At 62.4% G+C, this 176,621-nt stretch carries 154 protein-coding genes, 2 tRNA genes, 4 pseudogenes and 2 riboswitches; of the genes and pseudogenes, 80 read left to right on the top strand and 80 right to left on the bottom strand.

The features are described 5' to 3' along the window. Positions 1 to 159 precede the first annotated feature (159 nt). The 3 genes from BN2475_RS16755 to BN2475_RS16745 all read left to right on the top strand — a co-directional run bounded on the left by BN2475_RS16755 (position 160) and on the right by BN2475_RS16745 (position 3,277). Positions 160 to 1,053: a TIR domain-containing protein gene (locus BN2475_RS16755; RefSeq protein ID WP_094780612.1), complete on the top strand. Its 894-nt coding sequence runs from the start codon at positions 160 to 162 to the stop codon at positions 1,051 to 1,053. A gap of 476 nt (positions 1,054 to 1,529) precedes the next feature. After that, positions 1,530 to 2,681: a tyrosine-type recombinase/integrase gene (locus BN2475_RS16750; protein WP_094780611.1), complete on the top strand. Its 1,152-nt coding sequence runs from the start codon at positions 1,530 to 1,532 to the stop codon at positions 2,679 to 2,681. Beyond that, entirely contained in the window at positions 2,678 to 3,277 is a 600-nt protein-coding gene (locus BN2475_RS16745; protein WP_094780610.1) for a hypothetical protein, read from the top strand. Before BN2475_RS16750 ends, BN2475_RS16745 begins: the two co-directional genes overlap by 4 nt. Here the strand turns inward: BN2475_RS16745 and BN2475_RS33640 are convergent. Then, complete coding sequence (locus BN2475_RS33640; RefSeq protein ID WP_218023700.1) at positions 3,267 to 3,590, bottom strand: hypothetical protein; 324 nt, start codon at positions 3,588 to 3,590, stop codon at positions 3,267 to 3,269. The two genes, BN2475_RS16745 and BN2475_RS33640, sit on opposite strands and share 11 nt — an antisense overlap. Positions 3,591 to 3,629: 39 nt before the next feature. Between BN2475_RS33640 and BN2475_RS16740 the strand changes: the two genes are divergently transcribed. From BN2475_RS16740 to BN2475_RS35020, 10 genes are all read left to right on the top strand, one after another. Further along, positions 3,630 to 4,025, top strand: coding sequence for a hypothetical protein (locus BN2475_RS16740; protein ID WP_094780609.1), 396 nt, complete (start codon positions 3,630 to 3,632; stop codon positions 4,023 to 4,025). 64 nt (positions 4,026 to 4,089) lie between these two features. Continuing rightward, a complete protein-coding gene (locus BN2475_RS34275) occupies positions 4,090 to 4,236 on the top strand; it encodes a hypothetical protein (RefSeq protein ID WP_159444562.1) in 147 nt (48 codons plus the stop codon). Next, positions 4,233 to 5,810, top strand: a complete 1,578-nt coding sequence (locus BN2475_RS16735; RefSeq protein WP_094780608.1) for a phage/plasmid primase, P4 family — start codon at positions 4,233 to 4,235, stop codon at positions 5,808 to 5,810. The genes BN2475_RS34275 and BN2475_RS16735 overlap by 4 nt, the downstream gene beginning before the upstream one ends. A gap of 126 nt (positions 5,811 to 5,936) precedes the next feature. Then, positions 5,937 to 6,527, top strand: coding sequence for a hypothetical protein (locus tag BN2475_RS16730; RefSeq protein WP_094780607.1), 591 nt, complete (start codon positions 5,937 to 5,939; stop codon positions 6,525 to 6,527). A 48-nt stretch (positions 6,528 to 6,575) separates the two neighbouring features. After that, the gene (locus BN2475_RS16725) at positions 6,576 to 6,866 is read left to right on the top strand and encodes a hypothetical protein (RefSeq protein WP_094780606.1); all 291 of its coding nucleotides are present in this window, start codon (positions 6,576 to 6,578) and stop codon (positions 6,864 to 6,866) included. Between the two features lie 96 nt (positions 6,867 to 6,962). After that, entirely contained in the window at positions 6,963 to 7,997 is a 1,035-nt protein-coding gene (locus tag BN2475_RS16720) for a phage major capsid protein (RefSeq protein WP_094780605.1), read from the top strand. A gap of 34 nt (positions 7,998 to 8,031) precedes the next feature. Then, a complete protein-coding gene (locus BN2475_RS16715; RefSeq protein ID WP_094780604.1) occupies positions 8,032 to 8,316 on the top strand; it encodes a hypothetical protein in 285 nt (94 codons plus the stop codon). Between the two features lie 34 nt (positions 8,317 to 8,350). Continuing rightward, the gene (locus BN2475_RS16710; protein ID WP_094780603.1) at positions 8,351 to 8,662 is read left to right on the top strand and encodes a hypothetical protein; all 312 of its coding nucleotides are present in this window, start codon (positions 8,351 to 8,353) and stop codon (positions 8,660 to 8,662) included. A gap of 90 nt (positions 8,663 to 8,752) precedes the next feature. After that, entirely contained in the window at positions 8,753 to 9,301 is a 549-nt protein-coding gene (locus BN2475_RS16705; protein ID WP_218023699.1) for an HK97 family phage prohead protease, read from the top strand. A gap of 661 nt (positions 9,302 to 9,962) precedes the next feature. Continuing rightward, a complete protein-coding gene (locus BN2475_RS35020; RefSeq protein ID WP_143325797.1) occupies positions 9,963 to 10,316 on the top strand; it encodes a hypothetical protein in 354 nt (117 codons plus the stop codon). Between the two features lie 186 nt (positions 10,317 to 10,502). Here the strand turns inward: BN2475_RS35020 and BN2475_RS16695 are convergent. Then, positions 10,503 to 10,578, bottom strand: a tRNA-Arg gene (locus BN2475_RS16695). 274 nt (positions 10,579 to 10,852) lie between these two features. Between BN2475_RS16695 and BN2475_RS16690 the strand changes: the two genes are divergently transcribed. After that, the gene (locus tag BN2475_RS16690) at positions 10,853 to 11,746 is read left to right on the top strand and encodes a c-type cytochrome (RefSeq protein WP_094780600.1); all 894 of its coding nucleotides are present in this window, start codon (positions 10,853 to 10,855) and stop codon (positions 11,744 to 11,746) included. Between the two features lie 99 nt (positions 11,747 to 11,845). Here BN2475_RS16690 and BN2475_RS16685 read toward each other — a convergent pair whose 3' ends face one another. Both BN2475_RS16685 and BN2475_RS16680 read right to left on the bottom strand, forming a co-directional pair. Continuing rightward, positions 11,846 to 12,433 carry a hypothetical protein gene (locus BN2475_RS16685; protein ID WP_094780628.1) on the bottom strand — a complete coding sequence of 196 codons (588 nt, stop codon included), beginning with the start codon at positions 12,431 to 12,433 and terminating at the stop codon, positions 11,846 to 11,848. Between the two features lie 169 nt (positions 12,434 to 12,602). Next, positions 12,603 to 14,693: a UvrD-helicase domain-containing protein gene (locus BN2475_RS16680; RefSeq protein ID WP_094780627.1), complete on the bottom strand. Its 2,091-nt coding sequence runs from the start codon at positions 14,691 to 14,693 to the stop codon at positions 12,603 to 12,605. 410 nt (positions 14,694 to 15,103) lie between these two features. Between BN2475_RS16680 and BN2475_RS16675 the strand changes: the two genes are divergently transcribed. From BN2475_RS16675 to BN2475_RS16640, 8 genes are all read left to right on the top strand, one after another. After that, positions 15,104 to 16,153 carry an oxidoreductase gene (locus tag BN2475_RS16675; RefSeq protein WP_094780599.1) on the top strand — a complete coding sequence of 350 codons (1,050 nt, stop codon included), beginning with the start codon at positions 15,104 to 15,106 and terminating at the stop codon, positions 16,151 to 16,153. A 250-nt stretch (positions 16,154 to 16,403) separates the two neighbouring features. After that, a complete protein-coding gene (locus BN2475_RS16670; protein WP_094780598.1) occupies positions 16,404 to 16,754 on the top strand; it encodes a hypothetical protein in 351 nt (116 codons plus the stop codon). Positions 16,755 to 16,897: 143 nt separating this feature from the next. Further along, positions 16,898 to 16,997: riboswitch (glycine riboswitch) on the top strand. 23 nt (positions 16,998 to 17,020) lie between these two features. Then, a riboswitch (glycine riboswitch) is annotated at positions 17,021 to 17,175 on the top strand. A 78-nt stretch (positions 17,176 to 17,253) separates the two neighbouring features. Next, positions 17,254 to 18,372, top strand: coding sequence for a glycine cleavage system aminomethyltransferase GcvT (gene gcvT, locus BN2475_RS16665; RefSeq protein ID WP_094780597.1), 1,119 nt, complete (start codon positions 17,254 to 17,256; stop codon positions 18,370 to 18,372). A gap of 61 nt (positions 18,373 to 18,433) precedes the next feature. Beyond that, positions 18,434 to 18,814, top strand: a complete 381-nt coding sequence (gene gcvH / locus BN2475_RS16660; protein WP_094780596.1) for a glycine cleavage system protein GcvH — start codon at positions 18,434 to 18,436, stop codon at positions 18,812 to 18,814. 78 nt (positions 18,815 to 18,892) lie between these two features. Then, positions 18,893 to 21,829, top strand: coding sequence for an aminomethyl-transferring glycine dehydrogenase (gene gcvP / locus BN2475_RS16655; protein ID WP_094780595.1), 2,937 nt, complete (start codon positions 18,893 to 18,895; stop codon positions 21,827 to 21,829). Between the two features lie 129 nt (positions 21,830 to 21,958). Continuing rightward, positions 21,959 to 23,089: an alginate lyase family protein gene (locus BN2475_RS16650; RefSeq protein WP_094780594.1), complete on the top strand. Its 1,131-nt coding sequence runs from the start codon at positions 21,959 to 21,961 to the stop codon at positions 23,087 to 23,089. A 27-nt stretch (positions 23,090 to 23,116) separates the two neighbouring features. Continuing rightward, positions 23,117 to 24,505 carry an L-serine ammonia-lyase gene (locus tag BN2475_RS16645; protein ID WP_094780593.1) on the top strand — a complete coding sequence of 463 codons (1,389 nt, stop codon included), beginning with the start codon at positions 23,117 to 23,119 and terminating at the stop codon, positions 24,503 to 24,505. Between the two features lie 236 nt (positions 24,506 to 24,741). Next, positions 24,742 to 26,460, top strand: coding sequence for a thiamine pyrophosphate-binding protein (locus BN2475_RS16640; protein WP_094780592.1), 1,719 nt, complete (start codon positions 24,742 to 24,744; stop codon positions 26,458 to 26,460). Between the two features lie 96 nt (positions 26,461 to 26,556). Here the strand turns inward: BN2475_RS16640 and BN2475_RS16635 are convergent, their stop codons facing one another. Then, entirely contained in the window at positions 26,557 to 27,705 is a 1,149-nt protein-coding gene (locus tag BN2475_RS16635) for a branched-chain amino acid ABC transporter substrate-binding protein (RefSeq protein WP_094780591.1), read from the bottom strand. A gap of 86 nt (positions 27,706 to 27,791) precedes the next feature. Beyond that, complete coding sequence (gene putA / locus BN2475_RS16630) at positions 27,792 to 31,721, bottom strand: trifunctional transcriptional regulator/proline dehydrogenase/L-glutamate gamma-semialdehyde dehydrogenase (RefSeq protein WP_094780590.1); 3,930 nt, start codon at positions 31,719 to 31,721, stop codon at positions 27,792 to 27,794. A 316-nt stretch (positions 31,722 to 32,037) separates the two neighbouring features. On the opposite strand from putA, the gene BN2475_RS34650 reads away from it, so the two are divergent. Then, the gene (locus BN2475_RS34650; protein ID WP_162844481.1) at positions 32,038 to 32,211 is read left to right on the top strand and encodes a hypothetical protein; all 174 of its coding nucleotides are present in this window, start codon (positions 32,038 to 32,040) and stop codon (positions 32,209 to 32,211) included. 173 nt (positions 32,212 to 32,384) lie between these two features. On the opposite strand, the gene BN2475_RS16625 is transcribed toward BN2475_RS34650, so the two are convergent. From BN2475_RS16625 to hemE, 4 genes are all read right to left on the bottom strand, one after another. Continuing rightward, positions 32,385 to 32,645 carry a hypothetical protein gene (locus BN2475_RS16625; protein WP_094780589.1) on the bottom strand — a complete coding sequence of 87 codons (261 nt, stop codon included), beginning with the start codon at positions 32,643 to 32,645 and terminating at the stop codon, positions 32,385 to 32,387. A gap of 14 nt (positions 32,646 to 32,659) precedes the next feature. Then, positions 32,660 to 34,072, bottom strand: coding sequence for a YeiH family protein (locus BN2475_RS16620; protein WP_094780626.1), 1,413 nt, complete (start codon positions 34,070 to 34,072; stop codon positions 32,660 to 32,662). Positions 34,073 to 34,243: 171 nt separating this feature from the next. After that, complete coding sequence (locus BN2475_RS16615; RefSeq protein ID WP_174641961.1) at positions 34,244 to 36,490, bottom strand: primosomal protein N'; 2,247 nt, start codon at positions 36,488 to 36,490, stop codon at positions 34,244 to 34,246. A gap of 472 nt (positions 36,491 to 36,962) precedes the next feature. Beyond that, complete coding sequence (gene hemE / locus BN2475_RS16610) at positions 36,963 to 38,063, bottom strand: uroporphyrinogen decarboxylase (RefSeq protein WP_094780588.1); 1,101 nt, start codon at positions 38,061 to 38,063, stop codon at positions 36,963 to 36,965. Positions 38,064 to 38,286: 223 nt separating this feature from the next. On the opposite strand from hemE, the gene BN2475_RS16605 reads away from it, so the two are divergent. Next, entirely contained in the window at positions 38,287 to 39,081 is a 795-nt protein-coding gene (locus BN2475_RS16605) for a transporter substrate-binding domain-containing protein (RefSeq protein ID WP_094780587.1), read from the top strand. A gap of 850 nt (positions 39,082 to 39,931) precedes the next feature. On the opposite strand, the gene BN2475_RS16595 is transcribed toward BN2475_RS16605, so the two are convergent. The 26 genes from BN2475_RS16595 to BN2475_RS16470 form a co-directional block, all read right to left on the bottom strand. Continuing rightward, positions 39,932 to 41,662: an AMP-binding protein gene (locus tag BN2475_RS16595; protein ID WP_094780585.1), complete on the bottom strand. Its 1,731-nt coding sequence runs from the start codon at positions 41,660 to 41,662 to the stop codon at positions 39,932 to 39,934. Positions 41,663 to 41,895: 233 nt separating this feature from the next. After that, positions 41,896 to 42,321: a F0F1 ATP synthase subunit epsilon gene (locus BN2475_RS16590; protein WP_094780584.1), complete on the bottom strand. Its 426-nt coding sequence runs from the start codon at positions 42,319 to 42,321 to the stop codon at positions 41,896 to 41,898. Positions 42,322 to 42,482: 161 nt separating this feature from the next. Continuing rightward, on the bottom strand, positions 42,483 to 43,877 hold the full coding sequence (gene atpD, locus BN2475_RS16585; RefSeq protein WP_094780583.1) for a F0F1 ATP synthase subunit beta: 1,395 nt from the start codon (positions 43,875 to 43,877) through the stop codon (positions 42,483 to 42,485). 115 nt (positions 43,878 to 43,992) lie between these two features. Beyond that, positions 43,993 to 44,877 (bottom strand): F0F1 ATP synthase subunit gamma, encoded by an 885-nt coding sequence (gene atpG, locus BN2475_RS16580; RefSeq protein ID WP_094780582.1) that lies wholly within the window; start codon positions 44,875 to 44,877, stop codon positions 43,993 to 43,995. Between the two features lie 140 nt (positions 44,878 to 45,017). Further along, positions 45,018 to 46,559: a F0F1 ATP synthase subunit alpha gene (gene atpA / locus BN2475_RS16575; protein ID WP_094780581.1), complete on the bottom strand. Its 1,542-nt coding sequence runs from the start codon at positions 46,557 to 46,559 to the stop codon at positions 45,018 to 45,020. A 58-nt stretch (positions 46,560 to 46,617) separates the two neighbouring features. Then, positions 46,618 to 47,157, bottom strand: a complete 540-nt coding sequence (locus BN2475_RS16570) for a F0F1 ATP synthase subunit delta (RefSeq protein ID WP_094780580.1) — start codon at positions 47,155 to 47,157, stop codon at positions 46,618 to 46,620. Positions 47,158 to 47,159: 2 nt separating this feature from the next. Further along, positions 47,160 to 47,630 carry a F0F1 ATP synthase subunit B gene (locus BN2475_RS16565; RefSeq protein ID WP_094780579.1) on the bottom strand — a complete coding sequence of 157 codons (471 nt, stop codon included), beginning with the start codon at positions 47,628 to 47,630 and terminating at the stop codon, positions 47,160 to 47,162. A 138-nt stretch (positions 47,631 to 47,768) separates the two neighbouring features. Then, on the bottom strand, positions 47,769 to 48,038 hold the full coding sequence (gene atpE, locus BN2475_RS16560) for a F0F1 ATP synthase subunit C (RefSeq protein ID WP_007180033.1): 270 nt from the start codon (positions 48,036 to 48,038) through the stop codon (positions 47,769 to 47,771). A gap of 81 nt (positions 48,039 to 48,119) precedes the next feature. Further along, a complete protein-coding gene (atpB, locus tag BN2475_RS16555) occupies positions 48,120 to 48,971 on the bottom strand; it encodes a F0F1 ATP synthase subunit A (protein WP_094780578.1) in 852 nt (283 codons plus the stop codon). A gap of 166 nt (positions 48,972 to 49,137) precedes the next feature. Further along, entirely contained in the window at positions 49,138 to 49,683 is a 546-nt protein-coding gene (locus BN2475_RS16550; RefSeq protein WP_094780577.1) for an ATP synthase subunit I, read from the bottom strand. A gap of 636 nt (positions 49,684 to 50,319) precedes the next feature. Then, positions 50,320 to 51,207: a ParB/RepB/Spo0J family partition protein gene (locus BN2475_RS16545; protein WP_094780576.1), complete on the bottom strand. Its 888-nt coding sequence runs from the start codon at positions 51,205 to 51,207 to the stop codon at positions 50,320 to 50,322. An 18-nt stretch (positions 51,208 to 51,225) separates the two neighbouring features. Next, on the bottom strand, positions 51,226 to 52,017 hold the full coding sequence (locus tag BN2475_RS16540) for a ParA family protein (protein ID WP_094780575.1): 792 nt from the start codon (positions 52,015 to 52,017) through the stop codon (positions 51,226 to 51,228). A gap of 113 nt (positions 52,018 to 52,130) precedes the next feature. Then, on the bottom strand, positions 52,131 to 52,814 hold the full coding sequence (gene rsmG / locus BN2475_RS16535) for a 16S rRNA (guanine(527)-N(7))-methyltransferase RsmG (RefSeq protein ID WP_094780574.1): 684 nt from the start codon (positions 52,812 to 52,814) through the stop codon (positions 52,131 to 52,133). Next, a complete protein-coding gene (mnmG, locus tag BN2475_RS16530) occupies positions 52,811 to 54,769 on the bottom strand; it encodes a tRNA uridine-5-carboxymethylaminomethyl(34) synthesis enzyme MnmG (protein ID WP_094780573.1) in 1,959 nt (652 codons plus the stop codon). Before mnmG ends, rsmG begins: the two co-directional genes overlap by 4 nt. A 176-nt stretch (positions 54,770 to 54,945) precedes the next feature. Further along, positions 54,946 to 55,698: an ABC transporter ATP-binding protein gene (locus tag BN2475_RS16525; protein ID WP_425435540.1), complete on the bottom strand. Its 753-nt coding sequence runs from the start codon at positions 55,696 to 55,698 to the stop codon at positions 54,946 to 54,948. A gap of 11 nt (positions 55,699 to 55,709) precedes the next feature. After that, entirely contained in the window at positions 55,710 to 57,494 is a 1,785-nt protein-coding gene (locus BN2475_RS16520) for a branched-chain amino acid ABC transporter ATP-binding protein/permease (RefSeq protein WP_094780572.1), read from the bottom strand. Between the two features lie 4 nt (positions 57,495 to 57,498). Beyond that, a complete protein-coding gene (locus BN2475_RS16515; protein WP_094780571.1) occupies positions 57,499 to 58,554 on the bottom strand; it encodes a branched-chain amino acid ABC transporter permease in 1,056 nt (351 codons plus the stop codon). Between the two features lie 219 nt (positions 58,555 to 58,773). Beyond that, positions 58,774 to 59,934 carry an ABC transporter substrate-binding protein gene (locus BN2475_RS16510; RefSeq protein ID WP_094780570.1) on the bottom strand — a complete coding sequence of 387 codons (1,161 nt, stop codon included), beginning with the start codon at positions 59,932 to 59,934 and terminating at the stop codon, positions 58,774 to 58,776. Positions 59,935 to 60,333: 399 nt separating this feature from the next. Further along, the gene (locus BN2475_RS16505; protein WP_094780569.1) at positions 60,334 to 61,500 is read right to left on the bottom strand and encodes an ABC transporter substrate-binding protein; all 1,167 of its coding nucleotides are present in this window, start codon (positions 61,498 to 61,500) and stop codon (positions 60,334 to 60,336) included. A 517-nt stretch (positions 61,501 to 62,017) separates the two neighbouring features. Next, on the bottom strand, positions 62,018 to 62,989 hold the full coding sequence (locus BN2475_RS16500; RefSeq protein ID WP_162494331.1) for a branched-chain amino acid ABC transporter permease: 972 nt from the start codon (positions 62,987 to 62,989) through the stop codon (positions 62,018 to 62,020). Beyond that, positions 62,989 to 63,873 (bottom strand): branched-chain amino acid ABC transporter permease, encoded by an 885-nt coding sequence (locus BN2475_RS16495; protein WP_094780567.1) that lies wholly within the window; start codon positions 63,871 to 63,873, stop codon positions 62,989 to 62,991. Before BN2475_RS16495 ends, BN2475_RS16500 begins: the two co-directional genes overlap by 1 nt. A gap of 206 nt (positions 63,874 to 64,079) precedes the next feature. Further along, positions 64,080 to 65,294 (bottom strand): ABC transporter substrate-binding protein, encoded by a 1,215-nt coding sequence (locus BN2475_RS16490; RefSeq protein WP_094780566.1) that lies wholly within the window; start codon positions 65,292 to 65,294, stop codon positions 64,080 to 64,082. Positions 65,295 to 65,347: 53 nt separating this feature from the next. Beyond that, the gene (locus BN2475_RS16485) at positions 65,348 to 66,106 is read right to left on the bottom strand and encodes an ABC transporter ATP-binding protein (protein ID WP_094780565.1); all 759 of its coding nucleotides are present in this window, start codon (positions 66,104 to 66,106) and stop codon (positions 65,348 to 65,350) included. After that, positions 66,103 to 66,882, bottom strand: coding sequence for an ABC transporter ATP-binding protein (locus BN2475_RS16480; RefSeq protein ID WP_094780623.1), 780 nt, complete (start codon positions 66,880 to 66,882; stop codon positions 66,103 to 66,105). Before BN2475_RS16480 ends, BN2475_RS16485 begins: the two co-directional genes overlap by 4 nt. 293 nt (positions 66,883 to 67,175) lie before the next feature. Further along, positions 67,176 to 68,891, bottom strand: coding sequence for a GMC family oxidoreductase (locus BN2475_RS16475; RefSeq protein WP_094780564.1), 1,716 nt, complete (start codon positions 68,889 to 68,891; stop codon positions 67,176 to 67,178). 227 nt (positions 68,892 to 69,118) lie between these two features. Further along, entirely contained in the window at positions 69,119 to 70,657 is a 1,539-nt protein-coding gene (locus BN2475_RS16470) for a CoA-acylating methylmalonate-semialdehyde dehydrogenase (RefSeq protein WP_094780563.1), read from the bottom strand. Positions 70,658 to 70,799: 142 nt separating this feature from the next. Between BN2475_RS16470 and BN2475_RS16465 the strand changes: the two genes are divergently transcribed. Both BN2475_RS16465 and BN2475_RS16460 read left to right on the top strand, forming a co-directional pair. Then, entirely contained in the window at positions 70,800 to 71,699 is a 900-nt protein-coding gene (locus tag BN2475_RS16465; protein WP_094780562.1) for a LysR family transcriptional regulator, read from the top strand. 342 nt (positions 71,700 to 72,041) lie between these two features. Beyond that, on the top strand, positions 72,042 to 72,578 hold the full coding sequence (locus BN2475_RS16460; RefSeq protein WP_094780561.1) for a class IV adenylate cyclase: 537 nt from the start codon (positions 72,042 to 72,044) through the stop codon (positions 72,576 to 72,578). Positions 72,579 to 72,640: 62 nt separating this feature from the next. Here BN2475_RS16460 and BN2475_RS16455 read toward each other — a convergent pair whose 3' ends face one another. Then, a complete protein-coding gene (locus BN2475_RS16455; RefSeq protein WP_094780560.1) occupies positions 72,641 to 73,132 on the bottom strand; it encodes an Lrp/AsnC family transcriptional regulator in 492 nt (163 codons plus the stop codon). A gap of 150 nt (positions 73,133 to 73,282) precedes the next feature. Between BN2475_RS16455 and phhA the strand changes: the two are divergent. Together phhA and BN2475_RS16445 are read left to right on the top strand one after the other, a co-directional pair. After that, positions 73,283 to 73,966 (top strand): annotated as a pseudogene (gene phhA / locus BN2475_RS16450) (phenylalanine 4-monooxygenase); the annotation flags it as partial. Positions 73,967 to 74,044: 78 nt separating this feature from the next. Further along, the gene (locus tag BN2475_RS16445; RefSeq protein WP_281254222.1) at positions 74,045 to 74,362 is read left to right on the top strand and encodes a 4a-hydroxytetrahydrobiopterin dehydratase; all 318 of its coding nucleotides are present in this window, start codon (positions 74,045 to 74,047) and stop codon (positions 74,360 to 74,362) included. A 105-nt stretch (positions 74,363 to 74,467) separates the two neighbouring features. On the opposite strand, the gene BN2475_RS16440 is transcribed toward BN2475_RS16445, so the two are convergent. After that, entirely contained in the window at positions 74,468 to 74,692 is a 225-nt protein-coding gene (locus BN2475_RS16440) for a DUF3717 domain-containing protein (protein ID WP_094780558.1), read from the bottom strand. 162 nt (positions 74,693 to 74,854) lie between these two features. Between BN2475_RS16440 and BN2475_RS16435 the strand changes: the two genes are divergently transcribed. Beyond that, the gene (locus BN2475_RS16435; RefSeq protein WP_094780557.1) at positions 74,855 to 75,541 is read left to right on the top strand and encodes a response regulator transcription factor; all 687 of its coding nucleotides are present in this window, start codon (positions 74,855 to 74,857) and stop codon (positions 75,539 to 75,541) included. A 134-nt stretch (positions 75,542 to 75,675) separates the two neighbouring features. Further along, positions 75,676 to 77,181: a sensor histidine kinase gene (locus BN2475_RS16430; protein WP_094780556.1), complete on the top strand. Its 1,506-nt coding sequence runs from the start codon at positions 75,676 to 75,678 to the stop codon at positions 77,179 to 77,181. 63 nt (positions 77,182 to 77,244) lie between these two features. On the opposite strand, the gene BN2475_RS16425 is transcribed toward BN2475_RS16430, so the two are convergent. From BN2475_RS16425 to mnmC, 7 genes are all read right to left on the bottom strand, one after another. Next, complete coding sequence (locus tag BN2475_RS16425) at positions 77,245 to 77,781, bottom strand: SET domain-containing protein (RefSeq protein ID WP_094780555.1); 537 nt, start codon at positions 77,779 to 77,781, stop codon at positions 77,245 to 77,247. Positions 77,782 to 77,998: 217 nt separating this feature from the next. Then, complete coding sequence (locus BN2475_RS16420; RefSeq protein ID WP_094780554.1) at positions 77,999 to 79,111, bottom strand: NADH:flavin oxidoreductase/NADH oxidase; 1,113 nt, start codon at positions 79,109 to 79,111, stop codon at positions 77,999 to 78,001. Positions 79,112 to 79,184: 73 nt separating this feature from the next. After that, positions 79,185 to 79,898, bottom strand: a complete 714-nt coding sequence (locus tag BN2475_RS16415; protein WP_094780553.1) for a glutamine amidotransferase — start codon at positions 79,896 to 79,898, stop codon at positions 79,185 to 79,187. A 127-nt stretch (positions 79,899 to 80,025) separates the two neighbouring features. Continuing rightward, positions 80,026 to 80,664, bottom strand: a complete 639-nt coding sequence (locus tag BN2475_RS16410) for a MarR family winged helix-turn-helix transcriptional regulator (protein ID WP_094780552.1) — start codon at positions 80,662 to 80,664, stop codon at positions 80,026 to 80,028. Between the two features lie 538 nt (positions 80,665 to 81,202). After that, positions 81,203 to 82,318, bottom strand: coding sequence for a YbdK family carboxylate-amine ligase (locus BN2475_RS16405; protein ID WP_094780551.1), 1,116 nt, complete (start codon positions 82,316 to 82,318; stop codon positions 81,203 to 81,205). A gap of 101 nt (positions 82,319 to 82,419) precedes the next feature. Then, entirely contained in the window at positions 82,420 to 83,625 is a 1,206-nt protein-coding gene (locus BN2475_RS16400) for a cation:proton antiporter (RefSeq protein ID WP_094780622.1), read from the bottom strand. An 870-nt stretch (positions 83,626 to 84,495) separates the two neighbouring features. After that, the gene (gene mnmC, locus BN2475_RS16395; protein ID WP_094780550.1) at positions 84,496 to 86,463 is read right to left on the bottom strand and encodes a bifunctional tRNA (5-methylaminomethyl-2-thiouridine)(34)-methyltransferase MnmC2/FAD-dependent 5-carboxymethylaminomethyl-2-thiouridine(34) oxidoreductase MnmC1; all 1,968 of its coding nucleotides are present in this window, start codon (positions 86,461 to 86,463) and stop codon (positions 84,496 to 84,498) included. 414 nt (positions 86,464 to 86,877) lie between these two features. Between mnmC and BN2475_RS16390 the strand changes: the two genes are divergently transcribed. Beyond that, positions 86,878 to 87,156, top strand: a complete 279-nt coding sequence (locus BN2475_RS16390; RefSeq protein WP_006050811.1) for an HU family DNA-binding protein — start codon at positions 86,878 to 86,880, stop codon at positions 87,154 to 87,156. A 130-nt stretch (positions 87,157 to 87,286) separates the two neighbouring features. Here BN2475_RS16390 and BN2475_RS16385 read toward each other — a convergent pair whose 3' ends face one another. Continuing rightward, positions 87,287 to 88,642, bottom strand: coding sequence for a GTP-binding protein (locus tag BN2475_RS16385; protein ID WP_094780549.1), 1,356 nt, complete (start codon positions 88,640 to 88,642; stop codon positions 87,287 to 87,289). A gap of 193 nt (positions 88,643 to 88,835) precedes the next feature. Then, positions 88,836 to 89,282 (bottom strand): lytic transglycosylase domain-containing protein, encoded by a 447-nt coding sequence (locus BN2475_RS16380; protein ID WP_094780548.1) that lies wholly within the window; start codon positions 89,280 to 89,282, stop codon positions 88,836 to 88,838. 517 nt (positions 89,283 to 89,799) lie between these two features. Between BN2475_RS16380 and gspD the strand changes: the two genes are divergently transcribed. The 3 genes from gspD to gspF are packed head-to-tail and all read left to right on the top strand — an operon-like array spanning position 89,800 to position 94,884. Then, positions 89,800 to 92,148, top strand: a complete 2,349-nt coding sequence (gspD, locus tag BN2475_RS16375) for a type II secretion system secretin GspD (RefSeq protein ID WP_094780547.1) — start codon at positions 89,800 to 89,802, stop codon at positions 92,146 to 92,148. Continuing rightward, positions 92,145 to 93,662 (top strand): type II secretion system ATPase GspE, encoded by a 1,518-nt coding sequence (gspE, locus tag BN2475_RS16370; RefSeq protein ID WP_094780546.1) that lies wholly within the window; start codon positions 92,145 to 92,147, stop codon positions 93,660 to 93,662. Before gspD ends, gspE begins: the two co-directional genes overlap by 4 nt. A 4-nt stretch (positions 93,663 to 93,666) precedes the next feature. Continuing rightward, positions 93,667 to 94,884 carry a type II secretion system inner membrane protein GspF gene (gspF, locus tag BN2475_RS16365; protein WP_094780545.1) on the top strand — a complete coding sequence of 406 codons (1,218 nt, stop codon included), beginning with the start codon at positions 93,667 to 93,669 and terminating at the stop codon, positions 94,882 to 94,884. Between the two features lie 91 nt (positions 94,885 to 94,975). Here the strand turns inward: gspF and BN2475_RS16360 are convergent, their stop codons facing one another. Continuing rightward, a complete protein-coding gene (locus tag BN2475_RS16360) occupies positions 94,976 to 95,389 on the bottom strand; it encodes a type II secretion system protein N (protein ID WP_094780621.1) in 414 nt (137 codons plus the stop codon). 159 nt (positions 95,390 to 95,548) lie between these two features. Between BN2475_RS16360 and gspG the strand changes: the two genes are divergently transcribed. The 8 genes from gspG to BN2475_RS16320 all read left to right on the top strand — a co-directional run bounded on the left by gspG (position 95,549) and on the right by BN2475_RS16320 (position 101,755). Further along, positions 95,549 to 96,013 carry a type II secretion system major pseudopilin GspG gene (gene gspG, locus BN2475_RS16355; protein WP_094780544.1) on the top strand — a complete coding sequence of 155 codons (465 nt, stop codon included), beginning with the start codon at positions 95,549 to 95,551 and terminating at the stop codon, positions 96,011 to 96,013. 131 nt (positions 96,014 to 96,144) lie between these two features. Next, positions 96,145 to 96,711, top strand: coding sequence for a GspH/FimT family pseudopilin (locus BN2475_RS16350; protein WP_094780543.1), 567 nt, complete (start codon positions 96,145 to 96,147; stop codon positions 96,709 to 96,711). Between the two features lies 1 nt (position 96,712). Next, positions 96,713 to 97,129 carry a type II secretion system minor pseudopilin GspI gene (gspI, locus tag BN2475_RS16345; RefSeq protein ID WP_425435539.1) on the top strand — a complete coding sequence of 139 codons (417 nt, stop codon included), beginning with the start codon at positions 96,713 to 96,715 and terminating at the stop codon, positions 97,127 to 97,129. Beyond that, a complete protein-coding gene (locus BN2475_RS16340) occupies positions 97,107 to 97,784 on the top strand; it encodes a PulJ/GspJ family protein (protein ID WP_094780541.1) in 678 nt (225 codons plus the stop codon). The genes gspI and BN2475_RS16340 overlap by 23 nt, the downstream gene beginning before the upstream one ends. A 1-nt stretch (position 97,785) precedes the next feature. Continuing rightward, a complete protein-coding gene (gspK, locus tag BN2475_RS16335; RefSeq protein WP_094780540.1) occupies positions 97,786 to 98,970 on the top strand; it encodes a type II secretion system minor pseudopilin GspK in 1,185 nt (394 codons plus the stop codon). A gap of 28 nt (positions 98,971 to 98,998) precedes the next feature. Then, positions 98,999 to 100,453: a type II secretion system protein GspL gene (gene gspL, locus BN2475_RS16330; protein ID WP_094780539.1), complete on the top strand. Its 1,455-nt coding sequence runs from the start codon at positions 98,999 to 99,001 to the stop codon at positions 100,451 to 100,453. Next, positions 100,450 to 100,953 (top strand): type II secretion system protein M, encoded by a 504-nt coding sequence (locus BN2475_RS16325; RefSeq protein WP_094780538.1) that lies wholly within the window; start codon positions 100,450 to 100,452, stop codon positions 100,951 to 100,953. Before gspL ends, BN2475_RS16325 begins: the two co-directional genes overlap by 4 nt. Positions 100,954 to 100,975: 22 nt before the next feature. Beyond that, a complete protein-coding gene (locus BN2475_RS16320) occupies positions 100,976 to 101,755 on the top strand; it encodes a type II secretion system protein N (RefSeq protein WP_094780537.1) in 780 nt (259 codons plus the stop codon). Positions 101,756 to 101,906: 151 nt separating this feature from the next. On the opposite strand, the gene BN2475_RS16315 is transcribed toward BN2475_RS16320, so the two are convergent. Both BN2475_RS16315 and BN2475_RS16310 read right to left on the bottom strand, forming a co-directional pair. Then, on the bottom strand, positions 101,907 to 103,472 hold the full coding sequence (locus BN2475_RS16315; RefSeq protein WP_094780536.1) for an efflux transporter outer membrane subunit: 1,566 nt from the start codon (positions 103,470 to 103,472) through the stop codon (positions 101,907 to 101,909). A 197-nt stretch (positions 103,473 to 103,669) separates the two neighbouring features. Beyond that, positions 103,670 to 104,032, bottom strand: a complete 363-nt coding sequence (locus tag BN2475_RS16310; RefSeq protein ID WP_094780535.1) for a hypothetical protein — start codon at positions 104,030 to 104,032, stop codon at positions 103,670 to 103,672. 245 nt (positions 104,033 to 104,277) lie between these two features. Here BN2475_RS16310 and BN2475_RS16305 point away from each other — a divergent pair, with 245 nt between their 5' ends. Both BN2475_RS16305 and BN2475_RS16300 read left to right on the top strand, forming a co-directional pair. Continuing rightward, entirely contained in the window at positions 104,278 to 104,796 is a 519-nt protein-coding gene (locus tag BN2475_RS16305) for a MarR family winged helix-turn-helix transcriptional regulator (RefSeq protein WP_094780534.1), read from the top strand. A 166-nt stretch (positions 104,797 to 104,962) separates the two neighbouring features. Continuing rightward, positions 104,963 to 106,528, top strand: coding sequence for a DHA2 family efflux MFS transporter permease subunit (locus BN2475_RS16300; protein ID WP_094780533.1), 1,566 nt, complete (start codon positions 104,963 to 104,965; stop codon positions 106,526 to 106,528). A 76-nt stretch (positions 106,529 to 106,604) separates the two neighbouring features. Here BN2475_RS16300 and BN2475_RS16295 read toward each other — a convergent pair whose 3' ends face one another. From BN2475_RS16295 to ada, 4 genes are all read right to left on the bottom strand, one after another. Further along, on the bottom strand, positions 106,605 to 107,102 hold the full coding sequence (locus BN2475_RS16295) for a hypothetical protein (protein ID WP_174641965.1): 498 nt from the start codon (positions 107,100 to 107,102) through the stop codon (positions 106,605 to 106,607). Positions 107,103 to 107,313: 211 nt separating this feature from the next. Beyond that, a complete protein-coding gene (gshA, locus tag BN2475_RS16290) occupies positions 107,314 to 108,930 on the bottom strand; it encodes a glutamate--cysteine ligase (RefSeq protein ID WP_094780532.1) in 1,617 nt (538 codons plus the stop codon). A 305-nt stretch (positions 108,931 to 109,235) separates the two neighbouring features. Next, on the bottom strand, positions 109,236 to 110,147 hold the full coding sequence (locus BN2475_RS16285) for a DNA-3-methyladenine glycosylase family protein (protein ID WP_174641963.1): 912 nt from the start codon (positions 110,145 to 110,147) through the stop codon (positions 109,236 to 109,238). 2 nt (positions 110,148 to 110,149) lie between these two features. Beyond that, positions 110,150 to 111,340: a bifunctional DNA-binding transcriptional regulator/O6-methylguanine-DNA methyltransferase Ada gene (gene ada, locus BN2475_RS16280; protein ID WP_094780530.1), complete on the bottom strand. Its 1,191-nt coding sequence runs from the start codon at positions 111,338 to 111,340 to the stop codon at positions 110,150 to 110,152. A gap of 410 nt (positions 111,341 to 111,750) precedes the next feature. Between ada and BN2475_RS16275 the strand changes: the two genes are divergently transcribed. After that, positions 111,751 to 112,176 carry a VOC family protein gene (locus tag BN2475_RS16275; RefSeq protein ID WP_094780529.1) on the top strand — a complete coding sequence of 142 codons (426 nt, stop codon included), beginning with the start codon at positions 111,751 to 111,753 and terminating at the stop codon, positions 112,174 to 112,176. A 66-nt stretch (positions 112,177 to 112,242) separates the two neighbouring features. On the opposite strand, the gene BN2475_RS16270 is transcribed toward BN2475_RS16275, so the two are convergent. Together BN2475_RS16270 and BN2475_RS16265 are read right to left on the bottom strand one after the other, a co-directional pair. Next, positions 112,243 to 112,797, bottom strand: a complete 555-nt coding sequence (locus BN2475_RS16270; protein ID WP_094780528.1) for a YaeQ family protein — start codon at positions 112,795 to 112,797, stop codon at positions 112,243 to 112,245. A 142-nt stretch (positions 112,798 to 112,939) separates the two neighbouring features. After that, positions 112,940 to 113,917, bottom strand: coding sequence for a LysR family transcriptional regulator (locus BN2475_RS16265; RefSeq protein WP_094780527.1), 978 nt, complete (start codon positions 113,915 to 113,917; stop codon positions 112,940 to 112,942). 197 nt (positions 113,918 to 114,114) lie between these two features. Between BN2475_RS16265 and BN2475_RS16260 the strand changes: the two genes are divergently transcribed. From BN2475_RS16260 to araH, 4 genes are all read left to right on the top strand, one after another. Then, positions 114,115 to 115,563, top strand: a complete 1,449-nt coding sequence (locus BN2475_RS16260; RefSeq protein WP_094780526.1) for an aldehyde dehydrogenase family protein — start codon at positions 114,115 to 114,117, stop codon at positions 115,561 to 115,563. A 150-nt stretch (positions 115,564 to 115,713) separates the two neighbouring features. After that, on the top strand, positions 115,714 to 116,718 hold the full coding sequence (locus tag BN2475_RS16255) for an arabinose ABC transporter substrate-binding protein (RefSeq protein WP_094780525.1): 1,005 nt from the start codon (positions 115,714 to 115,716) through the stop codon (positions 116,716 to 116,718). Between the two features lie 90 nt (positions 116,719 to 116,808). Continuing rightward, entirely contained in the window at positions 116,809 to 118,371 is a 1,563-nt protein-coding gene (gene araG, locus BN2475_RS16250; RefSeq protein WP_094780524.1) for an L-arabinose ABC transporter ATP-binding protein AraG, read from the top strand. A 63-nt stretch (positions 118,372 to 118,434) separates the two neighbouring features. Further along, positions 118,435 to 119,439, top strand: a complete 1,005-nt coding sequence (araH, locus tag BN2475_RS16245; RefSeq protein WP_094780523.1) for an L-arabinose ABC transporter permease AraH — start codon at positions 118,435 to 118,437, stop codon at positions 119,437 to 119,439. Positions 119,440 to 119,726: 287 nt separating this feature from the next. Here araH and sap1 read toward each other — a convergent pair whose 3' ends face one another. Then, positions 119,727 to 120,065: a surface attachment protein Sap1 gene (gene sap1, locus BN2475_RS16240; protein WP_094780522.1), complete on the bottom strand. Its 339-nt coding sequence runs from the start codon at positions 120,063 to 120,065 to the stop codon at positions 119,727 to 119,729. A 690-nt stretch (positions 120,066 to 120,755) separates the two neighbouring features. Here sap1 and BN2475_RS16235 point away from each other — a divergent pair. Continuing rightward, positions 120,756 to 120,935: a hypothetical protein gene (locus BN2475_RS16235; RefSeq protein ID WP_094780619.1), complete on the top strand. Its 180-nt coding sequence runs from the start codon at positions 120,756 to 120,758 to the stop codon at positions 120,933 to 120,935. 264 nt (positions 120,936 to 121,199) lie between these two features. On the opposite strand, the gene BN2475_RS16230 is transcribed toward BN2475_RS16235, so the two are convergent. Continuing rightward, positions 121,200 to 121,625 carry an HIT family protein gene (locus BN2475_RS16230; RefSeq protein WP_094780521.1) on the bottom strand — a complete coding sequence of 142 codons (426 nt, stop codon included), beginning with the start codon at positions 121,623 to 121,625 and terminating at the stop codon, positions 121,200 to 121,202. Between the two features lie 86 nt (positions 121,626 to 121,711). Further along, positions 121,712 to 121,873 (bottom strand): annotated as a pseudogene (locus BN2475_RS36705) (response regulator); the annotation flags it as partial. Positions 121,874 to 121,986: 113 nt separating this feature from the next. Between BN2475_RS36705 and BN2475_RS16220 the strand changes: the two are divergent. After that, complete coding sequence (locus BN2475_RS16220; protein WP_094780519.1) at positions 121,987 to 122,310, top strand: ecotin precursor; 324 nt, start codon at positions 121,987 to 121,989, stop codon at positions 122,308 to 122,310. An 86-nt stretch (positions 122,311 to 122,396) separates the two neighbouring features. Here BN2475_RS16220 and BN2475_RS34645 read toward each other — a convergent pair whose 3' ends face one another. The 3 genes from BN2475_RS34645 to mnmE form a co-directional block, all read right to left on the bottom strand. After that, a complete protein-coding gene (locus tag BN2475_RS34645) occupies positions 122,397 to 122,558 on the bottom strand; it encodes a hypothetical protein (RefSeq protein ID WP_162844480.1) in 162 nt (53 codons plus the stop codon). A gap of 249 nt (positions 122,559 to 122,807) precedes the next feature. Then, on the bottom strand, positions 122,808 to 124,031 hold the full coding sequence (locus tag BN2475_RS16215) for a tyrosine-type recombinase/integrase (RefSeq protein WP_094780518.1): 1,224 nt from the start codon (positions 124,029 to 124,031) through the stop codon (positions 122,808 to 122,810). Between the two features lie 176 nt (positions 124,032 to 124,207). Continuing rightward, positions 124,208 to 125,602: a tRNA uridine-5-carboxymethylaminomethyl(34) synthesis GTPase MnmE gene (gene mnmE / locus BN2475_RS16210; RefSeq protein WP_094780517.1), complete on the bottom strand. Its 1,395-nt coding sequence runs from the start codon at positions 125,600 to 125,602 to the stop codon at positions 124,208 to 124,210. A gap of 371 nt (positions 125,603 to 125,973) precedes the next feature. Between mnmE and BN2475_RS16205 the strand changes: the two genes are divergently transcribed. Further along, positions 125,974 to 126,378 carry a transcriptional regulator gene (locus BN2475_RS16205; RefSeq protein ID WP_094780516.1) on the top strand — a complete coding sequence of 135 codons (405 nt, stop codon included), beginning with the start codon at positions 125,974 to 125,976 and terminating at the stop codon, positions 126,376 to 126,378. A 141-nt stretch (positions 126,379 to 126,519) separates the two neighbouring features. Here BN2475_RS16205 and yidC read toward each other — a convergent pair whose 3' ends face one another. The 4 genes from yidC to rpmH all read right to left on the bottom strand — a co-directional run bounded on the left by yidC (position 126,520) and on the right by rpmH (position 129,174). Beyond that, positions 126,520 to 128,175, bottom strand: a complete 1,656-nt coding sequence (yidC, locus tag BN2475_RS16200) for a membrane protein insertase YidC (protein ID WP_094780515.1) — start codon at positions 128,173 to 128,175, stop codon at positions 126,520 to 126,522. 30 nt (positions 128,176 to 128,205) lie between these two features. Then, positions 128,206 to 128,436: a membrane protein insertion efficiency factor YidD gene (gene yidD, locus BN2475_RS16195; RefSeq protein ID WP_084585410.1), complete on the bottom strand. Its 231-nt coding sequence runs from the start codon at positions 128,434 to 128,436 to the stop codon at positions 128,206 to 128,208. Positions 128,437 to 128,540: 104 nt separating this feature from the next. Then, on the bottom strand, positions 128,541 to 129,020 hold the full coding sequence (locus BN2475_RS16190) for a ribonuclease P protein component (RefSeq protein WP_094780618.1): 480 nt from the start codon (positions 129,018 to 129,020) through the stop codon (positions 128,541 to 128,543). 19 nt (positions 129,021 to 129,039) lie between these two features. Then, a complete protein-coding gene (gene rpmH / locus BN2475_RS16185) occupies positions 129,040 to 129,174 on the bottom strand; it encodes a 50S ribosomal protein L34 (RefSeq protein ID WP_004198824.1) in 135 nt (44 codons plus the stop codon). 383 nt (positions 129,175 to 129,557) lie between these two features. Here rpmH and dnaA point away from each other — a divergent pair, with 383 nt between their 5' ends. The 3 genes from dnaA to gyrB all read left to right on the top strand — a co-directional run bounded on the left by dnaA (position 129,558) and on the right by gyrB (position 135,044). Continuing rightward, on the top strand, positions 129,558 to 131,135 hold the full coding sequence (gene dnaA / locus BN2475_RS16180) for a chromosomal replication initiator protein DnaA (RefSeq protein WP_218023698.1): 1,578 nt from the start codon (positions 129,558 to 129,560) through the stop codon (positions 131,133 to 131,135). Positions 131,136 to 131,355: 220 nt separating this feature from the next. Continuing rightward, complete coding sequence (gene dnaN / locus BN2475_RS16175; protein WP_094780513.1) at positions 131,356 to 132,459, top strand: DNA polymerase III subunit beta; 1,104 nt, start codon at positions 131,356 to 131,358, stop codon at positions 132,457 to 132,459. A 113-nt stretch (positions 132,460 to 132,572) separates the two neighbouring features. After that, entirely contained in the window at positions 132,573 to 135,044 is a 2,472-nt protein-coding gene (gyrB, locus tag BN2475_RS16165) for a DNA topoisomerase (ATP-hydrolyzing) subunit B (protein WP_094780512.1), read from the top strand. 1,176 nt (positions 135,045 to 136,220) lie between these two features. Here gyrB and BN2475_RS16155 read toward each other — a convergent pair. The 4 genes and pseudogenes from BN2475_RS16155 to BN2475_RS16140 form a co-directional block, all read right to left on the bottom strand. Then, the gene (locus BN2475_RS16155; RefSeq protein WP_094780510.1) at positions 136,221 to 136,625 is read right to left on the bottom strand and encodes a PIN-like domain-containing protein; all 405 of its coding nucleotides are present in this window, start codon (positions 136,623 to 136,625) and stop codon (positions 136,221 to 136,223) included. After that, positions 136,622 to 137,305 (bottom strand): DUF433 domain-containing protein, encoded by a 684-nt coding sequence (locus BN2475_RS16150; RefSeq protein WP_094780617.1) that lies wholly within the window; start codon positions 137,303 to 137,305, stop codon positions 136,622 to 136,624. The genes BN2475_RS16155 and BN2475_RS16150 overlap by 4 nt, the downstream gene beginning before the upstream one ends. Before the next feature lie 704 nt (positions 137,306 to 138,009). Beyond that, positions 138,010 to 138,789, bottom strand: a pseudogene (locus BN2475_RS16145) (SDR family NAD(P)-dependent oxidoreductase). Between the two features lie 16 nt (positions 138,790 to 138,805). Then, the gene (locus BN2475_RS16140; RefSeq protein WP_094780509.1) at positions 138,806 to 139,693 is read right to left on the bottom strand and encodes an aldo/keto reductase family oxidoreductase; all 888 of its coding nucleotides are present in this window, start codon (positions 139,691 to 139,693) and stop codon (positions 138,806 to 138,808) included. A gap of 95 nt (positions 139,694 to 139,788) precedes the next feature. On the opposite strand from BN2475_RS16140, the gene BN2475_RS16135 reads away from it, so the two are divergent. Continuing rightward, positions 139,789 to 140,685, top strand: coding sequence for a LysR family transcriptional regulator (locus BN2475_RS16135; RefSeq protein WP_094780508.1), 897 nt, complete (start codon positions 139,789 to 139,791; stop codon positions 140,683 to 140,685). A gap of 30 nt (positions 140,686 to 140,715) precedes the next feature. Here the strand turns inward: BN2475_RS16135 and BN2475_RS16130 are convergent, their stop codons facing one another. Then, positions 140,716 to 141,633, bottom strand: a complete 918-nt coding sequence (locus tag BN2475_RS16130) for a LysR family transcriptional regulator (RefSeq protein ID WP_094780507.1) — start codon at positions 141,631 to 141,633, stop codon at positions 140,716 to 140,718. 95 nt (positions 141,634 to 141,728) lie between these two features. Between BN2475_RS16130 and BN2475_RS16125 the strand changes: the two genes are divergently transcribed. The 8 genes from BN2475_RS16125 to eutC all read left to right on the top strand — a co-directional run bounded on the left by BN2475_RS16125 (position 141,729) and on the right by eutC (position 150,168). After that, positions 141,729 to 142,721 carry a ketopantoate reductase family protein gene (locus BN2475_RS16125; protein ID WP_094780616.1) on the top strand — a complete coding sequence of 331 codons (993 nt, stop codon included), beginning with the start codon at positions 141,729 to 141,731 and terminating at the stop codon, positions 142,719 to 142,721. Between the two features lie 195 nt (positions 142,722 to 142,916). After that, the gene (locus BN2475_RS16120; protein WP_094780506.1) at positions 142,917 to 143,309 is read left to right on the top strand and encodes a VOC family protein; all 393 of its coding nucleotides are present in this window, start codon (positions 142,917 to 142,919) and stop codon (positions 143,307 to 143,309) included. Position 143,310: 1 nt separating this feature from the next. Further along, positions 143,311 to 143,769 (top strand): MaoC family dehydratase, encoded by a 459-nt coding sequence (locus BN2475_RS16115; protein WP_094780505.1) that lies wholly within the window; start codon positions 143,311 to 143,313, stop codon positions 143,767 to 143,769. Next, entirely contained in the window at positions 143,769 to 144,989 is a 1,221-nt protein-coding gene (locus BN2475_RS16110; protein ID WP_094780504.1) for a CaiB/BaiF CoA transferase family protein, read from the top strand. Before BN2475_RS16115 ends, BN2475_RS16110 begins: the two co-directional genes overlap by 1 nt. Further along, the gene (aroE, locus tag BN2475_RS16105; protein ID WP_094780615.1) at positions 144,989 to 145,822 is read left to right on the top strand and encodes a shikimate dehydrogenase; all 834 of its coding nucleotides are present in this window, start codon (positions 144,989 to 144,991) and stop codon (positions 145,820 to 145,822) included. The genes BN2475_RS16110 and aroE overlap by 1 nt, the downstream gene beginning before the upstream one ends. Positions 145,823 to 146,571: 749 nt before the next feature. Next, on the top strand, positions 146,572 to 147,936 hold the full coding sequence (gene eat / locus BN2475_RS16100; RefSeq protein ID WP_094780503.1) for an ethanolamine permease: 1,365 nt from the start codon (positions 146,572 to 146,574) through the stop codon (positions 147,934 to 147,936). A gap of 43 nt (positions 147,937 to 147,979) precedes the next feature. Further along, positions 147,980 to 149,374: an ethanolamine ammonia-lyase subunit EutB gene (locus BN2475_RS16095; protein WP_094780502.1), complete on the top strand. Its 1,395-nt coding sequence runs from the start codon at positions 147,980 to 147,982 to the stop codon at positions 149,372 to 149,374. Beyond that, on the top strand, positions 149,371 to 150,168 hold the full coding sequence (gene eutC / locus BN2475_RS16090) for an ethanolamine ammonia-lyase subunit EutC (RefSeq protein ID WP_094780501.1): 798 nt from the start codon (positions 149,371 to 149,373) through the stop codon (positions 150,166 to 150,168). The genes BN2475_RS16095 and eutC overlap by 4 nt, the downstream gene beginning before the upstream one ends. A gap of 33 nt (positions 150,169 to 150,201) precedes the next feature. Here eutC and BN2475_RS16085 read toward each other — a convergent pair whose 3' ends face one another. Together BN2475_RS16085 and adh are read right to left on the bottom strand one after the other, a co-directional pair. After that, positions 150,202 to 150,597, bottom strand: coding sequence for a DUF779 domain-containing protein (locus tag BN2475_RS16085; protein ID WP_094780500.1), 396 nt, complete (start codon positions 150,595 to 150,597; stop codon positions 150,202 to 150,204). A 65-nt stretch (positions 150,598 to 150,662) separates the two neighbouring features. After that, the gene (adh, locus tag BN2475_RS16080; protein WP_094780499.1) at positions 150,663 to 152,183 is read right to left on the bottom strand and encodes an aldehyde dehydrogenase; all 1,521 of its coding nucleotides are present in this window, start codon (positions 152,181 to 152,183) and stop codon (positions 150,663 to 150,665) included. 325 nt (positions 152,184 to 152,508) lie between these two features. Here adh and BN2475_RS16075 point away from each other — a divergent pair, with 325 nt between their 5' ends. The 7 genes from BN2475_RS16075 to BN2475_RS16045 all read left to right on the top strand — a co-directional run bounded on the left by BN2475_RS16075 (position 152,509) and on the right by BN2475_RS16045 (position 159,319). Beyond that, the gene (locus BN2475_RS16075) at positions 152,509 to 153,573 is read left to right on the top strand and encodes a helix-turn-helix domain-containing protein (protein WP_094780498.1); all 1,065 of its coding nucleotides are present in this window, start codon (positions 152,509 to 152,511) and stop codon (positions 153,571 to 153,573) included. 220 nt (positions 153,574 to 153,793) lie between these two features. Next, positions 153,794 to 154,225: a Cd(II)/Pb(II)-responsive transcriptional regulator gene (cadR, locus tag BN2475_RS16070; RefSeq protein ID WP_094780497.1), complete on the top strand. Its 432-nt coding sequence runs from the start codon at positions 153,794 to 153,796 to the stop codon at positions 154,223 to 154,225. Positions 154,226 to 154,343: 118 nt separating this feature from the next. Continuing rightward, the gene (locus BN2475_RS16065) at positions 154,344 to 154,544 is read left to right on the top strand and encodes a hypothetical protein (RefSeq protein ID WP_094780614.1); all 201 of its coding nucleotides are present in this window, start codon (positions 154,344 to 154,346) and stop codon (positions 154,542 to 154,544) included. Between the two features lie 35 nt (positions 154,545 to 154,579). Then, entirely contained in the window at positions 154,580 to 155,983 is a 1,404-nt protein-coding gene (gene dbpA, locus BN2475_RS16060; protein ID WP_094780496.1) for an ATP-dependent RNA helicase DbpA, read from the top strand. 293 nt (positions 155,984 to 156,276) lie between these two features. Next, the gene (locus BN2475_RS16055) at positions 156,277 to 157,431 is read left to right on the top strand and encodes a pyridoxal phosphate-dependent aminotransferase (RefSeq protein WP_094780495.1); all 1,155 of its coding nucleotides are present in this window, start codon (positions 156,277 to 156,279) and stop codon (positions 157,429 to 157,431) included. Between the two features lie 116 nt (positions 157,432 to 157,547). Continuing rightward, positions 157,548 to 158,342, top strand: a complete 795-nt coding sequence (locus BN2475_RS16050; RefSeq protein ID WP_094780494.1) for an ABC transporter substrate-binding protein — start codon at positions 157,548 to 157,550, stop codon at positions 158,340 to 158,342. Positions 158,343 to 158,473: 131 nt separating this feature from the next. After that, positions 158,474 to 159,319, top strand: a complete 846-nt coding sequence (locus BN2475_RS16045) for an AraC family transcriptional regulator (RefSeq protein WP_094780493.1) — start codon at positions 158,474 to 158,476, stop codon at positions 159,317 to 159,319. A gap of 75 nt (positions 159,320 to 159,394) precedes the next feature. Here BN2475_RS16045 and BN2475_RS16040 read toward each other — a convergent pair whose 3' ends face one another. Continuing rightward, entirely contained in the window at positions 159,395 to 159,982 is a 588-nt protein-coding gene (locus BN2475_RS16040; RefSeq protein WP_094780492.1) for a LysE family translocator, read from the bottom strand. Between the two features lie 338 nt (positions 159,983 to 160,320). On the opposite strand from BN2475_RS16040, the gene BN2475_RS16035 reads away from it, so the two are divergent. Beyond that, positions 160,321 to 160,695 carry a nucleotide pyrophosphohydrolase gene (locus tag BN2475_RS16035; protein WP_094780491.1) on the top strand — a complete coding sequence of 125 codons (375 nt, stop codon included), beginning with the start codon at positions 160,321 to 160,323 and terminating at the stop codon, positions 160,693 to 160,695. Positions 160,696 to 161,040: 345 nt separating this feature from the next. Here BN2475_RS16035 and BN2475_RS16025 read toward each other — a convergent pair whose 3' ends face one another. Continuing rightward, positions 161,041 to 161,595 (bottom strand): hypothetical protein, encoded by a 555-nt coding sequence (locus BN2475_RS16025; protein WP_094780489.1) that lies wholly within the window; start codon positions 161,593 to 161,595, stop codon positions 161,041 to 161,043. A gap of 163 nt (positions 161,596 to 161,758) precedes the next feature. After that, positions 161,759 to 161,834 (bottom strand) — tRNA-Lys (locus tag BN2475_RS16020). 213 nt (positions 161,835 to 162,047) lie between these two features. On the opposite strand from BN2475_RS16020, the pseudogene BN2475_RS16015 reads away from it, so the two are divergent. Both BN2475_RS16015 and BN2475_RS16010 read left to right on the top strand, forming a co-directional pair. Beyond that, positions 162,048 to 162,451 (top strand): annotated as a pseudogene (locus BN2475_RS16015) (PaaI family thioesterase). 36 nt (positions 162,452 to 162,487) lie between these two features. Beyond that, the gene (locus BN2475_RS16010; protein ID WP_094780488.1) at positions 162,488 to 163,354 is read left to right on the top strand and encodes a patatin-like phospholipase family protein; all 867 of its coding nucleotides are present in this window, start codon (positions 162,488 to 162,490) and stop codon (positions 163,352 to 163,354) included. A 107-nt stretch (positions 163,355 to 163,461) separates the two neighbouring features. Here the strand turns inward: BN2475_RS16010 and BN2475_RS16005 are convergent, their stop codons facing one another. Continuing rightward, entirely contained in the window at positions 163,462 to 164,475 is a 1,014-nt protein-coding gene (locus tag BN2475_RS16005; RefSeq protein ID WP_094780613.1) for a D-2-hydroxyacid dehydrogenase family protein, read from the bottom strand. 380 nt (positions 164,476 to 164,855) lie between these two features. On the opposite strand from BN2475_RS16005, the gene BN2475_RS16000 reads away from it, so the two are divergent. Both BN2475_RS16000 and BN2475_RS15995 read left to right on the top strand, forming a co-directional pair. Further along, the gene (locus tag BN2475_RS16000) at positions 164,856 to 166,712 is read left to right on the top strand and encodes a phosphoenolpyruvate carboxykinase (GTP) (protein ID WP_094780487.1); all 1,857 of its coding nucleotides are present in this window, start codon (positions 164,856 to 164,858) and stop codon (positions 166,710 to 166,712) included. 344 nt (positions 166,713 to 167,056) lie between these two features. Next, positions 167,057 to 168,157 (top strand): LysR family transcriptional regulator, encoded by a 1,101-nt coding sequence (locus BN2475_RS15995; protein WP_094780486.1) that lies wholly within the window; start codon positions 167,057 to 167,059, stop codon positions 168,155 to 168,157. 144 nt (positions 168,158 to 168,301) lie between these two features. Here BN2475_RS15995 and BN2475_RS15990 read toward each other — a convergent pair whose 3' ends face one another. The 3 genes from BN2475_RS15990 to dprA form a co-directional block, all read right to left on the bottom strand. Then, on the bottom strand, positions 168,302 to 170,986 hold the full coding sequence (locus BN2475_RS15990; protein WP_094780485.1) for a DNA topoisomerase III: 2,685 nt from the start codon (positions 170,984 to 170,986) through the stop codon (positions 168,302 to 168,304). A 255-nt stretch (positions 170,987 to 171,241) separates the two neighbouring features. Then, on the bottom strand, positions 171,242 to 171,619 hold the full coding sequence (locus BN2475_RS15985) for a thioredoxin family protein (protein ID WP_094780484.1): 378 nt from the start codon (positions 171,617 to 171,619) through the stop codon (positions 171,242 to 171,244). A gap of 70 nt (positions 171,620 to 171,689) precedes the next feature. Then, positions 171,690 to 172,970 (bottom strand): DNA-processing protein DprA, encoded by a 1,281-nt coding sequence (dprA, locus tag BN2475_RS15980; protein WP_094780483.1) that lies wholly within the window; start codon positions 172,968 to 172,970, stop codon positions 171,690 to 171,692. A 240-nt stretch (positions 172,971 to 173,210) separates the two neighbouring features. Between dprA and def the strand changes: the two genes are divergently transcribed. The 4 genes from def (at position 173,211) to htpX (ending at position 176,475) form a co-directional block, all read left to right on the top strand. Next, on the top strand, positions 173,211 to 173,714 hold the full coding sequence (gene def / locus BN2475_RS15975; protein ID WP_094780482.1) for a peptide deformylase: 504 nt from the start codon (positions 173,211 to 173,213) through the stop codon (positions 173,712 to 173,714). Between the two features lie 31 nt (positions 173,715 to 173,745). Beyond that, positions 173,746 to 174,759, top strand: a complete 1,014-nt coding sequence (gene fmt / locus BN2475_RS15970; protein ID WP_094780481.1) for a methionyl-tRNA formyltransferase — start codon at positions 173,746 to 173,748, stop codon at positions 174,757 to 174,759. A 114-nt stretch (positions 174,760 to 174,873) separates the two neighbouring features. Then, positions 174,874 to 175,515, top strand: coding sequence for a LysE family translocator (locus BN2475_RS15965; RefSeq protein ID WP_094780480.1), 642 nt, complete (start codon positions 174,874 to 174,876; stop codon positions 175,513 to 175,515). Between the two features lie 102 nt (positions 175,516 to 175,617). Then, the gene (gene htpX, locus BN2475_RS15960) at positions 175,618 to 176,475 is read left to right on the top strand and encodes a zinc metalloprotease HtpX (protein ID WP_094780479.1); all 858 of its coding nucleotides are present in this window, start codon (positions 175,618 to 175,620) and stop codon (positions 176,473 to 176,475) included. Positions 176,476 to 176,621: the final 146 nt, after the last annotated feature.

Genomic DNA, 176,621 nt, shown 5'->3' with positions numbered 1-176,621 from the left:
TTTACGCGGCCAATTCACCGAGTTCAGCTTCGAGTCGCTTCGTCATCCGGAAAATTCGACGCCCTCTCGGCTGCAACTCGGTCAGTTGGTCCATTAATCAGCGCTTCCCTAGCTAAGTTTTAGTCATGTCAATTAACCGTTAACAATGGATTTCCGATTATGGCAACAAAGAGAGCCAAGGCCGCTGTTAAAGAGCCCAGCGAGCCGGCCAAACTGCGGATGAGTATTGAACAGGCGGCGCAGAAGCTTGACGCACGCATTGAGGCGTGCGAACCGCTAGCAGCAGAAGCGATCAATTCTGTGCAGTCGCTAGAGCAAAGCCAAGAGCGGTATCGCGCGTGGCATGACTTCAACGTCGAAATGTTGCGGCGCATGTTCACCAACGAGGAAGAAGCCGATAAGTACCGATCGACGTTCTACGGCGCCATGTTTCTATCGATAGGCGGCGGCCGCGACGTCGGCAAAGAAATCAGAGATCACAAAGAGGAGATCAACACCAAACTCGCACGGCTGAAAGCCCTGAAAGGCCGGTTGGAGTTGTTCGAGATTGAGGGCGAAGCAGTCGCGGATTTGCCGAGAGAGATGAGCGCCGTGCCGCCAACGAGCGCAACGGAAGGAAGCGACAAGGTCTTCATCGTTCACGGTCACAACGAGGCTGGCAAGCTAGCTGTTGCGCGGCTGCTGGAAACCCTTAAGCTTAAGCCGGTAATATTGAGCGAGGAACCTAACGAGGGCCGCACTATCATTGAAAAGTTCGAACACAACGCGGGCGTCGGGTTCGCCATCGTTTTGATGACCGCCGATGATGTCGGCGGGAAGACGGATCAGCAGTTGAAACCTCGCGCCCGCCAGAATGTCATCCTGGAACTCGGCTACTTTGTCGGTAAACTTGGGCGCCCGCGTGTTTGCGCTCTTTACGAATCCGGGGTCGAGATGCCGTCAGACATCATCGGCGTCGGTTATGTCTCTCTTGACCCGGCGGGACATTGGCGGTTCGCCCTCGCGAAAGAGCTGCGTGCGGCTGGCTACCCTGTCAATATGAACGATCTTTGAAACAGTGAACGTAAAGGAAGCCCGCCGTGTGCGGGTTTCTTTTCGCCACCCCGACGCCGCCATCAGGCAGCGTGCACTCTGTCTTCGTCTGTCGGTTCGGTTCGGTTCGGTTCGGTTCGGTTCGCTTCATTTTAGGAGCTCCGCGGATGGGTACTCCATGATAATGGGCGGAACGAGACAGTCTGAGCGCTTTGTGATGGTTGCCATACCGCCCTCGCGAAATTCGTGCGTCTCGCATGATTCTGATCGTCCCGGATTTGTCCCGGAAAATCATTATCGAAAGGGCAATTTTTGCTAACCGCTTGACGGGTGGCCCGGCTGGGATCGAACCAGCAACCCCTGCCTTCGGAGGGCGGATGTTAGGTTTTTGCAAGTTCGCCAAGGTACATAAGCTGTTGATTTTTATACGTTCAAGTTCATGACGGTTCGCCCTGTTTCGGGTAGGATTGCCGTACAGATGCCGTACGGAAAAAATCATGAACCCTAGAACCGCCCCGAATCTCATATCAAAAACTGGCCGTGCTTCGCTCGCGCCGAGACGCGAACCATACTGGCATCGGCTACATACCGGGCTGCATGTCGGCTACCGCGTGTTGCCTGATGGCACCGGAACATGGATCGCCAAACGCACCGAAAGCGGCAAGCGCGCGTATCACGCGCTTGGCACGCACGAACGTTTTGAGGACGCCAAGGGCGAAGCCGAAAGATGGGCGCGAGGTATCAGCTACGGCGTCAGCGCGAAAGCGACGACCGTGAAGGAGGCTTGCGCCGATTACGCCGCCGACCTGCGCACGCGAAAGAGCAAGCAAAGCGGCGACGACGCGGCGGGCCGGTTCCGCCGCCTGGTGAACGACGCGCCAATCGGACGGCTGACGCTCGACAAGCTGCGCACGACGCACGTGCGGGCATGGCTGCATGATCAGGTAGACGACGCCGAAGACCCTGATGAATTGCGGCGCGCGAAGGATAGCGCGAACAGAAATCTGGCGAGCCTGAAAGCCGCGCTGAACTTCGCCATGAAGAATCGCCTTGTGGCGACCGATGCGGGCTGGAAAACGGTGATGAAGTTCGAAGGCGTCGGACGGCGGCGCGAAGTGGTGTTGAAACCCGACCAGGTCAGCGCGCTACTCGCCAAGCTGCCCGACGATTTGCGCCCGCTGATGGCGGCGCTCGCGCATGTGCCTAGCCGCCCCGGCGAAGTCGCAAAGCTGCGTGTGCGCGATTTTGACCCGCATCGCGGAACACTGGCACTTGAAGGAAAGACCGGGCGGCGCGTAGTGCCGCTCTCGACGGCGGCTATCGCGTTCTTCAAGGCGCACACAAAGGGCAAGCTGGCGGGCGCGCTGCTGTTCGCGCAAGCGCACGGCATCGCGTGGGAGCGCCATGCGTGGAAAAAACCGTTCCGCGAAGCGGCGGACGCGGCGGGCCTTCCTGATGACGTGGTGGCGTACACGATCCGGCATACAAGCATCACAGCTTTGGTTGCTGCTGGTGTTGATTCCGTCCTGATCGCGCGTCTCGCCGGAACGTCCGTCGAAATGATCCAGAAGCACTACGAGCACGTTGACGATGGGCGCGTGCGCGACTTGCTCGACGCGGTGCCGTCTCTGGTGAAGGTGGGCGTATGACGGAAGCCGAAATGCTGGAGATGGCGGAACGCGTGGCCGGCAATGCCCGTGCATATCAGGACAAGCTGGCGGCGCAGCTTGATGAGGCACTCGAAGCAATCAGCCGGAGCACGGGCCGCGCGGATGCCTGGAGCGTCGTGGGTTCGCTACCGGAGCGCTACCCGGAGGTTATCGAGCTTGCCGTCAAGCTGTTCGCGCTTGCGACGGTGCATGAGGCGACCAACTACGAGCCGGGACCAGAGCTCGGCACGGCCAAGCCGCTGAAGGGTCGCGCCGCTGCTGCTGGCATTCTTGCTGTAAGGCTGATGACGCCGCCGGCCGAGCGTCCGAGCAAAGGCGAGCCGCTGACGGTCACGTTGCCTATGCCGTTCTTTGATTCCGACGATATTTCGAACGCGACGCAACGCCTGCATATGACGATGTGCCGCGAAGTGTGCGAGTTGATATTGCGCAACCCAGGCAGAGGAGCACGCAAGGTCGCAATAGCGGACGTTGCCACACGATACGGTTACAGGCGAAGCGCGGTAGAGCAGGCGTACGACACGTATCGCGAGCGTATAGAACCATTGGCGCAACTAAAGCTACTCAGAAAATAACCCATTTTTTTAGCACCCGAATTTGGGCGCTCTTTTTTTGGGTTCGATTCTCCCGCGCGGCCACTTCTTGTGCCGCTATCCCTTGAGTAATCTTCTTTTCATGGTGATTCACAACGGGTCGCCGAAGTAAAAGGAGACTACTGCTGTGGAAAGAAATCTCACTGTCGCCGAATTTTGCGAGATTAACCGAATCTCGAAAGTTCACTACTACGCGCTGAAAAAGACTGGCAATGGGCCGGACGAAATCCGCGCGGGCCGGCGCACGACCATTACCCCGCAAGCTGCGCGAGAGTGGCAAGAGCGCATGACGCATCGCGCCGCCGAATCCGAAATAACTGCGTAGGGAGCCGCCATGAACAACCATCCCAAAGCGAGCGATTCCGAAAAACCAGTCCTGACTGATTCCAGTAAGGAGCAAAAAGCCATGCCCGATAACCGCGAGATGAAGCTGATGAAAATGAAAGAGTTTTTCGAAGAATATTTCGCGGGGGAAACGAAAGAGTATATCGATCTGGAATGGGACGGGTATCTCGAATATCTGGAAGACCACGAGGCGGATCTGGATCGCCACGTGGCGGATCTGGAACGGGAAGGGGATATCGGAACCCTTAATATGCAATTTCTCTCGGACTTGCGCGACACCCTGGAAGTCGCGGTTGCGCGCCAATGGTCGTGGGATGAAGTGCTGCGGGTGATTGCTATTGCTCTTGAGTGCTCGCGGGTTCCCCTGAAATCGCAATCGACGTAAGCAAGACAAGGCCGCTCGTGAACCTTGTGCCGTGCCGATTTACCGATTATCCGGAGGCTCGGTGATGACACCGCAGACATTGCACGCCGACGCACTCAACGTGATTGAACGCGCGCTCAATGACTACAACGGCGGGTTCGATGCGAAGACAACGGTTGAGAATATCGCCCGCGTTATCGGCTACCCACTGACCGCAGGGGCGGAGGCATGAGCGCCGACCACGTGCTCGACTGCCCCGAAGACGCGAGCCCGCAACGGCAAGCTCTGTCCGCGCTCGAAGCTGACGCGCAGACGGTCGATGACGCGCGCCGCAAGTTTTTTTCGAAGGCCCACGCCACGAACGACCCCGCACCGAAGGCGAAGCGCACGGCCGGCAACGATGGACGCATGCTCGCGCCGCTCGATGCGGTGCCGCCGCATCTGGCGGGCGAAATCGTTGCCACTGTCGGTTTGAACGAAGACGCAATTGCCGTGGTGTTCGCATCCGCCCATCAGGGCCGGCTGCTTTTCGAAACGCTGCGCGGCAAGTGGTTCCGGTGGGAAGGTACGCACTGGAAACTGGACGAAGGCGCACGCGTGACGCGCGAAATGATTCGCCGCACGGTGCGCAACATGTGCGGGGGGGAACCGCGCTGGTTGACGGCCCGCGTCATCGACGCGGTTGAAAAGCTCGCGCGCACCGATGAGCGCACCTGTCCGCGCGGAACCTTCGACGCCAATCCGCTGTTGCTCGCCACGCCTGCGGGCGTCGTTGACCTGCGTGACGGCTCGATGCGCGCCGGGCGCCCCGAAGACATGATGACGCGCCTGACGGGGTGCGCGCCAGACTTCGGCGGCGACTGCCCGCGCTGGCGCGCGTTTCTCGGAACATGCATTCATGGCTTCGATGAGCACGGCGAGCCGCGCAAGGCGCAGGACGATAACGACGACATGATGCGGTTTTTGCAACGTATGGGCGGTTACTTTCTGACTGGTTCGACGCGATACGAATTCGTGTTCCTGCTGTTTGGCGGCGGCGCAAACGGTAAAACAACCTTTCTGCGCGTGCTGCGCGAAATCCTCGGCGATTACTTCGTCTCAGTCGCGGTCGAAACTTTTCTTCAATCGGCGCACGACCAGCACCCGACCGGCATGGCGCATATCGAAGGCGCGCGGCTCGCCGCCTGTGGCGAACTGCCGGATAACCGCGCATGGAACTCGCAGCGCGTCAAGGATATTTCGTCCGGCGAGAAGATGTCGGCGCGTCATATGCGCCAGGACTTCTATGACTTCGTGCCGGTCTGCAAGCTGCTGCTCGTGGGCAACCATCGCCCGCGTTTGCGACAGACGGGCGAAGCCGAAAAGCGGCGCTTTCGCATCGTTCCGTTCGTCCATAAGGTGCCCGAGAACCGGCGCGATCCGACGCTGGAAGACGCGTTGCGCACGGAATATCCGGCGATTCTCACGTGGATGCTCGAAGGCGCGAAGACCGTCATTGCCGAAGGCTTCGGCCCAATGCCCGCCGCTGTTACGCAGGCGACCGACGACTATTTCGCGGAAAACGACGTCTTCGCCCTGTGGGCAAGTGAACGGCTGTTGCTCGACAAGGCTTTGTCGGTGTCCGCGAGTCGCGCCTATGCGGATTACCGGCGATGGTTCGAAGCGAACGGCCACGAAGGCCGGTATGCGTCGCCAAGGGAATTCAAGGTGCGGATGCTCGACATGGGCGCGGTCCATGAGCGCAACGCACGCGAGCGTCTTTATCGCTGCGTCGGACTCGATGTGTTTGACGACGATGAACCGTGACGCCTGTGACGCTAGTGACGCTTGTTTCCTCTATCTATACATATCGCGCGCGCATGTAAGAGATAAATGGAGGTAAGCGTCACTAGCGTCACTAGCGTCACACGTCCTGACTAACCGGAGATTGACATGACGAGCGAAGCGAAGGGCATGACCGCGAAGGAGCGCGACTTGTTGCGCGAGGTGGTGCGCCTGAATGGCCGCGTGGCAAAGACCGCGATTGATGAGTACGCGGCAATCCTGCGCGCCCGCATGGAAGAAAACCTCTCGCTGATTTTTGACGAGGACGATGAGCGATGGGCCGAGCTGGTGGCGCACGCGAAGCGGGTAAGTCATGAAGCAGACGAAAAGCTAAAGGCCATCGCGAAGGCGTCCGGTATTCCGATGGAAAACGCACCGGGCTTCGCTTGTGCGTTTATCAACCGTGGCCGCTACGGCATCAGGGAACGCCGCGACGAGGTGCGCCGTGCGGGCAACGCGGAAATCGACGCCCGCGTGAAAAAGGCACGCGCGCAACTGGAGCGCACGCTGGCCGCGAAACATACGGAACTGCTCGCTGGCTCGCTGACGAGCGACGAAGCAAAGGCCGCGCTGGCAAGCATGCCGACGCCCGAGCAACTGTTACCGCCGATGGAAAAGCACGACATTGCTGGCCTTCTGTCCGGCAATCCTGCCGCGCTGATGCTTTCCGCTGAAAGCGTCAATGAGTGGGATACCTGAGTGGAGCCCACGCCAATAGGGCGCATGAACGACGACTGAGCGCCGGCCGTGAAAACCTTCGAGCCCCGCGAAGAGCCGAGCGAAGCGCTCGCCGACGAGCGCGAGGCCGATCTGCTGCGCTGGATTGCGGACACCGGCCGGCGCATAAGCCCCGATGGATACGTGAGCGAGCCGCTCGCGTGCGAGCTCTGCGGATATGAGCGCTCGCGGCTGGCCGCCCGCGTGGCCGAGGGCCTGGGCGTGCCGCGCTATCACGTCGCGCCAAGCGGCAGGCGCAGATACAAAGTGAGGGACGTGGCGCGCTGGCTCGTGTTTGGATATCACGAAGCCGGATATTGAGGTTTTCGTTGTTTTTCGCTGTGTTCGCCCATGTTTGCCCGTGGAGTTCCGCGCGAGGCGCGCGCACCCTGAGAGTGCTACTAGGGGAAGGCACACATGACACAGGTATCTTTCGCCGATGACAGGGGCATGACGCTCATTCGCGCCGTGCGAGCGCTTGTCATAAGCCAGGGCAGCATGACGGACGGAGCGGACTTCGCGCGCAGCGCATGGGGCAACGCCACGCAGGTAGCGGACGTGCTGGAGCAACGCCTGCTCGACACAGGCAGGGTAGACGACCCGGCCGGCCCCGCGCGGGCACTTGGCCGTTTCATCGTGGAGCTCGTACTGCGCCGCTCCGCACTCGGCCGGCTCGACGCCCTGCGCCAGTTCTTTCGCGCGCCCGTCAGTGCACCCGTGCTTGGCATCACGCAGCACGTTATCGCCACCTGGACCGGCGAAGGGCATGCCTATGAGGTGAGTGATATGGCGTTCGCCGTCCGCCGCCTGGCAGCCAGAAAACTTGGCGTCATCCTGATTTACACGCTCGAATTTCTGCGCCTGATGGACCCCAACGTAGACGGCGCAATCCGCCGCGATATCGTGCGCGCGATGAGTGCCGCGCTGGACTCGGCGCTTCTCTCGCCGGATAACCTGGGCATTGATGGCATTCAACCGGCGAACGTCTACGGCACGAACATCACGGCCGGCAGTGGCAACGCGGCCTGGGACCTGGGCAACGCGCTTGCCGGACTGAGCGACGGACAGATAGCCGACTGCGTGCTCGTTCTCAATCCGGCCGACGTGGCAGCCGCCATCGAACAGGGTCTTTCGGACGCCGGCTCGCTCAACATCGACGGAGGTTATTTGTGTGGTTATCCGGCCATCTGTTCGACCGCCATCCCGCGAAGCGCAGTCGCCTGGATCGTGCCGCCCGAGATTCTTCTCACCGATGCCGGACTCATTATCGAGCACGCGACACAAGCCACATTCGAGGCAATCGACCCGGACACGCACGAGAGCACAATCCATAGCCTCTGGGTCGAAAATTTAGCGAGCCTGCGCGCGACCTATTTCATCAACTGGCAAGCCACGACGGACAACGCGGCCGGACTGATTACGGATTGCATCAACGCGGCCGGCACGAAGTAACGCACAGGGGAACGCCATGCAAACGAGCGCCGCAATGAACGCCGACACCATGCGCCGGCAGCGTGAATATTTCCGCCGTCAGGACGTGCTGGAGCGCGCCGTGCTGGCCGCCGCCAGGGCCGGCCGTGCCGATGCTATGGGCGAGGACGTGCGAGTCATCACGAGCGCCGTGCTCGAATGTCCGGCGGCCGAGCGAGGGCTCGCCGTGCGAGGTGTGATGGTCGACGACGACGCGCACCGCGAACAATGGCTCGTGCTCGTGGAGCTCGCCAGTGGCGCGAGCCGTGCGCTCGTGGTGGACAAGCCGCACACCCAGTAAGGCGCACGGCATACCGGAAAGGAGACACACAACCATGTGCATCTGTCATACGGGAGAGCGCTGCCCCTGCTATCGCGACGAGGCCGAGTATCAGGCCGAACTCGAACGCATCGCCGAGGCGAGCGCGCTTGAGCATGCCGTACTTGATTTGCTGCATGACGCCACCGCGTCCGCCTCGCCGCCCGCGCGCCGCTTCGTTGCCGCGATCCGCGCTGACCCGCGCTCGCTCGACGGCGCGGCCGTGGCTGACGTGCTGGTGGGCGATGGCGGCGCGATCTGGTGGACGCGTCGCGGCGAACAGTTCACGGCGAGACCCGACCGGTGCGCCATCCACCTTGCCGCATGAAGCACCCACGCTGAGGAGCACACCATGAGCGACACCGGACTCACCCGCCGCGACGGCATCCAGCACGCGACTTCACTGCTGGTGCGAGGCGTGAATGTGAACGAAGACGAACGCACCATTGAAGGCATCGCGACATCGGGCAATGTTGATGCGTACAGCGATATCGTCGTGCCGAGTGGCGCTGAATATTCGCTGCCGGTGCCACTGCTATGGCAGCACCAGCACGACAAGCCAATTGGTGCCGTGATCTCGGCTCAACGGGATGAAACCTGCCTCCGTTTTCGCGCACAGATCGCACACATTCAGGCACCCGGCCTCCTGGCGGATCGCGTCAATGAGGCCTGGGAGTCGGTCAAGGCCCAACTGGTGCGCGCAGTGAGTATCGGTTTTATCTCGTTGCAGTCGCAACCCATTACAGGCGGTGGACGGCGGCACGTGAAGTGGCGCTGGTGCGAGTTGTCATTGGTGACGATCGGCGCGAATTCCGACGCGAGGATCGAGCACGCGCGCCACCTGACCGAAGTCGAACTGATGGTTGAGCGGGCGTTGGCCGAAGACCGCGCCCGCCGGCCGCGTCTCGACTATTCAGGGACGCACGTGGTGCGGCTGGCCGATCCACTACCAGGCACGAAGCGTTGACCGCCGAGCGCTGGCACGGTTCTTATTGCGCTGGGCGCTGGAAAGTCAGCCGTGAAAGACCGGGGGGTATTCGGGACAGAACGAAGAGGCCCGAAAACACCTAACGCCGGCTCACGCTTACGCGAACGCGGGTAGCGCTGGCCTGAATTTTGTAAGCGGATGGTGAATAAAGACCCCGGCGTGACCCCGGCCGGACCCCGCCGGCATGCGACGTGGAGTCGCACGCACCGGCGCGCGACCCGGCGCTGACGTCCACAGGACCGCACGTGATCCGGCTCATTATAATAGGACTCGACCAAAAACAAACTGCGGGGGATTTATGAAAGCGTGGATCTTGACGTGTTCGGCGGTTGTCGCTCTGACTGCCTGCGGAAACTCGGAGCAATCAACGGCAGTATCGGCAGTGTCCGCCTCTAGCTCGCCAGAGGTTCAAGCAGCGGCGCTCCCGGCATCAGGTCCAACTGGGCCAGCCGAAGCGGACGCTAGCGCTCGACCTGCGCCGCTTGACGGATGGGCTGACCTCAACCCGGAAACGTTTCGCAAGCGTTACGACGAACTTGCAAAGGCTGACGGTAGCGACACGATCAAGCGGATGCGCAGGACCAAGGACGGGATCGCAGTCACTTTGAATGACGAGCGTTTTCAGCAAGGAATCGCAGAAATGAAGAAGCTCGACTTGGCGAATGGACGGTTCGCGAGCAAGCTCGCACTTCAGCTTTCGATAAGCAGCGCGGGCAAGGTGTCAGTAATAAAGGTGATGGGCAACCGATCTGATCCCGTCAATCTCATGCGCTTCGTCGGCGCAGTCGGTCTGATTAACAACATGCTGAACCCCGGCCAAGACGAGAAAACCAACTTGGACTTCCTCACGTCTCTCAACCTCATGCGGGGCGATGATGACCCGTCCATCGGGCAACCGGTTGCCTCGTTCAATCGCGGCGGCGCGTTCGCGTGTGTTTCGATGCCTTCGGAACAATCGACAAGTGTTGGCTGCGTTGTTGCACCACGATCATAGTTGGCCGCACGCTAGACCTCGGCCGAAACACCGGCGAATACATTATGTAGTGGGGAAATACCTGACGACGATGCGGGTCATTACCGGCCCGAATCCATACGGCAAAGTTCGTTGGAGTTTTGCCGTACAGATGCCGTACGGCGGGTTTTCAGAATGAGCGAATCGCCCGCAAACCCTTATCAGACTTGGCGCGCCCGGCTGGGATCGAACCAGCAACCCCTGCCTTCGGAGGGCAGTACTCTATCCATTGAGCTACGGGCGCTTGAACACGGAAGCGCGACAACCTGAGCGGATGCGGCGCCAAAGTGAGACCGCAAGGATACCCGGTTTCGGCCGTACCGTCCACCGGACGGCCGACATAGCAGAATTCGCCACCTTCCGGCCAGCTCCAGTGCTCCGGGTAAACGCCTGCTGAACACGCCGCCGCCCCTCTCGCCGTCGCCAAAAGCTTGCGTCTATAATCCTCCGTGGCTGATATAGAACAAGAAGTTGCCATCACGCTGTACCGCTCACATACCCACGGAGACGAGACAAGCATGAGCGAAGCACCGCATAAAGCCCCGATCAAAACCCCCGCGCAGCTCGTCGCCGCAGTCATTGCCGGGTTTGCTGTGCCGATCATCATCATCGTCCTGCTGGCGATCTACGTCGATAATTCAACCCGCACCGGCGCCGGCACCGACTCTCTCTCCGAAGCCGAAGTCACCGCCCGCATCAAGCCGCTAGCCCAGGTTGAAATTCGCGACGCCAATGCGCCGCGCGTCTACAAGAGCGGCGAAGAGGTCTACAAGGCCGTGTGCTCCGCGTGTCACGCGTCGGGTGCGGCAGGCGCGCCGAAATTCACCAATACCGCCGACTGGGCGCCGCGCATCGCGCAGGGATTCGACACGCTGTTGCACACGGCCCTCGCCGGCAAAGGCGCGATGCCGCCGCGCGGCGGCACCAGCCCGGACGACTACAGCGACTTCGAAATCGCCCGCGCGGTGGCCTATATGGCGAACAACTCCGGCGCCAGCTTCCCTGAACCGGCGCAGCCAGCAGCAGGCGCGGCGGCGGCCTCCGGCGCGACGGCGGCTGCGCCAGCTGGCGCGTCTGATGCGGGGGCGGCCCAAGCCGCCGCTGCGTTGGCGGCCATGGCAAGCGTGCCGCAAGCCGCCGCGCCGGCAGCCGGCGCCACCGGCGCGGACGCATCGCAGGCCGGCAAGGCGTTGTATCAACAGGTTTGCCAGGCCTGTCACGCGGCCGGCGTGCTGAACGCACCGAAGTTCGGCGACAAGGAAGCCTGGGCCCCGCGTCTGAAAGAGCCAATGGACACGGTCTATAACTACGCTCTGCATGGCAAAGGCGCGATGCCTCCGAAGGGCGGCTCGAATGCATCGGACGCGGACGTCAAGGCCGCCGTCGATTACATGGTCAGCGCGGCGAAGTAAGACATCCGACTGAGCGCTCGCGGCATCGGCCGCGCAACGAAGAATCCCTGCACGCGTCGTCGCTGTGCAGGGATTTTTTATGCATGACAGGTGCCCGCGTCAGACCGGATGGGAGAAGTCCGGCGCGGACGCGGGACGGCTAAACGCGTCAATAAACGCCAAGGCCGGCGTGTCGCGAGCCAGAGTGGTGAAATGCGCGTGCAACGCGGCGGGTGCGAGCCACGGATAGTCCAGGCCCGCCTGCAAAGCGTCGAGTAACGCACCGTCGGCATCGGGCACGACGTCCATGCGCGCGATATGGATGTCGAAGTGCGTCACAAACGGTGTCTCGTCGAAGGTCCATCGATACACGCCGTGGCCGACGCGCAGTGCGCCGCTCGCCTGCTCGCGCATCACCACCAGCCAAGGGATCGCATCGAGTACGCCGTCTTGCACCTCGAGCGAATCGCACACGTAATAAGTCCGGCATCGCGCGTACTGGGCGCCGAAATCGGTAACGAGCGTTTTCGCAATCGCAGCGGCGCCCACGGTGCGGGCGGGAAACGCGATCGCCGACGTGGCAAGCGACATGGTGAGCACCGCGTCCGCAGCGAACGCCTCGGCGATGCGCGGAGCGAGCGTGTTGTCTTTCGCGTCGATATAGGTTTCGAGTGCGCGGCGATAGCGCGCGAGCGGCGGCGCGTTCATACGAAAGTCTCCGATCAGGCTCGCCGACATGCGATCGACAAGCCGCGCCACTCTAGCTCAAGCCTGCGAAAAACAGCCAAAGCACCTGTCACGCCCAAGGTCTTGCGAACGCAACAGAAAGCTCAATACGCCCCGTGCCGTGAACCAGCCCACCACGCGCCGCGCGCATTCACGGCTTTTGCAGCAGTGCCTTCAAACTCGCGAGCCGGTCTTTCGGCGACATCGGTGCTTCTTCCGGTGTCGGCGGCGGCGCATCGTCGAGCAGCATTTCGGGAATGAAGCGCGACGGCTCGCACACCACCGTCTCTCTCGCGCGCTTGCGCTTCTTGCACCAGTTCAGATGCAGGCTGCGCTGCGCACGCGTAATCGCGACGTACATCAAACGGCGCTCTTCCTCGATGCGCGCGTCGTCGATCGGCTCGTCGTCGGGGCCGCCCCGATGCGGCATGATGCCTTCTTCGACGCCCACCAGAAACACGTGCGGGTACTCCAGTCCCTTCGACGCATGCACGGTCGAAAGCCGGACCGCATCGGGATCTTCTTCACGACCTTCGAGCATCGACATGAGCGCGACGGTCTGGATCAGGCCAAGCAGATTCTTGCCGGTATCGCCGAAACCGTCGGCGGTGTCGTAGCCGGTGGCTTCGCGATTGCCGGCATCCTCGGTTTCGGCCTTGGTGCCTTTGCGCTTCAACCACTCCATGAATTCCAGCACGTTCTGCCACTTGGCCTGCGCCTGGCGTTCGTCGAACGCGTCGTACAGATAGGCTTCGTAGTGGATCGCGTCCATCAGTTCGTCGAGCAGTGTGCCGGCGGCATCTTTTTCCGCGCGATCGGTGAGACGCTGCATGAAGTCGCAGAACACGCGCATTGGTTCGATCTGGCGCGGCGACAGGCGCGCCTCGATCCCGCCCATGTACACCGCCTCGAACAGCGACACCTTCGCCTGACCCGCGAATGCACCGAGCGCTTCGAGCGTCGTATTACCGACGCCCCGGCGCGGCGTGGTGATGGCGCGGATGAACGCGGGGTCGTCGTTCGCGTTGGCGATGAGGCGCAGATATGCGCAGATGTCCTTGATTTCGGCTTTGTCGAAGAACGACTGACCGCCAGACAGCACGTACGGAATCCGTTCGCGACGCAGTACCTGTTCGAAGATGCGCGCCTGGAAGTTGCCGCGATACAGGATCGCGTAGTCGCGGAAATTCGCGCGCCGCTCGAACTTGTGCGCGGACAGGCGGAACACCACCGACTCCGCCTCGTGCTCCTCGTCATTGCAAGGCGTGACGGTGATCGTGTCGCCCATGCCGTGCTCGGACCACAGCTTCTTTTCGAACAGCTTCGGGTTGTTCGCGATCACGTTATTCGCAGCGGTCAGAATGCGCACCGTCGAGCGGTAATTCTGTTCGAGCTTGATCAGGTGCAGTTTCGGAAAATCCTTGCTGAGCTGCCCGAGATTTTCGAGCGTTGCGCCGCGCCAGCCGTAGATCGCCTGGTCGTCGTCGCCGACCGCCGTGAACGCCGCGCGCTTGCCCGCGAGCAGCTTGACCAGTTCGTACTGGCACGCGTTGGTGTCCTGGTACTCGTCGATCAGCAGATAGCGCAGCTTGTTCTGCCAGCGCTCGCGCACCGGCTCGTTGTTCGCGAAGAGCTCGGCGGGCAGGCGGATCAGATCGTCGAAATCGACCGCCTGATACGCGTGCAGCGTCGCCACGTAATTGCGGTAGACGATCGCGGCCTGATGCTCGTCCTCGTTCGCGGCGATCGCGATCGCCTCCTCGGGCATGATCAGGCCGTTCTTCCACAGCGAGATGATCGACTGGATCTTGCGGATGAAGCCCTTGTCCGTCGAGCCGACCTGTTCCTGGATCATGCCGAAGCAGTCGTCCGAATCCATGATCGAGAACTGCGGTTTCAGGCCGACGTGTTCAGCCTCCTGCCGCAGTATCTGCACGCCGAGCGAGTGGAAGGTGCAAACCGTCAACTGATTGACCGGCACCTTGCGGCCTTCCTTGCCAGGCGTGGTGAGCGTCCTGCCTTCGAGCAGCTTGCCCACGCGCTCGCGCATTTCCGCGGCGGCCTTGTTCGTAAACGTGACAGCGGCGATGTGGCGCGGCTCGAAGCCTTTGGCTTCGATCAGGTGCGCAATTTTCTGCGTGATCACGCGCGTCTTGCCGCTGCCTGCGCCGGCGAGCACGAGACATGGACCGTCGAGATAACGGACCGCTTCATTTTGAGCGGGGTTCAGGCCTGCGGACATCGTCTGTGGATGGGTATTGCGGTTGAGGGCGCGTCGGCGCTGAATCGCGACCGGAGGCCCGGGGGCGTGCGGCGCGGCGTCGCCGGCTGGAACGGACACCTGGCATGGTGCGCAGGGGTTCCAGCCCGTCGCGATGCGCGCGAGAGGAGCGATGTTAACATGGATGCCCTCGATGGATGCCCTCGACGGACGCCCTCGATAGACGCTCCCGATGAATGCCCCCACGTGGACGTCCCGATGAGAGCCTCCCGCGGACGCCCCAACGAATGCCGCACGGCCGCCGGCAACGACACCGCGGCGCATGACGGTGGCAACGTTGCCGGTCCGCCTTCGGGACATGCCACAATTGCAGTGTTGCGCGCCGTCGCCACGGTGGCAAAGCGGCGCGCCGTTTTTGCAGGAAGACACGCATGTCCGCATCGCTGAAGATTGGATTGGTGGGTTACGGTTTTGCTGGCGCGACCTTTCATGCGCCGGTGATCGCACATTGCGGGCGCGCGAGCCTCGCCGCGATCGCGACGAGTCAGCCCGAACGCGCGCTGACCGACTATCCGCATGCGAAAGTCGTGGCCGACCTCGACGCGCTGCTGGCGCTCGAAGACATCGAGTGCGTCGTGATCGCGACGCCCAATGACACCCACTTCGACCTCGCGCGCCGCACGCTGGAAGCCGGCAAGCACGTGGTGGTCGACAAGCCGGTCACGCTGAGCGCCGCCGACGCCCACACGCTCGCCAACATCGCGCTCGCCCGCGGCAAACGGTTCATGCCGTTTCACAACCGTCGTTGGGACGGCGACTTTCTGACCGTGCGGGATCTGCTCGCCCGCGTGGAGCTGGGGCGCGTCACGCACTTCGAATCGCACTTCGACCGTTTCCGGCCAACTGTGCCGCAGCGTTGGCGCGAAGAAGTGTCGCGAGGCGGCGGCTTGCTGTTCGACCTCGGCCCGCATCTGATCGACCAGGCGTTGGCTCTGTTCGGCGCACCGCAGACGGTATCGGCGACGGTGCGCGCGCATCGTGACCAGGCCAGCGCGCCGGACTATGTGCATATTCAGCTCGGCTACGGTGAGTTCGAGGTGATGTTGCATGCGAGCGCGTTGACGGCGTTGCTCGCGCCGAGGTTTGCGATCCACGGCACGCGCGGCAGTTACGTGAAATACGGGCTCGATACGCAGGAGGATCAGTTGAAGGCCGGCCTGCGTCCCGGCAATGAAGGCTTCGGCGCCGGCAACACCGCGGGTGTGCTGCGCGTGCTGGAAGGCGGTCAGGAAGTCGAGCGCGAGTTGCCGACGCGCAATGGCGACTATGTCGGCTTCTATGTCGCGGTGGCCGACGCCATCCAGCACGGCACCGCCTTCCCTGTCAGTGCCCAGGATGCAGTTGACGTGATGACGATCATCGAGCTTGCCGCGCGCAGTTCGGAAGAAGGCGTCCGGTTGCCGTTCGAGCGCATTCGCTGATTCGCTGATTCGCTGATTCGCTGATTCGCTGATTCGCTGATTCGCTGATTCGCTGAGTCGCTGACCTGCGCGGCGCGACGACTTGTGCTCCCACAACCACTTGTCGCCCAAGCCGCCGCGCAGGCAAAAATCTGACGTCCCGAAAGGAATATAGCGTTACAACTCTGTCCCCCTCCCCGGTCAGCGCGCAGCCGCGATCATCCGTTGCTCCCGAGTAGCGCCGCCAACGACAACGACTTCTGGAGAGTCCATGCCTCGTCTCATCCGCGCCATTGCCGCCTGCGCCCTGCTCAGTTCCGTCGCCGCCTGCGTGGTCGCGCCCCAACCCGCGCCGGCACCGCGCCCCAGTCCGCAGCAGATCGCGGATCAGCGTCTTCATCAGGTCGACGGCCGGATCGACAATCTCGCCCGCCGGATCGACAAACGCGTGAATCAGGGCGATTACCCGCCGCCACAAGGCGCCGCCCTGCACCATCGGCTCGATGTCATCCGCCAGGAAGCGCACGACATGGCCTCGCAACACGGTGGCGGCCTCACCAGCGACGAACAGCGCGTGCTGAACCAGGAGCTGGACAACGCGGCTCACGCGATCGGCGAGTAACCGCCTCGAGTCCGCGCAGCAAAGCAGCGCGAGCGCGGGCATCACGTCCCGCGCTTTTTTTTGCGCCGGCAACGTGCGATGTCAGCCACCACGCCGGTCGCAAGCCTTTATTTGACAAGCCCCCAGCCGTCGCGTACATTCGCCGCACGCGTCGGGAGAGCGCGCTGGCCGCTGACAATCGCAGGCCGCGCCGCCGAAGGGGCACACCCGCAAACTCTCAGGCAAAAGGACCGAACGCGTCGAAAAACCCGCCTAACGGCAGCGGTTTTTCGCACTCTGGAGAGCGGCAGTAGCCATCTGCGTCGTTTGTATCGTGCAGGCACAGGCAGGCTGCCCACCGAAGGGGCGCGCGTTTCACCGTGACGAATCCAGATTCTCACGGCAGCGCAATCTCTCAGGTATCGAGGACAGAGGGGTCATGCAGAACCACGCTCGCAGGCACCCGGCCGCGAGGCGTAGCGCCGCATGGCCTTTTTTGTTTCGCGATGCCCGAGGCCCCATGACCGAACTCAAACACACCCCGCTCAACGCCACCCATCGTGCGCTCAATGCCCGCATGGTCGATTTCGGCGGCTGGGACATGCCCGTCAACTACGGCTCGCAGATCGAGGAACATCGCGCCGTGCGTACCGACGCCGGCATGTTCGACGTCTCGCACATGTGCGTCGTCGATTTCACCGGCGAGCGCGTGCGCGCCTTCTTCGAATACGCGCTCGCCAACAACGTCGCGAAGCTGCAAACGCCCGGCCGCGCGCTCTACTCCTGTCTGCTGAACCCGAATGGCGGCGTGATCGACGATCTGATCGTCTATTACTTCGGCGAAGATCACTTCCGCGTGGTCGTCAACGCCGGCACCGCCGACAAAGACATCGCGTGGTTCGGCCAGCTCAATGCCGAAGGCGGCTTCGGCCTGACCATCACGCCGCGCCGCGACTACGCGATCGTCGCGGTGCAGGGCCCGAACGCACGCGAGAAGGTCTGGCAAACGGTGCCGGCCACGCGCGCCGCTACCGAAGCGCTCAAGCCGTTCAACGCCGCGCGCATCGACGCCACGCCGTTTGGCGAACTGACCGTCGCCCGCACCGGCTACACCGGCGAAGACGGCTTCGAAATCATCGTGCCGGCCGATTGCGTCGAAGCGCTGTGGAACGCGTTGCATGCACAAGGCGTGCGTCCGGCCGGCCTCGGCGCACGCGATACGCTGCGCCTCGAAGCGGGCATGAATCTGTACGGCCAGGACATGGACGACAATATCTCGCCGCTCGACGCCGGCCTCGCATGGACAGTCGATCTGAACTCGCCGCGCGACTTCGTCGGCAGGAGCAAGCTGGAAGCCGAAGGCTCGCTCGCGGCATTCGTCGGGCTGATCCTGCTGAAGGAAAACGGCAAGGCGGCGGGCGTGCTGCGCGCGCATCAGAAAGTCGTCACGCCGCACGGCGAAGGCGAAATCACCAGCGGCACTTTTTCCCCGACGATGCAGGAGTCGATCGCCTTCGCACGCGTGCCGAAAGGCGTGCAGCCGGGCGACACCGTTCACGTTCAGATTCGTGACAAGGCTGTTCCCGCAAGCGTGGTAAAACTGCCGTTCGTGCGCAACGGCAAAGTGCTGGCGGTTTGAGCAGCCGGCGCGCGACCCCTCTTTTAAGCCAATAACGAACCACACCGAATAGGAGCATCCGATGAGCATCCCGGCCGATCTGAAATACACCGAATCGCACGAATGGGTCCGCACGGAAGCGGACGGCACGCTGACGGTCGGCATCACCGACCACGCACAGGAAGCGCTCGGCGATATCGTCTTCTTCGAAGTTCAGGAACTCGGCAAGACCGTGACTGCGGGCGACACCGTCGCCGTGATCGAATCGGTGAAGGCCGCTTCCGATATCTATGCGCCGGTTTCGGGCGAGATCATCGAAGCGAACACGGCTGTCGCCGACGCACCCGACTCGGTCAACTCCGCTCCGTACGAAAGCTGGCTCTTCAAGATCAAGCCCGCTGCCGATGCAGCGCAGGATCGCCTGATCGACGCCGACGCGTACACGAAGTCGATCGGCGCCTGATTCACACCTCGCACACCTCGTTTAACCGTCAGGTGCGGCGAGCGCAAGGCACGACGCGCCGCACCGCCAGGAACACCCATGAAGCTCGAACACCCGGATCGTCTGATGAACCGCACTCCTCTCTCGCTCGCCGCGCTCGAAGTGCACGACGCCTTCGCCGAACGGCACATCGGCCCGGATGCGGCCGACCAGCAAGCGATGCTCGAAGCCCTCGGCTTCGCGTCGCGCGCCGCGCTGATCGACGCGGTCATTCCGAAGACGATCCGCCGCACCGAAACGCTGCCGCTCGGCCCCTTCGCGCAACCGAAGAGCGAAGCCGAAGCGCTCGCCGCGCTGCGCGAGCTCGCGGACCAGAACCAGGTGTTCCGCTCGTACATCGGCCAGGGCTACTACAACGCGCACACGCCGACGGTGATCCTGCGTAATGTGCTGGAAAATCCGGCGTGGTACACCGCGTACACGCCGTATCAGCCGGAAATCTCACAAGGCCGTCTCGAAGCGCTACTGAACTTCCAGCAGATGGTCGTCGACCTGACGGGCCTCGCGATTTCGAACGCATCGCTGCTCGACGAAGCCACCGCCGCCGCCGAAGCGATGACGCTGCTGCAACGCGTGGGCAAGCCGAAGTCGAACCTGTTCTTCGTGGCTGACGACGTGCTGCCACAAACCATCGAAGTGGTGAAGACACGCGCCACGCCGGTCGGCATCGAAGTGAAGGTGGGTCCCGCCGCTGAAGCCGCCAACGCGAACGCGTTCGGCGTGCTGCTGCAATACCCGGGCGTCAACGGCCACGTGTGCGACTACCGCGCGCTGACCGAAGCGATCCACGCGGCGGGCGGCCACGTGGTGGTCGCCGCCGACCTGCTCGCGCTGACCCTGCTCACGCCACCGGGCGAATGGGGCGCGGACGTGGCCGTCGGCAATACGCAGCGCTTCGGCGTGCCGGTCGGCTTCGGCGGCCCGCATGCCGCTTACCTCGCGGTGCGTGACGAATTCAAGCGGCAGATGCCGGGCCGTCTCGTCGGCGTGACCGTCGATGCGCAAGGCAATCCCGCGCTGCGTCTCGCGCTGCAAACGCGCGAACAACATATCCGCCGCGAGAAGGCCACCTCGAACGTGTGCACCGCGCAAGCGCTGCTCGCGATCATGGCCAGCATGTATGCGGTCTATCACGGCCCGCACGGCCTGAAGACGATCGCGCTGCGCGTGAACCGGATTGCAGCGTTGCTGGCTGAAGGCGCGAAGCAACTCGGCTACACGCTCGCCAACGAATCGTTCTTCGACACGCTCACGTTCGACACCGGCGCGCGCACCCAAGCACTGCACGATGCCGCGCGAGCGAAGCGCATCAACCTGCGCCACGTGAGCGACACGCAAGTCGGCCTGTCGGTCGACGAGACCACCACGCGCCACGACCTGGCCGATCTGCTCGCGGTGTTCGCGCAAGCCGCCGGCGTGCTGGACGTGCCGCAAGTCGATACGCTCGACGCCAGGCTTGCCGCGTCGAACACGGCATCGGTGCCGGCCGCGCTCGAGCGCACCAGCGCGTACCTCACGCACCACGTGTTCAATCGTCATCATTCGGAAACGGAAATGCTGCGCTATCTGCGCAGCCTGTCGGACAAGGACCTCGCGCTCGACCGTTCGATGATCCCGCTCGGCTCCTGCACGATGAAGCTGAACGCGACCTCGGAAATGCTGCCGATCACGTGGCCGGAGTTCGGTCAGATCCATCCGTTCGCACCGGCCGAGCAAACGGTCGGCTACCGCACGATGATCGATCAGCTCGAAGCGATGCTGGTCGCCGCCACCGGCTATGCGGCGGTGTCGCTGCAACCGAATGCCGGCTCGCAGGGTGAATACGCGGGTCTGTTGATCATCCACGCTTATCACGCGTCGCGCGGCGAAGCGCAGCGCAATGTCTGCCTGATTCCCGCTTCGGCGCACGGCACCAACCCGGCGTCGGCGCAGATGGCCGGCATGCAGGTGGTGGTGGTCGCGTGCGACGCGCAGGGCAACGTCGATATCGAAGACCTGCAGAAGAAGGCCGCGCAACACACCGACAAACTCGCGGCGATCATGATCACCTATCCGTCCACGCACGGCGTGTTCGAGCAGAACGTGCGCGAGATCTGCGAGATCGTGCACGCACACGGCGGCCAGGTGTACGTGGATGGCGCGAACATGAACGCGATGGTGGGTCTGTGCGCGCCGGGTCAGTTCGGCGGCGACGTTTCGCACCTGAACCTGCACAAGACGTTCTGCATTCCGCACGGCGGCGGCGGACCGGGCGTCGGTCCGGTCGCGGTCGGCGCGCACCTCGCGCAGTTCCTGCCGAACCAGATCTCATCGGGTTATGAACGCGCGCCGAACGGTATCGGCGCGGTGTCGGGCGCACCCTACGGCTCGGCGTCGATCCTGCCGATCTCGTGGATGTATATCGCGATGATGGGCGCGAAGAACCTGACCGCCGCGACCGAAACCGCGATCCTCAACGCGAACTACGTCGCGAACAAGCTCGCGTCGCATTACCCGGTGCTGTACTCGGGCCCGGGCGGGCTGGTCGCGCACGAATGCATTCTCGATCTGCGTCCGCTCAAGGAAACCAGCGGCATCACCGTGGACGACGTCGCCAAGCGCCTCGCCGACTACGGCTTCCACGCACCGACGATGAGCTTCCCAGTGCCGGGCACGCTGATGGTCGAGCCGACCGAATCGGAATCGAAGGAAGAACTCGATCGCTTCATTGAAGCGATGATTGCGATCCGCAACGAAATCCGCGCGGTCGAAGAAGGCCGCTCGGACCGCGAGGACAATCCGCTGAAGCACGCGCCGCACACCGCGGCGGCGGTCATCGCCGATGACTGGAAGCATGCCTATACGCGCGAAACCGCCGCGTATCCGTTGCCCACCTTGATCGCGAAGAAGTACTGGCCGCCGGTCGGCCGCGCCGACAACGTGTACGGCGACCGCAATCTGTTCTGCTCCTGCGTGCCGATCGCCGACTACGAGTAAGCATGAGCGCGCATCGCCCGCTGTCTGGAACAGGCGGCGGGGCGGTGCGCCGTTGTGTCCGCGCTTCTGTCGTTCGTGGCCGCAAACGGCTAACATCACACACCAAATCAGCCTAACGAGGAGTTTCGCATGGCGCGACAGGTGCGATCGATGCAAAGCCGGGCCGAAGCAAGGCGAGCCCGTACGTGGCAGCCAACTTACGTACTGCTGCTGGCTGGCGCAGCCGCGCTGCTGCCGCTGCGGCAAGCGCAGGCCGCGATGAATTTCTGCGCCGCGCCCGCGTTGCAAACCAGCGAGCGTACCAATGCCGATCCCGGCGTGAAGGCGCTCGTCAGCAATGTGCAGGCCCATCTGAACGAGCAGCCGCACGCCCTGGCCAAGCTCCATACCGAAGGCACGCTGCCGCACGAGGGCATCTACGATCAGAGCGTCGCAGCGGAGCAGGATCTCGATCTGTTGCGCGACGCCGCGCTCGCGTGGCGCGCGACCAGCGACGAGCGCTTTCTGAAGCTCGTCGACCGCTTGCTGTACGCGTGGGTCACGACCTATCAGCCGAATTTCAATCCGATCGACGAAACCCGTTTTGAAGGCCTGATCCTCGCCTACGACATGACGGCGAGCGCGTTGCCCGTGAAAACGCGCAACGCGACAATGGCATTTCTGACGAAGCTCGCGAACGGCTACATCGCGCAGATCGATGCGCAGCCGCGGCCGCTCACCGGCACGTTCCGCAACAACTGGCAAAGCCACCGTATCAAGCTGATCGCGATGGCCGCGTTCACGCTCGACAACCGCAAGATGATCAACGCGGCGCAGCGTCTGTTCACCGAGCATATCGGCGACAACATTGCACCGGACGGCTCGACTATCGACTTCAACGAACGCGACGCGCTGCATTACGTCACGTACGACCTGCAGCCGCTCGTGATGGCCGCGCTCGCCGCGCGCCGCCACAACCGCAACTGGCTGCAGGAGAAGGGTGCCAACGGCGCCACGCTGCTCGCCGCGCTCAACTGGCTCGCGCCGTACGCAACCGGCAAACAGACGCATGAAGAATTCGTGCATTCGAACGTCTCGTTCGATGCGAAACGCCGCGAGGCCGGTTTGCCCGGCTATTCGGGTCAATGGGACCCGAAGAACGCGACGGAACTGTTTCACCTGGCGGCGCGTCTCGACGGACGCTTTACGCCAATCGCGCTGCAGCTCGCACCGTCGCCGCCCGCGTGGCTCGCCGTGTGCCTACCGCTGCCGGCGCGCTAATATCTACTTATCAGCAGGGAGCAGTCAATGGCAGTCAGCGTGTTCGATCTCTTCAAAATCGGCATTGGTCCGTCCAGTTCGCATACGGTCGGACCAATGCGCGCGGCACTGATGTTCGCTCAAGGGCTCGAACGCGACGGGCTGCTGAGCGCCACCGCATCGGTGAAAGTGGAGCTGTATGGGTCGCTCGGCGCGACCGGCAAAGGCCACGGCACGGATCGCGGCGTGATGCTCGGCCTGATGGGCGACGCGCCCGACACGGTCGACCCGGACACGATCGCGCGCCGGCTCGAAGCGGTGCGGGTGTCGCGCAAGCTCGCGTTGCTCGGCACGCACGAGGTGCCGTTCGTGCAAAAAGATCACATTGCGTTTTATCGGCAAGCGTTGGCCGAGCATCCGAACGGTCTGAAGCTGCGCGCGTTCGACGCGCAAGGCGAGACCTTGCGCGAGTCGACCTATCTGTCGGTGGGCGGCGGCTTCGTGGTGACAGCCGGCGCACCGAACACCAAGGTGCTGAGCGCAGTCGATCAGTTGCCACACCCGTTTCGCACTGGCAACGAACTGCTCGCGTTGTGCGAGTCGACTGGCAAGAGCATCGCGCAGTTGATGTGGGATAACGAGCGCGTCTGGCACACGGAAGAAGAGACGCGCGCCGGCTTGCTGAAGATCTGGGATGTCATGCAATCGTGCGTGACGCGCGGCTGCGGCATCAACAATCCCGACGCCGACGGCAACTTGCCCGGCCCGTTTCAGGTGAAGCGCCGCGCGCCGCAGCTGTATCGCGCGCTGACCGGCAATCCTGAGCTTGCGCTGCGTGATCCGTTGTCGATGGTCGACTGGATCAACCTCTACGCAATCGCCGTCAACGAAGAAAACGCCGCGGGCGGGCGTGTCGTCACCGCGCCGACCAATGGCGCGGCCGGCATCATTCCGGCCGTGCTGCATTACTACACGCGCTTCATGCCGGGCTCGAACCAGCAGGGTGTGCTCGACTTCCTGATGACGGCGGCGGCCATCGGCATTCTGTACAAGCTGAACGCGTCGATCTCCGGCGCGGAAGTGGGCTGCCAGGGCGAGGTGGGCGTGGCCTGTTCGATGGCCGCCGGCGCGCTCGCCGCGGTGATGGGCGGCACGCCGAAGCAGGTCGAGAACGCCGCCGAAATTGGCATGGAACATAACCTCGGGCTGACCTGCGATCCGGTCGGCGGGATGGTGCAGATTCCGTGCATCGAACGCAATGCGATGGCGTCGGTGAAGGCAGTCAACGCGGCGCGCATGGCATTGCGCGGCGACGGCAGCCACTACGTGTCGCTCGATTCGGTCATCAAGACCATGCGCGAGACTGGCGCGGACATGAAGACCAAGTACAAGGAAACGTCGCGTGGCGGCCTCGCGGTGAACATCGTCGAGTGCTGAGCAATGTGCTTCAAGATGTGTGACGACGCGGGCCGCGGCGCGCGTTTTCACTGGCGATTTCACTGGCGTTTTCATTCGCGCGTTCGCCCTTCGTGTCCGGCGCAGTTGCGCTGCACCATGACAGCCAACGCGCGCTCAGCGTAAGCTGTCGAAGCGCCCATCGGCCAACGTCTCACGCATCCGCCGATACGGCCCTATCCGACCGCACTCATGCACTGCCTGGAGGCTCTTTCGCAATGTCGCTGCCGAATGCTCCCGTTTCAGATTCCAACGCCGCTCGCACCACTGGCGCGCGCCTCATCGTCGATGCCTTGCTGACGCACGGTGTCGAACGCGTTTTCTGTGTTCCTGGCGAGAGCTTTCTCGCTGTGCTGGACTCCCTGCGCGACGAGACTGAACACATCCAGACCGTCGTCTGCCGCCACGAAGCCGCGGCCGCGAACATGGCCGAAGCAGTCGGCAAACTGACTGGCCGCCCGGGCGTCGCGCTGGTCACACGCGGACCGGGTGCCACGCACGCGTCGATCGGTGTACATACCGCATTTCAGGACTCCACGCCGATGATCCTGCTGATCGGCCAATGCGCGCGCGAGCATCTGGATCGCGAGGCGTTCCAGGAGATCGACTATCGGCGCATGTTCGGTCAGATGGCAAAGTGGGTCGCGCAGATCGACGACCCCAAACGCATCCCCGAATATCTGAGCCACGCCTTTCACACCGCGACTGCCGGGCGGCCGGGTCCGGTCGTGTTGTCGTTGCCCGAAGATGTGTTGAGCGAAACGTGCGACGTCGTCGCTGGCGTGCCGCCCTATCAGCGCGTGGCGGCGTCGCCGTCCGGCGCGCAGATCGAGAAGCTGCGCCAGTTGCTCGAAGGCGCGCAACGGCCCATGGTGATCGCCGGTGGTAGCGGCTGGACGCCGGCCGCCTGCGCGGATCTGCGGCGCTTCGTCGAGAACTGGCAACTGCCGGTCGCGCTCGCGTTCCGCTTCCAGGACACGCTCGATAACGAGCATCCAAATTACGCGGGCGACGTCGGCCTCGGCATCAATCCCGCGTTGGGGCAGCGCATCCGCGACGCCGACCTGCTACTCGCACTCGGCCCGCGCCTGGGCGAAGCGACCACCAACGGCTACACGCTGCTCGACATTCCGAAGACGAAGCAAACGCTGGTGCATGTGCATCAAGGCGCGGAAGAATTGGGCCGCGTGTATGTCGCGGATCTGCCGATCGTCTCCGGGATGCCCGAGCTGGCCGCGTCGCTGGCCGCGTTGCAGCCGCCCTCCGACAAACCGGCATGGGCTGGTGCGGCTGAAAGCGCGCATCGCGCGTATCTCGAGTGGCGCAAACCGCTGCCGATCCCCGGCGACGTGCAAATGGGCGAGGTGATCCAGCAATTGCGCGCGCATCTGCCGGAAGACGCGATCGTCACGAACGGAGCAGGCAATTACGCGACGTGGCTGCATCGCCACTTCTCGTATCGTCACTATCGGTCGCAGCTCGCACCGACGAGTGGCGCGATGGGCTACGGCGTGCCCGCGGCGATCGCGGCGAAGTCGCTGTATCCGCACCGCGCGGTCGTCGCGCTGGCCGGCGACGGCTGCTTCATGATGGCCGCGCCGGAGCTGGCAACAGCGATGCAGTACGACCTGCACGTGCTGTTCATCGTCGTGAACAACAGCCACTTCGGCACGATCCGGATGCATCAGGAGCGGCATTATCCAAACCGTGTGCATGGCACCGGACTCACGAATCCAGACTTCGCGGCGTTCGCGCGGTCGTTCGGCGCGCACGGAGAAACGGTGGAGCGCACCGAGGATTTTCTGCCGGCGCTGCAACGTGCGATGAACGCCCAACGCGCGGCGCTGATCGAGATTCGCCTGCCGCAGGAAGCGAGCACGCCGGGCGCGACGCTGGAGCAGATTCGCGAGCAGGGCAGGAAGCTGCGCGGGGAGTAAGGCGGGCTCGAACGGCGCGTGTTGCCGCGCCTTGCCATAAAAAAACCCCGCCGAAGCGGGGTTTTTTTGACGCCGAAGCAAGCCGGAAAGACGCGCTTACTTGCCGCCCACGCTTTGCAGCGTCGTCCACTTGCCGTCGACCACCTTGTACAGCGTGATGCCGCCGTTCTTCAGGTCGCCCTTGCTGTCGTACGCGAGGTTCGACGACGTCACCGCCGGCATCGAGGTCTTCGCGAGCACCGGCAGGTACTTGGCCGGATCGGTCGAGTTCGCGCTCTTCATCGCGGTGAACATCGCCATCGCGCCGTCGTACGCGTACGGCGAGTACGTTTGCACGTCTTCGTTGAAACGCTTCTTGTACTTCGCGACGTAGTCCTTGCCGCCCGGCATTTCTTCCAGCGGCAGGCCGGCGAGCGATGCCACCGTGCCGTTGGCCGCGTCACCCGCGAGCTTGATGAAGGTCGGCGTGTGCACCATTTCGCCGCCCATCAACGGAGCCTTGACGCCCAGTTGCTTCATCTGCTTGACCATCGGCGCCGCTTGCGAATCCGCGCCGCCGTAGTAGATCAGGTCCGGGTTCGCCGACTTCAGCTTGGTCAGGATCGACTTGAAGTCCACGGCCTTGTCGTTCGTGTATTCACGATCGACGATCGTCGCGCCCGCCGCCTTCGCCGCCTTCTCGAACTGATCGGCCAGACCCTGGCCATAGGCCGTGCGGTCGTCGACGATCGCGATCTTCTTCATGCCCAGGTTCTTGACCGCGAACGCACCGGCGACCGAACCTTGCTGCGTGTCGGACGTCATCATGCGGAATGTGGTCTTGAAGCCTTGCTGCGTGTATTCCGGCGCGGTCGCCATGGCGATCTGCGGAATGCCCGCGTTCGCGTAGATGCGCGAAGCCGGAATCGTCGTGCCCGAATTGAAGTGGCCGAGCATGCCCTTGATGCCGTCGTCCACCAGCTTCTGTGCGACGGTCGTGCCGGTGCGCGGGTCAGCCTGGTCGTCGGCCGCATCCAGCACGAAGCGGACCGGCTTGCCGCCGATCACCGGCTTGCTCGCGTTCATCTCTTCCACGGCCAGCGTGATGCCGTTCTGGAAGTCCTTGCCATAGTGAGCCTGCGCGCCCGTCATCGGACCGGCGAAACCCACCTTCACGTCTTCGGTCGATTGAGCGTTGGCCGTCCCCGCCAGCGACATTGCCGCAACCAGCGTTGCGCCTGCCAGCTGTTTCATTTTGTGTTGCATAGCTTCTCCTTGGTACCAGGTATAGATGAAGCGGTTTTCGGGGTCGCCGTGCCGCTTCCGTTTTTTGAGGGATGGATGAGGTTCGCTCAGCCGATCGTCATCAAATTTGCATTGCCGCCTGCTGCTGCGGTATTCACGCTGACCGAGCGTTCCGTCAACAGACGCTCGAGCGCGTAGTCCTCGTCGCCGCTTTCCAGCGCGCGAGCCGCGACGCCTTGCACCGAGACGATCGGTCCCGGGCGCTTCGCCACTTCCTTCACCAGCGCCAGCAGTTCGTCGCTGTCGCCTTCGAACAGCACGGCATCGAACGGCGCATCGGCGCTCTTCTTCACGCTCGCATGTGACTTCAGCGATGCGGGCAAGCGCGAGACCAATTGTTCACCGGCCGCGCCTTCGAACAGCGCACGATTGCCCGTGGCCAGCGCGGCGGCCAACTGCACGCGCGCACCGCTCGCCGTCGACGCGATACACAGCACCGCGCCGCGTGCGCCCAGCGTGTAGGTATTGCGCTCGCCGGTGGGCCCCGACAACACGGCGGTCGCGCCCGCCGGCACATGCGACAGATACCCGTCGCAGCGCGCGGCCAGTTGCGGCTGACGCTCGGCGATCAGCCAGTCGCGCAACGCGGTCAACGCGGCGGACGGATTGTCGCCGTTTTCCGCGGCTTGCGGTACATCCGCCACCAGGGACTGCGCGAGCGACTTCGGCAAACCTGCCGGACGCGTGGCCAGCAGGCGCTGCAGGTACAGCGCGCCGCCCGCTTTGGGACCCGTGCCCGACAGCCCTTCGCCGCCGAACGGCTGCACACCAACCACCGCACCAATCACATTACGGTTCACGTAAATGTTGCCGACATGCGCGCGGCCAATCACATGCGCGATCGTTTCGTCGATCCGCGTATGGATGCCGAGCGTGAGTCCGTAGCCGGTCGCGCGGATCTGCTCGAGCAGCTTGTCGAGCTGGTTGCGACGGTAACGCACCACGTGCAGCACCGGGCCGAACACTTCGCGCTTCAGTTCGTCGATGCTGTCGAGTTCGATCAGCGTCGGCGGCACGAATGTACCTTGGGCCGCGCCTTCCGGTATCGGCAGTTGCTCGACCTTGCGGCCTTTCTCGCGCATCGCCGCGACATGCGTGTCGATGCTGCGTTTCGCGTCGAGGTCGATCACCGGACCGACGTCGATCGACAGCCGATCCGGATTGCCGACCGACAGTTCGCGCATCGCGCCGGTTAGCATCTCCAGCGTGCGGTCCGCGACATCGTCCTGCAAACAAAGAACGCGCAAAGCGGAACACCGTTGACCGGCGGAGTCGAATGACGATTGCAGCACGTCCGCCACCACCTGTTCGGCGAGCGCCGACGAATCGACGATCATCGCATTCTGGCCACCGGTTTCGGCGATCAGCGGAATCGGCTTGCCTTCAGGATCGAGGCGGCTCGACAGCGTCTTGTTGATCAGACGCGCGACTTCCGTCGAACCGGTGAACATCACCGCGCGGGTGCGCGGATCGGCCACCAGCGCGGCGCCCACCGTTTCACCGTCGCCCGGAAGCAGTTGCACCGCGCCCGCCGGCACGCCGGCTTCGCGCAGAATCCGCACGGCCTGCGCGGCGATCAGCGGTGTCTGTTCGGCTGGCTTGGCCAGCACGGTGTTGCCCGCGGCAAGCGCGGCCGCCACCTGGCCCATGAAGATCGCCAGAGGGAAATTCCACGGGCTGATACAGACCACGGGCCCGAGCGGACGATGCGTGTCGTTCGAGAACTCGTTGCGAATCTGCGTGGAGTAGTAGCGCAGGAAATCGATCGCTTCGCGAATTTCCGCCACCGCGTTCGCCAGCGACTTGCCGGCTTCACGCACCACCAGACCCATCAGCGTATGCATCTGCGCTTCGAGTAGATCGGCGGCGCGTGCGAGGCAATCGGCCCGCGCATCGACCGGTGTGGCCTGCCAGATCGGCGCGGCGGCAACCGCATGCGCAAGCGCGGCGCTCACGTGCTCCGGCGTCGCGTCGACGACGGCGCCGACGAGGTCGCGGTGGTCCGCCGGATTGCGCACGTCGCGTGCGGCGCCCACGGCGATCTCGTTGTCTTCGAGCATCGGCGCGGCGCGCCACGGATGATGCGCGCTCGCCAGCAACGCCGACGACAACGACGCCAGCCGATGCTCGTTCGACAGATCGAGACCCATCGAGTTGAGGCGCTCGGCGCCATACAGATTGCGCGGCAGCGGAATCTTCGCGTGCGGCGCGCCGAGCGGGACGATCTTCGACGCTTCGTCGACCGGGTCGGCGATCAGGTCGTTGATCGCGACGCTTTCATCGGCGATGCGATTCACGAACGACGTGTTCGCACCGTTTTCCAGCAGACGGCGCACGAGGTAGGCGAGCAGCGTCTCATGCGTGCCGACCGGCGCGTAGACGCGGCACGGCCGGTTCAGCTTGTCGCGGCCGGTGACCTCTTCGTACAGCGGCTCGCCCATGCCGTGCAGGCACTGGAACTCGTACTGACCGGGGTAGTAGTTGTTGCCAGCGAGGTGATAAATCGCCGACAGCGTGTGCGCGTTGTGCGTGGCGAACTGCGGATAGACCGCGTCGGGCGCGCCGAGCAGCTTCTTCGCGCAGGCGAGGTACGACACGTCCGTGTAGATCTTGCGCGTGTAGACCGGATAGCCTTCGAGGCCGTCCATCTGCGCGCGCTTGATTTCGGTGTCCCAGTAAGCGCCCTTGACGAGGCGCACCATGATGCGGTGACGGCTGCGCCGCGCCAGATCGACGATGTATTCGATCACGAACGGGCAACGCTTCTGATACGCCTGCACCACGAAACCGATACCGTTCCAGCCAGCCAGTTCCGGATCGAAGCACAGCGCTTCGAGCAGATCGAGCGAGATTTCGAGGCGGTCGGCTTCCTCGGCATCGATATTCAGGCCGATGTCGTAACGGCGCGCGAGGATCGCGAGCGCGCGCACGCGCGGCAGCAGTTCGCTCATCGTGCGTTCATGCTGCGAACGCGAGTAGCGCGCATGCAGCGCCGAGAGCTTGATCGAGATGCCCGGGCCTTCGTAGATGCCACGGCCGCCGGCGGCCTTGCCGATCGCGTGGATCGCCTGTTCGTACGACGCGTAGTAGCGTTGCGCGTCGGCTTCGGTGGTGGCCGCTTCGCCGAGCATGTCGTACGAGTAGCGGAAGCCGCGCGCTTCGTACTTGCGGCTGTTGGCCAGCGCTTCGGAAATGTTCTCGCCGGTGACGAACTGTTCGCCCATCAGGCGCATCGCCATATCCACGCCCTTGCGGATCAGCGGCTCGCCGCCCTTACCGATCAGCCGCGTCAGCGCCGACGAGAGACCCGTTTCGCTGTTGGTCGTCACCAGCTTGCCGGTGATCATCAGGCCCCAGGTCGCGGCGTTGACGAACAGCGACGGCGCCTGGCCGACGTGCGATTTCCAGTCGCCCTTGCTGATCTTGTCGCGGATCAGCGCGTCGCGGGTCGCGCGGTCGGGAATGCGCAGCAGCGCTTCGGCGAGACACATCAGCGCGACGCCTTCCTGGCTCGACAGCGAGAACTCGTGAATCAGCCCTTCGACGCCGCCGCCCTTGCTCTTCGAGCGCAGTGTTTCAACCAGCTTGCCGGCCATCGTCTGCACGTCACCGGCCAGATTGGCCGGCAAGCGCGCCTGGCCCAGCAGGAACGGCACGCACTCCGGCTCCGGACGACGGTAAGCGGCGGTGATTGCCGCGCGCAGCACCGATTGCGGTTGCACGTTCTGCGCGAATTCGAGGAAGGGGTGGGAGGCACCTTCTTCCTCGTGTTCGAGCGCGGCGCCGTCGGCCAGATCGGCCGTGCCCGTCGCACCCGACAGCTCGGGCGGCAGTTGGCCATGCTCGATTTTTTCGAGGTAAGCGAAGATCGCCTGCTTGATCAGCCAGTGCGGGGTGCGTTCAAGGCGGGTGGCGGCATCTTTCAGCCGGGAACGCAGGAGGTCATCGACCTTGACGCCAAGGGTGGTGCTAGCCATGTTTCCTTCTCGGATACCAAACGAATGTTTGGTGAAAGACTAAAGTTGGCCGAATCGTACGCCTCCCAATAAAAAGGTGCAACCATTCAGCACGCATGGTTGCACCCTGATGGAACCCTTGTGGGACGGGGAGTTTCGGCCGACGGGCGTGGGCGCGGCGGCGGCGGTTGCGCTCGGTATTTTCCCTGGCGTGATTCTTTTTTTCGTCGGCCTTATTAAATGACCCTGCGCGCCGTTAAAGAGACATGGAAGCAGCGGCCTCTTATGGCACGCAAAAGAACGATACGGGGTTATGGGGTTTGTGAGGACCGGTGAAATGGAAAAGTGGTTGGTGGTATTGGGCATCTGGGCGATGTGCGCGGCCTGCGCGATCCTGTTCATTCGCGGCGCGACGGCCCGCTCAAACAGGCGCGAGGCCGCCGAGGAAGGGCCACGCGTGGCATCGCGCGCATCGGCTGGCGATGTCACACGGGCCGCATTGAACGACTGAGCGAGATGGTTGCGGCGTAGGCTGGAATCGAGCCTTGAGCCTTGAGCCTTGAGCCTTGAGCCTTGAGCCTTGAGCCTTGAGCCTTGAGCCTTGAGCCTTGAGCCATGAGCCTTGAGCCGTAAACCGCGAGCAAGCGCCGCGTGCCCGGTGTGCACGCGGGGTCGACGTGCGCGTCAGCGCGACGCGATCGGTTCGAACTGCGCGCAGACGTCGCCCGGCGATACGAGCTGGTCGTGCAGACGACACAGCCGGCTATCCGCGACGCTCGCGCCAAATCCAGAGCCGAATACCGCGAGACCCGGCAGGCTCTGCTCCAGCGCGTGCCGATCGCCGGCGCGATGCCGGCAGCCGGCGCAGCAGGGCGCGCAAGCTGCGTCGCGCGCCGCCGTGGTGCTCCAGAGGCGGCGGCCGGCAGTGGGTTTTACGGGTGTCATAGGGGGCACGAGCCCTACCCCAGACTATTCCAGTACGCCGCGAACACGTGCGCGGACAACGCGTAGCCAACGCCGACGTTGACCACCACGCCCGCCGTGAACGCAAGGAACGGCTTCAGGCCAGTCGCCGTCAGCGTGCGCAGGCGCGTGCTCAGGCCGATGCTGAGGAAGCAGAACGTGAATGCCCACGTGCGCAGAACCGTGATCGGCGCGACGAACTCAGGCGTGACCACCTTGCGGTAGTCGGCCAGCGAGTAGTGGCTGGCGATCCAGGTCACCAGCGCCGACGCGACGACGAAGCCGATCACAAATTTCGGAAAACGCGCCCAGATCTCGCCGGCATTCGCCTTCGCCTGCACACCGCTATCCTGCGACTCCCAGCGCGTCGTCGCGACAATCGCCAGTACGAAGGCCCAGATGCCGATCCAGATATCGCGGCCGACCACCTTCATCAGCGTGAATGCCTGCAGCGAAGCCTCCGGTGCACCGGCGATCGCACCGCCCGCGTGCTTCGCGAAGTCGCCGAAGGCTTGCGCGGCCGCGATGCCGGCAGCGTCGGCGAATTCGGAGGTGCCGATCCACGCGCCGGCGACCGCCGTCGAAAGTCCCAGTGAACGCGACGCGAACGGCAACACGAAGATCATCACGATCGCCCACAGCACCACCAGCGTGATCGCCACCGATGCCTGTTCGCGTTTGGCCCGCACCGCACCGGCAATCGCGATGGCCGCCGACACGCCGCATACCGCGCCACCGACACCGAGCACGGCGGCAAAGCGGCGGTCAAGTCCAAACGCCCTGGCGGCAAAGAAGATCACGAAGAAGGTCACGAGCGACACAATGGTCGCCTGAGCGACGGCCACCGGTCCGGCCCACACCAGCAGCGTGAACGGCAGCGTCGCGCCGAGCAGCACGATCCCTACCTTGATATAAAACTCGACGCGCAAGCCCGCCGCAAACCACTCCGGCAAGGTAAACAGGTTCGAAATCAGCAGTCCGAGCGCGAGCGCCACCAGCGGCGGCTCCAGGTTGTACTTCGCGGCGTTGACCCACGCGCCCAGCGTGAAGATCAGCGCCGACGCGATGAACAGAATCAGGAACGCGGCGAGGAAAGCACCGACACGCTGCTTCATCAGGGCGAGGCTCGTGCCGAACAGCACCGCGAACACGATGAATAGCGCGACATAGTTCGGCAGATGCGTGCCGAGGTCGTGCGCGACCTGGCCGACGCTCGACCACCTGGCCGGCGCGACCGCCAGCCACTTGATGCTACTGCCCGACGCGAACAGCACCCAAGCCACCACGATCACCAGCAGACCCACCCACACGGCCAGCCAGTCTTCAGTCAGTAACAGTCCGCCGCCATGCGCGCCGTGGCGGTGTGCGGGCGCAGCGCCGCCCGGCACGGTCTGGTTGGTGTCGCTCATCGCAAATGCCCCGAGGAAGTTGAGGTGGATCGGCGCGCGATTGTTGGGGTTTTGCGTAGATACGCGCCGATTCGGCGAATATAGGCGAGCGATGGCGCAAACCGAAACGACCATTCGCTCTATGCATATGACTGAAAGGAGTAACGACGCGCACGAAGCCGGCGACGCGCGTCAGATGTCGAGTGGATCGACTTCCAGACTCCAGCGCAGCACGCCTTTCAGACCGCGCAACAGCGGTTGCCACGCGCGCAACGTGGCCTGCAATGCAGCTCGCGACGCGCTTTCGATCAGCAACTGCGCGCGATGCACATGCATCACCTTGACGATGGTCAACGGCACGGCGTCGTAGACGGTCACGCGCTCCGCGGCCGCAATGCCGGTCAATTCCGCGGCGGCCTGTTGCAGGAAGGCGAGCGCGGCCTCGAGCGTGCGGCCTTCGGCGCGCAGCAAGGCCTGATAGACGAACGGCGGCAAGTGCGCGTCGCGCCGCTCGGTCAGCGTGGAATTGGCAAAGCCAACATAATCGTGGCGACCCAGCGCGTGATAAAGCGCATGGCGCGGATAGCGCGTTTGCACCAGCACTTCGCCCGGCAAGCCTGCGCGCCCTGCCCGGCCGCTCACCTGCATCAACTGCGCGAAAAGTCGCTCGCTCGCGCGGAAGTCGTGGGAAAACAGCGCCGTGTCGGCGTTCAGCACGCCGACCAGCGACACGCGCTGGAAGTCGTGGCCCTTGGCGATCATCTGCGTGCCGACCAGGATATCGACGTCGCCCGCGTGGACATCGGAGAACAGCGCCTGCGCGCTGCCTTTGCGACGGGTGCTGTCGGCGTCGATACGCAGCACACGGGCGCCGGGCACGGCGTGCGCCAGCGTTTCTTCGACGCGTTGCGTGCCGCGGCCCATCGGCGCGATGTCGACGTTGCCACACTCCGGACAGGAGCGCGGAATGCGCGACTCCCAGCCGCAGTGGTGGCAGCGCAAGGCGCGTTCGGGCTTGTGCAGAACCACATAGGCGCTGCAGCGCGGACAACCGGCGACCCAGCCGCACGCATCGCAAGAGAGTTGCGGCGCGTAACCGCGGCGATTCAGGAAGACGAGGCTCTGCTCGCCGCGCTCGAGCCGCGCCTTCAACGCGGCGAGCAACGGCCCCGACAACCCTTCCACCGAGGCCCTACCGCGCCGGCGCTCTTCTTCCAGATCGATCAGCTTGACGGTCGGCAGCACCGCATCGGCCACCGCCCGACGCGACAGCGTGAGCCGTTTGTAGCGTCCCTGGTCGGCCTGCCACCAGCTTTCCAGCGACGGCGTGGCCGAACCCAGCACGGCCGGCACATCCAGCTGCTTGGCACGGTAAATTGCCAGATCACGCGCCGAATAGCGCAAACCTTCCTGCTGCTTGTAGGCCGGATCGTGCTCCTCGTCGACCACGATAACCGCGAGACTCGGCAGCGACGCCAGCACGGCGAGCCGTGTACCCAGCACGATGCGGGCGCGGCCAGTATGCGCGGCGAACCAGTTGCGGGCGCGCTCGCCTTCCGCGAGGCCGCTGTGGAGCGTGACGATCGACGTGCCGTCCAGCGCGGCAAAGCGCGCTCGGAAGGCTGCCTCGAATTGCGGCGTCAGGTTGATTTCCGGCACGAGGACGAGCGCTTGCGCATCGGGCTTGGCGGCCAGGATTTCGGCGAGCGCGCGCAGATACACCTCGGTCTTGCCGCTGCCCGTCACACCGTGCAGCAGGAACGGCGTAAACCCGTCCGCGTCGCGGATCGCCTCGACGGCGCTCGCCTGCTCGTCGGTGAGTTTGGGCAGCGTGGGGGCGAGCGCGTCCGGCGACATGGGCGCGCCGGGCACCGCGGCGGCTTCGACGACGTCCAGCGCAACCCAACCCGCCGCTTGCCACGCTTCCAGGTTCGCCAGCGCTTTGGGATGAAGCGCGCGGGCATCGGCGGCCAGCAGGAAATCGGCTTCGGTCAATGCCTGCGCCAGCTTTCTCAATGCACTGGCGCGGGCCGGCAGTGCGCCGGGCAACGCCGCGCGGCCTTCGGAGGTGAGGCTGTACCGCTCTTGCGGTGCGAACAGGCGCGGCCAGCGCGACGCATCGCGCAGGGCTTGCGGGAGCGCGGGCAGCGCCACTTCGCCGAGACCGCGTTGATAGTAGTCAGCGGCGAACCCGGCCAAACCCAGCCACTGCGCCGACAGCGGCGGACAGGCGGTGCACAGGCCGCTGATCGATCGCAAGCGCTCGGCGGGCACGTCGCTGTGAGCGGTCACTTCGCAGACAAGCCCCACCACGTGCCGCTTGCCAAACGGCACGCTGACGAGCATGCCCGGCACGGCGACGTCGGGCGTGTCGCAACGGTAGTCGAACAGGCTCGGCAGCGGATGGTCCAGCGCGACGCGGACAAACACTTCGCTCACGCGGCGGTATGGACGAGGTGAACTGACGCGGCACAAAGTCGCACCGCCATGCGCGTTGAATCGGTGGCGAGTCCGTCGAAGTTAAAGTGAAACTTCAATGTCGGCGCTAAGTTCAAGATTCCGCTGAAGAATTGCAATCGATCCGCTCGCCTGTGGATAACTTTGTTGAGAACTTGGCTTCGAAGGGCCGGAAACCGCGTCCCAGCGGGCTTGTGTGGGGTTCCGCACATTTCTCCGGGAAGCCGTGAAACCCTTGCCAGACAAGGCTCGGATCATGCGGACCTACACTGTGCAAGGGGTCGGACACGACGAAAGCCTCTATTGCGCCGCAGCGTGGCGAATGTGCATAAGTCAAGTCTTGACTTTCACAAGACCGCCATTTGACGGGCTATGTACTGCGGACTTTCCCCTAGGCCGAGAGCCCGCCAGGTTGCATCGCAACAAAAAATGGTAACGATTACGGACTACGACTTCATGCCGGTGCATGACTCCCGCTGCGAATCGCGCGACTGTGACGGTGCACTTCATCGACGAGTTCAGCGACATGCTCCGGTGGCGTGAACTGCGAAATGCCGTGCCCGAGATTGAATACGTGGCCCGGATGATTGCCGAAGCTGTCGAGCACCGCTCGCGCTTCCGTGCGAATCGAAGCCGGCGGCGCAAACAGCACCGAAGGATCGATATTGCCCTGGAGCGCGACCTTGTCCCCCACGCGCTCGCGCGCCTCGCGCAGATTCACGGTCCAGTCGAGGCCGACAGCATCCACGCCGATCTCCGCGATCTCGTCGAGCCACAGTCCGCCGCCCTTCGTGAAGGTAATCACCGGCACCCGGGCGCCGTCGTGTTCGCGCTTCAGCTGGCTTACCACCTGCTCAATGTAATGCAGCGAGAAGCGCTGATAGACGCCATCGGCCAGCGCCCCACCCCATGTGTCAAAAATCATCACGGCTTGCGCACCGGCTTCGATCTGCGCGTTCAGATAGGCCGCGACCGACCGCGCGTTGATGTCGAGAATGCGGTGCATCAGGTCCGGCCGCGCGTACAGCATCGACTTGACGATGCGGAAATCCGCCGAACCGCCACCTTCGACCATGTAGCACGCCAATGTCCACGGGCTACCCGAAAAGCCGATGAGCGGCACGCGCTGGTGGCCTTGTGCATCCGTGAGCGCGCTGCGGATTTCGCGCACCGCGTCGGTCACGTAGCGCAGCGTGGCGTCGATGTCCGGCACTGCAAGGCGCGTGACGTCGTCTTCCGTGCGCACCGGGCGTGCGAATGTCGGCCCCTCGCCAGCGACGAACTCGAGGCCAAGACCCATTGCGTCGGGCACGGTCAGGATGTCGGAGAACAGAATCGCGGCGTCGAGCGGGTAGCGCTCGAGCGGCTGCAACGTGACTTCGGTCGCGAACGCCGGGCTCTTCGCGAGACCAAGGAAGCTGCCCGCGCGAGCTCGCGTGGCGTTGTATTCCGGCAGGTAGCGGCCCGCCTGCCGCATCAGCCAGATCGGCGTGTAGTCGGTAGGCTGGCGCAGCAGCGCGCGCAGGAAGGTGTCGTTCAGGAGTTTATGGGCCACGTTGGGTACGACTGAGGGCAAAGGGGCATTTTACCGGACCCGGCTGTTCGATCGCGCCTGATGCGGTCAATAACTATTGCGCGAACGGGTTGCCGGTGGCTTTTTTCAGGCCGGCCGCGGCGCAGCGACTTAGCTGAACGGCCGATGTTCAACCCGGCATTGCCGGGCTACTATCCGACAGCCTGACCCACCATTCACTACACGCCAACAACAAGGACACTCGATGAACAAGGCAGCCCTCGCAATGCTCGGCGCGCTCGCTGGTATTTTGATGCATGCAGGCGTGGCCGGTGCGCAAACCAACGCTGCCGCCGCGCCGTCCCGGCTCGACGAAATTCTCAGCCGCGGCACGCTGCGCGCCTGCACGACCGGCGACTACAAGCCCTATTCGTTCTACAAGGAGGACGGCCAGTTTGAAGGCATTGATATCGACATGACGGAATCGCTGGCCAAGTCACTAGGCGTCAAGGCGGAGTTCGTCAAAACGTCATGGCCGAATTTGATGAATGACTTCGTCGCAAAATGCGATATTGGCGTCGGTGGCGTGTCGCCGACACTCGAACGGCAAAAGCGCGCCTTCTTCACGCAGGCTTATATGATCGACGGCAAAACGCCGATCGTTCGATGCGACGACGTGAACAAATATCAAACCGTCGCGCAGATCGATCAGCCCACCACGCGGGTGATCGTCAATCCGGGCGGCACCAACGAACGGTTCGCCAAACAGTATTTCCCCCATGCCAGCGTGACCGTTTATCCGGACAACGTGACCATTTTCAAGCAGATCCTCGCTGGGAAAGCGGACGTGATGGTGACTGACGCATCCGAAACCCTATTGCAGCAAAAGCTGAATCCGGGACTTTGCTCCGTGCATCCGGACAAGCCATTCCAGTATGGCGAGAAGGCGTGGCTGCTGCCGCGCGGCGATGTGGCATTCCAGCAATATGTCGATCAATGGCTGCATCTCGCACGGGCGACTGGCGAGTATCAGGCCATCTCCGATAAGTGGCTGAAATAAAGCGGCTGCGTTCGGCCGCCTGTTTTCCGATGCAGGCGGTCTCCACACGTCAACAGATTCTCATTTCGACGACGATCATGTAACCGAGCGCGCCAGTTTTAAGCGAAACCTGATTGACGCTGCGAATCCAGGCACAACGAATCGCCCCCATTTGCGATGCTACTCAGCCGACGGTTGGTGCTGGAAGAAGAACGCCAACCGCATCGCGGCAAACAAAATCTCGTCATCTCAAAAAACTCCTGTAACAAGGGAGATTCTTCAAGGAAGGATGCATATGCAACTATTTCATGCAGAATTGACTCAACGGAATATGTCGCAACATGCGTCACGAATGGCATTAATCATGCGTTCAAAATTGCAGCCAAGTCATCGGTAAAAATTGCGTTTTAAACGCTTTAGCGTGGCAATAAATGCCTGAATGCCTTAGCTGGCGGGCGTTACAACCTGAAACACTTTGTTACCGCGCGGCTAGAGTAATTCGCCCACAATGCCCTAACGGTTTCAACACGGATGTGGCCGGGTGCGTGGTGTGAGCGGATACGATGCACTTGCCGATCGGCGTATGCCGAAGCCCTGAGAAGGGGCATCCTTGCTGGGGCCGTGGTCGACGCCGGGTCGTCGTCCCGATCGGTTCCAACTTTGGTCTCCTCGCGCTAACCCCGTAGCGTGTGGTTTTTAGCGGGCTCCAGGCCCGCTTTTTTTTCGTCTTGTCAAACGTTTGCGCAGTGCGGGAACCTGCCCGTTGAGCAACATTCGCTGCTTGCAAACGAATCATCGCGGCAAACGGTCTTTGCCTTCCTCATTCACGCCGTGCTGCCAGGTCTTTGCCAGCACGGCCCGCGCAGCGATCTCACGCCGTTTTGCTTTCCTGTAGCCGCAGTTCGCCGATCATCTGTTCGCGCATGACGAATTTCTGCACCTTGCCGGTCACCGTCATGGGCAGTTCGTCGACGAAACGAATGTATTTGGGCACCTTGTAGTGCGCGATCTGCCCTTGGCAGAACTGTTGGATTTCTTCAGCTGTCGCCTGTTCGCCGGCGCGCAGCACGACCCACGCGCAGACTTCCTCGCCGTATTTCGCGTCGGGCACGCCGAACACCTGCACGCTCTGGATTTTCGGGTGACGAAACAGAAATTCTTCGATCTCACGCGGATAGATGTTTTCGCCGCCGCGAATCAGCATGTCCTTCAGCCGGCCGACGATATTGCAGTAACCCTCGGCATCGACAGTCGCCAGATCGCCGGTGTGCATCCAGCCGTCGACAATGCTTTCGCGCGTCTTCGCCTCATCGCCCCAATAGCCCTGCATCACGGAGTAGCCTCGCGTGCATAGCTCGCCGGTTTGGCCCACCGGCACGATCTCGCCGAGCGGGTCGACGATCTTCACTTCCAGATGCGGCTGGATTCGGCCCACCGTCGTGGTGCGCTTGTCGAGCGGGTCGGTCGTCGAACTCTGGAACGACACAGGACTGGTTTCCGTCATGCCGTACGCAATCGTGATCTCGCTCAGATGCATCTTCGAGACGACCTTCTTCATCGTCTCTATCGGGCACGGCGAGCCCGCCATGATGCCGGTGCGCAGGTGTGAGAAGTCGTAAGTGGAAAAATCCGGATGATCGAGCTCGGCGATGAACATGGTGGGAACGCCTTGCAATGCGGTGCATCGCTCTTCAGCAACCGCGGCGAGGGTCGCGGCCGGGTCAAAGCCCTCGCCCGGGAATACCATATTCGCGCCGACCGACACGCACGCCAGCACCGAGAGCACCATCCCAAAGCAGTGGTACAGCGGGACCGGGATGCACATGGCGTCCTGTTCGGTCAACCGCATCGCCATTGCGATATAGCGCGCGTTGTTGACCACGTTGCTGTGGGTCAGCGTCGCGCCCTTCGGATTGCCGGTCGTGCCGCTGGTGAACTGGATATTGATCGGCTCGTGGCATGACAGCGTAGCGCCGATGGCGTCAAGCTGCGTGAGATCGAGCGTCGCGCGCCCCTGCTCGATCAGGTCGGCGAAGCTCATCATGCCGGGCGTCTCGGTATCGCACATGCGGATCACGTAACGCAACTCGGGCAGCCTTGTCGCCTGAAGCTCGCCTGGCGCCTGCGTGGCCAGCTCGGGCGCGAGTTGCTGCAGCATTTCGAGGTACATCGACGTCTTGAAACGCTCGGCCGCTATGATCGCCTTGCAGCCGACCTTGTTTAACGCGTATTCGAGCTCCGCGAGCCGGTAGGCCGGATTGATATTGACGAGCACGGCGCCGATCCGCGCGGTAGCGAACTGCGTGAGCACCCACTCCATCCGGTTCGGCGACCAGATACCGACGCGGTCGCCCTTCGCAATGCCGAGCGTGAGGAGGCCGGACGCCAGCACGTCCACTTCTTGCGCAAACTCCTTCCACGTCCACCGGATGCGCTGCTCGCGAAACACCACGGCCGGGCGATCGGCAAAGCGCTCAGCGGTGTCACGCAAGAACTGGCCGACCGTTGCTTCACTCAACGGGATTTCGGTCGGCCCGCGCACATACGACAGGTCGTCTTTGGGTTCGATGAGTGCACCTTCGCCCGACATTTGCGTTGCCATGGTGTTGTCTCCGTGAGCGGAAGCTCGCCCTATTGAAATGAATTTGAAATCGATTGTGCCACCGGCATGTGTCCGTACGGCATCAAGTGTTACCCGCAGCGGGTCACATTGAGCGCGGCGGGTGGCCACATATCGCTGCGGCCCTATGGATTTTGCTTACCTTTCCGTAAACGTCAACTACTGATCAAAAAAAAGCAGCCGCGAGGGCTGCTTTTTTCTCTGATACATATTGCCTAGTGCTGACCGCGCAGCCTGCGCAGGCGCTGGATCGCAGCGAGTTGAGCCGTCGCATAGGCGAGTTCCGCCTGAGCGGTCGCGTATTCGAGGTTCGAACCCGTGTTTTGCAGCGCTTCTTCTGCACGCTTGCGTGCATCTTCTGCCTTGGCTTCATCGAGATCCTTGCCGCGGATCGCGGTGTCGGCGAGAACCGTCACAGCGCCCGGCTGGATTTCGAGGATGCCGCCGGCGACGAACACAAACTCTTCTTCGCCGTTTTCAGCTTCGATACGCACCGCACCCGGACGAATCCGCGTGATCAGCGGCGTGTGGCCCGGCAGAATGCCGAGTTCACCCGCCTCGCCCGGCAGCGCGACGAACTTCGCCTGGCCCGAGAAGATCTCCTCTTCCGCGCTGACGACGTCTACTTTAATGGTTGCCATAAGTGTCGACTCCTGTCGACGAAAGTTAGCGCTTCAGCGCTTACTCTCGTCCCATGCAAGGCTGGGTTGAGCGTAGTAAGAGGCGCCGGCTTTGCTTGTTGGAAGCTGTAGAAGCCTTCGAAAAGCGCGGACTCCGACGCCCGCTTCGTTACACCCGACCTTTACTGGATCTTCTTGGCCTTTTCGAAGGCTTCGTCGATCGTGCCGACCATGTAGAACGCTTGCTCCGGCAGGTGGTCGCACTCGCCTTCAACGATCATCTTGAAGCCACGGATCGTTTCCTTCAGCGGCACGTACTTGCCCGGCGAACCCGTGAACACTTCAGCGACGTGGAACGGCTGCGACAGGAAACGCTGGATCTTACGAGCGCGAGCAACGGCGAGCTTGTCTTCCGGCGCCAGTTCGTCCATACCCAGAATCGCAATAATGTCGCGCAGTTCCTTGTAGCGCTGCAGCGTTTGCTGCACGCCGCGCGTGATCGTGTAGTGCTCTTCGCCGATCACGTGCGGGTCGATCTGGCGCGAGGTCGAATCGAGCGGGTCCACTGCCGGGTAGATACCCAGCGAAGCGATGTCACGCGACAACACGACGGTTGCGTCCAGGTGGCCGAAAGTCGTAGCCGGCGACGGGTCGGTCAAGTCGTCCGCAGGGACGTACACAGCCTGAACCGACGTGATCGAGCCGGTCTTGGTCGACGTAATACGCTCTTGCAGCTTACCCATTTCTTCAGCCAGCGTCGGCTGATAGCCCACTGCCGACGGCATACGGCCGAGCAGTGCCGACACTTCGGTACCGGCCAGCGTGAAACGGTAGATGTTGTCGACGAAGAACAGCACGTCGAGACCTTCGTCACGGAAGTGCTCAGCCATCGTCAGACCGGTCAGCGCAACGCGCAGACGGTTGCCCGGCGGCTCGTTCATCTGGCCGTACACCAGTGCGACCTTGTCGAGAACGTTCGAGTCCTTCATTTCGTGATAGAAGTCGTTCCCTTCACGGGTACGCTCGCCAACACCGGCGAACACGGAGTAACCACCGTGTTCCTTCGCGATGTTGTTGATCAGTTCCATCATGTTCACGGTCTTGCCCACACCGGCGCCACCGAACAGACCCACCTTGCCGCCCTTCGCGAACGGGCAGATCAGGTCGATAACCTTGATGCCGGTTTCGAGCAGTTCGGTCGACGGCGACAGTTCGTCGAATGCCGGCGCCTTCTGGTGAATACCGCGAACCACGTCCGAGTTGATCGGACCGGCTTCGTCGATCGGACGACCCAACACGTCCATGATCCGGCCCAGCGTCGGCTTGCCGACCGGCACGCTGATCGGCTTACCCGTGTTCTTCACCGTCGTGCCGCGACGCAGGCCGTCCGATGCACCCAGACAGATGGTACGGACGACGCCGTCGCCCAGCTGTTGCTGGACTTCGAGGGTCAGTTCCGAACCTTCGAGAATGAGCGCGTCGTAAACCTTCGGCATGTCCGAACGCGGGAATTCCACGTCGATCACCGCGCCGATGCACTGTACGATCTTGCCTTCTACCAAAGCAGTAGTACTCATCGCTTTTCCTTTAGATACTCAATTCTTCACTCGCGCAAAGGCGCAGTTTCGATGGGGTCGCCTGGACGGGTGCGCCTTACGGGCGCACACGAAGCGGTTTGCCCGACCGTCGAGGTCAGACTGCCGCGGCCCCACCGACGATTTCCGACAGTTCTTTCGTGATCGCGGCCTGACGGCTCTTGTTGTACACGAGCTGCAGTTCGTTGATGACCTGCTTCGCGTTGTCCGAAGCGGCCTTCATCGCGACCATCCGGGCCGACTGCTCCGATGCCATGTTTTCCGCGACGGCCTGATAGACCAGCGCCTCGACATAACGCACCAGCAGTTCGTCCACCACTGACTGCGCATCCGGCTCGTAGATGTAGTCCCACTGCGTGCTCGGCGTCGTGCCGTCTTCTTCCTTGCGCTCGAACTGCTCTGCCGACAGCGGCAGCAGTTGCTCGATCACCGGCTCCTGCTTCATCGTGTTGACGAAGCGCGTGTACGCCAGGTACACCGCCGAGACCTTGCCTTCCGAGTACAGGTCGAGCTGCACCTTCACCGCGCCGATCAGCTTTTCCAGATGCGGCGTATCGCCCAGATGCACGACATTCGACACCACGTTCGCGCGCAAGCGGTTCAGGAAACCCAGACCTTTGGTGCCGATCGCGGTTGCCTGGACCGTCTTGCCCTGGCCGTCCAGTTCCTTGAACTTCTGTGTCGTCGCACGCAGCACGTTGGTGTTCATCCCGCCACACAGACCCTTGTCGGTCGTGACGAGGATGATGCCAGCCGTCTTCGCGCCTTCGTTCGACACCATGAACGGGTGACGATACTCGGGGTTCGCACGGCTCATGTGTGCAGCGATATCGCGGACCTTGTCGGCGTACGGGCGAGCAGCGCGCATGCGCTCCTGAGCGCGGCGCATCTTGGATGCGGCCACCATCTCCATCGCTTTCGTGATCTTGCGCGTGTTTTGCACGCTCTTGATCTTGCCGCGAATTTCCTTCATTCCAGCCATTGCTTGCTCCTTTGTCGGCCCGAGTTAGCGCTGAAGCGCTAACTCGGGTCCCATGCAAAGCGGCCGAAGCAGCGCGGGTGCACTCACATGCGGCCCGCGCCGCTTCAAGGTCCGTTTATGCCTTGCGGATCACTCGCGGATCAATAAGCGCCGGACTTCTTGAAGTCTTTGAGGGCCGTATGCAGCAGGCCTTCGTCGTCCTTCGAGAGTTCCTTGGTATCTTCGATGCGCTTGACCAGGGCTGCTTGACTCGACTTCAGGTATTCGCGCATGCCCTTTTCGAACGACAGGACTTGCGAGACTTCGAGGTCGTCGAGGTAACCGTTGTTCGCTGCGAAGAGCGCCACAGCCAGTTCCCACACTTGCAGCGGCTGATACTGCGGCTGCTTCAGCAGCTCCGTCACGCGGCGGCCGCGCTCCAGCTGCTTACGGGTCGCTTCGTCGAGGTCCGATGCGAACTGCGCGAACGCCGCCAGTTCACGGTACTGCGCGAGGTCGGTACGGATACCGCCCGACAGCTTCTTCACGACCTTCGTCTGAGCCGCACCACCCACGCGCGACACCGACACGCCAGCGTTAATTGCCGGGCGGATACCTGCGTTGAAGAGGTCGGTTTCCAGGAAGATCTGGCCGTCGGTAATCGAGATCACGTTCGTCGGAACGAACGCGGTCACGTCGCCTGCTTGCGTTTCGATGACCGGCAGTGCCGTCAGCGAGCCGCTCTTGCCCTTCACTTCGCCGTTCGTGAACTTCTCGACGTACTCTTCCGAGACGCGAGCAGCACGTTCCAGCAAACGCGAGTGCAGATAGAACACGTCGCCCGGATAGGCTTCGCGGCCCGGCGGGCGGCGCAGCAGCAGCGAGATCTGACGGTATGCCCAAGCCTGCTTGGTCAAGTCGTCGTATACGATCAGCGCGTCTTCGCCGCGGTCACGGAAGTATTCGCCCATCGTGCAGCCGGCATACGGTGCGAGGTACTGCATCGCAGCCGATTCCGAAGCCGAAGCGGCCACGACGATCGTGTATTCCAGCGCGCCGGTTTCTTCCAGCTTGCGCACTACGTTCATGATCGACGAAGCCTTCTGGCCGATCGCGACGTAGATACAGACGAGGTTTTTGCCCTTCTGGTTGATGATCGCGTCGACTGCAACTGCGGTCTTGCCGCACTGGCGGTCGCCGATGATCAGCTCACGCTGGCCACGGCCAATCGGCACCATCGAGTCGATCGACTTCAGACCGGTCTGGACCGGTTCCGAAACCGACTTACGCCAGATCACGCCCGGTGCAATCTTTTCGATCGCGTCGGTCTTCTTCGCGTTGATCGGACCCTTGCCGTCGATCGGGTTGCCCAGTGCGTCGACCACGCGGCCGAGCAGTTCCGGGCCGACCGGCACTTCCAGAATGCGGCCCGTCGTCTTGACGATGTCGCCTTCCGAAATGTGCTCGTACTCACCCAGAATCACGGCGCCGACCGAGTCGCGCTCGAGGTTCAGGGCGAGACCGAAGGTGTTGCCCGGGAATTCGAGCATTTCGCCCTGCATCACTTCCGACAGGCCGTGGATACGCACGATACCGTCGGTCACGGAGATCACGGTGCCCTGGTTGCGAACGTCTGCGCTCGCTTCAAGGCCCTGGATCCGGCTCTTGATCAGCTCGCTGATCTCAGAGGGATTGAGTTGCATTATTCGCTCCTGATAGTCAATTCTGTTGCGTGCCAGCCGCTTCAGCGCGCGAAGCGCTTCAGGCCGTCAGAGCCGTGTGCATGCTGGCAAGCCGCGCGCGGACCGAGGTATCGAGCACTTCGTCGCCGACCGTCACGCGCACGCCGCCGATCAACGACGAGTCGACTTCGATCGTCGGCTTCAGCTTGCGTTTGAACTTGCGTTCGAGACTTGCGACGAGTTCGTTCAACTGTGCGCCTTCGAGCGGGAATGCGCTGACGATCAGCACATCGGCCGCCCCTTCGCGGGCGTTCTTCAACTCTTCGAACTGCACGGCAATTTCCGGCAGCAATTGCAGGCGATGGTTGTCCACCAGCATTTGCACCAGATTCTTTGCTTGCGCGTTGTCCTTGAGCGGCGACTTGACCGCGGCCAGCAGCAGTTCGCTGATCTGGACGCGGCTTACTTTCGGGCTCGAGGCGATCGACAGCACTTCGGGCAGACGCGCAACCTGTGCCAGCTCCTGCACGAGCGTGGACCAGGCGGCGATGTCACCAGCTTCGGCCACGCCAAACAGCGCTTCTGCGTACGGACGGGCGATGGTTGCAAGTTCGGCCATGATCAGAGCTCGGCTTTCAGTTGATTCAGCAGGTCAGCGTGAGCTGTCTGGTCGACTTCGCGCTTCAGGATCTGTTCAGCGCCCTTCACAGCGAGCGTCGCGACTTCGCCGCGCAGCGTTTCGCGCGCCTTCACGACTTGCTGTTCCGCGTCGGCCTTCGCTTGCGCGATGATACGGGCGGCTTCAGCTTGTGCCTGAGCCTTGATTTCGTCAGCGACTGCTACAGCGCGCTTTTCCGCGTCGGCGATACGTTGCTGACCGTCGTTGCGTGCCTGGGCGAGTTCCTGGTCGACGCGCTTGTGCGCGGCTTCGAGTTCTTGCTTGCCCTTCTCGGCAGCCGACAAACCGTCAGCAATCTTCTTCGAGCGCTCGTCGAGGGCGTTGACCAACGGCGGCCACACGAACTTCATCGTGAACCACGCGAGGATCAGGAACACGACCATTTGCGCAAACAGGGTTGCGTTGAGATTCACGGTGTTTCCTTAAACGTTGCTAGTTCGGACAGTGAAACGGCAAGGCGCTCATCGATTCAGTGTTCGATCAGCGCCCAAGTGCCCGTTCCGCCCTGCGCCTTTACCAGTTATAGCTCAGGCGCAAACTTCCGAGGAACCTCAGCCTGCCAGCTTCGACAGCAGCGGGTTTGCGAACGCAAACAGCATTGCCACACCAACGCCAATCAGGAACGCCGCATCGATCAGACCAGCCAGCAGGAACATCTTGGTTTGCAGCGGGTTCATCAGTTCCGGCTGACGAGCACATGCTTCGATGTACTTGCCGCCCATCAGGCCGATACCGATACAGGCGCCGATTGCACCCAGGCCGATGATGATGCCGATACCGATGGCGGTCAGACCCTGGATGTTGGCGATGAAAGCTTGCATGATCACTCCTTTGTGAAAAGTCTTTTAGAACTGGTTGGAACTGGGATTTGAAAAACTACGATTCTTTGCCGACAGCGCAGGTTAGTGCTTGTCGTGTGCCTGGCCGATGTACACCAGCGTCAGCATCATGAAAATGAACGCCTGCAGCAGAACGATCAGGATGTGGAAGATTGACCACACTGTGCCGGCGACCACGTGGCCGATGAAGCCAAGCACCGTCGTGTCCGCGCCGAAGCTCCAGATGCTGCCGAGCAGGGCAATCAGCAGGAACAACAGTTCGCCCGCGTACATGTTGCCGAACAGCCGCATGCCGAGCGAGACCGTCTTCGCGACGAACTCGATGATGTTCAGTGCAAGGTTCGGGATCCACAGGAGCGGATGCGCGCCGAACGGGGCGGACAGCAGTTCATGCACGAAGCCGCCTGCGCCCTTGATCTTGAAGTTGTAATAGATCATCAGCGCGAACACACCGAGGGCGATGCCGATCGTGCCGTTCAGGTCGGCGGTCGGCACGATGCGGTGGTGCGGGATGACTTCGGACAGACCCAGCCAGCTGATCACATGGGGCGGCAGGTCGACAGGGATGAAGTCGAGCGAGTTCATCAACGCGACCCAGACGAACACGGTCAGCGCCAGCGGTGCAATGAAGGTGCGCGTGCCGTGGATCATCGACTTCGATTGATCATCGACCATTTCGACCAGCATTTCGACTGCGCATTGGAAACGGCCCGGCACGCCGGACGTTGCCTTACGGGCAGCAAGACGCAGGATGAGGATGGTGGCCAGACCGCAAACGATCGACCAGAAGAGGGTGTCCAGATTCCACACGTGGATGTCGAAAATCGACGTCTGGTGTGCGGTGGAAAAGTTCTGCAAGTGGTGCGCGATGTACTCGGACGGATCCATTGCGCGCGTGCCTTCGCTAGCTGCCATATCGTTAAAGCCACCCAAATTGTCGAAAATCGTTTTAGGCCGCTCCCGCAGCAATGCTGTATTGCGGGAACACGCCGGGTGCGAACCGTGTCATATCCGCACACCTGATGCCGGCGCTGCGCGCCAGCCTGAATTTGTTGCTGCTACTTTGCTACGGCGACTTACGTTAGCGCCACGCGAGGGCGATCCAGTAAGTTTTAAGCGCGATGAGGTAGGTCACGAGCAGCGGAACCCAGCGTACGTCGTGATACCAGAACGCGATGGCTACAAACATCGCGATCGTTGTCCCCATCTTGAGCGCTTCGCCGATCATCCAGCTCATCACTGTTTCAGCGCCGCTCAACGTTCTCAGGCGCGCGGCGAACAGCGCGCCCGGCACCCAGCAGATCGCTCCCCCCAGAAACGCGGACAGCGCAGCAGCGCCCGGCGGCTTGTAGAACAGCCACCACACCAGCGTCGCACCCAGGGACAAAACCATTTGCGCTGCCACGACCTTGAAAGGCGTAACGCGCGATGGACGACTCACGTTGGGACCAAACAGCTTTTCAGCTTCGGCCCGCGTGAGCGGAACGATATTGTTATCTTCCTGCTCGACGTCCCACGTCTCGCCGTGTGTAACTTGCTGACCGGTGGACGCATCGGAAGTGAAGCGTTCAGCGCGGTGTCCGTCGCGCCCATTCTTTGGCGCCTGATTCGACGATTTGACCGCCATCGCAATGTTCCGAAAGTCTTGTTCCAGCCCGCGAGCTTACGCTGCGTTTACGGGGTTGCCGTGCAATTAAATCCGGGCGATTGTAAGCGATAGTTGCAGGCAATTCAAGACTTTAGGCCGTTCAATAACCTGCGCGAAATGCGCCTTCACGATGCGGAAACTACGTTCCAGCGACGCAAAACGCGCCAAATGTAAGGCGGCTGGGGGATGGCAAAACATGAGCGTTGAATCGTGTGGTTTTGCGTTCGTCGAGCGCTCGCGTGGACGTTGTGGCGGACGTGTCGGAAATGCAACAAATGTCGGTTTTCGCGCAGATGACTGGACAAGTTCGACACTGGCAAGTAAAGCGCAAGCGGCCTGCTTGTCTGTGACGAACCATGCGTCACATGTGCGCACTGCCCCGCTCGCTCAACGCAAGGTGCGGGCGCATACCGGAAGATACTCGCACCGTGGCCACGGCACGACGATATATTCGGACTACTAATTACTGGTTGCCCGGTTTTACTTAGGAATCCAATAGATACTCGCGCGGAATGCCGATCAAACCAAAACGGCCGCTGGGCGCGTCAAATAGCGTGCGAGCCGCCCAGGAAGCAGTCGCAGGCGAATTCAGCGCCCATCGATACAGTCTGCCGATCAGGCAGTGCCATTCCCACGCAGGCGGACCAGAATGCCTTCCAACGCATCGAGATCACCAAAGTCCACCAGGACCTGGCCCCGGCCGCGTCGCCCGAGCTTGATCTTTACCGTCGCCGACAGTAGATCCGACAGCTCCTCTTCGAGTCGCCGCGTATCGCGGCCGCCGTCCGGATTGGCGCGCGCCTTGACCGCTGGCGCAGCCTTGGTGGTCGTCGTCACCAGCTTTTCGATTTCGCGCACCGACATGCGCTTGTTGACGACCTGGTTGGCCAACGTGATCTGCGTCGCGGCGTCAACGGCCAGCAGCGCGCGAGCGTGCCCCATGTCCAGATCGCCGGCCAGCAGCATCGTTTGCACCGGCGATGCAAGGTTGAGCAGGCGCAGCAGATTCGATACCGCGCTGCGCGAACGACCGACCGACTCCGCCGCCTGCTCGTGCGTGAAATTGAACTCGTCGAGCAAACGCTGGATGCCCTGCGCCTCTTCCAGCGGATTCAGATCTTCGCGCTGAATATTCTCAATCAGCGCCATCGCAGCGGCAGCCTGGTCCGGCACGTCCCTCACCAGCACTGGTACTTCATCGAGGCCGGCGAGACGCGCCGCGCGAAAACGCCGCTCGCCGGCAATGATCTCGTACTTGTCCACCGACACGGGACGCACCAGGATCGGCTGCATCAATCCCTGAGCGCGAATGCTGGCTGCCAATTCCTGCAACGCGCCTTCATCCATGCGCGTGCGCGGCTGATACTTGCCCGCCTGCATCTTGGCGAGCGGCAGCACGTGGGGCGCGCCATTGATCGCCACCGCCTCGGTGATATCCGCGGTGCCGCCTAGCAATGCTTCAAGCCCGCGGCCCAATCCCTTCTTTCTCGCTACTGCGTTCATCGTGCTCCCTCGATCCGCTTAGGATGCCAGGGGTGCGTCATTCAATGCGCGCACCCGCTCAATCATTTCCGCGCCGAACTGCACGTACGCCTGCGCGCCGCGCGAGGCGCGGTCGAACACCACACCGGGCAAACCGTAGCTGGGCGCCTCGGCGAGACGCACGTTGCGTGGAATGACCGCGTCGAACACCTTGTCGCCGAAATGCTCTTTCAACTGATCTGAAACCTGCTGTTGCAACGTGATACGCGGATCGAACATTACGCGCAGCAGGCCAATAACTTTCAGATCCCGGTTCAGATTGGCGTGCACCTGCTTGATCGTGTTGACCAGATCGGACAGGCCCTCGAGCGCAAAGTACTCGCACTGCATCGGAATCACGACGCCGTGTGCGGCGCACAGGCCATTGAGCGTAAGCAGCGACAGCGCCGGCGGACAGTCGATCAGCACGAAATCGTATTCGCTGGCGACGACCCCAAGTGCGGCCTTCAGCTGACGCTCACGATTCTGCACGGTGACGAGTTCGACCTCAGCGCCCGCCAGTTCGCGGTTCGCGGGCAGCACGTCGTAGCCGACGGCATCCGGCCGAATTCGCGCATCGGCCACCGACACGCTATCCACCAGCACTTCGTATACGGTGTTCTCGCATGCGGCCTTGTCGATGCCACTGCCCATGGTGGCGTTGCCCTGCGGGTCCAGGTCGATAAGAAGGACTCGCTGTCCCTGCGCTGCCAGGCTCGCGGCCAGATTGACTGTGGTCGTCGTCTTGCCGACGCCGCCTTTCTGGTTCGCAACGCAGAAGATTTTTGCCATCGTTGGAGTGTCCCTTTTGCTGCTTGGATGAAGTAAAAATCGCTGATGGTACGGGTACGACATGCGGCTAACGGTGGCCGTCAGTTATCCGCTAGTTATCCGCTAGTTATCCTTTACTTATCGGCATCCACCACCACCTTGATCAGATGCCGCTCGGCGTCCAGCGACGGCACGTTCAGCCGAATAATCTCTTCCACGTGGGCGCCGGCCGGCAAGCGCTCGATTTCGCCATCCGGGCGCACGCCTTTCATCGCCCAGATCGCGCCCCGCTCCGCAACCAGATGACGGGCCAGTGTAACGAAATCCGCGAGTTCTGCGAATGCACGCGAGACAATTACGTCGAACTTTGCCGGTACTTCGGCGCCCGGCGTCAACGTCTCGACCCGCCCGGTCACGACCGACAGGTTCGCCAGGCCAAGCTCGGCCTTCGCCTGAGCCTGAAAAGCCGTTTTCTTGTGAACGATGTCGTTCACGGTGACGGCCCATTCGGGCAGAACGATGGCCAGCACGATACCGGGCAGGCCGCCACCCGAACCGACGTCGAGCACCGACGACGGGCCGCGCGGCGCGAGGTGCGGGATGATCGAAAGCGAATCGAGAATGTGCTGGATCAGCATCTGCCGCGGATCGCGAATCGCCGTCAGGTTGTAGACGGCATTCCACTTCGACAACAGCGCGACGTAGTCCAGCAGCTTGGTGAGCTGCGCGTCACTCAAATCGAGGCCGAGTTCGCGAACACCGTCCGCCAGCAATGACGCCAACGCTTGCTGAGCGCTTCCCTTCTGGCTCCCCGTCATTGCGCCACCGGCGTGCTGTCGGCGCCAGGTTCAGCGGGTTTCGTCGAGCGACGGCCCAAGCCGCGCTTCAAGTGAACCATCAGCAAAGAGATTGCCGCCGGCGTGATCCCAGAGATGCGCGACGCCTGGCCGATGGTTTCGGGTCGGAATTGCGTCAGCTTCTGGCGCGCTTCGAAGGACAGGCCTCTGACTTCCGCGTAGTCCAACCCCTCAGGTAGACGTGTGCTTTCCTGAGCTTCGTTCCGCTCGATCTCTCCAGCTTGGCGGTCGATATAACCCTGATACTTGATCCCGATCTCGATCTGTTCCTTGATCTGCGCCAGCAATACTTCGTCTTCCGCGAGAATTTCGGGTGCGCCACAGGCGCCGGCGCGCAGTCCGCAGACGCCGTCGTACGTGACGCCTGGGCGACGCAACAGATCCGCGAGGCTGTACTCGTGGTCGATTGGCTTGCCGAGCAAGGCCGTCGCTTCGTCGGCGGGTAACGTCTTAGGATTGACCCACGTCGTGCGAAGTCGCTCTGTTTCACGTGAAACAGCGTCCCGCTTACGGCTGAACGCGTCCCAGCGCACGTCGTCGATCACGCCAAGTTCGCGGCCAATCTCGGTCAGACGCATATCGGCATTGTCCTCACGCAGGCTCAGGCGATATTCAGCACGGCTCGTGAACATCCGATACGGCTCGGATACGCCACGCGTCACCAGATCGTCGACCAACACGCCGAGATAGGCCTGATCGCGCCGGGGGCACCATGCTTCCCTACCCTGCACATGCAAGCCTGCATTGATGCCCGCCAGCACACCTTGCGCGGCCGCTTCTTCGTACCCGGTTGTGCCGTTGATCTGACCCGCGAAAAACAGTCCGTTGATTACCTTGGTTTCCAGCGATGCCTTCAGGCCGCGCGGATCGAAATAGTCGTATTCGATTGCGTAGCCCGGCCGCAGGATGTGAGCATGCTCCAGACCGCGCATCGACCGCACCAGTTCCAGCTGCACATCGAAAGGCAGACTCGTGGAAATCCCGTTCGGGTAGAACTCGTTAGTCGTCAGGCCTTCTGGCTCCAGAAAGATCTGATGTGATTCCTTCGATGCGAAACGGTGAATCTTGTCCTCGATTGACGGGCAATAGCGCGGCCCCACCCCCTCGATGACACCGGTGTACATCGGCGACCGGTCAAGCCCGCCGCGAATGATGTCATGCGTCCGCGCGTTCGTATGCGTGACCCAGCAAGGCACTTGCCGCGGGTGCTGCTCGACGCGCCCCAGGAACGAGAACACCGGCACCGGATCCAGATCGCCCGGCTGCTCTTCGAGTTGCGAGAAATCGATCGTGCGGCCGTCGATCCGCGGCGGCGTGCCGGTCTTCAGACGGCCCTGCGGCAGTTTCAATTCCTTCAGACGCGCAGACAGCGAGACCGCAGCCGGATCGCCCGCACGGCCGCCCGTGTAGTTGTTCAACCCCACATGAATCTTGCCGTCAAGGAACGTCCCAGCCGTCAGCACGACCGCCCGCGAACGGAAACGAATTCCCACTTGGGTGACCGCGCCAACGACGCGGTCACCCTCTACCATCAGATCGTCGACGGCCTGCTGGAACAGCCACAGGTTCGGCTGATTCTCCAGCCTATGCCGGATCGCCTGCTTATACAGCAGGCGATCGGCCTGTGCGCGCGTCGCCCGAACCGCGGGCCCCTTCGACGAATTCAGGATGCGGAACTGGATGCCACCTTCGTCCGTTGCCGCCGCCATGGCGCCGCCGAGCGCATCGACTTCCTTGACCAGATGGCCTTTGCCAATGCCGCCAATCGACGGATTGCAGCTCATCTGGCCGAGGGTTTCGATGTTATGGGTCAGAAGCAGCGTTTTATTGCCCATGCGCGCCGAGGCCAAAGCGGCTTCGGTGCCGGCATGACCGCCGCCGACGACGATTACGTCAAATTCAGTGGGAAAAAGCATTGCGAGATCTCACGCCAGATCGTCGCGTGAGCCTTTCAAAGGAAAATGTATGGGCGAATTATAACGGGTTCGGTTTAGGCCCGAATTTCGTCCGAATGGCCAACGAATAAAAAAAGCGGTGTGTTTCACGTGAAACACACCGCTTCGCCATTTAGCAGACCGCTGATAAATCGTCTTCAGGCCACTTTCTTCGCCAGCCCGAGATACGTTTCGATCACTCGTGGGTTCTGCGCAAGGTCGGCTGCCGCTCCTTCCAGCGCCAGCTCTCCGGTTTCAAGCACATAGCCGTAGTCGGAGATTTGCAGCGCGGCTCGTGCATTCTGTTCAATCAACAGGGTCGCCACTCCCGTCTGACGCAGCGCACTAATGATGTGGAAAATTTCTTTGACGATCAGCGGCGCGAGTCCCAAGCTCGGCTCGTCCAGCATCAGTAGATCGGGCTTACCCATCAACGCCCGCCCTACCGCAAGCATCTGTCGCTCGCCACCGGATAAGGTGCCGGCAGCCTGCTTGCGGCGCTCTTTCAGCCGTGGAAACAGCGCAAAGACCGGTTCCAGCTGATCGAGAAAATTGCGCTCGCCTGCCTGCTTACGCCGATAAGCGCCGAGGACAAGGTTGTCTTCCACCGTCATCGACGCGAACAGCTCACGTTTTTCAGGCACCAGACACATGCCACGCGCGACCCGCTTCTCCACGGGAACCGCACTGACATCCTCACCCCGGTAGACGACGGCACCCTTTGCATGGCCCGTGTTCGGCAGCGCGCCCATGATTGCATTGAGCAATGTAGACTTGCCCGCGCCGTTCGGCCCGATCACCGAAACGATCTGCCCCGCTCGCACCTTGATCGCCGCGTCGTGCAGCGCCTCGACCTTGCCGTATCGGACCGACAGACCGTTCACGTCGAGAATCGGTACAGCAGCATTCATCATCTTCTCCATCACTCCACCCCGCCCAGATACGCTTCGAGCACCGCCGGGTCTTGCTGAACATCCTGCGGCAAGCCTTCCGCGATCCGGGTTCCGAACTCCATCACCACTAGCCGGTCGGTGAGATTCATCACGAAGTCCATGTCATGCTCCACCAGCAGCACGCTCATGCCTTCCGCCTTGAGTCGGCGCAGCAGGTCGGCGAGTTGCAGCTTTTCCTGATAACGCAAACCGGCTGCGGGTTCATCCAGCAACAGCAGCGTCGGATCGCAGCACAGCGCGCGAGCGATTTCGAGGATCCGTTGCTGGCCGAGCGCGAGACTGCCGGCTTCGTCGTACATATGTTGCTCGAGTCCCACACGCCGAATCTGTCGAGCTGCCTCCGCCATCAACTGTGCTTCTTCGGCGCCGTTCAGGCGTACGACGCTGCGCACAACACCCGAACGCCCGCGCAAATGCGCGCCGATTGCGACGTTTTCGAGCACCGTCATCCTGGGCAGCAACTTGACGTGCTGGAACGTGCGACCAATCCCGCGCTTGACGATTTCACGTGAACTCAACGCATCGATGCGCTCACCGCGAAACGTAATCTCGCCGCTGGTCGCCTGCAATACACCAGTCACGAGATTGAATGTGGTCGACTTGCCGGCGCCGTTCGGTCCGATCAGTCCAATGATCTGCCCCGCTTTCACCTCGAAGCTGACATCGTTGACCGCCACCAGACCGCCGAACTGCTTGCGCGCCTTGTTGACGGTCAGCAACTCCTCGCCCGCCGCAGGTTTGCTGCGCTGCGGCAACGGCTCAGCATGATCCGACAGATGAGCGCGCGGCCCCCGTGGGAAAAAGCGTGCGACGAATGGCCAAACCCCTTGGCGCGCGTACTGCAGCAGCAGCACCATCAAGATGCCGAACACGATCACCTCGAAGTTGCCGTTCTCGCCGAGCAGCTTCGGCAGCAGGGTTTGCAGATAGTCCTGCAGCACGGTCAGAATCGCTGCGCCGAGCACCGCACCCCAGACGTGGGACACACCGCCCACCACCGCCATGAACAGGAACTCGATGCCATGGTTCAGGCCGAACGGCGTCGGATTCACCGCACGTTGCAGATGCGCATACAGGAAGCCCGACACCGACGCCAGCACCGCCGCGTAGACGAAGATCACCACGCGCATCCATCCGGTATTCACGCCCATCGCCTCCGCCATCATGCCGCCGCCGCGCAACGCGCGGATCGCCCGTCCCGGCCGGCTATTAAGCAGATTCTGAACAGAGACGACCGCGCCGAGGACGACCAGCCAGATCAGGTAATAGATATGGCGGCCGGACTCCAGGTCGATGCCAAAAACATTCAGGACCGGAATCCCGTTGATGCCGTCGTATTTGCCGAGCATTTCGAGGTTGCCGAACAGGTAGAACAGCGCGAGGCCCCACGCGATCGTACCGAGCGGCAGAAAGTGGCCAGACAGCCGCATCGTCACGAGGCCGAGCATCAGCGCGATCAAGGCCGTCACAACGACGCCCGCGATCAGCGCGAACCACGGGGAAACACCATACGCCGTCGTCAGATACGCGGTTGCGTAGGCGCCGATGCCGACGAACGCCGCCTGCCCAAAGCTCGTCATCCCTCCGATGCCAGTCAGCAATACGAGGCCGATCGCGACAATCGCATACAGGCCGATGTAGTTGAGCAACGTCACCCAGTACTCGGGCAGATGAATCGGCTGCGGCAATACCGGCAGCGCGAACAGCACCACGAGGAACAACCAGAAGAACTTGTTTCGCATGATCCGTTTCATCGTGTTACTCCTCTTCCTCTTCGGCGTGCGGACTGGCAAGACTCCGCCAGAGCAGCACCGGGATGATCAGCGTGAACACGATCACTTCTTTATAGGCGCTCGCCCAGAACGACGAATACGACTCCAGTAGGCCGACCAGGATGGAGCCGGCCGCCGCCAGCGGATAACTGACGAGCCCGCCGATAATCGCCCCCACGAAGCCCTTCAGACCGATCAGGAAGCCCGAGTCGTAGTAAATGGTGGTCAACGGTGCGACAAGGATGCCGCACAGCGCGCCGAGCCCGGCCGCCAGCGTGAATGCGAGCCGCCCCGCCTGCGTCGTGCCGATGCCGACGAGCCGCGCGCCGAGCCGGTTCACGGACGTCGCGCGCAAAGCCTTGCCCGAGATCGAGCGATCGAAGTACAAATACAGCCCGCCGATCAACACGACTGCGGTACCCACCACCCACAGACTTTGTCCGGAGATCGACAGACTGCCGACGTTAAACGTTGCATCCGAAAATGCGGTCGTGCGCGAACCTTCCGCGCCGAACATCACGAGCCCGAGGCCGACCATCGCAAAATGCACCGCCACGGCCACGATCAGCAGCAACAGCGTGGTCGCTTCCGCGATCGGCTCATACGCGAGTCGGTAGACGAACGGTCCCATCGGAATCACGATCAGAAGCGTCAATGCAATCTGCGCGATCATGGGTAGCGGCTGTAGGAAAACACCTCGAGTGAGCGCGTATACCGCAATCGGAAACAGCAGGTATTTCCCGGCCAGCGTGACCAACGTGCGTGCCGCATAGCGTCGTCGTTCAGGATGCCGCGCCATCCCTGCCAGCTCGACGACGAAACAGGCCGCGCCCATCGCCATCAGCAGCCAGCAGGTGGCCGGAAATTTCTGCGTTTGCAGTGCGGCGAGCGTCAACGCGCCATACGAAACGAACTCCCCCTGCGGGATAAAGATCACCCGCGTCACGGAGAACACCAGCACCAGCGCGAGCGCGAGCAGCGCGTAGATCGCGCCAGTGGTGATGCCGTCCTGCGCGAGGATCGCCGCAATTGATAGATCCATACTTCCTCGTCCTGAAGCGTCGAAATCGAAACCGGGCAACAATCGTGACGGCAGTGACGGCGCAACCCGCGTAGCCGTCCATCGACCTGCGACGTGTGAAAAGTCAACCGCCGCGCCGTGTTCCGGCGCGGCGGTCGATGCCATTGTCATCGAACAGAATGGCAATGCGGCGTCATGCACGCCGCCGATTGCGCGAGAGGCCCGTAGCGCTTTTTATCGTTAGTCGTTCTGCAGCTTCCACTTGCCGTCGACGATCTGCACGATCACGCGTGCACGCTTGTCGAGGCCGTTGTGGTCGGCCGTCGTGATGTTCATGATGCCGTGCGATACCGGCAACTCCTTGATGCTTTCGAGAGCGCCGCGCAGTGCCACGCGGAACGCTTCCGTGCCCGGCTGAGCGGTCTTCAGCGCGACCGGGATCGCCGCTTGCAGCATCTGGCCGGCATCCCACGCATGGCCGCCGAAGGTCGCTACCGACCCCGCGCCATACGCTTTCTCATACGCCGACTTGTACGCAAGCGAGCTCTTCTTCACCGGATTCGATTCCGGCAACTGGTCCGCCACTAGAATCGGGCCGGCCGGCAGCAATTCGCCATCGCAATCCTTGCTGCACACGCGCAGGAAGTCGTTATTCGCGACGCCGTGCGTCTGGTAGACCTTGCCCTTGTAGCCGCGCTCCTTGAGCGTCTTGGCCGGCAGTGCCGACGGCGTGCCCGAGCCCGCGATCAACACTGCGTCAGGATTCGCGCCCATCGTTTTCAGCACCTGACCCGTCACCGATGCATCGGTGCGGTTAAAGCGCTCGTTGGAGACGATCTTCAGATTGTGCGCAGCGGCCGACACGGCAAACACGTTGTTCCAACTGTCGCCGTAAGCATCCGCGAAGCCGATGAAACCGACCGTCTTCACGCCGTGACGCGCCATGTAGTCGGCAATTGCGTCGGCCATCAGGCTGTCGTTCTGCGGCGGTTTGAAGGCCCATGCGCGCTTCGCGTCCATCGGCGAGATAATCGCGGCCGATGCAGCCAGCGAGATGACCGGTGTCTTGCCTTCGGCGGCGGGGTCGAGCATCGCGAGCGAATTCGGCGTGACGGTCGAGCCGATGATCGCGTCGACGTGCTCTTCATCGATCAACTTGCGCGTGTTCTGCACGGCCTTGCCGGTATCCGACGCGTCGTCGAGGATGATGTACTGAACGGTCTTGCCACCGATCTCCTTGGGCAGCAGTGCGATGGTGTTCTTCTCCGGAATCCCGAGCGATGCAGCAGGCCCCGTGGTGGACAACGTCACGCCGATCTTCACCTGCGCGAATGCGGCGCCCGCGCCGCACATCAACGCCATTGCGATGCCGGTGCGTACCCATTGCCTTGTCATATTCATTGCGAGTCTCCAAACGCTTTGAAGCGCGTATCTGAAATCCGGCCAGTTGGCCGGGTGTCTGAATTTAGTTATGCGGTCCAGGCGTGCCAAGCGTGGTTTTCCCTGCTCAGCGCGAAACCCTTCGCCATTTTTTGTTGGGTACCACTCCCCTGCTACTACGACTGCAAACTGCTGCGGTTCGATTGCGACAAGCGATGCCGATAAAGACGCCGATAAACTACTAACATGTTAGTAGTATTGCGTTCTGCATCATTGACGATCAATGGACCGTGAGTCAACTGCGGGTTTGTCCTAAAGCGACGGACCGAACCACACTTCGTCACGCGACGCGGGCAATAAAAAAGACGCGTTAACTGCACGCGTCTTTTTCGATGAGGTCCCGTATCGCTTCGCCTTCGCTTAGTCGCTGGCCAGCTTCCACTTGCCGCCGACAATCTCCCCCATCACGCGCGCCCGCTGGTCGAGGCCAGCGTGATCGTTCGCGCTCATGTTGAAGATGCCGTGCGACGCGGGCATGTCTTTGGTGCCTTCCAGTGCCGCGCGCAGCGCTTCACGGAATGCAGGCGTGCCCGGCTGGCCCTTCTTCAACGCGAGCGGAATCGCGCGTTGCAGCAGCAAGCCCGCATCCCACGCATGACCGCCGAAGGTCGACACCGAACCGGCGCCGTAAGCGGCTTCATACGCGTGCTTATACGCGAGCGAACTTTTCTTCACCGGATTCGAATCGGGCAACTGGTCGGCGACCAGCAGCGGGCCGGCCGGCAGCCACGTACCTTCGCAATCCTTGCCACACACGCGCAGGAAGTCGTTGTTCGCCACGCCATGCGTCTGATAGTACTTGCCCTTGTAGCCGCGCTCCTTGAGCGTTTTCTGCGGCAACGCGGCCGGCGTGCCGGCACCGGCGATCAACACCGCATCCGGATTCTGCGAGATCATTTTCAGCACCTGGCCCGTGACCGATGCGTCGTTGCGCGCGAAGCGCTCGTTCGCAACGACCTTGATCTTCGCGAGATCGGCGGCCTTGCCGAACTCCTTGAACCAGCTCTCGCCATACGCGTCCGAAAAGCCGATGAACGCGACCGTCTTGACGCCGTGATTCGCCATATGCTGTGCGATCGCGGTGGCCATCAGGATGTCGTTTTGCGGCGTCTTGAAGACCCACGCGCGCTTCGCATCCATCGGTTCGACGATGGCCGCCGCGGCAGCCATCGAGATCATTGGCGTGGCGCTTTCGACGGCGACGTCGATCATCGCGAGCGAGTTCGGCACGACGGTCGAGCCGATCAATGCATCCACGTGATCTTCGCTGGTGAGCTTGCGCGCGTTCTTGACTGCCTGGGTCGAATCGGTCGCATCATCGAGCACGATGTAGTCGATTTTCTGGCCTGCCACTTCTTTAGGCAGCAGCGTAATGGTGTTTTTTTCCGGAATACCGAGCGATGCAGCCGGCCCCGTTGCCGACACCGTCACGCCGATTTTCACGTCCGCAAGTGCATGGCCGCTCCATGTTGCGCAGACGCCGGTAGCGACCAATGCCGCGCTGATCCAACGCAATGCCGACTTCATCCTGCTCCTCTGTCTACCCCGTTATTCAATCGAATTTAAATCCGTGAATTTAAATCCCGACCGAGTGGTCGGCGAATGCCGAGTTTAGCCGACGAAAGCCTTGTGCTGCAAGCTTTTTGCAGGCTTGGGACGTAGGGGATTACGGATTGACGGCGATATAAAAAAGAGGCACCGAATTAGCAGGAAATTGAAATGGCGCTTTATGGAAGCACAAATAAAAAGCGCTGTTGGATATCAATCCAACAGCGCTTTCGTCTGGGCACTGAGTGCCTCATTGTCTCCTCGTTCTCCACCTGCAAATTCGTGGTGCATCAGAACTGGGTGAAGATTAAACGAGCACTTATCCTGCTACAACTAGCAATTACCCTAGTGGTGCACTGCGGCACCGAATTGGGGCGTATTCCGGCAACGGGTAGACGCCCTGCATCGCTCAGCCACCTCGCGGCATCCGCTTGCTCAGAGTCGCCCAATTACATCGGACACCGAATCAATTGCGCGTCTCAGTACGCTTCACGCGTCAGGCTCGCAGCGGCCGCACTCGCGCGACGATCTCGCCGACGATACCGCGTCGGAACGCCAGCACGCACGCAATGAAGATCACGCCGGTCACGATCGTCACCGACTCGCCCAGCGAGCGGAACCATTCGATGCCGGTCGTCGCGGCCAGCGCTGCGCCGATATCGCCGAGCCGGTCTTCCAGCGCGACGATCAACGCGGCGCCGAGCAGAGGTCCGAACAACGTGCCCATGCCGCCGACGAGCGTCATCAGGATCACCAGACCGGACATGGTCCAGTACGCGTCGCTCAGCGTTTCGAAGCCCTGCACCAGCACCTTGAGCGAACCCGCGAGGCCGGCAAGCCCCGCCGACAGAATGAACGCGAGCAACTTGAAGCGATCCGTATCGTAGCCGAGCGACACCGCCCGCGGCTCGTTTTCCTTGATCGCGACCAGCACCTGTCCGAACGGCGAGTGCACGATTCGAACGATCAGCAGGAAGGCCAGCACCATCACGACCAGCACGACGAAATACAACGCCACGTCCGACGACAGATCGAGCACACCGAACAGCTTGCCGCGCGGCACCCCTTGCAGTCCATCCTCGCCATGCGTGAACGGCGCTTGCAGGAATACGAAGTAGACCATCTGCGCGAGCGCCAGCGTCACCATCGCGAAGTAGATACCCTGCCGACGAATCGCGAAAAAGCCGACGATCAGGCCAAGCAGCGTGGCCGTCGCGGTGCCGGCCAATACGCCCAGTTCCGGCGAGAAGCCGAGCGTCTGCATCGCATAGCCGGCGACATAGCCGGCCGAAGCGAGAAACATCGCATGGCCGAACGACAGCAGACCGGTGTAGCCGATCAGCAGATTGAACGCCGCTGCAAATAGCGCGAAGCACAGCACCTTCATCACGAAGAGCGGATAGATGCCGAGCACCGGTACCGCGAGCAGCACGATCAGCAACAGACCGTAGAGCATTTTTCTCTGCATCATTTTTCCTTGCCGAACAGACCCGCCGGGCGAACGAGCAACACCAGCGCCATGATCACGAAGACGACGGTCGCCGACGCTTCCGGATAAAACACGCGCGTCAGCCCTTCGATCACGCCGAGCATCAGGCCGGTGAGAATCGAGCCCATGATCGACCCCATCCCGCCGATCACGACCACCGCGAACACGGTGATGATCATCGGCTGGCCCATCAGTGGCGAGACCTGAATGACCGGCGCGGCCAGCACGCCGGCAAACGCCGCCAGCGCGACGCCGAAGCCATAGGTCAGCGTGATCATCCGCGGCACGTTGATGCCGAATGCCTCGACCAGTTTCGGGTTCTCGGTGCCCGCGCGCAGGTAAGCCCCGAGGCGCGTCTTCTCGATCACGAACCACGTAGCGAAGCAGACCGCGAGCGATGCGACGACGACCCACGCACGGTAGTTAGGGAGAAACATGAAGCCGAGATTGGTTGCGCCTGCGAGCGCCGACGGCACGTCGTACGGCTGGCCCGACGAACCGTAGATCGAATGGAATACGCCTTCGACGACCAGTGTGAGTCCGAAGGTCAGCAGCAGGCCATACAGGTGATCGAGCTTGTAGAGCCAGCGCAGCATCGAGCGTTCGATCGCGACGCCGAATAGCCCCACGATCAAGGGCGCCAGCACCAGCATCACCCAGTACGGCAACCCGAAGTACGACAGCCCCATCCACGCGAGCATCGCGCCGAGCATGAACAGCGCGCCATGCGCGAAGTTGATCACGTTGAGCAAGCCGAAGATCACTGCCAGCCCGAGACTCAGAATCGCGTAGAACGAGCCGTTCACGAGCCCCAGCAGCAGCTGGCTCAGCATTGCCGGTAGCGGAACGCCAAAGATATCCATTGAAGCCCTTAACCCCTGAAGCCATCGCCAAGGTGAGATCGGTCACGCACGATCCAGCCGACACGCGACGGGCGGCAACAGCGCCCATCGTGCACAGCGTATGAAACGGTTGGCCATCGGCCTGCTTACCCACAGCGCGCGCCGGACAACCCGACCGGCGCAGCGCGAATAGACAGAACCAAGGCCCTCAGACGCTTAGTCCCCGCTTATTTCCACAACGCACAACGTGTTTCCGCCTTGGTCGTAAACGCCTGCTCGCCCGGAATAGTCGCAGTGATCTTGTAGTAGTCCCACGGCTCCTTGGATTCAGCCGGCGTCTTCACCTGCATCAGATACATGTCGTGGATCATGCTGCCGTCCTGACGGATGTAGCCCTTCGCGTAGAAGTCGTCGATCTTGGTCTTCTTCAGTTGCGCCATCACCTTGTCGGGATCCGTCGAGCCAACCGCCTGTACCGCCTTCAGGTAGTTCATGGTTGCCGAGTAATCGGCCGCCTGCAGGCTCGACGGCATCTTCTTCGTCTTGTCGAAATAGCGCTGCGACCACTTGCGCGTGTCGGCGTCCTTGTTCCAGTACCAACTGTCGGTCAGCACCAGGCCTTGCGTAGTGTCCAGGCCCAGGCTGTGGATATCGTTGATGAACACCAGCAGTGCGGCGATCTTCATCGTCTTGTTGATGCCAAATTCCTTCGCAGCCTTGATCGAGTTGATGGTGTCGCCGCCTGCATTGGCGAGGCCGAGAATTTGCGCCTTCGACGCTTGCGCCTGCAGCAGGAATGATGAGAAGTCCGACGCCGACAGCGGATGACGCACCGCGCCCAGCACCTGACCACCATTCGCCTTCACCACGTCCGACGTGTTCTTTTCGAGCGCCTTGCCGAATGCGTAGTCCGCCGTCAGGAAGTACCACGTCTTGCCACCCTGCTTCGTCACCGCCGAGCCTGTGCCCTTGGCGAGCGCGGTCGTGTCGTATGCATAGTGGATCGTGTACGGTGTGCACTGCTCGTTGGTGAGCGTGTCCGCGCCCGCACCGATGCTGATATACACCTTGTGTTTCTCGCCCGCGACGGTGTTCGTCGACAGCGCGGTCGCCGAGTTCGTGCCGCCGATTACCATGTCGACGCCATCGCGGTCGAACCACTCGCGCGCACGCGACGCCGCGATGTCGGCCTTGTTCTGGTGATCCGCGTACACCAGCGTGATCGGCTTGCCGTTGACCTTGCCGCCGAAGTCAGCGATTGCCATGCGGATCGCTTCGAGCCCCCCCGGCCCGTCGATATCCGCGTACAGCCCCGACATGTCAGTGATGAAGCCGATCTTCACGGCATCTTCGGCCGCTTGTGCGCTGCCCATCGTGAACACCGCGCCGGCGGCAACCGCGAAACAGAGTGAAGCAAGCCGCGCGAGTGGGTTCTTTGTCATACGTGTCTCCTGGTTTCTTCGCTTGTGGTTTTCAGAGGCAACCGGACGCTTCCTTATACGCCCAGTAAATCGTGCAGCACCGGCATCTTGCCTTCGAGTTCGCTCGCCCCGAAGTGCTCGACGATCGCACCGTGCTCCATCACATAGAAGCGATCGGCAAGCGGCGCGGCAAAGCGGAAATTCTGTTCGACCATCACGATCGTATAGCCGCGCGCCTTGAGCGTGATGATCATGCGCGCGAGCGCCTGCACGATCACGGGAGCCAGCCCTTCCGAGATTTCATCGAGCAGCAGCAGGTTAGCGCCGGTCCTCAGAATCCGCGCCACTGCCAGCATCTGCTGTTCGCCGCCCGACAGCCGCGTGCCCTGACTCATGCGGCGTTCCTGCAGATTGGGGAACATCGCATAGATTTCTTCGAGCGACATCATATGCGCCTTGTCGCCGATGGGCGGCGGCAACAGCAAATTCTCCTCGCACGAGAGGCTCGAAAAAATACCGCGCTCTTCCGGGCAATAGCCGATCCCGCAGTGCGCGATGCGATGCGTGGGCAAGTTGATCGTTTCGCGTCCGCCGATACGGATCGAACCCGTGCGCCGGCCCGTCAGTCCCATGATCGCGCGTAGCGTGGTAGTGCGCCCCGCACCGTTGCGGCCAAGCAGCGTGACGACTTCTCCGCGGTTCACCGTGAGATCGACGCCGTGCAGGATATGGGATTCCCCGTACCAGGCCTGCAATCCCATGATCTCCAGCGCGGGCGCGGCTTCGCTCGAGCCGCTCACTTCGAGGCCTTCGCGCTCGACAATCGTATTCATGCGTGGGCTCCGGCGAGCGCCGCGTCGGCGCTGCCCATATAGGCTTGCATCACGAGCGGATTCTTCGACACTTCCACGTAGTTGCCTTCGGCGAGCACCTCGCCACGTTGCAGCACGGTGATCGTGTCGGAAATGCCGGCGATCACATTCATGTTGTGTTCGACCATCAGGATCGTGCGGCCGCTCGAGACTTTCTTGATCAATGCCGTGACACGGTCGACGTCTTCGTGGCCCATGCCCTGCGTCGGTTCGTCGAGCAGCATCAGCTCGGGTTCCATCGCGAGCGTGGTGGCGATTTCCAATGCGCGCTTGCGGCCATACGAAAGCTCGACGGTCGGTATATCGGCGAAATCGGTCAATCCGACCTGGGTGAGCAGATCCATCGCGCGGTCATCGAGCTGGCGCAGCGTGCGTTCGCTCTTCCAGAAGTGAAACGCGGTGCCGAGCGAGCGCTGCAAGCCGACACGCACGTTCTGCAATGCTGTCAGATGCGGAAACACCGCGGAGATCTGAAATGAACGAATGATGCCGCGCCGCGCGATCTGCGCCGGACGTTCCTGCGTGATGTCGACGCCGTTGAAGACGATCTGGCCCGCGCTAGGTTCAAGGAATTTGGTGAGCAGATTGAAGCAGGTGGTCTTGCCCGCCCCATTCGGCCCGATCAGCGCATGGATCGAGCCACGGCGCACGCGCAGGTTCACACCGTTCACGGCGATGAAGCCTTTGAACTCACGGGTAAGGCCACGCGTTTCGAGAATCGTATCGCCGAGAATCATGTTCCCTTCCATACGGAGTAAGGCGAAGCGTTACGATCTTCCGCGCAAAGCCCCGCGAGTCTTTTTATGACGGCGGCCCCCATGCCGCTCGTTGGCGTACTGCACCAATCCAGACGATAGTCCATGGCGTGGCACGCAGCATGGCTGCCATTGTCGCGCCAATGATGCAGCGCATTCATTGGGATTTGCACTTAGTGGATGACGCCCGGCCCGTGCGGGCTAACACACGAGACATCGCGCCGGCAAACATGACCGATGCGTGCCGATGTCTCGCGCATTACCTACTCACGTTGTCATACGGCGGACATCGAAGGAGTCGGGCTGCTTTGCAGCGCAACGCTGCCACTCACACGTGCACGGCGATCTGCGCGGATCATGTCGCTCGCGCGCTCGGCAATCATCAAGGTTGGTGAGTTGGTGTTGCCCGACGTGATATTCGGCATAACCGAGGCGTCGACCACGCGCAGTCCGTCGACTCCGAGAACTCGTAGCCGGTTGTCGACCACCGCGCCCGGATCGTCGGTCATGCCCATGCGGCAGGTGCCGACCGGATGGAAGATGGTCGTGCCAACCGCGCCGGCGGCCCGTTGCAGCTCTTCTTCAGTTTGATACTGGATGCCCGGCAGAATCTCCCGCGGCCGATAGCGCGCGAGCGCCGGCGCCGCAGCGATGCGGCGCGTGAGACGCAATGCGTTGGCGGCAACGTGCCGGTCATAGTCGGTGGACAGATAGTTCGGCGCGATCAACGGCGGTACCGACGGATCGGCGGATTCGATATGTATGCTGCCGCGTGACGTGGGCCGCAACTGACACACCGACGCCGTAAACGCATTGAACCGATGCAGCGGTTCGCCGAAGCGATCGAGCGAGAGCGGCTGCACGTGATACTCGAGATCGGGACGCGTGAGCGAGTGGTCGTCGGGATCGGACTTGGCGAACGCGCCGAGTTGCGACGGCGACATCGACATCGGGCCGCTTTGAAAGAGCGCGTATTGCACGCCGATCATCAGCTTGCCCCACCAATGCGCGGACGCCGTATTCAGCGTGCGTACGCCGTCCACCTGATAGGCCATGCGCAATTGCAAATGGTCCTGCAGATTTTCGCCGACGCCGCACAGATCGTTGACGACCTCGATGCCCAGCTCTTGCAGACGCGCGCCATTGCCGATGCCGGACAGCTCGAGCAGTTGCGGCGAGTTGACCGCGCCCGAACTGAGAATGACTTCGCAGCGGGCTTTGGCGAGATAGTCGACGTTATCGCCGCGATATTCGACGCCGGTGCAGCGGCGTCCTTCGAACACGACGCGCTGGGTGTGCGCGCCGGTGATGACCGTCAGGTTCGGACGTTTGAGTGCGGGACGCAGAAACGCTTTCGACGCATTCCAGCGAATGCCGCGCTTCTGGTTGACATCGAAGTAGCCGACGCCGGTGTTGTCGCCGCGATTGAAGTCGTCCGTCGCGGGGATGCCGTTCTGCTGCGCGGCTCGCGCGAACTCTTCGAGAATCTTCCACTTCAGGCGTTGCTTTTCGACGCGCCACGGACCACCCGCGCCGTGCGATTCGTTCGCACCCGCGTGATGGTCTTCGCTGCGTTTGAAGACGGGTAGAACCGCGTCCCAGGACCAGCAGGCGTCGTTGGTCACGCGCGCCCATTCGTCGTAGTCTTCACGCTGGCCGCGCATATAGATCATGCCGTTGATCGACGAGCTGCCGCCCAATACGCGTCCGCGTGGATACGACAGCACGCGACCGTTCAGGCCGGCTTCCGCTTGCGTCTTGTAGAGCCAGTCCGTGCGCGGATTGCCAATGCAGTAGAGGTAGCCGACCGGCACGTGAATCCAGTGGTAATCGTCTTTGCCACCCGCTTCCAGCAACAGAACCTGAATCTCCGGATCTTCGGTCAGCCGATTGGCGAGCACACAACCCGCCGTTCCCGCGCCGACGATGATGTAGTCGAACTCGCCTTCCAGCCGCCGGGCAGTCGCATGCGTACTTTCGGTGTGGCTCATGATTCAGTCTCCTAAGCTTTTTTCCCGCGAGTCGCGTTGTTTGGCATTGTTAGCGTGCGATCGCGGCGTTTGGCTTTTTTGTGTCTTTCTGTTCCCGCGGCGAGGGTTGGTAACGATGCCTTCATTGCGCCGCGTGAAGCACGCTCAAGGCCACCTGGAGTCACGTGAAGCGACTCGAAGTGACCTCGAGCGCCGCCGAAGGCAACTACGTCGAACCGCGCGCCGGACTATTTGGCGACCGGCATCGTAAACTCGGCTCCCTTCGCGATACTGTCGGGCCACCGCTGCATGATGCTCTTGTAGCGCGTGTAAAACCGCACACCTTCCTCACCATACGCGTGATGATCGCCGAACAGCGACTTCTTCCAGCCGCCGAACGAATGCCATGCCATCGGCACCGGAATCGGCACGTTGATACCCACCATGCCGATCTCGATCTGCCGCGAGAAAGCCCGCGCGATACCACCGTCGGACGTGAACAACGACACGCCGTTGGCAAACTGGTTGGCGTTGATCAACTCGACAGCGGCCGCGAAATCCGGCACACGCACCACGCATAGCACGGGCCCGAAAATCTCTTCGCGATAAATCTTCATGTCGGTCGACACATTGTCGAACAGGCTGCCGCCGAGAAAGAAGCCCTTCTCGTGCCCGGCTACCTGATGACCGCGTCCGTCGACCACCAGCTTCGCGCCCGCCGCAACACCCGCGTCGATATACCCGACCACTTTGTCGCGATGCACCGCCGTCACCAACGGTCCCATCTCCGCCGCCGATTCCATCCCGTCGAGTATCTTCAGGCTCTTCACGCGCGGCGTCAGCCGTTCGATCAATTCATCGGCGATATGTCCGACCGCGACCGCCACCGAAATCGCCATGCACCGCTCACCTGCCGAACCATATGCGGCGCCGATCAATGCATCGACGGCCTGGTCGAGATCGGCATCCGGCATCACGACCAGATGATTCTTCGCTCCGCCCAGTGCCTGCACGCGCTTGCCGTGTTTGGTGCCTTCCGTATAGATGTATTGGGCAATCGGCGTCGAACCGACAAACGACAACGCACTCACTTCGGGATGCACGAGCAGTGCATCGACCGCCACCTTGTCGCCATGCACGACATTGAACACACCGTCGGGCAGACCCGCTTCCTTCAGCAATTCGGCGAGCCGGTTCGACGCTGACGGATCGCGTTCGGACGGCTTCAGCACGAACGTGTTGCCGCACGCGATCGCGACGGGAAACATCCAGCACGGCACCATCATCGGGAAATTGAACGGCGTGATCCCAGCCACTACGCCGAGCGGCTGACGCAGATTCCAGTTGTCGATGCCTCCGCCGATCTGATCGGTGAAGTCGGTCTTCAACAGATTCGGAATGCCGCATGCGAACTCGACGATCTCGATACCGCGCATCACCTCGCCCTTCGCATCCGAAAACACCTTGCCGTGTTCGCGCGTGATCAGCTCGGCGAGCTCATCGTGATGGCGATCTAGCAATTCCTTGAACTTGAACAACACGCGCGCCCGCTTGATCGGCGCGGTTTCGCTCCATGCGGGAAAAGCGGCCCTCGCCGCGGCGACTGCGGCGTCGACCTCGGCGACGCTCGCCAGCGGCACACGCGCGCTCACGCTGCCGAGCGCAGGATTGAAGACATCGCCGAAGCGGCCGCTCGTGCCATCGAGAACCTTGCCATTGATGAAATGGGTCAGCGCCCGTGCGCTGGCCGCGCGGTGCAGGGTCTCGTCCTGATATGTCTCGCTCATGGCTTGCCTCTATATGTGAAGTCTTGCGTCCGACGCGCAACGCGCGCCGACGCAGTGTCGAACGCCAAGCGTACGGCGCTTCCGGGCGACAAATCCAATGAGTAATGCTCAACTGCGCCATAAGCCGCGCTAATATCAGGCTATGGATCTGACTCTGCTCCGGGCTTTCGTCACCGTCGCGCGTGAGGGCAACCTCACGCGTGCTGCGGTGCAGCTTCATCTGACCCAACCCGCCGTCAGCCTGCAAATCAAGCATTTGCAGGAGACGCTTGGCGTGACGCTGTTCACGCGGACCTCGCACGGGCTTTCGTTGACGCGCGATGGACAGGCGCTGCTGCCTCACGCCGAACGCGCGCTCGGCGCGGCGGCCGACGTGCAGCGTGCCGCGCAATCGCTGCGACAGGAAGTGCGTGGGCGCTTGCGGATCGGCACGATTCTCGACCCGGAGTTTTTGCGCCTGGGCGGCTTTCTCAAGCAACTGGTGGAAACCTGGCCGCACATCGAGACGGCCTTGCGCCACGGCATGTCGGGCTGGGTGCTGGAGCAGATTCGCGCGGATGAACTGGATGTCGGCTATTACATCGGTCTACCGTCCGAAGACGAAACGCGCGACGGCCCTGCGTTTCACGCCGTCACGCTGACCCACTTCCAGTATCGCGTGCTCGCGCCGGCCGGCTGGAAGGATCGCGTCAAAGGGGCGCGCGACTGGCGCGCTCTCGCCGCGCTACCGTGGATCTGGACGCCACCCGCGTCGGCGCACAATCGCCTGCTGTCGCGCTGCTTCGGCGCAGCGGGCGTGAAACCGGTCAAGGTGGCGGAAGTCGATCAGGAACCGTCGATGCTCGATCTGGTGAAGTCGGGCGTCGGCCTGACGCTCGCACGCGACGCCACTGCGATCGCCGAAGCGCATGCGCACGCGCTGACCATCGTCGAAGGAATCACGGTGCCAACCCAGCTCAGCTTTATCACGCTCGAGGAGCGCAAAGACGAGCCGGCGATTGCCGCGGCATTGAAGCTGATTGAACAGCAATGGGCGACGTGAACGCCAGCGCGAATGCGTCGGATCTGCGCGTCAGGGGTTCAGCGCTACGATATGAGCCGCGCTAATGCCAGGCGTCCGGGCGTTCGTGCTGCAATCGGCATCAAGATGCGCGGCGCCAAATGCGCGGCGCATCCTGACCTCAAGCTCACGGCTCTATCGCCTCATCTGAAGCCACCTCTCTGAAACCACACCGACACGCAGTTTTTGTTAGATTGACGGTTCGCGCTGACGCGCCGGCCCCGCTTCGTTTTCCGTTCCACTTGACTTTTGTCCGTCCCGGCAGCTTCGCTCCGGCAACACCGCGAGCCGCTGCCCCTCCATCTCTTTCGACAGGAACCTGACATGGCACGCAACATTGAAATCAAAGCCCGCGCCCGGCATTTCGAGCAACTGCGCGAGCGGGCGGCGCAGCTTGCAACGGACGCGCCGCTGATCTTCCGCCAGCAGGACTTTTTCTATGACGTGCCGCGCGGCCGTCTGAAGCTGCGCCAGTTCGACGACGGCACACCCGCCGAACTGATCTTCTATCAACGCGACGACCGCGACGGTCCGAAGGCGTCGTACTACACGCGCAGCCCGGTGACCAATCCCGAAGCGATGCATGCGCTGCTCGCCAGCGCGCTGACCACCCGCGGCATCGTCACCAAGGAGCGGCATGTGTATCTGACTGGCCGCACGCGCATCCATCTGGACCGGGTCGACGGTCTGGGCGACTTCGTCGAACTCGAGGTGGTGCTCGCCCAGGATGACGACGAAGAAGGCGGTCACGCCGAAGCACACGCGATGTTCAAGAGTCTCGGAGTACCGGAATCGGATCTGGTGGCGGTGGCCTATGTCGATCTGCTGAGCCCGCACAACGAGCCGAAGCTGCCGGCGTAGATCTCATGCAGCGCGGGCCGCGGCGAACTGCCAGCGGCCACCCACGCAACAGTGCCGCCGCGTCACCCGGCGGCCGTCCCCGGCGACAGATGGCCAAGCGGCAACGGCCCGTTGCGCTTGAAGGTGGTCAGCACGATATTCGAGCGCACGCTATCGACGCCCGGCACGCGCATCAGTTTCTTCATCACGAACGTCGACAGGTAATTCAGATCGGGCGCGACGATGCGCAACAGGTAATCGGCATCGCCCACCACTGCGTGACATTCGAGCACTTCGGGCAACACATCGATCTGCTGCTGAAATTGCTCGATGATCGAATCGCCGTGGTGTTTCAACTTCAGGCTCGTGAAGGCTGTGACGCCGAGTCCGAGCTTCTCCGGCCTCAGCACGACGCGATAGCCATCCACCACGCCCACCTGTTCCAGCCGCTGCAAACGCCGTCCAATCTGCGAGGGCGACAGCGGCACCTGCTCGGCCAGCTGCTGATGGGTGGCCCGTCCGAAGCGTTGCAGCACGTCCAGCAGCGCCAGATCGAAGTGATCTAGTTCCAACATGTTGAGTATCCGCATTAAACCGTCATTCGATGCGAGATTATTGCATATCTCGGCTGTCAGACGCCAGTTTCGCGTCCTCACCGCACGCTTGCCGCTCTAGACTTGCATCATTGATTTCATTCGCACGTAGAGCGCCGCCCATGTCCACCGCCAGCACCGCTGCCTTCGTTCGGCGAAGTCAACGCGAAGCTGACCCCGGCCACCGGCTGGCAGGTCGTTGCCGTGCCGGGTCTCGTACCGGATAGAGTGTTTTTCGAGCATCTGGCGAACCGCCGCTTTCCCGTCACGTGGTGGATGCGTCGCCCGGACCAGCTCGATTATCTGCAGGAACCCGACTGCTTTCACGATCTGTTCGGCCACGTACCGCTGCTGATCCAGCCAGTATTCGCCGACTACATGCACGCTTACGGCCGCGCCGCGCTCGCGGCCAACGACGCGCTCGCGCTGCCGCTGCTCGCGCGGCTCTACTGGTACACCGTGGAGTTCGGGCTGATCCGTGACGCGGCAAGCCCGAACGGCGTGAAGATCTATGGCGCCGGCATCGTGTCGAGCAAGGGCGAGACGCTCTACAGCCAGCAAAGCGCGGCGCCGAACCGGCTTGGCTTCAATCTCGAACGCGTGATGCGTACGCGTTACCGCATCGACACCTTCCAGAAAACCTACTTCGTGATCGACGACTTCGCGCAACTGTTCGGCGTCGCGCACGCCGATTTTGCGCCGTTGCTGGCGCGGCTCGCCGCCCAACCGGTGCACATGGCCGGCGACGTACTCGAAGGCGATCGGGTGATCACGCGCGGTTCGCGGGAAGGCTGGCAAGCCGACGGCGATATCTGACGACCAACCCTTGACGGGCTAACAGCGGGCAGACCGCATCCGTGAAAAAATAGGCGATGCGCGTGCTCAACCGCGCGTGTGTGGTCTGATCAAAGAGGTAACCCCATGATTCAGAAACTGACTTCCGAAGAGCGTGCCGGGCAGATCGCCCAACTGCACGGCTGGCAAGCCGCAGCGAACCGCGATGCGATCGAGCGCAATTTCGAGTTCGCCGACTTCAACGAAGCCTTCGGCTTCATGGCGCGAGTGGCGATCAAGGCGCAGGAAATGGATCACCACCCCGAATGGTTCAACGTGTACAACAAGGTGAATATCACACTATCCACGCACGAGGCCGACGGCGTCACCCAGCGCGATATCGAACTCGCGTCGTTCATCGATAGCATTACCGCGTAATACAAAAGATCTGCCGCCTTTTACGCGCGTGAATCGCACGCGTGCCGAACAATCCGGCGGGAATGAAAGGGCAATGCAGGTAATCCTCGGGTCAAACCTTCAGTTCTACAGGCTATTATTAAGGCGAACGTAAGATTCCCATGCTTCCCTGGCAATCCCGTCCAAACGATCCGGCGACAGCGTCTGCTGACGCTGTACAATCAGCAGCGCATACGGCTTGGAGAGCGCGCTTGCCTCCTTGCACAGAACGAGTTCGTCGCCGCTCGAAGGTGAGCGGGCGCGCCAGAAGTTGATCGCGGCTTCCAGTTCGTGAATGGTTATATCGGACATGACTTCGTGATGGCTCACAGGGCGCTTCAACGCGGCTCGATGGCTGCTTCGTGGCCCGTTCTCGCCGATCCGGCATGGCCACAATGCATGCTGCCTGTGCAGCAGGCGCTCCAGCGAACCGCTTGCCCAAACGCCTAAACCCATTGTACTTGAGCGAAATCCATGCGACTCCTTCTGATCGAAGATGACCGCCCCATCGCACGCGGCATCCAAAGCAGTCTCGAACAAGCCGGCTTCACCGTCGACATGGTCCATGACGGCATTTTTGCCGAACAGGCCCTCGCGCAAAACCGCCATGAGCTTGTGATTCTCGATCTGGGCCTGCCCGGTATCGACGGCATGACGCTGCTCTCGCGCTTCCGTCAGAGCAATCGTCACACTCCGGTGATCATCCTCACGGCGCGCGACGAACTGAACGACCGCGTACAAGGCCTGAATTCCGGCGCCGACGACTACTTGCTGAAGCCGTTCGAACCGGCTGAACTCGAAGCGCGCATTCGCGCAGTGATGCGCCGCAGCGGTCCGCACGGTGATATGCCGCGTCCGGAAGTGTCGCTGGGCGGGGTGCGTCTGTCGGGTGTCGATCGCCGCATCTTCAACGATGACAAGCCGCTCGAACTGTCGCCGCGCGAATTCGCGGTGCTCGAAATGCTGCTGCTGCGTCATGGCCGCGTGGTCAGCAAGGCGCAACTGCAAGACCACCTGACGCATTTCGGCGGCGATCTCGGCGACACCGCAATCGAAGTCTATGTGCACCGCGTGCGCAAGAAGCTCGAGAACTGCCGTGTCGAAATCGTCACGGTGCGCGGTTTTGGTTACCTGTTGCAGGAAATCCGCCAGGCCGCATAATCGTCGTGAAGGCCGCCAGCTGCATGGCGGCCTGACCGCGCCGGGCCGGCGCCGCGCACCCGGTGCGCAGTCCGCCGGCATCCGGCGAATTTCACGGCGCAAGGCGCCTTGGCCTTTTTCCCACGTGTTCGATCATGCCCCAGCCGGCCGCCAATAGTCTGCGCCGCACGCTGCTGCGGCGCCTCGCTGCACCTCTTTCGCTGCTCGCTCTGATGAGCGGCCTGATCGCTTACTGGCTAGCCTGGCAGTACACGCAGCATGTGGTCGACCGCTCGCTCGCCGACCTCGCCACCGCGATCTCCAAACAGATCCAGATTGCCGGCCCGGATGCGCCGATCACCGTGCCGCCGCTCGCTCAGGCGATGTTCTCCGATCCGGTCGAACAGCTCGTCTACCGGATCAGCGACGGCGAGACCGAAATCGCCGGTGACCACAACCTGCCGCTGCAAGGCACCAGCGTGCGCCGTATGCATTACGCGTACGTGTTCGAGACGCAGCACGATGGCGTGACGGTGCGCGTCGCGCAAGTGCGAGTCGATCAACCGACCGGCAATCCGATCGTTATCGAAGTCGGTCAGCCGGTCCATCACCGCTTTCGCATCGCCGCCGAGTTTCTGGTCGCGATCATGATGCCGCTGCTGTTGCTGCTGCTCGCCGGCTGGGTGATCGTCTGGCGCGTCGTCAACCAGCAGCTCAATCCGCTGACCGATCTCGCGGATTCGCTGAACCGGCAAACTCACACATCGCTCGAGCCAGTCGACGAAACCTATGTGCCGGTTGAAATCCGGCCGCTCACCGGCGCGCTCAACGGCCTGCTCGATCGCCTGAAAACCGCGCTCGATGGCCAGCGCAAATTCATCGCCGACGCCGCGCATCAGTTGCGCACGCCGCTTACCGCCGTCAAGCTGCATGCGGAACAGGCGGCCATCGCACGCGATCCGCAGCAGACGCTCGCCGCGGTGCGTGAGCTGCGCGCGGCGGCCGACCGCGCGGTGCGGCTGTCGAATCAATTGCTGTCGCTGGCGCGCGCTGAGCCGGGTGAGCAGGCGGCACGCTTCGTCAACATGGACATCGCCGCGCTCGCGTTCGATACCGGCGCGGAGTGGGTGCCGCGTGCGTTGACGTTCCACGTCGATCTCGGCTTCCAGCGCCTCGACGACCCGGCCAACGATCATCCGCTGATGGCGCGTGGCAACCCGGTGCTGCTGCATGAAGTCATCGCCAATCTGCTCGATAACGCGCTCAAGTACGTGCCGCCGTCACGCCTCGATGGCGGCCGCATCACCGTAACGGTTTCGCAAACGGTGCTCAACGATGTGCGTATGGCCGAGATCGTGGTCGAAGACAATGGACCGGGCGTGCCGCGCGCACAGCAAGCGGACCTGTTCAAACGGTTCTTCCGCGGCGATGGTCAAGCCGAAGCTGGCGTGGATAGCGGCGCCGGTCTCGGTCTCGCGATCGTCCACGACATCATGGTGCTGCATCGCGGCAGCGTGCATTACGAAGACGCGCCGGAGGGCGGCGCCCGGTTTATCGTGCGCATTCCGCTCGTGCCGCTCAGCGTTGCGGGCGACACCACGACTTCCGAGCCATGGCCCACGGCGAAAAAAACGGCGCACTCGGCGCCGGTGGATATGTGATGGTGTCGATGCTCGACGGGCTGCTCGAGCCGCTCATGTGAGCGAGCCCGAGCAGCCGGTAAGTCATTTCTTCTTTGCCTTTTTCCCCGAGGTCCCGGATTCCGCCTTGGCCTGCTTCGCCGACTTGCCGCCTTTGCCCGCGCCCTTCGCTTTCTCCGGCGGCGCCAGCATCGTGCCGCGGCACTTGCGCGCGCCGCAACGGCATTCGTATTCCTTCTTGAGCTTCCTCGTCTGACGCGCGTCGATCACGAGGCCGTAGTCATAGAAGAGTTCTTCGCCCTCGGCGATGTCGCGCAACGCGTGCACGTACACATGCCCGTCGATTTCTTCGGCTTCGCAATTCGGCGCGCACGAGTGATTGATCCAGCGCGCGCTGTTGCCGTCCACTTTGCCGTCGATTACCTTGCCGCTATCGAGTGCGAAATAGAATGTGTGATTCGGTTCGGCCGGATCGTGCGGATGACGGCGCAATGCTTCTTTCCAAGAGATCCGCTCGCCCTTGTATTCGATCAGCCGCTCGCCGGCAGCAATCGGTTCGAGGGCAAACACGCCTTTGCCGTGCACGCCCGAACGGCGCACGGCGATCCTGCGTGAACTCATTGAATGAATCCTTGTGAAGAACTGGGGATGAAGTCCGGCAGCCGCCTGAAACGCCCGCGTCTGACGCGCTGCTTTTTCTGACGTAAATAGCAAACGCGGCGCCCTGCGAGCGCCGCGTCGACTTGCGACGCTTACGCGCCACATCCGGCATCCTACACGTTCAACACGGCTTCGTTCAACCGTCAAACCAACGTGTTCGTGCAACGTGCAGCCGGTTTCACCGTTGTCCGAACGATATCTCCCCGAACAGCGCCTTCTGACCGCGCGGTTGCGAGCGCCAGTATTGTGGCGGCGCTTCGACCGTTGCGCCGAGTTGCGCCGCGGCGTGCCACGGCCAGCGCGGGTTGTACAGCAATGCGCGGGCCAATGCGATCAGGTCGGCGTCGCCCGCTTCGATCAGTTGTTCGGCATGCAGGGGGTCGGTGATTAGTCCAACGCCGATCGTGGTGAGGCCGGTGGCGCGCCTGACCGCCTTTGCGAACGGAATCTGATAGCCCGGTTCCAGCGGAATTTTCTGCAGCGGCGACACGCCGCCCGACGACACATCGATCCAGTCGCAGCCGCGCTTTTGCAACTCGTGCGCGAACGCGACGGTGTCGTCGAGCGTCCAGCCGCCATTAACCCAATCGGTCGCGGAAACGCGCACGCCGACCGGTTTGTCGGTGGGAAACGCGGCGCGCACGATGTCGAAAATTTCCAGCGGGAAACGCATGCGGTTCTCGAGCGAGCCGCCGTAGTCATCGGCGCGCTGATTGGCGAGCGGCGAGAGAAACTGATGCAGCAGATAACCATGCGCCGCATGCACTTCCAACGCGTCGACGCCGAGGCGCGCGGCACGTCGCGCAGACGCCGCGAACGCTTCGCGGATCCGGTTCAGTCCGGCTGCATCGAGCGCGAGAGGCGGCTCTTCACCCGCCTTGTGCGGCAACGCGGACGGTGCATGCGGCAGCCAGCCGCCTTGCGACACCGGAATCAGCTGGCCGCCTTGCCATGGCACATTGCTTGACGCCTTGCGCCCGGCGTGCGCCAACTGCATCGTGACGTTGATATGCGAGTGTTTGCGGATCGCGGCCAGCACCGGCACGAGCGCAGCTTCGGTGGCGTCGTCCCATAAGCCGAGATCACCAGGGGTGATGCGGCCATCCGGTTCGACCGAAGTCGCCTCGATAAACAGCATGCCGGCGCCCGACAACCCGAGACTTCCGAGGTGGATCATGTGCCACGCCGTCGCCTCGCCACGTTCGGCGGAATACTGGCACATCGGGGACACGACGATACGGTTGGGAAGCGTCACGCTACGCAGCGTGAGTGGAGAAAAAAGCGCGCTCATGGATTACACCCAGTGAAAACCCAAGAGCGATCGAGCATAGCACCGTGAGCGGTTTGCTGCACAAACCCACTTGTCAGGACTTCGCCTCGACCTGATCCAGCCATTCGCCGAACATGCGGCAGGCGGCGACTTCAAGCGCGGGACCGAATTGCGCGGTTTCGGCTCGCAATTGACGCGCATCGATACCATGGCCAGCAATCTCGCCCGCATTACCGATCAGCCAGGGTTCGAACCGGTCGGTGCGAATCTCCGGATGACATTGCAGACCCAAGACATGCTTGCCCCAGGCGAATGCCTGGTTTTCGCATGCGGGCGTCGACGCGAGACGTGTCGCGTTGGCGGGCAGATCGAAGGTGTCGCCGTGCCAATGCAGCATCGACGTACGCGCGCCATCAACGTGGCGCAGGGGTGAGGCACGACCGGCCTCGGTCAGCGTGAGCGGTGTCCAGCCGAGTTCGGTATGACCTGCGGGATAGACACGCGCACCGAGCGCACGCGCAATCAACTGCGCGCCGAGACAGATGCCGAGCGTCGGCAAACCTGCCGCGATGCGCTTCTCTATCTTTGCCAGCAGCGGTACGAGCGTGGGGTAACGCGCGTCATCGGTTGCGCTGATCGGCCCGCCGAGCACCACCATCAACGATGCAGAGACGGGATTGGGCGCCTCGATGCGGGCGAAGCCCACGTCGAGGTAACGGACGGGGCGCCCGCGCTCGCCGAGCACCAGCTCAAGACTGCCCAGATCCTCGAAGTGCACATGGCGAATGGCCAGTACTTCGTGATTCATCGCCCTGCCCTATCTTCAGGTTAACTAAAGAATGGCCGCTACGCGGCGCGCGGCAGCCGACCGGCGGTCGATGCCGCCCACCGGAGCCAACCAGGCAGTGTAGCGGATTGTCCCGGAAGAAGCCGCGTTATACGGCGAAAATCTTCCAGGTCTTCTTCTGGGTGGCGACGTCGGCGGTTTCGTGCACCGAGCAATCGAGACGCAGATCCGTGTCCGACATCTGCAGGTCGAGCAGCGCGCAATGATGCGGCGTCTTCTTCGGATTCTTGCTCGGCTCCAGGTGCGTGCAGCTCAGGCACATGCGGTGCGCCGGAATCGTGCCTTGTGCTTCGAGCTGATAGACGGTCTTGAGCAGCGTGCGGTAGAACGTGGCCTGCTCGTCGTCGCGCAAGGTGCCAACCGCCTTGGCCAGAAAGTCCGGCCACTGCGCAGCGCGCTTGGCAGCCGTGCGGCCACGTGCCGTCAGACGGACCGCCAGCGCGCGGCCGTCGTCGAGGGCCCGGCGCTTTTCGACGAGCCCCTTGGTTTCGAGCGTGCTGACCGCATCGCTGGTGGTCGCGGCGGTCAACGCCGTTTCACGCGCAATTTCGCCAAGGCGCATCGGCCCTTTGCGTTGCATCAGCAAGACCAGGATCTCGCCCTGAGTCGGCGTAAGACCCGCGCTTTCGGCCCATTCCCAAGCCTGGCTTCGCATCGCCGTGCTCAATCGCAAGAGGCTGTGGGTCACTCGCCCGGTTGCCTGTTCTCCGTATACGCCTTCGCTCATAATCTTCGATTAGTTTATTTACAGCCTCCGTGCGATGCCGGTGAACTGCTCGCCGACCGCGCCCTTAGCTTGTGTGGGGTAGCTTCGTCCAGCCGCGGACGAAACCGGTTTCTACTATCTCAAAAATTTACCGCCTTGGAAGCCAAGGCGGCGAAAACGACATTCTATGCGAGACAGGCGAATCGTACAGCTAACTTATTCAACACGTTCTGTGGATAACCACGGGAAAACACGTGGACAGCATGCGCAGCGAATCTTGATAAGCGCCAGGACCGCGTCGGCGGATACCTCAGTTGTCCTTGTTTACCATCCCCGACCCGCCCTCAACCAGCCCCGTTATGCTCTACGCAGCGTGTTGAGTCTGCAGGGAATTATTCAGTTGTCCACAGGCTAACGCAAATCCTGTTAACTACTACTACGTTTGTATACGTAAACTTTATAAAAACCTGAAGGGCTACGAGCTAAAAATTTCAATTACCAAAAAAAACCCGCTCGAAGCGGGTTCCTCAAGGCCTGACCTGCGCGCTTGTGTCCGGGGCTAGGCGCGCCACTGCAGACACTGCTGCCGCACGGCTTCGTGCAGGGACTTTTCCTGCGCGAAAACCTCGCGCAACCAGGTCGCGTCGTTCACCTGGCCACGAGCGATCGCGCCGATTTGGGCAAGCGCGTTGCCCGAGCCCAACACTGCGGCATGCGGCGCGATCAGATCCAGCGTTTCGAGGATGTCCTCGGAAATCGTCTTGCGCTCGCCCGTTTGCGGATTGATGCAGGTCCCGGCGAGACCGAAGCGGCAGGCTTCGAAACGGTTGAACGTGTAGACGAGATAGTCGTCTTCCTTCGGCGTGATCGGCTTGTCGAGCAGCAGGTGCCGGGCAAGTGTCTGGATGTAGCAGGCAATCGCCGCGGCGCGGTCCACCGAAAACGGCGTGTCCATCACGCGCACTTCGATCGTGCCGAAACCCGGCTTAGGCCGGATGTCCCAGTAGAAATCCTTCATGCTGTTGACCACGCCAGTGTGGACCATCTTCGAAAAATATTCTTCGAAGCTGTCCCACGTCAGCACGAACGGCGCTCGGCCAGACAGCGGAAACGCAAACACGGAATTCAGTCGTGCCGAATGAAAACCGGTATCGACGCCCTGCACGAACGGCGACGATGCGGACAGCGCGATGAAATGCGGAATGAAGCGCGACATCGAATGCAGCAGATACAGCGCACTGTTCGGATTCGGACAGCCGATGTGCACGTGCTGCCCAAACACCGTGAATTGCTTTGCCAGGTAGCCGTACAACTCGGACAAATACTGAAAGCGCGGTGTATCGACGATCTGCCGGTCGCTCCATTGCTGGAACGCATGCGTGCCGCCGCCGCACAGGCCGACATTCAGGTGATCGGCGGCAGAGACCAGCGTGTTGCGAATCTTGCGCAAGTCGGCGACGGCCTGTTCGTGCGTCGTACAAATGCCGGTCGACAACTCGATCATGCTTTCGGTGATTTCCGGCGTGATGTTGCCGGGGATTTTTTCGTCCTTGATGAGACGCAGCAGATCGCTGCCGGCCCTGGTCAGATCATAGTCATGTGTATTGACGATCTGCATCTCGAGTTCGATACCGAACGTGAACGGTTTCGAATCGATGAAGGGTTCGAGTGACATGGCGTCCTCTAAGTCAGGTCGGCCGGACATGTGTCACATGCCCGGCTTTTGAATCGAATGAATTGAATGAACCGTGGCGAAGCTCGCGTAGCGGCCCGCGCTTACTCTTCGCGCCGTTCCGCCACCAGCGCGAGGCTGCGGTACACGAGCCACGGCCCGAGAATCTGCAGCACGAAAATCGAACACATCACGATGGCCCGCAGTTGCGGGTCGAAGTTCGGATAAAGGTTATACGTGTCGTCGACCAGCAGGTAGGCGAGCGCCGACATCGGCGATAACGACAGCCCGAGCGCCATCGCCTGCTTCCAGTTCAAGCCGCTCGGCTTGGCGAACGCCATCACCCCGACCAGTTTCGCCATCAGCCGGGCAACGATCAGACCCAGCGCCGCTACACCGCCAATTGCGATGTGCTTCCATTCGAACGAAGTCAGCGTCAGCACGAACAGAATCACGGTCAATAGCCATCCCGCCGTGCCGAAATGCTGCGGCCACAGTTTCGGGCGCGCTTCGAGATTCTTCACGATGATGCCGGCAGCCAGCAGCGCAAGAATCGTCGACAGCTTGAACAGATGCGCGAGCGCAATCGCCAACAGCACGAGACCGAATAGCGCAACGAATGAATGCTCATCCTGCATGTTCAGACGGCGATAAAAAAACGTACAGGTGCGCGCGAGCAGATACGCGAGCACGAGCGAGCCGACCAGCAGATAAAGCGGCTGCAGGATGGTCGCGAAAACGTTGCCGTAGGCTTCCTGATGCAACCAGCTCGACACCAGCTTTTCGATCACCACCGCATACATGCTGTTCAGTGCGGTCAACGTGAGCATGCGCTGGGTCACCTGGCCTTCCGCGCGCAATTCCGTTTTGAGCTGAATCGCCATCGCGGGCGAAGTGGCCATGGCAATCGCCGCGAGCACGGTTGCGACCATCAGCGGCACCTTCAGGAACAGCAGGACGGGCAGCACCAGCGCGAAAGTCAGCGTGGCTTCGGCCACGCTCGACAGAATCAGCCACGGATTGCGGCGGATCCAGCGCAAATCGAGCCGGCTGCCGAGTTCGAACAACAGCAAACCGAGCGCGACATCGAGCAGCGGCCGCGCGGCGTTCGCGGCATCCGCATCGATCACGCCGAAGCCGGCCGCGCCGGCAATCAGACCAATGACCGCATACCCGGAAATACGCGGCAAACGCCACGCGCGATAGCACAGCTCACCGCACAGGCCGGCGGCGAGCAATGCGAGACCAGCCCAAAAGATGGCGTCGGGCGAAAGCGGCCAGGCTGGAAAAAATGAAAACGCCGAATTCATTGTGATGGGTTCTCCTTTTGCTGCAACGGCAGACGACACGAACCAGCACAAACGCCAGCGAGCGAGTGAGCGCATGAGGCTCACAGTCACTGTCGCAATCGCTTCGCGTGGCCAGCGTTGCGAGTTTTCAATGATCGGAAGATCTATCTGAATGCGCTGCAGCCGCAAGGAGCCCGGCGCATTCAAGGGTGCGGCCGTAGCAACAGGCACGGCACGGTGAAAGAACGCCGTCGACCTTGAATCAGATTCTGATTGACCGGCACCGTTCCGTTGGTGCGAGGTGCCGCTGAACGCAGGGCACGACGCGGAAATGAACGGCGATTGTGCCATAGCTTTTTGAACTTTGAGCGAAATGACACGAACATGCAGGTAAAACGGTAAAAACGTACCCCATCTCCATGTCATGAAGAAAAAGCGACTTTTTTACCGCTCAATCGGGACGGAGCAAACCGTCAGATAGAAGGGTCGCGTGGGCTTTTTGGAGAAATTCGCCAGAAAGTTTCGCGTGGGTTGGAAAGGGTTTTGGCCGAGTCGATGGGCACGGCGTCAGCGTCGGCCTTGTCGTTTACACGTTTACTGTATGTATACGTAGTAACAGTTAACAAGGTGCCCGTCTTTCTGTGGATAACTGCTGTTTACCGAAATGAATCATCGGTTTGCCGACGGCATAACCGGATGCACAGCATGTGCGGGGGCAGCGGGTATACGCGAGCAACTTTTTGCGTTTTTCGATGGCGGCAAAGTTACCCCGTTTACGTCCACAACGGTTCCACACGACTTGCGCCGGTTAACTGCCCGGTTATCCACAAGTTTCAGTGAATAACCTTCTCGTTCGGATGCACGCCGGCGTTCCGGCTGACGCCGCAGCAGTTAACTGACCGTTCCCTGTCGCAATGCGCGCAGCAGGAAACGTGCGGGATCGATGTCGTCCGACAGATCGCGTTCGAGCGGCCAGGGCTCGCCTTCGATCTGCGACGCGATCAGTTCCGCGCCCAGCGCTGCCCAGACGAGGCCGCGCGAACCGTAGGCGAACGCGCCGTACAAGCCTTCCGTGCGCGGCAGATCGAGCGGCCATGCACCGCGCAGACGTTGCGCGTCGCTGGCCGCGCGGGTTTCGTCGGCGAGTTGACCGATCATCGGCAGCCGGTCACTGGTAACGCAGCGAAACGCGACACGTCCCGCGAGTGCCGAGGATTGCACCTCGTCAATGACGCCCGCGAATGCCGGCAGCATCTGCGCGACGCGTTCGATGTTTTCCAGATGGCCGTTCGCGCGCAGCGACGTGTCGGGGTCGTCGAGTTCATAGGTCGCGCCTGTCAGCGTGACGCCGTTTGCCAGCGGCACCGCATAGCCCTCGCCGATCACCGGCAAGGCGAGCTGCGTCACCGCGCCGGCAGGCAGCAAGGTCAACTGGCCGCGAATGCTGCGCGTCGGTGCGTACCGTAATCCGGCGATGCGAGCGGCGTCGTGGGCGCTCGCGACGATCACCACCGGCGCGCGTGCGACCGCCTTGCCTGCTGTATCGAATACGGTCCACTGCGCGCCGACTCGTTCGAGCCGGCCGACTCGGACGCCGAACCGACGTTCGAGCAGGCTGCCCGCGGCGGCGAACTGCGCGGCGCACAGCGACGCCGGATCGATCCAGCCGCCTTGCGGAAAAAACCAGCCGCCCCGCGCGAGCGGCATGCCGGCAAGCCGCTCGGCGTCGGTTGCCGATACGGGCGTCACATAGCCGGACGGATAGCGGAACGTGGCGATCGCGTCGCTGATTGCGCGGGCTTCATCATCGTCGGTGGCGATTTGCAGCAAGCCTGGCCCCCCACGCAGCGCCCGATGACCGAGCTGTTCGAGCGCGGCCCAGCGCCTGAGCGCATACAGAAAGCCGGCGCGCGTGACGCGCGACGCGACACTGTCGTCGCGCGAGATCATCGGATGGAACACGCCCGCTGGATTGCCGGATGCATCCTGCGCGACTGACCCATGCCGTTCCAGCGACGTGACGCGCCACCCGCGCGCCGTGAGCCGTTCGATCGCCGCGCAGCCGGCGAGCCCGGTGCCGATCACGATCGCGTGCCGTTCTTCGAGCGCGAGCGGCGTGGGGGGCTCATGGCGGCGCACGCGCCAGCGCGGCGCGAAATGGCCGACCAGCATGGCCCGTTTCCAGCCGAATCCCTGGATCTTGCGGTATTCGAAGCCGCATTGCGTCAATGCGGCTTTGATCTCGCCTGCGCTACTGTAGGTGGCGAACGTGGCGCCGTCGCCGGCCAGTCGCGCAAGCGACTTGAAGATCGCCGGGCTCCATAGTTCGGGGTTTCTGGCCGGCGCGAAGCCGTCCAGATAGAACGCGTCGGCGCGTAGTCGCAACGCTGGCAAGCTGTCGATCGCGTCGGCCAGCACCAGCGTGAGAACCACGCGGCCGTCTTCGAATTCGAGCCGATGCGTGCCGGGCACGAGCATCGGCCATGCGCTAGCGAGCGTTTGCGCGAGGTCTGCGATCACCGGATTGGACAGCGTTACCGCATAGACGCGGCGCAAATCGGCGACGGTGAATGGATGCTTCTCGGTCGATACGAAATGCAGCCGCTCGCAGCGCGACGGGTCGGCGCGCCACGCGGCCCACGTGACCAGAAAGTTGATGCCCATGCCGAAACCGGTCTCGAGCACGGTGAAAGTGCGGCGGCCCTGCCACCGTTCGGGCAGCGCATTGCCGCGCAAGAAAACGTAATCAGCCTGTTCGAGACCGCCGACGGCACTGTGATAGATGTCGTCGTAAAGCGGCGAATACGGCGTGCCGTTGTCGCGAAAAGCGAGCACGGCAGGGATCAGCGGATCGGTCATGCGCTGCGGAAAATGACGCTCGAAAGAGCGAATTTAACGTTACCGCCAGCGCGAGCAGCTCGCCGGACGGCAAAAAAGCGGCGCCAAACGTTGGCAAAAACCAACGCCAAGCCCCGTCCGTACTGGGTTTCAGCCCTCGTTTGGAGGCCTTTGGCAGGGCAAATTGGAGTTTTCTCGCGATATCGGCTCCAGCCCGGCCTAAATCTTCGAAACCCTTGTCCTGATTGGGTTTGCGCTGCGCTATCATAGCAAGCGCCGCGAAGGGAGCGGCAGCCCGGCCGACGGACGGTCATCTGTCCGGCGCAACAGATCTGGAGGAGATCCAGGCCGCAGCTGCTCGACGGCGCGGCTCGCGCACGTATAATCGGCGCGTTCGCGCTGTTGGTGTCAACCTAAACTCAGAAAGGAACCTTAATGAACAAACAGGAACTGATCGACGCTGTCGCAGGACAGACGGGGGCCAGCAAGGCTCAAACCGGTGAAACGCTGGACACGTTGCTTGAAGTGATCAAGAAATCCGTGTCAAAGGGTGACGCGGTGCAGTTGATCGGCTTTGGAAGTTTCGGTTCGGGCAAGCGCGCAGCGCGTACCGGTCGCAACCCCAAGACCGGCGAAACCATCAAGATTCCGGCCGCCAAGACCGTCAAGTTCACGGCAGGCAAGGCGTTCAAGGACGCTGTCAACAAGCGCTAAGCAGACTACTGCCCGGCAGTTGACACCCGCCAACGGCGGGTTTTTTTTCGTCCGCGCGTTATGCATTTTTGCGCGGAGCGAGCCGCGACGAGCGTCGCGGCTCGCTCATGACTTGGGCGGGATGGCCTGTTCAGTCGTGGCGATGCGTCCTCTCGCCGTGGGCGTGAGCGTCGTGGCCGTCGTGATCGTGATCGTGATCATGATGGTGGCGGTGATGGCCGTGATCATGATCGTCTTCGTCGAATTCCCATGCCGGAAACGGATCGGCGAGCTGTTGCCACGCCTGCGGACCTGGCGCGTATTCGTCTTCGTTCAACAGACACGCATCGAACTTCGCTTGCCAGACCGCCGGGTCGATGCCGACACCGATCATCACCAGTTCCTGGCGACGATCGCCGATGCTCAGATCGTCCGGGTCGCCGTACCAGTCGGCGGCGATTTCCGCGGCCAGCTCGTCGTCGCCCTCAGGCCATTCGCTGCGATCCTGAGCCGCCCACCACATCCCCGCGGGACCATGCCGGCAAGCGCCACCCGCCTGCGACAGCGAACCGGCGATGTCGTTGCGCGTGGCCAGCCAGAAGAAGCCTTTGCTGCGCAACACGCCCTTCCACTCCTGATGCAGCAGCGCCCACAGTCGTTCGGGATGAAATGGCCGGCGCGCCCGATAAACGCAATGGCCAATGCCGAATTCGTCCGCGTCACCGTGATGCGTATGGCCGTGCTCTTGGTCGTGCTCGTGCTGATGCTTGTGATCAAGCAGCGCGAGCCAGCCCGGCGCGCCCGATGTCTCGTCGAAGTCGAAGCGGCCAGTGTTCAGCACTTGCGCGAGCGGCACGTCGCCAAAGCGGCTGACAACCTGCGCGGCGCGCGGGTTGATCTGTGCAAGGATGCGTTGCAAACGCGTGAGTTCGTCCGCGCTGACAAGGTCGGCCTTGTTCACCACCAGCACGTCGCAGAACTCGATCTGCTCGATCAGCAATTCGACTAGCGTGCGGTTGTCTTCGTCGGTCGCGGCGATGCCGCGTTCGGTGAGCGCGTCGGTCGAACTGTAGTCGCGCAGGAAATTGAACGCATCGACCACCGTCACCATCGTATCGAGCCGCACCACGTCGGACAGCGATGCGCCGTCATCGTCGGCGAAGCCGAAGGCTTCGGCGATCGACATCGGCTCGGCCACGCCGGTCGACTCAATGACAATGGCGTCGAAACGCTGCTCGCCTGCAAGGCGCTTGACCTCGGTCATCAGCTCGTCGCGCAGCGTGCAGCAGACGCAGCCGTTTGACAGTTCGATACGCTCTTCTCCCACATGCGACAGCGCGGCGGCATCGTGCGCGAGCGTCGCGTCGACATTGACGGCGGCCAGATCGTTGACGATCACGGCCACGCGCAAACCGGCGCGATTCGCGAAGATATGGTTCAGGAGCGTGGTCTTGCCGGCGCCCATAAAACCGGAGAGCACGGTGACGGGCAATAGCGGCTGGTTCATCGCAGTACGGAAAAGCAAGAGGAGTGGAAGGCGTATCGGTGTATCGGCGCATCGGGCCCGGGGCCGGATCGCTCTCGCGAGCGCCGTGATTGCCGTGACGACGGTGCCGCTACGGCAGCACGAAGCCGCATTGTGCATCAAAAAGGCCGGCGGCCGAGTGTGTGGCCGGATCGGAAGGTGGGCACCGGTGCGCTCAGCGCGCAGCCGGCATCAGATTCCACTTGCGCAGGATCGCGACGATCTGCTGCGCATATTTATCACGCAGCGCCGGCGTTTCGGAATGGTACGCGCCGACGGCCTGCCACGTATTGCCATACTTGTTCATCTGGCGGCGCAGATGCCATGCTGCGATATAGACGTTCTTGCACGGCTCCATCAGCGTGCCTTGTGAGATGCCGTATTGAGCGAGCACGGGCAGATGGACCGAATTGATCTGCATCACGCCGTAGTCGGTCGAACCATTCGCGTTCTTGTGCTGCGCGTCAGGTCGGTTATGCGATTCCTGCCATGCAATCGCGCGCAGAATCAGCGGGTTGACCTTTTGATATTTGGCCGCCTCGTCAAAGCAATCGGCGCGTGCGGACCCTGCTGCTGCCAGCATGGCGAGTCCTGCGGCGACGGTGACGAAGACACGATTCATCGGTCAAGACGACTAAGTAAATTGCAAGGGTAAGAGTTCGTAAGGAATTTCTTCAGCCATACTTCAGCCCCCGACAGCCGGCAGGGCACGCCGGCCGGGCATTTGGCTCGCATCGGGGAAAACCCGCCTCGGCAAACACGCGACCGGTGACTCGAACGGCTCGTATCATACCGGCAGGTCGACCCTCGTCAAGTTAGCTAACAGACATAAGCCGGCAGAAAAACGATGCGTTCGACCGGCTCGCGGCCGACACTGCATCGGCTTTCAATTGAATGACGACCCCTTGATCTTTTAGAAGAATTGCACGCAGTCGTCTGATTTGTGACAAATCCGACATGAAAAACTGTTACTGTTCATTTTTTTTCGGACATTGGGTAGCTGGTACCTTGGGTGAGGTCCGCCTCGAAGGCTGGCCCGCAGACCGACAGGGCGGCGGCCTGCTTTCGTGTCCGCACTGCATGACCGTCGGCAGCAGCAGCTGTCGGCATCGATATCACATTTCATGAGAAGAAATTGTATGGCTTTGCGTCGCGTTGCAACGGCGCTGCTGGTGGCTGGGTTGATCACCGCGCAGACAGCACAGGCTCAGGTGACCCTCAACTTCGTGAACGCCGACATCGACCAGGTCGCCAAGGCGATCGGCGCGGCCACCGGCAAAACGATCATCGTCGACCCGCGTGTGAAGGGGCAGTTGAACCTCGTGTCGGAAAATGCGGTGCCCGAGGACCAGGCGCTCAAGACCCTGCAATCCGCGCTGCGCATGCAGGGTTTCGCGCTGGTGCAGGACCACGGTGTGCTGAAAGTCGTGCCAGAAGCCGACGCCAAGCTGCAAGGCGTGCCGACCTATGTCGGCAACGCGCCCGTCGCGCGTGGCGATCAGGTGGTCACCCAGGTGTTCGTGCTGAAGAACGAATCGGCCAACAATCTGCTGCCGGTGCTGCGTCCGCTGATCTCTCCGAACAATACCGTTGCGGCCTACCCGGCCAACAATACGATCGTCGTGACCGATTACGCCGACAACGTGCGGCGTATCGCGCAAATTATCGCGGGTGTCGATACCGCGGCAGGCCAGTCGGTGTCGGTCGTGCAACTGAAAAACGCGAACGCGATCGACATCGCCACCCAGCTGACCAAGATGCTCGATCCGGGCGCGATCGGCAGCACCGACGCGACGCTGAAGGTGTCGATCACAGCTGACCCGCGCACCAATTCCCTGCTGATACGCGCGTCGAACGGCGGACGTCTGGCCGCTGCGAAGGAACTCGCGAAGCAGCTCGACATGCCGACCACGATGCCTGGCAACATGCACGTCGTGCCGCTGCGCAATGCGGAAGCGACCAAACTCGCGAAGACCTTGCGCGGGATGCTCGGCAAGGGCGGCGAAGGCGGTTCGACGGGCACCTCGGGCGAAGCGAGTTCGTTCAACCAGACCGGCGGAAGCTATTCGGGGGGCGGCACTTCAACGGGCATTTCGGGTAGCCCGCCGCTGCCGTCGGGTGGACTCAACAGCAGCTCGATGTCGTCGCCGATGGGCGGCGGCGCCGCGGGCTCGACCGGCGCTTCGGGTGCTGCCGGCCTGCTCGGCAGCGAAAAGGACAAGGGCGAGGAGAATCAGCCTGGCGGCATGATCCAGGCGGACGCCGCCACCAACTCGCTGATCATCACGGCGTCAGAGCCGGTGTATCGCAATCTGCGCGCGGTGATCGATCAGCTCGACGCGCGTCGCGCGCAGGTCTATATCGAAGCGCTGATCGTCGAGCTGAACTCGAACACGAACGCCAACCTCGGCATTCAGTGGCAAGTCGCGAACAATTCGGTGTTTGCCGGCACCAATCTCGCCACCGGCAGCGGCAACAGCATCATCAACCTGACCGCGGCAGCCGCGGCGGCCGGGACCACCGGCGGTCTTGCCACGGCGCTCGGCGCGTCGAGTCTCCAGCAGGGTCTCAACGTCGGGTGGATTCACAACATTTTCGGCGTGCAGGGTCTCGGTGCACTGCTGCAGGCACTATCGCAGACCGCCGACGCGAACGTGCTGTCCACGCCTAACCTGATTACGCTCGACAACGAAGAAGCCAAGATCGTCGTCGGCACCAATGTGCCGATCCAGACCGGTTCGTACTCGAACCTCACGGGCGGCACCACGAGCGCGGCGTTCAATACGTTCGATCGTGTCGACGTCGGCCTGACGCTGCACGTCAAGCCGCAGATCACCGACGGCGGGATTCTCAAGCTGCAGCTGTACACGGAAGATTCGGCGATCGTGAACGGCACGACCAACGCGACGACCAACCCGGCGGGTCCGCAGTTCACCAAGCGTTCGATCCAGTCGACCGTGCTCGCCGATAACGGCGAGATCATCGTGCTGGGCGGCCTGATGCAGGACAACTATCAGGTCAGCAACAGCAAGGTGCCGCTGCTGGGCGACATCCCCTGGATCGGCCAGCTGTTCCGTTCGGAAAACAAGACACGCGAGAAGACCAACCTGATGGTGTTCCTGCGTCCGGTGATCGTCAACGACCGCGATACCGCGCAGGCCGTGACCTCGAACCGTTACGACTACATCCAGGGCGTGCAGGGCGCGTACCGGTCGGACAACAACCTGATCAAGGACAAAGACGATCCGGTGGTTCCGCCGATGCCACTCGGCCCGAGCCAGGGCGCTTCGCCGGCGCTGAACCTGTTCGATCTGAACCAGATGCGTCGTCAGCAGATGGCGCCGCAGCAAGTGCCGCAAGCCGCGCCGCAACAAGTGCCGCAGCCGGCGCAGCAGCCCATCTTGCAGACAGCGCCGCAGCCGGCCGTCGCTGCCTATCCGGCAAGCGGCACTGAACCGACCACGGTGTCACCGGGAGCGCATCCGTGACGCAGGCGCCCGCGCAAGTAGCGCATCCCGCTCAGGTCGGCGATTCCGCCACCGGCGAGCGCATCGCGCCCTCACCGCTCGCGGCGCGACTCGTGCCGTACGGCTTTGCGCGCGGCGGCCAGATCCTGGTGGCACACCAGCATGCCGACAGCCTCGAAGTGTGGATCAGCGAACGCACTAGCGAAGCCGCTCTCGCCGAAGTCGCGCGCAACTTCGGCGCGGTGTCGGTGGTGCGGCTGCCCGCCGACGAACTCACGCAGGCCATCAATCAGGCGTATGCGCGCCAGGACGGCAGCGCCGCGCAAGTGGTCGGTGAAGTGGAAGGCGAAGTCGATCTGTCGCGTCTGATGCAGGACATCCCCGAGGTCGAGGATCTGCTCGAGTCCGAAGACGACGCACCGATCATCCGCATGATCAACGCGCTGCTCACGCAAGCGGCGCGCGAGCAGGCGTCGGATATTCATATCGAGCCGTTCGAGAATGCGTCGGTGGTGCGTTTTCGGGTCGACGGCACGCTGCGCGACGTCGTGCGGCCCAAGAAGGCCTTGCACGGCGCGCTGATTTCGCGGATCAAGATCATGGCACAGCTCGATATCGCCGAAAAGCGTCTGCCCCAGGACGGTCGTATCACGTTGCGCGTCGGCGGCCGTCCGGTCGACGTGCGCGTGTCGACGCTGCCGACCGGTCACGGCGAACGCGCGGTGCTGCGTCTGCTGGAAAAGGACGCATCGCGTCTGAATCTCGAAGCGCTCGGCATGGGGCCGGATACGCTGCGCAAATTCGACACGCTGATCGGCAAACCGCACGGCATCGTACTCGTGACCGGCCCGACCGGCTCCGGCAAGACGACCACGCTGTATGCGGCGATGTCGCGACTCGAAACCGCGACCACCAACATCATGACGGTTGAAGACCCGATCGAATACGACCTCTCCGGCATCGGCCAGACGCAGGTCAACGAACGGATCGGCATGACCTTCGCACGCGCATTGCGCTCGATTCTGCGGCAGGACCCGGACATCATCATGATCGGTGAAATCCGCGACCTCGAAACCGCGCAGATCGCGGTGCAGGCATCGCTCACCGGGCACCTCGTGCTGGCGACGCTGCATACCAACGACGCGGCCTCCGCGGTCACGCGTCTGACCGACATGGGCGTCGAGCCCTATCTGCTGGCGTCGTCGCTGCTCGGCGTGCTGGCGCAGCGGCTCGTGCGGCGGCTGTGCCCGATGTGCCGCGACGAGCGCGTGGAAGAAGACGGCAGCGCGCGCTGGCATCCGGTCGGCTGCGATCGCTGCGGGCAGTCCGGCTATGCCGGACGCCGCGGCGTGTACGAGCTGCTGCTGATCGACGACGCGATCCGCACGCTGGTCCACCGCAATGCGGCCGATGCCGAAATTCTCTCGGCCGGCCGCGAGCAAGGCATGCGCACGCTACGCGAGGATGCGGACCGCTGGCTCGCGTCCGGACTCACCTCGCTCGAAGAAGTGATTCGCGTGACGGGCGGAGCATAAGCGCATGCCGGCATTTCGTTTCGAAGCGATCGACGCGGCGGGCAAGCCGCAAAAGGGCGTGCTCGATGCCGACAGCGCTCGCGGCGCCCGCACCAATCTGCGCTCGCAGGGACTCACGCCGCTCGTCGTGGAGCCGGCGGCGTCGCGCACGCGCGGCGAGCGCAATCAACGCTTGTCGCTCGGGCGGCGGCTGTCACAGCGCGAACAGGCGATCCTGACGCGCCAGCTGGCCAGTCTGCTGATCGCCGGCTTGCCGCTCGACGAAGCGCTCGCGGTGCTCACCGAACAATCGGAACGCGACTACATCCGTGAACTGATGGCGTCGATTCGCGCCGAAGTGCTCGGCGGTCATTCGCTCGCCAACGCGCTGGCGCAGCATCCGAAAGACTTCCCCGAGATTTACCGGGCGCTCGTCGCCGCCGGTGAACACACGGGCAAGCTCGGTCTAGTGCTGTCGCGCCTCGCCGACTACATCGAGCAACGCAATGCGCTCAAGCAGAAGATCGTGCTCGCGTTCACGTATCCGACCATCGTGACGATCATCGCGTTTGGCATCGTCACGTTTCTGTTGAGTTACGTGGTGCCGCAAGTGGTGAACGTGTTCGCCAGCACCAAGCAGCAACTCCCCTTCCTCACCGTCGTGATGATGGCGCTGTCCGGCTTCGTGCGGAACTGGTGGTGGGCGATGCTGATCGGTGTATTCGCGCTGGTGTATCTGGTGCGCTCCGTTCTGAAGCAGCCCGGCCCGCGCCTCGCGTTCGACCGGTGGCTGCTGACCGCGCTGCTCATCGGCAAACTCGTGCGCGGCTACAACACGGTGCGCTTTGCCAGCACGCTCGGCATTCTGACCGCCGCGGGCGTGCCGATTCTGCGCGCGCTGCAGGCCGCCGCCGAAACGCTCAGCAATACCGCGATGCGCGAGAACATCGACGACGCGATTGTGCGCGTGCGCGAAGGCACGTCGCTGTCACGCGCGCTCGGCAATACGAAGACGTTCCCGCCGGTGCTGGTGCACCTGATCCGTTCGGGCGAAGCGACCGGCGACGTGACGACCATGCTCGACCGCGCGGCCGACGGCGAAGCGCGCGAACTGGAGCGCCGCACGATGTTCCTGACGAGCCTGCTGGAGCCGTTGCTGATTCTGGCGATGGGGGGCGTGGTGCTGGTGATCGTGCTGGCCGTGATGCTGCCGATCATCGAGTTGAACAACCTCGTGCAGTAAAGCGCACGGAGGCTGGATTGCGCGGCGCGGGTGCCGCAGGCGGCATGAGCGTCCTGACGACGACAGCCGCACGAGCCGTGCGCTTGCCGCCTCAGCGCACGTAGATCGTGGGACCGCCCGCATTGGCGGGCAGGAAGACTTCGGAGTGCGCGCCATTGCGATCGATGATGATCGAGCGGGCGCGGACTTCGGAGAGTTTGGCGCCTTGCATCAGCGTGCTGCCGATCGATACCGCATGCGGTGGCTCACCGCCGACGCTGACGATGGCCGCCGCGCCTTCGCGTAAAGCGAGAATGCCGAACAGATGCACATCCTGGTTGGCATTGCGCGTGAGCTGGCCGCCGAACAGCGCGGCGGCCTGGTCGGTCGAGGGCTGCGCGTGCGCGGCGGCAGCGGGTAACGGTGCACCGGACATCGTGGTGAGCGTGATGACCCAGTAGGTCAGCGTCGCGCAGAACACGGCGAACAGCGCAAGCGACAGAAGACGGATTTGGATGGCGTTCATGCGCATCATTGTACGGATTATTGTGAATATTGCGTCAGGTTGAAACCCTTCCACACCATGACATTAAAATGACCGGCCGGGCGTGTTCAATGGCGGCCTGACGCTGATAAGCGAACCCGCCCCCAGTCGAAAAATTCACCTGAAAAGAGGTAGCAAGCTATGCAACTGTCGACCACTCGCCGCACTGATATCGCGGGTTCGCGCAGCCGTCGTCAACGTGGTTTTACGCTGATCGAAATCATGGTCGTGATCGCGATTCTCGGCATTCTGGCCGCGCTGATCGTGCCGAAGATCATGAGTCGTCCCGATGAAGCACGCCGCGTTGCCGCGCGGCAGGACATCGGCACGGTGATGCAGGCGCTCAAGCTCTACCGGCTCGACAACGGTCGCTACCCGACCCAGGAGCAAGGTCTGCGCTCGCTGATCGAAAAGCCGAGCACCGACCCGGTGCCGAACAACTGGAAGGACGGCGGCTACCTCGAGCGCCTGCCGAACGACCCGTGGGGCAATGGCTACCAGTATCTGAATCCGGGCGTGCATGGCGAGATCGACGTATTCAGTTACGGCGCGGACGGCAAGGCGGGTGGCGAAGGCAACGATGCCGATATCGGCTCCTGGCAATAGACGGTCGGCGAACCGTTGTTGATTTTCATGCGCGCAATCGCCTCCGCGTCTGCCCTGCTGTCGGACGCCACGCGCGTATTCTGTCGATGCACCGTTGTTTGATTTCCCGTTGATCGTTGGTGGCCGGCACTATGCGTATGTCCGCTTGCAAGTCCTGTGTGGGCACTCTGTACCCGGCCTCGTCGCCGCGCGAGGCGCGTGCGGGCGCGCCTCGCCCGGGTGTGTTGCTCAGGCGCGGCGGCCCGCGCCGCGCCGCGGGCTTCACGTTGCTCGAAATGATGGTGGTGCTGGTGATCGCCGGCTTGCTGGTGTCGCTGACCGCGCTGACGATGACGCGTAATCCGCGCACCGATCTGAACGAGGAAGCGCAGCGTCTCGCGCTGCTGTTCGAATCGGCCGGCGATGAAGCGCAGGTGCGCGCAAGGCCGATTGCGTGGCAACCGATCGAAGGCGGCTTTCGTTTCGACCAGCATACCGAAGACGGCTGGCGTCCGCTGCGTGACGACCTGCTCGGGCCGCGTCGCTGGGAAGGCGGCGTGACGGGCGTGACGATCAGCTATCCGGGTTCGGATTCGCAACCCAGCCGCATCGTTTTCGGCACCGAAGCGATCGACGTGCCGGTGCAGATCACGCTGTTTTCGGCGGCGGGGCGCGCGACGATCGTCGGCACCGGCAATGGCCGCTACGAGGTGCACTGAGATGCTTCGTTGCAGTGGCAGGATGGCTCGCAAGACGGGCCAGCGCGCGCAGCGCGGATTCACGATGATCGAGGTGCTGGTGGCGCTCGCGATCATCGCGGTCGCGTTGGCTGCATCGCTGCGCGCGGTCGGCAGCCTCGCGAGCGGCGAAGCCGATTTGCACCGCCGCCTGCTGGCGGGCTGGAGCGCGGACAACGCGCTCGCGCAATTGCGTCTGACGCATGCGTGGCCGAACGTCGGCGAGACGAGTTTCGATTGCTCGCAGGGCAACTTGCAGCTGATCTGTACCGAGCATGTGACGGCGACGCCGAACCCGGTGTTTCGTCGTGTAGAAGTGATGGTGACGATGCCTGGGCGTTCCGGCAATCTCGCTCAGATGGTCACGGTGGTCGCCAATGAAAACAACCGCTCGCTGTGAGCGCCGCCGCCGGTCGGGCGCGCGTGGCTTCACGCTGATCGAACTGCTGGTCGCGATTGCGATCCTGGCGGTGATCGCCGTGCTGTCGTGGCGCGGGCTCGACCAGATCATTCGCGGCCGCACGACCATCACGAACGCGATGGAAGACGAACGCGTCTTTGCGCAGTTGTTCGACCAGATGCGGATCGACGCGCGCCAGGCGGCGTCGGACGACGAGTCCGGGCAGGCGGCGATTTCGGTGTCCGGCGCCACGCTGCAGATCGTGCGGCGTATGTCCTTGCCCGGGACGGCGCCGCGTCTGCAGGTGGTGCGCTACCAGGTGTCGAATGGACGCGTGATTCGCTACGCGTCGCCGCCACTGAGCAATGTCGGCCAATTGCGGCGGGCGCTGCGCGGCAGCGAAGGCGAAGGCTGGAACGCCGTGCCGTTGATGGCTGGCGTGAGTTCGATCTCCGCGCGGCTCTATGTGCCGAAAATCGGCTGGACCACGCAGATGAACGACGTGCAGAGCGCGATCACCGAGGCCGACAACAATCTGAAGGTGCCGCAGCTCGGCAGTGCACCGCTGCCGCGCTCGGTGACGGGGCTCGAAGTGAGCATTGGCGCCGGTTCGTTGGCGCGGCCCGTCGGGCGGATTTTTCTGGTCGGAGAATGACATGAAGTTCTCTTGCTTCTCCGCGCGATGGTCTTCTCCTGCTTCGCTGCCGGGCCCGGCGAGCCTGCCCATCCGTGCCCGCGCCGAACAGCCTCGACGCCACGCGTCGCGCGTGCGACAGCGAGGCGCGGCCATCATCAGCGCGTTGCTGGTGGTGGCGCTGTCGGCGATCCTGGTGTCCGGCATGCTGTGGCGTCAACAGGTGCAGATTCGCCGGATCGAAAATCAGCGGCTGCTGTTGCAGGCACAATGGGTGGCGCGCGGCGCGCTGGACTGGACGCGTCTGATCCTGCGCTCGGAAGGCGATACGTCGGCCGGTATCACGTATTTGGGCGGTCTGTGGGGCGTGCCGATCGCGAAGACGCGCCTGTCCGATTTTCTCGGACAGATCGGCGAGGTCCGGGCCGAGCAAGGCGCGGCCACCTATCTGTCCGGGTCGATCGAAGACGCGCAGGCGAAATTCAATCTGCGCAATCTGGTGTCGAGCCCCGCGCCCGGCGTGCTGCAACTGAACACCGACCAGATCGGCGCGTATCAGCGTCTGCTGGTCTCGCTCGGCGTGAACAGCCAGCTGGCGAAGACCACCGCCGTGCAGGTGCGCGCAAGCCTCTCGCAATCGGCGACCCGCTTCCAGAGTGTCACGTCCACCAACACATCCACCAGCGGCACGACGGCGACCCAGACCATTCAGGGCGGCGCCACCGGCGGCAGTTTCACCGACAAACCCGGCATCGAGGACAGCGACGACAACGGCGCGGCCGCGCCACTGCAGATGATCAGCGTCGACTCGCTGCTCGATATTCCGGGCTATACGCCAGAGACCGTCGCGCGCTTGCGGCCCTTCGTCACCGTGCTGCCGACCGTCTCGGCGGTCAACATGAATACGGCGTCGGCCGAAGTGATTGCGGCGATCGTGCCGGGTATGAACCTGTCGGCCGCACAGGGTTTTGTCGCGAGCCGGCAGACGATTTTTTTCCACAACGTCAGCGACGTGCAGCTCGCGTTGCGCGGCGCCGGTATGCAGTCGGTCTCATTCGATACGAGCCAGTTCGATGTCAACTCGAGCTACTTCCTGATTCATGGCCGCGTGCAGCACGAACGTGCCGAAGTGGACCGCACGACCCTCGTCTATCGCGACGCAATGACTCACACTACGCGTATCGTGCGGGTACAAGACCAACCATGAACAACGCAATTCCCAGAGAGAGTGGCCTTTGAGCACGCTGATCGTCCTACTGCCGCCGCGTGATCCGGCGGTGCCATCGCAGGAATGGCAACTGCCGGAGTTGCCGTTCGTCCTGCTCGACAAGTCGGGCCGCACCCAGCGCGCCGGCCGCTCGGCGCTCGCGCTGCTGCCGCGGGCGTCGACGGCGGTGCTGATGGTCGCCGCACGCGATCTGCTGATGATGTCCACGCAGTTGCCGCCGCTGCGCGGTCCGAAGCTGCGTCAGGCATTGCCCAACATCGTCGAGGATCACCTGATCCAGGACCCGCAAACCTGCCACATCGCCGTCGATCCGCAACCGCTCGCAGGCGGCCGGCAGTTGCTGGCGATCATCGACCGCGGCTGGTTCCGCTTTATCTGCGAAGCGTTCACGGCGGCCGGCCACCGCAGCTTGCGCGCCGTGCCCGTCACGCGCTGTCTGCCGCAGGCCGCCGCGCCAGCGGCGTCCGGCGCGTCCGGTATGGCCGGTATGTCCGGTATGTCCGGTACGCCGGCCGAAGTGGTGGAATTGGCCAGCGCGAGCGAGCCGGTCATGGCGGGCTCGGCCGGCGTCGCGACGGCGTTGCCGGGCGTGGCGCCGGTGGTGGCGCCCGAGGTCACGTCGGTGGTGCCGATGGTGGCGGCCGTGCTCGGCGCCGTGGTGCAGACCGCGCCCGCCGTGCTGCTGGATGGTGCGGTCGAGAACGGCGTGCCGCGTGTCGAACTGGCGATTGCGCGCGGTGCGCAAGGCGAAGGGCTGGCGGTGCCGGCCAATGCGGTGAACGCGACACTCGGCGCGCTTGCCGGTGCGGCGCCGGTTTCGCTGCACATGCTGACCGAAGTGCCTGGCAACGAGCCGAGTCTCGCCACGACCAGTCCGGCGCGGCTGGCCGCGCACATCCACGGCGCGAGTCCGTTGCCGTTCGAGCAGCTCGCGCGGCGCGCGCTGGAGTGCCGCTTCGATCTGTGCCAGTTCGAGTTCGCGTCGCAGCCGTGGCGGCTCGACCGCGCGACCATGCGGCGTCTGCGTCTGCCGTTGCTGCTGGCGGTCGGCGCGCTGGTGATCGCGATTATCGGCGCGAACGTGCAGTGGCTGATGCTCGCGCGCCAACGCGACGAGCTCAATACGAAGATAACCTTGCTGCTGCTCGACACCTTTCCCAAGACGACGGTCGTGCTCGATGCACCTGACCAGATGTCGCGCCAGTTGCAGCAATTGCGGGTCGCGGCGGGCCAGCTGTCGCCAGACGATTTCCTGTCGCTGGCCGATGGTCTTGCGCGCTCGCTCGCGCCGGTGCCGGTCAACGGCATCGCCGCGCTCGATTATCACGACCGGCGGCTCGACGTGACCTTCAAGCCCGCAGTCAAAGTCGACGCCGACTTCGCGAAACGCCTCGCGCGTAACGGGCTGAACGGCGCAATCGACAGCAATACCGGCAAGTGGACCATCAGGAACGGACAATGAAAGCTGAACTCGCTCAAACATGGGCCGGATTCTGGGGCCAGCGCACCGAGCGTGAAAAAGCCCTGATAACGTGGGGCGGGGGCGCGCTCGCCGTGGTGATCGCGTGGTCGGTGCTATGGGCGCCGGCGCAGGAAGGTCGAGCGCATCTGCGTGAAACGCTGCCGAGCCTGCAACGGCAACTGGCGCAGATGACCGCGCAAGCGAACGAAGCGCGTGCGCTGTCGGCGGCGGCTCAAGGCGTCGCGCCGACCGGCGCCGCGCTGAAGGACGCCCTCACCGCTTCGCTCGGCGACCATGGGCTGGCCGCGACGCAGGTACAGGTGATCGGCAACGTGGTGCAGATCCAGATGAAGAACGCGTCGTTTCCGGTATGGACGAGCTGGGTCGACGATGTGCGCAAGCAGTTCAAGGTGCAAGTCGCCGAGGCGCATGTGACCGCGCTGAAGGACGACGGCCAGGTGGATCTGACGGCGTCGTTACAGCCGTCGACCGCGAAATGACCGTGCCGTCTCAGGATCTCGCATGACTTACTGGATGCGGCGCCTGCGCGTCGCGCTGCCCTGGCTGGTGGTCGCGGTACTGTCCGCCGCCGCTGTGATGCTCACGTTGTTGCCGGCCGCATGGATCACGCCGCAGTTCGCGCGGCAGACGCATGGCCACGTCAATCTCGTCGACCCGGCCGGCTCGCTCTGGCACGGCTCGGCCACGCTGATGCTGGCCGCCGGGTCCGATATGAGCGCGGCGACGCTGCTGCCTGGACGGATCGAATGGCGCACGGCGTTCTGGCCGCTCTTCACCGGCCGCGTACGGATGATCATGCGGCATAGCGAGGCGATGCCCGATCCGATCACGGTCGACGCCACGCCACGCAGCGCGACCGTGACGCCCGGTGTGATCGCCGTGCCGGCTTCGCTGCTGAGCGGGCTGGGTGCGCCATTCAATACGCTCGATCTGCAGGGCAATGTGCAGCTCGCCTGGTCCGACTGGCGCAGTTTCAACAGGGAGGCGTTCGGGCAAGTCACCGTGACGTTGAACGACGTCAGCTCGCGAGTCTCGCTGGTCAAGCCGCTCGGCTCGTACCGGGTGACGTTCCAGGCGCAGGGCGCATCGTCCACGCTCGACCTGACGACCCTCAAGGGGCCGTTGATGCTGAGCGGCAGCGGTACGGTGTCGGCCGCGTCGACGTCGTTTCACGGCATGGCCAGTGCCGCGCCCGAGGCGCGCGATAACCTCGCGGGATTGCTGAATCTGTTGGGCCGGCCCACTGGGTCGGGCACGGTGGCGTTGACGTTCGTGCACTGATGCTGACGCGATTGGCCGGCGTAGTGGCGCGGGTCGGCGTGCACGGTGCGTGATGATGGAGTTGAAAAAGAGGCATGGGCGCATTTCGCGGCCATGCCTCTTTTGCTTTGCCTGCTTTGCGTCGCTGAGCGCCTCGCGCGGCTCGCCGCGCTTACTTGCTTTGAATTTGTGGCTGCGGCGTGACGCCGCTTTGTGCGACCGGAACCGCCGATGCAGCCGGCAGCGGCGCGGCCACGTCGCCCGTTTCGCGATTCATCTGCGACACGTCCCAGCCGCCACCCAGCGCCTTCACGAGACCCACCGACGACACCATCCGCTGACCCGCGATGTTCTCGAGCTTTTGCTCGGCCGTGAACGCCGTGGTCTGCGCGGTCAGCACGTTGACGAAGCCGACCGTGCCCGCTTTGTACTCGTTTATGACGATCTCGAGCGCGCGGCGCGCCGACTCGACCGCCTGCCGTTGCACGACGATTTCCTGTTCGAGAATGCGCAGCGACGCGAGGTTGTCCTCCACGTCCTGGAACGCGGCCAACACCGTTTGGCGATAGCTTGCGACGTCCGCGTCGTACGCGGCGCGAGCGGCGTCGGTCTTAGCCTTGCGCAGACCGGCGTCGAACAGTGTGGCCGCGAGTTGCGGGCCGACTGTCCAGAAGCGCGACGGCAGGGTTAGCAATTGTGAGAACACAGAATTTTCGAAGCCGCCGGTGGCCGATACCGTCAGCGTCGGGAAAAATGCGGCGATCGCGACGCCGATCTGCTCGTTTGCCGCGGCGGCCTTGCGTTCCGCCGACGCGATGTCCGGACGCCGCTCGAGCAGCGCGGACGGCATTTGCGCGGGCACGGCGGGCGGCGTGGCGGTGAGCGGTATCGGCGGGATCGAGAAGACCGATGGCGGCACGCCGACCAGCACAGCGATCGCGTGCTCGTCCTGCGCGCGTTGAATGCCATTCTCGATCGCCGCCGCCTGCGCCGACTGCAACTGCGCTTGCGCCTGGATCACGTCCGAGCGCGCGGCGACGCCCGCGGCGTACTGGTTTTGCGTGAGCTGCAGCGAGCGTTGATAGGCTGCGACGGTGTTGTCGAGCAGATTCTGGGTGGAGTCGAGTGCGCGCAGCGAGAAGTACGTTTGCGCAAGCGTCGCCTGGGCGGACAGCCGCGCGTTGGCGAGGTCGGCGGCCGCGCCTTGCTGGCCAGCCTTCTGAGCGTTGACCGAGCGGGTGACCGAACCCCACAGATCCGGTTCCCAGCTGGCGTCAAGTTGCACGGTGAAGCTGTTGCCGATGCCGGCGCGACTCGTTGCGGTGGTCGCATTGCCGCCGGACGAGGCACCGTTGCCGAAACGCGTCGCGCCCGCCGATGCGCCGATGGTCGGGAAATACGCCGCACGCGCTTCGCCGACCAGCGCACGCGCCTGCCGGTACGCGGCGGCGAATTGAGCGACAGTCTGGTTCGCGGCGTTCAGCTTGTCTTCGAGGGCACTGAGCTGGGGGTCTTCGTAAATCGTCCACCAGTTGCCGCGATCTTGTTGATCGGCCGGTTCGGCGACTTTCCAGCCAGGTGGGGCTTCCTTGAAAGAAGCGGGGACCTCCGTGGCCGGACGCTTGTAGTCGGGGCCGACGGCGCACGCGCCCAGCAGGGTGGCGAGCGCCGCCGTTACCGCAATGGTCAAGGCGCGAGGCGCAACCCACCGCGCGCGCGAGATTCGATCAGACTGCATGCAATGAATTCCTTCTGGACGCCGCGGCGCGGCCGATGGCGGCAACGTCGGCCGGGCGAGATCACGGTCTGCCGGAATGTTAGCGTATGAGCCCGCTGGAGCGCGGGAAACTGAAAGGGTAATGCGGGATGCGCGCGGGTGTGTTACTTGGGGTGTCGCGATGGTTACGTGCCGTTACCAGGCGTGCCGTCGGACCGTTAAACCCGTGATTCCGTGGCAGTTCCTTGCCGCGCCAGCTTGCCGGCCGCCGCCCGACAGGGCGCACCGCCGCGCGTCTTGCATGCGGGCGAGATCGGTACTGCGTGGGTGGCCGCAGTCGTGAGGCTTTCTGCCGGGAGCGGCGCCGCCGCGAATTCCCCAAGCGCCGCCTTGCTGTCATTTCGTCCCCGGCGATGTTCGAACCACGCCAGCACCGCGACACCTACCGATCCGCCGGGCAGCACGAACAGCACGCCGAACAGGGCCAGTTTCCACCAGCGGTGCGGCCCCTGGAAGCTATTCAACGCGGAATCGGTGAGGGAGCGGCTCAGGCCGCCAAGCGTGTTTTTGAGGTACAGCATGGGGAAATCCTTTTTTCGCACGTCGCGCTCGCGGCGTGCAGACGATCGGTCAGAACATGGTCTCGTTCGGCGCGGGTCGCGCGTAACTCATTGCCTGCAATAATATTGACCATGCAAGCAAATTTCAACATACTCTGGCCCGCGGGCGATTGTTGTGTTGTTTTCGCACCGCTCGTACGATGCGATTTGACTTGCCTGCTTAGGCAGCTAAACTCCGTTCTGCCTGTCGAAGTTCTGGATACGCGATGACTGAAAGTTCGTACAAGGCCGACCAGTGCGACCTCACGTCGAGTCTCGGCTATTACCTGACGAAAGCGCGGAACGTGCTAGTCGAGCGGATGGATCGCGCGGTCAAGCCGCTGGGGCTGACGGCGCAACAGATCGGCGTGATTCTGATGCTGTCGTCGCGGCGCGCGAGCACGCCGTTTGAACTGTCGCGCGCAATGTCTTACGACAGCGGTTCGATGACGCGCCTGCTGGATCGCCTTGAAAAGAAAGGCTTTGTGGTGCGCACGCGCAGTGACACCGACCGTCGGATGGTGAAGCTCGAACTGACGCCGCAAGGCCACGACGCCGCGCGGCAAATACCCAGTCTGGGGGCTGCGGTGCTGAACGAACAACTACGCGGGTTTTCCGCCGCGGAGCACGCGACACTGATCGCGCTGCTCGATCGTTTCATTGCGAACGGCCTCGACGGAGGCGCGAACGTTGGGTGCGGATTCCAGCCGGAGTTGCGGCCGGAGTCGCGGGAAAGAATCGACTGAAGAGTCGCCGCCGGAACACGGTGGCCAATAGCAAAGAGGCGCTTTCAAAGGCGCCGTTGTCTTTAAATATCTGTCTGGGCAGAGGGTGATCCGGCATGCAAGCGCGCCGTTGGGCGCGGCTGATAAAGCTGCTGTGACAAGCTTTCCCGGTCGAGGAGAACAACCTATGGACGCTACGGCTCCCGCCGCTGCTGCCGCGCCTGCCGCCGAACCCGCTCCGCTCAAGGGCGGTGCGCTGGCGCTGCTTACCGTCGGCCTCGCGCTCGGCACTTTCATGGAAGTGCTGGATACCTCGATTGCGAACGTCGCCGTGCCGACCATTTCGGGCAGCCTCGGTGTCGCGACCAGTCAGGGCACATGGGTCATCTCGTCGTACTCGGTCGCTTCGGCGATTGCGGTGCCGCTGACCGGCTGGCTCGCGCGACGCGTCGGCGAAGTGCGGCTCTTCACGCTGTCCGTGCTGCTCTTCACGATTGCGTCGGCGCTGTGCGGCTTCGCGCACAACTTCGAGTCGCTGATCGCGTTCCGGCTCGTGCAAGGGCTCGTCTCCGGACCGATGGTTCCGCTTTCGCAGACCATCCTGATGCGCTCCTATCCCCCAGTCAAACGCGGGCTCGCGCTGGGCCTCTGGGCGATGACCGTGATTTGCGCGCCGATTTTCGGACCCGTGATGGGCGGTTATATCACCGACAACTTCACGTGGCCGTGGATCTTCTACATCAACGTACCGATCGGGTTGTTCTCGGCGGGGTGCTCGTACCTGCTGCTGCGTGGCCGCGAGACGAAGACCACCCGGCAGCGCATCGATGCGATCGGTCTCGCGCTGCTCGTGATCGGGGTCTCGTGCCTGCAGATGATGCTCGACCTCGGCAAGGACCGTGACTGGTTCAACTCGACGTTCATCGTGTCGCTGGCGGTGATCGCGGTGGTGTCGCTCGCTTTCCTGCTGGTGTGGGAGATGACGGAGAAGGAGCCCATCGTCGATCTCTCGCTGTTCAAGGACCGCAATTTCGCGCTTGGTGTGCTGATCATTTCGTTCGGGTTCATGGCCTTCTTCGGGTCGGTGGTGATCTTCCCACTGTGGCTGCAAACGGTGATGGGCTACACCCCCGGGCTCGCGGGTCTGGCGACTGCGCCGGTCGGCCTGCTCGCGCTGTTCCTGTCGCCGATGATCGGCAAGAACATGCACCGCCTGAATCTGCGCATGGTGGCGAGTTTCGCGTTCATCGTGTTCGCGCTCGTGTCGTTCTGGAACTCGACCTTTACCCTCGACGTGCCATTCAATCACGTGATCTGGCCGCGTCTCGTACAAGGTATCGGCGTGGCCTGCTTCTTCGTGCCGATGACGACCATTACGCTGTCCAGCGTGCCCGACGAGCGGCTGGCGAGCGCGTCCGGGTTGTCCAACTTCTTCCGCACGTTGTCAGGCGCAATCGGTACAGCAATCAGTACGACGTTCTGGGAGAACGACACGATCTACCATCATGCGATGCTGGCCGATTCCGTGAATGTGTACTCGGCCAATACCAACGCCTATACCGGTGCGCTGGCCGGGATCGGTTTGTCGGGCGATGGCGTGACCGCGCAGGTGAATCAGGTGGTGACTTCGCAAGCCTATATGCTCGCCACCAACGATTTCTTCCGCATTTCCTGCGCCGCGTTTCTGGTGCTTGCGGTATTGGTCTGGATCACGAAACCGCGCAAGGGCGCTGGGCCTTCGTTAGGACATTGAAGTTCGTTTCATGCTGCACGCGACGGCGCGCCGAAACGATGCTTTACGTTGCATCGTTGCGCGCGTCGCCGCATCTTTACTGCGTCATGGTCTCGCCATTCGCCGCCGGCACCGATTGTCCCTGTGCATCCGGATGCGTCGGCGCGGGTGCGGCTTGCGACGGCTTCACGCTGCCCAGCGGCGCACCCGCTGCGTTGCCTCGCACGTATAGCTTGAACTCGGCGCCCGCTTCCCACGGGTTCGGCGTGCAACCCAGCGAGCCGTCACAGTGCGCGGCAAAGCCAATCGTCGCCGTGCCGTCGGGGTTCACGGTGCGCGTGATCTGATACGCCAACGCGCGTTTGCCGCCGTCCGGGCCGGCAGTCTGAATCAGCGAGTCGGTCGAGGATTCGATCGGGTATGTCGAATGGCTCGACACCCACATTTGTGCCCGTTGCCACCACACGTCGCATTCCGCTTTGTGCGAACACGTCAACGGCGTTGTCGCGATCTGCATGATGTCCGGGTCGACCTGCCCTTGCGTCGAACAGCCCGCCGCTGCCAGACACAGCGCAGCCAACAGGACTTTGTTCATCACGTTGATACCTCCGTCATGGGAGCGTCTCATACCAATTTGGACCGCAACGTCGATGCAGTGTTTCATCCACGTCAGAGAATCGTCAGAATGCGCGGAGAATTTTCCGATCTCGCGTTCGAGCGTCGGCCGTGCGACGTAGACGTTACCTGCGCACAAGAAAAAAGCGGCCACGCGGGCCGCTTTTTCGTCGCATCGCTATGCTCGCCGTTCAGACGCTGAAGCGATTCAAGGTGTACGCGCGATAAGCTGCGACGAACGCGTCGAACGAGCCGACTTCTTCGCGCTCCAGTTGGGCCTGCTCAGCCAGCGATCGCGCGCTGAGTTCGGTGAACGCCTGGGTCTCGGCGGCATCCAGCGGACGCGAACGGAAATACGCAGCGTGCGCTTCGCTTTGCTCGAGACCGAACGCCAGGAAGCTTTGCTGTTTGTCGCGCATGATTTGCAACACGCGCGCCGACGGGGTCAGCGATACATCCGCGAGCTTCGCGCGTTGAGCCGCGACGGCGCGTGCGTGCGCGTCCCCGCCGTGCAACGCGTCGAGCGTTGCTGCCGCCGCGTCGATCTTGCCCAGCAGTTCGTTGGCCCAGTCCGTCATTGCGACCGCGCGGCCCTCGCGCGTCAGCTCGAGACCTGGCTTGCGGCCTTCCTGCGTCACGCTGCCGAAGTTCTGATTGGCTTCGACGTACGCTTGTGGCGGCAGCAGTGCGCTGTCGTCGAGCGCGCAGACAAGCAGGTAGGCGTCGAGAAAGCGCGCCGTCTCCAGCGAAATGCCGCGCGGCTCGAACGGATCGATGTCCATGCAACGTACCTCGACGTATTGCACGCCGCGAGCGGCGAGCGCATGCAGCGGCCGCTCGCCCGGATACGTGACGCGCTTCGGACGAATCGTCGAGTAAAACTCGTTTTCGATCTGCAACACGTTGGTGTTGATCTGCACCCACTCGCCGTCGCGCTGCGTGCCGATCGCCTCGTAGGCCGGATACGGCTGGCTCACCGCTTTGGCGAGTGCGTCGAGATAGCCCGGCAGCGTGTCGTAGTCGGCGTGCAACGCAGCTTGTGCGGTGGTGTTCGAATAGCCGAGGTCGCTCATGCGCAAGCTGGTCGCGTACGGCCGGTACAGCGTGTCGGCATCGAACGTGTCGAGCGTGTGTTTGCGATCGCGGAGAAACCGGCGATCCAGCGCCGGCGACGCCCCGAACAGATACATCAGCAGCCAGCAAGTGCGGCGGAAATTGCGAATCAGCGCGAGGTAGCGCTCGGACTGGAAATCGACGGCATTCGCGGTGGATTGCTGATCGGCATGCAGCAGCCGCCACACATCCTCGCTCAGCGAGTAGTTGTAGTGGACGCCCGCGATGCACTGCATCGTACGGCCATAGCGCAGCGCGAGGCCCACGCGGTACACGTACTTCAGTCTGCCGATGTTGGACGTGCCGTAGTGCGCGATCGGAATGCCGTCGTCGGAGTCGGGGAGCAGGCCCGGCATCGACTGGTTCCACAGGATTTCGTCGCCGAGTTCCGCGTAGACGTAACGATGCAGTGTGTCGAGCTTATCGAGCGTGGTCTGGACGTCCTGCTCGGCGGGCGTGATCAGTTCGAGCAGCGCTTCGGAATAGTCGGTGGTGAGCGACGGATGCGTGAGCGCCGAGCCGAGCGCGCGTGGATGCGGAGTCAACGCGAGTTGGCCGTCGTGCGTCACGCGCAGACTTTCCTTTTCGATGCCGCGCAGACCGCGCGTCAGCGCGCCGCGCTGCGGGCCTGAAGTCAGCACGGACAGGCGGTGCAGGAGCGCGTCGGTCGTGCGGGGAGGTGTCGTGTTTGGCATTGATGCGAGTCGGGCGTTGTCGCCGCTATGGACCGCTTGACTGCTCGCAGGCAGCGCGGCGGTTGACAACGTTCGGCGAAAATTTCGGTAGCGGGCACTTTAACATCTCGCCACGGCGGCTGCTTGAGGCCGCTCTGGCGGGCGATCCGAGCCGCCGGTCCGGCCGGTTCGCAGATCCGCCTGCGATGCGTCGCGCCTCGCTACTCGTCACGGGCTTCGCCCGAGTTATCCGTCACTCGCCTCGCCCGCGCTATCGTTCACGCGCCTCGCACGCGCGCCGTGCTGCCTTGCAAGCCGCGCATGAGTTAGCCGCCACGTGCGGCGCCCGCGCGGTCCGCCACTTCGTTCCACAGATGCATGGCCGCATATGCACGCCATGGCCGCCACGTGTCGGTGCGGGTGCGTTGCTGCGTGGGCCGCACGAGCGACGGGTCGCGCGCACAGATCGACTGCATCAGCACGAGGTCCCACGCGGGCCATGCGTCGGCGTCGCGCCATGCTCGCATCGCGACATACTCGACAGTCCATGGGCCGATACCAGGCAGCGCGAGCAACGCGGCGCGCAGGCTGGTTGTGTCGACGACGCTGCTGTCGAGCGGCACGTCGCCCGTAGCGACTGCATGCGCGAAGCCTTGCAACGCCGCTACGCGTTTACCCGGCATGCCGATTTGCGCGAGATCGACCGCGGCCAGCGCTGCGGGTGTCGGAAAGCGCCACGCGGTGTTCTCATGCGGATGCCCATCGATGCGTTCGCCGGCGCGCTGCACCAGCCGTCCGATGATCGTGGTCGCGGCCTTCACGCTGACCTGTTGTCCGACGATCGCACGCACCACCAGTTCGAAGCCCGACCATGCGCCCGGCACGCGCAAACCGGGCACGGCTTCGACGAGCGGCGCAAGCCATGGGTCCGCGGCGAGTTCGGCGCCAATCTTTTTCGGATTGGCGTGCAGATCGAACATCTTTGCGATCGGCGCGGCGAGCGCGTCGGCATGACCGCTCACCGGCCCTTCGATGCTCGCGACCACGCAGCGTTTGCGCGGATGCAGGCGCACACTCAGCGTGCCGCTATCGCCGCCCCAGTCGATCGCGCGGCGATATGCGCCGTCCTCCACCGCCTCGACGCCCGGCGTCGCGCGGCCGCTGAAAAACCGCAGCAGGCGCGGCCAGTCGAAAGGTGGGTTGAACGGCAGTTCAAGCTTGGCGACGTCCTCAGGCATGCTCACGCGGCGTGGTCCAATTTGGTTGTAGTGGTCGTCATGGAGCGGGCGTCGCCAGAGGCCGGCTGTTTGCGCTGCGGCTTGTCGAGCGACACCTGGCTCGCATGCTGCGCTTCGTTATCGAGTAGCGCGGCCTTGCGCGGCAGGCCCCAGCGATACCCCGCCAGCGCCCCGCCCTTTTGCACGACGCGATGGCAAGGAATTGCCAGTGCCACCGGATTGGTCGCACACGCGCTGGCCACCGCACGCACGGCGCGCGGTGAGCCGACCGCCTCGGCGATCTGCGAATAGCTGCGCGTTTCGCCGTACGGAATGCGCCGCAGCGCGTCCCACACCCGTTGCTTGAACGCGGTTGCCGCGACGTCCAGCGGTAGATCGAAGTCCTGACGGGTGCCGCGTAGATAGGCGTCGATCTGCGCGATGAACGGCGCAAGCCGTGTCGAATCTTCCAACAGCTCGGCGTTGGCAAACTCGCCGCGCAAGTCGTCGGTCAGCAGCGCGGTGTCGTCGCCGAAAGCGATCTTGCAGATGCCTTTGTCCGTGGCCGCGACCAGCACGAAGCCGAGCGAGGTCGGCGCACTGGCATAGCGCACTGTCAGCCCGGCGCCCTTGCGACGGTAGGCGGATGGTGCCATGCCGAGTTCGGTCGGCGCGCTGTCGTACATCCGCGAGGGTGAACCGAAGCCGGCATCGAGCGTGGCGCGCGTGACGTCCGCCCCGCTCTGCAGCGCATCGCGCAATGCGGCGCCCCGCTGCGCGGCCTGATACTGACGCGGCGACACCCCGACGACGCGTTTGAATAGACGCTGCAGGTGAAACGGACTGACGTGCACGGCGTCGCTCAATTGCGCGAGCGTGAGACGTTGCTGCGGGTCGGCGTCCAGCGCAGCACACGCACGATTCACGATCTCCAGCTCGCGCGGCAGGCCGCCCGGCTGGCACCGCTTGCAATCGCGGAAGCCCGCGGCACGCGCGGCTGCGGCGTCGGTGAAGAACACGACGTTTTCGCGGCGCGGCTGGCGCGACGCGCACGACGGCCGGCAGAACACGCCGGTCGTTTTGACGGCGTAGAAGAAGGCGCCGTCGGCTTGCGGCTCGCGGCGCGTAACGGCGGCCCAGCGTTCATCGTCGGAGGGCCAGCTGGCGATGTTCGGAGTGGTGCTAAGGCGGGTCGGATCGGTGGTGCGGTTCATGGTGGGTCCCAATGGGCAGGTGATCTCGATGCTCACCAATGTAGCCCGTACGCCCCCACACTACGCCTCGGTTCTTGCTCTGTCATTGCGCTTCCTCGTAAGCTGGAAACCCCGCCGGACGCCCGTTTTGCCGCAAAGTGCGACAAATTCACACGATATCGGGTTTTCCCTTAAAAAGTTATTGCGTCGCATCAACCCGGTGTGTATATTAGGAACTGTCTCCTCCATGTCTCCTCCTGATATGGATTCAGCCCGCTCTGCATAGAGCGGGCTTTTTTTCGTCTATGCTTTCCCGATCCGGCCCTTTGGGCGGTGCCTTGCTTGCGGTCCTCGGCGCACACTCGCAACGCCGGCCTTTCTTCTACACTGCCTAATCATTGGTTTCTGGAACCAGTCAGAGGGCGTTTGACATGAAAATCCACATTCGCGAAATCGATCACATCGTTATCCGCGCGACGAACGTCGAAATCATGTCGCGTTTTTACTGCGAGGTGCTCGGGTGCCGCATCGAAAAGGAGCAGCCTGACCTGGGGCTGACGCAATTGCGCGCGGGGCGCTCGCTGATCGATCTGCTGCAGGCCGGCGCGAAGCTGGACCACGCTGGAAACGGTGTGCCGGGCACAGGGCGGAATATGGATCACGTGTGCCTGCGCGTCGAACCGTTCGACGCCGATGCGCTCGAGGTGCATCTGACCGCACATGGCGCCCGGCTCGGTGAACGGGCGTTGCGCTATGGCGCGGACGGTTATGGGCAGTCGCTGTACCTGTTCGACCCGGAGGGCAACATGGTCGAACTCAAGGGGCCGCCGGAAGCCGCGCGTGTCACCTCGCTCTAGTCACCAAGCGTCAAGCGTTCAGGGTCAGGCGTCACTCTGGACGTAAAACCCGCCGTCAAACCGGCGTCAAGCATTCGCGGGTGCTTTGAGCACCGTCCAGTCGATCCTCACCGCATCGGCTTCGGCGCTGCCGAGCCACGCTTCGCCGTCCTGCACGGTACATTGCAGGCGCATGGTGCGTTCGGCCAGCGAGCCGAGCGCCGCCGCGACGTCTTCGCCGAGCGTCCATACCGTCACGTTGCGCATGCGTTCCACCTTGTTGCGTACGCCCTGCCACCAGATGTCCGAAGTGCGGCCGCCATAGGCGATCACGATCACCTCGTTCGAACGGCCGCTCGCTTTGGCGATGCGTCGTTCATCGGGTTGGCCGACTTCGATCCAGGTTTCGATCGCGCCGGTGAGATCCTTTTGCCAGAGATCCGGTTCGTCGACATCCGACAAACCTTTGCAGAACTCGAGCCGTTCCTGCGCGAACAACGCGAACGCCGCGACGCGGACCATCATTCGTTCGTCGGTTTCCGAAGGGTGGCGGGCGATCGTCAGCGCATGGTCGGCGTAGTAGTGCCGGTCCATGTTGGCGATCTGCAGTTCCGCCTTGTAAATCGTCGATTTCAGAGCCATGCCGTTGCTAAACCAGGTGCTCGCTCCACCGGAGCGAACAGAAAAAGAATCGTCGACAGCGCGTTGCCGTCTTCCGTGCTTGTTGTACATCGCATGTTCCTCCCGCGCCGTCAGCTGGCTGCCATGCCAGCAGCGGGAGCATTTATCGCGCCACTGCCGCCTCGAAAGACGTGCCGTAGACCTCGCCGGCCGCGTCCCGCAAGGCTTCCAGCACCACGGCGGCCGCCGGCGATAGCAGATGCGACTGGCGCGTGATGATACCGAATGTATCCATCCTGTATGGCAAATCGATGGGCACGCGTTTCAGGACACCGTACTGTTGGTATTGACGCGCCACTTCGTCAGGTAAAACCGCCAACATGTCGCTTTGGAGCAGCAAGCTCGAAATCGCCAGGAAATTGTTGGTGTTCACGACGTTTTGCGGCGGGTTCAGTCCAATCTGCGAAAACATCAGATCGAAGCGATGGCGCAATACGCTGCCCGGCGGATGCAGAACCCAGCTCGCATTCACGATTCCGCGCAGCGTCAAACCCGTCTCATTTTCGAGCGGATGACCGGGGCGCGCCACCACGCAGAGCGGTTCGTCGGCGAGCGGTTCGTAGCGGACTTCGGTCTTGAACTGGTTCTGCCGTTCCAACACCCGACCGATCATGATGTCCAGATCGCCTTCAGCGAGTTGCGGCAGCATCACGTCCGAGGTTTCCACTTCCACCCAGATTTGCAACTGCGGATAGCGCTCCTTCACGCTGGCGATCGCACGCGGCACCATGGTCGCGGCGGCGGCGGCGATCACGCCGATGCGCACCTGCCCTGCGAGGCCGGAGCGCAACGCCGAGATTTCGTCGTGCGCCTGGCTCAGATTCGACAGCACCATGCGCGCATGGCGGATCATCACCTCGCCGTATAGCGTCGCGTGCATGCCATGCGGCGTCCGGTCGAACAGGCTGACCCCCAGCATGTCCTCCAGTTCTTTGAGCAGACGTGACGCGGCGGGCTGGGTCATGCCGAGCACGTCGGCGGCGCGGCGGACGTTGCCCTCCTCCTCCATTGCCGCGAGCAGCAATAGCTGGCGTGTCTTGAGTCGTGCACGCACGAACCAGTTCGAGTAGCTGCGCGTCATCGCCTGTCTCCCGTTCGTTGTTGGATGAGCGGCCTCGCACCGCGATGCCGTCGTCGGCGGCGCTGTTTCCGCTCAGGTCTCCATCATGCCATACCGAAACTGATATCAGGATGGCCAAAAAAGGGATTGGAAAGTTATTGGGAGCCCCAATACCATTCGTGGACTTTCCAAAGCATCCAAGTGGCGCCCTTTCGTCGATGAACCGCGATCCGCTCGTCCCGCTCGTTGCCAGTCCGTTTCGCCATTACATCAATGGCGGATGGGAAACGGGCGCGACCGCGGGCGTGTCGTTGAACCCGTCGGACCTCGACGAACCGGTCGGCGAATACGTACGGGCCGACGTGCGCCAGACCAATACGGCGATCGAAGCGGCGCACGCGGCGTTTCGCGACTGGTCGCTGGCATCGGCGCAGCGTCGCGCCGATGCGCTCGATGCGATCGGCACCGAGATGCTGGCACGCCGCGACGAACTCGGTCGGCTGCTTGCGCGCGAAGTCGGCAAGATCTTGCCCGAAGCGCTGGCCGAGGCGACGCGCGCCGGTCAGATCTTCAAGCTGTTCGCCGCCGAGGCGTTGCGCGCGTTTGCCGAGCCGCTCGCGTCGGCGCGCGCTGGCGTCGAGATCGACGTGACGCGCGAACCGCTCGGCGTGGTCGGCATCATCGCACCGTGGAGCGCGCCGCTGGCGATCGCCGCGGCGAAGATCGGCGCCGCCCTCGCCCACGGCAATTGCGTCGTTTTCAAACCCGCCGAATCCGCGCCGGCTTGCGCGGCCGCGCTGGCGTCGATCATTAGCCGCGCCGGCCTGCCCGCGGGCGTGTTCAATCTGGTGATGGGTAGCGGCCGGAAGGTCGGCGCGCGGATCGTCGCGCATCCGCTGGTGGCGGCGATCAGCTTTACCGGCTCGACCGAAACCGGCACGCGCGTGCTACAAGCCGCAGCCGGCCGCCAGGCGCGCGTGCAGCTGGAGATGGGCGGCAAAAACCCGTTCGTGGTGCTGGCCGATGCCGATCCGGACAGCGCGGTCGACGCGGCATTGAGCGGCGCTTACAGCTCGACAGGCCAACGCAGTACGGCGGCGGCTCGTCTGATTGTCGAACGCGCGGTGTTCGAGCCGTTCGTGGATGCGCTGCAGGCGAAGCTCGCTCGACTCACGATCGACCATGCATTGAAACGCGGTACGGATATCGGTCCGGTGGCGAACGCCGCGCAGCTGGAGCGCGATCTCGACTACGTGCGCATCGGTGAGCAGGAAGGCGCGCAATTGCTGCGCGGCGGCCGGCAGCTTGAGCGCGCAACACGCGGCTATTTTTTCGAGCCGGCGCTCTTTATCGGCGAACCCGGACACCGCATCGCACGCGATGAAATTTTCGGTCCGCTCGCCGTCGTATTGTGCGCGGACGACTACGAGCACGCGCTGCATCTGGCAAACGACACAGCCTACGGTCTGTGCGCCGGCATCTGCACACGCTCGCTCGATCGTGCGCGGCATTTTCGCCGCCACGTGCAGAGCGGTCTCGTCACGATCAATCTGCCGACGACCGCCGTCGAGCACCATGCGCCCGGCGGCGGACGCAAGGCCTCCGCGTACGGCGCGACCGACGCAGCTTTCTGGACCGCCGTGAAAACGGCCTACGTGGCGGGCTGATTGCGATGAGTCCGACGTGTTTCGCCAACTATCGGGTCGCTCGACGCGCGGCGCGTCCCGAAGCTTATTTGCGTCCCGGCTGACGCCGGCGCGCAGTGCCCGCTGCAACTACACGACATCAATGCAGCTTTTCAACGTCAGGAGACAGTTATGCCCAGCAAGCTTCGCCGTTTGACCCTCACCGCGATTGCCGCCGCCGCGCTCGCCGCGCCGTTCGCCGCGCAACTTTCCGCGCACGCGGATCAGCCGCTCAAAGTCGGCTTTCTGGTGAAGATGCCGGAACAGGCGTGGTTCATCAACGAACAGAAAGCCGCGACCGCGCTTGGTCAGAAGGATGGCTTCTCGGTCGTCAACATCGGCACGCCGGACGGCGAAAAAGTGTTGGCCGCGATCGACAACCTCGGTGCCCAGGGCGCCAAGGGCTTCGTGATCTGCGCGCCCGACGTGCGTCTCGGACCGGCGATTCAGGCGCGTGCGAAGCGCTACAACATGAAGTTCGTCACCGTCGACGATCAGTTGGTCGACTCCGCCGGCAAGCCGCTCGCGAATGTGCCGCATCTGGGCATGTCGGCGTTCAAGATCGGCAATCAGGTCGGCCAGGCGCTCACCGATGAAATGAAACGCCGCGGCTGGAAGCCTGAAGAAGTCGGCGCGCTGCGTATCACGAACAACGAGTTGCCGACCGCGAAACTACGCACCGACGGCGCGACGCAAACGCTGCTGGCTGGCGGCTTCAAGAAGGAAAACATCTTCGACGCGCCGCAAAAGACGACCGATGACGAAGGCGGCTTCAACGCGTCGTCGCCGGTGCTCGCGCAGCATCCGAACATCAAGAAGTGGGTGATCTTCGCGCTCAACGAGGAGACCGTGCTGGGCGGCGTACGCGCGACCGAGCAATTGCATATTCCGGCGGCGGATGTGATCGGCGTCGGCATCAACGGCGCGGGCGAGGCGTTTGCAGAATTCCAGAAGAAGGAGCCGACCGGCTTCTACGGCACGATCGCCGTGAGCTCGACCAACCACGGCAAGGACAGCACGGAAAACCTCGTCGAGTGGATCAAGAACGGCAAGCAGCCGCCTGCCGACACGCAGACCACCGGCAAGCTGATGGTGCGCGGCAACTGGCAGGACGTGCGTAAAGAACTCGGCATCTAAGCGGGATTTCGAGTCCGCACATGGCGGGCCGATCGCGCGTTCACTCGTGCCCGGCCCGCCCAGGTTGTCCACCCGTTTGAGGTTTTTCGAATGACGTCCTTACCCACCGAGTCCCACAGCGACGCGGCGGCGCTGTCTGCGCAAGCGCCCTCGCCTGCATTCGCCGCCAGCGGCTCGTATCTGCAACTCGACGGCATTACCGTGCGCTTTCCCGGCGTGCTCGCGCTCGACCAGGTGTCGCTCGAAGTGCGGTGCGGCGAAGTGCACGGCCTGATGGGCGAAAACGGCGCCGGCAAATCGACGCTGCTCAAAGTGCTGTCCGGCGTCAACCAGCCGGCGGCGGGCACCTTGTCGCTCGGCGGCGTCGAGCAGCAGTTCACCTCGACGAAGGCGGCCATCGCGGCGGGCGTGGCGATCATCTATCAGGAACTGCATCTGGTGCCGGAGCTGACCGTCGCGGAAAACCTGATGCTCGGTGCCCTGCCCAATCGCTTCGGAGTACTGGACGAAAAGGCGCTGGTCGCGCGTGCGGTGCGTGAGCTCGAACGGCTCGGCGAAAAGATCGATCCGTCGCAGCAGGTGAAGAATCTTTCGATCGGCCAGCGGCAGATGATCGAGATCGGCAAGGCGCTGATGCGCGACGCGCGGGTGATTGCATTCGACGAGCCGACCAGTTCGCTGTCGTCGCGCGAGACGGCGCAACTGTTCAGGATCATTCGCGCGTTGCGGGCCGAGGGGCGCGCGATCATCTACGTCACACACCGGATGGACGAAGTGTACGAGCTGTGCGACCGCGTGACGGTGTTTCGCGACGGTCGCCGCATCGACACGTTCGAGGCCGGCGCGGGACTCGATCGTGATCGGCTGATCAGTTGCATGGTGGGCCGCTCGATCGCCGACGTGTACGGCTATCGCTCGCGCGAACTCGGCGATGTGCAGTTCGACGTCAAAGGGCTGATGGGATTCGGCTTGCGCGAGCCGGCCTCGTTCGCGGCGCGCAAGGGCGAGATCGTCGGTTTCTTCGGGCTCGTCGGCGCGGGACGTTCCGAGTTGATGAAGCTCATCTACGGCGCGGCCAAGCCGACCGCCGGCGAGATCACGCTCAAGGGTCAACGCGTGCGCTTCGCCACGCCGCGCGATGCCGTGCGCGCAGGCGTCGCGCTATGTCCGGAAGACCGCAAGCAGGAAGGCATCGTCTCGATCGCGTCGGTATCGGACAACCTCAACATCAGCTGCCGCCGCCATTTCAGCCGCTTCAACATACTCAACGGCGGCAAGGAAGCGCAGACCACGAGAGAGTTCATCGGCAAGCTCGCCATCAAGACGCGCAACGGCGAGACGCCGATCGGCACGCTGTCCGGCGGCAATCAGCAGAAGGTGATTTTGTCGCGCTGGCTCGCCGAAGAGATCGACGTGTTCCTGATGGACGAACCCACACGCGGCATCGACGTCGGCGCGCGCAGCGAGATTTACGGGCTGCTGTATGGGCTCGCCGAAGCGGGCCGCACGGTCATCGTGGTGTCGAGCGATCTGGCCGAAGTGATCGGCGTGACCGATCGCGTAATCGTGATGAAGGAAGGCCGCATCGTCGGCGATCTGCCGAAGGCGCAGGCGACGCCGGACGCGTTGATCAAACTCGCGCTGCCGCGCTAACGCCACCTACTCGTTTGACTCAACGAAGCAACTGAATTGCGCCATTGAAACGGAATACACACCATGAACACACCTTCAACCGATTCCTCGACCCCAGCCGTCGCCTCAGCGGGCTTGAGCGCGCGCGCCGCGCGTACCTGGGACCTGATCAACAAGTCCGGCATCGTGATGGTGTTCGTCATTCTGTTCGCGGTCTTGTCGTTTACGGTCCCCGACTTTCTCAGCTCGCGCAATATCCAGGGCTTGCTGCTTTCCGTCACGCTGATCGGCTCGATCTCCGTCACGATGATGTTCGTGCTCGCGCTCGGCGAAGTGGATTTGTCGGTGGCGTCGATCGTCGCGTTTGCCGGCGTGGTGGCGTCCACGCTGATCACCTCGACGCATAGCGTGCTGCTCGGCGTCGCGGCCGGTGTGCTGGCGGGTGGCGCGGTCGGTCTGTTCAACGGCGTGCTGGTCGCGCGCTACAAGATCAACTCGCTGATCGTCACGCTCGCAATGATGGAAGTCGTGCGCGGCCTCGCGTTCATCACGTCGAACGGCGATGCCGTGATGATCTCCGAAGAACGTTTCTTCGATCTCGGCGGCGGCTCGTTTCTCGGCATTTCGTATCCGATCTGGAGCAACATCATCGGCTTCGTGCTGTTTGGCTTCCTGCTGAAGAAAACCGTGTTCGGCAAGAACGTGCTGGCCGTTGGCGGCAATAGCGAGGCGGCCGTGCTGGCGGGCTTGCCAGTGACGCGGATCAAGATCACGGTGTTCGTGTTGCAAGGCCTCGTGACCGGCTTCGCGGGCGTGATGCTGGCCTCGCGCATGAGTCTCGGCGATCCGAAGACTTCGGTCGGGCTCGAACTCGGCGTGATTTCCGCGTGCGTGCTCGGCGGTGTTTCGCTGACCGGCGGCGTCGCGACGATTTCAGGCGTGCTGGTCGGCGTGCTGATCATGGGTTCCGTGCAGGACGCGATGAGCCTGATGAACGTGCCGACCTTTTATCAGTACCTGATTCGTGGCGGGATTCTGCTGCTGGCGGTGCTGTTCGACCAGTTCCGTCGCAGCAAACGCGTGCACTGAAGTGGGTCCGGCCATGGGTTTGCCGCCCATGGCCGGCGACTTGTCATCGCTTAAGGGTTGTTCCTGCGCTTTGCGAGAAGGCGTGCTGCCGATGCGGATCGATAATCCGCATCGGTTTTTTTCTACCTGCCGTAACGCGCTGCGAACCTGAGGGCAATAGAAATCGGCAGGGCATTCAATGCCCTGCCGATTTTCAATCTGCGAGTTAATACTCCGGCTTGAATAGTCGGAGAATGAGGGCGCGCAAAAGCGCATTCCGGCCTGTTGCCGGAATGTCGCGGTTCAGTTTATTGCTTGATGAACCGGTCGTTTGCCCAGAGGCCTTGCGTATCGCTATTGGCGGAATTTACGAATTCGACATCGTGACCGACCACGCGCACGACCCGGAAATTCGCGTCCTCCGGCGTCGAAACGCATTGGAATCCGGAGAAGAATTCCTGCATTTTTTGCTGTTCACCGGCTTGCGCATGCTGGTCGGCGGCGTCGAGTTTATCTTTCGACAGGCAGCCGTACGCATTGGCCTTGAACTGGATCATTTGCTGCGGCTTGATCACGACGTCTTGCGCCTGAACAGTAGCGGCAGCCAAACCCGCGATGGCGAAAACCAGGGCGATTCGCGCTTTCATATACTTCCTCCGGTGCGGGTTGGAATATTCAGGTTAGCTATGTATTTAACTTTAAGGTCGAACCCGCAACTCGCACTTTAGAAGAACACGAGAGAACCACAAGCACATCTTGTGTGCGGTCGCAACAGCGGCGAATTGTCGCAGCACTCGCCGCACCTGCTTAAAGCTTGCGCAACGGCCTAGAGCAGCGGCATTGAAACAGATAACTAAAAGAGCACCGGGTCGCAGCGCTTTAATCCATCAAGGTTTGCGACACATATTCGCGTAAACGCGCAGCATCAATTAAGCGGCCTAATACAATTAACTGCCGCGTCTTGTGCAATGCACACAAAGTCCTTCTGCCGACTAAAGCGGCAATACGAAATAACGATGTACATGCAGAAGAGAAACAGTGCCAGGCGAGTTACCGTCGCTTTGGAATTTGACGGTACGCGCCTCGCGGTGGCGGAGACGCGTTCCGTCCAGTGTCGCAGTTGTGCTGGGGAATTCTTGCAACGTGCTGGTCCCAAGTAGCGCGCAATTGCAAAAATGCGCGGGCGAGCGAATAGCAAAGCCGGCGGCGCATGAACCAGCAGCGCAGGGCGTCGCGCCGCCACGCCTCGGTTATCGCGCTGTTATGAGCAGCGCGGCACGATGCGGGCATGTCCGGTGCTCTACAATGAAAACATGCTCCTGCGATCGGAGGCCACTGTGTTCGAACACTTGATACTGGGCGCTTTCCTGGTCGTTCCGCTGCTCATCGTCGCGTTTCTTTTCTCCGACGAATTGTGGCAGGAACACCGCCAACTCCACGATACGCAACCCATGCATTTGAGACATCGGCGTATCGACTGGCGGCATCCGCTGCGCCGTTCGCGCGGCCGTCTGTGAACCGCGCGCCCCACTGGATGCCGGCTACTTTTGCGTGCGGCACTGCGCGAAACGACCCGCCGATTTGAGACGGCTGGCCGCGGGACGCCACTACCGAGCGCCCAGAAAAAAAGCCTGCCGTTTCCGGCAGGCTAAAAAGTGATCCACACTCAATGCCTTGGACGTGCAAGGCAAATTGCAGTCTAGCGCGCGCCGTGCGCGCCGCTGGTTTCAAACGCTTTTACAGATGTTACGGTGCATGACCGCGGCCCGCGCGACCGGGATTCAGTCGGCGCGCCAGTGCGCGCGAATTCGTTGAGCGAAAGCCTCGAGCGTGGCTGTATCGGCGACGTCGCGCGCATGCAGCTTCAGCGGTTGCCCCGCCCATCGCGGGATCACGTGAAAATGCACGTGCGGCACGGTCTGTCCTGCCGCGGCGCCATTGAACTGACCGATGAACACGCCGTCGGGCCGCAAGGCCGCGCGCACCGCGATGGCGAGTTTCTGTGTCATGCGCATGGACGCCACCATCGCCGTGTCCGACAACTCGAAAATCTCGGCCACCGCTTCTTTTGGCACGACCAGCAGATGACCGTCGGCCTGCGGCATCAAGTCCATGAAGGCCAGAGCGGCGTCGTTTTCGGCCACTTTGATGCAAGGCAGTTCGCCACGCAGAATCCTCGCGAAGGGATTGCTGTCGTCATAGTTCATTGCGCTTCCTCTCCTGGTTGCAAGTCGATATCGGGTGCTGCATTGTCGCCGAGATTGTCCGCCCGATCGGCTACAGCACACGCGCGGCGCGTTTGATCGCCTGCGGCTTCGTCACGAAAGCTGCCTTTCGCGACGCAATAGTCGGCGCCCGCGTCGAGACCGGCGCGGCGGTCCTCTTCGCGATCCTTATACGACACGATCATCACCGGCAGCGCTTGCAGCTGCGGATCGCGCTTGATTAGCGTAACGGGTGCCGACGCAGGAACATCGTTTTACAGTAATGTTCCGTTACCACTTGCAGCATCTATTTCCGGCCGCGCCACTCACAATCTGTTCCATGCCTGAACGGCGGGAGCTCAATATGAAAAAGATCGCAGTGGCGTTGGTGATGGTTGGGAGTCTGAGCGTAGCGGGGCAAGCATCGGCTCATGGCAACGGTGGCGACGTGATCGGTGCGCTGATTGGCGGCGCCGTGCTCGGCGCAGTGGTGACCTCGGCGTTGAATCCGGCGCCGGTGGTGGCTTACCAGCAGCCGGTCTATGCGCAACCGATGTATCAGCCCGCGCCGGTCTATGCGGGACCGCCGCCGGGATATTGCTATGACCAGTACCAGCGCGCGTATGTCGCGTGCAGTGCGCCGCCGCCCGGACAGTACGGGTACGCGCAGCCTCAACCAGGCTGGTAATCAATCGCCGGAATGCGCGCACTCAATGCGCGCGGCAGAGAAAAAGGCCGTCGCAAATGCGACGGCCTTGTCATATGAAACGCTGCTCAGTGCTTCTGATGCAGCCATTCCGCATAGTGTGTGTCGAGCCAACGCTCGGACCGTGGCGGCTTGGTGTCGCGGTGATAGCGCGACACCGCCCAGATCGCAAGGCCGACCAACAGCATGACCGAAGGTCCCATCAGATAAGCGATCAATGACTCAGACATCGAAACCTCCGTATCGGCTTGCGTCCATCTTCAAGTTTAGGCGATGGAATCGGGGAAAGAACGACGGCGTGACGATGCGTATGCGACGAGGGCTCTGCGGCTGAAAATCCTCACCTTTGAAACCAGCTTCGATCAGCTAATTTCTTTTTCATTGCAGTAACTTGGATTCGAATTCACGGTGCCTGTGTACCATCAAACTCGACCGTTGTGAACGGTCGTCGGGGCTGCGCCGAGAGCCCGGCAATGTCTTCAAACCGCGTCGCCGGCAGCGTGCTGTCGCCCGGCGTCGATCTGTTCATCGACAAAGTCCGCCCAACGCTGAAGAAGCCGACGCTGTGCTGCGGCCTGATCTGCTTGCCCGAGGTTTTCCGCCGTGCGCGTCGTGTGCGGCGGCGGCGATACGTCGCCAGGCGCGTCGGTGCGGTGTGCGATCTCGCGCAAGTGCGTCGACGCAGTACGCCGGAAGTCGTGCAGCACGAAATGCTCGACCTCCAGCCCGAGTGCCTTGACGGCCTGGTTCAGCGTGCTCCTCGCGATAGGCCGATCGTCGCCTCTGATGCTCGGGAAGACAAATTTCCGGCTCGCCTTCGCGCTTCGAAGTTCGCGCAGCATCGAGACTGCCTGACGCGGGAGATAGACGACGCGATCGCGATCGGTATGGAGGCGCGCGGCGGGAATGGTCCACAGCGCGTTGTCCAGATCGAATTCGGCCCACGTCGATTCGACCAGCTCGGATTTCCGCACCATCGTCAGCACCAGCAGATGCAGCGCCAGCTTCAACGGCCGGCGGATGTTCGATGCGTCGATAGAGCGCAGCATGGTGCTGATCTCTTCGCCGGAGAGCACGCGGGTGCGGCTGTCGAAGGTCGCGATGGAGCGCGCCGGCACGACCTCCGCCGGATTGTGGATGGCGAGTTGCCGCGCCATCAGATACGCGTACAGGCGTTTGACCACGTTGCGCGTGTGCAGCGCCATTTTTGGCGAACCCCGGCTCTTGATCCGGTCACAGATCGCCACGATGTCGTCGGCGGTGACCGCGTTGATCGGCTTGCCGCCGATCGCGGGTAACACGTCCTTGTCGAGCGCGCGCCGGGTGGTGCGGCGATATTCGTCCGACTTGCCCGCCATGGCCGTCGCGAGATAGAGCTCGGCGGCTTCGCGCAGCACGTCCGCCTTGCTTTCGGCGCCGCGATCGCGCCGCGCGGTGGCGACCGGCGAGATGCCCTGCGCAACCAACTCCGCGTACTTCTGGGCCTTGGCTCGCGCGACTCGCAACGAGATCATCCGGTAGTCGCCGATCGTCGCGAGTGGCTGGCGCTTACCGTCCAATGAGTAGCGGAAGCGCCAGACCTTGGTGCCGGTGGTCATGACCTCGATCACAAGGCCGTTGCCGTCGGCGATGCAATAGCGGGTCGCGCGTGGTTCGAGCGCGCGGATCTGGGATTCGGTAAGGGGGACGGCGAGGCGGGGCATGCTCGGATCGCTGGTAGACGGATAGCGGCGATTCTAAACTTTTTGTGCCGGCTGTGTACCAAAGATTCGCGCGTTTTTGGGTCAACAAAGGTGATAAGAGGGCGCCGCGACGGACACTCAAGAATGGCTTAAAACCCCTTAAGATCATGGCCTTGTTGGAAATACGCACGCCATCGTTACTTGCCGATGCAGAACCTGCTGAAAATCACGCCGAGAAGGTCGTCCGAGCTGAATTCACCGGTGATCGAATTCAACTGATCCTGCGCAAGCCGCAACTCCTCGGCGAACAGATCCAGCGCTTGCGAGTTCTGATCGGCATGCGCCGCGGCCGTCGCCAGATGTTCTTCGGCGGCGCGCAACGCAATCAGATGCCGCTCACGCGCGAGGTACACGCTCTCCGCGCCCGCCTGCCAGCCCGCGATCCTCAGCAACTCGTCGCGCAGCAGCGCGACGCCGTCGCCCTGCTTTGCCGACAAGCGGACCTCGCTGAGATCGAGGTCCGCGTCGAGCGCCTGCGTCGCTGGCGCAATGCCGGTCAGATCGGTCTTGTTCATTACCCGTACCACCGGCACACCACCGGGAAAGCGCCTGGCGATCGCCTCGTCCTCGACCGTCAAGCCGGTGCGGGCATCGAGCAGATGCAACACCACGTCGGCGCGCTCGATCTCGCTCCAGGTGCGTGCAATGCCGATCTTCTCCACTTCGTCCTCGGTGTCGCGCAGGCCGGCCGTGTCGATCACATGCAATGGAATGCCTTCGATCTGGATGGTCTGGGCGACCTTGTCGCGCGTGGTGCCGGCGATCGGCGTGACGATCGCCAGCTCCGCGCCGGCCAGCGCGTTCAGCAGTGACGACTTGCCGACGTTCGGCTGGCCCGCCAGCACCACCGACAAGCCTTCGCGCAACAGCGCTCCTTGCCGCGCTTCGCTCAACACATGCGCGAGACGCTCGCGAATGCGCGCGAGCTTGCCGCGCGCATCGGCCGCTTCGAGGAAGTCGATTTCCTCCTCCGGGAAGTCGAGCGTCGCTTCGACCAGCATGCGCAGCGTAATCACATCTTCGACCAGCGCGTGGATGTCGCGCGAAAACGCGCCGTCGAGCGAGCGGCCCGCAGAACGCGCGGCGGCCTCGGTGCTGGCCTCGATCAGATCGGCGACGGCTTCCGCTTGCGCCAGGTCCAGCTTGTCGTTCAAAAATGCGCGGCGCGTGAATTCGCCCGGTTCGGCGAGGCGCAGACCGACCGCGCGGCCGGCGTCGATGCAACGCTGCAGCAGCAGTTGCAGGACGACTGGACCGCCGTGGCCTTGCAGTTCGAGCACATGCTCGCCGGTGTACGAGTGCGGTGCCGGAAAGTACAGCGCGATACCGCGGTCGAGTGCGTTGCCGCTGTCGTCGAGGAACGGGACGTAGCTCGCGTGGCGCGGCGCGAGTGTCTGGCCGGTGAGCGCGTGCATCATCGGCTGGGCCGCCGCCTCCGCCGCGCGGCCGAACGAAATCCGCACGACGCCAATACCCCCCCGGCCGGGCGCGGTTGCAATGGCGACGATGGGATCGGAATCGGTGGTGAGCATGGGGAGCGTGACAAAAAACGGCGGGAAGGGCGGGACAGCGTAAGCCGGCGCGACGCGACGCATTGTAACGCGGGCGCCTGGGGCGACCGCGCTGCGTCGCCGGCGAGCGGGCCGGTTGTCGCTTTATCCAGACAATTCTGATTTATCTCAAATAAGCTACGATTACTACTGCCGCTATCTCAGAGAAATTAGGACGATTTGAGACACGCGAAGCGCCAGAAAGGCCGTCCGATAAAGAAAAGATCACAACGGTCGAATTTCGCGAAAGGCTTGGCCCGACGCGCACCGCAAGCTAAAACTATCTCAAATACGCTAAGACGAAGCTTGCCTGGTTGTCAACTGGTTGGATTCTGAATTGCACAATCTGGCCCATGCCAACCGACAAAGAAAAAGCTGCCTTCGCCAAGAGGTTGAGGGATCTGCTCGAGCCGCTCAAGATTCGCGGCGGGACCAAGCTCGCCGAGCAGTTCAACCTCCGGTATCACGGCGAGCGTTCTGTTACGCCGCAAACCGCGCACAAGTGGCTCGCGGGCACGACGATTCCGAAACCTGACAAACTGCGCACGCTGGCCGAATGGTTGAACGTCAAGGAGCATTGGCTGCACTACGGACCGCCGCCGGGTTCAGGCAACAGGCCGTTGGCGCGCGGCGAAAAGTACCCGCCCACGCCGGAAACGATTGAACTCGCTTCGAAGATTGCGTCGCTGACGCCAAAAGACCGCAACCTGGTCGAAGAGATGATCGTGCGCTTTTACGGCGAGGACACCGAAGAATAACCAGGCCGTCGTCTCGATTTCGAGCGCCCATGAAAAAACCGCCCGGTTCGCACCGGGCGGTTTTTTTGATGCGCTGTGGGCCAGCGCCGGCTTGCATCAGCCATCCGGGCCGGCGAGATGCCGGCCGCGTCAAACAGGACGTCAGGCTGGCTTGACCTTCGACTTGCCCATCATGCGCGTGATGTAGTACTGCTGCGCGATCGACAGCACATTGTTCACGACGTAGTACAGCACGAGACCTGCCGGGAAGAAGAAGAACATGACCGAGAATGCGATCGGCATGAACATCATCATCTTGGCTTGAACCGGGTCCGGCGGCGTCGGGTTCAGCCTGGTCTGCAGGAACATCGAGACAGCCATCAGGACCGGCAGAATGAAGTACGGGTCCTGCTGCGACAAATCCTGAATCCACAGAATCCACGGCGCGCCGCGCATTTCCACCGACGACAGCAACACCCAGTACAGCGAGATGAACACCGGGATCTGAATCACGACCGGCAGACAGCCGCCGAACGGATTGACCTTCTCGGTCTTGTACAGCTCCATCAGCGCCGCGTTCATCTTTTGCGGATCGCCCTTGAAGCGTTCGCGCAGCGCCTGCATGCGCGGTGTGATCGCCTTCATGCGCGCCATCGACTTGTAGCTCGCAGCCGACAGCGGGAAGAACACAGCCTTGATCAGCAGCGTGAGCAGCACGATCGACCAGCCCCAGTTGCCGACGTAGCTATGAATCTTCGACAGCAGCCAGAACAGCGGCTTCGCGATGATCGTGACCCAGCCATAGTCCTTCACCAGTTCCAGACCCGGCGCGATGCCTTCGAGCATGCGCTCTTCTTCCGGACCGGCGAACAGACGCGCCGACACGCTGATCGTCTGGCCCGGCTCGATGGTCGGCAGCGGCTGCTTCACGCCGATGCGATAGAGCGACGGATCGATCTTCTCGACGTAGATGTCGCGCTTCGCGCCCTCCTGCGGAATCCAGGCCGACGCGAAGTAATGCTGGACCATCGCGATCCAGCCGTCCTTGGCCGTGGTCGCGTAATCCTGCTTGTTCTTGTCGATGTCGCCGAACGTCATCTTCTGGAAGTGATGCTCGTCCGTGTAGACAGCCGGTCCGATGAACGTGTGCGAGAAGCGCGGCGTTTCCACCGCCTGGTCGTCACGCACCAGTTCCATATACACCTGCGGCGTCACCGGCGCGGTGCCGACATTCTGGATCTTCGTGTCGACGCCGATCACATAGCTGCCGCGCGTGAACGTGTAGGTCTTGATGACCTTCACGCCACCTTTTTCCGCCGACTCGAAGCTGAGCTGGAACGATTTCTCGTCGCCTTTCAGTTCGGTCTGCTGGTTCGGCATCAGCGTGAAGATGTCGTTGTGGTTCGGGAAATCGCCGCCGAGCAGGCCCGTGCGAGCCAGATACGTGTGATTGTCGGTGCGATCGAACAGCGTGATGACGTGCTCCGGCTCCTTGCCCTCGACTTGCTTGATGAGCGACAGGCGCGACACGGTGCCGCCGCGAGTATCGATCTCACCGCTATAGACGTCGGTGGAGAACTTCACGAGTTGCGATTGCGCCGCCGGCGCATTGCCGGGCGCGGTGGCGTGGGTGGCCGGCAATTCGGCCGGCTGGGTTCCCGACGTCGTGGTTCCCGGTGCGGCGCTACCGACGGTCTTGGTCGGCGTGGCGCTCGGGAAAAACATCGACGGGCGTCCGTGGTCGCGTTGCCAGTTGTCGAACAGCATGACCGCTGACATGAAAAAGATGACCCATAGGACGGTGCGTTTGATATCCATGCGTTGTCTCAGTGTCGATGGAATGGCGCGTCAGCGCTTTTCAGAAGTGGGAGGCGGGACGAGATCGATGCCGCCCGCGGAAAACGGGTGACAGCGGCAAATACGCCTGGCGGCGAGATAAGTCCCGCGCGCGGCGCCATGATACTGGATTGCTTCGCGCGCGTAGTCGGAGCAGGAAGGATAAAAGCGGCACCGGTCGCCGAGCATGGGGCTCACGGCAACCTTGTAAAAACGCAATAGAGCGATGAGTACCGTTTGCATGGCTGGTGCGGCCGGACTGCGCCGCGCAACGTGGAACACCGGCGACCCCGCGCAGAACGGCTGCCGGAGCGGCCGGAACTGTGGTGCGGGCGGTCATCTGTGCGTCAATCCGTCCTGGGCGTTTCCGCGGGCGGCGCCCCGCGACGGACAATTTCGCGCGCTGCCTTGTCGAGCAGCGCTTCTATTTCGCTGCGGCACAGCGCCTTCAACGGCGGCGACGAGGCGCTCGGCAAAGCCTTCTTGTCAAAGCGCGAGTGCAAACGCAGCAGCACATCCCAACCGCCGAATTCCGCGCGACGCAGCCGGAACGCTTCACGCGCGATTCGACGTACCAGATTACGCGTGGCCGCCCGCGGCGCATACTTCTTGCCGATTACGAGGCCGAGGCGAGCTTCGTTGCCGGTGGGCCGGCCGTACACCACGAAGTGCGCGGTGCGACGCCACGGGCGCAAACGAAAAACGGATGAAAATTCATCCGTTTTCAGCAGCCTTGCGGCTTTGGGGAAGGCGGCTTGCGCTGGCAACGGAATCGAGCCCGGTTGCTGCGCCCCAGCCGCTCCCGCTTCGCCGCGGGCTTCGGTCACAGCGCGCAATCCGCTCGCCTTAGATGGCGAGGCGCTTGCGGCCCTTCGCGCGACGTGCGTTGATGACCTTGCGGCCGCCAGCAGTCTTCATACGAACGCGAAAGCCGTGGGTGCGCTTGCGACGGGTAACGGAAGGTTGGTAAGTACGTTTCATGTTGCTCTCACTAGATCGAAAAAAAACCGCGCGATCATCGCTGAAAGCGCAATGGCCGGAGGTTTACTGAATTGGTTTTCGCGGAACCCGCTATTTAAACCGCTTTTCCGTTGGCCGTCAATAGCTTAGCCAGGTTCAGCGGCGGGCCGGGCCCGCTGCCCCAGCTGATCGGTCCCTGTGGATAACTCCCTTGCGGGTCCGTTTTGGCGTTAGAATCTCGCCTTACTTCCCAAAAATGCTGCACGCCGCTCCGGCTCGTTTGTCCCGCAAATGCTTGTGGAACGAGCGCCTGGGGCCGTTCCGCCTAGCTGCTCAGGGCCTTGTTGCGTGCGCGCGACGGGGGCAGCTGCGAACGCCGTGCACACCATAACGACAGCAACTCGATGAACGATTTCTGGCAACACTGTTCCGCACTGCTGGAGCGTGAGCTTACGCCCCAGCAGTACGTGACGTGGATCAAACCGTTGGCCCCGGTCGCCTTCGACGCCGCTGCGAACACATTGAGCATCGCCGCGCCGAACCGCTTCAAGCTCGACTGGGTCAAGAGCCAGTTCTCGGGCCGTATCGCGGATATGGCCCGCGATTTCTGGCACGCCCCGATCGATGTGCAATTCGTGCTGGACCCGAAAGCAGGTATGCGCGCCCCCGCGGCGGCATCGCCGGCGCCCGCGCGTGCGGCTTCGGCCGCGCCGATGGGCGGCAATACGGGTGGCGCGGCCGCGGTGGACGCGGCCGTCGGCGCCGTGCAGGCCGCGCAAACGGCGCGCGCAACCCACGCAATGGCTACGCAGAACGCGAGCGCACGTGCCGCCGCCGAAGACGCCGCCGACCTTGATCTGCCCAGCCTCGACGCGAACGAAGCCGCGGCTGCGCGCCGCACCTGGCGTCCGGGCCAGAGCGCCGGCTCGACCGGCAATGGCGAAAGCGACTCGATGTACGAGCGCTCGAAGCTGAACCCGGTGCTCACATTCGACAACTTCGTGACCGGTAAGGCCAACCAGCTCGCACGCGCCGCGGCGATTCAGGTCGCCGACAATCCGGGCATCTCGTACAACCCGCTGTTCCTGTATGGCGGCGTGGGTCTGGGCAAGACTCACCTGATCCACGCGATCGGCAACCAGCTTCTGATGGACAAGGCCGGCGCGCGGATCCGCTACATCCACGCGGAACAGTATGTGTCCGACGTGGTGAAGGCCTACCAGCGCAAGGCGTTCGACGATTTCAAGCGCTACTACCACTCCCTCGACCTGCTGCTGATCGACGATATTCAGTTCTTTTCCGGCAAGTCGCGCACCCAGGAGGAATTCTTCTACGCGTTCGAGGCGCTGGTCGCGAACAAGGCGCAGGTGATCATCACCAGCGACACGTATCCAAAGGAAATCTCCGGCATCGATGACCGCCTGATCTCGCGCTTCGACTCCGGCCTGACCGTTGCGATCGAGCCGCCCGAGCTGGAGATGCGCGTCGCGATCCTGATGCGCAAGGCGCAATCGGAATTCGTGAGCCTCAACGAAGACGTCGCGTTCTTCGTCGCCAAGCATTTGCGCTCGAACGTGCGTGAGCTGGAAGGCGCGCTGCGCAAGATCCTCGCGTATTCGAAGTTCCACGGCCGCGAAATCACGATCGAACTGACCAAAGAAGCGCTGAAAGACCTGTTGACGGTGCAGAACCGGCAGATTTCGGTGGAAAACATCCAGAAGACCGTGGCTGACTTCTACAGCATCAAGGTCGCGGACATGTATTCGAAGAAGCGGCCGGCCAATATTGCACGGCCGCGGCAGATCGCGATGTATCTGGCCAAGGAGCTGACGCAGAAAAGCCTGCCGGAAATCGGCGAGCTGTTTGGCGGGCGCGACCATACCACGGTGCTGCACGCGGTGCGCAAAATCGCCGACGAGCGCAGCAAGGACGCGCAACTGAACCACGAATTGCACGTGCTGGAGCAGACGCTGAAGGGCTGAGCGGCCCGGATGGAAAAATCGACCTGTTTATTTCCAAACTCGCCCCCATTTTAGTGAGGCGGTTCCGTTTTCAGGCACAATACAGGTTTAACCGCCCGGCGGCCGCGGGCGGATTTCACGCCATGTCGGGCGCTGCGTGGCGCCGGCGGGGAGCCAGGGCGGCATGCTGTAAAGCTTGCCTGGCAAGGCGCGCAGGCCGTTATATCAACGAAGGAACCCTATGCAACTGGTCAAGACCGAACGCGATAACCTCCTCAGGCCGCTGCAAACCGTGAGCGGCATCGTCGAACGCCGCCATACGTTGCCGATCCTCGCCAATTTGCTGATTACCAAGAACGGCCCGAACGTGTCGTTCCTGTCGACCGACCTCGAGTTGCAGATCACCACACGCGCAGATTTCGGCGTGGGCGGCGATTCGGTGGCGACCACGGTGGCGGCACGCAAGCTCCTCGACATTCTGCGCGCAATGCCCGACGGGCAGGTCACGCTCACGCTGAACGACAAGCGTCTGACGGTGCAATCGGGCAAGAGCCGCTTTGCACTGCAAACCCTCGCCGCGGACGAATTCCCGACGGTCGCGCAAGCCAAAGACTACGGCGCGAGTCTCGTGGTTCCCCAGAAGACGTTCCGCCAGTTGCTCGGCATGGTCCATTTTTCGATGGCCCAGCAGGACATCCGCTACTACCTGAACGGCATGCTGCTGGTGGTGGACGGCGACCAGCTGATGGCGGTGGCAACCGACGGCCACCGTCTGGCGTTTTCGTCGATGAAGATCGAAGGCTCGTTCTCGCGTCAGGAAGTGATCATTCCGCGCAAGACGATTCTGGAACTGCAGCGTCTGCTGGAAGACATCGACGACACGCTGCAGATCGACATCGCGCAAACGCAGGTGAAATTCATGTTCGGCCAGGTCGAACTGGTGTCGAAGCTGGTGGAAGGCAAATTCCCCGACTTCCAGCGCGTGATTCCGAAGTCGCACAAGAATCAATTCCTGATTGGCCGCGAAGAACTGCAGCGCTCGCTGCAACGCGCGGCGATTCTGACGTCGGATAAGTTCAAGGGCGTGCGCTGCATCATCGAGCCGGGCCAGTTGAAGATCATGTCAACCAACGCCGATCAGGAAGAGGCGCAGGAAGAACTGGAAATCGCGTATAGCGGCGACAACGTCGATATCGGGTTCAACGTCACGTATCTGCTCGACGTGCTGGCGAACCTGAAGGTCGACATGTTGCAAGTGAGCCTTGGCGACGCCAGCTCCAGCGCGTTGATCACGATTCCCGAGAACGATGAATTCAAATACGTGGTGATGCCGATGCGCATCTGATGCGTCCAACACCAAGAACACACCAAGGGGCGCAGCGCCCCTTTGGCGTTTTTATGGCGATTTGAAAAGTCCCGAGCAGCAACCTTGCAGTAACGCAGAACCGGAAAAAATCCATGACTGAAACGAACAATACGCAGCCCGACAACAGCTACGGCGCCTCGTCCATTCAGATCCTCGAAGGTCTGGAGGCTGTGCGCAAGCGGCCGGGAATGTACATCGGGGATACATCGGATGGCACCGGTTTGCACCACCTCGTGTTCGAGGTGCTCGACAACTCGATCGACGAAGCACTGGCCGGGCACTGCAACGACATCCAGGTGATCATTCACGCGGACAACTCCATTTCGATCACCGACAACGGCCGCGGTGTGCCGACCGGTCTGAAGATGGACGACAAGCACGATCCGAAGCGCAGCGCCGCTGAAATCGTCATGACCGAACTGCACGCCGGCGGCAAGTTCGATCAGAACAGCTACAAGGTGTCGGGCGGCCTGCATGGCGTGGGCGTGTCGTGCGTGAATGCGCTGTCGGCGTGGCTGCGCCTGACAGTACGCCGCGACGGCAAGAAACACTTCATGGAATTCCACCGTGGCGTGCCGCAGAATCGCGTGATCGAAGAGATCGGCGGGGTGGCCGTGTCGCCGATTCCGGTGATTGGCGATACCGAGAATCGCGGCACTGAAGTGCATTTCATGGCCGATGAGACGATCTTCGGCAATGTCGAATACCACTACGACATTCTGGCCAAGCGCATTCGCGAATTGTCGTTCCTGAATAACGGCGTGCGGATCCGTCTGACCGACCAGCGCTCGGGTAAGGAAGACGATTTCGCGTTCGTCGGCGGCGTGAAGGGTTTTGTCGAGTACATCAACAAGACCAAGAGCGTGCTGCACCCGACCATTTTCCACGTGAACGGCGAGAAGGACGGTGTCGGTGTGGAAGTGGCGATGCAGTGGAACGACAGCTACAACGAAAACGTGCTGTGCTTCACCAACAACATTCCGCAGCGCGACGGCGGCACGCACCTGACCGGCCTGCGTGCGGCGATGACGCGCGTGTTGAACAAGTACATTGCCGATCACGAAGTCGCGAAGAAAGCGAAGGTCGAAACGTCCGGCGACGACATGCGCGAAGGGCTTTCGTGCGTGTTGTCGGTGAAGGTGCCGGAGCCGAAGTTCAGCGCGCAGACCAAGGACAAGCTGGTGTCGTCGGAAGTGCGCGCGCCGGTGGAAGATGTGGTTGCGAAGGCGCTCGAAGAATTCTTGCTGGAAACGCCGAACGACGCGAAGATCATTTGCGGCAAGATTGTCGATGCGGCTCGCGCCCGCGATGCGGCGCGCAAGGCACGCGAGATGACGCGTCGTAAAGGCGTGCTCGACGGCGTCGGCTTGCCCGGCAAGCTGGCGGATTGCCAGGAGAAGGACCCGGCGAAGTCGGAGATTTATATCGTCGAGGGTGACTCGGCGGGCGGCTCGGCGAAGCAGGGGCGTGACCGCAAGTTTCAGGCGATCCTGCCGCTGCGCGGCAAGGTGCTCAACGTGGAGAAGGCGCGCTATGACAAGCTGCTTTCTTCGGAACAGATCGTGACGCTGATTACCGCGCTGGGTTGCGGCATCGGCAAGGAAGACTACAACCTCGATAAGCTGCGTTATCACCGGATCATTATCATGACCGATGCTGACGTGGACGGCGCGCACATTCGGACGCTGTTGCTGACGTTCTTCTATCGGCAGATGCCGGAGATGATCGAGCGTGGTTATATCTATATCGCGCAGCCGCCTTTGTACAAGATCAAGGCAGGTAAGGATGAGCGATATCTGAAGGACGAGTCCGAGGTCAACGCGCACATCCTGAAGCTTGCGCTGCAGGGGTCTGAGCTGGTGTCTTCGGAAAACGCTACGCCGATTAGCGGCGACGCGTTGGGTGAATTGGCTCGGGCTTATTTGCTGGCTCAAGCCGTGGTCGATCGTCTGAGCCGGCTGTATGACGCGGGGACGCTCGAGGCGGTCATGGATGGCGTTGTGATCGACCTTTCGAGCGAGCAGGCCGCCGAGGCTTCGGCTAATGCGCTCGAGGCGAAGCTGCGGGATGACGCGTTGAAGCCCGAGGTGAAGGTCACAGCGATGTATGACCCGGTGCGTGAGCTGCGCTCACTGCGCATTGCGCGGACGCATCACGGTAATCAGAAGATCTCCGTGCTCGATGAAGAGTTCCAGTTGACTGCGGATTATCAGCAGCTCGTCAACACCGCTAATACGTTCAAGGGGTTGATTGGCGTTGGGGCGGTGATCAAGCGCGGTGAGCGGAGCATGGCTGTCAGTGACTTCAAGAATGCGATGAAGTGGTTGCTGGCCGATGCCGAACGCAACGTTTCCAAGCAGCGTTATAAAGGCCTCGGTGAGATGAATCCCGAGCAGCTGTGGGAGACGACGATGGATCCGGCAGTACGTCGTTTGCTTCGTGTGCAGATCGAGGATGCTATTGCGGCTGATGGGATCTTTACGACGCTGATGGGGGATGATGTGGAGCCGCGTCGGGCTTTCATCGAGTCGAATGCGTTGCGGGCGGGGAATATTGATGTTTGATTTGTTGTCGATACCACAGAAAGTGAAAACTGTGCCCAGTAAATGAAAAATTGCTGCCACAGATAGTAGAAAGATCCGACAGGATCGGATCACGGAAGCGCCCGGCTTGTCCGGGCGATTTTTTTGACGGATGGTAATGTTCTGTAGCGGTACAGAATTGGTGAGACTCGGTTACGTTTCGCGAGACTGAAGAAAACGGAATGTGGAGACTGCGAGGTCAGGAACGTACCAAGCCACGGTATCGACCGGTGAGCTTTGTTCGCTGCACCGTTCTGGTTTGATGACCAGTTTGCTCGCGGTACGGCTGAAGTGCAGCAAGCACAAGCTGGTTGTCATGCGTCGGATCGTGTCTAGCGGAAGGGAGTTGGTCCGTTTTTTCCCCATAGCTGCGAGCTCTTTGTATTCGGGCAAAAACGCGCCACTGCCCGCCGAGTGAGGCGTGGGCGCATGAGCTTGCTCATACCACGAGATCATTTGGCACGGTAGTAATTGAAGCGCCTGTCGTTCGACCGCCTGCCAACCACGGTCAACCTTGAGTGACCGCTTTCGAATTTCCTGAAAGTCAGCTCAGGGTCATGAGCTATCGCATCGGACTTCGCTCGACTAGCATGCCGCTTCATCCATCGTCTCACGCGATTACCCAGATGACGGCCCCGCTCGCTAAGCGACCGTTCGTTTGACGAGAATTTGTTCTCCCTCATTTGCCACTGTCGATACTCATTTATAACGTGTATGTGGGACGGTGGTGGCTATGAATCGACAACGGCGCGCAATCGTCTGAATTTGCGTGGAAATCGTGGTACGTGTTTGCGGGCTCCAGAAGCCCGTTATATGAATATTCGTCTACATTCGGAAGATATACGACGGCGTTCTCTATCGAACGAGCGCGGCAACACGATTGCTCACCGGGAAGGGCAAGCCGGTGGAGGTCAACCCGAACCTGGCAGCGTGGTTGTTGGCGAGTGAAGGGAGGCACCAGTTCTTGTGCGTCAGTGACACGTTCGACGGCCTTGGGTAGAAGCGGTAGCTATCAAAATGTCCGGTATGCATATTTGTTATCGCTGTCTTCACCCAGGCGCCTGTACTTTGCTTTGGACGACATGCGTTACTACAAGAAACACCGATGACCTTGGCACACTACTTTGTGTCCCAAAGGGTGTGCCAAAAACCGACGGTCTATAGGGTAACCTGCTCGAATTGCCCCTTACCGGAGAAATTGAAGGGGACCTTGAATGCGGCTCCCCCCCTGATACCATCCGACTGCTCAATGATCCGCGGCCACCAGCGCACGAGATTGTGTGCCTTGTCCCAGAAGGTGTGATTTGCCCATCCCTTATCGAGAAAGAAGACAATCAGTCCAGCTCGACGCAGCGCTTCACGTTCCAGTCCCTTGTTTAGCTTGTCGTGGGTGATTACTGACCAGCCACCTTCTTGGGACAGGGACTCGATCCAGTCTGAGTCAGCGGTGTCCTGGGGAAATTTCTCCCTCAGGTGGATTACGGAACGATCCGAGGGTTCCGAAAGGGCGTGGAGTGCCTTTGCTAGAGCTGGCGGGAGATTGTTGTCGACAAAGAATTTCACGCGGCCAGGCTTTCTTCGAAGGCAACGGCCGCGTCGACTGCGGCAACAGGCACCTCGTAGAGCTTCGCGACGAAATTCTTGTTGCCCTCCGCGATAAACGCGTCGTACAGGATCGATGTTCTGACAGCGCCGTTCGTGACGATGGGCTTGCCAAAGGCGATTGACGGATCTAACACAATCGCCTTGCTTCGTGAAGACGGGTACCAGCGAGCTGCGACTTGATCCTCGCCAAACTCGATGCCACGGTATAGCGACGGCTCAATGATTTTCCGGAAGGCATACTGCTGTTTCACCAGATCCAGCAGCTCAGTCTCACCGGTTTCTTCCATAGCCGACGTGAAAATCGTCCGGCCATCGGTACGGAACTGGCGCGATGTGAATGGATAGTCCGTTTCGAAAAGTTCACGGGCGCGCTGGCTGGCGAGGCGTATTGCCTGCAGGCTGACACCATGCTTGCGAAACGCGTGCACGAACCGTACTTCGAGGAGGTCGTGGAAACTGATGCCGTCAAGAGAGTCGTCGGCAAGCTCCGTTTCCCAGAGAGGGGCAACGGAAACTGGGATGTGCTTCTTGTCCCGGTAGGAATAGCCGTCCAACCAGCGGCGGAGATCCCGGAGGGGAATCTTCGTCAGCTGGGCCGCCTCATGAAAGGTGTACAGGCCGATACCAGTAAGCTGCATATACCCCTCCCTATAGAAAGTTGACCCGCCGAGAAGCTCTCGGTACCCGAAAGACACTCGATTCTACCGAAATTCGGCCGCGGCCCCATTTAGGCTACCCATGCATGTTGCTATCCACGATGACGCGGTGACGATGGCATCACAGGCAGGTGTCACGATTGCGCAACGCGACACGTTTGAGCCCAGCCCGAGGTCGCGCGCCATGTAGCGGACCGCATAAAAACAGACGAGGCCTAACATGCACAATGAAAGCGCAGACGTTTCGAGAGATTGCGGCTTCGGCGCAGACGCCATCAGTTGCCTGGTACGCGCTCACAACCTTGCGTCGCAAAGAACGCACCGCACGCTGCTGTATGCCGCGCTTGAACTCCGATTCGGAATTGAGGCACGGCTTCACGAATTCAGAGATGCAAACAAAGTTCAGGGCTATTTTTGATGCCCAAAACCCCTGACGGGTTTCGTGGACGGTGACCCGCTGGCGGATGCGATCACAGGGATCCTCGCGTGGAACAAGCCGGCGACGGCATCGAGTTCAGTGGGCGCGTACGCGATCAACGACAGCAGCCTTACAGCAAACAATGACAAAGACGTGGTCGTTCAGCCCGCAGGCAATTCCACGGCATTGACCGCCAATCCGGCCAGAATCAACCTGATCTACTTGCCGCCATCAACCCGCACCATTGCTCCTAACCCAAGGCCGCAACTCAAAGCGTCATCCCTCCCGATACCTCGATACGCTGACCATTCACCCAGCGATGGTCCTCGGACAACAGCGAGGCAATCATCGGGCCGACATCTTCGGGCAGACCGGCGCGGCCCAGCGGTGTCATGCTTGCGACCATCTTGTTGATGTCCGGGTCGTCGCGCACGATGCCGCCGCTGAAATCGGTGGCGATAGCGCCAGGCGCTACAACATTGACCGTAATGCCGCGCGGCCCGAATTCCCTGGCCATGTATCTGGTCAGGGTTTCGACTGCGGCCTTCAACTATCCATAGGCCGAGCGGTTGGGCAGAGTCCTTTGGGTCAACGCCGACGAGACATTGACAATCCGGCCGCCGTCATTGATCACCGGCAACAGCTTCTGCGTAAGGAAGAACACGCCCTTGAAGTGGACGTTATAGAGTTGATCGAGGTCCGCCTCGGTCGTGTCCTCAAAGCTCTTGTTGCAGGACGTGCCTGCGTTATTCACGAGAAAATCGAACCGGTTGGCCCCGAGTTCGAGAAGCGCTTTGCGCACCCGTTCGAGGAATCCGTCGAAGGAGCCGACATCGCCGGTGTCGAGCTGCAACGCCACTGCCTCGCACCCGGCCTGCCCGACGAGATCGACAACCTGTGCTGCCTTGTCGGCATGCGTACGGTAGGTGAAGATCGAGTTGACCCCACGCCTGGCGAGGCTGAGCACCGTGCTGCGGCCGAGCCCGCGGCTACCCCCGGTAACGATTGCGATCCTGGGATTGGCAGTCAAATCGGTTTTAGTTGGCATCACTAAACTCTCTCGGTTATTCATGCAGGGCAGCACCAGCGCTTCCCAGTTGATCAAGCTCTACCACCACATCGTCCGACAAACCGAGCGCCGCTGCCGCAAGGTTCTCGCGCAGGTGCGCAACGGATGACGTGCCCGGAATCAGCAGCACGTTCGGCGCGCGGCGTAGCAGCCAGGCAAGTGCGACCTGCATGGGCGTCGAACCGACGCGGGCGGCAATCTCGGACAGGGTGGAAGACTGCAGCGGCGTGAAACCGCCCAACGGGAAGAACGGCACGTAGGCAATGCCGTTGCGGGCGAGATCATCGATCAAGGCGTCGTCGGCGCGATGCACGATGTTGTAGTGGTTCTGCACACAGACGATCTCGCAGATGCGCCGCCCTTCCGCAATCTGCGTGGGCGTCACGTTGCTCAGGCCGACATGGCGCACGAGCCCTTGGTGCTGCAGTTTGGCCAGCACACTCAGCGGCGCTTCGATCGATCCCTCCGCGGGTCCGTGCACGTCGAACATGACGCGCAAATTGACCACGTCCAACCTGTCGAGTCCAAGGTTGCGCAGGTTGTCGTGCACCGCCCGGGTCAGATCTTCAGGTGAGAACGCGGGCAGCCATGAGGCATCGTCACCGCGCCGCGCACCGAGCTTGGTCACGATGACAAGATCGTCGCGATACGGATGCAGCGCCTCGCGAATCAATTGATTGGTCACGTGCGGACCATAGAAGTCGCTGGTATCGATGTGATTGACGCCGGATTCGACGGCCTCGCGTAGTACCGCCAGCGCCGCGTCGCGATCCCTTGGCGGCCCGAATACGCCGGGGCCCGCGAGCTGCATCGCCCCATAGCCGAGCCGGTTGACCGTGAAATCGCCGAGCTTGAATGTGCCGGATGATTGAATGTTGGACATACCGTTCTCCTTGCAGTGGATGACTAGAGCTTAAAACTTGAGTCATTGGACGATAAGCCTTCATAATCCGTACAGGCTGTACGAGGATGCGCACAATGCAGATCGATCTGTCGGATTTGAACGCTTTTGTTGCGGTAGCGCGTGCGAGGGGCTTCCGGGATGGTGCTCGCGCCACCGGCTCCAGCGCGTCTGGACTGAGCGAGGCGGTCCGCCGGTTGGAAGCCCGGCTCGGCGTAAGACTGCTGCACCGTACGACGCGTAGCGTGGTGCCCACCGAGGCGGGCGAGCGCCTGCTCGAACGTCTTCGCCCCGCCTTGAGCGAAGTGGAAGCGGCACTCGACGTGGTCAATACCTTCCGCGACAGGCCGGCAGGCACGCTCCGGCTCAATGTGCCGCTCAGTGCAGCGCGTCTGATCCTTCCCGCCATCGTTCCCGGGTTTCTCGCCGCCTATCCCGAGATTCAGCTGGAAGTCATCGCCGAGGAGAGTTTTGTCGATGTGCTGGCGGCCGGGTGCGATGCGGGCATCCGCTACGGCGAGCGGCTTGAGCAAGACATGATCGCCGTGCCGATCGGTCCTCGTATTCAGCGCTTCGCGACCGCCGCCTCGCCGGCCTACCTCGAGCGTCACGGGCGGCCGGCGCATCCGCGAGAACTACTCGGCCACGCGTGCTTTCGCGGGCGTTTTGCGAGTGGGGCGATGCCGCCCTGGGAATACGAGCGCGATGGCGAGGTCGTGTGCGTCGATCCCACCGGTCCCCTGGTGGTTCAGGTCGGCGGGGCCGTCGATCTCGTCGTCGATGCGGCCATTGCAGGCACGGGGCTGGTCTGCCTCTTCGAAGACTGGTTGCGCCCGCATTTCGAAAGCGGCGCCCTCGAACCCGTTCTCGAAGACTGGTGGCCGTCGTTCCCGGGACCATTCCTCTACTATTCAGGGCGGCGCCTGGTGCCTGCGCCTCTGCGTGCGTTTGTCGACTTCATCAAGGCGCGCTGAGACGCACGGCAGTGAAAATGTCGCTGACATCTACCCTCCCGCTCCCCCCGAACTCCGAAACAACTGCACCACCACTCCCCGCAACCAACGATTTCCCGCTTCCTGGTGATATCTCGCGTGCCAATGCTGGCGAACGGCAAAGCCTTCCACTGGAACCGGGCAGGCATGGACGACCAGATCGTTTACCTTGGCCAGGGTCTCGCCAATGTGTCGCGGCAGCGTGGCAATCAGGTCGGTGCTTTTGATGATTGCCCCCAAGCCGAGGAAACCCGGCAACTCCAGCACCACGTCCCTCTCGATGTGCTCGCGCACCAGCGCCTGCTCCAGCAATTGCTCACCCGTCCCCGCAGTGATCGCGACATGTCCCTCTGTGCGGTATTGCTTCATCCCGAGCCTTGCGCGCAGTCGTGGATGACCGCGATTCGCAAGACAGACCCAATCCTGCATGTATAGCTGCTGCTGATAAATGCCACCCCCAAGCCATGGGATGTGGCCGATCGCAAGGTCGGCCTCGCCGGATTCGAGCGCGCGTTCGGTATTGCCATCGATTCGCGCGGCTTCCAGGCGTATGCCCGGCGCCTGCGTGCGCACATGCGCGAGCATGCGAGGAAGCAGCGTAATGTGGCTCGCGTCGGTCATGCAGATGCGAAAGCGCCGCTTTGCGGTGGCCGGATCGAAGGCGATTTCCCACGCAGCGAAGCGCCGCAATGATTCGAGAATCTCGCGGCACGGCCCGATCAGCGCATCGGCTTGCGGTGTCGGCGCCATGCCGCCAGGCGTGCGGACAAATAACGGATCTTGCAGATGCTCCCGCAATCGCGCTAACCAGATACTGATGGTCGGCTGACTCTGTCCGAGCTGCTCGGCGACGCGGGTGACGCTGCGCACGTCGTACAGCAAGTCGAACAGTTGCAGCAGTTTCAGATCGGGCAGTTCTGACGTATCCATGGCTTTATTGTCCAACGCAATGAGCTCATTGTAGTCATTGTATTGCCGATATGAACGCCGAATCGTATCGTGGTCTCCCTATCAAGGAGACTGAAGTGAAGATTGCGATTCTGGGTGCGGGTGCGCTGGGCTGTGCCATCGGCGCGGCGCTGACCGAAGGCAGCAATGAGGTGTGGTTGCTGAATCGCTCGCCGGCGCATGTGGAGGCGATGCGGCGCGATGGTCTGCAGGTGGACGATGCGAATGGCTCGCGCCGCGTTAAGGTCCGCGCGACAACGCGAGCGGCCGAAGCAGGCGCTGTCGATCTGGTCGTCGTGCTGGTCAAATCGTTTCATACCGATACCGCTATGCGAGGCGCCCTCGAACTCATCGGATCGCAGACGGTGGTTCTGTCGTTGCAGAACGGCCTCGGGCATGAAGACGTGCTCGCCGACATCGTCGGACGCGAGCGCGTGCTGGCCGGCAAGACCTACGTCGGTGGCGTGATGCGCAAGCCGGGGCACATCGAGTCGGGCGTCGCCGGCAAAGCTACCTATCTGGGCGAACTCGACGGCCGGATCACCGCACGCGTCACGGCGATCGCCGAAGTCTTCAACGCTGCCGGGCTGATTACCACGGTCAGCGACAACATCGTCGGCACGATGTGGGACAAGCTGCTGGTTAATGTCGCGACCGGCGCGCTGACCGGCATCACTGGCCTGACCTATGGCCAGCTCTACGACGAACCACTGCTGAGGACGACCGCTCTCGCGGCGGTCGCCGAGGCAATGGCGGTCGCGCGGGCCGCTGGCGTGATGCTCTCTACCACTGATCCTGAATGTCCGTGGACGCTGGCCGGAGAAGGACTCTCCCGCGCCTTCAAGACCTCGATGCTGCAAAGCCTGGAAAAAGGCTCCATCACCGAAATCGACTTTATCAACGGCGCAGTCGTGCGCTGGGGACAGCGGTACGGCGTGCCGACCCCGGTTAACGCGACGCTGGTGGCCTGCATCAAAGGCATTGAACGCGCTATGACCGACGGGCGACAGAACAGGGTCGTGCATGGGACCAGGGTAAGCGCTAAAGCGCCAACTCCGGTCGACCGCTGAGGGCCTGGAGTAAGCGCTAAAGCGCCAACTCCAGTCAAACCTCAGCATGGGACCAGAGTAAGTGCTGAAGCGCTAACTCCGGTCGACCGCTGAGGGCCTGGAGTAAGCGCTGAAGCGCCAACTCCAGTCAGACCTCAGCATGGGACCAGAGTAAGTGCTGAAGCACTAACTCTGGTCGACACCGGAGACAACCGCATGAACGGCAGCAAGGCCTATCTGGAACATGTCGCCCTCTGGGTGAAAGACATCCACTGGCACATCCGCTTTTTCGAAGACGTGTTCGGCATGACGATGCGCGAGATCGACGGCACCGTCGACGAACCGCGGCAGTACTGGACACTCGGCGGCTTGCAATTCATCCATAACCCGAACCACGACGCGCCTGAGGGCCGCCTTGGCCACCTCGGCGTGATGTGCGAAGACATGGAGGCAGCGCTGGCAGCCGCGCAGCAATACGACGTCAGCGAAATGCCACAGGGGCGCAACTGGTTGCGTCTGCCGGATGGCCTCGCCATCGAACTGATCCAGGCCAAGCCCGCGTCGTGCGTGGCGCGCGCACTGGATATCAACCCGCGTGCGGAGGTGTGAAATGACGATCGTCGATAAATACTGGGACGACGCCCGCGAAGGCGACCAATGCGTGAGCCCGACTTACACGGTAACGAAGCAACGCATTCTGGCCTACGCCGACCTCACCGGCGATCACACGCCAGTGCACGTGGACGAGGAATACGCCAACGCGAGTCACTTCGGTTCGATCGTCGCACACGGCCTGTTCGGACTGTCGATCGCCGATGGACTCAAGACGCAAAGCGAATATCGCTTCCTGCCCGGCATGTCGCTCGGTTGGACGTGGGACTTCAACCTGCCGATCAAGGTCAACGACGTGCTGCACGTCAAGTTCCGGGTCGGCGCGATGCGCGCGAGCAAGAGCCGTCCCGGCTGGGGCATCGTGGTGCTGCCGTCCGAACTGATCAATCAGGATGGCCAGGTGGTCCAGCATGGCGAGCATCGTCTGATGGTGCCGCGCCGGCCGGGAGCGTTCTGATGCAAGCACGTCCTCTCGAAGGTATTCGCGTCGTCGACTACAGCCACTTCCTGGCGGGTCCCTACGTGGGGCGCTGCCTCGCGGCGCTCGGCGCTGAAGTCATCAAGGTCGAACGTCCGGGCAGCGGTGACCCCGGACGTCAACACGCGACCGTGCTCGACGACGAGCAAAGCGGCTACTTCCTGCAACTCAACATGGGCAAGCGCGGCGTCAGCGTCAATATGCGGGACCCACGCGGCAAGGCGTTCATGCAGCGGCTGTGCGATTCGGCCGATGTATTCGTCGAGAACTATCGGCCCGGAGCGCTGAACAAGCTGGGGCTCGGCTATGAAGAACTGTCCACGCGCAATCCCGGGCTCGTCTACTGTTCGATTTCGGCCTACGGCCATACGGGACCGGATGCGCATCGCGCCGGTTTCGGTCTGATCGCCGAGGCGAAGAGCGGGATCATGCAGATGATCGGCAATCCCGGCGAACCGCCGCCGTTGATGCGCATTTCACTCGGCGACATGTACACGGGCATCCACGCGGTGGCGGCGATCAACGCCGCGCTGCTCGGTCGCGTGAAAAGCGGCCGGGGCCAGCACATCGACATGGCGCTGTATGACACGCTTGTGTCGATGCACGAATACGCGGTGCAGTGCTACACGATGCAAGGCATCGTGCCCGAGCAGGCCGGTCACGACATGCCGACCTCGACGCTCTATGGCGTGTTCCGTGCCGCCGATGGCGACCTCGTGATTGCGGCGCAGGTGGACGACGCGTGGCAGCGATTTGCCGCATTGGTCGAAGCGAACGATGGGCCGGCTGGCTTTGGCAACGACGCGCGTTTTCATACGCTCGGCGGTCGCAACGCGAATCGCGTGGAGATTCTGTCCGTCGTGCAGCCGTGGGTCGGGAGCCGACCGGTGGCGCAGGTGCTGGAACTGCTCGATAGCATCGACGTGCCTTGCGCGAAAGTGCAGCGCATCGACGAAGTGCTCGCCGATCCGCAGATCGTCGCTCGCGGCATGGTGGTCGAGCAGGAGCATCCGCGCTACGGCACGTTGCGCTTGCCGAACCTGCCGTTCCGCTTCTCCGGTTGCGACACGACGATTCGCGACGTCGCGCCGGATCTCGGTCAACACAACGTGGAAGTCGCACAGTCACTGGGCTTCGGTGCCGCCGAAATCGAAGCAATGCAAACCGACGGCGTGCTGTATTCGAAGATGAGGCCATGATGAGCGACCAATATGCGGTGATCGGCAATCCGATCGGCCACACGAAATCCCCGCTGATTCACGGTCTTTTCGCGCAAGAGACCCAGCAGGACATGTCCTATACGGCGATCGAAGGTCCACTGGAGCCGCAGGACGCTTTTGCCAGCACGGTGCGTGCATTCATCGCCGAGGGCGGCAAAGGCATGAACGTCACCGCGCCGTTCAAGCTGAAGGCGTTCGCGATGGCGGACGTTCGCAGCGAGCAAGCGGCACTGGCTGGCGCGGCGAACGCGCTCAGTTTCAAGGACGGCTGCATTGTCGCCGAGAACTTCGATGGCGTCGGCCTCGTGCGCGACATCGAAGTCAACCTCGACCTGCCGATGGCCGGCAAGCGCGTGCTGATACTCGGAGCAGGCGGAGCGGTTCGCGGGGCATTGCTGCCGTTTCTCGCAGCGCGACCCGCCGAACTGGTCGTCGTCAACCGGGACGTCGGGAAAGCGAAGGCGCTAGCTGCGCAAATCAACGCGGATGCATCGCTCGCCGCTTGCGGCTATGCTGAACTCGAAGCGATGGGGCGTTTCGACCTGGTGGTCAACGCCACATCGGCGAGCCTGACCGGCGAGTTGCCGCCGGTTCCGCCGAGCGTTTTCAGCCCGACGGGTGCGGCCTACGAACTCGCCTACGGCAAACGTCTCACGCCCTTCCTGCAACTCGCGCGCAACGTGGGCGTGCTGGGTCTGGCGGATGGCGTCGGCATGCTGGTCGAGCAGGCCGCGGAAGCCTTTGCGTGGTGGCGAGGCGTGCGGCCTCAGACACGCGCCGTGATCGACCGGCTGACGGTTCCGCTCGATTGAACGCGTGACGGCGATGAAAAGGAAGCAGGTCCTGATGCGACACGGCGTCAATCACAATGACCAAAAGTAGTGGATTGGCGATGGACCGTTACTCGCGTTGAAGATCCATCGCCTCGAAGTTGCTGGTGGTTATCTGCTCGCGACTCAACCAGCCCCAACTTATCCACACACCCCTCTGGACAACTTTTGTAAAAGCCACCTGAGAGATTGTGGGCGAAACCTTGATAAAGACGCCGGCGCACCAGGCCACAGAAAAGTTCTCCCTGGCTGCGCGTCGCTGTCCGCGATTGATTCGCAGGGTTATGGATTCCGCAGTCTTTTGATCCGTAAGCGAAGTTGCGGGTTATCCACAGCAGCTCGCGTTGCTTGTTAACTATTACTACGTATACATATACAAAGACTATAAAAACCAGAGAGGCATCCGGAAAGCGCTCTGCACGAGCGAGCACAGCGCAGGCAGAATGTCGAAGAAGCAAAGAAGAAAACAAGCTAACCAGCAAGACCATCCCCCTTGAAGCCAGCGGTTATCAGATCTCCATAACCAGATCCGCAAGCGCAGTTAAGCGCCCGCTAACACCTCATCGACCGCATCTTTGCCGAATTTCGATAACACCTCGAATAATGGCTCCCTACCATCGGCTGAAGCCTGTCCGCCGACGCACCGCAAAGCCTTGCGGCGTCGCGCAAGCGGCAACCTCAGGGAGCGTCCGGTGAAATCAGAGTCCAAAAGTCAGCACATCGGCAGCGTCATGCATCACGAACTGAAGCAGACGCTCGGTACATGGCAGCTATGGGGCATCGCGGTCGGCCTCGTCATTTCCGGCGAATATTTCGGCTGGAGCTACGGCTGGGCGAGCGCGGGCACGCTCGGCTTCATCGTCACGGCGATTTTCGTTGCCGCGATGTATACGACTTTCATTTTCAGTTTCACCGAACTCACCACGTCGATTCCGCATGCGGGCGGCCCCTTCGCGTACGCGCGCCAGGCGTTCGGCTCAACTGGCGGCTATCTGGCCGGCGCGGCCACGCTCGTCGAATTCGTGTTTGCGCCGCCGGCAATCGCGCTCGCGATCGGTGCCTATTTGCACGTGCAGTTTCCGGATCTCGAGCCGAAACACGCGGCAATGGGTGCGTATCTCGTCTTCATGGCGTTGAATATCGTCGGGGTGCAGATCGCGGCGGCCTTCGAACTGCTCGTGACGCTGCTCGCGATCTTCGAGTTGCTCGTCTTCATGGGTGTCGTGTCGCCTGGTTTCCGGTGGTCGAACTTCACGATGGGCGGCTGGTCTGGTGCAAACAGCTTCAGCATGGGTTCGTTCCATGGCATGTTCGCGGCCATTCCGTTCGCAATCTGGTTTTTCCTTGCGATCGAAGGCGTCGCGATGGCGGCCGAGGAAGCCAAAAATCCGCGGCGCTCGATTCCGATCGCCTACATCACCGGCATTCTGACTTTGGTCGTGCTGGCGCTCGGCGTGATGGTGTTCGCCGGCGCGGCAGGCGACTGGACCAAGCTGTCGAACATCAACGATCCGCTGCCGCAAGCGATGAAATTCATCGTCGGCGAGCACAGCGGCTGGATGCATATGCTCGTGTGGCTCGGCCTGTTCGGCCTCGTCGCGTCGTTTCACGGCATCATCCTCGGCTATTCGCGGCAGATCTTCGCGCTGGCTCGCGCGGGTTATCTGCCGGAGTGGCTCTCGACGGTGCACCCGCGCTTCAAGACTCCGCATCGCGCGATTCTCGCGGGTGGTGTGGTCGGCATCGCCGCGATCTACAGCGACGAGCTGATCCAGTTCGGCGGCCAGACGCTGACGGCAAACATCGTGACGATGTCGGTATTTGGCGCTATCGTGATGTATATCATCAGCATGATGTCGCTGTTCAAGCTGCGCCGCACGGCCCCTGACATGGAGCGCCCATTTCGCGCACCGCTGTTTCCGGTTTTTCCGGCGTTCGCGCTGGTGGCCGCGGTGATCTGTCTGGCGACGATGGTCTACTTCAATCTTCTGGTGGCGATCGTGTTCGCAATCTTTCTCGCGCTGGGCTACGTCTACTTCCTGTTGACGCGCCATCAACGCGACGCGGCGCCTGCGGACGTTTTGCTCGAAGAATGACCGGGCGAGCCGTTGCACACGCAGCGGCGATGGAGTCGTAAACATGAGCTATACCGAGTCGATCGGCAGCCGCACCTATCGTTTCGCCGATCTGAAAACGCTGCTCGCCAAAGCCAGTCCGCAACGTTCCGGCGATCAGCTCGCGGGCGTCGCGGCGGCAAGCGAGGAAGAGCGCGTCGCGGCCAAGATGGCGCTCGCGCAGCTGCCGTTGCGCACGTTCCTCAATGAGGCGCTGATTCCGTACGAGAGCGACGAGGTCACGCGGCTCGTGATCGACGATCACTCGCCGCAGGCATTCGCCGAGATCGCGCATCTGACGGTCGGCGATTTCCGCAACTGGCTGCTGAGCAGCACGACCGATGCCGACGCGCTCACGCGTGTCGCCGCTGGCCTGACGCCGGAGATGCTGGCGGCGGTTTCCAAGCTGATGCGCAACCAGGATCTGATCGCGGCGGCACGCAAGCGTCCGGTGATTACGCGCTTTCGCAACACGGTCGGGTTGCCGGGCCACATGTCGGTCCGTCTGCAACCGAATCATCCGACCGACGACGTCAAAGGCATCGCCGCGTCGATGCTCGATGGTCTGATGTACGGCTGCGGCGACGCGATGATCGGCATCAACCCGGCCAGCGACAATCTCGCCGCGATCACGAGACTTCTGCTGATGATCGACGAGTTTCGCCAGCGCTATCAGGTGCCCACGCAATCGTGCGTACTCACGCACGTCACCAGCACGATCGCCGCGATCGAAAAAGGCGCGCCCGTCGATCTGGTGTTTCAATCGATCGCGGGCACCGAGAAAGCGAACGCGGGCTTCGGCATTTCGCTGGCGTTGCTGCAGGAAGCATACGAAGCGGGACTGTCGCTGAAACGCGGCACGGTCGGCGACAATCTGATGTACTTCGAAACCGGTCAAGGCAGCGCGTTGTCGGCCGACGCGCATTTCGGTGTCGATCAACAGACCTGCGAAGCGCGCGCCTATGCGGTGGCGCGCAAGTTCAAGCCGTTTCTGGTCAACACGGTGGTGGGCTTCATCGGTCCGGAGTATCTGTACGACGGCAAGCAGATCACGCGCGCAGGTCTCGAAGATCACTTCTGCGGCAAGCTGCTCGGCGTGCCGATGGGCTGCGACATCTGCTATACGAATCATGCCGAAGCCGATCAGGACGATATGGACAACCTGCTGACGCTGCTCGGTGTGGCGGGCATCAATTTCATCATGGGCATTCCGGGCGCGGACGACGTGATGCTCAACTATCAAAGCACGTCTTTCCACGACGCGCTGTATGTGCGCGATGTACTGGGCTTGCGCCGCGCGCCGGAATTCGAAGAGTGGCTGGAGTCGATGCAGATCACCGATGCGCGCGGCGCGTTGCTGAGCGCCTCGACGCAACAACCACTGCTGGAAGGCGTGCGCGACTGGATGGGTATCGCATGAGCGACTTCCTCGACAAGAATCCGTGGAACGCGTTGCGGCAGTTCACCAACGCGCGCATCGCGTTGGGCCGCGCGGGCAGCAGCTTGCCGACGGAGCCGTGGCTCGCGTTCAACCTGTCGCATGCGCAGGCGCGCGACGCCGTGCATCATCCGCTCGATGCCGATGTGCTGCACGAGCAGTTGCGCGCGCAAGGCTTCGAGTCGCTCGATGTGCACAGCGCCGCGCCCGATCGCGAGCATTACTTGCGGCGTCCCGATCTCGGGCGGCGTTTATCGGCGGAGAGTCGTATGGCGCTCGCACAGATGTCGGCCCAGTCGAGCGATGTCGTGTTCGTCATCGGCGATGGTCTTTCGGCGTTCGCCGCGTCGAAGCAATCGATCCCGTTGCTGCAAGCCGTCCGCCCGGCACTCGCGGACTGGAAGATCGGTCCCGTGGTGGTCGCGCGTCAGGCACGCGTCGCGCTTGGCGACGAGATCGGCGAGTTGCTCAACGCGAAGATCGTGGTGATGTTGATCGGCGAACGGCCCGGTTTGAGTTCGCCCGATAGTCTCGGCATCTATCTGACGTACGCGCCGAAAGTGGGGTGCAGCGACGCGCAGCGCAACTGCATTTCGAACGTGCGTCCCGAGGGACTCGACTATCCCGTGGCCGCGCACAAACTGCATTACCTGCTGACCCATGCGCGTCGCCTGGGTCTCACCGGCGTTGGCCTGAAAGACGACAGCGATGCGCTGCTCGCCACTGCGCCCGCAACACCTGCCGTCAGCGACGATTCGAAGTCAGCCTCGACGTAAGCGACGGTCAAGCATCCCGATCAAGCATCGCGGTCAGGCATCGGCCCGTCGCACCGGATGCGTTTCCAGCCACGCGTTCTCGTCGTCTTCGAAAAGCCGCGAGCGCGTCAGGAACCGCAAGCCGCTGGGGCGCTCCAGCGAAAACATCCCGCCATTTCCCGGCACCACGTCGATGATCAATTGCGTGTGCTGCCAGTACTCGAACTGCGATTCGCTCATGTAGAACGGCACGCCGGCGATCGTCCCAAGTTTCACATCGGACGAGCCGACCATGAACTCGCTGCGGGGAAACATCATCGGCGCGCTGCCGTCGCAGCATCCTCCGGATTGATGAAACAGCACGTCTCCATGTTCGGCGCGCAACGCGTCGATTAACTCGATCGCGGCAGGCGTGGCGATCACGCGGGCGACTTCCTTCTCATCAGCCATCACATGTCCTCGCTGAAAAAAGAGCGAGCCGCACAAGGCGGCCCGCTCGAACAGAAGCGCTGCGCCTAGAAGAAACCGAGCGGCTTCTCGCTATAGCTGACGAGCAGGTTCTTGGTCTGCTGGTAGTGGTCGAGCATCATTCTGTGATTCTCGCGGCCGATGCCCGATTGCTTGTAGCCGCCGAACGCCGCATGCGCCGGATACGCGTGATAGCAGTTGGTCCACACACGGCCCGCCTGAATCTGCCGGCCGAAGCGGTATGCGCGCGTGCCGTCGCGTGTCCACACGCCGGCGCCCAGACCGTAGAGCGTATCGTTGGCGATCTCGAGCGCTTCTTCTTCGCTGCTGAAGGTCGTGACCGACACGACGGGCCCGAAGATTTCTTCCTGGAAGATGCGCATCCTGTTGTGGCCGCGGAAGACAGTCGGCTTCACGTAATAGCCCTTGCTCAATTCACCGCCCAGCATATTGCGTTCACCACCGATCAGGCATTCGGCGCCTTCCTGTTTGCCGAGATCGACATACGAGAGGATTTTTTCGAGCTGTTCCTGCGAGGCCTGCGCACCGATCATCGTCTTCGTGTCGAGCGGATGACCTTGCGCAATCGCGGCGACGCGCTTTAACGCACGCTCCATGAAACGATCGTAGATTTTCTCGTCGATCAGCACGCGCGACGGACACGTGCACACTTCGCCCTGATTCAGCGCGAACATCGCGAAGCCTTCGAGTGCCTTGTCGAAGTAGCTGTCGTCCGTGTTCATCACGTCGGCGAAGAAAATGTTCGGGCTCTTGCCGCCGAGTTCGAGCGTCACCGGAATGATGTTCTGGCTCGCGTACTGCATGATCAGACGACCCGTCGTCGTCTCGCCGGTAAACGCGATCTTGGCGATGCGCTTGCTGGAGGCGAGCGGCTTGCCGGCTTCGAGGCCGAAGCCGTTCACCACGTTCAGCACGCCTGCGGGCAGCAGGTCCTGAATCAGCTCGACCAGCACGAGAATCGATGCGGGCGTTTGTTCGGCCGGCTTGAGCACCACGCAATTGCCGGCCGCGAGCGCCGGCGCGAGCTTCCACACGGCCATCAGGATCGGGAAGTTCCACGGGATGATCTGGCCGACCACGCCGAGCGGTTCATGGAAGTGATAGGCGACGGTGTCGTCGTCGATCTCGGAGATCGAACCTTCCTGTGCGCGCACGGCGCCGGCGAAATAACGGAAGTGATCGATCGCGAGCGGGATGTCGGCGGCCATCGTTTCGCGCAGCGGTTTGCCGTTGTCGATCGTCTCGGCGACCGCGAGGCGTTGCAGGTTTGCTTCCATCCGGTCGGCGATGCGGTTCAGGATGTTCGCGCGATCGGTGGTCGAGGTTTTGCCCCACGCCGTTTTGGCGCGATGCGCGGCGTCGAGCGCGAGTTCGATGTCGGCTTCGCGCGAACGCGGGATCGACGTGAACGGCTCGCCGGTGATCGGCGACACGTTGTCGAAGTACTCACCGGCCACGGGCTTCACCCATTCCCCGCCGATAAAATTCGCATACTGCTTCTTGTACGGGAATTCGGTGGTCAGAAACTGCATCTCGGCATGATTCATCTGTGTACTCCTCACATGTTTGAATGAGCTGTTTGCGGCTTGATACTTCGCTTGGCCGTGACGGGCTAGAGCCAGAAGCGTGCCAATGCACTGCGCTGGTGATCCGTGCACGCGCGCCAGGCACCGGCGCGTAGCATCGCAGCTCGCGTTGTGCCAAACCGCGGCGATGGAGCGTGTCGTTTCTGATCAGCGCATGCTGTGCTGTTCAGGAATGGAACAGGGGACTTGCGCAAGCGGACCCCGCTGGGTGACAAACGCGGTCAGTGCATTCGGCATGGGACTTGCCTTGGTGTTGTCCTCGATATTCCGTTTGCACAGATCCGGTATGACGATCGACAACCGAAGCGACAGGCCGACCCGTTCCGCGCTCACCCCGCAGCCGAGCTTCTGCGTGCAGACCCGCGTCGCTCACGATGCCGACGAACAAGCCCGCAATCTCCATGGCTGGAGCCAGACTTATGACCAGTTGACCGCCGGATGTTTTGTAGGCGGCCTGACGGAGTGGTGCCTGGATGACATGCAGATATTCGTCGAGACCACCAGCCACACGTTGCGGCAAACCTGTGAAGTGCCGAAGGACGCGTACTGGTTCGGCATTCCGGCTTGCCGCGCCGGTGCGGGACTGATCGACGCGCAGGCGATTGCCGACGATGCGCTCGCGTTTCGTCCGGGCGGGATCGAGTTCGAGTTGCTGACGTCGGCGGCCTACGAAATTTTCGGTGTGGTGGTGAAGGGCGACATATTGCGCCGGTACGCGGCGCAAGTGGAGCGCGTGGATCTGGCCGATCCTGTGCCGGCCGCGGAGATCGTGCCGATCGGCATCGCGCGCAAGAAGCGGTTGTGCGCGTCGCTGCGCCAGTTGCTCGACGAGGGTGCGGCAAGCGGCACGCCGCTCGCCGCGCTCGCACGCGCCAATCTGCAGGCGACCGTGCTGGCATCGCTGTTCGACGTCGGTGCGTTGCCCGCTGTGAAGGCGGCCGCTGGGCCGGTTGTGAAGCCAGCGCATGCGCGCCGTCAGTCGATCGTAGCGGCAGCGCGCGACTACGCGCTGGCTCATCGCGAGCGCGCGGTGAGCGTGCCGGAGTTGTGTGAACGGCTGCACGTGAGTCGCCGTACGCTGCAATACTGCTTTCAGGATGTGCTCGACATGGCGCCGGCCACGTATCTGCGAGCGATTCGCCTGAATGGCGCGCGGCGCGATCTGTCGGCCGCGTCGCGCGAAGCGCGCTCGGTGCAGGACGTCGCGGCGGCGTGGGGCTTCTGGCATCTGAGCCAGTTCGCGACCGATTACCGGAAGCTGTTCGGTATGCGGCCTTCGGAAACCTTGAAGGCGGCAGGCGGCCATCGGGTTACGGATGAACGTTCATTGGCCCGTTCGCTCGCTCATTAGGGGCACGCGGATAACGCTCATTCTCCTCATGCCCGTCGTGGCGCTGGTCACCGGTTCCGGTTGCGACCATGTTCGTGTCCGTGAGCACAGGTTTTCGATCCGTTCGAAATGATCGGTTTCGGATTGGCTGACGCGACGCAAGGTGGCTTCCTGGCTCGATTTGTGGTCTAGTAAACACCTTGAAGCCACTACAAGGTCGCGGCCGCTATCCGGAGGGTCCATGAAGATCGGCGAATTGGCGAAAATCGCCCATTGCACGACGGAAACGATCCGTTTCTACGAAAAAGAGGGCTTGTTGCCCGAAGCGGGCCGCACCGAGGCCAATTACCGCAGTTATACGGCCAGGCACGTCGAACGGCTGCGCTTCATCCGCAATTGCCGTGCGCTCGACATGACCCACGACGAAATCCGCGCATTGCTGGATCTGACGGACGCACCGGCCGACGGCTGCGGCGCCATCAATGCGCTGATCGATGAGCACATCGCACATGTCGAGACGCGCATCGACGAACTGAAGCAACTGAGAGTGCAATTGGCCGCGCTGCGCGAGCAATGCCACGGCGAACAGGCCGTCGAGGACTGCGGCATCGTGCAAGGTCTGACCGAAATGGATGTGAGCGCGCCGCGGGCGCGGCATACGCATCTGGGTTGATGCCTGGCGCTTGACCTTTGACGCGCGCCGCTCGCGGTGCGGCGGCAGTCGCCCCATCATGGCTGGGCCGCTCGTGCGGCCAGCCCAACAAACCATCGAATCCAGTTGGAGAATCAACGTGTTTACCTGTAGAAACCAGTCCTGCGAAGCACAGTGGGAGCAGTCGGACGTCGTCATCAAGAACGAGGGGCAGGGGCTCCTGTTCCGTTGTCCGTTGTGCGGCGCGCGCAATTACGTCGAGCGTTTCGACGGGGACGACGGCTCGGTGCTGTACGAACAGATCGAAGGCCGCCCCGCGCCCGGCCCAATGGCCGAATAGTCTCCCGTCTTCAGTCCTTTGCGAACCCTTATCCAATGAACAGTCCCACCTCCGTCGGCGCGCCGTTCAGCCAGCTACCGCTGCCGGCCGCGACCCTCGCGAACCTGGCGCAGCTCGGCTACGTCGAGATGACGCCGATTCAGGCCGCCAGCCTGCCGATCGCGCTCGCCGGCCATGATCTGATCGCCCAGGCGAAAACCGGCAGCGGCAAGACCGCGGCGTTTTCGCTGGCGCTGCTCGCGCGCCTCGACGCGCGCAAGTTCGCCGTGCAGGCCATGGTGCTTTGCCCGACCCGCGAACTCGCCGATCAGGTCACGCAGGAAATCCGGCGTCTTGCGCGCGCAGAAGAAAACATCAAGGTGCTGACGCTGTGCGGCGGCACGCCGATGCGCCCGCAAACCGCGAGCCTCGAACACGGCGCGCACATCGTGGTCGGCACGCCGGGCCGCATCATGGATCACCTCGAGCGCGGCAGCCTGCCGTTGCCGTCGCTCAACACGCTGGTGCTCGACGAAGCCGACCGCATGCTCGACATGGGTTTCTTCGACGATATCGCGACCGTGGTGAAGCAATGTCCGAAAGAACGGCAAACGCTGTTGTTCTCGGCGACGTATCCCGAGGGCATCGTCAAGCTGAGCCAGCAGTTCCTACGGAATCCGAAGGAAGTGAAGCTTGCCGAGCGGCACGACGACAACAAGATCCGCCAGCGCTTTTATGAAGTAACCGAAGACGAACGCCTGCACGCGGTCGGTCAGTTGTTGAACCACTACCGTCCGGTGAGCACGCTGGCGTTCTGCAATACCAAACAGCAATGCCGCGATCTGCTCGAGGTGCTGCGCGCGCAAGGCTTTCATGCGCTCGCGCTGCATGGCGAACTCGATCAGCGCGAGCGCGATCAGGTGTTGATCCAGTTCGCGAACCGCAGCTGCTCGGTGCTGGTCGCCACCGACGTCGCCGCCCGCGGCCTCGACATCGCGCAACTCGAGGCGGTGATCAACGTCGATGTGACGCCGGACCCGGAAGTGCACGTGCACCGCATCGGCCGCACGGGCCGCGCCGATCAGGAAGGCTGGGCGCTGAGTCTGGCGAGCCTGGACGAGATGGGCCGTGTCGGCAGCCTCGAGCAGGCGCAAAAGCGCGAGGTCGAATGGCACAAGCTGTCCGAACTCCAGGCAGCGAGCAATGAGCCGCTACTGCCGCCAATGGAAACGCTGCAGATTCTCGGCGGCCGCAAGGAAAAGATCCGTCCCGGCGACGTGCTTGGCGCGCTGACCGGCGAGGCGGGTTTCGCCGGTTCGCAGATCGGCAAGATCAACGTGACCGATATGTCGACCTACGTGGCGGTGGAGCGCAGCATCGCCCGCGACGCGGTGCGCAAGCTCAGCGCCGGCAAGGTGAAGGGCAGGAAGGTCAAGGTCCGCAGGATGGACGAAGCCTGACCGGCAAGGGCGGTGGCGCGCGCACCCGTCCCCTGGCGCATCACATTGCGTCATACCTCTGCGGTTTGCCGGGTTCTTCGCGTGGCCCGGTTGTTCCCCGCAAATCGTGATCCCACCGGCCTTGCCCGTGGCGGCGCGGGTTCGCGCGAGCCATGAGGTGAGCGCATGCCGCGCATGACAAAGTTTCGATTGTGACGGCTCGTTGGCTGATGCTTAATCACCAAACCGGAAGGACCGCCGCGCATGCGGCCGTCCGCGAATCCGCCGCCGGATGGAGAAAGGGAGAAAGCCTTATGCAGAGCGCCATGCAAGCCCGCTCGAAACTGCCTGACGTAGGCACCACGATTTTTACCGTGATCGGTCAACTGGCCGCGCAATACGACGCGCTGAACCTGTCGCAAGGCGCCCCGAATTTTGCGCCGGACGCGAAACTGATCGACGGTGTCGCGCGAGCCATGCGCGCCGGTCACAATCAGTACGCGCCGATGGCCGGCATCGTCGCGTTGCGCGAAGCGCTCGCCGACAAGGTCGAAACGCTGTACGGCGTACGCTACGATCCTGCCAGCGAAGTGACCGTGATCGCCAGCGCGAGCGAGGGGTTGTATTCGACGATCAGCGCACTGGTGCACCCCGGCGATGAGGTGATCTACTTCGAGCCGTCGTTCGACAGCTATGGGCCGATCGTCCGGCTGCAAGGCGCGACGCCGGTGGCGATCAAGCTGTCCTTGAGCGATTTCCGCGTGGACTGGGACGAAGTGGCCGCGGCGATCACGCCGAAGACCCGCATGATCATCATCAACACGCCGCACAATCCGACCGCGACCGTGTTCAGCGAGGCCGACATCGCACGGCTGAAGGCCATCACACGCAACACCGATATCGTGATTCTCGCCGACGAAGTCTACGAGCACGTGGTGTTCGACGGCGCCAGGCATCAGAGCATGGCTTGCGACGCCGAGCTCGCGCAGCGCAGCGTGATCGTGTCTTCGTTCGGCAAGTCGTATCACGTGACCGGTTGGCGCGTCGGCTATTGCCTCGCGCCCGCCGCGCTGATGGACGAAATTCGCAAGGTCCATCAATTCATGGTGTTCTCCGCCGATACGCCGATGCAGCACGCGTTCGTTGACGCATTGGCCAATCGCGAAAGTTATCTTGGCCTGTCCGCGTTCTATCAGAAGAAACGCGATCTGCTCACGCATGCGCTGCGCGATTCGCGCTTCGAGTTGTTGCCGAGCGAAGGCAGCTTCTTCATGCTCGCGCGTTTTCGCGGCTTTTCAGATGAAAGCGACAGCGATTTCGTGCTGCGCCTGATTCGCGATGCGCGTGTCGCGACGATTCCGTTGTCGGCGTTCTACACTGACGGCACGGATTCCGGCTTGATCCGTCTGAGCTTCTCGAAGGACGACGCGACGTTGATCGAAGGCGCGCGGCGTTTGTGTGAGATCTGAGTGCGCCAATGCGGCCCGTGTCGGCCGCTTTTTGAACGCAGTATGATCGTCGCGCCGTCATGCACCAGCGCGTTGCAGGTGGCGTTACGACAATATCAAAGGAAAGGGGATCCGTTATGAAGTTGCTCAAGCCTCTATTGGCGCTTGCCTGTGCATGCGCGTCGTTCGCGGCGTCGTCCGCGGCGAGCGCAGCCGACACCTCGACGCTGCGTTTCGGACTCGAAGCACAGTATCCGCCGTTCGAATCGAAAGGCCCGAATGGCGAGCTGCAAGGGCTCGATATCGACGTCGGCAATGCGGTCTGTGCCGCTGCGCATATGACGTGCAAATGGGTCGAGACCTCGTTCGATGGACTGATCCCCGCGTTGCAGGGACGCAAGTTCGACGCGATCAATTCGGCGATGAACGCGACTGAACAACGTCGTCAGGCGATCGATTTCACCACAGTCGTATATCGCGTGCCGACGCAATTGATCGCCCGACGCGACAGTGGACTGCTGCCGACGCCCGAGTCGTTGAAGGGCAAGCGTGTGGGCGTGCTGCAGGCATCGATTCAGGAAAACTTCGCGAAAACGCATTGGGAGCCGGCCGGTGTGACTGTCGTGCCGTATCAGGATCAGAACCAGGTGTATGCCGATCTGCTCGCGGGTCGCCTCGATGCGACGCTGGTGCTGGCGCCCGCGGGACAAACAGGCTTTCTGTCGAAGCCGACCGGCAAGGACTATGCGTTTGTCGGTCAGCCGGTGCGGGACGACAAGATTCTCGGCAGCGGCATTGCGTACGGGATTCGCAAGGGCGATACGGCGCTGCGCGATCAGTTGAATGCGGCCATCGCGAAGGTCCAGGCCGACGGGACGGTGAAGACGCTGGCTGCGAAATATCTCGGCAATATCGACGTGACCGCGAAGTGATCGCGGTGAGCGTGCGCACGCGCCGTAGCCGTTGAGCCTTGCGCGAGCCGGCTTGTTGATAGGACGGTTGGCGGCTACGATACGTAGGCTACGCGGTGGCGAGGTCGACGTAAGTATCGGAGAGCGTGCGAATGAGCGAGATGATCGAAGCGGCGGGTCGGATGAAGCGTGCTTCTACGCCGAAGTTCTGGCGCAGTGACGCGCTGCCGTTCATCGAAGCGCGCTCCATCGAGGACGGTCGCGAGGTCTGCTATGCCCGGCACTCGCATGAAACGTTTTCGATCGGCGCGGTCACTGGCGGGCGTAGCGTGTATGTGAATCGCCACGCGAGTGAATGGATCGGCGCGGGCGCGGTCGTGATGATGAACCCGGACGACGTGCATGCATGCAATCCGGTGGCCAACGAGCGCTGGTCGTATCGCATGCTGCATGTCGACGTTGCGTGGCTCACCGGGCTGCAACACGAACTGGGCTTCAGCGCGAATCACGCGTTTCGTGCGTTCTCTCAAACCATGACGCTGGACCCGGCGTTGTTCGATGGCTTGAACCGGCTGTGTGCGATTCTGGTCGATGTCGACGCCGAAACGCTGCGCAAGGAAAGCGCGGCGATTGCGTTCTTCTCCGAGGTGCAACAGAAGCTGAATCCTGCGCCGTTGGCGGATTGCGATGCGAGCCGTCAACTCACGCGGGCGGCGGAGTACATCGCCGAAAACTGCACGCGTGCTTTGAAACTCGAAGACGTTTGCAAGGCGGCCGAGCTGTCCACCTCGCATCTGATTCGCGCGTTCAAACAGCGCTACGGCATGACGCCACACGCGTATCTGATCAATCGACGCATTCAGTACAGCCGCGCGCAGCTCAGGCGCGGCCGTCTGATCGCGGACGTCGCGCTCGACGCCGGTTTCGCCGACCAGGCGCATTTGCAGCGGACTTTCAAGCGGCTGGTCGCGGCGACGCCGGGGCAGTATCGCAACTGAGCCTGCGACTGCGCTGATCCGCGCAGTCCATGCGCCATGTCGCTCATGTCACTCGTGTCACTCACGTCACTCACGTCACTCCATCAGCAGATACAGCGCGCTGGCCGCGAGGAGCGCCGCCATGACGCGATTGAATAGCCTGATGCGCCGCGGGTTCTGCAAGTGTCTGCGCAGAAACGTGCCGGCATATGCCCAACTGCCAATCGACAGGTAGCAGATCACGAAGTACAGCGCGGTGAATTGCCAGAGGAGCGCGCTGTCGCCGTTGGCCGCGTAGGCGCCCATGCCGGCTAGCGAGGCGAGCCAGGCTTTCGGGTTGAGCCATTGCATCGCCGCGCCATAGGCGAAGGACGGCCCGCGGGCCGGTTTGTCGGCGCCGAGCTGACCGTCGTCGATGGCGAGTTTGCAGGCCATGTAGAGCAGGAAACCGACGCCGGCCCATTTGACGACATCGATCAGGCTTGGCAAGCGGGCGAGCAGCTCATGCAAGCCCAGGCCGATGAGCAGAAGCAGCACGGTAAAGCCGACGGTCGCACCGGTGACGTGCCGCATGCTCGCAGCGAGCCCGTGCTGGGCGCCGGCGCTGAGCGCGACGACGTTCACCGGGCCGGGGGAAATGGAACTGGCGAGCGCGAAGGCGGCCATTGAAAGTAGTACGGTCATTTGATGCCTCGATACGTGAGTGCGCGGGGATGAATTGCGACGGTCAACGGTATCGGGCGATGGGGTGGCTGTATTGAAGGAAATTGCTTTGCGGGGCGTTGATCCGTGGGCGCGGAAAAGCAAAAAGCCCGGTCACGAGGACCGGGCTTTTTGCTTTGAATCTTTGGTGGGGCTTGGTGGTGCCGAAATCGTTCAACGAGCACGGCACAATGCAGCGTAAGCAAATCTTGAGATAAGCTCATGTCGAACCGCGCAGCGAGAGACGAAGCTGGTGATACCAAATGTTCGTCTCCGCGCCCAATGCCGCATCAAAACACTGTACCCCGCGAGATGACGAAATGATCGAACCAACCGTCCGCAGCGATTTGACAGATCTACGAAATAGGATGCGTAGCTTTACGCAGGAACGGAACTGGGAACAGTTTCACTCCCCCAAAAATCTGGCAATGGCACTCAACGTTGAGGCCAGCGAGTTGCTGGAGCCGTTCCAATGGCTGACTTCAGGCGAACGTGATGAGTTGGGAGACGCGAAACTGGTGTCCGTCCGTCACGAAATGGCCGATGTGCTGCTGTATCTGGTCCGGATGGCGGACCGGCTAAATATTGACCTGTACCAGGCGTCTCTCGAGAAGCTGGCGCTCAACGGGCAGAAGTATCCGGCCGACATGTGCCGAGGAAGTTCGCAGAAATATACGGAATATAAAAACAGATGAGACTCTGTGCGAACCACGTTGGATGTTTCTTTGATTATTTCGGCAGGAAGCGGGTAGGGTGTGGTTTCGTGGCCGGCATGACTACAGGTACGCCGTCGAGCTTTATGCCTTACCTGACGTCGATTGATTCGGAGCACTCGTTCTTTAAGCCGCTTTGACTTGAATGGAGCGTTCGCTTCCAAATGCAGATCACTGCATTGACACTCGTCCCGAAGACCCGTCTCGTCAGCTTCTCAGGGACTACGTCGGCAGGACCGCATCGCGAACGGTTGGCGCGTTCCTCAGGGCCTTCCGCAATGGCGGCAAGGTGGCGAAATACCGCGACGGCTCGAAGGCGAGTGCCGCCTAGGGATTGCTACTGGTTGAGAGAAGCGAGTGCAGTTTTTTAAATTCGCCGGGGCGTAGGCGTCGATCTCTCGCCTCGCTGCCGGACGGTTTGCGGATGTTCTTCAAAGGGTTCATCAACGCCTCCATGCCCCATTCCTTCCGGGCGATTTCGAAGAGGTGGCTGATGACCTGGAGCTCGAGCCGAATGGTGTTTTCTGCGCGCCCGGCTGCTCTGCGTTCGTCTCGATACTTCCCGAAATCTGCGCCGCGCAAGTTGGCTAGAGTTCGATGCGACAGGTGATTGTCGATCCAGCGTTGGATACGTCGGTTTTCCTGATAGGGGTGGCGTTTCTCGGGGACGATCTCGCGGCGGTACCGCTCCAACGCTTCGCTGAGCGTGGTTCGCTCAGCTTCCGTACGATCGAGGTACGCCCCGCCGTCCATCTCCGACTCCACCCGCCTCGCCCATTGCTGCGCCTGCTGCTTGGTGTCGAACGATCGATAGACGGGTTTGTAACCGCGTCGGCGGATTTCAGCGCGCCAGTAGGCGCCGCGCTGGCTGATATAGGCCATTTCCAGACTCCATGCGAAAGATTGAAATCGCTTGGTCTGAATTCTTCCGTTCCGGCAGTTTTCCGGCAAAGGCCAGTTTTTGACGCCTATCCACGCGGACTATAGACGAAAAAAAAGCACCAACGCTTTCGCGCAAGTGCTTGATTTCCTATAGCTAATTCGGTGGTGGGGCGTGAGTGACTCGAACACTCGACCTACGGATTAAGAGTCCGCTGCTCTACCAACTGAGCTAACGCCCCAAGAGAAGCGAAATTATGCAGTAACTTTTCGAGCTTGCCAAGTCCCTTTAGCAGATTTCTTAAAAATGTTCGTATGAGCAGAGGCTTTGCAGGGTTCGAGCTTTCCCTCGACACGCGTCGCGATCTTGAAAAACCACCGCCGTCACCGCCCCGGTATCATGTCGCGGACACCTGACGCGCGAAGCGCCGCGTCGCTTTCAACCGGGAACCGCCATGGATGACAAAGAGGTTATCGAGTTACTCGACCGCATCTTCGCGCCATGGGTCCATGCACTCACGCTGACCCCAGCCAAGACCCACAAAGAAAGTGCAACGCTGCGCCTGCCGTTTTCCGGCGACTCGCGCCATTCGGGCGGCGCGATCTGCGAGCAGGTGTTCCATAGCGGCCGCCGACACGGCGATGATCGTCGCCATTTCGGCCGCGCTCGGAGGCTTCAAGCCGATGAGCACGATGTCGCTCAATATCAATTTCATGCGCGGTCCGCAAAGTCGACGTGCTGATCACCGCACGCGTGTTGCGCATGGGCCGCAATCTGGTGTTCGCCGAAGTCGAATTGTTCGATGAATCCAACACCACGTTCGCCCACGCAACCACAACCTGCGCGCTGCTCGACTAAAACAAAGCAGCAAGCCGCATCAGAGGAAAAGCAAGGATGTTCGATCAGGTCGTATTCGCCGGCGGTGGCAATCGCTGCTGGTGGCAGGCGGGTTTCTGGGACGTGGTGCAGCCGGCGTTGCATATCCGGCCGCGCGTTATCACCGGCATTTCGGCCGGCGCCGCCACCGCGTGCATGCTCTACACGCGTGATTCGGACTGGGTGATGCGCTATTACCAGGACGCGCTGCGACACAACACCCGCAATGCCTACTGGGGCAACCTGCTGCGTGGCGAGTCGGTGTTTCCGCATTACCGGATCTATCGGCAGGCACTGCTCGACATCTACGGCGAGAAGTTTTCGACACTCGCCGATGCGCCGGAAATTCGCATCGGCGTGTCTCATCTGCCGCGCTGGCTCGGTGCGCGCAGCGCGGTCGCCGCGGGTCTGATCGCGTACAACATCGAAAAATATGTGCGCAAGACGCTGCATCCAACCTTGGGGCAGACGCTTGGCTTTCATCCGGAATTCGTGCGCGCGCAGGATTGCGCGAGCGTCGAGGATCTCGCGGATCTGATCCTGCAATCATCGAGTACCCCGCCGTTCACGCCGGTTCTGCGGCGCAACGGCCGGCCGGTGCTGGACGGCGGCATGGTCGATAACGTGCCGGTCGGCGCGCTCGACGCCGATGTACCCGGCAACGTGCTGGTGATGGTCACGCGCCTCTATCCGCGGCCGCAGATGTTCGTCGTGCCGCACGGCGTGCAGCAACGGCTCTATGTGCAGCCGTCGCGCAAGGTGCCGATCTCGAGCTGGGATTACACGAGCCCTTCGCAGATGGTGCATGCGTACAACCTCGGCCGCACCGATGGCGAGACCCTCCTCGAACGCATACCCGAACTGCTGGAAGCTGGCGCGCACTAAGCGCGCTGACCTGAGCGGCGGTGTGGCTCGCGTGGGCCGCGCATCAGGCGAGCGGCGAGACCATCTTGCCTGATACGCGGCCCGGCGCCACGGAGCGCGGCTGTCAATTACCGCCGACGCGCACCCTGCAACGCTTCCGGATTGGCCACGCTTGCCGTGTCGCCAGCGTCGAAGGCCAGGATGTTCTGGAACGCCGCGGTGAAATACAGCTCGTAGCTCTCGCGTTCCACATAGCCGATGTGCGGCGTGCAGATCACGTTCTCCATCCGCAACAAGCTGTAGCCCTGCAGGATCGGCTCGCTTTCGTAGACGTCGATGGCAACCATCCCCGGACGGTTGTGCGACAGCGCATTCACCAGCGCGTTTTCGTCAAGCAGCTCGGCCCGGCTCGTGTTCACGAGCAACGCCGTCGGCTTCATGCGCATCAAGTCTTCCTGCTTGACGATGCCGCGCGTGTCGTCGTGCAGGCGCAGGTGCAACGACAGCACGTCGCTCTGCTCGAACAGCGCTTCGCGGCTTTCGGCGACGCTATAGCCGTCGGCGAGCGCGGCTTCACGCGAATGCTCGCGACCCCAGATCAGCACGTTCATCCCAAACGCTTTGCCGTAGCCGGCAACCAGACGGCCGATCTTGCCATAACCCCAGATCCCCAACGTCTGACCACGCAACACCTGACCCAGACCGAAGTTCGGCGGCAGCGCCGACGTCTTCAGGCCGGATTGCTGCCAGGCGCCTTGTTTAAGGTTAGCTACGTATTGCGGAATGCGACGCTGCGCGGCCATGATGAGAGCCCACGTCAGCTCGGCCGGCGCGAACGGCGAGCCGCTGCCTTCCAGCACGGCGACGCCTCGCTCGGTACACGCCGCGAGATCGATATGGCTGGACACTCTGCCAGTCTGGCTGATCATGCGCAAACGCGGCAGCTTGTCGAGCAGTTGCGAGTTGATGCGGGTCCGTTCGCGAATCAGAACGAGCGCGTCGACTTCGGCAAGACGGCTTGCCAGTTGGCCTAGACCTCGGACCGTGTTGTTGAAAACTTTGACTTCGTGGTCGGCCAGCAGTTGAAAGCAGTCGAGCTTGCGAACGGCGTCCTGGTAATCGTCGAGGATGGCAATCTTCATGGTATGTGTCTTGCGGCGCACCATGGCGGTGCGCGACGGAGTGTTATGCTGACGGTCCCGTCATGTGGCCTGGGTCACATGGCGGTCTGGCTGAATGCCTTACCGTAGGTACTGATGCAAAGTACGGCAGTGCCCCGCTAAGGCCGATTGCCATCGTTTTTAACAGTTTGTTGCGTGTTGAGGCAAGCCGCTTTACAGACGGTTGCAGAAGCCCCGTCAGTAGGGCGTCTCCGCGCGGCGGGCTGTGTGGCCCAGATGACTTGCACAATCGCGCGTCGGGGCGATAGAAGCCTCGGCATGATGGATTGAAATGCCTCTCGCATACAGCGTCACTGGGCTTGTACCGTTTTTTCCATTGCTATCAAAACGGAGACAGGTCGATGAACCATCCCACATTCGAAGGACAATCCACCATCGAGGCGCCCGCCTGGGTCAAACACCGGAAATTGATCGACTGGGTCCGACGGGTTGCCGCGCTGACCAAGCCGGACAAAATCGTTTGGTGTGACGGCTCGCAGGAAGAGTACGACCGCCTGTGCGCGCAGATGGTCGAAGCGGGCACGCTCAGGAAACTCAATCCAGCCAAACGTCCCAATTCTTACCTGGCATGGTCCGATCCTTCGGACGTGGCGCGCGTCGAGGATCGCACCTTCATCTGCTCGCAACGCGCGGAAGACGCCGGTCCCACCAACAACTGGATCGCCCCGGTTGAAATGCGCGCGACGCTCGACGGCCTGTTCGACGGCGCGATGCGCGGCCGCACGATGTACGTGGTGCCGTTTTCGATGGGTCCGCTCGGCTCGCCGATCGCGCACATCGGCGTCGAGTTGAGCGACAGTCCGTATGTGGTGACCAATATGCGCATCATGACGCGCATGGGCCGCAAGGTGTACGACGTGCTGGGCGAAGACGGCGAGTTCGTGCCGTGTGTCCATTCGGTTGGCGCGCCGCTCGCGGCGGGCGCGAAAGACGTGCCGTGGCCGTGCAACAAAACCAAGTACATCGTCCATTTTCCTGAATCGCGCGAAATCTGGAGCTTCGGCTCGGGCTACGGCGGAAATGCGCTGCTTGGCAAGAAATGTTTCGCGCTGCGCATTGCGTCGACCATGGGCCGCGACGAAGGCTGGCTCGCCGAGCACATGCTGATTCTCGGCGTGACTTCGCCGCAAGGGCGCAAGCATCACGTCGCGGCGGCTTTCCCGTCGGCATGCGGCAAGACCAACTTCGCGATGCTGATCCCGCCGCAAGGTCTGAACGGCTGGAAAATCTCCACGATCGGCGACGATATCGCCTGGATCAAGCCGGGTAAGGACGGCCGTCTGTACGCGATCAATCCGGAGGCCGGGTATTTCGGCGTCGCGCCCGGCACGAGCGAGAAGACCAACTTCAACGCGATGGCCACGCTGAAGGAAAACGTGATCTTCACGAACGTGGCGCTGACCGACGACGGCGACGTCTGGTGGGAAGGCATGACCGACGAGCCGCCCGCGCATCTGATCGACTGGCAGGGTCAGGACTGGACGCCCGCCAGCGCGAAGCAAAGCGGCCGCAAGGCGGCCCACCCGAACGCGCGCTTCACGGCGCCGGCTTCGCAATGCCCGTCGATCGATGCGGACTGGGAGAATCCAGCGGGCGTCGCGATCGACGCGTTCATCTTCGGCGGCCGGCGTTCCACCACCGTGCCGCTCGTGACCGAAGCACGCAACTGGGTCGAAGGCGTCTATATGGCGGCCACCATGGGCTCCGAAACGACCGCCGCCGCTGCGGGCCAACAGGGCGTGGTACGCCGCGACCCGTTCGCGATGCTGCCGTTCTGCGGCTACAACATGAGCGACTACTTCGGCCACTGGCTGAAGACTGGCGAGCGGCTGGAAAAACTCAGCGCGAAGCTGCCGAAAATCTTCTGCGTCAACTGGTTCCGCAAGGGTGGGGACGGCAAGTTCGTCTGGCCGGGCTTCGGCGAGAACATGCGCGTGTTGAGCTGGATGGTCGGCCGAGTCGAAGGCACGGCCCAAGGCGAGGACCACGCGTTCGGCGTGTCGCCGCACTATGAGGACATCGACTGGACCGGCCTGAACTTCAGCCGTGCACAATTCGAGCAGGTGATCTCAGTCGACGATGCCGCGTGGCGCGAGGAACTGGCGCTGCACACTGCACTCTTTGACACACTGCAACAAGGCTTGCCGGCAGCATTGACGCAAGCTAAACGTACGCTCGAAGGAAAGCTCGCTGCCTAGGCATGTGAGCATTCACTTCGCAGGGAAAGCCGCCTTCGGGCGGCTTTTCTTTTGCGGCCCTGTTTTCGCGCAGCGACTTTTTCGGATCCCGCAATGCCGAAGTCACCTTTACGTCTGTTCGAACAAAAAACGCAATGCAAGCTGCAGCGCAGCAGATTGTTTCGTATCGAGGAACAATCGGCTCCGATGCTCCACATCAGGGAATACAGTCGCAGGAAAATTGGCAATATTTCGTGTTTCGCGGGCAACTTCTGCACGATTTCCCGAGTCGTAGGAGAATTCCAGGTTCGCTTCACTGGTTTTTACTAATTGTCAGGAAGCAGTAACACGGCAGGAGTTGTCTTATGGATCATTTGCAGTCGATGCGAGTTTTCGTCAAAGTGGCGGATCTCGGCAGTTTTGCCCGCGCCGCGGGCGCGATGGATATTTCCAACGCGGTTGCCACCCGTCACGTTGCCGACCTCGAAGGCCGTCTTGGTACGCGGCTGCTCAATCGCACAACCCGCAGCTTGTCTTTGACCGAATCCGGTCAGGTGTATCTCGAGCGGGCGCGCCAGATTCTCGACGAACTGGAAGACGTCGAACAGATGGTGGTCGCGCGCAATCATGAACCGGTTGGCACGTTGCGAATCGTCGCGCCGGTCGTGTTCGGTTTGCATAACCTCGCGCCCGTGCTGCAAACGTACGCGGAGCGCTATCCCAAAGTCATTCCCGATGTCACGCTGGTCGACCGTCAGGTCGATCTGGTCGAAGAAGGTTTCGACGTTGGCGTGGTGATCGCGCGGCAGATGCGCAGCGCAAGCATCGTCACGCGGCGCCTTACCACCGGCTGCATGACCGTCTGCGCCACGCCGGCCTACCTGGAGAAGCACGGCACGCCCACGCGCCCTGAGCATCTGCTGGAACATCCGTGCCTGAGCTTGCCGTCCGAGTATTGGGGCGACGAGCGTGTCTTCACGGGGCCGGAGGGCGAAGTGCGCGTGCGTCCGTCGAACGTGATCGTCGCCAACAACACGGAAATGCTGCGGCAGTTCGCGCTGCTCGGCATGGGCATCGCGATTTTGCCGAGCTACCTGATCGGCCGCGATATGACGCGTGGCAGGCTCGTGCGTTTGCTCGGCGATTACCGGTTGCCACAGGTCGAGATCAACATTGCGTATCCGAGCCGCCGTCACTTGCCGGCCAAGGTGCGTACGTTCATCGATCACCTGGTCGAGCACTTTAGCCAGACGCCGAACAGTCTGCTCGGCGAGCAGTGGATCAAGGACGGCCTCGAGCGGCCCGCCACGTCGGCGGCATTCGATTCCGCGGAATCCATGCCTCCGGAAGCGTTCGACGGCGCCGAGCCGCTGTCGCGGCTGCTGGATAGCGAGTTATCGCCGGTGCCGAAGACTTTGGCAAAAACGGCGAATCGCACCCGACCGACGGCATTGTCGCCGCTGTAAGTACTGGAGCGATCAAGCCCGCAACGCAGGCGTTGGTCTGCGGGCATTAAAAAGGCGCGGTCACATGAAGTGACTGCGCCTTTTTTCATGGCGAAGCGGATCAGGCTGGCCGGAAGCGAATGGCTTGCCGGCCGTCCGCTCGAATTACGAGCCGGTTTTGCGCGCCGTGGTTTTCCTGGCGGGCGCTTTCTTGGCTGCCGCAGTTTTGGCCGCGGGTGTCTTCTTCGCCGCCGCGGTTCGGGTCGCGGCTGCCGTTTTGGCCGCTGCTTTCCTCGCGGCCGGTGCGGCCTCCACCGCCACCGTCGTTTCTTCGTCGTCCGGCTCCGGCGCGGCCTTGGCCGCCCCGGTCTTTGCCGCTGTCTTCGTCGACGGCTCCTTCTTTTCGAATTCGAAGCCGATCTTGCCGTCGTTCTGTTTGACCAGGAACGCCTTGAAGTTACGGCCCGTGCGCGACGACTTGAAGTTCGTCAGCAGGTCAGTCCGGCCATTTTCGAGCAGTTTTGCCATCTGCTCACGGGCAATTTCCTGCTGCAGGATCACCTTGCCCGAGCGGAAGTCGCAAGTCTTCGGATTGGCGACCGAGTTCTCGCAGACGTAGCTCATGCCGTGTTCGAACACACGACCCTTGCACTTCGGACACACGCCCACCGGCTGCTGTTCGGAGAAGTCAGGCGGTTCGCCGTCTTCGCCGCCCCCATCCTGGCCGAAGTCGAACTCGAGCTTGTAGTTCTTGATCTCGTCGTCGAGCGAGAGCTTCAGGATCGCTGAGAACGGTCTGCCCATTTTGCTGCGGAAACCCGACAGCGGTCCGATCGTCTTGTTCTGCAACAGCTCTTCGACTTCCGGAATTTCGAACTGGCGTCCGCCCGGAATCTTCGAAATCGAGAACTCGCATTTCGAGCACGCGAAACGCCGGTAGTTCTCCTTCACCTGACCACCGCAATTCGGACACGGCGTCTGCAAGGTCGCGTAATCGCCCGGGATCGTGTCGGAATCGTATTCCTTCGCGCGCTTCACGATGGTCTGCGTCATGCGGGCGATTTCCTGCATGAACGCGTCGCGCGGCAGATTGCCGCGTTCCATCTGCGACAGCTTGTATTCCCATTCGCCAGTCAGTTCCGGCGCTGTCAGTTCCTTCACGTCGAGGCCGCGCAACAGCGTCATTAGCTGGAAAGCCTTGGCGGTTGGGATCAGATCGCGCCCTTCGCGGATCAGATACTTCTCGCCGAGCAGACCTTCGATGATGGCAGCGCGCGTGGCTGGCGTGCCGAGACCCTTGGCCGCCATCGCCTCGCGCAACTCGTCGTCTTCGACGAGCTTGCCCGCACCTTCCATCGCCGACAGCAAGGTCGCTTCGTTGTAGCGTGCGGGCGGCTTCGTCACCAGCTGCTGGCTGGCGATCTTGTCGGTCTTGACCTTCTCATCCTTCTGCACCGGCACGAGGTTCGCGTCTTCGCCGCTGATTTCGCGGCCGTAGATCTGCAGCCAGCCGGGTTCGACCAGCACTTTGCCTTCGGTCTTGAAGTGATGGCCGACCACTTCCGTGATCCGCGTCGTCACCCGGTATTCGGCGGCCGGGAAGAACACCGACAGGAAACGCTTCACGACGAGGTCGTAGAGCTTCTGTTCCGGCTCGGACAGATTCTTCGGCGCTTGCAGCGTCGGGATGATTGCAAAGTGATCGCTGATCTTCGAGTTGTCGAAGATGCGCTTGTTCGGCTTCACCCAGCCCTTGTCGAGCACCTGCCTGGCAAATGGCAGATAGTTGTTGCTCTCCTTGAGCATGCCGAGCGTCTGCTTGACCGTGTCCATATAGTCTTCCGGCAGCGCGCGAGCGTCGGTCCGGGGATAGGTCAGCACCTTGTGCTTTTCGTACAACGCCTGGGCGAGGCCCAAGGTGTTCTTCGCCGAGAAGCCGAAGCGGCCGTTGGCCTCCCGCTGCAAGCTGGTCAGGTCGAACAGTGCCGGTGACAGTTGCGTGGACGGCTTCGACTCTTCCGTCACGGTGCCGATCTGGCCGCGACACGCAGCGACGATCGTCTCGGCCGCGGGCAGCGACCATAGACGCGAATCGCGTTTTTCCGGGTCGAACTCGTCGCGCTTGAATTTCGGATCGAACCAGCGGCCTTCGTAGAAGCCGGCCGCGCAGACGAACTCCGCTTTGACTTCCCAGTAGTCGCGCGGCACGAAGCGGCGAATCTTCTCTTCGCGCTCGACGACGATCGACAGCGTCGGCGTCTGCACCCGCCCAACCGTGGTCAGGAAGAAGCCGCCGCCCTTGCTGTTGAACGCGGTCATCGCCCGCGTGCCGTTGATGCCGACCAGCCAGTCCGCTTCCGAGCGGCAGCGCGCCGCATCGGCGAGCGGCTGCATCTCTTCGTCGCTGCGCAGACTGGCGAAGCCGTCGCGGATTGCACCGGCCGTCATCGATTGCAGCCAGAGGCGCTGCACCGGCTGCCTGGCTTTGGCGTGCTGCGCGATCAGGCGGAAAATCAGCTCGCCCTCGCGCCCCGCATCGCATGCGTTGATCAGACGATCGACGTCTTTACGCTTGAGCAGCCTGGTCAGCACCTTCAGGCGCGACTCGCTCTTGCTGATCGGGTTGAGGTCGAAATGTGGCGGGATGACGGGCAGATTGGCGAAGCTCCACTTGCCGCGTTTGACCTCGTACTCTTCGGGCGCAGCAATTTCCAGCAGGTGGCCGACTGCCGAGGAAAGGACGTACTCGTCGCTTTCGTAGTATTCGTCATGCTTGGTAAAACCGCCCAAAGCGCGCGCGATGTCGTTCGCGACGGAAGGCTTTTCGGCGATGATCAGTGCTTTGGACATGACTCGATGTGAGGTTGGTAGATCCGGGTTGATGGCCTTGAGTGCGGCAAATTAGCGCGCGACCCTCGTTTGCGACCTTTGCGACCCTTTAACGACCGCTTTATAGCACACGGAGCGAAAGCGACGAGTCAAGTGCCATAAAAGCGCGCCATCATAATTGCGCGTTCAGCGATTGGGCAAGCCATGGCAAAGGCGCTGTGCGCCGCTTCCAACACCTGTGCCGCGCCTTCGGACCCAGCAGGTCAGCCGCCTGGTTCAGGCGGCCGCCAGCGCCGGCCGCAGCTTGGGCGCGCCGCTGATGCCGGGCACGGCCGTCAGGTCCCGCAACATCCGTTCCACGATCGACGCCTGCGGCAAAACGGTACCGAAAAAGCGTGTCGTGACCGAGTCTTCGATCAGGATGGTCGGGAAATTCTCGACATCCAGATCCTCGAAGCGATCCGCGTGGGTTTCGATGTCGATCCATGCGAAACAGATTTCCGGGTGCCGATCCGCCAGCGCGTTGAAGGCGTCGCGATACTCGCGGCAGGTCCCGCACCACTCGGCGCACAGGCAGGCGACGAGCAGCGTGTCGGGTTCATTGATGCGCTCGGCGATCCGGTCCTGATCTGTGTCGAGGTTCAGCGCGGGCATGTCGTGGTTTCCTTGCGTATTTTCTCGGGTGCTTTGGCGCGAATGTAGCATGGTCGATCAACAAGGGGGATCAACTGTGATCGGCGCGGGACTGGCCATGGCTGGCTCGCATGAAGCGGCCGCCGGGCAACGCGGTCACCTGGCCGGCAAGTTCGAGCTGCAGCAATGTCGATTGCAGGGCCGCGTCTTCCATCTCGGTGCGGCTGCCAAGAATTTCAAGCGTGGTGGGTGCGTGACCGAGCGCGGCGAGGAGGCGCTGCGCTTCGGACGTGAGCGGCACGGGTGGCGGCGCGGGCGGTTGTGCAGCCGCGAAGTCGGCCGTGGCTGAATTCGTTGTGTGCGCCGCCAAAATTGCCTGCGCGCCCGAGATTTTGGCCGCCGCTGAACTCCCTGAATCGGGGCTGTCCCACGGAACGGTTTGCCTCGAGTGCGATGCGGCACGGACTGCCGTCCGCCTCGTAAAACCGAGTTCTTCGAGCACCTCTTCGGGCGATTCCACCAGCTTTGCGCCTTGCTTGATGATCCGATGACACCCGCGCGACAGCGGCGCGTGAATCGATCCGGGCAACGCGAAAATATCCCGTCCCATTTCGTTGGCGAGCCGCGCCGTGATCAGTGAACCGGAGCGCATCGCCGCCTCGACGATCAACACGCCGCTGACCAGCCCGGCGATCAAACGATTACGCTGCGGAAAATTGGCGGCGCGGGCGGGTGTGCCGAGCGGCCACTCCGACAGAATCGCGCCCCGCATCGCGATCTGCCGCGCCAGTCCGTGATGCGCCGCCGGATACACGAGATCTGCGCCGGTGCCGATCACCGCGACCGTCCCGCCGATGCCTTCCAGGCCCCCTCGATGCGCGGCGCCGTCGATGCCGAGCGCCAGTCCCGACACGATGGCGATGCCCGCCATCGACAGCTCGCGTGCGAAACGCTCCGCGTCCTCGATGCCTTGCGGCGTCGCGCTACGGCTACCCACCAGCGCAACCGCCCGCGTATGCAGCAGACCGAGCCGGCCCTTTATATATAGCAGCGGCGGTGGATCGGGCATCGTCAACAGTGCGGGCGGGTAAGCGGGGTCGTCGAGCGTGACCACCTGATTGCCGGGTAGCTCGCGCCATGCGATCACCGCGTCGAGCTGGCTGTCGAATTCGGGACCGGTCGGAGCCAGCGCGGCGCGTGCCGCAGCTTCGCCGGCAACCTCGGCAAGCGCTTCAGGCGATTGACTGAAAATCGCCTCGGGCAGCCCGAAAGCGCTCAGCATCAAGCGCAGCGCCGCGGGTTTCAAACCCGGTGCGAGCGACAGCCGCAGCCACGCGGCGAGTTCGAGATCGGTTGCTGGCAAGGTATGCATTGCGAGTCGCTCCCTGCAGGGCCAGCGGGCAGGCGGGCGCCATGCTAAAATTTCATCATCCGAAATAACTGCAGCGCCGCGCCCACCCGCGCGGGCTCGTCGTTTAGCGCACGCGGCGCGTTGAATCGAACCGGTTCAACACCATCTATCCTCGGCGTAATGCGACGGGCTCACAACCTGGCCGAAAGGCCAACGCGAGCTTTCCAACGGCTAGCGGCGTCTGAAATCACACTCGAAATCATGGCTTTACTGAACATCCTCAATTACCCGGACAAACGGCTGCACAAGATCGCCAAGCCGGTCGAAGCGGTCAATGACCGCATCCGCCGCCTCGTTGCGGATATGGCCGAGACCATGTATGCGGCGCCCGGCGTCGGCCTGGCTGCAACCCAGGTGGACGTGCACGAGCGTGTGGTCGTGATCGACGTGTCGGACGCGCACGACCAGTTGCTCGTGTTCATCAATCCGGAAATCGTCTGGGCGAGCGATGAGAGGAAGCTGTCGGAAGAGGGCTGCCTGTCCGTGCCGGGCATCTACGACAACGTCGAGCGCGCCGAGAAAGTGCGCGTGCGGGCGCTGAACGAAAAGGGCGAAACGTTCGAGATGGACTGCGAAGGACTGCTCGCCGTATGCATCCAGCACGAGATGGATCACCTGATGGGCCGCGTATTCGTCGAGTACCTGTCGTCGCTGAAGCAGACGCGGATCAAGAGCAAGATGAAGAAGCTCGCGCACGCAATGTAATGCGCTTCCAACTCGCCTACCCATCCCGTTCATGAGTCATTCATTGCGCGTCATCTTTGCCGGTACGCCGGAGTTCGCCGCGGCCGCGCTGGCCGCGATTCATCACGCCGGTTTTCCAGTGCCACTCGTGCTGAGCCAGCCGGACCGGCCCGCGGGGCGCGGTATGAAAATGCAGGCGAGCCCGGTCAAGCGCTATGCGCAGGAGCATGGGCTCGCCGTCGCGCAGCCGACTTCGTTGCGCCGCGCCGGCAAATATCCGCATGAAGCCGCAGCCGCGATCGATCAGCTGCGCGCGACGCCGCACGACGTGATGGTGGTCGCCGCCTACGGCCTGATCCTGCCGCAGGAAGTGCTCGATATTCCACCGCTCGGCTGCATCAACATTCACGCGTCGTTGTTGCCGCGCTGGCGCGGTGCGGCGCCGATCCATCGCGCGATCGAAGCGGGCGATCCGGAAACCGGCGTCACGCTGATGCAGGTGGACATCGGCCTCGACACCGGCGCAATGATTTCCGAAGTGCGCACGCGGATATCCGCCGATGACACCACGGCCACTTTGCACGACCGCCTCGCGCAAGACGGTGCGAAGTTGATCGTCGACGCGTTGCTCGAACTCGAGCGCAACGGCAAGCTGTCATCGACCCCGCAACCGGCGGACGGCGTGACCTATGCGGAAAAGATCGGCAAGCACGAAGCCGCGCTGGACTGGCGTCGACCGGCAGCGGTCCTCGCGCGCCAGGTGCGCGCGTTCGACCCCTTCCCTGGCGGTGTAGGCACGCTCGAAGACGGCAGCTCGGTCAAGATCTGGGCCGCGGCGGTCGCCGATGCGCAGCACCACAATGCGCCCGGCACCCCCGGCACCCCCGGCACCCCCGGCACCATTACCGACGTCTCGTCCGAAGGCGTGGTCGTCGCGTGCGGAGAAGGCGCGCTGCGTCTGACGCAATTGCAGAAACCCGGCGGCAAGCGCCTGCCAGTGCGCGAGTTCCTGGCCGGTTCGCCGCTGGCCGCGGGACAGCGCTTTCAGTTTCCCGAGGCAAAGTAACGTCGTTGCGCAGATCTTGAAACTCGTCCATTCGGGCGATGCTCAAGGCCACCGCCGCAAGTTCGCAGCGCGTTAGAATTCTCCATGCAACAGCCCCAGCTTTCGAGGATTCCAATGTTCGGCATCACCCATTTCGAGTTTTTCATCGTCGCGGTCTTTCTTTTGAATGTGACGCCCGGCCCGGATACGGCTTATATCGTCGGGCGCAGCGTCGCGCAGGGCCGTGGCGCGGGTCTGATGTCAGCGCTCGGTATCTCGGCGGGGTGCTGCATCCATTCGCTTGCGTGCGCGTTCGGTTTGACCGCGCTGCTTGCCGCGTCGGCCACTGCGTTCACCGTCATCAAATTCGCCGGCGCCATTTATCTGATCTATCTCGGCGCGCGCCTGATTTTCTCCAAACCAGCCGCTGATGCGGCCGCAGGCGCAGCACGCGCGGCCGGTGCGCCCAAATCGTTGAGGCAGTTGTTCCTGCAAGGTTTCTGGACCAACGTGCTGAACCCCAAGGTCGTGCTCTTCTTCGTTTCGTTCTTTCCGCAGTTCGTGACGACCGGCAGCGATCACAAGACGTTCGCCTTCCTCACGCTCGGCGCAGTGTTCGTCCTGATGAGCATGCTCTGGAACAGTTTTGTCGCATGGATCGCGGGCAGCGTGACGCAGCGTTTCTCCGGCAAGCCGTCGGTGAAGCTGTGGCTCGATCGCGGTGTCGGCAGCGCGTTCGTCGGCCTCGGGATCAAGCTTGCGACCGCATCGCGATGATTGAATTTTCCCGACTCGCCCACATCTAACATTCCGCTTACAGAACGCCGCGATTGCGCGGCGCAGATATGAAGCCCGCGCTTAGGGCAAGGAGTTGCAGACATGTTCAACTGGGTCAAAACCGCGATGTTGATGGCCGCGATCACGGCCCTTTTCATCGTGATCGGCGGGATGATCGGCGGATCGCGAGGTATGACGATCGCGCTCGTGATCGCGCTTGGGATGAATTTCTTCTCGTACTGGTTTTCGGACAAGATGGTTCTGCGCATGTACAACGCGCAGGAAGTCGACGAAACCAGCGCGCCGCAGTTCTACCGCATGGTGCGTGATCTCGCCACGCGTGCGAACCTGCCGATGCCGCGCGTCTACCTGATCAACGAAGACGCGCCGAACGCGTTCGCCACGGGGCGTAATCCGGAGCATGCGGCCGTCGCGGCGACCACCGGCATTCTGCGCGTGCTCTCGGAGCGCGAAATGCGCGGGGTGATGGCGCATGAACTGGCGCACGTGAAGCATCGCGACATTCTGATTTCGACGGTGTCCGCGACTATGGCTGGTGCCATTTCCGCGCTGGCGAACTTCGCGATGTTCTTCGGCGGCCGCGACGAAAACGGCCGTCCCGCGAACCCGATCGCCAGCATCGCGGTCGCGTTGCTGGCGCCGATCGCTGGCGCGTTGATTCAGATGGCGATTTCGCGCGCACGTGAATTCGAAGCCGATCGCGGCGGCGCGCAGATTTCCGGCGATCCGCAAGCGCTCGCTTCAGCGCTCGACAAGATCCACCGCTACGCGAGCGGTATTCCGTTTCCTACCGCCGAGCAGCATCCGGCTACCGCGCAGATGATGATCATGAATCCGTTGAGCGGGGGCGGCATCGCGAACCTGTTCTCGACGCACCCGGCTACCGAGGAACGCATCGCGCGGCTGATGGAAATGGCGCGCACGGGGCGCTTCGAATAACGTCCGTCACGGCGTACGTGGGTTGATGAATAGCGGGCCTGCGGGCCCGCTTCAGACTGCTGACAAAGTCCCCCTCAAAGCCTGGCCACGCGCCGGGCTTTGTCGTTTAATGAGCGTCATGCTCAAGAACCCGACACCGATCCAGC

It is taken from the genome of Paraburkholderia ribeironis, assembly GCF_900019265.1.
Taxonomy (GTDB): Bacteria; Pseudomonadota; Gammaproteobacteria; order Burkholderiales; family Burkholderiaceae; genus Paraburkholderia; species Paraburkholderia ribeironis.
This window is presented reverse-complemented; position numbering and strand designations above follow the sequence as displayed.

Coding starts and splice junctions, on each gene's coding strand:
- BN2475_RS16755 (WP_094780612.1), top strand. CDS start 160: ATGGCAACAAAGAGAGCCAAGGCCGCTGTTAAAGAGCCCAGCGAGCCG.
- BN2475_RS16750 (WP_094780611.1), top strand. CDS start 1,530: ATGAACCCTAGAACCGCCCCGAATCTCATATCAAAAACTGGCCGTGCT.
- BN2475_RS16745 (WP_094780610.1), top strand. CDS start 2,678: ATGACGGAAGCCGAAATGCTGGAGATGGCGGAACGCGTGGCCGGCAAT.
- BN2475_RS33640 (WP_218023700.1), bottom strand. CDS start 3,590: ATGCGTCATGCGCTCTTGCCACTCTCGCGCAGCTTGCGGGGTAATGGT.
- BN2475_RS16740 (WP_094780609.1), top strand. CDS start 3,630: ATGAACAACCATCCCAAAGCGAGCGATTCCGAAAAACCAGTCCTGACT.
- BN2475_RS34275 (WP_159444562.1), top strand. CDS start 4,090: ATGACACCGCAGACATTGCACGCCGACGCACTCAACGTGATTGAACGC.
- BN2475_RS16735 (WP_094780608.1), top strand. CDS start 4,233: ATGAGCGCCGACCACGTGCTCGACTGCCCCGAAGACGCGAGCCCGCAA.
- BN2475_RS16730 (WP_094780607.1), top strand. CDS start 5,937: ATGACGAGCGAAGCGAAGGGCATGACCGCGAAGGAGCGCGACTTGTTG.
- BN2475_RS16720 (WP_094780605.1), top strand. CDS start 6,963: ATGACACAGGTATCTTTCGCCGATGACAGGGGCATGACGCTCATTCGC.
- BN2475_RS16715 (WP_094780604.1), top strand. CDS start 8,032: ATGAACGCCGACACCATGCGCCGGCAGCGTGAATATTTCCGCCGTCAG.
- BN2475_RS16710 (WP_094780603.1), top strand. CDS start 8,351: ATGTGCATCTGTCATACGGGAGAGCGCTGCCCCTGCTATCGCGACGAG.
- BN2475_RS35020 (WP_143325797.1), top strand. CDS start 9,963: ATGAAGAAGCTCGACTTGGCGAATGGACGGTTCGCGAGCAAGCTCGCA.
- BN2475_RS16690 (WP_094780600.1), top strand. CDS start 10,853: ATGAGCGAAGCACCGCATAAAGCCCCGATCAAAACCCCCGCGCAGCTC.
- BN2475_RS16685 (WP_094780628.1), bottom strand. CDS start 12,433: ATGAACGCGCCGCCGCTCGCGCGCTATCGCCGCGCACTCGAAACCTAT.
- BN2475_RS16680 (WP_094780627.1), bottom strand. CDS start 14,693: ATGTCCGCAGGCCTGAACCCCGCTCAAAATGAAGCGGTCCGTTATCTC.
- BN2475_RS16675 (WP_094780599.1), top strand. CDS start 15,104: ATGTCCGCATCGCTGAAGATTGGATTGGTGGGTTACGGTTTTGCTGGC.
- BN2475_RS16670 (WP_094780598.1), top strand. CDS start 16,404: ATGCCTCGTCTCATCCGCGCCATTGCCGCCTGCGCCCTGCTCAGTTCC.
- gcvT (WP_094780597.1), top strand. CDS start 17,254: ATGACCGAACTCAAACACACCCCGCTCAACGCCACCCATCGTGCGCTC.
- gcvH (WP_094780596.1), top strand. CDS start 18,434: ATGAGCATCCCGGCCGATCTGAAATACACCGAATCGCACGAATGGGTC.
- gcvP (WP_094780595.1), top strand. CDS start 18,893: ATGAAGCTCGAACACCCGGATCGTCTGATGAACCGCACTCCTCTCTCG.
- BN2475_RS16650 (WP_094780594.1), top strand. CDS start 21,959: ATGGCGCGACAGGTGCGATCGATGCAAAGCCGGGCCGAAGCAAGGCGA.
- BN2475_RS16645 (WP_094780593.1), top strand. CDS start 23,117: ATGGCAGTCAGCGTGTTCGATCTCTTCAAAATCGGCATTGGTCCGTCC.
- BN2475_RS16640 (WP_094780592.1), top strand. CDS start 24,742: ATGTCGCTGCCGAATGCTCCCGTTTCAGATTCCAACGCCGCTCGCACC.
- BN2475_RS16635 (WP_094780591.1), bottom strand. CDS start 27,705: ATGCAACACAAAATGAAACAGCTGGCAGGCGCAACGCTGGTTGCGGCA.
- putA (WP_094780590.1), bottom strand. CDS start 31,721: ATGGCTAGCACCACCCTTGGCGTCAAGGTCGATGACCTCCTGCGTTCC.
- BN2475_RS34650 (WP_162844481.1), top strand. CDS start 32,038: ATGGAAAAGTGGTTGGTGGTATTGGGCATCTGGGCGATGTGCGCGGCC.
- BN2475_RS16625 (WP_094780589.1), bottom strand. CDS start 32,645: ATGACACCCGTAAAACCCACTGCCGGCCGCCGCCTCTGGAGCACCACG.
- BN2475_RS16620 (WP_094780626.1), bottom strand. CDS start 34,072: ATGAGCGACACCAACCAGACCGTGCCGGGCGGCGCTGCGCCCGCACAC.
- BN2475_RS16605 (WP_094780587.1), top strand. CDS start 38,287: ATGAACAAGGCAGCCCTCGCAATGCTCGGCGCGCTCGCTGGTATTTTG.
- BN2475_RS16595 (WP_094780585.1), bottom strand. CDS start 41,662: ATGGCAACGCAAATGTCGGGCGAAGGTGCACTCATCGAACCCAAAGAC.
- BN2475_RS16590 (WP_094780584.1), bottom strand. CDS start 42,321: ATGGCAACCATTAAAGTAGACGTCGTCAGCGCGGAAGAGGAGATCTTC.
- atpD (WP_094780583.1), bottom strand. CDS start 43,877: ATGAGTACTACTGCTTTGGTAGAAGGCAAGATCGTACAGTGCATCGGC.
- atpG (WP_094780582.1), bottom strand. CDS start 44,877: ATGGCTGGAATGAAGGAAATTCGCGGCAAGATCAAGAGCGTGCAAAAC.
- atpA (WP_094780581.1), bottom strand. CDS start 46,559: ATGCAACTCAATCCCTCTGAGATCAGCGAGCTGATCAAGAGCCGGATC.
- BN2475_RS16570 (WP_094780580.1), bottom strand. CDS start 47,157: ATGGCCGAACTTGCAACCATCGCCCGTCCGTACGCAGAAGCGCTGTTT.
- atpE (WP_007180033.1), bottom strand. CDS start 48,038: ATGCAAGCTTTCATCGCCAACATCCAGGGTCTGACCGCCATCGGTATC.
- atpB (WP_094780578.1), bottom strand. CDS start 48,971: ATGGCAGCTAGCGAAGGCACGCGCGCAATGGATCCGTCCGAGTACATC.
- BN2475_RS16550 (WP_094780577.1), bottom strand. CDS start 49,683: ATGGCGGTCAAATCGTCGAATCAGGCGCCAAAGAATGGGCGCGACGGA.
- BN2475_RS16545 (WP_094780576.1), bottom strand. CDS start 51,207: ATGAACGCAGTAGCGAGAAAGAAGGGATTGGGCCGCGGGCTTGAAGCA.
- BN2475_RS16540 (WP_094780575.1), bottom strand. CDS start 52,017: ATGGCAAAAATCTTCTGCGTTGCGAACCAGAAAGGCGGCGTCGGCAAG.
- rsmG (WP_094780574.1), bottom strand. CDS start 52,814: ATGACGGGGAGCCAGAAGGGAAGCGCTCAGCAAGCGTTGGCGTCATTG.
- mnmG (WP_094780573.1), bottom strand. CDS start 54,769: ATGCTTTTTCCCACTGAATTTGACGTAATCGTCGTCGGCGGCGGTCAT.
- BN2475_RS16525 (WP_425435540.1), bottom strand. CDS start 55,698: ATGAATGCTGCTGTACCGATTCTCGACGTGAACGGTCTGTCGGTCCGA.
- BN2475_RS16520 (WP_094780572.1), bottom strand. CDS start 57,494: ATGAAACGGATCATGCGAAACAAGTTCTTCTGGTTGTTCCTCGTGGTG.
- BN2475_RS16515 (WP_094780571.1), bottom strand. CDS start 58,554: ATGGATCTATCAATTGCGGCGATCCTCGCGCAGGACGGCATCACCACT.
- BN2475_RS16510 (WP_094780570.1), bottom strand. CDS start 59,934: ATGAATATGACAAGGCAATGGGTACGCACCGGCATCGCAATGGCGTTG.
- BN2475_RS16505 (WP_094780569.1), bottom strand. CDS start 61,500: ATGAAGTCGGCATTGCGTTGGATCAGCGCGGCATTGGTCGCTACCGGC.
- BN2475_RS16500 (WP_162494331.1), bottom strand. CDS start 62,989: ATGCAGAGAAAAATGCTCTACGGTCTGTTGCTGATCGTGCTGCTCGCG.
- BN2475_RS16495 (WP_094780567.1), bottom strand. CDS start 63,873: ATGGATATCTTTGGCGTTCCGCTACCGGCAATGCTGAGCCAGCTGCTG.
- BN2475_RS16490 (WP_094780566.1), bottom strand. CDS start 65,294: ATGACAAAGAACCCACTCGCGCGGCTTGCTTCACTCTGTTTCGCGGTT.
- BN2475_RS16485 (WP_094780565.1), bottom strand. CDS start 66,106: ATGAATACGATTGTCGAGCGCGAAGGCCTCGAAGTGAGCGGCTCGAGC.
- BN2475_RS16480 (WP_094780623.1), bottom strand. CDS start 66,882: ATGATTCTCGGCGATACGATTCTCGAAACGCGTGGCCTTACCCGTGAG.
- BN2475_RS16475 (WP_094780564.1), bottom strand. CDS start 68,891: ATGAGCCACACCGAAAGTACGCATGCGACTGCCCGGCGGCTGGAAGGC.
- BN2475_RS16470 (WP_094780563.1), bottom strand. CDS start 70,657: ATGAGCGAGACATATCAGGACGAGACCCTGCACCGCGCGGCCAGCGCA.
- BN2475_RS16465 (WP_094780562.1), top strand. CDS start 70,800: ATGGATCTGACTCTGCTCCGGGCTTTCGTCACCGTCGCGCGTGAGGGC.
- BN2475_RS16460 (WP_094780561.1), top strand. CDS start 72,042: ATGGCACGCAACATTGAAATCAAAGCCCGCGCCCGGCATTTCGAGCAA.
- BN2475_RS16455 (WP_094780560.1), bottom strand. CDS start 73,132: ATGTTGGAACTAGATCACTTCGATCTGGCGCTGCTGGACGTGCTGCAA.
- BN2475_RS16440 (WP_094780558.1), bottom strand. CDS start 74,692: ATGTCCGATATAACCATTCACGAACTGGAAGCCGCGATCAACTTCTGG.
- BN2475_RS16435 (WP_094780557.1), top strand. CDS start 74,855: ATGCGACTCCTTCTGATCGAAGATGACCGCCCCATCGCACGCGGCATC.
- BN2475_RS16430 (WP_094780556.1), top strand. CDS start 75,676: ATGCCCCAGCCGGCCGCCAATAGTCTGCGCCGCACGCTGCTGCGGCGC.
- BN2475_RS16425 (WP_094780555.1), bottom strand. CDS start 77,781: ATGAGTTCACGCAGGATCGCCGTGCGCCGTTCGGGCGTGCACGGCAAA.
- BN2475_RS16420 (WP_094780554.1), bottom strand. CDS start 79,111: ATGAGCGCGCTTTTTTCTCCACTCACGCTGCGTAGCGTGACGCTTCCC.
- BN2475_RS16415 (WP_094780553.1), bottom strand. CDS start 79,898: ATGAATCACGAAGTACTGGCCATTCGCCATGTGCACTTCGAGGATCTG.
- BN2475_RS16410 (WP_094780552.1), bottom strand. CDS start 80,664: ATGAGCGAAGGCGTATACGGAGAACAGGCAACCGGGCGAGTGACCCAC.
- BN2475_RS16405 (WP_094780551.1), bottom strand. CDS start 82,318: ATGTCACTCGAACCCTTCATCGATTCGAAACCGTTCACGTTCGGTATC.
- BN2475_RS16400 (WP_094780622.1), bottom strand. CDS start 83,625: ATGAATTCGGCGTTTTCATTTTTTCCAGCCTGGCCGCTTTCGCCCGAC.
- mnmC (WP_094780550.1), bottom strand. CDS start 86,463: ATGACCGATCCGCTGATCCCTGCCGTGCTCGCTTTTCGCGACAACGGC.
- BN2475_RS16390 (WP_006050811.1), top strand. CDS start 86,878: ATGAACAAACAGGAACTGATCGACGCTGTCGCAGGACAGACGGGGGCC.
- BN2475_RS16385 (WP_094780549.1), bottom strand. CDS start 88,642: ATGAACCAGCCGCTATTGCCCGTCACCGTGCTCTCCGGTTTTATGGGC.
- BN2475_RS16380 (WP_094780548.1), bottom strand. CDS start 89,282: ATGAATCGTGTCTTCGTCACCGTCGCCGCAGGACTCGCCATGCTGGCA.
- gspD (WP_094780547.1), top strand. CDS start 89,800: ATGGCTTTGCGTCGCGTTGCAACGGCGCTGCTGGTGGCTGGGTTGATC.
- gspF (WP_094780545.1), top strand. CDS start 93,667: ATGCCGGCATTTCGTTTCGAAGCGATCGACGCGGCGGGCAAGCCGCAA.
- BN2475_RS16360 (WP_094780621.1), bottom strand. CDS start 95,389: ATGAACGCCATCCAAATCCGTCTTCTGTCGCTTGCGCTGTTCGCCGTG.
- gspG (WP_094780544.1), top strand. CDS start 95,549: ATGCAACTGTCGACCACTCGCCGCACTGATATCGCGGGTTCGCGCAGC.
- BN2475_RS16350 (WP_094780543.1), top strand. CDS start 96,145: ATGCGTATGTCCGCTTGCAAGTCCTGTGTGGGCACTCTGTACCCGGCC.
- gspI (WP_425435539.1), top strand. CDS start 96,713: ATGCTTCGTTGCAGTGGCAGGATGGCTCGCAAGACGGGCCAGCGCGCG.
- BN2475_RS16340 (WP_094780541.1), top strand. CDS start 97,107: ATGAAAACAACCGCTCGCTGTGAGCGCCGCCGCCGGTCGGGCGCGCGT.
- gspK (WP_094780540.1), top strand. CDS start 97,786: ATGAAGTTCTCTTGCTTCTCCGCGCGATGGTCTTCTCCTGCTTCGCTG.
- BN2475_RS16325 (WP_094780538.1), top strand. CDS start 100,450: ATGAAAGCTGAACTCGCTCAAACATGGGCCGGATTCTGGGGCCAGCGC.
- BN2475_RS16320 (WP_094780537.1), top strand. CDS start 100,976: ATGACTTACTGGATGCGGCGCCTGCGCGTCGCGCTGCCCTGGCTGGTG.
- BN2475_RS16315 (WP_094780536.1), bottom strand. CDS start 103,472: ATGCAGTCTGATCGAATCTCGCGCGCGCGGTGGGTTGCGCCTCGCGCC.
- BN2475_RS16310 (WP_094780535.1), bottom strand. CDS start 104,032: ATGCTGTACCTCAAAAACACGCTTGGCGGCCTGAGCCGCTCCCTCACC.
- BN2475_RS16305 (WP_094780534.1), top strand. CDS start 104,278: ATGACTGAAAGTTCGTACAAGGCCGACCAGTGCGACCTCACGTCGAGT.
- BN2475_RS16300 (WP_094780533.1), top strand. CDS start 104,963: ATGGACGCTACGGCTCCCGCCGCTGCTGCCGCGCCTGCCGCCGAACCC.
- BN2475_RS16295 (WP_174641965.1), bottom strand. CDS start 107,102: ATGAACAAAGTCCTGTTGGCTGCGCTGTGTCTGGCAGCGGCGGGCTGT.
- gshA (WP_094780532.1), bottom strand. CDS start 108,930: ATGCCAAACACGACACCTCCCCGCACGACCGACGCGCTCCTGCACCGC.
- BN2475_RS16285 (WP_174641963.1), bottom strand. CDS start 110,147: ATGCCTGAGGACGTCGCCAAGCTTGAACTGCCGTTCAACCCACCTTTC.
- ada (WP_094780530.1), bottom strand. CDS start 111,340: ATGAACCGCACCACCGATCCGACCCGCCTTAGCACCACTCCGAACATC.
- BN2475_RS16275 (WP_094780529.1), top strand. CDS start 111,751: ATGAAAATCCACATTCGCGAAATCGATCACATCGTTATCCGCGCGACG.
- BN2475_RS16270 (WP_094780528.1), bottom strand. CDS start 112,797: ATGGCTCTGAAATCGACGATTTACAAGGCGGAACTGCAGATCGCCAAC.
- BN2475_RS16265 (WP_094780527.1), bottom strand. CDS start 113,917: ATGACGCGCAGCTACTCGAACTGGTTCGTGCGTGCACGACTCAAGACA.
- BN2475_RS16260 (WP_094780526.1), top strand. CDS start 114,115: ATGAACCGCGATCCGCTCGTCCCGCTCGTTGCCAGTCCGTTTCGCCAT.
- BN2475_RS16255 (WP_094780525.1), top strand. CDS start 115,714: ATGCCCAGCAAGCTTCGCCGTTTGACCCTCACCGCGATTGCCGCCGCC.
- araG (WP_094780524.1), top strand. CDS start 116,809: ATGACGTCCTTACCCACCGAGTCCCACAGCGACGCGGCGGCGCTGTCT.
- araH (WP_094780523.1), top strand. CDS start 118,435: ATGAACACACCTTCAACCGATTCCTCGACCCCAGCCGTCGCCTCAGCG.
- sap1 (WP_094780522.1), bottom strand. CDS start 120,065: ATGAAAGCGCGAATCGCCCTGGTTTTCGCCATCGCGGGTTTGGCTGCC.
- BN2475_RS16230 (WP_094780521.1), bottom strand. CDS start 121,625: ATGAACTATGACGACAGCAATCCCTTCGCGAGGATTCTGCGTGGCGAA.
- BN2475_RS16220 (WP_094780519.1), top strand. CDS start 121,987: ATGAAAAAGATCGCAGTGGCGTTGGTGATGGTTGGGAGTCTGAGCGTA.
- BN2475_RS34645 (WP_162844480.1), bottom strand. CDS start 122,558: ATGTCTGAGTCATTGATCGCTTATCTGATGGGACCTTCGGTCATGCTG.
- BN2475_RS16215 (WP_094780518.1), bottom strand. CDS start 124,031: ATGCCCCGCCTCGCCGTCCCCCTTACCGAATCCCAGATCCGCGCGCTC.
- mnmE (WP_094780517.1), bottom strand. CDS start 125,602: ATGCTCACCACCGATTCCGATCCCATCGTCGCCATTGCAACCGCGCCC.
- BN2475_RS16205 (WP_094780516.1), top strand. CDS start 125,974: ATGCCAACCGACAAAGAAAAAGCTGCCTTCGCCAAGAGGTTGAGGGAT.
- yidC (WP_094780515.1), bottom strand. CDS start 128,175: ATGGATATCAAACGCACCGTCCTATGGGTCATCTTTTTCATGTCAGCG.
- yidD (WP_084585410.1), bottom strand. CDS start 128,436: ATGCAAACGGTACTCATCGCTCTATTGCGTTTTTACAAGGTTGCCGTG.
- rpmH (WP_004198824.1), bottom strand. CDS start 129,174: ATGAAACGTACTTACCAACCTTCCGTTACCCGTCGCAAGCGCACCCAC.
- dnaA (WP_218023698.1), top strand. CDS start 129,558: ATGAACGATTTCTGGCAACACTGTTCCGCACTGCTGGAGCGTGAGCTT.
- dnaN (WP_094780513.1), top strand. CDS start 131,356: ATGCAACTGGTCAAGACCGAACGCGATAACCTCCTCAGGCCGCTGCAA.
- gyrB (WP_094780512.1), top strand. CDS start 132,573: ATGACTGAAACGAACAATACGCAGCCCGACAACAGCTACGGCGCCTCG.
- BN2475_RS16150 (WP_094780617.1), bottom strand. CDS start 137,305: ATGCAGCTTACTGGTATCGGCCTGTACACCTTTCATGAGGCGGCCCAG.
- BN2475_RS16140 (WP_094780509.1), bottom strand. CDS start 139,693: ATGTCCAACATTCAATCATCCGGCACATTCAAGCTCGGCGATTTCACG.
- BN2475_RS16135 (WP_094780508.1), top strand. CDS start 139,789: ATGCAGATCGATCTGTCGGATTTGAACGCTTTTGTTGCGGTAGCGCGT.
- BN2475_RS16130 (WP_094780507.1), bottom strand. CDS start 141,633: ATGGATACGTCAGAACTGCCCGATCTGAAACTGCTGCAACTGTTCGAC.
- BN2475_RS16120 (WP_094780506.1), top strand. CDS start 142,917: ATGAACGGCAGCAAGGCCTATCTGGAACATGTCGCCCTCTGGGTGAAA.
- BN2475_RS16115 (WP_094780505.1), top strand. CDS start 143,311: ATGACGATCGTCGATAAATACTGGGACGACGCCCGCGAAGGCGACCAA.
- BN2475_RS16110 (WP_094780504.1), top strand. CDS start 143,769: ATGCAAGCACGTCCTCTCGAAGGTATTCGCGTCGTCGACTACAGCCAC.
- aroE (WP_094780615.1), top strand. CDS start 144,989: ATGAGCGACCAATATGCGGTGATCGGCAATCCGATCGGCCACACGAAA.
- eat (WP_094780503.1), top strand. CDS start 146,572: ATGCATCACGAACTGAAGCAGACGCTCGGTACATGGCAGCTATGGGGC.
- BN2475_RS16095 (WP_094780502.1), top strand. CDS start 147,980: ATGAGCTATACCGAGTCGATCGGCAGCCGCACCTATCGTTTCGCCGAT.
- eutC (WP_094780501.1), top strand. CDS start 149,371: ATGAGCGACTTCCTCGACAAGAATCCGTGGAACGCGTTGCGGCAGTTC.
- BN2475_RS16085 (WP_094780500.1), bottom strand. CDS start 150,597: ATGGCTGATGAGAAGGAAGTCGCCCGCGTGATCGCCACGCCTGCCGCG.
- adh (WP_094780499.1), bottom strand. CDS start 152,183: ATGAATCATGCCGAGATGCAGTTTCTGACCACCGAATTCCCGTACAAG.
- BN2475_RS16075 (WP_094780498.1), top strand. CDS start 152,509: ATGACGATCGACAACCGAAGCGACAGGCCGACCCGTTCCGCGCTCACC.
- cadR (WP_094780497.1), top strand. CDS start 153,794: ATGAAGATCGGCGAATTGGCGAAAATCGCCCATTGCACGACGGAAACG.
- dbpA (WP_094780496.1), top strand. CDS start 154,580: ATGAACAGTCCCACCTCCGTCGGCGCGCCGTTCAGCCAGCTACCGCTG.
- BN2475_RS16055 (WP_094780495.1), top strand. CDS start 156,277: ATGCAGAGCGCCATGCAAGCCCGCTCGAAACTGCCTGACGTAGGCACC.
- BN2475_RS16050 (WP_094780494.1), top strand. CDS start 157,548: ATGAAGTTGCTCAAGCCTCTATTGGCGCTTGCCTGTGCATGCGCGTCG.
- BN2475_RS16045 (WP_094780493.1), top strand. CDS start 158,474: ATGAGCGAGATGATCGAAGCGGCGGGTCGGATGAAGCGTGCTTCTACG.
- BN2475_RS16040 (WP_094780492.1), bottom strand. CDS start 159,982: ATGACCGTACTACTTTCAATGGCCGCCTTCGCGCTCGCCAGTTCCATT.
- BN2475_RS16035 (WP_094780491.1), top strand. CDS start 160,321: ATGATCGAACCAACCGTCCGCAGCGATTTGACAGATCTACGAAATAGG.
- BN2475_RS16025 (WP_094780489.1), bottom strand. CDS start 161,595: ATGGCCTATATCAGCCAGCGCGGCGCCTACTGGCGCGCTGAAATCCGC.
- BN2475_RS16010 (WP_094780488.1), top strand. CDS start 162,488: ATGTTCGATCAGGTCGTATTCGCCGGCGGTGGCAATCGCTGCTGGTGG.
- BN2475_RS16005 (WP_094780613.1), bottom strand. CDS start 164,475: ATGAAGATTGCCATCCTCGACGATTACCAGGACGCCGTTCGCAAGCTC.
- BN2475_RS16000 (WP_094780487.1), top strand. CDS start 164,856: ATGAACCATCCCACATTCGAAGGACAATCCACCATCGAGGCGCCCGCC.
- BN2475_RS15995 (WP_094780486.1), top strand. CDS start 167,057: ATGGATCATTTGCAGTCGATGCGAGTTTTCGTCAAAGTGGCGGATCTC.
- BN2475_RS15990 (WP_094780485.1), bottom strand. CDS start 170,986: ATGTCCAAAGCACTGATCATCGCCGAAAAGCCTTCCGTCGCGAACGAC.
- BN2475_RS15985 (WP_094780484.1), bottom strand. CDS start 171,619: ATGCCCGCGCTGAACCTCGACACAGATCAGGACCGGATCGCCGAGCGC.
- dprA (WP_094780483.1), bottom strand. CDS start 172,970: ATGCATACCTTGCCAGCAACCGATCTCGAACTCGCCGCGTGGCTGCGG.
- def (WP_094780482.1), top strand. CDS start 173,211: ATGGCTTTACTGAACATCCTCAATTACCCGGACAAACGGCTGCACAAG.
- fmt (WP_094780481.1), top strand. CDS start 173,746: ATGAGTCATTCATTGCGCGTCATCTTTGCCGGTACGCCGGAGTTCGCC.
- BN2475_RS15965 (WP_094780480.1), top strand. CDS start 174,874: ATGTTCGGCATCACCCATTTCGAGTTTTTCATCGTCGCGGTCTTTCTT.
- htpX (WP_094780479.1), top strand. CDS start 175,618: ATGTTCAACTGGGTCAAAACCGCGATGTTGATGGCCGCGATCACGGCC.